Genomic DNA, 223,651 nt, shown 5'->3' with positions numbered 1-223,651 from the left:
GGGACCGGACGACCCCGGCATCTGACTTCCAGACTATGTTCTTGAGGGGCATTTAGAGACTTATGGCAAAAGTGATCGGCATCGACCTCGGCACCACCAACAGCTGCGTCGCTGTCATGGAGGGCGGTAAGCCCAAGGTGATCGAGAATGCGGAAGGCGCGCGTACCACGCCGTCGATCGTCGCCTTCGCCAAGGATGGCGAGCGCCTGATCGGCCAGCCGGCCAAGCGCCAGGCGGTGACCAATCCCGACAACACCATCTTCGCGGTGAAGCGCCTGATCGGCCGTCGTTTCGACGACCCCGTCACCAAGAAGGACACCGAGCTGGTTCCGTACACGATCGCGCGTGGGCCCAATGGCGACGCGTGGGTCAATGCGGGCGGCAAGGATTACAGCCCGTCGCAGATTTCGGCCTTCACGCTGCAGAAGATGAAGGAAACCGCCGAATCCTATCTCGGCGAGACGGTGACCCAGGCGGTCATCACGGTTCCGGCGTACTTCAACGACGCGCAGCGCCAGGCGACCAAGGACGCCGGCCAGATCGCTGGCCTCGAAGTGCTGCGCATCATCAACGAGCCGACCGCGGCTGCTCTGGCCTATGGCCTGGAGAAGCAGGACGGCAAGACGATCGCGGTCTATGACCTTGGCGGCGGCACGTTCGACATCTCGATCCTCGAGATCGGCGACGGCGTGTTCGAGGTGAAGGCGACCAACGGCGACACCTTCCTGGGCGGTGAAGACTTCGACAACAAGATCGTCGATTTCCTGGCGTCTGGCTTCCAGAAGGATGAGGGCATCGACCTCACCAAGGACAAGCTGGCGCTCCAGCGTCTGAAGGAAGCGGCCGAAAAGGCGAAGATCGAGCTGTCCTCGGCCCAGTCGACCGAGGTCAACCTGCCCTTCATCACCGCCGACCAGAACGGCCCGAAGCATCTGGTCAAGACGATCACCCGCGCCGATCTGGAGCGTCTGGTCGAGGACCTGATCCAGCGCACGCTGGAGCCCTGCAAGAAGGCGTTGGCCGATGCGGGCATGAAGGCCGACGAGATCGCCGACGTGGTGCTGGTGGGCGGCATGACCCGCATGCCGCGCGTCCGTGAGGTGGTGAAGAACTTCTTCGGCAAGGACCCGCACACCGGCGTGAACCCCGACGAAGTGGTCGCCATGGGTGCCGCGATCCAGGCGGGCGTGCTGCAGGGCGACGTGAAGGACGTGCTGCTGCTCGACGTGACCCCGCTGTCGCTGGGTATCGAGACGCTGGGCGGCATCATGACCAAGATGATCGACCGCAACACGACGATCCCGACCAAGAAGAGCCAGGTCTATTCGACCGCCGACGACAACCAGAATGCGGTGACGATCCGGGTCTTCCAGGGCGAGCGCGAGATGGCGCAGGACAACAAGCTGCTGGGTCAGTTCGACTTGGTCGGCATCCCGCCGGCGCCGCGTGGCGTGCCGCAGATCGAGGTCACGTTCGACATCGACGCCAACGGCATCGTCAACGTCTCGGCTAAGGACAAGGGCACGGGCAAGGAGCAGCAGATCCGCATCCAGGCTAGCGGTGGTCTGTCGGACAACGACATCGACCAGATGGTCCGTGATGCGGAAAAGTTCGCCGAAGAGGATAAGAAGCGTCGTGCCGAGGCCGAGGCCAAGAACAACGCCGAGTCGCTGATCCACACCACCGAGCGTCAGCTCGCCGACAATGGCGACAAGGTCGACGCGTCGCTGAAGTCGGAGATCGAGGCGGCGATCGCCGAGGCCAAGACGGCGGTCGAGGGTGGCAACCCCGACACGATGAACGAGAAGGCGCAGGCCCTCGCTCAGGTCGCGATGAAGATGGGTCAGGCCATCTACGAGAAGCAGCAGCAGGCCGAGGCTTCGCCCGCCGCCGATGCCGGTGCGACCAAGCAGGACGATGTGGTCGACGCCGAATTCTCGGAAGTCGACGACACCAAGTAAGGCCGTCGGCCCGGCCCATCCTCGGATGGGCCGGGCCATGGCTTTGAGGTTTTGAATACCGCCCCGGCGAGATGTCGGGGCATGAAGTGGCGAGGCGCTTGGCGGTGTCGCTCCGTCCGGCCTGACGGCACGGTCGGTGGGTGCACCTTCCACACGCGCAGGGGCGAGACCGGGCATGAGCACGACGATCGACTATTATGAACTGCTCGAATGCGAGCGCACGGCGGACGATGCAACGATCAAGTCGCGTTACCGCAAGCTGGCGATGCAGTACCACCCGGACCGCAATGCGGGCTGCAAGGACTCCGAGGCCAAGTTCAAGGCGATCAGCGAAGCCTATGACTGTCTGAAGGACCCGCAGAAGCGCGCGGCCTATGACCGTTATGGCCATGCCGCGTTCCAGCAGGGCATGGGCGGCGGCGGTGGCCATGGCGGCCAGGATTTCGGCGCCTTCTCCGACATTTTCGAAAGCGTCTTCGGCGAGTTCATGGGCGGCGGACGCGGCGGCGGGCGGCAGCAGCCCCGGCGCGGTGCGGACCTGCGCTACGACATGGAAATCTCGCTCGAGGAAGCGTTCCACGGCAAGCAGACCGAGATCACGGTCGATGTCTCGGCCGCGTGCGACACCTGCGACGGCACGGGCGCCAAGCCCGGCACCAGCGCCAAGACCTGCCAGCAGTGCGGCGGCCACGGCAAGGTGCGCGCGCAGCAGGGCTTCTTCGTGGTCGAGCGGACCTGCCCGGTCTGCCAGGGCGCAGGGCAAATCATCGCCGATCCGTGCGGCGACTGTCGCGGCGACGGCCGGGTCGAGAAGACCAAGACGCTGGCGGTCAACGTGCCCGCAGGCGTCGACGAGGGCACGCGTATCCGCCTGACCGGCGAGGGCGAGGCGGGCGCGCGCGGCGCACCCGCCGGCGACCTGTACATCTTCCTCCATGTGAAGCGGCACGCCATCTTCGAGCGCGAGGGCACGACCCTGTTCGCGCGCGCGCCGATCAGCTTCACAACGGCGGCGCTGGGCGGATCGCTCTCGATCCCCGGCCTCGACGGGCGGACGCACGACATCAAGATTCCGGCGGGCATCCAGTCGGGCAAGCAGCTTCGCCAGCGCGGCGCCGGCATGCCCGTGCTGCAAGGGCGCGGCACCGGCGACCTAGTCGTGCAGATCGAGGTCGAAACGCCGACCAAGCTGTCGACCCGCCAGCGCGAACTGCTCGAACTGTTCCGCGAAACCGAGACGGGCGACGAATGCCCTGAGAGCCAGGGCTTCTTTGCCAAGTTGAAGAGCGTGTTCGCGGGGGAGTGACGCGCTAATTATCTGTGACGGTTGATGGAGGGGAGGGCGAGGCGATCGCTCTCCCCTTTACCGTTGTGGTGAACCGGATCGCCCGTGTCAGGGTTTCGGGACGCTCGCCTTCATGGCGTCGAGTTTCTTAAATTGTTCGGCCTGCACCGGCACGCCCAGCGCAGTGCGCACGCTATCGGGGATCAGGCTGCGGTCATACGGGTCCATCGTCGGGCCGGCTTCCCTGGACCGGCTATATTGCGTGCCATAAATTTGTGGCTGACCAATCTGCATCAGATAACGATCGAGCGTGGCGGCGGCGATCCAGTTCGCCTCGGTCTTGCCGCGGGCAACCGCCGCCATGGCGAGCGAATGCGCCAGTAGATAGTCCGCCGATTTCGATCCGTGCTGGAAGATGAAGGCGGCGCGGTAATAATCCTCGGCGGTGTTCAAGCTGCCCTCGCGCAACATAGCCTCGGCTCTGGTCCGGCGCGCGGCATCTTCGGCGATCATGCGTCGAATAACCGTCATGTCCGGCAGCTTGGCGGGATCGATCGCGTTTCGAATAGCCTGATCCGCCTCGAACATCGCGGCGATTTCCCGGTTGTCCTCGAGACTTGGCGTCTGCGCCAGCGCGGGGCCCACCGCCACCGTCAGCCACCCCAGTGCCGCGATCCAAGCCGTCCGCATCATACACCTCTCCCTGCAGCAATGCCGCATTGAACACGCGCGGTAGCAGGGTTGGCAAGCGCGGTAGCGGAACTTGTCGATGGCGGCACGATCGCTTGCTTGCGTGACGCGGATTTTCGGGTTCCATTGGCACAATTGATGGAAGGAACACCCAGCATGATCCCGCGCCTGCTTGCCCTATCCCTGCTGACGGCGTCGCTGACGCTCCCCGCCGCCGCGCCGGTATCTGCACCGCGCGTCGGGATCGCCAGTTTCGAGGCGCTGCCCAAGCCATTGCCGCTGCCCTATCATGCCGGTGACGCCAAGGCGCAGATCGCGGCGGCACGGGCGCGTGCGGTCAAGGCGCACAAGCGGGTGCTGATCGATCTGGGCGGCAATTGGTGCCTGGACTGCCGGTTGCTGGCGGGGGTGATGGAAACGCCGCAGATGCGCGGCTTCGTCGCCAAGCATTTCGAGGTGGTGACGGTGGATGTCGGCCGCTTCGACCAGAATATGGATATTCCGGCGTCCTACGGGATCAAGGGGCGACTGGCCGGGGTGCCCGCCGTGCTGATCGTCGATCCGAAGACCAACACGCTGGTCAATGCGGGGCGTGAGACGGCGCTGGCCGATGCGCGGGCGATGACGCCGCAGGCGGTGGCCGATTGGTTGGCGGGATGGGTGGGCTGATTTGAGACCCACTAGCCGGTCGCTCGGATAACGACTGGCTTTCCCTCCCCCAGCCCCTCCCGCTTGCGGGAGGGGAGAGGTTAGGGGCAACCGTTTCCCCGCATAGCGCCCCTCCCGCAGGCGAGTTTCAGGTCGGTGATGCCCCCGGCATGACCTAAACGATGCGGGGCATCGTTTACCTGAAACTGGGCTGGGGGAGGGGAGTCCCTATCGGCACGATATCACGCCGATGGGACTCCTCCGACAATTACTCGCCGAACACGCGCGCGAAGATCGTGTCGACATTCTTGTAATGATAATCGAGGTCGAAGCGCGCCTCGATCTCTTGCGGAGACAGCGCCGCCGTCACATCCGCATCGGCCTTGAGCAATTCCATCAGCGACAGCTCGCCGTCCGACTCCCAGACCTTCATCGCGTTGCGCTGGACCAGGCGATAGCTGTCCTCGCGGCTCACGCCCGCCTGGGTCAGCGCCAGCAGCACGCGCTGCGAATGGACCAGGCCGCCCATCTTGTTGAGGTTCTTCTCCATCCGCGCCGGATAGACGACCAGCTTGTCGATCACGCCGGTCAGGCGGGCGAGCGCGAAGTCCAGGGTGATGGTCGCGTCGGGGCCGATATAGCGCTCGACCGAGGAGTGGCTGATGTCACGCTCATGCCACAGCGCGACATTCTCCAGCGCCGGGGTGACGTAACCACGCACCATGCGGGCGAGGCCGGTCAGGTTCTCGGTCAGCACCGGGTTGCGCTTGTGCGGCATCGCCGACGAGCCCTTCTGGCCGGGCGAGAAATATTCCTCGGCTTCCAGAACCTCGGTGCGCTGCAGGTGGCGGACCTCGGTCGCGAGACGCTCGATCGAGCTGGCGATGACGCCCAGCGTGGCGAAGAACATCGCATGGCGATCGCGCGGGATGACCTGCGTCGAGACGGGCTCGACGCTCAGCCCCATCTTCTCGGCGACATGGGCCTCCACGCTGGGATTGATATTGGCGAAGGTGCCGACCGCGCCCGAAATGGCGCAGGTGGCGATGTCGGCGCGCGCCGCGACCAGGCGGGCGCGGTTGCGGTCGAACTCGGCATAGGCCTGGGCCAGCTTCAGGCCGAAGGTGACCGGCTCGGCATGAATGCCATGGCTGCGGCCGATGGTCGGGGTCAGCTTGTGCTCATAGGCGCGGCGCTTGATCACGGCGAGCAGCGCGTCGAGATCCTCGATCAGGATGTCCGAGGCGCGCGCCAGCTGCACCGCCAGACAGGTGTCGAGCACGTCGGACGAGGTCATGCCCTGGTGCAGGAAGCGCGCTTCGGGCCCCGTACGCTCGGCGACATGGGTCAGGAAGGCGATGACGTCGTGCTTGGTCTCCGCCTCGATCGAATCGATCCGGTCGATGTCGAAGTCGCCGGCGGCCTTGTCGGCTTCCCAGATGCGCGCGGCGGCTTCCTTCGGCACCACGCCCAGCTCGGCGAGCGCGTCGGTGGCGTGCGCCTCGATCTCGAACCAGATGCGGAAACGGGTCTGCGGGTCCCAGATCCGGGTCATGGGGGCACGGGAGTAGCGCGGGATCATCGAGAACACCTTTTTAGGTCGTGGAAACGGCACGGCTCACCGCCGTCTTCCTCTCGGAATCGCGGTGTATCGTGCCGTTAGCAGGGACGAGCCGAGCCTTCAAACCCGACCCGCCTTTTCCTATATGGTAAAATGCAGATTGGGAACGTATCTCTAACGACGAAGATCGCGTCCCTGGTCTTCATAGTCATCGTTCGACCAGAGTAAGGGAGAGACGAGATGATGAAATATGCTTTTCTTGCCGGTGTCATGATGGTGTCTGCGCCGGTACTTGCGCAGACGACGACCGCGCCCGCCCAGACCACACCGGCGGCACCGCAATCCGCGCCCGCAACCACGGCTGACCCGGCGCAAGCCGCGACACCGGCGGCAGACCCCGCCGCACCGACCCAGGCGGCCCCCGCCGAAGGCCAGGTGCAGGCGACCGGCAGCCAGATCGCGCAGGTCGTCGACACCCAGTTCCCGACCTATGACAAGGACGGCGACGGACAGCTCAGCAAGGCCGAATTCACCCAGTGGATGGTCGCGTTGAAGTCGCAGACCGACCCGTCGACCAAGGCCGAGTCGCCTGCCACCAAGAAGTGGGTCGGCACCGCCTTCGCCCAGGCCGACACTGACAAGAGCAAGAAGGTGTCAAAGACCGAGCTGACCGGCTTTCTGAGCCAAGGTCAGGGCTGATCGGCCAAAAGGAACGTCCCTCCGTTCCGAACAATCCCTGAGCGGGGATAAGCGGGGTCGCCGGACCATCGGGTCCGGCGACCCTTTGCTTATGCGGGCGGCGGCAATCGCAACTCGTAACCGCGCATTGCCTCGGCGCTTTCGCGCCATTCCAACTGGCCATTCTCCATCAGTGCATCGAGTCGTGCGAAGAGCGCCAGGTCACTGATCTGGTGACAATCCTTCGACATCACGTCGAGTGCGCGACCCACGACCCATGCAGGATGCGCCCATTTGCTCGTGGCACAGGACAGCAGCAACGGGTCGAACCAGTTGACCGGGGCGGAGACCAGCCAACCCTCCGGCTTCACCACGCGGAAAGGGGCGTTTTCATCGACCAGTTGCCGCCAGCGATTCTGACAGGTCTCGCGTTCGCCCAGCGAAAGGTCGACTTCGCTGCCCAGCAGTCGGGCCATTTCGTCGGGTAACAGGCTGGCCGGACTGGTCGCCGGGGTCGATGTACAATCTGTAGTGGTCTTAAAGTGCGTGACGTCGATCACCTTGCATGGCTCATCGACCAGATGGGATAACCACCAGTGGAAACCGGCTTGGCTCCGAGCATCACGGCGGGAGGTCCAAACGATAGGCATGACGTCGGCCGAGCATGACTCGCGCAAAAATTCTGGTGTGTCCGCGACGCTCGAAGCCCAGTCAGTGATTCCCAGTTCCTCTTCGATCCAGCAAATCCGTTCGGCATCGCTGCGGCCGATCGGCCCGAAGCTGAAATCGTCGAAGGGGCACAGGACTTTCTGCCGCATCCCCGCCTGTTGCAGGACTTGACGCAGTGTCCCGGCCCCCGACGGCGTAAACAGCACATGGACGATGGGCTTCGGCATGGCGGCCTCCACAGACGATCGCACCGGCATAATAGAGTGCGGCCGGACGCGGCCCACGAAAAAGGGCAGGGGCGTCGCCGCCACCTGCCCTTCTTTTCGTTCGCTGACCCGACAGGGAAAGCGAGGCCGGATCAGGCCTCTTCCGAACCTTCGGCCTGCGCCTCGGCGTCGGCCGCCTCGTCCTCGGCGGTCGGGACCGTCGGCGGAACGATGGTGGCGATCGCGAAGTCGCGGTCGTCGATGGCGGGCTCGGCGCCCTTGGGCAGCTTCACGTCCGAGATGTGGATCGAGTCGCCCACGGCCAGGCCCTTCAGCGAGATGCTGATTTCGGTCGGGATGTTCGCGGCGTCGACGACCAGCTCGATCTCGTGGCGGGTGACGTTCAGGACGCCGCCCTGCTTGATGCCGCTCTCGTCCTCGTCAGTGAACACGACGGGTACGGCGACCGTGACGGTCTCATGCTCGCCGATGCGCAGGAAGTCGACGTGCAGCGGGCGGTCGGTGACCGGATGGAACGCGACGTCCTTCGCCAGCGTGCGCTGGCCGTCCACCATGATGACCGAGGTGAAGAAATGACCGGTCATCAGCGCCTTGACGAGGGCCTTCTCTTCGAGATGGATCGACGCGGCGGCCTGGTTGCGGCCATAGATCACGGCGGGGACGCGGCCTTCACGACGCAGCGAACGGGAGGCTCCCTTGCCAACCTGATCGCGCGTCTCGGCGGCGAGCGTAAGGGTGTCGCTCATTCCAGTAACTCCGAAACAAAATGGATATAGGCTTCCGACCACGCCTCCAGGGATGACCATGACCGGAAGCGGCGGCGCATAGCGGCAAAGGGCGTGAAATACAAGCCATGCGCCGGCACGTCGCCGTCAGAAGCGGATCGGCAGGCCCAGCAGGATACGGCCATGCTCGCGCCCGGCCTGGGCGCGCAGGCGAACTCCGACATTGCGGCTGATCTGACGTTCGATGCCGATGCCGCCGACCAGCCCGCCGGGGCCGTCGCCGTCATCATCGATGACGTTGGCCAGCCGCACGTCGTATCGATAGCCGCCATAGCCCGCCTCGGCGAAGACCATGGTGCGATCGCCAAGCACATAGCCGGCCCGTGCGGTCACGCTATAGCCCCAGCGCGCCTTTTGTTCGTAAAAGGCGAACAACTCCTGGCTGCGGACGGTGCCGCCCCCGGCCTGTACCGCCACCTCGCCGCCCAGGCGCAGGCGTTCGGTCGCGGGCAGCATGACGCCCGCGAAGCCGCCGCCGGCCACCCCGGCCCCGACATATTTACGGCTGCTATTCTCATCACCCAGGCGAAAGCCATGGATCAGGACGCCGGCCTCCGGGCCCGCATAGACGCCAGAAAAGGCGGGCTTTTCCTGCGCAAATGCCGTGGCGGGCAGGCAGGTCAACAGCGTGGCGGCAAGCAGGATGCGCATTGGAAACGTCCTTTGGTCGATCATAGGGCTCCCCATCGATTCCCTATGAGGTTTGATGTATGATGATTATGATTTTCTGTAAAACAGAAAGATGATCGTGTCAGACAGTTATTTCATGAGCCGTAACCGGGCGCGGGCGGTGCGAGCTTTCGCGGTAATGTGCTTCCTTCTGGCGGGGTTTGGCGTCGGGACGCTGCCGATGACGATGGTGAGTCCGAAGTGGTTGTCCTTCTACATCGATTGTGAGGATGGCTGTCGCCCCAAGCCCGCGCCGCTCGACCAATTGTCCCCTGAGGTTCGCCACATCGTCGCCAGCGTACCCCGCGCCCAGGAGCGAATGGTCGCCGCGATGGCCGAACCCTATTGGCGGTGGCGGTTGTTCGGCATCAAGATGTTGGATGCCTTGCCCTTCGTGTTTCTGTTCTTCTCGGTCGGCATGGCGTTGTGGCGTTTCAGCGACAGGCAGGAGCATCGCGACTGGAACGGTATCGCCTGGCTTCAACGGGCGGCGGGGGCGGGTGTCGTACTGGCGTTGTCCGCTCCCCTGGCGCAAATTTTGTGCGATGCCGTATTCCTTGCGGCCGTGACGGACACCGGGGCATTTTCCTACACGATCGAACTTACCGAGATCGCGAATCACCTGCTGTTCGCCGGCGCGGCCTGGGCCGCGATCTGGGCGTTGGCGGCGGGATTGCGCGCGCGGGGCGATCTGGCCGAGATCGTCTGATGCCCGTAACCGTCAATCTCGACCTGATGCTCGTGCGCCGCAAGGTGAAGTCGAACGAACTCGCCCGTGCGATCGGGATCACCGAGTCGAATCTCTCGCTCCTGAAGTCGGGCAAGGTGAAGGGGGTACGCTTCTCCACACTGGCCGCCATCTGCCGCTATCTGGACTGCGAGCCTGGGGACATATTGGGCTATGCGCCGTCCGACGACGACCTCCATCCCGATGCCGACCAGGGTGCTTGAGCAAGGAACGTCGCGATGATGTTGGCGGGGCCGTGGCGAAGGGCAATTTCGGCCCCCGCCGGCAGCCGATGGGGTTCGCCGTCGAACAAGGCCGAAGTGCCGCCACGTCCGGTGATGCGAAAGCTCGTGCTGAACGCGCGGGTCACGCCCTGTGCATTCGTCCAGTCGTCGGTCAGCGCCATCCGACCGAGATCGAACAGCTTTCGCCATGTCCGGGCGTCGACCGCCGCCAGATCGATATGGCCTTCGCAAGGCGTGGCGAACACCGCCTGATAGCGGCGATCCAGTTCGGGCACGCCCGCCACCCTGAGGCCCGCGCCGAAGCTGCGTCGCCATGCCAGCCGGACCGTTCGGATCAGCCGCCCGACCTGCCCGTCGCGCACCGCCTCCCGCGCGGCGGCCCATCGGGTGGCGGGGCCGAGGATTAGGCCGGCATAGGCGTGGTGGCCATCGGCCTCGACAAAGGGAAGCGAGACGTGGCGTGGCGGCTGATCGGCCAGCCGGCGTAGGATCGCTAGAGCATCGCGCTCGCCATGCAGCGTCCTGGCGAGCAGGTTCATCGTGCCGCCGGGCAGGATCAGGATCGCGCCGTCCCATGCGTCGAGCGCGGTCAGCACGGCATTCACCGTCCCATCGCCCGCATAGACGACCATCCATGCCACGCCGGCGCGCGTCAGGAGATCGGAGGAGGGCAGGTCATCGTCGGGAAAGCCGGTTCGGCCGGCCATATCATGGCCCATGGCGGACAGCGTGTCGCGAATATCCGCCGCGACCGTCTCGGCGGTCGACCCCGATCGCGCATTGGTGACGAACCAGTAACGCCGCATCGCCCATCCCTTCGGAAACACCAGGCGATGAGCAAGCCGCATATGTGCGTCACCGTGATGACGCGGCAACGCCGCCCGCCCTTCCATAAGGGCAGGCGGCGTCACGATGCTGGGGTCAGTATTGGATGCGCTGCGCCGTGATGCCCTGCTTGGCAAGCTGCGCCTGGACGCTGTCGGCACCGGCCAGATGGCCCGCGCCCACCGCCATGAAGACGGTGCCGGGCTTGGCCATCCGTTCCTTGATCCACGTCGCCCAGCGCGCGTTGCGGTCGGTGAGTAGCGTCTTGGCGACCTCGGGCGAGTCCTTCAGGCTCTCATTCATGTCGCGGGCCAGCGCGTCGGGGTCGCCATGCGCCCATTCGTCGACCATCTTGGCCATTTCCTCGCCCGCCTTGGGCAGTTCGTCGACGGTCGAGGTCAGGAACTGGATCTGCGCCTGTTGCGACAGACCATTGAAATAGCCGATCTGCTGCTCGGCGGTTTCCAGCCCGGCGACGGGCTTGTTCGCCGCCTTGGCCGCATCGGCCAGCACGGTTTCGGGGCCGTTCTTCGGGTCGTAGCCCAGCTTCTGGATCGGCGCGAGCGACAGGGTGACCGCCGCCAGCCACGGCTTCATCTTGTCGAACGCGGGTGCGGGCAGGCCCGCATCGGTCATCGCCTTCAGATAGGCGCCGCGCTTGTCGGCGGGCAGCTGCTCGGTCAGGGTCGGGCCGGTGGTGACGATGCCGTTCTTCAGCACGATCTGCTGCATCGTCGCCGGATCGGGCTGCACCATTTCCAGGACCAGCTGGTCGGACTTGTCGAAGGCGGACTTCACCGCTTCATCGAACCAGGTCAGGCCGGGCTTCAGCACATGGATGGTGCCGAACAGATAGATGGTGGTGTCGGCATCCTTGACCACCCACAGGGCGGGGTCCGCATCATTGGGGTTCTGCGCGGGCTTGCTCTCCGCACAGGCGGGCAGCGCCAGCATCAGCGCGAGCGAGGTGAGGGCGGCTTTCATGATCGTCTTCATGGGATCGGACTTTCGGAAAAGGAAGGGGCCGTATGAGAGATGGAGGGAGCAAGATCAGGCGTATTTGCGCCACATCCAGACGATGCCGCAGGTCGCCATCATCGCGAGGTACATCCATTCGGCCTGAAGGGCTGGCAGCACGCCGCCACGCCACAGGAACCACCAGACGGGGGCGCCGAGGCCCACGACATAGTAGCCGGCCAGCGCACCGTCGCGATAGGCGCGGCTTTCATGCTCGTCGACGACCCGGTGCCAGCGAAAGGATATGATGGGCAGGAAGACACCCCACAACAGTGCCACCAGAATGGCGAACCATAGTGGTAGCGGCGCGGTCAACATATCGAACGGACCCGGCTTGGTGCCCGGGGGCAGGTGGAGCAGCGGCACGATCACCATCGTGAATCCGATCAAGCCGCCCAACGCACCCGACATGACCAGCAGTCGATGATTGGTGCGCTCGCTCGGACCACGGGTGTCGCGCTTGGATAGGTCGGTCATGGTCGCACCTCCATGGACAGATGGACGGAGAATTGGGGTATTCGCGCACCATGGACTGCGGTGGCGGCCCGGATATTGGGGCGAAGCGTATCCAACGTGATCTCGCCCACCCGTCCAACACCCCAGCCGAGCAGCGACAGCGCGATACCGGTACCGATGACCGCGCGGGTCCGGCGGCGGCTCATGACCGCACCCGTCGGATGGCGTAGAAGGTCAAGCCGATCAGGATCGCGATGCCCCAGCTATGGCCTTCGAAATCGGTCTTGTGCAACTGCGCGCCGATTATGGTCAGTACCGGGTGCAGGATGAAGTTCGCCAACCCGATCAAGGCCCAGGTCTCAATCGCCAGCTGCCGCTGCATCTCGTCGGTCTCGCGCCAGTTACGCCACACCACAAGGCTTCCAAAAACCAGGATTGCGAGAGCGACAATTTGGCCAAAGAGCCAAGGTGTCACGGGGGAAGAAAGCGGCAAGTTTCTATTCGCGGCTTCGATGAGCAACGGAGCACTCACCAAGCCCAGCATTGTGAAGATCAGAAAGTCTCTACGCCGCCGCTTTTTGCGCAACACACGCGCCGCCTCGCGGCTCGCGCCCCAGTCGGCGCCCTCACTCACCATGATGCTCGTCATCGAAAATCTCCTCGATGGGCAGTTCGAACAACCGTCCGATACGGAAGGCGAGCGGCAGCGAGGGGTCGTATTTCCCCGTTTCGATGGCGTTGACGGCCTGGCGCGATACATCCAGCCGCCCGGCTAGTTCCGCCTGGCTCCAGTTGCGTTCGGCGCGCAGCACCTTGAGGCGATTTTTCATGTCGACCTCCTCTTGCATGGCTAGCCTCCCTTTGTCACCCGTGCGTGACGTAATGTCAGGTGACCATGACAAAGTGACAGTGAGCCGCGACATTGTCAACAAGACCTGACAAAATATCATGCGTGGCTGACTTGGCTCCCGCCATTGCGAGCGCAGCGCGGCAATCCAGTGCCCGGGCGCGACGCTCTGGATTGCTTCGCTACGCTCGCAATGACGGGTAATGTACCGGCCCGCTCGCCTTGACCGCGTGAAGGCCATCCGCCAAAGCCTGCGCCCATTATGCAGACCCGAAACGGCTCCCCGGAAGGCCCACTTTCCTTCCAGCGCATGATCCTCACCCTCCATGACTATTGGAGCGAGCGGGGATGCGTGATCCTGCAACCCTATGACATGGAGATGGGGGCGGGCACCTTTCACCCCGCGACCACGCTGCGCGCGCTGGGGCCGGACTCGTGGAACGCCGCCTTCGTCCAGCCGTGCCGTCGCCCGACGGATGGCCGCTATGGCGAGAATCCCAACCGGCTCCAGCATTATTACCAGTATCAGGTGATCCTGAAGCCCTCGCCCGCCGACTTGCAGGACCTGTATCTGGGCAGCCTGACGGCGATCGGCGTGGACATGACCAAGCATGACATCCGCTTCGTCGAGGATGACTGGGAAAGCCCGACTTTGGGCGCCTGGGGGCTGGGCTGGGAAGTCTGGTGCGATGGGATGGAGGTGACGCAGTTCACCTATTTCCAGCAGATGGGCGGATACGACATGAAGCCGGTCGCGGGCGAGCTGACCTACGGGCTCGAGCGTCTGGCCATGTATATCCAGGACGTCGACAATGTGTACGACCTGCGCTTCAACGACGCGGGCGTATCTTACGGCGACGTGTTTCTCGAAAACGAGAAGCAGATGTCGACCTGGAACTTCGAGATCGCCGACACCGACACGCTGTTCGACGCCTTTAAGAAGGCGGCGGCCGAGTGCGAGCGTTGCCTGGAAGCCAAGCTGCCCATCCCCGCCTATGAACAGGCGATCAAGGCCAGCCACACCTTCAACCTGCTGCAGGCGCGCGGCGTGATCTCGGTGGCGGAGCGCCAGGCCTATATGGGCCGCGTCCGCGATCTGGCGAAGGGCGCGTGCGGCGCCTGGATGGACAAGAACGGCTGGGCCGCGTGATGACCGATTTTCTGCTCGAACTCCGCTCCGAAGAAATCCCTGCCCGGATGCAGGCGGGCGCGCGGGAGAATCTCGCCAAGCTGTTCGCCGCCGAACTCGCCAAGGCCGGGCTGTCCGCGGGTGAGATCGTCACCTATGCGGGCCCGCGTCGCCTGGCGCTGATCGCCAAGGGCTTGCCCGCCGCGACCGAGGCCGTGTCCGAAGAGGTGAAGGGGCCGCGTGCGTCCGCCCCGCCGCAGGCGCTGGAGGGCTTCCTGCGCAAGACCGGGCTGACCCGCGAACAACTGACCGAGCGCGACGGCGTGCTCTTTGCGATCACCGAAAAGCCCGGCCGCGCGACCGCCGAGGTCCTGGCCGAGGCGATCCCCGCGATCGTCCGCGCCTTCCCCTGGCCCAAGTCGATGCGCTGGGGCGCGGAGTCCGCCTCGACCGAGTCGATGCGCTGGGTCCGTCCGCTGCACGCCATCGTCGCGCTGTTCGGCGGCGAGGTCGTGCCCTTCGAAATCGCCGGGATCACTAGCGGCAACGTCACGCGCGGTCACCGCTTCCACGCGCCCGCCGAGATCGTGCTGACCGGCGCGGACGCTTATGTCGAGCAGCTGCGCGCGGCCAAGGTGTTGGTCGATCAGGACGAGCGCGCCTCTATCATCCGTGCGCGCGCGTCGGCGCTCGCCGCCGAGGCCGGGCTGGCGCTCGTCGAGGATGAAGGGCTGGTCGCTGAGAATGCCGGGCTGACCGAATGGCCGGTGCCGCTGCTCGGGCGCTTCGACGAAGCCTATCTCGACGTGCCGCCCGAGGTCATCCAGCTGACCGCGCGGGTGAACCAGAAGTACTTTGTCTGCCGCTCGACCGACGGCAAGCTGGCGAATGCGTTCGTCTGCACCGCCAATATCGAGGCGACCGATGGCGGCGCGAAGATCGTCGAGGGCAATGGCAAGGTGCTCGCCGCCCGCCTGTCCGACGCGCGTTTCTTCTACGAGACGGACCTGAAGACGAAGCTCGACGATCTGCGGCCCAAGCTGGAAAAGATCGTCTTCCACGAAAAGCTCGGCACCGTCGCCGACAAGGTCGAGCGGGTGGCCAAGCTGGCCCGTTGGCTGGTCGAAGAGGGCGTAATCGCTGAATCCCCCTCCCGCAGGCGGGAGGGGCTAGGGGAGGGCAGTGCCACGAGCGACGTCGCTGGTGGAACCGTCCCCCCCCCATCCCCCCCCGCAAGCGGAGGGGGCGAGCTTGCCGATCTGGCGGAGCGCGCCGCGTATCTGGCGAAGGCCGATCTCGTCACCGGCATGGTCGGCGAGTTCCCCGAACTCCAGGGCCTGATGGGCGGTTACTACGCCGCCGCGCAGGGTGAAGACCCGCGCGTGGCTGAGGCGGTTCGCGATCACTACAAGCCGGTTGGGCAGGGGGATGACGTCCCCACCGCGCCGGTGACGGTGGCTGTGGCGCTGGCGGACAAGCTGGATACGATTGCACAGTTTTTCATGGCTGGACTTTCGCCCACGGGGTCAAAAGATCCTTTTGCTCTCCGGCGTGCGGCGCTTGGCGTGTTGGCGATAATTGGCGAAAATGGGCTACGCCTTCCATTCGATCGCTTCATCGATGGCGCCTACCGTCAGCTCATCGCAGACTGGCGAAGCAGAGAGGCGTTTGCATGTCTCTCGGACGGAAAACAGCCATATGACTATGGGGAGGGCGACTCTGGTTGGCTAATCTCTCCGCAGCCAATTTCTGAGCGCTCAGACTTGTTCGCCGATCCTGATTACAAATATCTGACGTTGATCGAGTACTACGGATATGACGATACTCGCGAAATTCTAGATCACGATCTGGGTGATAATTGCGTCTTGGAATTTGTTCGCTACAGTGAATTTCAAAAGGCCTTCTCCTCTTTCTTCGCCGACCGCCTCAAGGTCCAGCAGCGAGAAGCAGGCGTCCGTCACGACCTGATCGACGCGGTGTTCGCGCTAGGCGGCGAGGACGATCTCGTCCGCCTGCTCGCCCGCGTCCGTGCGTTGCAAGCCTTCGTCACCACCGACGACGGCGCCAACCTGCTCGCCGGGTACAAGCGCGCCGCGAACATCCTGAAAAAGGAGGGCGTCGAGGCCGACCAAGCCTGGACCGCGCCGACCTATACGCTCGAACCCGCCGAGGCCGATCTGATCGCCGCGCTCGATGCGGCCGAACCCAAGGCGGCCCAAGCGGTGCAGGCCGAGGATTTCGAGACCGCCATGGCCGCGCTCGCCTCGCTGCGCGCGCCGATCGACCGCTTCTTCGACGATGTGACCGTCAACGACGCCGACAAGGACAAGCGGACCGCGCGCCTCGCGCTGCTCGCCCGTGTCCGGGCGGCCGTTCACACGGTGGCGGACTTCTCGCGGATCGAAGGATGAGCTGAGCCGGATCGGGAGGCGGGGCGATACGTTCCTGTCTTCCCCTCCGGCAATATCGCCTTATGTACACCGACGCCTGTGTCCCCAGGGCGTCGGACGTGACGACCAGTAAAGGATCGAACCGATGACCTATGTGTACCGCTTCGGCGGCGGCGTTTCGGACGGCGGCAAGGGGGACAAGAATCTGCTTGGCGGCAAGGGCGCGAATCTGGCCGAGATGGCCTCGATCGGGCTGCCGGTGCCGCCGGGCTTCACCATCTCGACCGCAATGTGCACCCGCTATTATGAGGATGGCGAGCAGTTCCCGCAGGAACTGCGCGACGAGGTCGCCGACGGTATCGCGCATATTGAGTCGGTCACCGAGAAGCGCTTCGGCGATCCGGAAAACCCGCTGCTGGTCTCGGTCCGCTCGGGCGCGCGGGTGTCGATGCCGGGCATGATGGACACGGTGCTGAACCTCGGCCTCAACGACGAAACCGTCGAGGGGCTGGCCAAGAAGGCGGGCGACGAGCGTTTCGCCTGGGACAGCTATCGCCGCTTCATCCAGATGTATGCCGATGTCGTCCTGGAGCTGGATCACGGCGCGTTCGAGGAAGCGCTGGAGATCGCGAAGGAAGACAATGGCTTCACCCTCGATACCGAGATGTCGGCCGAGGACTGGAAGGCGCTGGTCACGACCTATAAGGGCCTGGTCGAGGAGCAGTGGGGCAAGCCCTTCCCGCAGGATGTGCACGACCAGCTCTGGGGCGCGGTCGGCGCGGTGTTCGGATCGTGGCAGTCGGAGCGTGCGAAGGTCTATCGCCGTCTGAACGACATTCCCGCCGACTGGGGCACCGCCGTCAACGTGCAGGCGATGGTCTTCGGCAATATGGGCGATACCTCGGCGACGGGCGTGGCCTTCACGCGCGATCCCTCCAAGGGCGACCGCGCCTATTATGGCGAGTTCCTGATCAACGCGCAGGGCGAGGATGTGGTCGCGGGCATCCGCACGCCGCAGTACCTGACCAAGGCCGCGCGCGAGGAAGCGAATGCCAAGCCCGCCTCGATGGAAGAGGCGATGCCGGAGGTCTATGCCGAGCTGGCCGCCGTCTTCGACCAGCTCGAGACGCATTACCGTGACATGCAGGACATCGAGTTCACGGTCGAACAGGCCAAGCTCTGGATGCTCCAGACGCGCTCGGGCAAGCGCACCGCCAAGGCCGCGCTCAAGATCGCAGTCGACATGGCGAATGAAGGCCTCATCACCCGCGAGGAGGCGATCGCGCGGGTCGATCCGGCGGCGCTCGACCAGCTGCTCCACCCGACGCTCGACCCCGATGCCAAGCGTGACGTGCTGACCAAGGGCCTTCCCGCCTCGCCGGGTGCGGCGTCGGGCAAGGTGGTGTTCGACGCCGATGCCGCCGAGCGCGCGGCGGCGGCGGGCGAGGCGGTGATCCTCGTCCGTGTCGAAACCTCGCCGGAAGACATTCACGGCATGCACGCGGCCAAGGGCATCCTGACCGCGCGCGGTGGCATGACCAGCCATGCGGCGGTCGTGGCGCGCGGCATGGGTCGTCCTTGCGTCTCGGGCGCGGGTAGCCTGTCGATCGACAACAAGGCCAAGCTGCTGCGCGTGGGTTCGCGCGAGGTGCGCGAGGGCGACATCCTGACGCTCGACGGGTCGACCGGCGAGGTGATGGTCGGCGCGGTCGCGACCGTGCAGCCCGAGCTGGCGGGTGACTTCGGCACGCTGATGGAATGGGCCGATCAGGTCCGCCGCCTGAAGGTCCGCGCCAATGCCGAAACCCCGCTCGACTGCCAGACCGCGCGCGATTTCGGTGCGGAGGGCGTGGGTCTCTGCCGCACCGAGCATATGTTCTTCGACGCCGCGCGGATCACGGCGGTGCGCCAGATGATCCTGGCCTCGGACGAAGCGGGCCGCCGTGCCGCGCTCGCCAAGCTGCTGCCCGAACAGCGCGCCGACTTCACCGCGATCTTCGAGGTGATGGCGGGCCTGCCGGTAACGGTTCGCCTGCTCGACCCGCCGCTGCACGAGTTCCTGCCGCAGCAGGAGGCCGAGTTCGCCGAAGTCGCGACCGCGGCGGGCGTCGATGTCGATACGCTCAAGCGCCGGGCCAATGAACTGCACGAGTTCAACCCGATGCTCGGCCATCGCGGTTGCCGCCTGGGCGTGACCTATCCGGAAATCTACGAAATCCAGGCGCGCGCGATCTTCGAGGCGGCGCTGGACGTCGCGGAAAAGTCGGGCGAAGCGCCGATCCCCGAGGTCATGATCCCGCTGGTCGCCACGCGTCGCGAGCTGGAACTGATGAAGGCGGTGGTCGACAAGGCGGCGCAGGCGGTGTTCGCCGAGCGCGGCAAGACGGTCGAGTATCTGGTCGGCACCATGATCGAACTGCCGCGCGCCGCGCTGAAGGCGGGGGAAATCGCCGAGGTGGGTGAATTCTTCTCCTTCGGCACCAACGACCTGACCCAGACGACGCTGGGCGTCAGCCGCGACGACGCGGCGCGTTTCCTGAGCGCCTATGTCGAGAAGGGCATCTACGCCAAGGACCCCTTCGTCAGCCTGGATGTCGAGGGTGTGGGCGAGCTGGTCAGCCTGGCCGCCGAGCGCGGCCGCGCGACGCGGGCCGGAATCAAGCTCGGTATCTGCGGCGAGCATGGTGGGGACCCGGCGTCGATCGCCTTTTGCGAGCAGGTCGGGTTGGATTATGTCTCGGCCAGCCCGTACCGCGTGCCGATCGCGCGGCTGGCGGCGGCGCAGGCGGCGTTGAAGGCGCGGTGATCTTGGGGGGAGGTTTCGGCGGGTTTATCGCCTGGAACCTTCCCTCCCCCATCCCCTCCCGCTTGCGGGAGGGGCGTGCCAAGCGGAGGCGTCCAGCGCTTCAACCAGCCTACCGTTTCGAAAGAAGCGTAGCCGCTGCCTAGAAACGCTCCCCTCCCGCAAGCGGGAGGGGATGGGGGAGGGCCGGTGTCTCACCGAGCCCCGACCCCACGACACCATCACCCGTGCGTCGTCACCCGGTTCCCGAAATCGAACCACCCACGACGCTCCCCCGCCGGATAGGCCGGACGCGCGGCGCTCGCGGCGACCGAGCGGTAAGGTGCCCGCTCCGCCACCGGCGCCGCCGCAACCGGCTGCGCCGTCGCCAGCCGCTGGTTCTCGCGCTCCAGCTCGGCGATGCGGTCTCGCGCCGCCGCCAACTTCGCCTCGGTTTCCTTCTGGTGCGCGGCGTGCGCATCGCGCTCGGTGGAATAGCGGGTGCGCCATTTGCGGCCGCCCGGATGGCTCGCCAGCCCGAATAGCCAACCCGCGATGAGGACCAGCCCCAGCACGGCGAACTGAGTCGTCGAAGTGAACAGCATCGCGTCGATCCCTGTCTGTTACGTCAGGTCAACGACCGATCGGGCGGAGTGGTTGCGATGCCGCCGGATTTCGCCGGGGTGTGGGTGTTACTTCCCGCCCATCGAGGTCATCAGCGTATCGTTGATCGAGCAGCCGGCCGGCCCCAGGATGACGACGAACAGCGTCGGCAGGATGAACAGGATCAGCGGCACGGTCATGATCGCGGGCAGGCGCGCGGCCTTTTCCTCGGCGCGCATCATGCGCTCGTTACGGAACTCCGCCGACAGCACGCGCAGCGAGCTGGCGAGCGGGGTGCCGTATTTCTCGGTCTGGATCATGGTCGTCACCACCCCGCGCAGCGCGTCCAGATTGACCCGGGTCGACAGATTCTCGAGCGCCTGGCGGCGGTCGGTCAGGAAGCCCAGCTCGACCGAGGTCAGCTGGAACTCGTCGCCCAGTTCGGGATAGGCGCGACGCAGTTCGCGCGCGACGCGGGCGAAGGCGGCATCGACGGTCAGCCCGGCCTCGGCGCAGATGACCATCAGGTCGAGCGCATCGGGCAGGCCCTTGCGGATCGCGGCGGTGCGCTTGTCGATCCGGTTCTTCAGCGCCAGATCCGGCGCCTTGTAGCTCAGCACCAGCGTCCCTGCGACCATCATGTAGCGGCTGAACCCGCTCCAATCGGCGAAATCCTCGGTGCCATAGACCCAGAGCGCGGTGCCGCCGCCCAGCACGATCGGCAGCGCCAGGCGGCCGAAGATGACCGCCACCGCCAGCTCCTTCGATCGGATGCCGGCCTGGAGCAGCTTGAGCTGGACGGCCTTGACCTGATCCTCCTGCAGCATCTTGAGCGCGCTGAGCATCCGGCGCATCCGCTCGAGCATGTCGGTGCGTTCGATGAACTGGGCGCGCCGCTTCGGGGTGGGATCGATCCCGGCCTTGAGCTGCTCGCGCCGTTCGTTGAGCGCCTGCACCCGCCTGCGCATCGGATCGCGCGCGCCGATCAGGACATAGCCGGCGACGAGCAGGCAGAGGACGCACACGCCCCACAGCATGGCGGCGGCCGATCCGGCGTCTAGGCCGAGAATCTGGGGTGAGGCGGTCATTCAGATCTCGAAATTGATCATGCGCGACATGATGAAGACGCCCAGCCCCATCCACAAAAGCCCGCCGCCGCCGATGATCATCAGTCGGGGATCGACGAAGAACTTCGCCATGTAAGGCGGGTTGATCATCCAGATCAGGCCGAAGACGATGAAGGGCAGCGCGCCGATGATATAGGCCGACGCCTTGGATTCGGACGACATCGCCTTGATCTTCAGCTTCATCTGTGCGCGCTTGCGCAGCACCTCGGCCAGGTTGGACAGGGTCTCGGCCAGATTGCCGCCGGTCTCGCGCTGGATGGCGATGGCGATCACGAAGAACTGGAACTCGGGCGTCTCCAGCCGGTCGGCGGTTTCCTGAAGCGCATTGTCCATCGTCCGGCCGATGCGCATCCGGTCCGACACGGCGCGGAATTCCTCGCCGACCGGGCCGGGCACTTCCTGCCCCACGACCGACATCGTCTCACTGATCGGCAGGCCCGAGCGCAGGCCGCGCACCAGCAGCTCGATCGCATCGGGAAAGCGGGTGATGAACCGGTTCGTCCGGCGGCTGATCGTCTTGCTGACCACCATATGCGGTAGGAGCAGCCCCAGGCCGACGCCCATCGGCAAGGCGAGCAGCAGCGACAAATGCAGCATCGCCAGCAGGATCGTCATGCCCAGCGCCACCACGCCGCACGCGATGCCATATTGCCCCAGCGTCCAGTCGCGCCCGGTCCGGTCGAGCCGCTTGGCCAGCTTTTCGGGATTGGGCAGCAGCCGCCCGAACATCTGGTCGACCCGCGTGTCGCTGGCCAGCGCGATGCCGCGCGACGCCGCGACCATCGGCGACACCGGCTTGTCGAGATCGAATGCGACGCGGCCGCGCAATCCCGCGAGCTGCCGCGACTGGCTGCGCGAGGTCTTGGGCGCGGACAGCGCGGCCATCACCAGCACCAGCGTCAGGAACACGCCGCCCGCCAGGATCAGGGTCGCCATCATGCTCATCGGGTCAGTTCGCCCGCGCCCGCTTGGGCAGGAACGCCTTGATGTCGAGCTTTTCGAGCAGGCGGCGCTTGCCGCGCGCCCGATCCGATGCCTGCCCCGCCGCGCAGATACGCTCCGACAGCGCGATCAGCGGGGCGATGGTGCGCGACGTCTTGCCCAGTTCGGCGATCGGCTTGCCGGCCTTCGCCGCCTGGACGACCAGCTTCTGGTCGTAGGGGATCAGGAAATCGACCGGGCGCTCGATCGACCCCTCGAAATCGCTCTGCGCGATCTCGGTCTGCGCGGCCGGGTGGACGCGGTTGGCGACGGTCAGCACCTGGGCCTGCGGGGCATGGGTCTTGAACCAGGAGAGCAGGCGGATCGTGTCGCGCGCGGCGGCCAGGGTGAATTCGGTGACCAGCACGATCGTCTGCGCGCTGGTCGCCAGCACGGGCTGCTGGATCAGCATGTCGCGCGGCAGATCGACGATCGTCGTCTCGAAATTGGCGCGCATCTCGTCCTGCAACTGGGTGAAGGCGACGCCGTCGGTCAAAATCGGCGCGGCGATCGGCGCTTCCGCCGACAGGACGGACAGCTTCTCCAGCGCCTTGACCATCGCGCGTTCCAGGAACAGCCCGTCGATGCGGCTGGGATTGTCGATCGCATCGACCAGCCCGCGCCCCGGCTCCAGATCAAGCGAGAGCGCGGACGTACCGAAATGCACGTCGAGGTCGAGCAGGCCGGTGGTCCGGCCCAGCCGCTCGGCCATCAGCCAGCCGAGCGAAGCGGCGACGGTCGACGCGCCGACCCCGCCGCGCGCGCCGATCACCGTCACGCTGCACGGCGCCTTTTCGGGCGCCATGTCCATAGCGCGCGGGGTGTGCAGCATCGCGCGCGCCTGGCCGACGGTCTCGCGCAACTGATCGGGATTGATCGGCTTGAGCAGATAGTCGTGCAGCCCATTGGCCAGCAGCGCGCGGTACAGGCGGACATCGTTGACCTGGCCGACCGCGATCACGATCGTGCCGGGTTCGCACACCTCGGCCAGATTGCCGATCTCCCCGACCGGGTCGGAGGTGTCGCTGAGGTCGACGATCAGGATCTGCGGGCTGGCGGACACCGACAGCGCCTGGATCGCGCCGCGCAGGCCGCCTTTGGTCACCTTTTCGGTCGACCAGCCCTGTTCGGCGAGCATCGGGCGCACCGCCTCGGCCGTCCAGTCGTCGCAGACAAAGGCCTGGATGGGATCGCGCCCGATCAGGCCATGGGGCTTCCAGGGGGCGTTCATCACTGTCCTCCCATGCCAGCCATTCCGCTAGGGGCGCCGCCCTGGGTGGCATTGGGGGAGCGCACCACCGTCCCGCCATGGCCGGTCGGTAGCGCCTTTCGGAAGGTATCGATCGCGCGGGTCGTCACTGCGGGATCGGCGCTGGCCGGCCCTTCGACGCCGCGGATGAGGTCATTGGGATTGGCGACCATCGCGGCCAGGTTGCGATTGACCGCGCAGCCATGGTTGGACGAGGTTTCCGCGGTCCAGTCGGGGCCGACATCGCTCGTCCGGTCCGGACAGCCCGGAACGCTGGCGCGCGCGCGGGTGACGACGACGCGGATCATCGCGGGGGCAAGCGGGGTGCGGGCGATCGAACCCGCCGGTCCGACCAGCAGGCCGTGGCGGCCGATGATGTCGGCGATCTGGCGATAGGCGATGGGCGCATCGCCGGCCGGGTCCTCGATCGTCACCCGGTCGCCATAACCCAGCCGCAGATTATCAGCCCAGCCCGCCAGCCGCTGCGCCTCGTCGCCCGCCAGCCAGTTGCCCGACACGGCGAGGTCGAGAACATAGTCGGCCTGCGACACGACCGGCTGATGCGCACTTTCCAGGCCCGGCTGGCCGGTGCCGCTGCACCCGGCGGTCAGCGCGAGCAGGGTGATCGAACCCGAAAGGGCGAGGGGCAGACGCATGGAACGGGGCATCCTTGAACGGGCGATCATTCGGAAAAGCCGGGGGCGGGGGTGCCCTTGCGCGCACGGGGCATGGAGGTCAGCGGCGCGGGGCTTTGCGCGCCCGTCATCGGGCGCCCCTGAACGGGCGCGGCCATCGTCGGCACGGGGCGAGGCTGGCTGGACCCCGCCGAGATACGGCCGAGCAGCACCCGCTCGGCGTCGTTCGGCGCGCGTTCGCCATCGGTGGGCAACGCGATCTCGGACGGCGAATTGACCGGCTTCACCAGATAAGGGGTGATGATGATGACGAGTTCGGTCTCCTTGCGCTTGAACGCGTTGGAGCGGAACAGCGCGCCGATCAGCGGCAGGTCGCCCAGCCAAGGCGCTTTTTCGATCGAATTGTCGCGGGTGTTGGACAACAGGCCGGCGATCATCATGCTCTGCCCCGATCCCAGCTCCAGCGTCGTCTCCGCGCGGCGGGTGGTCAGGGCCGGGATGGTGAACTTGTCCAGCGTCACCGCGCCGGCGGAGGAAATCTCCGACACCTCGGGCCGGACCCGCAGCGAGATGCGGCCATCGGCCAGCACGGTCGGCGTATAGGACAGGCTGACGCCATATTGCTTATAGTCGACCGACACCGTGCCCAGCGACGCGGACATCGGAATGGGGATTTCGCCGCCGGCCAGGAAGGTCGCGGTCTCCCCTGACAGCGCGGTCAGGTTGGGATTGGCGAGCGTCGAGACCTGTCCCAGCGTCTCGCCCAGGTCCATCGCCCCCAGCAGGTCCATGCCCAGCACCCGGCCGCCCAGGCCCAGGGTCGTGCGCAGCGGACCCTGGTTGAAGCCATATTGGGTGCCGATCGTCGTCCCGGCCGCGTTGGTCAGATCGGTGATCGTTCCCGCATTGCGGCCCGACCCGACGCCGAAGACGAAGCCGCTGGAATTGCGGTCGCGGTTCAGCAGGTTGACGCCGATCGACTTGACGAAGCTGCGATTGACCTCGGCGATGCGGACCTGAAGATTGACCTGCAACGGCGTCGCGGTCTTCAGGCGGCTGATGACCTTGGTATCCTTGCCGACAAAGGCCTGGACCAGTCGTTCGGCCTCGGCGACGTCGTCGGGCGCGGCGACCGTTCCGGTCAGCAGGATCAGGCCGTTCATCGGCGTCGCCGCGATCTGCGCCTCGGGCATGGCGAGCCGCAGCATCCGGCCGATCGAATCGAAATTGTTGCCGACGCGGACGGTGGTCGCATAGACGACCGCGCCGCCGCGCGCCGTCGCCGACACGGTCGTTTCGCCGGGCTTCTTGCCGAAGATATAGAGCTGCGTCGGCGAGCGGACCTGGACATCGGCGATGCTGTCATCGGCGACGAACAGGTCGGTCATCGGGCGCGGCAGGGTGATCAGCCGTGCGCGACCCGTGTTGATCTCCAGCATGCGGCCACCGGTGTCCTCGCCCTGCGGAGCGGCGCGCACGGGGGCGGGCGCGAGGATCAACGGTGCCAGCATCAGTGAGATAGCGGCGGTGCGGCCCAGGGCCGCCCAGGGCAGGTGCTTCGTCATGATCCTTACTGATCCCCCGCGCCGCTATTGGTCGGGCTGGCCGGTGCGGCGTCCGCCTTGGGCCCGCCGCCCGAGCCCCGCGCGACGCGCACGCCGAAGCCTTCGGTGGTGACGGGACCTGTGGCGGCGGGGCCTGTAGCGGCCGGGCCCGTGGTGGCGGCGCCGGGCGCCGCCGAGGCACTACCTTCGCGCTGGCGACCCGGGACGGTCCGTCGCTGGTAGCGTGAGATGTCGCCGCCGGTGACATAGGAGGCACGGTCCGCCACCGGTGCCGCGGCACCGCCACCCGGATTCTGCAGATCCTCGGGCCGGTCGGCCAGCGCACGCAGCGACAGCGACAGCGTGCCGACCGTCTGCGCGACCGCCAGCTGCTCGGCGATCTTGGGCGTCGCCTCGACCGTGACCGTGGTGAAGGTCTGGATGGGCGTCTTGCCGTCATTGCCCGACTGGCCATCGGTGCGCTGGTCGGTGGCGAGCACGCGGACGTTGCGCAGGATCGTCTCCGACACCTTCAGCGGCGGGCCGTCACCGCCGCCCGCCACATCCTGGGTCAGGACGATGTCGATATGGTCGCCGGGAAACACGAATCCCGCCACCCCCGTCTGCGCCGACACCGGCACCGTCACCGCGCGCATTCCCGGGGTCAGCGCGGCGGCCAGGAAACCGCGATCGCCCGATTTGACGACCGCGCCTTGCGTCAGCGGCTGGCCGGCGGTGATCGCGAAGCGGACCACCGTGCCCAGCAGCTTGGACATATCGGTCTGACCCTTCAGGAAATAGGCGCCGCCGACCAGCTCCTTGGGCCAGGGCTGGAACTTCAGGGATGCGGAATCGATAATGGTCCCGACCGGCAGCGCGCGCGTCGCGACCAGGATTTCGGGGCCGGGTTCGGGCGGCGGCGTGACGATGACGGCGGCACCCGCCTGCGGCGCGGCGCTGCCCGCGGTCAGCGTGCGCGCGAACACGGCGGTCATCCCCGCGACCAGCAGGGCGCCCACCAGCAGTAAGATCTTGCGACTGTCCATCCTGCGTTCTTCGGCTTTCGTGCCGGGCATTCCGCCCGATAAGTTTGGCGTATCAGCTATGCGAAAAGGGGTTAAATATCGGTTCCTGCAGGATCAGCAGCCCGGCCATCGCGATGGCCACGCCGTAAGGAACCTCGATCACATCGCCGCCGCGCGCACGCCGCAGCCGATGGTCGATCAGCATCGCCAGCGTCACGACTCCCCCGAGCAGCGACATCAGCACCAGCATCCGCAGCAGCACGCCCAGCGGCAGCCACAAAGCGAGCGCCGCGATCATCTTCACGTCGCCGCCCCCCATCATCCCGACGCGAAAGGCCAGCGCGAAGAGCAGGAACATGCCGACCGCCCCGCCGATCTGGACCAGCGCATCGGGCCAGAGCGGCAGGCCCGACGCCCACCACCACAAGGGTGCGATCAAGGCGATCGCGATATTCTTGCGATCGGCGATCTCGCGGGTGCGCGCATCCTCGATCCCGGCGGACAACAGCAGCAGGCCGAGCGCGCAGAGCAGGGCGATACGGATGACGGACCAGTCCATAGGGCAAAAGCTCCTAGACGGCGGGGCTTTCCAAACCGTAACCGGGGATCGAATGACCGATGCGCCCGCTTCCGCCCTTGCCCTTCGCCGCCGCTTTCCCGCATCGGCGCGCCTGTCGCGCTGGACCGCGCCCGATGGCTGGTCGCATCGGCGGTTCGACTGGGCGGCGGCGCGGCCCGTCGGGCGGTTGCTGTTCCAGACCGGGCGCGCCGACGTCATCGAGAAATATCTGGAGGTCTTCGCCCATCTGGTCGAACGCGGCTGGAGCGTCACCGCCTTCGACTGGCGCGGGCAGGGGGGATCGGGGCGGCTGAGCCCGGACCCGCATGTCGGGCATGGCCCGGACTTTGCGGTGCTGGTCGACGACCTGCGCGCCTTCTGGGCCGAATGGCGGGGCGAGGCGGACGGCCCGGCCGTGCTGCTCGGCCACTCGATGGGCGGGCATCTGGCGCTGCGGGCCATGGTCGAAGGCGCGGTCGTGCCGGATGCGCTGATCCTGGTCGCGCCGATGCTGGGCCTGCGCCTGCCGTTCGGGCCCGGCCTGAGCGCGGCGATCATCGGCTGCATGGACAGCACATGCCCCACGCGCGGCATCTGGCGCGCGGGCGAATCGGCGGGCATGCACACGCGGCAACGCAATCTGACGCATGATGTCGGCCGCTATGAGGACGAGGCCTTCTGGTATGCGCGGCATCCCGAACTGGCGCTGGGGCCGCCAAGCTGGGGATGGGTGGCGGCCGCGCTGCGCTCGATCCGGGGATTGATCGACGACACGCGGCTCGACGCGATGACGGTGCCGACGCTGATGCTGCTGGCCGATGCCGACCGGCTGGTCGACCCGGATGCCGCCGCGCGGACGGCCGCGCGGATCGGCGCACGGCTCGTCCGCTTCGGACCCGAGGCGGCGCACGAGCTGCTGCGCGAGGCGGACCCGGTGCGTCTGCGCGCGTTGGCGGCGATCGATGCCTTTCTGAACGAGATCGCGCGGTGACCTGGGACATCGCGATCATCGGTGCGGGCATGGCCGGGGCGAGCCTGGCCGCCGCCATCGGTCCCCGTGCGCGCGTCGTCCTGATCGAGGCGGAGGATCTGCCCGGCCGTCATGCGACGGGCCGGTCGGCGGCCTTCTGGTCAGAAACCTATGGCGGCCCGGCGGTGCAGCCGCTGACCACCGCCTCCGGCCCCGCCTTGCGCGATGGCGGTTATCTGACGCCCTTGGGGTCGCTGCATATCGGGCGGCGCGAGGATGCGGGCCGGATCGACCGACTGCTCGCCGATTTCGAGGGCAGCGGTGTCGAGTTGCAGCGCGTCGATCCCGCCGCGCGTGTGCCAGGCCTTCGCCCCGAATGGGTGCACGGCGTGTGGGAGCCGAGCTGCGCCTATATCGATGTCGCCGCGCTGCATGCCGATTATCTGGCGGCGGCAAAGGCGGCGGGTGCTGCGCTGATGACCGATGCCGCGCTGCTGACGGCGGAGCGGCGCGATGGCACATGGCGGCTGGAGACCAAGGCCGGCCCGGTGCGGGCGCGGCTGCTGGTCAATGCGGCGGGCGCCTGGGCCGACACGGTCGCCGGCATCGCGGGCGCCGCGCCGATCGGTATCATCCCCTATCGCCGCACGATGATGCAGCTGCGCACCGACCCGACCGCGCCCGCCGGCCTGCCGCACGTCATCGACATCAATGGCCAATTCTATTTCAAGCCCGAGGCCGGCGGCCGGCTCTGGCTGACCCCGCATGACGAGACGCCCAGCGTCCCTTGCGACATCGCGCCCGAGGAATGGGATGTCGCGGTGGCGATCGATCGGCTGGAAAAAACCGTCGACTGGCACGTCGAAGCGGTCGAGCGTCGCTGGGCCGGCCTGCGCAGCTTCGCCCCCGACCGCGCGCCGGTCTATGGGTTCGACCCGAAGACGCCGGGCTTTTTCTGGTGCGCAGGGCAAGGGGGCTTCGGCATCCAGACCGCGCCGGCGGCGGCGGCGTTGGCGGCGGGATTGCTGTTGGGGGAGAAGGATGTGCCTGCGGGGGTGGACGCGGCACGCTATGGCGCGGGGCGGTTTTTGGGCTAGCGTTGCATTTGACGGCTACCGCCCAAACCCGGACGCTTCGGCGGGCAATCTATCTGGCCGAAAGCGGCCCTTCGTGCAGCGCGATCATTCCCATTTCGCCATCTTCAAGGGTTAGTTTCGGGAAGACGCAATTGGGAACATATTCTGGGAAAGTGGACGCTTCGGACATCATACGGTGCGATCGCCAGGGCAGCATTCTCCACAACGGGTTCCCAATCGGGAACGGCTATCAGGTATCGCCGGGAGTTCTACACGCCCGGTTTCCAACCACTTTCGGTGAGGATCGCTACCGGGTCTTTCAGATCGAGCAAAGTTCTGAGAGCAACACGCTTGTTCGGAGCTTTGTCATAGTACGCCTTTGCGATCCTATAGCCCACCCAGTACCCCAAATCGCCGGGCTTTTCCGGCGTACCAACGCCGTTGTATAGCCAAGCCGAGATATCTTTCTTGTTGGCGTCGTCAAGGAACCGTTGATCGATTTCCTTGACGTGACCTGCCGTCCACCTTTGTAGATGAACATTGCTTACCTGTCCTGAGGTAAGCTGAGCTACCAATTCGGCAACACCCTCAATGAGGGATGCCTTCAAAACCGTGGTGTTGTCGCTATCCGCGTCTAGCTCTGGTGATTGCTCGACGTGGCCGTACTCGTGAGCGATAAGATGATAAAGCCGCTCTGTTAGATTCGGTTGCAGCCATGAGGATCGGCATACTACTTCCAATCCGATCAGAACCCCAGACTTTCCTGTAGTGCCGCCACTGTTATTGCGACCAATGAGTATGGTGACTGGTGGAAATGTCGCTTGCGGGTCAAGGGTGGCCAATCGGTGGAAGGAGCCGCGTAGCTTGGCCTTTACGGCCGGAAGGACTTCCATGCATGATCGAGCTTGCCGATATATAAGCTCTTCCTTGCCAATTTCCTTGGCAAGCGCTTCGCCCGATATGATGCGATAAGGCACGAACTGGCGCACGCCGTCTGTTCCCTTATCTATGTAATCTTCTTGAAGTGTGCTGGCGGAAAGTTTGCCGTTGGCGGCATCGTACAGCTGATAGAAGTTGGTCACATCGGAAGTGCGAACCTCAACGGCCTGTGGACTGCTTGCAGATGCAGCCACGGCGACCACGATCAAAGCTGCACCGAACCCCCACTTACCACCCATGCCGTATTCCCCGATCGCTTTTAGCAGTTCGTATCCGAAGCTGATCGCGCAGGATAGATTCCCGTTTTTCGATCCTTTTTGGGAAAGAAGGGATGGCATAGCGTCGGCTATGGGAGCGGCGTCTTCATAAAACGGAATGTCCGCCACCCACCCATTTCGCCCTTTGTCGACACGGCGGAGTCCGTCCTACTTCCGAAACGTCTCCGCCGCATCGCTCGCCAGCTTGTCGGCGCGCTCGTTGTCCGGGTGGCCGGCATGGCCCTTCACCCATTTCCATTCGATCTGGTGGCGCTCCGCCGCCGCGAGCAGCGCCTGCCAAAGTTCGGCGTTCTTGACCGGCTTCTTGTCCGCCGTGCGCCAGCCGTTGCGCTTCCAGCCGTGAATCCATTTGGTCAGGCCGTCCATCACGTATCGGCTGTCGGTCGACAGCGTGACGGCGCAAGGACGCTTCAGGGCGTTCAGCGCCTCGATCGCCGCCATCAGCTCCATGCGGTTGTTGGTCGTCAGCGCCTCGCCGCCCGACAATTCCTTTTCATGCACGCCCGATCGGATCAGCGCGCCCCAGCCGCCGGGGCCGGGATTGCCCTTGCACGCGCCGTCGGTGGCGATCTCGACCGGGGTCACAGTCCGGCCTTTCCGTCGCGATAGGCGATATAGCGCCGCCAATAGGCCAGCGGGTCCTTGCGCATCACCAGCGCGTCGGCAGGGGTGTTCAGCCAGTCCCACGCCCGCGACAGGGCGAAACGCAGGCATGCCCCCATGGCCAGCTTGGCGAAGGCCGCGCGCTCGGTGTCGGTCAGCGGGAAGTGGCGTTCATACCCCTCGATCAGCGCCCCGCCGATCTCGGGCGCATAGGTCTCGCCGCTGGCGTCGAAGCTCCAGGCCGAGTGCATGACGGCGAGATCGTAGACCCGGTAATCGGTGCAGGCGAAGTAAAAGTCGATCAGCCCCGTGACCGTGTCACCCAGCACCAGCACATTGTCGGGGAACAGGTCGGCATGGATGACGCAGGTGTCGAGCGCCTGATCGTCCCAGCCGTCGAGCACCGCGTCCAGCGCCTCGCCCATCGCGTCATGCAGGCCCGGCGCGATCCGGTCGAGGTCGCGCCCGCATTGCGCGAACAGCGGCCGCCAGCTGGCATGGCCCATCGAGTTCTCTCGGCGCTGCGGGAAGTCGGCGACCGCCCGGTGCATCGCGCCCATCGCATCCGCCGCCGCCAGCGCCTGCGCCGGGGTAGGGTGGGACAGCGATACGCCGGTCAGGAACTGGATCAGGCAGGCGGGGCGGCCCGCCAGTTCCTGAATCTCGACGCCCTCACGGTCCTTGATCGCGGGCGGCACGGGCAGGCCCTTGGCCGCCAGATGGTCGAGCAGTGCGAGGAAGAAGGGCAGGTCGCCCGCCGCCACGCGCTTTTCGTACAGCGTCAGGATGAAGCGCGCGGTCGTGGTGTCGACCAGATAGTTGCTGTTCTCAACGCCTTCGGCGATCCCCTTGGCGGAGATCAGTTGGCCAGCGTCATAGCGTGCCAGAAACGCGGACAGCGCCTCGGCCGAAACCTGCGTATAGACGGCCATGGGTCAGGCGGCCGCTTCCAGCCCGCGCGGCAGCTTGAAGGCGATGGTCTCGCGCGTCGTCTCTTCCTCGCGCTCGGTGACGGTGAAGCGTTCCGACAGGCGATCGACCAGTTCACGCACCAGCAGCTCGGGCGCGGAGGCCCCGGCGGTCAGGCCCAGGGTCTTCACGCCGTCGAGGAAGGCCCAGTCGAGCTCGGCGGCGCGCTGGATCAGCTGCGCGCGCTTGCCCGCCCGCTCGGCCACTTCGACCAGCCGCAGCGAGTTGGAGGAGTTGGGCGCGCCGATCACCAGCACCGCGTCGCACTCGGCGGCGATCGCCTTGACGGCCGCCTGACGGTTCGAAGTGGCGTAGCAGATGTCCTCGCCACGCGGCCCCTGGATCGTGGGGAACCGGCTCTGCAACGCCGCGATGGTGGCGGCGGTGTCGTCGACCGACAGGGTGGTCTGGGTCAGGAAGGCGAGGTTGTCGGGGTCGGCGGGCGTGAACGCCTCGACATCGGCGACGGTCTCGACCAGCGACATGGACCCCTGCGGCACTTGGCCGAAGGTGCCGATGACTTCCGGGTGGCCCGCATGGCCGATGAAGACGATGTGGCGGCCCATCTCGACCAGCCGTTCGGCCTGGCGATGGACCTTCGACACGAGCGGGCAGGTGGCGTCGAAATATTCGAGGCCCCGGCTCTCGGCATCGGCGGGCACCGACTTCGGCACGCCGTGCGCGGAGAAGACGACGTGCGCGTTGGCCGGCACCTCGTCCAGTTCCTCGACGAAGATCGCGCCCTTGGCCTTCAGGCTGTCGACGACGAACTTGTTGTGGACGATCTCATGCCGGACATAGACGGGCGCGCCATGCTTTTCGAGCGCCAGCTCGACGATGCGGATGGCGCGGTCGACGCCGGCGCAGAAACCGCGCGGGGCGGCGATCAACAGGTCGAGCGGCGGCTTCGGAGCATCGGTCATGGATGCGGCTCTACGCCATTGCTTGCGCGCGTCCAACCCGGTTCCTATGCTGGCGACCAAACCGGCATCCTGCTTCGGCATCCAGAATAGGCGTTTCGACCTGTGAAAGCATCGTTTCTCGCTCCCGTCGCCCTTGCGCTCGTTCTGGGGGGCTGCGCCCGTACCGGCGAGATCGACGCCTCGGGCGGGATCACCGCCGTCCGCTCGGCCTGCCCGGTCGTCGGCGTGGCGGCGGGCACCGGCGACATCACGCTGTTCAAGACGCCGGGCGCGACCGACGAGGGTGCGATCGATCTAGTCGCGAACATGACCAATGTCCGCTCGACCTGCGCCGATGCGGGCTCGGATATCGTCACCACCGTGACCTTCAATGTCGAGGCGCGGCGGACTGACACGGCGGCGGCGCGCGACGTGACGCTGCCTTACTATGTCGCGATCGTGCGCGGCGGCACCAATGTCGTCGCCAAGCGGGTGGCGCAGGTGAGCGTCCATTTCGACGCCGGCCAGGCGCGCGGGCAGGTGGCGGGCGAGGCCTCGACCACCATCGCGCGGTCGGCGGCGACGCTGCCCGACGATGTCCGCGAGAAGCTGACCCGCCGTCGCAAGGCCGGTGACGAGGATGCGGCGGTCGATCCGCTGAGCCAGCCCGAGATACGCCAGGCGGTGGCCAGCGCCAGCTTCGAGGCGCTGGTCGGGTTCCAGCTGACCGAGGCGCAGCTGAAGTACAACGCGACTCGGTGACCCAGCCGCCCCTCGACCACGCCCTGCGGGCGCGGTCCCCCTCCCCAAGCGAGCTTGGGGAGGAATGAGTGTCGTCTGCAAATCCTCCCCATCTCTGATGGGGAGGGGGACCGCTCGCGAAGCGAGTGGTGGAGGGGTTTCTCCCGACCAATCCCACAATCCACAACATTGATCGCACCCGCCGCCGTTCCCGATTGACTTGACGCAACCCGCCCGGCAGAGGGCGCGGCGTCGATGTCGGACATGTCCGACATAGGCGCGCGCGGGAGAGCGCCGGGTTCATCTTTCAGGTGACGACAACCCGGCCGCCGAAGGAGCAACCACCCCGGAATCTCTCAGGCAAATGGGACCGCGCGATCGCCATCGACACTCTGGAAAGCGCGCCTCGGCCTCGGGCCGTCGTGCCACCGAAGGGGTAAGCCGGAATTTCCGGCGAAAGCTCTCAGGTTCCGTGACAGAGGGGGATCGGATCGGGTAAGGACATTTGCGTCCCTAGCCGACACCCTTTTGACGGAGACCGGCCCCGTGAGCGACGCAACCGACCTGAACGTAGAAGACGCCCCCGAGGGTCAGGAGATCATCCAGACGCTGCCGCTGGACGCATGGCATCGTGCGCGCGGCGGGCGGATGGTCCCGTTCGCGGGCTATGAAATGCCGGTCCAGTATGAAGGCATCATGGCCGAGCATCTGTGGACCCGCGAGTCGGCCGGGCTATTCGACGTCAGCCATATGGGCCAGGTGGTCTTCACCGGCGAGAACGGGCTGGCCCCGGTCATCACCGCGTTGGAAAAGGTCCTGCCGGGCGACATCGCAGGGCTCGGCGATCGGAAGAATCGTTATTCGCTGTTGCTCAACGAAGAGGGCGGCATCCTCGACGACCTGATGGTGACCAAGCGCACCCTGGACGGCGCCGAGGAACTCTACATGGTCGTCAACGGCGCGACGAAGTATGACGACATCGCCTATCTGCTCGACTTCATTCCCGACGATGCAACGCTGAACCTGCTCGACGAGCAGGCGCTGCTGGCGCTCCAGGGGCCGAAGGCGGTCGATGCGCTCTCGCGGATCGTGCCGGGCGTCGAGGCGCTGGTGTTCATGACCGCCGCCGACTTCGTGTGGAACGACGTGCCGCTGTGGATCAGCCGTTCGGGCTATACCGGCGAGGACGGTTACGAGATTTCGATCCCCGCCGAACATGCCGCCGCCTTCGCCGACCTGCTATGCGAACAGGCGGAAGTGAAGCCGATCGGTCTGGGCGCGCGCGACTCGCTGCGTCTGGAGGCGGGGTTGCCGCTCTACGGCCATGACCTCGACCCCGAGACGACGCCGGTGATGGCCGATCTCGGCTTCGCGCTCGCCAAGAAGCGTCGCGAGGCGGCCGACTTCCTGGGTGCCGGGCGTATCCTCGCCGAGCGCGAGAACGGCCCCGCCGTCAAGCGTGTCGGCCTGACCGTCGCGGGTCGCCAGCCGGTGCGCGAAGGCGCGTCGGTGGTCGCCGAGGACGGTTCGGTCATCGGCCGCGTCACCAGCGGCGGCTTCGCCCCGTCGATGGGTGCGCCGATCGCCATGGCCTATGTTCCCACCGAGCTGGCGACGCCCGGCACGACCCTCAAATTGCTTCAACGCGGCAAGACCCATGACGCCACCGTCACGGCGATGCCGTTCGTCCCCCATCGTTACGTTCGTTCAGGAGCCAAGTGACCATGAGCCGCTATTTCACCGAAGATCATGAGTGGATCGACGTCGACGGTGATGTCGGCACGGTCGGCATCTCCGATTATGCGCAGGGTGCTCTCGGCGACATCGTGTTCGTCGATGTCCCCGAGGAAGGCCGTGCGCTGTCCAAGGGCGACGAGGCCGCCGTGGTCGAGTCGGTCAAGGCCGCGTCGGACGTCTATGCGCCGGTCTCGGGCACCGTGGTCGAGGGCAATGCCCAGCTGGCCGACGAGCCCGCGCTGGTCAACAGCGACCCCGAGGGCGAGGGCTGGTTCTTCAAGATCACGCTGTCGGACGCGTCCGAGCTGGACGGCCTGATGGACGAAACCGCCTACGCCGCGTTCGTCGCGAAACTCTGATCTTCTTACTCCCCTCCCGCAGGCGGGAGGGGCTGGGGGAGGGGACTCGCTCTCCCCCGACTATCAGGCTCGTTGAAGCCGACTGCCCTCCCCCGACCCCTCCCGCCTGCGGGAGGGGAGAAGAAGGGGACGGGCGATGACCCCTCGATCCGCGAGGTTTTCGGGGTGAGGGGCGGAGAAATGGAACGCATGCGCTACCTGCCCCTTACCTCTTCCGACCGGGCCGAGATGCTCTCGGTCATCGGTGCCGGATCGGTCGACGACCTGTTCGTCGACGTGCCCGAATCCGCCCGCCTGTCCGGCCCCATCGAGGGGCTGCCCAACCACGCCTCCGAACTGGCGGTCGAGCGGCACATGACCGCGCTCGCCCGCAAGAACACCGTGGCGGGCGACGTGCCCTTCTTCCTGGGCTGCGGCGCGTATCGCCATCATGTCCCCGCCAGCGTCGATCACCTGATCCAGCGCGGCGAGTTCCTGACCGCCTATACGCCCTATCAGCCGGAAATCGCGCAGGGCACCCTGCAGATGCTGTTCGAGTTCCAGACGCAGGTGGCGCGTCTGCTCGGCACCGATGTCGCCAACGCCTCGATGTATGACGGCTCGACCGCGTGCTGGGAAGCGATCGGCATGGCGCGGCGCATCACCAAGAAGTCCAAGGCGATCCTGTCGTCGGGCCTGCACCCGCATTATGTCTCGGTCGCCAAGACGATGGCGAAATATACCGGCGACACGCTGGAGACCGGCACGCCCGTCCTGACCGCCGAGACCGACATCGACCAGATGATCGCGGCGATCGACGGCGACACGTCCTGCGTCGTCGTCCAGTATCCGGATATTCTTGGCCGCATCGCCGACCTGACCCCGCTGGCCGAGGCCTGCCATGCCAAGAAGGCGCTGCTGATCGCCGTCGTGACCGAGCCGGTCGCGCTGGGGGCGATCCGTAGCCCGGGTGAGATGGATGCCGACATCGTGGTCGGCGAAGGCCAGTCGCTGGGCGTCGGGCTCCAGTTCGGTGGGCCCTATGTCGGCCTGATGGGCTGCAAGGATAAGTATATCCGCCAGATGCCGGGCCGCTTCTGCGGCGAGACGGTGGACGCGGACGGCAAGCGCGGCTTCGTGCTGACGCTGTCGACCCGCGAGCAGCATATCCGCCGCGAAAAGGCGACGTCGAACATCTGCACCAATTCGGGGCTGTGTGCGCTCGCCTTCTCGATCCACATGACGCTGCTGGGCGAGGCGGGTCTGCGCCGGATGGCGGGGATCAACCATGCCAATGCCTGCCGTGCGGCGGATCGCCTGTCGAAGGTGCCCGGCGTGAAGCTGGTCAACGACGTGTTCTTCAACGAGTTTACGCTGGACCTGGGCCGCGAGGCGCGCCCGATCGTGCGGACGCTCGCCGAGCGCGGCGTGCTGGCGGGCGTGTCGCTCGGACGGCTCTATCCGGGCGAGGACGCACTCGCGAACGGACTGGTGGTGGCGGTCACCGAAACGGTGACGGCGGAGGATATCGAGACGCTTGCCCAAGCGCTTGAGGAGGTGCTGGCATGACGATCAACCAGAGCGGCTGGAAGCCCACGAGCCCCGAAGCGAACGAAGGCGGCGCGCCTGCGACCTTCACCGGCAATCGCGCGCTGATGCTGGAAGAGGCGCTGATCTTCGAGATCGGCGATGACAAGACCACCGGCGTCGATTTCGCCGAGGGCGATGTTGCGGGTTCGCGTCTGGGCGCGCTGAGCCGCAAGGACCCGATCGGCCTGCCCGGCTTGTCGGAGCCGGAGACGGTGCGTCACTATACCCGTCTGTCGCGTCAAAATTACGCGATCGATCTGGGCCTGTTCCCGCTGGGGTCGTGCACGATGAAGCACAATCCGCGCCTGAACGAAAAGATGGCCCGCCTGCCGGGGTTCAGCGACGTTCACCCGCTCCAGCCCGTCGACACAGTGCAGGGCGCGCTGGAGGTCATTCACCAGCTGGCGCACTGGCTGGTCACGCTGACCGGCATGACCTCGGTCGCGATGAGCCCCAAGGCGGGCGCGCATGGCGAGCTTTGCGGCATCCTGGCGATCAAGGCGGCGCTGGAGAAGCGCGGCGAGGGCCATCGCAAGGTGATCCTGGTGCCGGAATCGGCGCACGGCACCAATCCGGCGACGGCGGCGTTCGCGGGCTTCTCGGTCGAAGACATTCCCGCGACCGCCGATGGCCGTGTCGACACGGCGGCGCTGAAGGCGCGGCTGGGGCCGGACGTGGCGGGCGTGATGATCACCAACCCGAACACCTGCGGCCTGTTCGAGCGGGACCTGAAGGACATTTCCGACGCGGTCCATGCCGCCGGTGGCTATGTCTATTGCGACGGCGCGAACTTCAACGCGATCGTCGGGCGCGTGCGTCCGGGCGATCTGGGCGTCGATGCGATGCACATCAACCTGCACAAGACCTTCTCGACCCCGCATGGCGGCGGCGGGCCGGGTTCGGGGCCGGTGGTGTTCTCCGAGGCGCTGACGCCGTTCGCACCTTTGCCGTTCGTCGAGAAGACGGACGAGGGCTTCCGCCTGGTCGAGGAAGAGAATGCCGATGACCATCATGCCGACAGCTTCGGCCGCATGGTCGCCTTCCACGGCCAGATGGGCATGTTCACCCGCGCGCTGACCTATATCCTCAGCCACGGCGCGGACGGGCTGCGCCAGGTCGCCGAGGATGCGGTGCTCAACGCCAACTATGTCCTGCGTTCGCTGGAAAACACGCTCGACGCTCCCTTCGCCAAGAGCGGCCCGTGCATGCACGAAGCCATCTTCTCGGACGAAGGTCTGGCCGAGGGCTTCTCGACGATCGACGTCGCCAAGGCGCTGATCGACGAGGGGTTCCATCCGATGACCATGTATTTCCCGTTGGTCGTCCACGGTGCGATGCTCGTCGAGCCGACCGAAACCGAATCCAAGGCCGCGCTCGATCAGTTCATCGGCGCGCTGCGCTCGGTGGCGGAGCGGGCCAAGGCGGGCGACGCCTCGCTCAAGACCGCGCCGCACTTCGCGCCGCGCGCGCGCCTCGACGAGACGCTCGCCGCGCGCAAGCCCGTGCTGGTGTGGAAGGACAAGGCGGCCTGATCGCATAGCTACCCTCACCCTTCCGGCGCTATGCGCCTCCCTCCCTCTCCCAATGGGAGAGGGAAGGGGCCCGCCCGCATCGCGGGTGGGAAGGGTGAGGGTAGTTGTCCGTTCAAAGCGCCGTGAACAAACAAATCCCGCCCAAAATCACCCCCGGCGCATTAGCGAATACGATCGGCCAGTCCCGCTTCTCGCGCAAAAACCCGTACGCGACCCAGAGCGAACAGTTCACCATCGTCGCCAGCGGCTGAATCACCGAACCCTTCTGTCCCGCCAGATTGAGCTGGATCTGGTCGATATAGGACAGGTACATTGCCACGGCGGTCGCGGTGGCGATCCAGCCGAGCAGCATCAATTTCCGTTCGCTCACAGGTGGTTGATCCCCTTTTGGTAAATCGATTGAACCTCACGCAAGCGGACGCACGAACGAAGCGGGATGTTCCGGACCGGCAAGGGGAACGCCATGCGCTTTGACGAAAGCCAAGCCGGGACACTGGAATCGATCCTGCGCTGGCGGCGCGATGTCCGGCATTTCCGCAGCGACCCTGTGGACGAAGCGGTGCTGGCCCGACTGGCCAAGACGATGGCGCTCGCGCCCTCGGTCGGCAATGCACGGCCCTGGCGGGTGATCCGGGTCGAGGACCCTGGCTTACGCGCCGCCGTCCGCGCCGATTTCCAACGCTGCGACGAGGCGGCGGCGGCGGACTATGCCGACGAACAGGCCGCCGCCTACCGCGCGCTCAAGCTCGCCGGGCTGGACGCGGCACCGGTGCAATTGGCGGTCTTCACCCATATCGACCCGGCGGCGGGCCATGGCCTTGGCCGCCGCACCATGCCGGAAACGCTACGCCAGTCGACCGCGATGGCGATCCACACGCTGTGGCTGGCGGCACGCGCGGCCAATTTGGGGATGGGGATGGTCTCGATCCTCGACCCCGCCGTGATGGAGCGGATCTTTGCGGTGCCGAAGGACTGGGCCTTCACCGCCTATCTCTGCCTCGGCCATGCCGAATGGGACGACGATACCCCGCTGTTGCACCGGGCCGGGTGGCAGGAAAATGCGCCCACGCGGTGGGAGGTGCGCTGAAAATCCTCCCCGGCACGGGGAGGTGGCAGGCCGAAGGCCTGACGGAGGGGGCCGTCCGCACGGGACGTCCCCTGCCGCACGCCCCCTCCACCATGCTGCGCATGGTCCCCCTCCCCGTGCCGGGGAGGATCAATCTTCCGCCGCTGCCGAACTCGTCTGCTGCTTGCCCAGTCTCTGTTCGCGCCAGACGATGAACAGCCCGCTGGCGATGATCACCGGCGCACCCGCCCAAGTCCCCGCCGTGGGCAGCACCCCGAAGATCAGCCAGCCATAGACGGTCGCCCAGATCAGCCCCGAATAGTCCATCGGCACCACCGCCGCGACCGGCGCCAGCCGCGATGCGCCGGTCAGGGCCAGCTGGCCCAGGCCGCCCGCCAGCCCGATCGAGACGAGCACCACCCAGGTCAGCGGATCGTGCATCTTCAAATGGAAGGCATAGGGCACCGCGATGAAGGGCAGGGTCAGGACGGTGAAATAGAAGACGGTCGTCGTCGCTGGCTCGTCCCGCAGCTGGCGCAGGACGATGGCCACGATCGCGACGAACATCGCCGCCATTAGGCCCACGAACGCCCCGAATAGCGACATGTCGTTCGCCCCAGGCCGCACGACCAGCAGCACGCCCACAAAGCCGACCAGCACCGCGCTCCAGCGCTGCCATCCCGTCTTCTCGCCCAGCACCAGCGCGCCCAGCAATGTCGCGAAGATCGGCACGGTGAACTGGAACGTCGTCGCCTCGGCCAGGGGCAACAGCATCACCGCGCCGAAGGTGAAGACCATACCGACCAGCCCGACCATCGCGCGCTTGGCATGGCCTTTCAGCCGCTGCGTGCGCAACGACGCCAGCCCCGGCCCCGCCAGGACGAAGGCTAGCACGACCGGCAGCGCGCAGAGCTGGCGAAAGAACATGGTCTCGGAAAGCGTCGCCCCGCGCGACTCGGCCAGCTTCACGAAGGCCGACATGGTCGACAGGAAGAAGATGGCGATCAGGCGCAGGCCGATGCCTTTGAGCACGCGGTCATCGGACATGGGGCGCTCCTAGCCCGTGCGGCGCGGTGGCGAAAGGCCGCATGCGCCCGCCCTCTTGGCGAGACCGGGTCTTTGCCGCTATCGGGCGGGCATGAAGCACGCTCTGTCCGTCACCCGCGACGCGGATTTCTCCGCCTGGTATCAGTCCGTCATCGCCGAAGGCGATCTGGCCGAGGAATCGGGTGTCCGTGGCTGCATGGTCATCCGCCCCTGGGGCTATGGCATCTGGGAGCGTATCCAGCGCCTGCTTGATGACCGGATCAAGGCGACGGGGCATGAGAATTGCTATTTCCCGCTGTTCATCCCGCTGTCCTATTTCGAAAAGGAAGCCGAGCATGTCGACGGCTTCGCCAAGGAAATGGCGGTCGTCACCCATCACCGGCTGATCGCGGACGGCAAGGGCGGACTGGTCCCCGACCCTGAGGCGAAGCTGGAAGAGCCGCTGGTCGTGCGCCCGACCTCGGAGACGGTGATCGGCACCGCCTTTGCCCGCTGGGTCCAGTCGTGGCGCGACCTGCCGGTGCTCATCAACCAGTGGGCCAATGTCGTCCGCTGGGAAATGCGCACCCGCATGTTCCTGCGCACCGCCGAATTCCTGTGGCAGGAGGGCCATACCGCCCACGCCACGGTCGACGAGGCGCGCGCCGAGACGCTCCAGATGCTGGAAGTCTATCGCAGCTTTGCCGAGGATTGCCTCGCCATGCACGTCATCGCGGGCGAGAAGCCGGAGAATGAACGCTTCCCCGGCGCGGTCGAAACCTATTCGATCGAGGCGATGATGCAGGACGGCAAGGCGTTGCAGGCCGGGACCAGCCACTTCCTGGGCGACAATTTTGCCAAGGCGCAGAATATCCGCTTCCAGAATGCCGAGGGCGGGCTGGACTTCGCGCAGACGACCAGCTGGGGCGTGTCGACCCGGATGATCGGCGGCATGATCATGGTCCACGGCGACGATGACGGCATGCGCGTGCCGCCCAAGGTCGCACCGTGGCAGGTGGTGATCGTCCCGATGCTGCGCGACCAGCCCGAGGACGAGGCGCTGCTTAGCTATTGCCGCGACCTGCAGAAGGAACTGGTCGGCCAGTCGGCGCTCGGCGAGCCGATCCGCGCGATGGTCGATGGCCGCGCGCAAAAGGCCGCCAACAAGCGCTGGGGCTGGGTCAAGAAGGGCGCGCCGGTCATCATCGAGGTCGGCGGTCGCGACATGGCGGGCGGCAACGTCTCGGTAATCCGTCGCGACCGTCTCTACCGCGAGGACGGCAAGCTGGACTCGGTCGTGCAGCTGCGCGGGGACTTCGTGTCGGGTGTCGCCGACTTGCTGGCGGACATCCAGGGCGAACTCCACCGCCAGTCGGCCGAGCGGTTGAAGGCGCAGATCGTGCCCGTCGATGACTGGGCGGGCGTTGAGGCGCATTTCGCCGATGGCGTTAAGAACCCCGGCTGGGTCGATGTCCGCTGGGCCAAGCCCACGGGCGCCGAACTGGAGCGGGTGGTCGAGAAGCTGAAGGGTCTGAAGCTGACCATCCGCAATGCGCCGATGGGCCAGACCGGCTGCGACGACGGCCCCTGCATCTTCACCGGCCGCGAGGCGGTGGAGCGGGTCCTGATCGGGCGAGCGTATTGATAATAGACTCCCCCTCCCGCAGGCGGGAGGGGGCTGGGGGGAGGGAACGCCACGGGCGATGGCCTCGGTGAGACTCCTTGCCCTCCCCAAACCCCTCCCGCCTGCGGGAGGGGCTTAAGAAGAGGGTCTAACCGCTCACCAACCCCGCCCACGGCAAATCCGACCCTGCCGGCACGATCCCGGTCGGGTTCAGCTCCAAATGGCTGGCATAATAATGCGTCTTGATGTGATCGAGGTGCACCGTCTCCGCGATCTCCGGGATCGCCAGCATCCGCTCCAGCAGGCCCTCCAGCGCCGGATAATCCTGCACCCGCCGGACATTGCATTTGAAATGCCCGTGATAAACCGCGTCGAAGCGTACGAGCGTGGTGAACAGCCGGATGTCGGCCTCAGTCATCCGGTCGCCGACCAGCCAATCGCGGCCCGTCAATCGTTCCTCCAGCGAATCCAGCTCTGCGAATAGCGGCCCGACCGCTTCGTCATACGCCTCTTGCGTCTTGGCGAAGCCACATTTGTACACGCCGTTATTCACCCGGTCATAGACGGGATCGTTGACCGCATCGATCTCGTCGCGAAGGGCGGCGGGGTAGAAATCCCCCGCCCGCGCGCCCAGCCCGTCAAAGGCGGTATTGAACATACGGATGATCTCGGCCGACTCGTTGCTGACGATCGTGTCGCGCTGTTTGTCCCATAGGACCGGCACCGTGACCTTGCCGCTATAGCCGTTCCGCGCGCGGGCATAGAGCTGCCATAGATATTCCGAGCCGTGCAGGGTGTCGCCGGTCCCACCCCGCTCGGTGGCAAAGGTCCAGCCATGCTCGCGCATCAGCGGATCGACCACCGACACATCGATCAGGTCCTCCAGACCCTTGAGCGCGCGGACGATCAGCGTGCGATGCGCCCAGGGGCAGGCATAGGAGACGTACAGGTGATAACGCCCCGCCTCGGCGCGGTGGCCGGTCTGGCCGTCGGGACCAGGGCCGCCATCCGCCGTCACCCAGTCGCGGAAACCGGAATCGGGACGCTTGAAGCTGCCCTTTTCGTCCGACTTGAACAGACCATCGGCGTGCCAGACGCCGTCCACCATATTGCCCATGCGTGTGTCTCCTTTGATGGAGGGTACGCATGGGGGAGAGGAGCGATCCCAAAGATCCTCCCCGGCACGGGGAGGTGGCAGGCCGAAGGCCTGACGGAGGGGGGCTTCCTCATAGGGTGTCCTATGTGGAGATCCCCCTCCACCAGCTTCGCTGGTCCCCCTCCCCGTGCCGGGGAGGATTAGCGCCGCTTGCCGTTGTGGCGGATGTTGGCGGGCCGTCCGCGCCGTTTCAGCACTCGGCGCGGTTCGGGCGCGGCACCCTTGCCGTCGGGCAGTTCGAAGCGCAGCGCCCCCGACACCGGGTTCGCCTCGGCCAGACGCAGCGGCAGGCGCTGGCCCAGCTTGTAGATTTCGCGCGTCTTCTCGCCGAGCAATTGCTGCGAGCCCTCGTCATAATGGAAATAGTCGCCGCCCAGGTCGCGGATCGGCATCAACCCATCGCCGCCCACCCCGTCGACGGTCGCGAAGAAGCCGAAATTGGTGACGCCGGTGATCCGCGTCTCGACCACTTGGCCGACATGCTCGGACAGATAGGCCGCGACATAGCGGTCGATCGTCTCGCGCTCCGCCTCCATCGCGCGGCGCTCATATTGGCTGATCGAGGTGCCCAGCCGCTCCATCTCCTCGCCCTCGGGCAGCAGACCGCCGTCACCCAGCTTGTACGCCCCCACCAGCGCACGGTGGACGACCAGATCGGCATAGCGCCGGATCGGCGAGGTGAAATGCGCGTAGAAGCCGAGCGATAGGCCGAAATGCCCTTGATTGACCGGCGCATAATAGGCCTGGGTCTGCGAGCGCAGGATCTGCTCCATGACCTGCGGCTTGAAATCCGCGTCGCCGATCTTGTCGATGATCCGGTTGAAGGTCGCCGGGCGGATCACCTGGCCCATGGCGAAGGGGATGTCGAAGGTTTCCAGATACTCTTTCAGCGCCACCAGCTTGGTGCGGCTGGGCACTTCATGGACGCGGTACATGACCGGAGCCTTCTTGGCCTCCAGCGCCTTGGCGGCGGCGACATTGGCGGCGATCATGTAATCCTCGATCAGCCGGTGGGCATCCAGCCGTGCGCGTGGCGCGACCGACAGGATGCGGCCATTCTGATCGAGCACCACCCGCCGTTCGGGCAGGTCGAGGTCGAGCGGCTCGCGATCGTCGCGCGCCTTGGCGAGCGCCGCCCAGCAGTCCCAGAGCGGCCGCAGCGCCGTCTCGGTCAGCGGGTGCGACAGTTCGCCGTCGATCGCGGCCTGCGCGTCTTCATAGGCGATGTTCGCCGCCAGCCGCACGACCGCGCGGGTGAAGCGGAAGCTCTTGAGCTTGCCGTCCTTCGTCACTTGAAGATGACAGGCGAGCGCGGCGCGGTCCTCACCCTCCTTCAGCGAACAGACATCCGCCGACAGGATCTCGGGCAGCATCGGCACGACCCGGTCGGGGAAATAGACCGAGTTGCCGCGCCTCCGGGCGTCCTTGTCGATCGCCGAGCCGGGGCGGACATAGAAGCTGACATCGGCGATCGCGACGATGGCGCGCCAACCCTCGGGATTGGCGGGATCGTCGTCGGGGGCGGCCCAGACCGCATCGTCATGGTCGCGCGCATCGACCGGATCGATCGCGACGATCGGCAGGTCACGCAAATCCTCGCGATCGTCGCCCAATGGCTGGCGCGCGACCCGTTCGGCCTCCTCCAGCGTTTCGGGCTGGAAACGGTCGGGGATTTCGAACTTGTGGATCGCGATCAGCGAGAAGCTGCGCGGGGCGAAGGGATCGCCCAGCCGCTCGACCACCTTGGCGGTGATGCGCGGCGGACGGCCCGCCCTTTCGGCGAGCACCAGGTCGCCCGCTTCCGCGCCGCCGGTGTCCGACACCATCATCTCGCGCCGGTCCTTCTTGTCGACGCTGGTCAGCCAGAAGCGCCCCGCCTCCTCGCGCAGCACGCCCAGCACCTGTTCGGAGGCGGGCGCGATCGTCTTCATGACATGCGCGATCCAGCCGCCGCCCGCTTCCTCGGTCCGCGCCAGCACCCGCTGGCCGATGCCCAGCGACCCACGCTTGCGCTCACGGATGCGCAGACGGGGGATGGGGATGCCGTCCGCTTCCCAACGCTCCGGCTGGCCCCAGACATTGCCGCCGTCATCGACATCGACGACCCGCAGCACCGTCACCTTGGGCAGCCCGCCCATCTTGTGAAAGGCGCGGCCGGGGGCACTGTCGATCAGCCCTTCATCGGCCATGTCCTTGAGCAGCGCCTTCAGCCCGATCTTCTCCTGCGCGGACAGGCCAAAGGCGCGTGCGATCTCGCGCTTGCCAGCGGGCTGGTCCGACTGTTCGATGAAGGCGAGGATTTGCTCACGGGTCGGCAGACCCGGCTGGGGTTTTTTCATGGAGTGGAGATAGGGGGTAGGGCGGTCGACGTCACCCCCGGACGTCCATTCCTCCCCTGCAAGGGGAGGGGGACCAGCGAAGCTGGTGGAGGGGTGTCACCCTTGGAGAGGATGACCCGCCTCACAAATCGGGACACCCCTCCGTCAGGCCTTTGGCCTGCCACCCCCCTTGCAGGGGAGGAATGGTGGCGTCATGATCCAATGTAATACCAGTATGGCGTAGCGGGACGGGCAGACGATGATGACTTTATGGGCTTCGGCCGCGATCCTGGCGGCGGCGCCGAGCGCACAGGCCGATCTGGACCGGCTGGCCGCGACGCTGGGCTATCGCTACACGATCCTGACCAACCGTCCCGCATCCTGTCCGACCGGCACCCCGCGCTGTTTCGAGGCGGACATCGCCATCGCCGTGCCCGAAGGCGCGCCCAGTCTGCCGGTCGAAATCCGCTACAGCCTGGTCAATCCGGTGCTGAAGATCGACAGCGACGTGTTCGACAACCGAACGATCAACGGCGACCTCAACGTCCTTACGCTGAAGCCCGGCCAGTCGTTGGAGCCGGGCCAGACCTATCATGTGAAGCTGACCGGCTTGGGCGCGTTCTTCTCGCGCAACCACATGATGCCGAATGCAACGCTGGCCGTGGCGGGCCTCACCCCGCGCGTGATCGCCGCGACCCGGACGGGGACCGATGCCGAGACGGGGCTGGAGACCTTGCCCTTCGTCGCGCCGATGACCGACGAAGCCGCGCTCGCCCGCAGTGCGCCCGACGACCAGACCGTGTGGCGGACGCCCGAGAGGGCCTTTGCGCTTTATGCCGAGCGCGGCGCGGCCACGCCGGTCGATGTAGCGATCCTGCCAAAGCCGATGAAGGTCACGCGCCCGGCCGGTGCGCCGGTCGACCTGTCCAAGGGTCTGCGCATCACGACGCAAGGATTCACCCGCGCCGTCATCGCGCCCGCGCTGGCCGGATTGCCGATGGGCACAGTGCCGCTGACCATCCGCAAGCAGGCGGGGATCGTACCTGAAGGCTATCGTTTGGCCATCGGGCAGGGCGGCGTGACCGTAACGGCGGCGGACGCGGCGGGGGCCTCCTATGGCCTACGCTCGCTGGCGCAGCAGATGGCAGCGGAGGGGACGACGCTCCGCCCGCTGATCGTCGAGGACGCGCCGCGCTATGGCTTTCGCGGGCTGCACATCGATCTGGCGCGCAACTTCCATAGCAAGGCCGAGATCCTGAAGCTGATCGAGCAGATGGCGGCCTACAAGCTCAACACACTCCATCTCCATCTGGGCGATGACGAGGGCTGGCGCTTGCAGATCGCGAGCCTGCCCGAACTGACCGAGGTGGGGGCCTATCGCTGCGCCGACCTGAGCGAAAAGACGTGCCTGCAACCGCAACTCGGTGCCGACCCCGCCAAGGATGCCCCGACCAACGGCTATCTGACCGCCGCCGATTATTCCGACATACTGCGCGCCGCGAAGGCGCGGCAGATCGCCGTCATCCCGTCCTTCGACATGCCCGGCCATTCGCGCGCGGCGATCCGGTCGATGGAGGTACGCTATCAGCGGTTGCTGGCGAAGGGCGACAAGGCGGCCGAGCGTTTCCGGCTGGTCGAGCCGGGCGACACCACCCGCTATTCCAGTGTCCAGCATTATGACGATAATACGCTGAACGTCTGTATCGACAGCACCTATCGCTTCATCGACACGGTGATCGACGACATCGCCGCGCTCCACAAGGCGGCGGGCGTGCCGCTGACCACCTATCATATCGGCGCGGACGAGACGGCGGGCGCCTGGGTCCAGTCGCCCGCCTGCAAGGTGATGATGGGCAAGACCGGCATGCAGCCCAAGCAATTGGGCGCGTACTTCATCGAGCGGATTTCCGCCGACCTCGCCAAGCGCGGCATCGCGGTCGCGGGGTGGAGCGACGGGCTGGGCCATACCGATCCCGCCAAGATGCCCGCAAGCGTCCAGACCAATATCTGGAGCAACCTGCATGGCGGCGGGGTGGCCGAGGCGCATGGCCAGGCCAATCGCGGGTGGAAGACGGTGCTGTCCATTCCCGATCTCGGCTATTTCGACATGCCCTATGCCGCCGATCCGAACGAGACGGGCTATGACTGGGCGTCGCGTGGGGTGGACTCGTTCCAGGTGTTCGGTTTCATGCCGGGCAATCTCGCCGCCAATGCCGCGCTGATCCCCAATATCCTCGCCCAGCCCAAGGCCATTGCCGACACCGTGCCGCTTCATTCCGGTCGCGGCATCGCCGGGCTACAGGCGCAATTGTGGAGCGAGACGGTGCGCCGCGACAGCCAAGTCGACTATATGCTCTTCCCGCGTCTGCTCGCGCTGGCCGAGCGGGCGTGGAGCAAGCCGGAGTGGGAACCGGCCTATGTCGCAGGGACCGGCTATCAGCCGAATGACCAGCGCGTCGATCGGACCAAGCTGCTTGCCGGATGGCGGGATTTCTCCGGACGGATGGGTGTTCAGATGCGGCTGCTCGACCGGGCGGGCGTGATCTATCGCCTCGCCCCGCCGGGCGCGCGGATCGTGAACGGCAGGCTGGAGGCGAACGCCGAGTTCGCCGGAACGCCGATCGAGTATCGCACCGGCAACACCGCCTGGACACGCTATGATGGGCCGGTGGCGGTGGCGGAGGCGGTCGAGCTTCGCACCCGCACCCCCGATGGCCGCCGCGCCAGCCGGACGATTACGGTTTCGCCCTAGAGCGTGACGACATTGCATCAAAGGAACCCCAACCCCTCCCCTTCAGGGGAGGGGTTGGGGTGGGGCATCGCCGCGAACTGCTCGCTTGTGGAAGGGCCCTACTCCTAAAGGGGAGGGGCTGGGTTCATTTCATGTCATCCGGCACTGACCGCGATCAGGCTCGGCGCGTCGGCGATGAACGTGTCGAGCACGCCGTCGGCGATCTTGATCGGCCCGTCGAAGCGGACCGCGCCGGGGATGCTCTGCACCGCGGCGGCCTGTGCGGCGATCCGCCCGGCATCGGCGAAATAGCGGGTGGCGGTGGCGCTTCCCTGATCGGCGGCGGCAAGCCCGGCGGCGGTCAGTTGCAGCGACCGGCCCCAAAGCTGCATCGCCTCCAGCCAGGGACGCGCCTGTTCGGCAAAGCCGGGGTCGACCACGCCGGCGCGGATCGTGTCGGGCGCATCGGTGATCGCATCAGCCTTGGCACGTAGCATAGCCAGGGCGGCACGGCGTTCGCCCTCGTCGCCATTGGCTAGCGCTTCGCGGACATGGTCGAGCAGCGCCTTCAGCCTGGGGGCCTGTTCCTGCCAAGGCTGGCTGCCGAAGGTGGGGGCGAGATGCTGGGTGTCGAACAGTTCCAGCAGCGCGGCCGTCGCATGGGCGTCATCGCCCGCCAGATCGCGCGCGGCGAAATGCCAGGTGCGGTCGGCGTCATAGCCCTTGTCGTTCCAGCCAAAGGCGAGGACCCCGGTCACCGCCACACGGCTGGGCGCTTCCTGGTTCATCGGGTTGGAGAGAATCCCGGTCAGCTCGGTCGATAACCCGGCCTCGCGCTTGGCATAGGGCGCGAGCAGCAGGCGGCCGGCCGAGCTGGCATAGTCGTTGACCGGATAATTGTCCCAGAGCAGCGTCTTGCGCCCGAACGCCTTGGTCGCGGCCTTGGCATCGGGGACCGAGATGGCGGGCGGCACGACATCGGTGCCGGTCCACTGCACGACGATGCGCGGGTTCAGGTTCGCGCGCAGCGCCGCCTTGTAGGGGCTTTCCTTGGCGTCATAATATTCGGTCGGCACCATGATCAGCGGCCGCGCGGCGGGGTCCTGTTTCAGCAGGTCGGCCTGCACCGCGTTCAGCAGCTTGGACTGGGCGACCCCGGCGGCTTGCGCGCCCGAGGGGCCGAAGGCGGCCTTGTCCGCTTCGCAATTCCACTTCTGATATTCGATGTCGTCGAGCGCGACATAGAAGCTGTGCACGCCGATCCCGCGCAGCGCGGCGAATTTGCGCAGCAGCGTCTGCTCGTCGGCCGGGTTGGAGAAGCAGATGGAGGGGCCGGGCGAGATCGCATAGACGAAATCGACATGGTTGGCGCGCGCGGTCGCGACCAGCGTGCCCAGCGCCTTCAGCGTCTCCGCCGGATAGGCCTCGCGCCACTTGTCGCGCGCAAAGGGATCGTCCTTGGGGCTGTAGACATAGGTATTGGCCTTCATCTGGCCCAGGAAGTTCAGATGCTTGGTGCGGTCCGCCATCGACCAGGGCTTGCCGTAAAAGCCCTCGATCGTGCCGCGGATCGGCATGGCGGGATGGTCGCGGATGGTCAGCGCGGGGATGATCTTGCGCGTCAGCAACTGGCGGAAGCTCTGCGCGGCGTGGAACAGCCCGTCCGCGTCATGCCCGGCCAGCGTGATCAGGCCGGCACCGATCGCGCGGGTGGCGAGCGTATAGCCCTCCGCCTTGTCCTCGGCGCGCGCCTGGCTGCGGTTCAGCGCGTCGCGGACCAGCGCGGCGCTGTCGGGGCCGATCACGATCGTCGGACGGTCGGGCGTCACGGGGAGGCGGGTGGCGGTCTGAACCTCCGTGATGCCCGCCTGGACCAGCAGGGTGCGGACCAGCGCGGCGGTCTCCGGCTCGGTGCCCGGTGCGACGATTAACGTGGCGGCGCGGCCCAGCGGGAAGGCGCCGTCCCCCAGCGTCATCGACACGGGCGTCGGGAAGATGGCGGGAAGGGTGACAGGGCTGGCCTGTGCCGCCGGGGTGAGAAGCGCAAGGGTGATCGCCGCCAGCGCGCCGCCCGTCCATCTGTTTGCCACCCGCGCCATCCTCAATCTCCGGTATTTAACTGGTATTGTCGGAGCCTAGGGGAGAGGGGGGCGGGCTGCAAGCGCGATTGCGGACGGTATTTCAGGGGGTTGCGGGTGAGGTTGGAACGTGGCCTTCAACTTCGCTCAGGTTGAACGGAGCGAGGGATTGGTTTGCGTGCCAACATCCGTTCAGCCTGAGCGTAGTCGAAGGCCACGGGAAGCCATCGCCCGCAATAAAATGGTACTAAACCGGATATATCAGTCGTGGAACTGAAGGCTTGCTAGCCGCGCATATAGCCCGCCGCCGGCGATCAGCTCGGAATGACGGCCCTGTTCGACGATCCGCCCGCCATCCATCACCACGATCCGCTCGGCGGCGCGCACGGTCGCCAGCCGGTGCGCGATCACCAACGTCGTGCGGTTCGCCATCAACCGCTCCAGCGCCTGCTGGACCAGTTGCTCGCTCTCGGCATCCAGCGCACTGGTCGCCTCGTCGAGCAGCAGGATCGGCGCGTCCCGCAACAGCGCGCGGGCGATGGTGATCCGCTGCCGCTGGCCACCCGACAGCCGCGCACCGCCTTCGCCGAGGAAGGTGTCCAGCCCCTGCGGCAGGCCATGCAGGAAGTCGGCGGCGTTGGCGGCCTCGGCGGCGGCCCAGAGTTCGTCGTCGCTCGCCTCCCACCGGCCATAGCGGAGATTGTCGCGCGCCGAGGCGCCGAAGATCACCGTCTCCTGCGGCACCATCGCGATGCGCGCACGGATCGCCCCCGGATCGGCATCGCGCAAAGAGACCCCGTCGAGCGAGATGTTCCCGCTTTGCGGATCGTAGAAACGCTCGGCCAGCTGGAACAGGGTCGACTTGCCCGCACCCGAGGGGCCGACCACCGCGACCGTCTCGCCGGGGCGGATGTCGAGCGAGAAGTCGTTCAGCGCCGCGACCTCGGGCCGGGTCGGATAATGGAACACGACCTGCTCGAAGCGTAGCGCACCCATCGGCACGACCGGCAGCACGGCGGGGGCGGGGGGCGGTGCGATCTCGGGCTGCTCGGCCAGCAGCTCGGCCAGCCGCTGCGCCGCGCCCGAGGCGCGCAAGATGTCGCCCCACACCTCGGTCAGCGCCTGGAACGAGCCCGCGACCAGCATGCCCGTGACCACGAAGGCGGTAAGCGATCCGCCTGACAGCCGCCCGCTGGCGACATCGGCGACGGCTTCCCACAACAGCAGCGTCAACCCGCCGAAGAACAGCCCGATCACCATCGCGGTCATCACCGCACGCAACAGGAAGCGCTTGCGCGAGGTGGCAAAGCCGTTGCTGACCGCCAGCTCGAACCGCTCGGCCTCACGGCGTTCCTGTCCGAACGCCTGCACGACCTTCATCGCGCCCAAGGTCTCGACCGCGATCGCGCCGATGTCGGCCAGCCGGTCCTGGCTGTCACGCGAATAGCTGCGCACCTTTTTGCCGAGCAACACGATCGGCAGCACGATCAGCGGAATGCAGATCAGCAGCGACAGCGTCAGCTTGGGCGACAGCGCGAAGAGGTAGATGGTGCCGCCGATACCGATCACGACGTTGCGCAGCGCGATCGAGACGGTCGAGCCGACCACCTGTTCGATGATCGCGGTGTCGGCGGTCAGCCGGCTGGCGATCTCCGAGGGGCGGTTCTCCTCGAAATAGCGCGGTGCCAGGCGCAGCAGATTGGCCTGCACCGCGACGCGGATGTCGGCAACCGTCCGCTCGCCCAGCCAGGATACGAAGTAGAAGCGGAATGCCGTCGCCACCGCCAGCACCAGCACCACCGCCAGCAACCCCTGGAAATAGGGCGCGATATTGCCGGTATCGCTCATCCGGCCGAAGCCGTGATCGATCACCTTCTGAAAGGTGCGCGGGATGAACAACGTCGCGCTGGCCGCGACCAGCAGCGACAGCGCGGCCGCCGCCAGATGCGCGGGGTAGCGCAGCGTGAAGCGCCAGACCATTTTGAGATTGCTCAGACGACGGCTGGGCGGAACGGCGGGCTTGGGGGCAGCGGCGGATTTGGCCATGATGGCACGCGGCCTAGCAGCGCTGCGGGGCAGGCTCAACGCCGGCGACGGCGATCGCGCATCGTTCCGGCGCTTTCGGGCGTTACGCCCAGCGACGGATCACGGGCAATATGACGCGATGGCCATATTATGGTCATCTTGCGCAAACGGTTTCGTGATAAACGGGGGTCGATCATGGCTCCCGATCGTGGAGCGCGAGGGAATCGACGATGCTGTACGACGCCTATGAAATGCAACGCTCGATGCTGGCGGGCGCGAGTGCGCTGGCCAATTTCGGTGCGGGTCTGCTCCAGAACCCGGCCAATCCCTTTGCCTATTTCGGCGGCGGCGCGATCATGGGATCGGCGCTGGAGGTGTTCGCCCATGCCTCGGCCCCGCGCGGCAAGCCCGCTTTCGGCCTGACCAAGACGGTCGTCGACGGGCGCGAGGTGGTGGTTCACGAAGAGATCGTGGCGCGCAAGCCCTTCGGTCAGCTCAAGCGCTTCCGCCGCGAGGGCGTCAAGGATAGCCCCCGCCTGCTGATCGTCGCGCCGATGTCGGGCCATTACGCCACGCTGCTGCGCGGCACGGTCGAGCGGATGCTGCCGACTTGCGAAGTCTATATCACCGACTGGCGCGATGCGAAGCTGGTGCCGCTGTCCGACGGACGCTTCGATTTCGACGATTATGTCGATTACATTATCGACTTCCTGAGCGAGGTGGGGCCGGGCGCGCACATGCTGGCGGTGTGTCAGCCCTCGGTGCCCTGCTATGTCGCGGCCTGCGTGATGAGCGCGGACAAGCATCCCTGCACCCCGCGCACGCTGACGCTGATGGGCGGCCCGGTCGATACGCGCGAGGCGCCGACCGCCGTCAACCTGCTGGCGACAGAGCGGCCGCATGCCTGGTTCGAGCAGAATGCGATCGCCACCGTGCCGATGACCTATCCGGGCGCGGGGCGGCGGGTCTATCCGGGCTTTCTGCAACTCGCCGGCTTCATGTCGATGAACCTGGGCAACCACATGATTTCGCACTGGGAGATGTTCAAGCATCTGGTCCAGGGCGATGACGAGGGGGCCGAGGCGACCAAGCGCTTCTACGACGAATATCGCGCGGTGTGCGATATGACGTCGGAATTCTATCTCCAGACCGTCGAACTGGTGTTCCAGCGCCATGCGCTGCCCAAGGGCGAGATGCTCCACCATGGCAAGCGCGTCGACCCGGGCGCGATCACCGACATCGGCATCCTGGCGATCGAGGGAGAGCGCGACGACATCTCCGGCCTGGGCCAGACGCGCGCGGCGCTGACGCTGGCGACCAACCTGCCGGAGGAGAAGAAGCGTTATTATATGGCCGAGAATGTCGGCCATTACGGCATCTTCAACGGCTCCAAATGGCGCAACCGTATCGCCCCGGTGGTCGAGGAATGGATCAAGGCGAACGGGTGAGGGGACTTCCTCCCACCCTCCGTTCAGCCTGAGGGCGATTGAAGACCAGTCCTTCCCGTCATTGCGAGCGCAGCGAAGCAATCCAGTGTCCGGGCGACACGCTCTGGATTGCTTCGCTGCGCTCGCAATGACGGGAGGGCCGCTTTCCCTTTGCCTTCGACTACGCTCAGGCTGAACGGAGTTTGAGGCATAGAGAAAAGCCCGGAAGCCATGGCCTCCGGGCGTTTCGCATTCCGGCGATCGCGAATTACGCGACCGAGCCGACCACCGCATGGCTGGACGACTCGTCCGGGCGGATCGTACCGCCGAACAGCATCTTGACCCGACCCGACAGCGAGATGTCGGTTTCCCAAAGTTCGGCCGAATTGATGTCGAAGCGCAGCAGCGTCAGGTTCGGGTCCGACTTGCCTTCTGGGAACCAGGCCTCGACCTGATTATTCCACAGCTTGTCGATCTGTGCCGGATCATTGTCCTTCGACACATGGCCCGCCAGGCAAGCGAAGAAGTCATGCCCCTTGCCGACGAACTGCGCCATCGCCTGACCACCGCTCGCGATCCGGTTGTCGCGGCCGGCGAAGAAGAACAGCGTGTTGGGCTGATCGTCATCGATCTGCGCGGTCATCGGTTCGGAATGCTGGCCGTCGTTCAGGCCGATCATGACGAACGGGCTGCTCTTCAGCTTGTCGAGGAACTTGGCGGCGATTTCCTGGGGGCTGTCATCGGCCATCACGGCTCTCCTTTCAGGGGTTTGACGGGAGAACGATGCGGGGGCGGGGATGGTTGCGCGCTTCCGCGCTCTTGTAGAAAGGCTTTCTACAAGAGCAGGGCCTATAACCAGATCAGGAGCTTGGTCAGAAGAGGTGAGCGCGGCTTGGACGTTGCGTTATTGCAAAAGGTACCTCTCAATGACGACCAGCATGATCGTGCAATTTCTGAGCATTCTGCTTCGATTTGCGGATTTGATCCTCCAAATCGTCGAAATGACTCGGCAGTGAATTGCCTGCTGGGACTCGGGTAGCCGCCCGAGTCCCAGGGCTATGAACCGAGACCGCTGCAACGGTCAGGTGCATAGGAATGGCGGATGTCCGTCGCCGCAATTTTTATACTCTGTGGTCGGCCGAATTCCAGTTCATAAAGGCAACACCCCACATCGTATCAAACGATACCCAATCCCCGCATTTCCCGCTAAGCGCTGGTCCATCACAGCATAGCCATGCGACCCGCCAGCGCCCTACCGCGTGCCGGGTCGCCCGACCGGACCTGACGACCTATGACCTCTGCCGTTACCGCCGACGCACGCAAGACCATGAAATCGCTGTATCGCGCGCCCGAACCCGATGTCCTGAAGCCGCTGCTCGACCGCGCCGCCGCGACTCCGGAAGCGCGCGAGCGGATCATGGGCCATGCCTCGGGGCTGCTCGCCGACCTGCGCGCGGCACAGAATCGCGGCTGGGTGAACCAGTTCCTGCAGGAATATCGCCTCAATTCGTCCGAGGGCGTTGCGCTGCTGAGTCTCGCCGAGGCGTTCCTGCGCGTGCCCGATCCCGAGACGGCCGACCTCCTCATCGCCGACAAGCTGGGCGAGGCCGACTGGCGCGCGCACACCGGGCGCTCGGCGTCCAAGCTGGTCAACTCGGCCACCTGGGGTCTGGTCGTCGGCCGGGCGCTGGTCGGTGAGGGCGAGGCGGGGCCGCTCAAGCGGCTGCTGTCGCGCGCGGGCGAGCCGTTCGTCCGTCAGGCGGTCGGTGCCGCGATGCGGATGATGGGCGAGATTTTCGTGATGGGCCGCACCATCGAAGAGGCGATGCGCCGCATGAAGAAGCCCGAGAACAAGGGCTTCACCGCCAGCTTCGATATGCTGGGCGAGGCGGCGCGCACGCATGAGGATGCCGAGCGCTATTTCCAGGCCTATGTGAAGGCGATCGACGCGGTCGGCTCCGACCCGGCGGCGGGGCATTCGGTGTCGGTCAAGCTGTCGGCGCTCCACCCGCGCTACGAACTGCCGCGCGCCTATGAGTGCGTGCCTGCGCTCACCGACATGCTGGCGCAGCTGGCGCGGCAGGCGGCGGACAAGGGCATCGCGCTGACCGTCGATGCCGAGGAGTCCGAGCGGCTGGAGATGAGCCTCGACATCATCGGCGGCGTCGCGGCGCTCCCGGCGCTGAAGGGATGGGACGGCTTCGGTATGGCGGTGCAGGCCTATGGCAAGCGCGCCCGCGCGGTCATTGCTTGGGCCAATGGCCTCGACCGGATCATGAACGTCCGTCTGGTCAAGGGCGCGTACTGGGACAGCGAGATCAAGCGCACCCAGGTCGAGGGGCTGGGCGACTATCCGCTGTTCACGCGCAAGGCGGCGACCGATGTGTCCTATCTGGCGGTGGCCAAGGACATGCTGGCGGCCGAGAATATCCGCCCCGCCTTTGCCAGCCACAATGCGCTGACCGTCGCGACCATTTTGGAATGGGCGGGCAACAGCCACGACTTCGAATTCCAGCGGCTGCACGGCATGGGCGACGGCCTGTACGAGCGGCTGGTGCGCGAGCATGGCCATAAGTGCCGTATCTATGCGCCGGTCGGTGGTCACCGCGACCTGCTGGCCTATCTGGTCCGCCGTCTGCTGGAGAATGGCGCGAACTCCAGCTTCGTGCACCAGCTCGCCGATGCGCGGCTGACTGAGGCGGAAATCCTCGCCGATCCGGTCGCCAAGATCGCCGCCGTGGGTGGTGCACGTCACCCCAGCATCCCACTGCCCATCGACCTGTTCGCGCCGGGCCATCGCAACTCGACCGGGATCGACCTGAGCGACATCGCGACGCTCGACGCGACGGTGAAGGCGGTCAACGCCCCCGCCGTGAAGCCGGCCGCCGCCACCGCCGATGTCGCGTCGCTGGTCGCGCGCGCTCATGCGGCCTTTCCGGCCTGGAACGCGACGCCGCTCGACACGCGCGCGAGTGTGCTGGAAAAGCTCGCCGATCTGCTGGAGCAGGATCGCGAGCGGCTGATGGCGATCCTGGTGCAGGAGGCGTTCAAGACCATCCCCGACGCGATCGGCGAGGTGCGCGAGGCCGCCGATTTCTGCCGTTACTATGCGCAGCAGGCCCGCGCCCGGCTGGGCTCGGTCGAACTGCCGGGACCGACGGGCGAGCGCAACACGCTGCACCTCGAAGGGCGCGGCGTCTGGGCGACGGTCGCGCCGTGGAACTTCCCGCTGGCGATCTTCCTCGGTCAGACGGTCGCGGCGCTCGTGACCGGCAACACCGTCGTCGCCAAGCCCGCGCCGCAGACGCCCGCCATCGCGGCGGCGGCGGTCGAGCTGGCCTACCGCGCGGGCGTACCGCGTGATGCGTTGCTGCTTGCGGTCGGCGGGCCGGATGTGGGCCAGACACTGACCGAGGATCACCGGATCGCGGGCGTGGCCTTCACCGGCTCGACCGCCACCGCCAAGCGGATCGCGCGGACGCTGGTGGCGGATGACGACCGCCCGATCGTGCCGCTGATCGCCGAGACCGGCGGCATCAACGCGATGATCGTCGACTCGACCGCGCTGCCCGAGCAGGTGGTGGCGGACGTCATCACCTCGTCCTTCCGCTCGGCGGGGCAGCGCTGCTCGGCGCTGCGGCTTCTGCTGGTGCAGGCCGATGTCGCCGACAATGTCATCGAAATGCTGAAGGGCGCGATGGAGACGCTGGTCCTGGGCCCGACCGGCAATCCGGCGACCGATGTCGGCCCGGTGATCGACCAGGCCGCCTATGACAAGCTGATGGCGTACCGCGCGTCGATGGTGACGCAGACGATCAAGACGCTCGACGCGCCCGCCGACGGCCTGTTCGTGCCGCCGACGCTGATCCGGCTCGATCGTGTCGAGGACCTGACCCAGGAATGGTTCGGCCCGATCCTGCACGTCGCGACCTGGGAAGCGGGCACCCTGTCCGAGACGATCGCGAAGGTGAACGCCAAGGGTTACGGCCTGACCATGGGCCTGCACAGCCGCATCGCCCGCGCCAGCGAAGTCGCCGAGAGCGAGGCGGCGGTCGGCAACCTCTATATCAACCGCTCGATGATCGGCGCGGTCGTCGGCAGCCAGCCTTTCGGCGGCGAAGGCCTGTCGGGCACGGGCCCGAAGGCGGGCGGCCCGCATTACCTCTATCGCTTCTGCGCGGAGCGGGCGGTGTCGGTCGACACGACCTCGGCGGGCGGCAACGCCACGCTGTTGTCGCTGGACGAAGGGGGGATTTGATCCACGCTATTCCTCCCCTGTAAGGGGAGGGGGACCATGCGAAGCATGGTGGAGGGGTGTCCCTGCTGGCCGTGACACCCCTCCGTCAGTCCTTCGGACTGCCACCTCCCCTTAAAGGGGAGGATTAGTTTGCCTGATGCACCTCCACCGGCTGGACCTGCGGATAGGGCATCACCAGCGTCCCGTCCGGCGCTGCGGTGTAGGTCGTCTGGGTGGGGTAGGGGATGGAGATGCCCTCGGCGGCGAACCGTTTCATCAGGCTCACCAGCACCCGGTTGCGGGTATCGTGCGCGGTGGCCCAGTCGTCGCCGGGCACGTCGAACTGGAGGGCGAAATCCAGGCTCGACGCGCCGAAGCTTTCGAAGCCGGCGCGGGCGACCTTACCGCCTTCGCCCTCGACGATCTCGGTCAGCAACTGGGGCAGTCGGGCCAGCGTTTCGGGCGGGGTTTCATAGGCCACGCCGATCATCAGCGAGATGCGCACATGCTGGCGCACCGTCTGATTCTGGATTTCCTTGTCGAGGAGGTTGCGGTTCGAGATGATCCGCAACTCCCCGGTAAAGGCGCGGATACGGGTCGATTTCAGGCCGATCGCCTCGATGATGCCGGTCGTATTGTCATAGGCGATCTTGTCGCCGCGGCGGAACGGCCGGTCGAAGATGATGGCGAGCGCGGCGAACAGATCGCCGAAAATGCCCTGCGCGGCCAGACCGATGGCGATGCCGCCGACGCCCAGACCCGCGACCAAGCCGGTGACGTTGACGCCCAGATTGTCGAGCACCACGACGAGCGCGATGGCGAACAGCACCACCGTCACCAGCAACCGGATCAACCCCATGGCCGAGAGCAGCGCCTCGCCCGAATAATGTTCGGAGCGGGTGCGATGCTCGATCGTGCCGAGGATCAGTTCGCGCGCCCAGATCGCCGCCTGGAACACGCTGGCGACGGTGAACAGGAAGCTGATCGTCTTGGCGACCTCGCCCGGCGCGCCGGCATAGCCGGACACCAGCTGCGCGGCGAGGGTGACGATGAAGAACAGGTTCGTCCGGGCAATGGCATGGCCCAGGATCACACCCCAGCCGCCCGCGAAACCGGGCTTGCGGCACAGCCGGTCGCCCAGTCTGCGCACCCAGAGCAGCGCCAGCACGATGACCGCGCCGGCACCGATCGCGATCAGCACCTTCAGCCAATAGACCTGGACCCAGTCATAGGTGGCATCGACGACCCCCTCGACCTGATCGGGGATGTGCGAGCCGTCGAAGATCGGCGCCTTGGGCGAGGATTTCGCCATGGGGACTCCTTTAAGTCGGGGCAATTGGGGAGGAACGGCGCGGTCAGGCCGCCTTACTGGCCGGGGTTCCGGCCTCCAGAAATGCGATCAGCCCGCATTCGATGCGGGACAGTCCGGCGCGGGCACGGGGCAGGCGCAGGGTCTTGCGAAACGCCGCCTGGCCATCCTTGACGAGCGCGATCAGCGACGGGTGGACATAGGACTTGCGCGCGATCGCGGGCGTATTGCCCAGCTTCTCGACGACCGGCTCCAGCATCGCCTTCAGGCTCAAATCCGCCTCGGCGAGTGCCAGCGCCTCGAATGCCGCGACGCTGGCGGCCCAGGTGCGGAAATGCTTGGCGGTGAAGTCGCACCCCGTCGCCTCGCGGATATAGGCGTTGACGTCGGAGGAGGAGACGGGGTTCGCCTCGCCATCCTCATCGACCCAGGCGAAGAGATGCTGTTCGTCCAGATCCTGGCACCGCTTCACGAAGCTGGCGAGCGAGCGGTCGGTCAGCGTCAGGTCGCGCATCTTGCCCGACTTGCCGCGATAGCGCAGGCGCAGCGTCGTGCCCTTCACCTGGCCGTGGCGCTTGCGCAGCGTCGTCGCGCCGAAACTCTTGTTAGTGGCGGCATAGGCCTCGTTACCGACGCGCAAATGGCCATTGTCGAGCAGCCGGACCACGGCGGCGACCGCGCGCTCCTTGCACAGGCCGCGCTTCTTCAAATCGGCCTCCACCCGCTTGCGCAGCGCGGGCAGGGCGTGGCCGAACGCGGCGCAGCGTTCATATTTCGCCGCCTCCTGCGCCTCGCGGAAATCGGCGTGATAGCGATATTGCTTGCGACCCTTCTCGTCCCAACCGACCGCCTGGATATGGCCGTTGGCGCGCGGGCAGAACCAGGCGTCCTTATAGGCGGGGGGCAGGCCGATGCGGTTCAGCCGGTCGATTTCGTCTGCGTCGGTGATCCGCTCGCCCTTGGCGGTCCAATAGGCCCATTTGCCGCGCACCTTCGTGCGCGTGATGCCGGGCTTGCTGTCATCGCAAAAGACTAAACGGGTCGCCATCGCACTCCCTCGGGTCACCTTTGCAAATGCGTCGCTGGTCGCTTCGTTCCGGAACGGCCGATGCGGTCGCGGGTTCTCGTCTAGCCTATCCCCCGAGGCATCCCCCGACAGGAGTTTTCCATCATGGCCGATCTTTCCCAGGCACGCGTCCTGATGCTCGCCGCCGACGGCTTCGAGACCGTCGAACTGTTCGAACCGCGCAAGGCGCTGGAAGCCGCCGGCGCCAAGGTGCAGCTCGCCTCGCTCAAGTCCGACCCGATCCAGGGCATGGAAGGCGACATCAACAAGGCCGAGACGGCGACCCCCGACCTGACCGTCGACGAGGTCGATACCGATGATTACGACGCGCTGGTCATCCCCGGCGGCACCTGCAACCCCGACAAGCTGCGCCTAAACGAGCGCGCGGTCGAGATCGTCACCGAGTTCATGGAGGATGACAAGATCGTCGCCGCCATCTGCCACGGCCCCTGGCTGCTGGCCGAGGCGGACGTGATCGATGGCCGCCGCCTGACCAGCTATCCCTCGATCCGCACCGACCTGTCCAATGCGGGCGCGGACGTGGTGGACGAGGAGGTCGTGGTCGACGGCAACCTGATCACCAGCCGCAAGCCCGACGACATCCCCGCCTTCAACAAGGCGATCCTGACCGCGCTGGAAGAGGAACTGGCCGACGAGGAAGAGACCGAAGAGGCCTGATCCCGCCACGGGACACTGACGGGCGTCGCATCCGGCCACCGTGCGTGGCAGGATGCGGCGCCCGCTTGCTTTCAGGATGATGCCATGCGTCTGGTTCCGCTGTTGCTTCTCGGTCTGACCTCCGGCGTCGCGCTGGCGCAAGGGGGTGCGCAGCCCTTCATGGTCGGCGCGCGCGGGTTCGCCAGCTTGCAGGATGCGGTCAATGCGATCGGCGATGGGGAGGGGGACATCCGCATCGCGCCGGGCACCTACCGCGAATGCGCGGTGCAGGCCGCCGGCCGCATCCACTATGTCGCGGTCGAACCGGGCAAGACGATCTTCACCCGCATCGCCTGCGAGGGGAAGGCCGCACTCGTCCTGCGCGGACGCGGCGCGCAGGTGGAGGGCATCGTCTTCAGCCATATCGAGGTCGGCGACGGCAATGGCGCGGGCATCCGTATCGAGAAGGGGCCGCTGAGCGTCAGCAACGCGATGTTCCTCGACAGCCAGTCGGGCATCCTGTCCGCCGACGATCCGAGTGGCACGGTCAGCGTCGACCATTCGACCTTTTCGGGGCTGGGCCACGACCCGACCGGCACGGGCGCGCATGGCATCTATATGGGCCGCTATCGGTCGCTGCGCGTCACCGCCTGCCGGTTCGAGCGCGGGCAGGGCGGCCATTACGTCAAGAGCCGCGCGCCGATGGTCGAGGTGCTCGACAGCAGCTTCGACGACAGCCATGCGCACATGTCGAACTATATGATCGACCTGTCCAACGGCGCGAAGGGCCGGATCGCGGGCAATGAGTTCGTGGTCGGCCGAGACAAGGACAATCACTCGACCCTGATCACCGTCGCGCCGGAAGGGGCGAAGAACGACTCGTCCGGGCTGGTGGTCGAGAATAACCGCGCGCGATTGGCGCCGGGGGCGGACTTCAAGCCGGTGTTCGTCGGCAATTGGTCGGGCGAGCCGATCGTCCTGCGGGGCAATATCCTGGGAGCGGGTATCACCCCCACCGCACGGCGCTGGATGTAAGTGTAAGCGGTCGGCCGGTCTCCCAATTCCTCCCCTGTAAGGGGAGGTGGCAGGGCGCAGCCCTGACGGAGGGGTGTCACCGGCTGCGAGGGCGGGACTTCATCACGACCGGCGACACCCCTCCACCATGCTGCGCATGGTCCCCCTCCCCTTGCAGGGGAGGAATTGTTTCACACCGCCTTCGCCCCGCGCGGCAGGTCGGCGCGGCGCTGCATCTGTCTGGTCCGCGCCTCACGCGTGCGACGCGAGAGATAGGTGTCGAGGCCGATCTGCGCGGCCATCAGCTGGAAGAGGAAGGGATTGAACGCGATCCCGACGAACGCACCCCCTAGCAGATAGATGAGCTGCGCATGTTGCAACGCGCCCGCCAGCGTGCCGCCCCAGTGCAGCGGATCATCGACCGCGCGGTAGCGACGGCGCAGCGCCTCCATCCGCAACAACCCCGCCAGATTGATCCCCAGCCATAGGATCAACCCGGGCCAGCCCTGCTCGCCGAGCATCTCGAAATAGCTGGAGTGATAGGCACGGCCCCGATCGGTCGCCTTGCGCCGCTCGATCGTCGAATCATGCGCGCTGCCCTCGACCGAGGTCAGCTCGAAGCTGAGCGAGTTCTGCAGATAGGCGTTGAACCCCCCGCCAAAGGGGTGGGAGCCGACATAGTCGAGCGTCCATTTCCACACCGCCAGCCGGGTCGAGGCGGATTCGTCGCCCTGATAGGTGCGGATCGTGTCCATCCGCTGGGTATAGGAGGAGGGGAGGAGCGGAACGGCGATCAGCCCCGCCACCGCCACCATGCCGATATACAGGAACCGCCGCTTCACATCGCGCAGCATCAGGATGCCGAGCAGCCCGATGCACAGCAGGCCGGTGCGCGCCGAGGTGCCGATCGGGATCAGCAGGCAGGCAAAGACCAGCGCATAGGAAAACACCCGCACCCGCCAGTCGGGCGGAAAGATGGTGCCGTGCGATGCCAGCCACAGGATGACCGGGATCGCCGAGATGGCGACGGCGGAGATGATGCTGCCCTCATAGAGACCGGTATTGTTGGTCACCATCAGGTTCAGCTCGCCATAGCCCCCGCCCGAGAATAGCGTCTTGATCCCGCCGACGATGACGATCGAGGCGAGCGACAGGATCATGAACAGCAGCAGCGCCTCGATCCGCAGCCGGGTGCGCAGCGTCAGCGGCAGGAACACGGCGAAGGCCAGCGCCTTCCACACCCAGTCCCATTTCTGCAGCGCCTCGGTCGGAAAGTCCGCGCCGAAAAAGGTGGTTAGGCCGCAATAGATCAGCAGCATCAGGATCGCGCCCTGCCGCACCGTGAAGCGGCTGTCGCGCTTGTCGTCGACCAGCACCCAGGCCATGACTGCCGACACCACCGCGATCAGCGAGATGGGCACGGCGTTGAGCAGATAATAGGTCAGCCGCTGGGGCGAGACGATGTCGATATAGATATAGGCGAGCACCAGCAGGAACGGCCGCCGCAGCCCCATGGCGAACAGGCTGAACAGGAATCCGATCAGGAACAGGTCACGCATCGGGGCGCCGCCCCTTGTGTCCGGCATGCGGATCGGGTGCCTCGTTGTCCAGATCGCGCCGCCCGAGCAGCCGCCAGGCGGCGATCAGCATCAGGCCGTGGGTCAGGAGCAGGACGAAGCCGTCGATCATCTGCCCCTCCCTCTTTTCCGCAAGTGGCACGATCCCGCTTATAAACCGTCGGTTGACGCGGCGTTAAGGCCTGTCATGACAGGCGAAATCCATGCGTATCCTGCATATCCTCGACCATGGCCTGCCGCTGCAAAGCGGATACACGTTCCGCACGCGCGCCATCCTGAAGGCACAGCAGGCGACGGGGCACGCGGTGGCCGCCGTCACCGGGCCGCGTCAGGGGCCATCACCCGATGCTTGCGAGACGATCGACGGGCTGACCTTCCACCGCACCCCCGCCGCGATGCCGCAGGGGTTGATAGGCGAGGCGCGGGGGCTGGCGGCGCATGTCCGCGCGATCACGGCGGCGGTCGAGGCGTTCCGGCCCGACATCCTCCACGCCCATTCGCCCGTCCTGAACGCGCTGGCCGCCTGGACGGTGGCGCGGCGGCGTGGGCTGCCGCTGGTCTATGAGATTCGCGCCTTTTGGGAGGATGCGGCGGTCGGCAACGGCACGGGTACGGAGGGGAGCGCCCGCTACCGTGCCACGCGTGCGCTCGAAAGCTGGGCCTGTGCGCGTGCCGATGCGGTCGCGGTGATTTGCGAAGGTTTGCGCGGCGACCTGATCGATCGGGGGATCGCCGCCGACAAGATCATCGTCTCGCCCAACGGCGTCGACCTGACCCTGTTCGGCCAGCCGCCGGCGCGCGATGATATTCTAGCGCGCGAACTGGAGCTGGAGGGGGCCGAGGTGATCGGCTTCATCGGCAGTTTCTATGATTATGAGGGGTTGGACGACCTGATCGCCGCCATGCCGCGCCTGGTGGCGGTGCGGCCGGCGGCGCGGCTGTTGCTGGTCGGCGGCGGCCCGATGGAGGCGGCATTGCGCGCGCAGGCCGATGCCTCGCCGGTGGCGGATGCGATACGCTTCATCGGCCGCGTGCCGCATCAGGAGGTCGAGCGTTATTACGGGCTGGTCGATGTGCTGGCCTATCCGCGCAAGAAGATGCGGCTGACCGATCTGGTCACCCCGCTGAAGCCACTGGAGGCGATGGCGCAGCGCCGGCTGGTCGCGGCGTCGGATGTCGGCGGACACCGCGAACTGATCCGCGACGGCGTCACCGGTACGCTGTTCCCGCCCGACGATCCCGCCGCACTGGCGGATGCGCTGGCGGCATTGCTGGCGGACCGGGCGCTTTGGGACGAGCGGCGCGCGGCGGGCCGACAGTTCGTGGAAACCGAACGCGATTGGGCCGCAAATATCCGGCGTTACGAACCTGTTTACCAGCGCTTGGTAGCAAAGGCTGCGACGAGACGCTCATGACCTTCACCGCTACGCCCTCTTCGCATCGCTTCCTCCCCGCCCTGATCGGCGGGGCGGCCGGCGTGTTGATTGCCTTTCTCTTCCTGATCGCGCCCGTCTGGCGGCTGGAGATGCTGGTCACCCAATTGGGACTGGCCGACATCCTATCCGCCGCGCGGCCGCCCCTGGGAACCAAGGCGCGGCTGCTGCTCGCCTTCGGAGCGGGCGCCGGCGCGGGGGCGGTGGTGTGGGCCGCCGCCTATCTGCTTTGGGGGCCGGGTGGGCTGCTCGCCCGGCGGACGCCAGCGGTGCGGGACGAGGCGGACGCGGATTATGTGCCCGCCGTCCGCCGTTCGGACCGCCACCCTGACGCGCCGCCGCGTCGCCCGCTGCTCGCCGCCGAGCTGGGCGCGCCGCCCCCGCCGGCGAGCGAGGACGACGAAGAGGAGCGGACGCTGCCCGCCGATCTCGACCAGCCACTCGCCGCCTTCGACCCCGACTCGATGCGTGCCGTGCCCCGCGAGCCGATGCCGATCGCGCCGATGCACGAGCCCGATGTCGAGGAGAAAGGCGCGAAACTGCCCCCGCCCGACCCGCAGAATGATTCGATCGAGTCGCTGCTCGACCGGCTGGAGCGCGACGCCGCGCGCCGCAAGATGAAGCGGCCCGACTGAGCCTTTAGCCGCCGCGCCGCATCCACCGCAGCAGCGGGCGCTCGACCGTGACATGGACCGCAACGCCCAACAGCCCACCGGCCAGCACCAGCAGGATGAACCACGGGACGGGCGGCAACGCGACGCCCAGCCGCGTGCCGATCTGCCACGCGACACCGATCCCGATCAGGTGGAACAGGTAAATGGCATAGGAGGCCCGGCCGATGCCGATCAGCGATTGCGGCCAGCGCAGCCGCGCCTCGCTTCCCGCCGCCCCGCCGATCATCGCGGCGGCGGACAGGCCGTAGACCAGCCGCGCGGCCACGCCATAGCCATAAAGCCATCCCGCCGCTTCCATCGCCCAGCCGCCGAGGAAGACGATCGCGCCGACCGCCGCGATCCCGGCGGCGACGCGGGCTGGGGGAGGGCGGACGTATAGCATCTGCGCGGCCGCCATGCCGAAGAAGAACTCGATCGCGAAGATGTTCGTCGCTAGGCCCCCGCCGATCGGCACGATTTGCGCCGTCACGATCGCGAGCAGCCACAGCGCCATTGCCGCCAGACCCGCCAAGCGGTGGAGCAGCAGCAACGCGAAGATCAGATAGAACATCACCTCATATTGCAACGTCCAGGCGAGCGGATGCAGCGGCACGGTGGTGCTGGGCCACAGCAGGATCGACAGCAGGACCCGCCCCGGCGCGGGCCAGCCATGCCCGCCCGCCAACGCGATGGCGATCGTCGCGGCCAACGCCAGCCAATAGACGGGATAGATGCGCATGACCCGCCGCCGCGCATAGCGTGGCATAGTGGCTGGCTGCCCCACATCGCGGCGATGGATGAACAGGAGCAGGAAGCCGCTGAGCACGAAGAACAGGTCGACGCCATTATGTCCGGGCCGCATCAGCGCGCGCAAGGTCGGCGTCCCAAAGGCGAGATCGACATGGGTGGCGGCGTGGCACAGCAGGACCGCGATCGCGGCGACACCGCGCAACGCCTCGATCCCCGCCAGCCTGTGCCGCTCCACCCCCGATGTCATGCCCTGTCGCCCCTCAGCCCCATGGTGAAGGCTAGGCGGTTCGTCCGCAGCGCGTAAGCCACGGCGTGGCGGCGACTGTGCCGACATGACATGAAAAAGGGCGGCGGGACTGAAATCCCGCCGCCCTTTTCAAGTCAACCCTTCCTCCCCTGTAAGGGGAGGTGGCAGGGCGAAGCCCTGACGGAGGGGTGTCCCACTATCGAGAGGGCGACACCCCTCCACCAGCTTCGCTGGTTCCCCTCCCCTTGCAGGGGAGGAAAGGGAAGGCGGAGGCTCCGAACGCTTCGGTGCCTCCGCCGCCGGCCTTTACGCCGCCAGGTTGCGCAGCACGTACTGCAGGATGCCGCCGTTCAGGAAATATTCCAGCTCGTTGACGGTATCGATGCGGCACTTCGTCAGGAAGGTCTCGGTCGAGCCGTCCTTGCGGGCCAGGATCACTTCGACATCCTGACGCGGGCGAAGGTTCGCCACGCCTTGGATGGTGAATGTCTCGGTGCCGTCCAGCTTCAGCGTCTCGCGGGTCACGCCCTCGGCGAACTGAAGCGGCAGGACGCCCATGCCGACCAGGTTCGAACGGTGGATACGCTCGAAGCTTTCGGTGATGACCGCACGCACGCCGAGCAGGTTGGTGCCCTTCGCCGCCCAGTCGCGCGACGAACCGGTGCCATATTCCTTGCCCGCAACGATGACGAGCGGCGTGCCGTCGGCCTTGTGACGCATGGCGGCGTCATAGATCGGCATCACTTCGCCGTCATACTGGGTCATGCCGCCTTCGACGCCGGGCACCATCTCGTTCTTGATGCGGATGTTGGCGAAGGTGCCGCGCATCATCACGTCATGGTTGCCGCGACGCGCGCCATAGGAGTTGAAGTCCTTCTTGGCGACCTGATGCTCCTGCAGGAAGGTGCCTGCCGGGCTGTCGGCCTTGATCGAACCGGCCGGGCTGATGTGGTCGGTCGTGATCGAGTCGCCCAGGATGGCGAGCGGCTTGGCCTCGATGATGTCGGTGACGGGCTTCGGCGTCATCTCCATGCCCTCGAAATAGGGCGGGTTGGCGACATAGGTCGACGCGGCGGGCCAGGCATAGGTGTCGGAGCCGGTGACTTCGATCGCCGACCACTTGGCATCGCCCGCATAGACGTTGCCGTAGCGCGAGCGGAACATCTCGTCGTCGATGTTCGCATCCATCAGCGAACGGACTTCCTCGTTCGAGGGCCAGATGTCCTTCAGGTACACGTCCTGGCCGTCCTTGCCCTGACCGATCGGCGTCTCACGCATGTCCTGCGTGACGGTGCCCTTCAGCGCATAGGCGACCACCAGCGGCGGCGAGGCGAGGAAGTTGGCGCGCACGTCGGGCGACACGCGGCCCTCGAAGTTGCGGTTGCCCGACAGGACCGAGGCGGCGACGATGTCGTTGCCGTTGATCGCCTTCGAGATCGGCTCGGCGAGCGGACCCGAATTGCCGATGCAGGTGGTGCAGCCATAGCCGACCAGGTTGAAGCCGATCGCATCGAGATCGGCGGTCAGGCCCGCCTTGTCGAGATAATCGGTGACGACCTGGCTGCCGGGGGCGAGCGAGGTCTTGACCCAGGGCTTGGGCTTCAGACCCAGCGCGTTCGCCTTGCGGGCGACCAGACCGGCTGCGACCAGCACCGACGGGTTCGAGGTGTTGGTGCAGCTGGTGATCGCGGCGATCACGACGTCGCCGTCGCCGATGTCATGGCCACGGTCGTCGACCGCGACACGCGCGGGGGCGTCCTTCTTGTACACCTTGGCAAGGTCGGCGTTGAACACGTCGTCGACTTCGGTGAGGACGACCTTGTCCTGCGGACGCTTGGGACCGGCGAGCGACGGGACGACCGTCGACATGTCGAGCTCCAGCGTGTCGGTGAAGACGGGGTCGGCGGCATCGTCATGACGCCAGAAGCCGTTCGCCTTGGCATAGGCCTCGACCAGGGCGACATTCTCGTCCGAACGCGCGGTGAGGCGCATATAGTCGAGCGTCTTGTCGTCGATCGGGAAGAAGCCGCAGGTCGCGCCATATTCCGGCGCCATGTTGGCGATCGTCGCGCGGTCGGCGAGCGTCATCGACGACAGGCCGGGGCCGTAGAACTCGACGAAGCGGCCGACCACGCCCTTGGCGCGCAGCATCTGGGTGATGGTCAGCACCAGATCGGTGGCGGTGATGCCTTCCTGGAGCTTGCCGGTCAGCTTGAAGCCGACGACTTCGGGGATCAGCATCGACACGGGCTGGCCCAGCATCGCGGCTTCCGCCTCGATGCCGCCGACGCCCCAGCCGAGCACGCCCAGGCCGTTGATCATCGTGGTGTGGCTGTCGGTGCCGACCAGCGTGTCCGGGTACGCGATGGTCGCGCCGCCCTTGGCGTGCTCGCCGCTCTCGGTCGAGGACCAGATGGCCTGACCGATATATTCCAGGTTCACCTGGTGGCAGATGCCGGTGCCCGGCGGAACGACCGAGAAATTGTCGAGCGCCTTCGATCCCCACTTCAGGAACTCATAGCGTTCCATGTTGCGCTGATATTCGAGGTCGACGTTATCCTCGAACGCCTGCGGCGTGCCGAACTCGTCGACCATGACCGAGTGGTCGATGACGAGGTGGACGGGGACCTGCGGATTGATCTTGGCCGCGTCGCCGCCCAGCTTGGTGATCGCGTCACGCATCGCGGCGAGGTCGACCACGCAAGGAACGCCGGTGAAGTCCTGCATCAGCACGCGGGCCGGGCGATACTGGATCTCGCGGTCCGAACGCTGGGTCTTCTGCCAGTCGACGATCGCCTGGATATCCTCGCGCGTGACGGTCTTGCCGTCCTCGAAGCGCAGCAGGTTCTCCAGCAGCACCTTCATCGAGAAGGGCAGGCGGCTGATGTCGCCGAGCTGCTCGGAAGCCTTGGCGAGGCTGTAATAGTCATAGGTCTTGCCGTCGACGTCGAGCGTCGAGCGGGTGTTCAGGCTGTCCTGGCCTATCGCAGTCATGGGCGTCCCTTCTTGGTCGAGCCGAACGCGCCAGGGGGACACGGCAGCATGCAGCCGCGAGCAGGCGCGCCGGGGATAAATCCGGTTGACACGCGCGGCCTTAGCAATGGGGAAGCCCAGTGGAAAGGGTGTCGACCGCCAAATCGCGCGGCAATCCGTCGACCATCGCGGCCGCTCGTCGCAGCCGTGGAAAAAGGCGTGGAACACCAAGGTCGAATGGCTGGTTTAAGCCCGATGGACGGAGTCAGGACAATGCACGGCGCGGTGGTTACCTCATATGTCATGTCGCATGGCGGGTTTCGCTATGGCCATATGGCAATGGTGGCCGCGAACGGTTCGCGTGGCATCCGTCGCAATCGGTGGCGGCGATGACCCGCGACATACCGGGGCGGACGGGCCGTCCCGATCCGATCGTCGCGGTCGGTCTGCTCACGCAACGCGATTTGGACGTCCTGGGCACTGGCTTCCGCCGGTCGTTCCCCGTGCGCGAGGACACCGCCTTCGACGATCTGCTGCACGCGCTCGACTCGATCGAGGCCATCGGGGTGCCCGGCAAGTCAAGTTGAGACCCGGTGCGCGGGGTCCGCGCCCATCCGAAAAAACCGGATCGGCACCGCTTCGGACGCTGAACGACTTGGCGCGGGTGCACCTCCCCGGCTAGGGCGATCCGTGTCGCCGGCTTTTCGTCCGGCGCGGTCGGAAAGAGAGATGACTCCCGAACGCTTTGCCCTGCTTACCCGACGCCATCGAGAATGCCTGCGTGGCGTGAAGGCGTTGAAGGGATCGAAGGAGATCGCCGCCGAACTCGGGCTCGGGAAATCGACGGTCGACAGCTATCTGGCCGAGGCGGTGCGTCTGCTGGGCGCGCGCAATCGCCGCGATGCCGCCCTGGCGCTGGCCGAATATGAGGCTGGCGAAAACGACCAAGTCATTGAAATCGAAGAAGAACCAACCCCCAATAAAGTTATACCCGATTCTGCGGGGCTGGTCGAACCGGCGCCGGCCGTGGCACCTCCATCGGCACCGGATGGGAGTACGGTCGGCGGGGCGGTGCAGGACGGCCATGTCCACGCATCGCCCCGCTTGTCTCTTCCCCTCCGGCGGCAAGGTCAGACCCGCAACGACATGAACATCGCCGAAAGGCTGTTCTGGGTTCCCACGATCGCGATCGCACTCGCCATCGGCTTTGGCATGCTGGCGACGGGATTGGACGTCATGACCCGCGTGATCGGGCGTCTGTCGCACCTTGCCGGATGACACCATCTTCCCCGCGCCGGTCGGCACGGGGCTCCAGGTTCGGGCAATGAGTTCGGGGGAACAGGCGATGATCACGGAACAGGACGCAGCGCTTCAGGTGACCCAGCTGCTGTGGAAGTTGGAAAACGAACTCGATGCCGCCTTCTCGACGGTCGGCGAGCTGGCGATGGCGCTGCCACGTGCGCGCGCCGAGGCCCGGCTGTCGGCAGTGGTTGGCCAGCATGCCTTCGAGCAGATCGGCCAGGCGATGCTCGCCATCGGCACCGCGCGCGGCCATACCGTGCAGAGCCACCGCATCCTCGAAAAGGTCGGCAAGACGATCGGTTTCGACGCCGACGATTATGGCGATACCCGTCCCAAGCCGCCCGAAGTGACCGGCAGCGTCGCGCCGATGCCGCTTCGCGTCGCCGCCTGATTGCGGCGTAGCGACGTGTCCCGCATGGCCTGGCCGCAACGGAGCGCGTCGTGACGCATGTCTATGTCTTTCTCGCGCTGCAGACGCTGGTCTGTCTGTACGCGATGATCTGTGGCGGCCGGCCGGAGCGGTGGACGGCGATCATGCTGTTCTTCGCCTCGGTCGCCACGCTGCTTCTGCCATTCGATCCGTCGACCAGTTTCCGGACGGTGGAGAAGCTGGAACTGCTCATCGATTTGTCGCTGATGGCCGGGCTGGTGACGGTGGCGCTGCTTGCCAATCGCTTCTGGCCGTTATGGCTGGCGGCGCTCCATCTGCTGGCGATCGGTATTCACGGCGTGCGCGGGTTCGATACCGCGCTGGTGCCGTGGATGTATGCCGCAGCGGGGGGCAAGCTGGCCTATCCGATGATCGGACTGTTGGCCGCCGGCGTGCTGCGGCACCGGATGCGCGTGGCGCGATATGGCCATGATCCGGACTGGTCCCTGCCATGGCGGGGCGCGCGCGATGGCACCTGAACTCTATATGCTCGACTGGCCGGCCGAGGACCGCGCCAGCCTGGAGCGTTTCACCGAGACGATGACCGAGGTGCGCAGCCGCATCCAGGCCATTTCGGGCGATGCCGGCGGCGTTCCGGTGCCGCGCCTGCCGCGCATACCCACGGCGCAGGAATGCGCCCGCGTCATCCTGCGGCGACGGCTCGACCTGCGGCGGATGGCGGGGGATCATGCCGACATGCTGGGCGATCCCGCCTGGGAGATGCTTCTGGCCATATTCCAGTCGGATACGCCCCAATCCGACACCGCGTTGTTCGATATGATCGGCCTGTCGGGGCGGGCGCAGACCGGGCCGCGCTGGGTCGCGCTGCTGATCGATCGCGGATGGCTGGTCCGCGAGGATGCGGGGCTGCGCCTGGGGCAGACCGGCCGTGCGCTGCTGGAGCGCTATTTCGCGGACTTCTGATCACCGGCGGGGTCGGTGCAACTCCCGGCGCGGCCAAGGGTTCATTCCAGACACGACCATGGGTGAGGAGACGGAGACGATGGCCGAGGATATGGGCAATGGTGGCGGCGCGGGCGCGATCGGTGGCGATATGGGCGCGGGCGCCTTTTCCGACCGGTTGAAGGGCGCGGGCGAGGCGATGCAGGCTTCGGGACAGAAAATGGCCGAGGGCGGCTCGGCGGTGACGCTCAAGATGCTGGAACAGGCCGAGACCAACACGCGCGAGGCGTTCGCCGCGATGCGTCAGGCCGCCTCCGCCCGCGATCTGTCGGACGTGATGCGCATCCAGTCCGATTTCATCCGCGAACAGGGCAACCGATCGATGTCGCAGGTTCGCGAGATCGGCGAGATGATCGTCCAGTTCGGTCGTGACGCCGTCGGCACCGCGCGCGGCGAGAAATAATCGGTCATCCCCGCCCGGCGCATCAGGTGGCCGGGCGGGGCATGATCGTCAGGGCGCTGGCGTCGCCCCGGCCGGCACCGGCCCATTGGCGGTCACATCGAGCAGCGAATCGCCGCCCAGCACACGATAGAGCGTCACCCGATTGTTCGCCGCGGCCAGCTGCGTCGCGATCAGCGTCCGCTGCGCCGAATAGAGCGACCGCTGCGCATCCAGCGTATTGAGGAACGGCGTGATCCCGCCGCGATAGCTGGCCTCGGTCAGGCGATAGGTATCGGCGGCAGCGGTCAGGAAGCGGCGATTGGCGCCCAGCTGATCCGCGATCGTGCCCTGTCGCGCCAGCGCATCGGCGGTTTCCTGAAACGCGCTCTGGATCGCTTTTTCATAGGTCGCGAGCAGGGCGTCGCGCTGCGCCTCCGAATAGCGGACATTGGCGATGCCCGCCCCCGCCTGGAAGATGGGATAGCTGACCGAGGGCGCGACCGAATAGTTGAAGCTGCCCCCCGAGAACAGCGACGACAGCGCGGTGCTGGCAAAGCCGACCAGCCCGGTCAGCGAGATGCGCGGGAACAGCGCCGCACGCGCCGCGCCGATCTGGGCATTGGCGGCGCGCAGTTCATATTCGGCCTGCACGACGTCGGGCCGGCGCAGCAGGATGCCCGAATCCAGCCCGGCGGGAAGGGTGGCGATGGTCGGGCTGGCCTCGTCGATCGACTTCGGGAGCAGCGTGGTGTCGATCGGCGCGCCGACCAGCAGTTGCAGCGCGTTGACGTCCTGCGCCACCGCCGTCGTCTGCTGTGCCAGATCGGCCTGCGCGGTCGCCAGCACCTGTTCGGCCTGGCGCAGGTCGGTGCGCGGCGAGATACCGCCCTCCAGCCGGGCGCGGGTCAGCGTCACGCTGCGCTGCGCACTGGCGGCGGTATCGCGCGCGATGGTCAGCAGGCTCTGATCCGCGCCATAGTTCAGCCACGCCTCGGCGATGTCGCCGACCAGCGTCAGCCGGGTGGCGCGCGCCGCCGCCTCGGTCGCGAAATAGCGGTCGAGCGCGGCACCGGTCAGCGAGCGGATGCGGCCGAACAGGTCGAGTTCGAAGGCGTTGACGCCCAGATTGACCGACCAGGCGCTGCCGCTGCCATTGGCACCCGTGACGACGCCGCCGGCGCCGCCATTATCGATGCCGCCATTGCCGACACCCCCGTTTCCGGTGCCGCCATTACCCGTGCCGGTCCCGCCATTGCCGATACCGGTGCCACCGCCACCGATGGCGTTGGAGGCCGCACCGCCCGATCCCCGGTCGGTATAGCTGTAGCGGCCATTGGCGCTGACATTCGGCAACAGGCTGGCGCGCTGGATGCGATATTGCGCACGGGTCGCGGCGATGTTCGCGGCGGCCACGCGCAGGTCGCGGTTGTTGACCAGCGCCTGTTCGATCAGCCGCTGCAACCGGACGTCGCGGAAGATGTCGGTGTAGCGGACGGTCGGCAGCGCCGCCTCCGACTGGCGCAGATAGGCGTCGCCCACCGGCCAGGACGGCGGCACTGGCGTCGCTGGCCGCTCATATTTCGGGGCCATCGAGCAGGCCGACAATGCGGTCGCGGTCAGCAACAGGGCGGGGAAGGGGGACAGGATACGCATCAGGCCTTCTCCGCTCCACCTTCGGGGGCGGGCTTGTGCCCCGCGCCATGCTCGCTCATCGGACGCCCACGCAGACGCGCCAGCCCGTTGCGCACCGACCGGCGCACCAGCACGAAGAATAGCGGAATGTAGAAGATCGCCAGCACGGTGGCTGTCAGCATGCCGCCGATCACGGCGGTGCCGATCGCGATCCGGCTGTTGGCCCCCGCCCCGGTCGAGATGGCGAGCGGCAGCACGCCGAAGATGAAGGCGAAGCTGGTCATCAGGATCGGGCGCAGACGGATCTTGGCGGCCTCAAGGGCTGCATCGATGACGCGTTTGCCCTGTTTCTCGGCCTGTTCGGCGAACTCGATCATCAGGATCGCGTTCTTCGCCGCCAACCCCATCGTCGTCAGCAGACCGATCTGGAGATAGACGTCGTTGGTCAACCCGCGCAGCGTCACGAAGGCGACCGCGCCGATCAGGCCCAGCGGGATGATCAGCAGCACCGCGAACGGGATCGACCAGCTTTCATAGAGCGCCGCCAGACACAGGAAGACGACCAGGATCGACAGGCCATAGAGGATCGGCGCCTGCCCGCCCGACAGCCGTTCCTGATAGGACAGGCCCGCCCAGGCGATCGCGGTGCCGGGGATTTCGGCGGCCAGCTCGGTCATGCGCTGCATCGCGTCGCCCGAGCTGTAGCCGGACGCGGCCGATCCCTGAAATTCATAGGACGGGATGCCGTTGAACCGCGACAGGGTGGTCGGCGCGACGCCCCAGTTGATCGTCGAGAAGGACGAGAAGGGCGCCATCTGCCCGCTCGATCCGCGCACGAACCATTGTTTCAGGTCCTCCGGCTCGGAGCGATAGGGGGCATCGCCCTGCACGAAGACGCGCTTCACGCGGCCGCGATCGATGAAGTCGTTGACGTACTGACCACCCCAGGCGGTCGACAGGGTCGAGTTCACCTGCTGCTGCGTCAGGCCCAGCGCCGACAATTTCTGCTGGTCGAGGTCGACGCGCAGCGTGGCGATGTCGGGTAGTTCGGTCAGGCGGACCGAGGCGAGCATGGGGTCGGCATTGGCCTTGGCGAGCAGCTGGTCACGTACCGCCTCGAACTTCTCCAGCGGCATGCCGGAGATGTTCTGCAATTCCATGGTGAAACCGTCCGATTGGCCCAGGCCGCGAATGGCCGGCGGCACCAGCGCGAAGACCTGCGCGTCGCGCAAGCCCCGGAACGCGGCGGAGGCGCGGCCGGTGATGGCGTCGGCGCTGTTCTCCTTGCCCTTGCGATCGGCCCAGTCGACGAAGTTGATGAAGCCCTGGCCGGTATTCTGGCCGCTGGTGCCGCCCCCGCCGCCGCCGGCGACGGAGAAGAGGACCTTGACGTTCTTGCCCTCATGCTGGGCGAAATACTGCTCGACCCGGCGCTGGATTTCCATGGTGCGCGCTTGCGTCGCACCGGCGGGCAGGCGGAACTGGACGATCGCCGACCCCTGGTCCTCGGTCGGCAGGAAGCCGGTCGGCAGGCGCAGGAACAGGACGGCCAGCAGCGCCACGACGCCCGCATAGATCAGCAAGAAAAGCCATTTGCGGTCGACGACCGTGCGCACGCCCGAGACATATTTGTCGACCGTCCAGTCGAAGCGGCGGTTGAACCCGTCCTTCGCGCGCTGAAGCCCATGCGCCACGCGCGGGAATTTCCGGTCGAGCCAGGCGCCCTCTTCGCCCTCCTTCGCCTTCTGCTTGAGCAGCGTGGCGGTCAGCGCGGGGCTCAGGATGATCGCGACCGCGACCGACAGGATCATCGCCGAGACGATGGTGATCGAGAACTGGCGATAGATGACGCCGGTCGACCCGCCGAAGAACGCCATCGGCAGGAACACCGCCGACAGGACCAGCGCGATGGCGATCAGCGCGACGGTGATCTCCTTCATCGACTCGATGGTCGCCTCGCGTGGGGTCATGTCGGGATTTTCCTCGAGCAGGCGCTCGACATTCTCCACGACCACGATCGCGTCGTCGACCAGCAGGCCGATCGCCAGCACCAGCCCGAACAGGGTCAGCGTGTTGATCGAGAAGCCCGCCAGATAGAAAATGGCGAAGGTGCCGAGCAGCACGACCGGCACCGCGATCGTCGGGATCAGCGTCGCGCGCCAGCTTTGCAGGAAGACGAACATGACGATGACGACGAGGATGATCGCCTCGATCAGCGTCTTGACCACCTCGTCGATCGACAGCTTGATGAAGGCGGTCGTGTCGTTGGCGTAGGCGACCTTCAACCCTTGCGGAAAGCCCTTGGCGACGCGGGTGATCTCGGCCTTGACCAGTTCGGCGGTCTTCAGCGCGTCGGCGCCCGGCGCCATCAGGACGGCGATACCGGCACCGGGATGCTGGTTGATCCGGCTGACCGCGGCATAGCTTTCCGCGCCCAGCTCGATGCGGGCCACGTCGGACAATTTGACGGTCGCGCCGTTGTTCAGCGTCTTGACGATGATCTCGCGGAACTGCTCGGGCGTCTGGAGCCGCGACTGCGAGGTCACGGTCGCGTTCAGCATCTGGGTCTGGGCCGATGGCGTGCCCCCGACCTCGCCCGCCGCGACCTCGGTATTCTGGTTCTGGATCGCGGTCGTCACGTCGGACGGCATCAGCTGGTAGGAGGCCAGCTTTTCCGGGTTCAGCCAGATCCGCATCGCATATTGCGAACCGAAGACGTTGGTGTCGCCCACGCCCTGGATACGGCCCAGCGGGTCCTGGAGATTGGAGACGAGGTAATCGGCGACGTCCTGGTTCGTCATCCGGTTCGTCTCGTCATAGACGCCGGCGATCAGGAGGAAGTCGGGGTTCGACTTGCGGACGACCAGGCCCTGTTGCTGCACCTGTTGCGGCAGGCGCGCGACCGATTGCTGGACCTGGTTCTGAACCTGCACCTGCGCGATGTCGGGGTCGGTGCCCTTGGCGAAGGTGGCGGTGATCGTCACCGAGCCGCGGCTGGAGGAGGAGGACTGGAAATAGAGCAGCCCGTCGATGCCGGTCAGCTGCTGTTCGATGACCTGCGTGACCGAGTTCTGCAGCGTCTGCGCCGAGGCGCCGGGAAAGGTGGCGCGGATCGACACCTGGGGCGGGGCGACGTCGGGATATTGCGCGATGGGCAGGCCCATGATCGCGCCGACGCCCGCCAGCATCACGATGATGGCAAGGACCCAGGCGAAGATGGGACGATCGATGAAGACGCGGCTGAGCATGGTCCGGTCAGCCCGCCTTGCCCTTGGCGCCCTGCATCTTCTTCAACTGTTCGGGCGAGGGGGGCTGGACCTTTTGCGGGCTGTCGGCGGGCACCGCGCGCACGCTCTGGCCGGGGCGTAGATTGTTGAGGCCCTGGGTCACGATCCTGTCGCCGGCCTTCAGGCCGTCGGTGACGACCCAGAAAGCGCCTTGCGTCCGCTCAGCACGGACCTTTCGTTCCTCCACCTTGTCGTTCGCGCCGACGACGAAGAGCGTCGCATTGCCCTTGGGATCGCGCGAGACCGCCTGTTGCGGGACCATATAGGCGCTGGTGTCGATCGCCTGGGCAAAGCGCGCGCGCACGAACATACCGGGCAGCAGCAGCCCCTGCGGATTGGGGAAGCGCGCGCGCAGCGTCACCGTGCCCGTCTGCGGATCGACCACAGCCTCGGCGAACTCGACCGTGCCGGTCTGGCCGTAATCGCTGCCATCTTCCAGCCGCAGCGTCACACGCGCGCTGGCGGGGATCAGGCCGTCGCGTGCCGCTAGGCTGCGGCGAAGCGACAACAGGTCGGTCGCGGATTGCTGAATGTCGACGAAGATCGGGTCGAGCCGCTGGATCTGCGCCAGTGGATCGGTCTGCCCCGCGCTGACGAGTGCGCCGACGGTGAACAGCGAGCGACCGATTCGGCCCGTGATCGGGGCGGGGACGGTGGTGAATTGCAGGTTCACGCGCGCGGTCTCCAGCGCGGCGCGGGTCTGTGCGACCTGCGCGGCGGCCTGGCGCGCGCTGGCCTGCGCGTTGGTGTAATCCTGCTTCGAAATAGCTTCGATCTGCGCTAGCGGGCGATAGCGTTCGGCGAGCGTGCGCGTCGCCTCGGCATTGGCCTGTGCGCTTTGCAGGTTGGCGGCGGCTTGGTTGACCGAAGCGCGATAGAGGCGCGGGTCGATCTCGTAGAGCGGCTGGCCGCGCTTCACCAGCGTGCCCTCGGTGAAGAAGCGGCGGCGGATGACCCCGGTCACCTGCGGGCGGACGTCGGAGCTTTCAAAGGCGGTGGTGCGCGCCGCCAGTTCGGTGACGATCGGGGCATTGGTCGGCTGGACGGTGACGAAGCCGACGGTCGGCGTCTGCTGCTGTCCGGCGCCGCGTCCCTTGGCCGCGCCGCCCTTGTCTCCGCCGCATCCCGACAGGGTCGCCAGGGCGAGGGCCATGGCCGTACCGGCGAGCATCGGGCGCCCGCGAAAGCCTGGAAAGTTCAATTCGTTCACCTGCCTGAGATTTGTGCCGCGCAAGGCGACCCGCGCGTCAATGCATGAACCCGCGAAACGTTGCTGACCTGTGACAAAGTGCACGATGGGAGCGCGAAAAGGCAAGCGATCATGGCCTAAATCCTCCGCCTTAATTGTCGCAATTTGTCGCGGTGCGGCAAAAGCGCTGGCGCGGGGACCCTTTGAGGTTCTGAAGCATTTTCAAGGGACATGACCGATCGGGATGCCGATAAGCGCCTTGCCGCCGATGCCGCCGTGCGCGAAATTTGCGACGATATGCTCGTGGGGCTGGGCACCGGCTCGACGGCGGCCCACGCCATCGCCGCACTGGCCGAGCGGCGGTTGCGGATCGAGACGGTCGCCACTTCGGACGCGAGCGCGGCGCTGGCGCGGTCGCTGGGCCTGATCGTGCGCGATTTCGCCGATGTCGCGCGGGTCGATGTCGCGATCGACGGCGCGGATGCCATCGACGGCGCTTTGCGGGCGGTCAAGGGCGCGGGTGGCGCGATGCTGCGGGAGAAGGTGGTGGCCACCGCCGCCGACCGGATGATCGTCATCGCGGACGGATCGAAACGGGTCGAGCGTCTCGGGACGGCCAAGCTGCCGATCGAGATATTGCCGTTCGCCAGGCGTTTCGTGATCGACCGGCTTGCACCGTGGTTCGCGCATTGCGAGGAACGGCCGGACTATCGCACCGACAACGGCCATATCGTTGTCGACGGATATGGCTGGGACGATAGCGCACCGGAGGCGCTGGCATCGGCATTGATGGCGATCCCGGGGGTGGTCGGGCACGGGCTTTTCCTGACGGAGATCGACGCCGCCTATATTGCCGACAACGGCATCGTTACCCGGCTGGAACGGGAACGGAACCCGCGCTAAGGCCGGACGCGCATGGTAACCAGAGCGAGCGCGGAGGCGTTCGATCGTACATTAGAGGATGAGGCCAGTTTCATGACCGATGCCACCAATACCGCCGTGGCCGACAGCCATCTCCACGAGGACGGGTCGATCGAGCGCCTGACCATCGACACCATCCGCACCCTGTCGATGGATGCGGTGCAGCAGGCCAATTCGGGCCACCCCGGTACGCCGATGGCGCTGGCCCCGGTCGGTCACACCATCTGGTCGAAATTCCTCCGCTACGATCCCGCCCATGCCGACTGGCCCAATCGCGACCGCTTCGTGCTGTCGGTCGGCCACGCCTCGATGCTACTCTACTCGCTGATCCATCTCGCGGGCATCGAGGAGATCGACGCGGACGGCCAGAAGTCGGGCAAGCCCGCGCTGAGCCTGGAGGACCTGAAGGGCTTCCGCCAGCTCAATTCCAAGACGCCGGGCCACCCCGAATATCGCCACACGACGGGCGTCGAGACGACGACCGGCCCGCTGGGCGCGGGCTGTGGCAATTCGGTCGGCATGGCGATCGCCGAGCGCTGGCTGGCCGCGCATTTCAACCGCGAGGGTTTCCCTATCTTCGACCATGACGTCTATGTCGTGTGCGGCGACGGCGACATGATGGAGGGTGTGGCGTCCGAGGCGGCCTCGACCGCCGGGCACCTCAAGCTGTCGAACCTCTGCTGGATCTACGACTCGAACCAGATTTCGATCGAGGGCGGCACCGACCTGGCGTTCGACGAGGATGTGGGCAAGCGGTTCGAGGCCTATGGCTGGAACGTCATCCATGTCGACGACGCCAACGACGTCGGCGCGCTGACCGCCGCGCTCGACAATTTCAAGGCGACCCAGGACAAGCCGACCTTCATCGTCGTGAAGTCGGTGATCGGCTATGGCAGCCCCAAGGCGGGTAGCGAAAAGGCGCATGGCGAGCCGCTGGGCGAGGACGCGATCCGCGCGACCAAGAAGGCCTATGGCTGGCCCGAGGACGCCAAGTTCCTGGTTCCCGAAGGCGTGCGCGAAGCCTTCCAGGGCGCGATCGAGCAGCGCGGCAAGCCGCTCCGAGACGAATGGGTCGCGATGGTCGACAAGTATCGCGCCGAATATCCCGAACTCGCCGCCCAACTCGACGCGATGCTCGCTGACAAGCTCCCGGACGGCTGGGATGCAGACATCCCGGTGTTCGAGGCGGATGCCAAGGGCGTCGCCAGCCGCGATTCGGGCGGCAAGGTACAGAACGCCATCGCCGCCAAGGTGCCGTGGCTCGTCGGCGGTTCGGCCGACCTCGCGCCCTCGACCAAGACGCTGATCAAGGATGGCGGGTCGTTCCAGGCGGGCAGCTATGACGGCCGCAACCTGCACTTCGGCGTGCGCGAGCATTCGATGGGCGCGATCGTCGACGGCATGGCGCTGTCGCATCTGCGCTCCTACGGCGCGACCTTCCTGGTCTTCTCCGACTATATGCGCGCGCCGATCCGTCTGGCCGCGATCATGGAGCTGGGCGCGGTGTTCGTCTTCACGCACGACTCGATCGGCGTGGGCGAGGACGGTCCGACCCACCAGCCGATCGAGCATCTGGCGACGCTGCGTGCGATCCCCGGCCTCGACACCATCCGCCCCGGTGATGCCAACGAAGTCGCCGAGGCGTGGCGCTGCGCCGCCGAGTCGGCCAGCCACCCGACCGCGCTGATCTTCTCGCGTCAGGCGCTGCCGACGCTGGATCGCGGCAAGTATGCACCGGCTTCGGGCCTGAAGAAGGGCGGCTACGTCCTCGCCGATTGCGAGGGCACGCCGGACGTCATCCTGATCGCCACCGGCTCGGAGCTGTCGCTGGTGACCGACGCCTATGAGAAGCTGAGTGCCGACGGGATCAAGGCGCGCGTCGTCTCGCTGCCCAGCTGGTATCGCTTCGAGATGCAGGACGCCGCGTATAAGGAAAGCGTCCTGCCGCGCGCCGTCACCGCGCGTCTGGCGGTCGAGCAGGCCGGGTCGATCGGCTGGGACCGCTATGTCGGGTTCGAGGGCCGCACGATCACCATGTCGACGTTCGGTGCCTCGGCCCCCATATCCAAGCTGCAGGACAAGTTCGGCTTCACCCTCGACAATGTCGTGAAGGTGGCCCGCGAATTGGTGGAGACCAAGTGATGAGCAAGCTGTCGGAACTGGGCGCCAAGGGCTGCGCCCCCTGGCTCGATTTCGTCGATCGCAAGTTCCTCGAGGCGAAGGGCTTGGAAAAGCTCGTCGCCGAGGACGGGCTGACCGGCGTGACCTCCAACCCGTCGATCTTCGAAAAGGCGATGGGGCATGGCGACGCCTATGACGCCACGCTCGCCGCCTTCGACAAGGAAAATCCCGGCGCGGCGACCATCGACCGTTACGAGCATCTGGCGATCCAGGACATCAAGGCGGCGGCGGAAACGCTGAAGCCCGTCTATGACAAGCTGGACGCCAAGGACGGCTATGTCAGCCTGGAGGTGTCGCCTTACATCGCCGACGATACCGACGCGACCATCGCCGAGGCCGAGAAGCTGTGGCACGCGGTCGACCGCCCCAATCTGATGATCAAGATCCCGGGCACCGATGCGGGCGCGCCGGCGATCTCGGCGACCATCGCCAAGGGGATCAACGTCAACGTGACGCTGCTCTTCTCGGTCGACGCCTATATCAAGGTGGCCGAAGCCTATGCGACCGGCCTGGAGGAGCGGGTGAAGGCCGGCCAGCCGATCGACCGGATCGCCAGCGTCGCCAGCTTCTTCATCAGCCGTATCGACTCGGCGATCGACAAGAAGATCGACGAGCGCGTCGCCGCCGGGGATGCGGAGTCGGATGCGCTGAAGGCCGTGCGTGGCAAGGTCGCCATCGCCAACGCCAAGATGGCCTATCAGTGGTATCTGGACTTTCTGAAGTCCGACCGCTGGCAGGCGCTGGCCGCCAAGGGCGCACAGCCGCAGCGGCTGCTCTGGGCGTCGACGGGGACCAAGGACCCGTCCTTCCCCGACACGCTCTATATCGACACGCTGATCGGGCCGGACACGGTCAACACCATGCCGCCCAAGACCATGGACGCCTTCCGCGACCATGGCACGGTGGCCGAGACGCTGACCGCCGACATCGACGAGGCTCGCCAAGTGCTGGCCGAAGCCGAGCGGTTGGGCCTGGACCTGAACGGCGTGACCGACACGCTGGTCGCCGAGGGGGTCGCCTCCTTCGTCAAGGCGTTCGACGATCTGCTCGGCGCCATCGGCCAGAAGCAGCCGGCGGCCTGACGCCCCGGCAGGCCCCCTCCCCAGACACGGGGAGGGGGCCTTTCTCTTTTTCACGACAGTAACGGAGTTCCCGCATGAAGATCGGTCTGGTCGGCCTCGGCCGCATGGGAGGCAATATCGCACGCCGCCTGATGCAGGCTGGGCATCAGGTGGTGGCCTGGGATCGCAGCGACGAGGCGGTGCAGATGCTCGCCAAGGACGGCGCGGAAGCCGCCACCGGGCTGGAGGACATGGCCGCCAAGCTCGCGGACAAGGCGATCTGGTGGGTGATGCTGCCCGCCGGCGCCCCGACCGAAGACACGATCGCGGAGATCGCCAAGCTGGCCAAGGACGGCGACGTCGTCATCGACGGCGGCAACAGCTTCTACAAGGACGACATCCGCCGCGCCAAGATGCTGGCCGAACAGGGCATTCATTATGTCGATGTCGGCACCTCGGGCGGCGTCTGGGGCCTGGAGCGCGGCTATTGCATGATGATCGGCGGCGACAAGGAAACGGTCGATCACCTCGACCCGATCTTCGACGCGCTGGCACCCGGCCTGGGCGACATCGTCCGCACGCCGGGCCGCATCGCCGACAAGGTCGATGCGCGCGCCGAGAAGGGCTATATCCATGCGGGGCCGGCGGGCGCGGGCCACTTTGTCAAGATGATCCACAATGGCATCGAGTACGGCCTGATGCAGGCCTATGCCGAGGGCTTCGACATCCTCAAGTCGAAGAACAGCGACAAGCTGCCCGAGGACGAGCGCTTCGACCTGAACCTGACCGACATCGCCGAGGTGTGGCGTCGCGGCAGCGTGATCTCGTCCTGGCTGCTCGACCTGACCGCGATCGCGCTGGCCAAGGATGAGATGCTGGAACAGTTCTCGGGCCATGTCGCCGATTCGGGCGAGGGCCAGTGGACGATCGACGCGGCGATGGAGGAGAAGGTCCCGGCCAACGTCCTGACCGCCTCGCTGTTCGCACGCTATCGCAGCCGGGTGGACCACACCTATGGCGACAAGGTGCTGTCGGCGATGCGCTTCGGCTTTGGCGGCCACACCGAAATCCCGCAATGACGAAACCCATCCGGCTTGTCGTGTCGGACGTCGACGGCACGCTCGTCGACCCCGACAAGACGCTGCGCGCCGCCACCATCGCCGCCGTCAGGCGGCTGGAGGCGGCGGGCGTCGGCTTCACCATCATCAGCGCCCGACCGCGTTCGGGTTTGGGCTGGCTGGCGGACGAACTGGCGATCGACGCGCCGATCGGGGCGTTCAACGGCGGCACCGTGTTCCGCCGCGACGGCTCGGTCGACGCGCGGTTCCGGGTACCGGTCGCGGTGGTCAATGACGTGCTGGCGATGGCGGCGGACAGCCCCGTCGCCATCTGGGTCTTCGCCAACGACCGCTGGTACGCCAGCAGCGCAGAGGGCACCCATGTCGAGCATGAGCGCAAGGCCTCCGCGCAGGAGCCGGTGATAACGCAGGATTTCACCGCGCTGGTCGACAAGATCGACAAGATCACGCTCGTCAGCGACGATGCCGAACTGCTGCGCGGTCTGCACGACCGTGCCAATGACGCGCATGGCGAGGCCGCGACCATCGCCCAGTCGCAGACCTATTATCTCGACGTGACCGCGTTGGAAGCGAACAAGGGCGATGGCGTGGCGACCTTGGCCAAGGCGTTCGGCGTCTCGCTGGAGGAGGTCGCGGTGCTGGGCGACCAGGCCAATGATCTTCCCATGTTGAGACGCGCGGGCCTACCGATCGTGATGGCAAATGCCCCCGATGCGGTTAGGGAACAGATATCGGTACACACCCGTTCCAACGCGGACGATGGCGTGGCCTATGCCATCGATACCTTTATCATGCCCAGAATCGGAGTGCCTTCATGAAGCAACTGGTTGCGTTCGACCTCGACGGTACGCTGGCCGAAAGCAAACAGCCCCTGGGCGAACCGATGGGGGAGGCGCTGGCCGACCTGCTCGACGTCGCGCATGTCGCGGTGATCTCGGGCGGGGACTGGCCGCAGTTCGACAAGCAGGTGGCAAGCCGCCTGCCCGAACGCGCCGACCGTACCAAGCTGTGGCTGATGCCGACCACCGGCACCAAGCTCTACACGTACAAGGACGGTAGCTGGACCCCGGTCTATGCCGAGCTGTTCGACGATGCGACCAAGGCCAAGATTCTGGAGGCGTTCGACGCCTCGCTGGAGGCGACCGGCTTCGTGCCCGAACAGACCTGGGGCGAGCGGATCGAGGATCGCGGCAGCCAGATCACCTTCTCCGCACTCGGCCAGCAGGCGCCGATCGATGCCAAGGAACATTGGGACCCCAAGTTCGAAAAGCGCAAGGTCATCCAGGCCGATCTGAAGCAGCGCCTGCCGGGCCTGTCGATCAACATGGGCGGCGCGACCTCGATCGACATCACCCGGGAGGGCGTCGACAAGGCGTACGGCCTGAAGAAGCTGCGTGACGCCAGTGGCATCGAACTCGATGCGATGATGTTCATCGGCGACGCCATCTTCCCCGGCGGCAACGACTATCCGGCCAAGGAACTGGGCCTCGACACGGTGCGCGTGCGCGACCCGGAAGAGACGCTGGCGGTCATCGCGGGGATCGTCGCCTGCCTGAAGAAGTAAGCTCGAACGCCTCCGCTGCCTTACGCGCCCGCACCGGACCGGCGCACGAGGCGGTAGATGCGGCTTATGGCGCGTATCGGCTGGACGATCGGGAAAGCTACACGGCGTTCCTGATCGCCCATGCGCGCGCCTTGCCGGCGGTCGAGGCATGGCTCTCGGATCGGTCGATCGGCTTTGCGTGGCGGCCGCGCCGGGACGCGCTGGCGGCGGATCTGGCCGCTCTGGGTTGCGACATGCCCGAACCTTTGCCCTTCGCGATCGCCGATGACCAGGCGGCGCGTTGGGGCGCGCTGTACGTGATCGAAGGGTCGCGACTGGGCGGCGTGATGCTGGCCCGGCAGGTGGGCGAGGGATTGCCCAGGGCCTATCTTGAATCGGCCTTCGGCCCCGGCGAGTGGCGTGATTTCCGGCAAGCGCTGGACGCCGCGGCCGATGACGCGGCGTGGATCGACCGCGCGGTGGCGGCGGCCGAACGGGTCTTCGCGCTCTATAAACAAGCCGCTTAAACCCGCCCCCGTTCAGCCTGAGCGAAGTCGAAGGCCAAGGGACTGACCTCAACACCCTCACCCTTCCGCCGCTCCGCGCCTCCCTCTCCCGCCGGGAGAAGGAAGGGGCCCACCCGCGTTAGCGGGTGGGAAGGGTGAGGGCGGCTAAGGGCCCGTCCCGTGGCCTTCGACTTCGCTCAGGCTGAACGAGCGTTTGGGGGCGTTAAGGGGGACGGACAACGAATCCCGCCCGCCCCCTCAATCCGCGATCGGCGCGATCACGATGGCCCTCAGCCCAGGCTGGTTGTCGTCATATTCGATCGAGCCGGACAGACGTTGCATCATCGCCGCCATCATCCGGCTGCCAAAGCCGCTTCCGTCGCCGATCGGCTCGTCGGTCCGGCCGCGTCCTTCGTCGGCCACGACCAGGCGCAGGCGGTTGCCATATTGCTCCAGCGTGATCGTCACCGGCCCGGCCGCGCCGTCATAGGCGTATTTGGTGGCGTTGATGATCAGCTCGGTCGTAACCAGCCCCAGATTGATCGCACGATCGGTCGGCATCAGCACGGGCGCCAGATCGAGCCGCATCTGCGAGCCCCAGTCGGCACCGAGCGACTGCTTCATGTCGCCGACCAGCTCCTCCAGATACCGCGCCAGATCGACCGTCTGAATCTGGTCGTCGCGGTAGAGCCGGCGATGGACGAGCGCGACCGCGGACAGGCGCGCCTGCGCCTCGGTCAGCTGTTCGCGCACGCCCGGATCGCTCGCCGCCTTGGCCTGGAGCGCCAGGAAGGACGAGACGAGCTGGAGGCTGTTCTGGACGCGGTGGTCCACCTCCTTCATCAACACGTCCTTCTGCTGGAGCAGCAGGTCCTTGTCGTCGAGCGTCCGTTGCAGCGCGGCGTTCAGGCCGCGCAGGCGGTTGTTCTGGAAACTGTCGTGCAGCGCGCGGCGCAGCCGGTGCGCCGCCTCCACCTCTTCCAGGGTCCAGCGCCGCGAACGGCCGCGCACCGTCTCACGCCAGCTTTCGAACGAGGCGCGCGGGCTGAGCGTTTCGTCGGGGCGCAAGGCGACCGACTTGTGCGGATTGCCCGCCCATTCCACCTCTTCGATCTGTTCGGCGCGGAACCACAGCAGGCTGAGGCTGCCATCGATCAGCGGCAGCGACAGCACGCCGCTGGCGGTCGCTGCCAGCGCCTCGGCATCGGGCATCACCGCGCCCAGCTCGTGCGTGCAGTAAAGCTCGCCACCGCCCCGCAGCAGCGCCCATTGCGCGATTTCCAGCAGCGCCAGCGTCGGCGGACAATGGCCATGGGCATAGACCCGGCCGCCATCGATCAGCGCGAAGCCGGTCGCGTTCATCATCCCCATCAGGTCGGGCAACAGATGCCGGATGGCGGGGACGACCTCACCCTGGCCGGCGAGGCGCGGCAGGATCGCATCCTCGGCGGCGCGCAGGCGGAAGCGTTCGCGGTAGAGCTCGGCCTCTTCCTTCGCGCGGATCTGACGGGCCAGCCCGCTCGCCAGCGTGGCGGCGGCGGCGCGCAGTTCGGGCGACAGGCGATGCGGCGTCCGGTGGTGACAGGCGATCATCCCCCAGAGCAGCCCGTCCTTGACGATCGAGATGGATGCCGACGCCTCGACCCCCATGTTGCGCAGATAGCGGACATGGACCGGCGACACGCTGCGCAGACCGACATCGCTGAGGTCGATCGTCTCGAACCCTTCGGGCCGCAGGGGGGCGGGGACATAGCCCGCATCGGGGATGCTGCGCGTGCGGTTGCGGATATAGAGCGCGCGCGCCTGTTTCGGAATGTCGGAGGCGGGGAAATGATGATGGAGGAAGGAATGAAGCCCCGGCGCCTTCGCCTCGGCCACGACCCGCCCCGAATCATCGTCCAGGAAGCGGTACAGCATGACCCGGTCGAACCCGGTCAGCGTGCGAAAGGTGGTCGCGGCGCGCTCGTAGAGATTCTGCAGGTCGCCGGTGCGCTCGAAACTGGTCGCCGCGGCATCGAGCCAGCTGAGCGGACTGCCCGCCCCCCAGGGCGCGTCGGTCAGCGCTGGCTCCAACTCGACGAGCAGCCGTTCGCCGTCCAGACGATGCGCGGTCACCGCGAACGATTCGGTACTGCCCCGGACCGGGCGAGTCGCAGTCATCGATCCCGGGCCCGCCGGCATCGCCGAGAGCATGTCGGCGACTTCGGCACCCAGCAGCGCGGCGAGCGGGGCGTTGAGCCAGTCGCTGGCCAGCCGCTCCTCGATCGCGCCGGCGCCGGCGATGACGGTCAAGGGCTGTCCCTCGACCACCAGCAACAGCCCATGCGGCTGGATCGCGCCGGGTATATGAATGGGTTCCCGATCGCAGGCCGTGATATCCTGGCCCGGATCGGTCTCGACGAGGCGCGTGGCCATCAGGGTCGGACTTTCCTCACCTACGCCACATGCCGGGTTTCCTGGGGACATGCAAATGATCGAGATCAAGGGATAAATCCAGAAATGGGATGAATGGCCCCGGGCAGGAACAAAGATTGCGCAGTCGGGTAATATCCGGTTAAGGCCAAGCAACGGACTCAAAGAGCCGTGTTGGAGAGGACATGATCGACGATTTCGATTTCGCGCTGGGCGAAAGCGCGGACATGATCCGTGAAGCGACCCGCCGTTTCGCGACCGACCGCATCGCACCGCTCGCCGCGCGGATGGATGCGGAAGACTGGTTTCCCCGTGAGATATGGCCCGACATGGGCGCGCTGGGCCTGCACGGCATCACGGTCGCTGAGGCCGATGGCGGGCTGGGCCTGGGTTATCTGGAGCATGTCGTCGCGATCGAGGAAGTGTCGCGGGCCTCGGCCTCGCTGGGCCTATCTTACGGCGCGCACTCCAATCTGTGCGTCAACCAGATCAGCCGCTGGGGCAATGCCGAGCAGAAGGCGAAATATCTGCCCGGCCTGATCTCGGGCGAGCATGTCGGCAGCCTCGCCATGTCGGAGGTGTCGGCCGGCTCCGACGTCGTCTCGATGAAGCTGCGCGCCACGAAGGTCGAGGGCGGCTGGAAGCTGAACGGCACGAAGTTCTGGATCACCAACGCGGCCTATGCCGAGACGCTGGTCGTCTATGCCAAGACGGGCGAAGGCAGCCGTGGCATCACCGCCTTCCTGATCGAGAAGGACATGGCGGGCTTCGCGATCGGCCAGAAGATCGACAAGATGGGCATGCGCGGCAGCCCGACCGCCGAGCTGGTCTTCAACGACTGTTTCGTCGGCGATGCCCAGGTGATGGGGCCGGTCAATGGCGGCGTCGGCGTGCTGATGAGCGGGCTGGACTATGAACGCGCGGTGCTGGCGGGGATTCAGCTGGGCATCATGCAGGCCTGCCTCGACGTGGTCGTGCCCTATGTCCGCGAGCGTCGCCAGTTCGGGCGCGCGATCGGCGAGTTCCAGCTGATCCAGGCCAAGATCGCCGACATGTATGTCGCGCTCAATTCGGCGCGCGCCTATGTCTATGCGGTCGCGCGCAGCTGCGATGCGGGACGGACGACGCGCTTCGACGCGGCGGGCGCGATCCTGCTGGCCAGCGAGAATGCGGTGAAGGTCTCGCTGGAGGCGATCCAGGCGCTGGGCGGGGCGGGCTATACCAAGGACTGGCCGGTCGAACGCTTCGCGCGCGATGCCAAGCTGCTCGACATCGGCGCGGGCACCAACGAAATTCGCCGGATGCTGATCGGCCGCGAGTTGATCGGCAAGATTGAAAAGGTGGCGCAATGACGGCCGACCCATTCCTCCCCAAGCTTGCTTGGGGAGGGGGACCGCGCTCGCAGAGCGTGGTGGAGGGGCAAGCCCCTCGCCCCTCCACCACCGCTTCGCGGCGGTCCCCCTCCCCATCAGAGATGGGGAGGATTTGATGGGTACGGTGATTTCCTCACGCATCTCGCGTGACGATGCGGTGTTCCATGCCAATGCCCACCACAACCGCGCGCTGGCCGAACGCCTCCGCAGCGACGTGGCGAAGGCGGGGCTGGGCGGCAGCGAAGCCTCGCGCGACCGTCATGTGTCGCGCGGCAAGCTGCTGCCCCGCGACCGGGTGGAGCAGTTGCTCGATGCCGGCTCACCCTTCCTCGAAATCGGCCAGCTTGCCGCCAACGGCCTCTACGACGACGCGGTACCCGGCGCGGGCATGATCGCCGGGATCGGCCGGGTGCATGGCCGGCAGGTGATGATCGTCGCCAACGACGCGACGGTGAAGGGCGGCACCTATTACCCGCTGACCGTCAAGAAGCACCTGCGCGCGCAGGAGATCGCGCTCGAGAACCGTCTCCCTTGCATCTATCTGGTCGACAGCGGCGGCGCGAACCTGCCGCATCAGGCGGAGGTCTTTCCCGACCGCGATCATTTCGGCCGCATCTTCTTCAACCAGGCGCAAATGTCGGCGGCGGGTATTCCGCAGATCGCCTGCGTCATGGGCAGCTGCACGGCGGGCGGCGCCTACGTCCCCGCCATGTCGGACGAGACGGTGATCGTGCGCGGGCAGGGGACGATCTTCCTGGCCGGCCCACCGCTGGTGAAGGCCGCGACAGGCGAGGTCATCTCGGCTGAGGAGCTGGGCGGCGCGGACACGCATGGCCGCAAGTCGGGCGTGGTCGATCATGTCGCCGAGAATGACGATCATGCGCTGTCGATCGTCCGCGACATCGTCGAGATGCTGCCGCCGCAGGCCATGCCCGACGTGAACCTCGCCGAGGCGGACGAACCGCTCTACCCGGCCGAGGAACTCTACGGCCTGATCCCGCAGGACGTGCGTGCGCCCTACGATGTGCACGAGGTCATCGCCCGGCTGGTGGATGGCTCGCGCTTCCACGAATTCAAGGCGCTGTATGGCGCGTCGCTGGTCTGCGGTTTCGCCCATATCCATGGCAAGCCGGTCGCGATCCTAGCGAATAACGGCGTGCTGTTCTCGGAAAGCGCGCAGAAGGGCGCGCACTTCATCGAACTGGCCTGCCAGCGGCGTATCCCCTTGCTGTTCCTGCAAAATATCTCCGGTTTCATGGTCGGTGGCCGCTATGAGGCCGAGGGGATCGCCAAGCATGGTGCCAAGCTGGTGACGGCGGTGGCGACGGCGCAGGTGCCCAAGATCACCGTGCTGATCGGCGGCAGCTTCGGGGCGGGCAATTACGGCATGTGCGGGCGTGCCTATTCGCCGCGCTTCCTGTTCACCTGGCCCAATGCGCGGATCAGCGTGATGGGCGGCGAACAGGCGGCGAGCGTGCTGGCGACCGTCCACCGCGACGCCGACAACTGGACGCCGGACGAGGCCGAGGCGTTCAAGGCGCCGATCCGGCAGCGTTACGAGGATGAGGGCAATCCCTGGTATGCCACCGCGCGGCTGTGGGATGACGGTATCGTCGATCCGGCGCAGACGCGGGATGTGCTGGGGCTGGCGCTGGATGCGTGTCTGAATGCGCCGATCGCGGAGGCGCCCCGGTTCGGGGTGTTCCGGATGTGATGGGCGGGAGGACGCCCCTCCACCACCGCTTCGCGGCGGTCCCCCTCCCCAAGCATAGCTTGGGGAGGATTCAAGAACCCTGCTTATTCCTCCCCAAGTTTCACTTGGGGAGGGGGACCGTCCGAAGGACGGTGGAGGGGCACACGGTCGCGAGCCTGCGCAACGATGTAACGGACGACATTGTCCAGATCGCGAAGCACGTCGCGGGCAGGGATTCGCACTACCGCGACACCATGCTCCGCCAAAAAGGCATCGCGCCGCGCATCGCGCTCGGGCCGATCCCCGCGCCCATGAACCTCGCCATCCACTTCCACCGCCAACCGAGCCGCCGGGCAGTAAAAGTCCAGCACATACGCCCCCGCCGGATGCTGCCGCCGAAACCGCAACCCCTCGGGTCGTTCGCGAAGGATGCCCCAAAGAACCACCTCGGGCAGAGTCAATGCACGACGCAATCCCCTTGCGCGTTGCACCGTCCTGCCCGGTTTCGTCGGTATCCCCATTGCCCCTCCACCATGCTCCGCATGGTTCCCCTCCCCAAGCATAGCTTGGGGAGGAATGAGGTTGAAACCCATGTTTGATTCCCTCCTCATCGCCAATCGCGGCGAGATCGCCTGCCGCATCATCCGCACCGCGCGCGAGATGGGCCTGCGCACCATCGCGGTCTATTCCGAGGCCGATGCGCGTGCGCTCCACGTCCGCATGGCCGATGAGGCGATCCTGATCGGCCCGGCCCCGGCGCGTGAAAGCTACCTCGACGCGGCGCATATCTTGGACGCCGCGCGCGAAATCGGGGCGGAGGCGATCCATCCCGGCTATGGCTTCCTGTCGGAAAATGCCGAGTTCGCCGAAAGCGTGATCGCCGCCGGGCTGATCTGGGTCGGCCCCAATCCCGACAGCATCCGTGCCATGGGCCTGAAGGATGCGGCCAAGGCACGGATGATCGCCGCCGGTGTGCCCGTCACGCCCGGCTATCTGGGCGAGGACCAGTCGCCCGACCGCTTAGCCGCCGAGGCAGATGCGGTCGGCTATCCCGTGCTGATCAAGGCAGTCGCGGGCGGTGGCGGCAAGGGGATGCGCCGTGTCGACGATCCCGCCGCCTTCGCCGAGGCGCTGGCCTCCTGCCGTCGTGAGGCGGCGTCCTCGTTCGGTGACGACCGGGTGCTGATCGAGAAATACATCCTCTCGCCCCGCCATATCGAGGTGCAGGTCTTCGGCGATCGCCATGGGCAGGTGGTGCATCTGTTCGAGCGGGACTGTTCGCTGCAACGCCGCCACCAGAAGGTGATCGAGGAAGCCCCCGCACCGGGCATGGATGATGCCACGCGCGACGCCGTCTGCGGTGCCGCCGTCCGCGCGGCGCAGGCGGTGGACTATGTCGGTGCGGGCACCATCGAGTTCATTGCCGACGCCTCCGAAGGCTTACGTGCCGATCGGGTGTGGTTCATGGAGATGAACACCCGGCTCCAGGTCGAGCATCCCGTCACCGAGGCGATCACCGGCGTCGATCTGGTCGAATGGCAGCTACGCGTCGCGGCGGGCGAGCCTTTGCCGATGGCGCAAGGCGAGCTGTCCATCCAAGGCCACGCCATCGAGGCACGCCTCTATGCCGAGGACCCGGCCAAGGGCTTCCTGCCCGCGATTGGCACGCTGGAGGTGTTCGACCTCGGCGACGATCCCGCGATCCGCATCGACACCGGCGTCGAGGAGGGCGCGGAGATCACCCCTTGGTACGACCCGATGATCGCCAAGGTCATCGCCCATGGCGACACGCGCGAGGCGGCGCGCGAGGCCTTGGCCGATGCGCTGGACGAGGCGGTGATCTGGCCGGTGCGCACCAATGCGGGCTTTCTGGTCGAGGCGCTCGACCATCCCGATTTCGCCAGCGGCCGGGTCGATACCGGCCTGATCGCACGCGAGGGTGAGGCGCTGATGCCGCCGACCGAGCCGTCCGAAGAGGCGCTGGCCGAGGCCGCCGCCGCGCTGATCGGGCAGGACGGGTTGTCGGGCTTCCGCCTGAACGCAGCGCCCCGGCGGAGCGCGCGCTTCCTGCTCAACGGGCAACCGATCACCGTCGATTTTGCGCACGCGGGCGATGTGCCCCCGTCGCCGACCGACGCGGTGCTGATCTCGGAGGGTGGGCAGAGTTGGTCCTTCACCCGCTGGCGCGCCGATGGGCTGGCGGCGGGCGGGGCGGGGGATGGCGCGATCCTGTCGCCCATGCCCGGCCGGATCATCGCGGTCGCCGTGACCGAGGGACAGGCGGTCAGCGCAGGCCAGCCGCTCGTCACGCTGGAGGCGATGAAGATGGAGCATGTCCTGACCGCGCCCTTCGACGGCGTCGTCGCCGACCTGAAGGCCGAGACCGGTGGGCAGGTGGCGGAGGGGATCGCGCTGGTCCGCATCGTCGCGGAGGACGCGGCATGAGCAGGCGCTTCTTCGACGACTGGACGATCGGCGACCGGATCGACCACCCCATACGCCGTACCGTGACCGAGACGGACAACCTGCTCTTCTCGACGATGACCCATAATCCGCAGCCGCTGCACATCGATGCGGAGGCGGCGAAGGCCAGCGAGTTTGGGCAGATCCTCGTCAACGGCACCTTCACCTTCTCGCTGATGATCGGGCTGTCGGTCGGGGAGACGACGCTGGGGACGCTGGTGGCGAACCTAGGCTATGACGAACTGGTCATGCCCGCGCCGGTCTTTCTGGGCGACACGCTGCGCGCGACGAGTGAGGTGACGGCCTTGCGGACAAGCAAGTCGCGGCCGGGGGCGGGGTTGGTGACGTTCCGGCACGAGGCGCTGAACCAGCGGGGTGAGGTGGTGTGCCGGTGTCTGCGGACGGCTTTGGTGAAGAGGCGGGGGTAGGGGGCAAGGTTGGGGCGTGGCCTTCGACTACGCTCAGGCTGAACGGAGGTTGAGGTTCAGTACCAAACCCCGTTCGCACTGAGCGAAGTCGAAGTGCACGCCCCATCGCTCACAACCGCGTCCGAACCCCGATCCACAAGGTCCGCGGCGTCGCCCGCTCGATCAGCCCCGCCCCGCTATACGCCGCCTCGACCCGCGCATTGGCGAGGTTCTCCGCCCGTGCCTCGATCAGCCAGCCGGTCAGGATCGGCACCGCCGCATAGGCGTCGAAGGTCGTCGCGGGCGCCAGCGTGCGGCTGTTCTGGTCATCTTCGAACTGGCGACCGATATGCCGCACCGTGCCGCTGAGCGCTGCGCCGCGCTGTTCGATGCCGAGCGTCGCGGACAACTGATCACGCGGCGTCTGGGCCGGGCGCAGGCCCGCGAGTGCGGCGGCGGCCCCTGAGGCACGGACCCGCGCATTCGTCCGCGACCAGGAGCCGCGCGCTTGGATCGGCCCCAGCGTCCAGTTCGCGTCCAATTCGAACCCCTCGGCGCGGATCGCATCCAGATTGCGCCGCATCCGGTACACGCCATTGGCGGCGACGAAGCCGACGCCGGGGAAGGTCCCCGGGCCCCGCCCGAGCGTCACATTGGCGATGGCATCGGTCAGCCGGTTGACGAAATAGGTGCCCGACAGGCGCAGCCCCGTCGCCGGCGTCAGGTCGAAGCCGCCCTCGACCCCCTCGATGCGTTCCGGGTTCAGCCCGGCATTGGCGGCGGTCGCATCGGCACCCGCACGGAAGGGCCGATACAGCTCGTTGAGCGTCGGCAGCCGCCAACCGCGATAGGCGGCGGCGCGCAGCGAGAGCGGCGCGACCGGACGGACGGCCAGTCCGATGCGGCCCGTAAATTCCTGCCCCGACCGGTCCGGAAAATCCGTGTCGGTCAGCACCGCGCCGCTCGCCAGCGCGGCTTCGTCCAGCCGTCCGTTGCGGATGCGCCAGTCATCGACCCGCGCCGCCGCCGTCAGCGTCGCGATGCCGAACGCCGCGCTGCCATCCGCGAACAGCCCCATGGTCCGCGTCGCACCGCCCGCCTCGCGCCGGCGGGTCGGCAGGCCGTTGACATAGGTGTACAGTTCCTGCGTCCGTCCGCTGGTGTCGCGAATGTCGCCACCCAGCCGCAGCGTCACCGAGTCACCAAGCGGCGGCGACACCTCGACCCGCGCGCCCAGCCCGGTGGCGGGGACATTATACTGGTCGAGCGTCAGCGTCGCCGCCGTCCGCGCGGCGTTGACGCTGGCATAGCGCGAGGCGAATTGCCGCGTCTGGATATAACCCAGCGCCGACCAGCCCCATGCGCCGCGCCCGACCAGGCGGATGCTGGCATCGGCCCCGTCCGAGCGATTGTCGGTGAAATCCGTCCCCCGCTCGCGCGCATCGTGGAAAGCGGCGAGCGTCATCTGCAACTCGGTCGACGGCGCGATCCCGACGACACCGCGCGCTGCGCCCGAATATTGCTCGTAAGGCGCGGGGCGGTCGACGGGGCCGCGCTGGCCCGCGACGATCGGAATGAAGCCGTCGCCGCGCGCATAGGCCCCCGATACGGTCAGGAAGCCGCCGTCCCGCACCAGTGAAGCCGACCCTTGCGCATCGACCGACTGGCGGCTGCCATAGGCGACCGCCAGATCGAGCGGGGAGAGTTGGTCGGGGGTGGCGCTGTCCATCTCGATCGTGCCCGCCAGCGCGCCCGGCCCCCAAAAGCCCGACCCGCCACCGCGCGTCACGCGGATGCGGCCCAGCCGCCCGGTGGCATAGGCGGGGAAGACCACCCAGCCGCCAAAGGGGTCGGCCTGCGGCACGCCGTCCAGTACCAGCAGCGCGCGGCTCGACGCATTGCCGCCCAAGCCCCGCAGCGTGATCCCCTGCGAGGTCGGATGCGCCGAGCGGCTGTCCGAGCGGCGGAATTGCTGAAGCCCGGCGACGTCGGCGAGGACGTTCTCCAGCCGTTGCGAGGCGTTCTGCGTGATACGGTCGCGGTCGATCGTCACGACGTCGAGCGCGCGCTCGCCGGGTCGGTCGGCAAGGCCGCGTCCGGTGACGGTGATGGTGGCGGATTGGGGTTCGCCGACCTGGGCGGACAGGGCGGTGGGTGTGACGAGCGCGATGGCGAGCAGCGGCAGGCGGTGGGATGCGGGCATGATGTGGTGATGGTCCCCTTTGGAGCCCCCTGATCGAGGGTCGTGACGATAAGACGAATCAAGGCATCAACGGGTCCATTCGCCGATGAGTCTCACGCCCCTCCCGCAGGCGGGAGGGGATGGGGGAGGGCAGGCCGCAGGCGACGATCTCGGTGAGAGACCGTGCCCTCCCCAAACCCCCTCCAGATGATCCGGCGATGGTCCCTTTGGAGCCTCCTGATCGAGAGCCATAGCGATAGGAAGAACCAAGGCGGTAACAGCCTCCGCCCTCCATGAGTCTCACGCCCCTCCCGCAGGCGGAAGGGGATGGGGGAGGGTAGGCCATGAGCGATGCTTTCTATGAGACACCATGCCCTCCCCAAACCCCTCCCGTGTACGGGAGGGGCTTAAAGAAGGAGGGAGAAGGCGGATGACGTCGCCGAAAAACCCCCTTACAGTCACGTCATCGTGGCCACCCTGCACACCCTTGCGAATCCTGCGCGTTTTCTAAAGATCGCTCGTCCGCTGACCGGGATATGCCTGGGTCTGGGGCTGGTGCTGGTCGCCATCGGCGCCTGGGCGGGGTTGAGCCAGACGCCGCCCGATTATCTGCAGGGCGAGACGGTGCGTATCCTCTATATCCATGTGCCCGCCGCCTGGCTGGGCATGGCGGGGTGGAGCGGGATCGCGGCGGCCAGCCTGTCGCTGATCGTCTGGCGCCATCCGCTGGCGCAGGTCGCGGGCCGCGCCATCGCCTGGCCGGGGGCGGTCTTTGCCGGTCTCTGTCTGGCGACGGGATCGATCTGGGGGCGGCCGACCTGGGGGACGTGGTGGCAATGGGACGGGCGGCTGACCTCGATGCTGCTGCTGCTGTTCGTCTATCTGGGTTATATCGCGCTCGCCCGTGCCGATGCCGATCGCGGCGGCGATGGCCGGATTCCGGCGCTGTACGGATTGGCGGGCACCGCGCTGCTGCCGGTCATCCGCTATTCGGTGGTGTGGTGGAACACGCTGCATCAGGGCCAGTCGATCGGGCTGACGGGATCGAGCATCGCGGGTTCGCTGCTCTGGCCGCTGCCGATCATGCTGTCGGGCTTCACCCTGCTTTTTGCCGCCATCGTGCTGATGCGGATGCGCACCCTGCTCGCCCTGGCCAAGGCCGAGGCGCGGATGCGGCGGATGGCGCGCGCATGAGCCAGTGGAGCTTCGTCGCGGCCGCCTACGCCGTCATGCTGGGCGGCACTGGGCTGCTGCTGGCGATCAGCTATCTGGCGATGAAGCGCGCCGAGAAATGACGCCCAAATCGCAACGTCTCACGCTGGTGCTGCTGGCGCTGGCCGCGATCGTCGCGGCGGTGCTGCTCGCCATGTCGGCGATGAAGGATCAGGCGGCGTTCTTCTACACCCCCTCCGACGCGAAGGCACAAGGGTTGCCGCTGGGCCGCGCGGTGCGGCTGGGCGGTATGGTCGAGGCGGGGTCGGTGCACCGCGCCCCCGACGGCGTGACGGTGCGCTTCGTGGTGACCGATGGCAAGGCGACGACGCCCGTCACCTTCGCCGGGATCACGCCGGACCTGTTCCGCGAGAAATCGGGCGTGGTGGCCGAGGGGCAGTTCCAGCCCGATGGCCGTTTCGTCGCGACCAACCTGCTCGCCAAGCATGACGAGAAGTACATGCCTCCCGAAATGGCGGGCAATATGCACGAGAGCCGGAGCCTCAAGCCGTGATCGCGGAAGGGGGCTTGGCCGCGCTATGGTTCGCCGCGACGTTGGCGGGGTTGCAGCTGTTGCTCGGCGTGCTGGCCCTGCGTCGCAAGGACGCGGCGGGCGAACAGGCTATGGCGGCGATCGGCCCGGTCGCGATCGTGCAGGGCGCGCTGGTCGCCATCGCGATGGGCGCGCTGATCGCGGTGTTCCTGGCCACCGATCTGTCGGTCGCGCTGGTCGCCGAGAACAGCCATTCGGCCAAACCCTGGATCTACAAATTCGCCGGCGCCTGGGGCAATCATGAAGGCTCGATGCTGCTCTGGGTCACGATCCTGGGCGCGGGCGGGGCGCTGGTCGCGTGGAAGGAGCGGGCGCTCGACCGGCCGACCCATGTCGCGACGCTGGCGGCGCAGGGCGCGATCGCGCTCGGATTCTACGGTTTCCTGCTCTTCGCCTCCAACCCGTTCGCGCGGTTGAACCCGGCACCAATTGAGGGGCAGGGGTTGAACCCGTTGTTGCAGGACCCCGGCCTCGCCTTCCACCCGCCGACGCTCTACGCCGGCTATGTCGGCCTGTCGGTGGCCTTCTCCTTCGCGGTCGGCGCGCTGGTGACGGGGCAGGTGGGGCCGGCTTTCGCCCGTGCGATGCGGCCCTGGGTGCTGGGCGCCTGGGTGCTGCTGACCATCGGCATCACGGCGGGGTCCTATTGGGCTTATTATGAGCTGGGTTGGGGCGGCTGGTGGTTCTGGGACCCGGTCGAGAATGCGTCGCTGATGCCCTGGCTGGCGGCGACCGCGCTTCTCCACTCGGTCAACGTGCTGGCGGCGCGCGATGGCCTGCGCGCTTGGACGGTGATGCTGGCCGTGGTCGCCTTTTCGATGTCGATGATCGGCACCTTCCTGGTCCGGTCGGGCATCCTGACCAGCGTCCATGCCTTTGCGGTCGATCCCCGGCGCGGGGCGTTCATCCTGGCGTTGCTGGCGCTCTATATCGGTGGTGCGCTGGCGCTGTTCGGCGCGCGGATCGGGCAGGTGCGCGCGGGTCGCAGCTTCACCTTTGTCAGCCGTGAGGGCGGGCTGGTCGTCAACAATCTGCTGCTGTCGGTGATCCTGGGGATCGTTCTGATCGGCACGCTCTATCCGCTGATCGCGGCCGGGTTCGGCGTGCGGCTGTCGGTCGGCCCGCCCTTCTTCCACGCCGCCGCCGGACCGATCGCGCTGGTGCTGGTCGCGGTGATGGCGGTCGGGCCGATGCTGCGCTGGCGGCGGGATCAGGCCGAGGCGGTGCTGATCCGTATGTTATGGCCGATGGTCGCGGCGGCGGGCAGTTTCGCGCTCGTTCTGACGCTGAGCGGTGGCATGGGCGTGCTGCCACTCTTGGGCCTGTCCTTCGGTGTCGGGCTGATCGTCGCCAGCGTCCTGCCGATCACGCAGCGCAACTGGCGGCGCACCCCGCTGCCCATCTGGGGCATGGTCGTCGCGCATGCGGGTATCGGCGTCAGCCTGATCGGCATGGCCTGTGACAGCGCCTTCACCGCCGAGCGGCTGGTCGCGCTCTATCCGGGGCAGGCCACCATCGTCGGGCCGTGGCGAGTCGAGCTGAACCGCATCTATCCCAATGTCGGGCCGAACTGGTCGGCGCTGGAGGCGCGGTTGACCGCGACCCGCGACGGCGTGGGCACCGTCTTGCGCCCGCAGCAGCGATTCTTCACCGATCCGCCGACGACGACCAGCGAGAGCGCGATTGCGACCGGTTGGGACGGACAGCTCTACACCGTACTGGGGCAGCAGGATGCCGCGACCGGCCGCTGGCAGCTGCGGCTGTGGTGGAAGCCGTTCGTGACGCTGATCTGGTTCGGCGGCATCCTGGTCGCGCTGGGCGGCGCGCTGGCGCTGGTCGGGCGCTGGTGGAAGGCATGGCAGCAGCGACGGCGGGAGGCCCTTTGGGGATGAAGCGTTGGTTGATCTGGGCGCCGCTGGCCGTGTTCGGCGCGCTGTTCGCGGTCGTTGCGGCCGGACTGATGCGCCCGGCCGATACGGCGGTGCATTCGACGCTGGTCGACAAGCCGCTGCCGAGCTTCGAGCTGGAGCCGATGGTACCGGGCAAGTCGGGGCTGGCCAGCACCGATTTCGGGCGTGGCACTCCGCGCCTGCTCAACGTCTTCGCCAGCTGGTGCATCCCCTGCATCGCCGAGGCGCCGCAGCTGATGCGGCTGAAGGCGCGCGGCATTCCGATCGACGCCATCGCGATCCATGACAAGGGGCCGGCGGTCGTCGCCTTCCTGCGCCGCAATGGCGATCCCTATGACCGGATCGGCGATGACAGCCGCAGCCGGGTGCAATTGTCGCTCGGCTCATCGGGCGTGCCGGAGACCTTCCTGATCGATGGACGCGGGCGGATCGTGCGGCAATATATCGGCGACATTCGTGCCGATCAGGTCGACCAGATCGTCCGCGACGTGGCGGCGGCGCGATGAGCCTGGTCCTGGCCCTTGCGCTGGCGGCCGCATCGGCCGCGCCCGACCTCGGCAATACGCAGCTGCCCGATCCCCATGCCGAGGCGCAGGCGCGCGCCTTGATGGGCGAGCTGCGCTGCGTCGTCTGTCAGGGTCAGTCGATCGCCGACAGCGATGCCGACATGGCCGCCGATATGCGTGCGCTGGTGCGGCAGCGGATCGCACGCGGGGAAGACCCGTCGCAGATTCGCGACTGGCTGATCGAACGCTATGGCGATTATGTCAGCTATGATCCGCCCGTGTCGGGGGCGACCGCGCTCCTGTGGGCGACGCCGATCCTGTTGCTGGGCATCGGCGCCTGGATCGCGCGTTCCAGCTTTCGGAAGCGGCGATGATGGGGTGGCTGGTCCTGATCCTGATCGCCGGGGCCGCGATCGGCCTGGCGCTGTGGCGCGGCTTTCCGCGGCCGCTTTGGACCATGTTGGGCGCGGCATTGGCGCTGGGCGGCGTCGGCTATGCATGGCAGGGGCGACCGAGCCTGTCCGCCAGCCCACCTTCGGCGCGGCCCGATCCCCGTCTGGACAGCGACGAGCTGATCGAACTGCGCGGGCAATTGATGGGGCGGTTCGGCGAGGAGGCGACGATGTTCACCGCCGCCGACGCACTCGCACGGTCTGGCAACAAGCGCACGGCGGTGCAGATCATGCTGGGCGCGGTGGGCGGCAAGCCCCGCAGCGTCGCCTATTGGACCGAGCTGGGCAATGTCCTGTTCGCGCATGACGGCTATCAGATGTCGCCCGCCGCGCAATTCGCCTTCCGCCGCGCGCGGGTGCTGGGGCCGAACGATCCGGTGCCGTTCTTCTTCGAGGGGCTGGCGCAAATGCGCGCGGGCGAGTTTGCCAAGGCGCGGACGCTATGGCGGCTGGCCCTGCAAAAGACGCCCGCCGATGCGCCCTATCGCCCGGCCATTGCGCAGCGGGTGATGCTGCTCGACCGGGCGATGGCGCTGATGGAGCCGTAAGGGCTTACTGGCCCCGGCCGGTCTTTTCCTGCAACGCGTCGATCCGTTTCGACGCTTCCGCCTTGGTCAGGCCGTCGTCGAACGGCTCGCCGGCTTCTTCGGACAGGGTCTTCAGATAGCTGGCCTGCGCACCGGTCATCGCTTCATCGCCGGTGGTCCAGTCATCGGGGTCCTTCTCGGCATTGGAGAAGGGTTCGGATTTGGGGTTGTCGGTCATCACGGCATCCTTTCGCCGGCACCAACGCGGACGTTCTATTTCTGTTCACGCGAAGGCGCGAGGACGCGAAGATTTTGGTTCGCGCGGAGGCGCGGAGAGGGCCGGGATGGGCTGGCCCTCTGGTGTCAGTTCAGCAGCGGGATTTGCCGCGCCGTATCGATCGGCGACCAGCCTTGGCGGCTGGAGCGATCATCTCCGCGCCTCCGCGTCTCCGCGCGAACCAGAATCCTTCAAGCCGTTTAGCCGGAGTGCGGTCGAAGGCGACGGGATCACCCTCGTGGCGGAGGGTGGGGCGTGCGCTTCGACTTCGCTCAGCGTGAGCGGAGGGTCGGGATGGGGCGGGCCTGATTGGGAAAGTTTTCCGAACCGCCGTTCGGCCTGAGCACAGTCGAAGGCCAAGGGATTACCCTCGTGGCGGAGGGCGGGGCGTGCGCTTCGACTTCGCTCAGCGCGAGCGGAGTTTGGGGATGGAGCGGGCCTGATTGAGAAGATTCCCCAAACCGCCGTTCAGCCTGAGCGCCGTCGAAGGCTACGGGATTACCCTCGTGGCACAGGGCGGGGCGTGCGCTTCGACCTTGCTCAGCGTGAACGGAGGGCGGGGATGGGTCGGGCCTGATTGGGAAGATGTCCCAAACCGCCGTTCAGCCTGAGCGAAGTCGAAGGCCACGCGAAGCACCCTCGACAAAACCCAGACCGAACGGCAGCCGGAACGTACTTAACCCGCCCAGGCCTCGAACGGCAGGTCGAGCGCTTCGGCGACGGCGGCGTGGCGGATCTTGCCGCCCGACACGTTCAGGCCGTTGGCGAGATGCGCATCGGCCTTCATCGCGGCCTCGGCGCCCATGTTCGCCAGGCGGATGGCGAAGGGCAGGGTGGCGTTGTTCAGCGCGAAGGCCGAGGTGCGCGCCACCGCGCCCGGCATGTTGGCGACGCAATAATGGATCACGCCGTCGATCTCGAACACCGGGTCCTCATGGGTGGTGGCATGGCTGGTCTCGAAGCAGCCGCCCTGGTCGATGGCGATGTCGACCAGCACCGAACCGCGCTTCATGGTCTTCAGCATGTCGCGGGTGACGAGCTTGGGCGCCGCCGCGCCGGGGACCAGAACCGCGCCGATGACGAGGTGCGCGTTCTTCACCGCCGCCGCGATCGCCGCCTTGGAGGCATAGGCGGTCTTGATCTGGCTGGAGAAGAACATGTCCAGCTCGGCCAGACGGTCATTGTTGATGTCGTAGATGGTGACGTCGGCGCGCAGGCCGACCGCCATCTGCGCCGCGTTCACGCCCGAGACGCCGCCGCCCAGGATCGCGACCTTGGCCGGTGCCACGCCGGGCACGCCGCCCAGCAGCACACCACGACCGCCCTGTTCCTTCTCCAGATAATGCGCGCCGACCTGCACCGCCATGCGGCCCGCGACTTCCGACATCGGCTTGAGCAGCGGCAGACCGCCACGCGGGCTGGTGACCGTCTCATAGGCGATGCAGGTCGCGCCCGACGCCATCAGCCCTTCGGCCTGCGGCTTGTCGGCGGCGAGATGGAGATAGGTGAACAGCAGGTGATGCGGGCGCAGCATCGCCACTTCCTGCGGCTGCGGCTCCTTCACCTTCACGATCATCTCGGCCTGGTCGAACACTTCCGAAGCGGTCGTGACGATGCGCGCGCCAGCGTCGATATAGTCCTGATCCTCGAAATCGATGCCGCCGCCGGCCTTGGTCTCGACGATGACCTCATGGCCGGCCGCGACCAGCTCGGCCACCGACGGCGGGGTCAGGCCGACGCGATATTCGTGGTTCTTGATTTCCTTGGGCACACCGACGCGCATGGCGAACTCTCCTGAATGATAGGCCGATAATAGCGCCGATCGTGCAGGAGAAGTTTGCAAAGCGATCCTGCCTGGGTATCTATTTCAGGATTTTCTTGTGTGATCGATGTTATTATCGGGATGAAATGTCCGACGCAATCGACCGCCGCATATTGGCCCAATTGGCCAGCGATTCCGACCTGACCAGCGCCGCGTTGGGGGAGAAGGTGGGGCTGTCGGCTAGCGCCGCGCATCGCCGCGTGGCGCAGTTGCGTGAGGCGGGGGTCATCGCAGGCTATCGCGCGATCCTGAGCCATGAAGCGCGCGGGCGGCCATCAATCGTGATGGTCAATGTGACGCTCAAGGACCAACGGCAGGAAACGATGGCGGCGTTCGAGCGCGAAATCCTGCGCTGCCCCGAGATCGTCGAATGTTTTCTGATGAGCGGCGAGGCGGATTATATGATCCAGGTCGAGGTGCGCCGCGACGACAGTTACGAGCGTATCCACCGCGAGACGCTGGCGCGATTGCCGGGGGTGACGCGGCTGGCCTCGCACTTCGTGATTCGCGAGGTGGTGCGGCGGTTCTGAAGGGGCATTACGGCCCGACCTCCGTCATTGCGAGCGCAGCGAAGCAATCCAGGGCGCCTTGCCCGTGACCCTGGATTGCTTCGCTGCGCTCGCAATGACGATGAAGCGAACCGTGCTTCCCACCCGCTTCATCACCCGATAGGGAACGGATCATGCTCCAGTCGGCTTCCTCCTTCCGCCCCCTTCGCATCCTGCTCGCCGCGACGCTGGCGACCGCGCTCACCCCCGTCGCGGCCTTGGCCGATGCGCTGATCGATAATGTCACGGGCATGACGCTGGACAAGGATGGCAAGGTCGTACGCTTCACCGGCCTGCTGCTCACCCCGGACGGCAAGGTCTCGCGGTTGCTGTCGGCCAAGGACAAGCGCCCCGACAAGCTGGACTGGCGCGCGGATATGAAGGGGCGGGTGCTGATCCCCGGATTCGTCGATTCGCATGGCCATGTGATGGGGTTGGGCTTCCGCCTGCTCGAACTCGACCTGGCGCCGACCAAGTCGCTCGACGAGGCGAAGGCGCGGATCGCGGCCTATGCCTCGGCGAACCCCGAGCGCAAATGGGTGCTGGGCGGCGGCTGGAACCAGGAAAGCTGGGCGCTGGGTCGTTTTCCGACTGCCGCTGATCTCGACGCCATCGTGTCGGATCGGCCGGTGGTGATGGAGCGTGCCGATGGCCACGCGCTCTGGGCGAACAGCGCGGCGATGAAGGCGGCTGGAATCACCGCAAAGACCGTCTCGCCCGCCGGCGGCCGGATCGAGAAGATCGGCGGCCAGCCCTCGGGCGTGTTCGTCGACGCCGCGATGGCGCTGATCCAGAAGGCGGTGCCGCAACCGCTGGCCAAGGATCGCAACACCGCGTTCCTGAAGGCGCAGAACGAATTGCTCAGCCACGGCATTACCGCGACGGCCGATATGGGCACGACGCTGGACGAATGGCTGACCTATCGCCGGATGGGCGATGCCGGGAACCTGCGCGTCCGTATCATGAGCTATGGCGGCGGCGTCGAGGACAGCGTGCGCATTGGCGGCACCGGGCCGACCCAGTGGCTGTACAACAACAAGCTGCGGCTGGTCGGCGTCAAGCTCTATGGCGACGGCGCTCTCGGGTCGCGCGGCGCGTGGTTGAAGCAGCCCTATGCCGATGCGCCGGGCCAGACGGGTCTGGGCTTCATGTCGGACGATGTGATCCGCAACCTGATGAGCCGCGCGGCGATGGACAAATATCAGGTTGCCGTCCACGCGATCGGCGACCGCGCCAATGCGCAGGTGCTCGACGCGATCGACGAGCTGGCGGAGACCTATAAGGGCGATCGGCGCTGGCGGATCGAACATGCCCAGATCGTCGATCCTGCCGATCTGCCGCGTTTCGGCAAGCATGGCATCATCGCCTCGATGCAGCCGGTGCACGAGACCAGCGATCGCACCATGGCGGAGGCGCGGCTGGGGCCGGCGCGGCTCGCGGGGGCCTATGCCTGGAACACGATGCTGAAGAACGGCGCGCCGCTCGTCTTCGGATCGGACTATCCTGTGGAAAGCCCCGATCCCTTCGCCGGCTGGGCCGCCGCGATCACGCGGCAGGGGCCGGACGGCCAGCCCTATGGCGGGTGGCAGCCGCAGGAGATCGTGACCCGCGAACAGGCGTGGCGCGCCTTCACCATGGACGGCGCCTATGCCGGGTTCGCCGAGGAGCTGTTCGGCCGGCTGGGCCATGGCCAGCAGGCGGACTTCGTCATCGTCGACCGCAACCCGCTCGACGCCAACCCGACCGAGCTGCGCGCGACCAAGGTCGAGGAGACGTGGATCGGCGGGCAAAAGGTGTGGGAGCGCCGCTGATCCCGAAACGGGACGACATCCATAAGGGATCGGCAAGGCTTTTGGGTTAGGCCGATCCCCATGAAATACCGTCTTTCTTTCGTCGCGCTGATCGCCGCCGCCTTGCCCTCCATCGCCATGGCCGGACCGGTCGTCGGTATCGACGCGCTGAAGGAATGGAATCTGATCGTGCTCGGCGATCTGACCTCCAGTTCCGAGGTGGAGGGGCGGACCTTCGTCGGCGGCAATCTGAGCGGCAATTCGTCCAATTATCAGATCCGCACCCCGGCGCCGTCCAACTATGCGCTGCCCGGCCTGACCGTGGTCGGCGACGTGCTGGGCGGTACGAAGAACCTCAACAACGGCTCGGGCGCGCTGATCGGCGGCAATGTCGTCGGCGGGTTCAACCTGAATGGCGGGGTGCAGACGGTGAAGGTCGGCGGTACGCTGTCCAACACCAACATCAACCAGAATATCGTGCAGGCCGGGCTGGGCGCGAGCGATCCCGGCTTCGTCGCGGGGCTCAACCAGCAGAAGACGCTGCTCGCCAGCAGCATGACCGATCTGTCCAACGGCTATGCAGCATTGGCAGCGACCGGCGCGGTCAGCATCGTCGGCAACCGCGCGACCTTCAACGCGGTGCCGGGGGCCAACGGCGTCGCGGTGTTCAACCTGAACGCCGCCGACCTGTCCCGCTTCGGCGAGATCGCCTTTAACCGCAACGGCGCGGACACGGTCATCGTCAATGTCGCGGGCAGCGCGGTGCGGCTGGACGATAATTTCCTGGGCGATGCGACGGGCCTCGGTGAGCATGTCATCTGGAACTTCCCGACCGCGACCAGCCTGGAGCTGACCACCGCCTGGAAGGGCTCGGTCCTCGCGCCCAAGGCGGCGGCGGCGACCGGCAATTATATCGAAGGTTCGGCGGTGTTCGGCAGCCTGACCCAGAATGGGGAATTCCATCTGGGTACCTATATCGGCACCTATGTGCCCACCACGCCGAACGTGCCGGTCACGCCGGGTAGCAGCGGTGGGGGTCCGCCGACCCCGGTGCCGGAACCGGCCACGATGGGGTTGATGGCGGGGGGATTGGCGTTGCTGGTCCTGGCGCTGCGGCGGCGGCGCGTCATCGCCTGATGGATAGGGTGGGGCGTGGCCTTCGACTTCGCTCAGGCTGAACGACGTGTTTGTACAGGCTGAACGGCATTTGCGGTCGGGTCTTGTGCCCTCGCTCCGTTCAGCCTGAGCGAAGTCGAAGGCCACGGGATCTCGCCCATAGAAAAGGGCCGGCCCGCGCCCCCGCGAACCGGCCCGTATCTCCCCGACAAACCGCCCGATCAGGCGACGGCTTGTTCGGCCTGTCCGATCTCATCGGGTTCGCGCAGCACATAGCCGCGGCCCCAGACCGTCTCGATATAATTCTCGCCGTCGCAGGCTAGGCTCAGCTTCTTGCGCAGCTTGCAGATGAAGACGTCGATGATCTTCAGCTCCGGTTCGTCCATGCCGCCATAGAGATGGTTCAGGAACATCTCCTTGGTCAGCGTGGTGCCCTTGCGGAGCGACAGCAGCTCCAGCATGGCATATTCCTTGCCGGTCAGATGGACGCGGGCATTGTCGACCTCGACCGTCTTGGCATCGAGATTGACCGCCAGCTTGCCGGTGCGGATGATCGACTGCGAATGGCCCTTGGAGCGGCGGACGACGGCGTGGATGCGCGCGATCAGCTCTTCGCGGTGGAAGGGCTTGGTGACGTAATCATCGGCACCGAAGCCGAAGCTGCGCACCTTCGAGTCCATCTCGTTGATGCCCGACAGGATCAGGACCGGCGTCGACACGCGCGCCACGCGCAGACGCTTCAGCACGTCGTAACCATGCATGTCGGGCAGGTTCAGGTCGAGCAGGATGATGTCGTAATCATACAGCTTGCCCAGATCCAGGCCCTCTTCGCCCAGGTCGGTGGTATAGACGTTGAAGCCTTCGCTGCCGAGCATCAGCTCGATCGCCTTGGCGGTCGTCGGTTCGTCCTCGATCAACAATACGCGCATCGGCAGTCCCCATTCGCGATGATCGCCCTCCGTGAGGCCCCCGGCGATCTGAAATTCCATTCATTAACCAACGCGGATATGAACGCAAAAGGTTAATTCGCTCCTAATCGGGACTCGACGCATCCTTTTTCAAAGATGCGTTCGGGCCGAGCAGCGTCTTGTGTTCGGATCGGGGAATATTCTCGCCCAGCACCTCGCGCAGATACAGGCTGCGGATCAGGGTGAAGGCGACGACCAGCAAGGCGGCCGAGAAGAACAGCCCGAACAACCCGAAAATGGTGCCGATGCCGATGATCGCGAACAGCGTGATCGCCGGCGGGATAGCGACGACGCGGCTGGTGACGAAGGGGGTGATGGCGTTGGTCTGGATGAGCCGGACGACCGCGAAGGTGACGAGCGTGCCGATCACCGCGCCATTGCCGCCCTGCGCGGCAAGGCCAAGCGCCGGCAGCATCGCCGCGATCGGGCCGACATAGGGCACGAACTCGCTGAGCCCGGTCAGCAGGCCGAGCGCGGCGGCCGACGGTACGCCGGCGATGCCCAGACCGATGCCGACCAGCACGCCCATCGTCGTCATCTGGATGAGCTGCGCACGCAGCCACAGGCGCAAGGTCGAGCCCGTGTCGAACAGCGCATCCTCCAGCGCGGGCCGCATCGAGCGGGGGATGAGCAGCAGGAAGCCGCGCTCATAGACCTTGGGATCGGCGGCGAAAAACAGCGCGCCGACCAGCAGCAACAGGCAGTTCAGGACGAACTCACCCGCGCCCGACACGATGCCGCTGATGTCCTGCGCCACCCGGCTGCCAGCATAGGCGGCACGCACCGCATCGACGATCTTTTCGCCGACGGGCGACTGCGATGCCCAGTTGGCCAGCTGGTCGAGCAGGATCGGCAATTGGGTGACCAGCGTGTTCAATTGCTGGCGAAAGGCGACGCCGAACAGCCACGCCAGAAAACCCAGCACCGCCAGCACGGTGACGATCGACAGGGTCAGCGATCGCTTGGGTCCCAGCGGCAGGTGATCGGCATAGAGGTCCGCGATGGCATGGATGACGATCGCGCCCAAAATCGATCCGAAGGCGAGGATCAGCAGGTCGCCCGCACGGAACAGCGCGGCGGTGATGCCCAGGATCAGCAGGATCAGGACGATCCGGCGAATGAAACGCGCATCGTCCGCATCGGGGCGCAGCCGGTTCATGCCGGGGCTCCCGGCTTATGCGCGGTGCAGGGATCGCGCACCCGGTCGGCCAGCCAGGTGATCAGCGCCTCGACACGGGCGGGCCTGAGCGGGCTGGGCGGGGTGAGCAGATGCAGCCCGATCGGCGGCGGCGTCCATTCGGTCAGGATCTCGACGGCACCGCCGCTGGCGAGATGCGGGCCGATGATGAAGCCGGGCAGGCGCGCGATGCCCAGGCCCGCGACGACGGCGGGGACCAGCGCGTCGCCGCTATTGGCGGTCAGCGGCCCCTGCGGCCGCACCGACACCTCCGCGCCGTTGGGATGGCGGAAGCGCCAGGGGCCGGTGATGTTGGAATAGCTGAGCAGGCGATGCTCGCCCAATTCGTTGGGATGGCGCGGCTCGCCATGTGCGGCCAGATAGCCGGGCGAGGCGACGATATGCGTCGAGATACCGCACAGCCGCCGCGCGCGCAGCGAGCTGTCGGGCAGGTCGGCAATGCGCAGCGCGATGTCATAGCCCTCCGCCACGATGTCGACCCGTGCGTCGGACAGGCTGAGCTCGATCTCGATACCGGGATGCGCGGCCAGGAAATCGGCGATGACGGGCGCGATGTTGCTGACCCCGAAGGACATCGGCGCGGCGAGGCGGATACGGCCGGCGGGCGCGCTGGCGGCGTCGCGCGCGGCCTCCTCGGCGGCGCGGGCCTCGGCCAGGATGCGCGCGGCGTGATCGGCCAGCGGCTTGCCCGCCTCGGTCAGCGCCAGCCGGCGCGAGGTGCGGTGGAACAGCGACTGGTTGAGCTGCGCCTCCAGCCGGGTGATCGCCTTGGACACAGTGGCCTTGGACAGGCCGATCGCATCGGCGGCGGCGCTGAACGAGCGATGCTCGACCACGGCGGCGAAGATCGCCCAGGCTTCCAGATCCGGCAGACGCATCCTCGACCCTCTATCCCCCAAGGCGGTCCATGACCGGGCCGCGCCGCTACAATGAACGTGGAAACGATCGGTTTCCAGCGTTTCCGTTTACGCGATCATAATCGGCCCTATCTTGAGGGCAACCAAGGGAGAAATTCCATGACTGCTATCACCGCCGAGAAGGGTATCGACCGTCGCAGCTTCGAAAGCCTGGGCCACGCCAATCATGGCTGGCTGGATGCGCGGCATCATTTCTCGTTCGCCAACTACTATGATCCGGCCCGCATGGGTTGGGGCGCGATCCGGGTCTGGAACGACGACGTCATCGCTCCCAATGCCGGTTTCCCGCCGCATCCCCATGCCGACATGGAGATTATCACCTATGTCCGCACCGGCGCGATCACGCACCAGGATTCGATGGGCAATGTCGGCCGCACGGCTGCGGGCGATGTCCAGGTGATGAGCGCCGGGTCGGGCGTGCGTCACGCCGAATATAATCTGGAGGCCGAGCCGACGACGCTCTTCCAGATCTGGATCGAACCGCGCACGCGGGGCGGCCAGCCCAGCTGGGGCGCCAAGCCGTTTCCCAAGGGCGAACGCTCAGGGCGGTTCGTGACGCTCGCCAGCGGGTTCGAGGAGGATGGCGAGGCGCTGCGCATCCGCGCCGAAGCCCGTGTTCTGGCCGCCACCCTGCGTGCCGGCGAGAGCATCGAACATACGGTCGGCGCGGGACGTCACGCCTATCTGGTGCCGGCGACGGGACGGATCGAAATCGACGGTGTGCCGTTCGCAGCGCGGGATGGCGCGGCGCTGTCGGGTGGTCGCACGGTGACGATCACGGCGGTTGAGGATGCCGAGATCGTTCTGGTCGATTCCGAATAATTTCACGCTTTCAGGAAGGGAGTATCATCACATGGCCAAGGTTCTGGTCCTTTATTATTCGTCCTATGGTCACATCGAGCAGATGGCCGACGCCATCGCCGAGGGCGCGCGCGCCGGCGGGGCCGAGGTAGACATCCGCCGCGTCGCCGAAACCGCGCCGCCCGAGGTCGTCGCCGCCGCGCACTTCAAGACCGACACCGCGCACCCCGAGATCGAGGGCCCCGACGCGCTGACCAACTATGACGCGATCATCGTTGGCACGCCGACCCGCTATGGTCGCATGGCGAGCCAGATGGCGGCGTTCTGGGACACGACCGGCGGCGTGTGGATGAAGGGCGGCCTGGTCGGCAAGGTCGGCGGCGCCTTCACCTCGACCGCCAGCCAGCATGGCGGGCAGGAGACGACGTTGTTCTCGGTCCTGACCAACCTGATCCACCACGGCATGACCATCGTTGGGCTGGATTACGGCTTCCAGGGCCAGATGGGCGTCAAGGAAGTCCATGGCGGCACGCCCTACGGCGCGTCGACGCTGGCGGACGGCGACGGCAGCCGCCAGCCGAGCCAGGTCGATCTGGACGGTGCCCGCTATCAGGGCAAGCGCATCGCCGAGACGGCCGCCAAGCTGTTCGGGTGATGTGAAGGACGGGGGTGCCGATGGGCGCCCCCGTTTTTTTGGTTACGAAGCGGCCGGCGTTGAAGCGTGGCCTTCGATTGCGCTCAGGCTGAACGGCCGTATAGGACCATCGCAATTCCCAAACCCCGTTCAGCCTGAGCGCAGTCGAAGGCCACGGGAATCGCGATCACCGCTTCCTCGTCCTCCTGGCTACCGCCGGACGTGCACTTCGACTTCGCTCAGTGCGAACGGAGGTTGGGGTAATCGACAAAGGCGGCTCTGATCCCACCCCTCCGCTCAGTGCGAACGGAGGTCGGGGCGATCGGCCAAGGCGGCTCTGATCCCAACCCTCCGCTCAGTGCGAACGGCGGTCGGGGTGATCGGCGAAGGCAGCTCTAATCCCAACCCTCCGTTCAGCCTGAGCGAAGTCGAAGGCCACGCGAAACCCTATCGCCGTTTCCCCTTCTTCACCGGAACGGGCGGAGCCGCCACCACCGGCACCGGCGGCGGACCGGTCACCTCCACCCGCAACGGATCGCGCACCCCCGGATTGGCGGGAAACTGCGCGCGCGCCTTGGCGAATACCGCCCGCGCTTGCGCCGCGCCGGGCGCGGTCGGGCTGGTGCCGACCCAGCGCCAGTGCCACGGCTCCCATTTCACCTGCTGGCTATTACCCGCCGGAAAGCTCATCTCGAAGCCGAAGCGCGGCCCGTTCGCGAACAGCCAGCGGGCGGCGGGCGTCGCGGCCATGCAGGCTTCGGCATCCGGGCAGCCATTGGCAGGGCGGACGGCGAAGTCGATCGCATAGCCGGTGGCATGTTCGCTATGCCCCGCCGGTGCCACCGATACGGCGCGCTCCGCCGCGCTGCTTTCCCGGTCGCGGCAGAAGACGCGGTTCTGCCGTGCGATCGCACGGTGGCAGGACAGCGCGCGCAACTGCCCCGCCACCGCCGGGTCACCGCGCGCGGCGGCGAGTAGCCGCTCCAGATCGGGTAGCATCTCGCGCCGGACATAGCAGGGCTGGCCGATGGCGAAGCCCGCCGGCGCCTCGACCAGTTGGTAGGACGGCGCATCGCCATAGGGGAAGTGTCCCGCCAGACGGCCATCGGGGCCGGGCGAGGGCAGCACCCCGTCGCAGGACTGGGCCTGGGCAAGGCTGGGCGCTGCGGCGAAGCACGTAAGCGCGGCGGCGCGCAGGAAAGCGGCGGGAAGCGGGGGCATGACGCGCGCGCCTCTGGCATGTCGGCGCGCGCGGTGGCAAGGGAGCGGCATGCACGGAGATCGCGTACTATTCATCGACGGCGAGGCGCTGGTGATCGACAAGCCGGCGGGCCTGCCCGTCGATCGGCCCCGCAACGGGTCGATCAGCCTCGAAAACCACCTCGAGTCGCTCAAATTCGGGTTCAAGCGCTGGCCGGTGCCGGTCCACCGGCTGGACCGCGACACCAGCGGCTGCCTCTTGCTGTCGCGCAATCCCAAGGCGCATGCCCGTTTCCAGCAGGCGTTCGAGGGCGGCCTGGTCGAAAAGCGCTATCTGGCGGTGCTGAACGGCGTGGTCGAGGGCGAGGGGATGATTGACTTGGCGCTCGCGAAGGTGTCGACCATCGAGGACGGCTGGCGGATCGTCGCCGACCCGGCGGGCAAGGCGGCGCGGACCGGCTGGCGTGCGCTGCGCCATGAGGGCGGACGTACGCTGGTCGAGTTCCGGCCCCAGACCGGGCGCACGCATCAGATCCGTGTCCATGCCGCGACCGCGCTCGGCGCGCCCGTCGTCGGCGATCTGGTGTACGGCGCGGGCGAGGCCGGGGGGATGCTGCTCCACGCCGCCAGCCTGACCGTTCCGCGTGGCGAGGCCAAGGACCCGATCATAGCGGAGGCCCCGCTTCCCGAACGCTTCGGCGCGTTCACCGAATAGGGCGCAGGCGATGGCGCTGATCCCGGTGACCCGCGCCATCGCGATCGACGAGCGCGAGATCGGCGAGAGCTTCACCCGCGCCTCCGGGCCGGGTGGACAGCATGTCAACACCACCGACAGCGCGGTGCTGCTGCGGTTCGACGTCGCCAACTCGCCCAGCCTGCCCGAGGCGGTGAAGATGCGGCTGGCGGTGCTGGCGGGCACGCGGCTGAGCCGTGACGGCGTCCTCACCTTGCGCGCCGATGCCAGCCGATCGCAGGAGATGAACCGGCGCGAGGTGCGCGAACGGCTGATCGCCCTGATCCGTGAAGCGACGCTGGTGCCCAAGAAGCGCCGTCCGACCAAGCCCACCAAGGCGTCCCAGACCCGTCGTGTCGATGCCAAGAAGGGGCGTAGCGCGGTCAAGGCGGGACGGGGCAAGGTCCGCTTCGATTGATTCGGCCAGACCGGCCCGACATGCTCAATTCTCCAAAGTTTTCATGAAGATCATGTCATAAATTACTGTACGCAAAGCCAATACAATTTGAAATATTCGATCAAGCGTTTGCAATCATGAAACAAATATTTCCCACTCGTAAATAACCTATCTTTAGTAAGTGACGACGCATCTCCGGGGCAACCAGGAGTTGTTCTTTGAGTATCAAGAGTAAGTGCCGCACGGGCGGCGTCGTGGCGTTGGGTGTTTTGCTGCTCGGTGGAGCGGTGACCGGATTCGAGATCGACACGATCCGGATCGGCGGCCCGGTGGATGAGGCCAATCAAGCAATCAGCGACCTTCAGGCCGACATCCTGCCGCCCCCGGCCTATATCATCGAACCTTATCTGGAAGCGACGCTGCTGGTCCAGAACCCGGCATCGCTGGCGGATCGTGGTCCGCGCCTGAAGCGGTTGGAAACCGATTTCCGCGCCAGCCTCGCCCGGTGGAAGGCCGCCGGGATCGAGCAGGGGCTGAAGGGGCAATTGGTCGACCGCGCCGGCGGTCCGGCCGATGCCTTCTGGCAGGAGCTGGACCAGGTGACCTTGCCGGCGATCCGGCGTGGCGATCGCCCCGCGATGCAGGCCAGCTATGCGCGGCTGACCGCGCTCTACACCGCGCACCGTCAGGCGATCGACGCGCTGGTCGAGGACGTCGCGACCGCCAAGGACCGGGTGGCGGCGTTCAGCCTGTCGAAGCTGCATGGCACGCTGGCGATCCTGGCCATGCTGGGCCTGATCCTGGCGGCGATGATGGCGGGGGGAATTTTCTATATCCTTCGCCGGGTGCTGGGGCCGGTCGGCGGCACGGCGGATGCGATGCGTCGCATGGCCGATGGCGACCTGACGCTGACGCTCGACGGGGGCGGGCGGGCCGACGAGATCGGCACCATGGTCTCGGCGGTCGAGGTGTTTCGCGGCGCGGCGCTGGCGCAGGTCGCCAATGTCGAAAAGCAGGAATTGGTCGTCCGCGAACTGGCGGCGGCGCTGGACGAACTGGGTCATGGCAATATCGCCCACCGGGTCGGCGACACGCTGCCGATCGAATATCAGGGGCTGGCGCGCTCGTTCAACGCCAGCATGGACCGGCTGGCGCAGACGCTGGCGCGGGTCGCCCAGTCGGCGGGGCATGTGAAGACCGGGGCGGGCGAGGTGCGATCGGCCTCCGACGACCTGTCGCAGCGGACCGAGCAGCAGGCGGCCAGCCTGGAGGAAACCGCCGCCGCGATGAACGAGATCACGACCGGCGTTCGCGCCACCGCCGGCGGGGCCAACCGTGCCAATGCGATCGTCGCGGCGGCGCGCAAGGACACCGAGCAGTCGGGCGACGTCGTGCGCCGCGCGGTCGACGCGATGGGCGCGATCGAACGGTCGTCGAGCGAGATTTCGGAGATCATCGGCGTCATCGACGGCATCGCCTTCCAGACCAACCTCCTGGCGCTCAACGCCGGCGTCGAAGCCGCGCGCGCCGGTGACGCGGGCAAGGGCTTTGCGGTCGTCGCCAGTGAGGTCCGCGCGCTGGCGCAGCGCTCGGCCGATGCGGCCAAGGACGTGAAGGACCGTATCCAGGCCTCGACGACCCAGGTCGGCATGGGTGTCGATCTGGTCAGCGAGACGGGGCGCTCGCTGGAGACGATTTTCAAGCGAATCGCCGAGATCAGCACGCTCGTCTCCGACATCGCCGCCTCCGCCGAGCAGCAGGCGACGGGGCTGCAGCAGGTGAACACCGCCGTCGCCGAGATGGACGGTACGACCCAGCAGAATGCGGCGATGGTCGAACAGGCGACCGCCGCGGCGCGCCAACTGGCGGCCGAGGCCGATGTGCTGGCCCGCGAAGTCGCGCAGTTCCGGCTGGGCCATGACGCGGCCCAGCGGGGCGGCCATCACGCCATGGTCGAGATGCGGCGGTCCGGTCCCAGGCTGGCGCTGGCGAGCTGATCGCGATCGGGCCGGCCGGGGGATGACGCAGCGCCCCCGGCAGACTACATTCACGCCATGTATCAGTTCGACATCGCCGCCGGATCGAAGGCGGAGCTTTATCATGACCTCCACGCCGCACTCGACGCGCTGACCGCCGGAGAGGCGGACGCGATCGCCAACATGGCCAATGCCGCCGCGCTGATCGGGCAGTATCTGCCCGATCTCAACTGGTCGGGCTTCTACCGCATGGTGGCGGGCGAGCTGGTGTTGGGGCCGTTTCAAGGCAAGGCGGCATGCATCCGCATACCCGTCGGCAAGGGCGTGTGCGGCGCGGCCGTCGCCACCGGCGAGACGCAGCGCGTGGCCGATGTCCACGCCTTTCCGGGCCATATCGCCTGCGACGCCGCCAGCCGGTCCGAACTGGTGGTGCCGATCGTCCATGACGGCCAGGTGCTCGGTGTGCTCGATCTCGACAGCCCGGTGCCCGACCGTTTCGATGCCGAGGATCAGGCGGGCTGCGAAGCACTGATGACGTTGCTCGCCCCCCGGCTCGCGGGCAAGGCGATCCGACCCGTCTGACCCGATTCGGGACGATGCGCGGCGCTATCGGCAAAAGGGCCGCGCTGGTAACAAACCTTTGTTGCGGCCCGGGCGTTTGGGGGGACGTCCAAGCCTTGAAACAGGGGAAATTTGCCACGCCATGCGGACCTTGTCGCATCTGATCAGCCTATCCCTCGCCACCATGGTGAGCGCACCGGTGGTGGCGCAGGAGCGTGCCCCGCTGCGCGCCGGTGCCAGCTATCCCCGGCCCAACATCGACACCGCATCGCCGACCATGGTCCGGCCCGAGGTGACGACGCGCACCGTGGGTACCGGGCCGGTGCGCCGCGACCGCTGGGGCAGCCTGGTCGGTGGTCGCTGGTGGGGCGGGGCGAACGCGCCGGGCGGCTGGCCCGCCTATCGCCGACCGGTGCGCGGCACCGTCCTGCCCGGCTATTGGACCAGCCCGCGCTTCGCGATCGACGACTGGGCGGTCTATCGCCTGCCGCAGCCGCCGGCGGGCTATCGCTGGTCGCGCTATTATGACGATGCGGTGCTGATTGATCCGCGCGGCGGGGTCTATGACAGCATGGCCGGCCTCGACTGGGACGGGGCGGGCGCGCCCGATTATGCGGGGGCCGGCTATCCGCCGCCACCGCCGGTCCGGCGTGACCGGGGCCTGGGCGGCGCGGCGATCGGGGCGGTGGCGGGCGGCATCGCCGGCAACGTCATTGTCGGGCGTGACGATCGACTGGGCGGTACGCTGATCGGGGCGGGCGTCGGCGCGGCGGCGGGCTATGCGATCGACCGGGCCGAGGATCGGCGGACGCGGATGGCGCCGGGCTATGACGATTATGGTCAGCCCGATTACGGCTATCGGGACGACTATGCTCCACCGCCGCCGCCGCCCGCGACCGGACGACGCTGGGTCACGCGCGACGGCAGCACCGTCACGACGACGACGACCGTCGGTACGCTTGCGTCAGGCCGGCCAGGCTATTATGAAGGCGGCTATTATTATCCGGCCCCCACGGTGACCACGGTCGTCGTACAGGGTCCGCCGGTGACGACGACCACCACCACGACCGAAGTTGTGCGCACGGCCCCGCGCCGCATACGCACCCGGAGCAAGTTGGTTCGTCGCTGACGCCTTCCCCAGGGGGGAGTTCGACCCGAGGAGACGCCGGGTCGAAATATGGGATGCCGCTCCGACCAACTCCCACGGAGCGGCATCCTTTTACCCTCCGCCCCGATCAGCGTCCGCCGAAGGTAACCAGGCTTTCGGCGCCATCCGCCGCGATTGCCGACACGCCGATGAAGTGATCATCGACCGGCACTTGGGTCAGCACGGTGCCCGGCTCGGTCACGTCGCGTGACTGGGTCCACTCCTGACCATCGTTGCGCCGCCAATGGACGCGGTAGCGGACCGCTCCCGGCACGGCCGCCCATTCGACCTTCGTATCGCGCGACAAGGCACCGCTGATCGTCACCTTGTCGGGCGCGGCGGGTGCGGCGGCCAGCCGGGCGAGCGTGGCGATGTTGATCGCCGTCACCTTCGCCAGATAGGGAAAGTCCATCTTGTCGATCGTGTCGCCGAACGCGACATTGCCTTCCTTGCGCAGGTCCTGATGCTGCGCGTCCCAATCCTCGTTGGCGACCGAGAAGCGGATGGCGGGATAGCCCAGCTTCAGGAACGGCTCGTGATCGCCGCCCCGGCCGAAGCGGTCCGGCCGGCGGTCGAGGAACACGTCCAGCCCGCCGAGCTTGTCGGCGACGCCGTCGATCGCCTTGGCCAGCGCGCGGCTTGGGCCGTCATCCTCGCCGCCGTTTCCGCGCCGCTGCATCTGCTGGGGCAGGTCTTCGGACGCGCGGATGCCCTCCGAAAAGACCCGCACCCAGCGTGCCTCGCGCACGCCGCCCTGGCCGATCGTGTTGCCGACGATGTCGTTGTTGAGCATCGCCGACACCCGCCAGTTCCGGGCCTTGACGGTATCGGCGAGCAGGGTCGCGCCCCACAGGCCCTGCTCCTCACCCGAAAAGACGGCATAGACGATGGTCGCGTCGAACTGCTGCTTGGACAGATGGCGCGCCGCCTCCAGCACCAGCGCCACGCCCGAGGCGTCGTCATTGGCGCCCGGCGCGTCGGAGGTCGCGTCCATCACGTCGGTCACCCGGCTGTCGATATGCGCGCCGACGATGACGACGCGCGACGGATCGCGCCCGCGCTGGATGCCCAGCACGTCCTCGACCATCACGCCGTTCGGTGCGCGCGGGCCGGTGAAGCGACGGTTGATCCGCTCGACGGTGATGCAACCGTTACAGCCTTGCCCGATCGTCTCGAACTGCCGCGCCGCCCAGTCGCGCGCCGCGCCGATGCCGCGCTTGGGATCGGTGGTGGTCGAGGCGGTATGGCGCGTGCCGAACCCGACCAACGCTTCGACATCGGCCTTCAGCCGGGCGGGGGAGGGGGCGGCGGCCGGTGTCGAGGCGGCGGCGAGAAGCAGGGGGAGGATCATGCGGGCGAGACTGGCCGAGCGGGGCGGGGGTGGCAAGTGGTTGATCGGCCCGCGTTATACGTGCGCTTCGGCTTCGCTCGGCGTGAACGGGGTTTGGGGCGGAGCGTCGGGCGTGGCCTTCGACTTCGCTCAGGCTGAACGGAGGTTTGGGCTACCCCCCGAACTCGGCCGGTATTCTCCGAATCCCGTTCAGCCTGAGCGGCTGGCTTGCCAGCCAGCCGCTCAGGATAAACTTCGGCGCCTAGCGCCGAAGTCGAAGGCCACGCGAAAACGCCCTCAACTCAACCGATCGATCGCCTCCGGCGTCAGCGACCCCGGCACGATCATGATCGGCACGGGCAGGGCGCCCGCATCGGTGCCCGAGAAATGGCTGACCAGCGTTCCCGGTGCACCACTGGCAGCAGCCCCCAGCACCAGCGCCGCGATCTCCGGATTGGCGGCGATCAGTTCGCGGATCACCTTCGGCCCGTCCCCCTCGCGCACCGTGATGGCGGGACGCAGCCCCGATTCGTCGAGGATCGCGCCCGCCGCGCTGGCGACCAGCGCCTCGGCCTGCTGGCGCGCCTCGTCCTCGATCGTTGCCTGCACGCCGCCGAACGCGATGAACTCCTGCGGCGGCAGGATCGTCAGGATTTCGACGCCGCCGCCGGTCTTCACCGCACGCCTGGCGGCGAAGCGCAGGGCGATCCTGGATTCCGGACTGTCGTCGATCACGACCAGATAGATACGCATCGCGGCCCCCTAATTGTCTCCAACGGATGCCGTTACATAGTATTTCATGCAAGGCCATGACTTGACCGAGCGCAATTCGGGCGCAAGAGACGGGCCGCTACGGAATTCGTTTTCCCCCGAGAGGACCTCCATGTCGATCGAGATTAAGATGCCCGCGCTGTCGCCGACCATGGAGGAAGGCACGCTGGCCAAATGGCTGGTGAAGGAAGGGGACACGGTGAAGTCCGGCGACATCATGGCCGAGATCGAAACCGACAAGGCCACGATGGAATTCGAGGCGGTGGATGAAGGCGTCATCGCCAAGATCCTCGTCGCCGAGGGCACCGACAATGTGAAGGTCGGCACCGTCATCGCGATCCTGGCCGAAGAGGGCGAGGATGCGTCGTCGGTCCAGGCCCCCACCAAGTCGGAAACCCCGGCCCCGGCCAACCCCATGCCGACCGACCCGACCGATCCCAACAAGACCGGCAGCGAAGCCAAGCCCGCCGAGCGCACGCTGACCCAGGCCGAGGATCACGGCAAGCCCGTCGATTCGGGCAAGCAGGGCGAATCGAGCGCCGGCAATGGCCGCGCGATCGCCAGCCCGCTGGCGCGTCGCATCGCCTCGCAAAAGGGCCTCGACCTGTCGGCGCTGACCGGCTCGGGTCCGAACGGCCGTATCGTGAAGGCCGACGTCGAGAATGCGCAGCCGGGTCAGGCCAAGGCCGCCGCTCCCGCTGCTAGCGCTTCGTCGTCGGAAGCCGCTGCCGCCCCGGCCGCCGCGCCCAAGCCCGCGCAGGTGCCGGACATCCCGCACGAAGCGTCGAAGCTGTCCAACATGCGCAAGACGATCGCGCGCCGCCTGACCGAGTCGAAGCAGCAGGTTCCGCACATCTATCTGACGGTGGACGTGCGCCTCGACGCGCTGCTGAAGCTGCGTGGCGAGCTGAACGCCGGTCTCGAATCGCGCGGTGTGAAGCTGTCGGTCAACGACATGCTCATCAAGGCGCTGGGTGTCGCGCTGATGGCGGTGCCCAAGTGCAACGTCATGTTCACGCCGGACCAGCTGATCAGCTTCAAGCGTGCCGACATCTCGGTCGCGGTGTCGACCCCGGCTGGCCTGATCACCCCGATCGTGTCGGAGGCGGATACGCGCTCGCTGTCGTCCATCTCGACCACGATGAAGGACCTGGCCACCCGCGCCCGCGACAACAAGCTGCAGCCGCATGAATTCCAGGGTGGTACGGCCTCGATCTCGAACATGGGCATGTTCGGCATCAAGCAGTTCGAGGCGGTCATCAACCCGCCGCAGGGCATGATCCTGGCGATCGGCGCGGGCGAGAAGCGCCCCTATATCGTCGACGACCAGCTGGGCGTGGCGACCGTCATGTCGGCGACCGGCAGCTTCGACCACCGTGCGATCGACGGGGCCGACGGCGCCGAGCTGATGAAGGTGTTCAAGGAGCTGGTCGAGCGTCCGCTGGCGATGCTGGCCTGATAGACCGGGGGCGGGAGCCATGCGGGTTCGGATCGAGCTGTTCTACATCGTCCTCGGGCTGGTGGCGGCGGTGATCATGACCCGCGCCGCCGCCTGGGCCTATCCCCTGGCCCGCGCCGAAATCTGGTGGTGCGGGGCGGCGGCGATGGTCGCGACGGTGGTGATGGGCATCGGCCCGCTCCACCGTGCGCGCATCGCCGACCGCATGGCCCGCCGGCATTCCGAACAATGAGCACGCTGCCCGATCTCGTCCCCGTCATCCGCGTCACCGCGATGCCCGGCGACGCCAATCCGTATGGCGACATCTTCGGCGGTTGGCTGATGGGCCAGATGGACCTCGCGGCCGGCTCGGTGGCGTCGCGCCATTCGGGCGGCCGTGCGGTTACGATCGCGGTCGAGGGGATGAAGTTCCACGCCCCCGTCCTCGTCGGCGACGAAGTCTCGGTCTATGCCCAGCTCGTCCGCGTCGGCACCACATCGATGACGATCGAGGTCGAGGCCTGGCGCCGCGCCCGCCATGTCGAGGATGCGACCAAGGTAACGCAGGCGCGCTTCGTGTTCGTCGCGACCGACCGGGACCGCAAGCCGCGTACCGTTCCGCCGATGGCGGGGTAAGGTCCATGGACGATGCGGAGGCAGTGGATGGTCCCAGTGTCTTCGCGGCTTGTGGAAGGGCGTGGATATGTGGCTCGTTCACGGCGCTCCCCATGACGTTCGGAATGGTTGCGATCTATGAATCGGTGCCATGGGGGTGGCCGAGCCTCTGGGAAGTTTTTGGGTTTGTGATGCTGGCAATCATATCGTCATGTGCGGCGGCGATTGTCAGCGGCCCTTTCATGCTGATCGTGGGGTTCCCGCTGGCCTTCGTCGCGTCGCGGTACCTTGGACGATCCCTGATTGGGAATAGTATTTTTGGTGGCATGGTTGGAGCTTTGGCGGGGGCAATCGTCCCGCTCAGTTTCTTCATGCCGCCCGGTTTCACTACGGCGGCGTATGCAGTGCCCTACGGCGCCTTCACTGGGTTTTTCGTGACAAGGATGCGTTATGGCTGACACTTACGACCTTATCGTCCTCGGCTCCGGCCCCGGCGGCTATGTCGCGGCGATCCGCGCGAGCCAGCTCGGCCTGAAGGTCGCGATCGTCGAGCGCGAGCGGCTGGGCGGCATCTGCCTCAACTGGGGCTGTATCCCGACCAAGGCGCTGCTGCGCTCGGCCGAGGTCTATCATTACATGACCCATGCCGCCCAGTACGGCCTGTCGGTCGAGAAGCCCTCGTTCAGCCTCGACAAGGTGGTCGATCGCAGCCGCAAGGTCGCGGGCCAGCTGAATGCGGGCGTTAAGGGCCTGATGAAGAAGAACAAGGTCGCCGTCCATGAGGGCGTCGGCACGATCACTGGAAAGGGCAAGCTGTCGGTCGTCCAAGGCGACAAGACCACCGAGCTGACCGCCAAGCATATCATCGTCGCCACCGGCGCGCGCGCCCGCGACCTGCCCTTCGCCAAGGCGGATGGCGAGCGCATCTGGACCTATCGCCATGCGATGGTGCCGCCCGCCATGCCGACCAAGCTGCTGGTCATCGGATCGGGCGCGATCGGCGTCGAGTTCGCCAGCTTCTACAACGACATGGGCGCGGAAGTGACCATCGTCGAGATGCTCGACCGGATCATGCCCGTCGAGGACGCCGAAGTCAGCGAGTTCATGACCAAGCAGCTGACCAAGTTCGGCATGACGATCAAGACCAAGACCGGTCTGGAAAAGCTGGAAGCCACCGCGTCCGGTGTGAAGGCCGCGATGAAGGGCCCGGACGGCAAGGTCGAGACGGCCGAGTTCAGCCACGCCATCGTCGCCATCGGCATCGTCCCCAACACCGAGAATATCGGTCTGGAGAAGCTGGGCATCGAAACCGATCGCGGTCACATCAAGACCGATGGCTATGGTCGCACCAATGTCGACGGCATCTGGGCGATCGGCGACGTGACCGGCGCGCCGTGGCTGGCACACAAGGCGAGCCATGAGGGCGTGATCGCCGCCGAGGCCATCGCGCAGGCTTTGGGCAACAAGGATGTCCACCCACACGCGATGGACAAGGGCAACATCCCGGGCTGCACCTATTCGCGTCCGCAGGTCGCGTCGGTGGGTCTCACCGAGGCGAAGGCAAAGGAAGCCGGCTATCAGGTGAAGGTCGGCAAGTTCCCCTTCATCGGCAACGGCAAGGCGATCGCGCTGGGCGAGGCCGAGGGCTTCGTAAAGACCGTGTTCGACGCCAAGACCGGCGAGCTGCTCGGCGCACACATGGTCGGCGCGGAAGTGACCGAGATGATCCAGGGCTATGTCGTCGCCCGCCAGCTGGAGACGACCGAGGCCGAGCTGATGGAAACGGTGTTCGCGCATCCGACCATCTCGGAATCGATGCACGAGTCGGTGCTCGCCGCTTACGGGCGCGCGCTGCACATCTGATTTTTGCGGCATCGGTTATGAGAAGGGGGCTCGCTGCGGCGGGCCCCTTTTTCGTTGGGGGATTCCCTTGGCCTTCGACTTCGCTCAGGCTGAACGGGTTAGGAAGTGATGCCATTCCCTCACTCCGTTCAGCCTGAGCGAAGTCGAAGGCCACGCAAGACGCCTTCCTCAAGTAGCGTCATCGAATCGAAGACAGCCCCGGATCAATCCCGGTCCCCACCGCCCGATCGCATCCATTCAGCCGCATTCCGCTTGCGAAACGAGGGGATTTAGCCGCATCGGAGCTATCGACCCAGTTGATCGGCGCGCCATGACCCAAGCCCATTCCCATCGCCTGCGCATCGTGATCGCGACCCTGATCCTGTTTGGGCTGAGCGTCCTCGTTTTCGCGCCGGGCTATGCGCAATATGACAGCGTCACCCAATATGATCAGGTGCTGAGCGGGCGTTACGACGACTGGCATCCGCCGATCATGGCGCGGTTTTGGTCCTTGTTCGGACGGCACGGGGCGGGGCCGATGCTGGTGCTTCAGCTGGCGGGGTGGTGGCTCGGGCTGGGCGGCATCGCGGCGGGGATCGTCGATCGGCGACCGCGCGCGGCGCTGGCGGTGTTGGCGATCGGGCTGGTGCCGCCCTGGCTGGGCTGGCAGGTCTCGGTACTGAAGGATGCGCAGATGACGGCTGCGACGCTGGCGGCGGTCGGGCTGGTCGGCTGGTGGCGGCTGCGCGGACGGGCGGTGCCGGGCTGGGCCTGGCTGCCGGTCGGGCTCCTGCTGGTCTATGCCGCGCTGGTCCGCGCCAATGCCATCTTCGCGATCGCGCCGCTGGTCGCGTTCCTGCTCGCCGAGCGCTGGGGGCGGCGGATCGCGCTCACCATCGCGCTGACGCTGGCGACGCTCGCCTTGGCGCCGGTCGTCAACCACCGGTTGCTCGGCGCGCAGGCGAGCGGGGTGGCGCGCGCCCAGGCGCTCTACGATCTGGCGGGGATCGCGGTGCGCGTGCCGTACGACCCGCGTCTGGGCTTCACGCCGGCGGAGGTGGACGGGCTGTGGGCCAAGGCCTGTGTCCGGCCGTTCTTCTGGGACCCGCTGGGGGAGCCGGACCGGTGCGGCACGCTGCTCGCCCGGTTCCAGGCGATGGCGCCGGGGCCGCTTTATGCGCGGCTCGCCCCCGCCATTGTGCATCATCCCATCGCTTACGCCGCTCAGCGTCTGTCGCACCTCAACTCGACCTGGCGATGGGCGGTGCCGGCGCGCTGGATCAACGCCGACCCGCCACAGTCGACCGAACCCAACGCGATCGGCCTGGGGGAGCCGGGGCGGGTGGCGCTGGCGTGGCAGACGATGGCGGGGGCCTGGGTCGACCTGCCGATCATGTGGCCCATCGTCTGGTTGGTGCTCGCCGCCGGGGGGCTGGCGGTCACGCGTGGGGCGGGGCTGGCGGGGGCGCTGTTCGCCTCGACGTTGGGGCAGGAGGCGAGCTTCCTCGTCATCAGCGTGGCGTCCGATTTCCGCTATCATCTCTGGGCGATTATCGCCTGCGCGCTGGGGCTGGTACTGGCGCGGCCATGGCGGGGGGATCGGCGGATCGTCATGGCGACGGCGGTGGTGCTTGGCCTGATCCTGGTCGTCGGCATCGCGACGCGCGCGACGCTGCCCGTGCCGCCGCAAAGCTATCAGGGGATGCTGGGCTGAACCCGAAATCGGCCGGACGGCGTTGATCGCCCCGAAAGGAACCGCTGATGGCCGACGACCACGAGCAGATTTACGCCGATTTCAAGGAGGCCGTGAACATGGCCCCCGCCGAGCTGGAGAAGTTCCTCGACACCGACGAATCGAAAGAGGTCGGCCAGAAGAAGAGCGGCTCCGACGAGAGCGTCGGGCATGATTCAGGCCGCAAGATCGTCGCGATCAAGCACAAGAAAAAGGCCGATCTGACCGACGATGACTATGCGCATATGAAGAAGGTCGTCGGCTATGTGCACCGCCATCTGAAGCAGGGCGGGCCGGACAAGGATGTCGAGCATTCGCCGTGGCGCTACTCGCTGATGAATTGGGGGCATGATCCGTTGAAGGATTGAGGCGGGCCTCATCCGGCATTCCCCACGCTCCGTTCAGCCTGAGCGAAGTCGAAGGCCACGGGCGAAGGGTTACCCCAATATAAATACCACCCCGACGAAGGCCGTGACCCAGTAACCCCCTAGCCCGTGGCGCGCTCGATCGTTCACCCCAACTGGACCGCGGCTTTCGCCGGGGTGGCGGATTGGAGAGTGTGGCCCTTGGCCTTCGGCTTCGCTCAGGCTGAACGGAGGGTGGGAAACAGAAAAGGGCCCGGCCTTTCGACCGAGCCCCTTTCCAAACCGTCAGGCCGAAATCAGGCCGCGACGTCGTACGGCTTGATCTCGCCCGCCAGATACAGGTTGCGGGCCTTGGCGCGGCTCAGCTTGCCCGAGCTGGTGCGGGGCAGGGTGCGCGGCGGGATCAGTTCGATCACGCAGTTCATGCCGGTCACCGCACGTACGCGCTCGCGGATCTCGTCGCGCAGGCGCAGGCGCTCCTCATCGTCCGAGCTGCGGCACTGGACCAGCACGGCGGGGGTTTCCTCGCCGCCCGGCGTGGTGATGGCGAAGGCGGCGATGTCGCCCGCCTTGAAGCCCGGCAGCTGCTCGACCGCCCATTCGATGTCCTGCGGCCAGTGGTTGCGGCCGTTGACGATGATCATGTCCTTGGCCCGGCCGACGATGTAGATATAGCCCTTGGACATATAGCCCATGTCGCCGGTGTCGAGCCAGCCATCGACCAGACAGGCATCGGTCGCGGCCTGGTCGCGGAAGTATCCGACCATGACCGACGGGCCCTTGCACCAGACCTTGCCGATCGCGCCGTCGGGCAGGGGAGTGCCGTCCTCCTCGCGGATTTCGATCACCATGTCGCGCGCGGGCTTGCCGCAATTGACGATGGCGCGGAAACGCTGCGGGCGATCGGTGCCCTGCGCGCCGCCCGACAACTGGGTTTCCTCGACCAGTTCGACGCGGATGCCCTCGCCCGGCGGCATGATCGACACGGCCAGCGTCGCCTCGGCGAGACCATAGGAGGGCAGGAAGGCGGTGGCGGGGAAGCCTGCATCGGCAAAGGCATCGACGAAGCTCTGCATCACGTCCGGGCGGATCATGTCCGCGCCATTGCCCGCGATCCGCCAGCGCGACAGGTCGAAGCGGTCCGACGCCTTGGTCTGCGACGAGATGCGGCGCGCGCAGATGTCATAGCCGAAGGTCGGCGAATAGCTGACCGAGGTGCCCGGATTGCGGCTGATCATGTCGAGCCAAGCGAGCGGACGGCGCGCGAAATCCTCGGTCTTGAGATAATCGGTCGAGACCTGGTTGGCGATCGGCGACAGGAAGCAGCCGACCAGACCCATGTCATGATACCAGGGCAGCCAGGAGATGCAGCGGTCGCTCTCCTGAATCTTCATGCCATGGCTGTGCGCGGCCAGGTTGTTCAGGAGCGCATGATGGGTGATCGCCACGCCATGCGGAAAGCGGGTCGAGCCGCTGGAATATTGCAGATAGGCGATCGCGTCCGACTTCGCCTCGGGCAGCGTCGCTTCGGGGGCTTCGCGCTTGGCGAAGCTGTCCCAGTCGATCCCCTCGACGCCCGCGGCCTCGGCGGCGGCGCCCGCCATCTGGGCCAGTTCGGGAGGGAAGATCAGCATCTTGGGATCGCAGCTGGCGAGCTGGACGCGAAGCTGTTCGATGTAGGAGTCGCGCCCGCCGAACGAGGTCGGCAGCGGCAGCGGCACCGGCCAGGCGCCGGCATAGACGACGCCGAAGAACAAAGCGGCGAATTCCGGCCCCGTCTCGGCGACCAGCGCGATGCGCTCCTCGGGCTGTACGCCGCTGGCGATCAGGCGGCGGGCGCAGGCCAGCGCGTCCTCGCGCAGTTCGCGGAAGGGATAGGGGCGGGTCAGGGTGCCGCGCGCGTCATGGAAGTTCAGCCCGCGCGAGCCGGCGGCAGCATAGTCCAGCGCCTCGCCCAACGTCGCGAAGTCGGCGAAGCGGCGCGGCAGCGCATCTTCGGTCGGCGTCGCGATGATGGCGCGCGCGTCGTCCTGATGGTGCTCGATCGTCATGGCCTTGCCTTCGTTCCTTATGCTTTTGCGCCTCGTACCACCGACCGGCGGGGACGAGCGATTCCGTATTCGCCGACAATAGCGGCTTCCCGCGTTCTAAATCCGTGGTCACTGTGGCACAAACAAGGCGTGTCCGCCGAACGTCGCCCGCCCAAGCCCCTTGATCCCGCCCTGATGGAGCGGCTGGCGCTGCGCTATGTCGAACGGTTCGCGACCACCGAGGGCAAGCTGATCGACTATCTGCGCCGCAAGCTGCGCGAACGCGGCTGGGCGGGCGAGGGCGCACCCGACCCGCAAGGGCTGGCGGCGAAGATGGTGGAACTGCGCTATATCGACGACCGCGCCTATGCCGAGGCGAAGGTCGCCGCGCTGGCCCGGCGGGGGCTGGGCGCGCGCCGGGTGCGTCAGGCGCTGCACGCGGCGCGGATCGGGGAAGAGGATAGCGAGGCGGTCGCGCCCCAGGTCGCCGAGGCGGCGCGCGATGCCGCGCTGGCCTTTGCCCGGCGGCGGCGAATCGGGCCGTTCGGGGATGGCGAGACCGACCGCGTCGTGCGGGAAAAGCAGTTCGCGGCGATGATGCGGGCGGGCCACGACATGGCTCTGGCGCGCCGCATCGTGTCGGCGGCCCCGGGCGAAATGCTGGACGACGACGAGGGCTGACGGAAAAACAAACGAATTTTTGGTATCGGTCCCAGATCGGACCAGGAAAAATGCGCCGCCTTACGTTGCGACTGCGAGCAATGATGCTAGCAATAGCCTTCAAGGGTGCATGAGATGCTGGAAGATACGCCGAATGAAGGAGGCGGCTTCGAAGGCGAGACGGCGGACAACGCCGTAAGGCTGGCGGGGGTCGTCAAATGGTTCGATGTGACGCGGGGCTTCGGCTTCGCGGTCGCGGACGACCTGACCTATGGGGATGTGCTGCTGCACTTCACCACGCTGCAGGCGCATGGCCGGCGCAGCCTGCCCGAGGGCGCGCGGGTGGAGATGATCGCGGTCGAACGCGGGCGCGGCTATCAGGCGCGCGAAGTCGTCTCGATCGACCTGACCCATGCCGTGCCCGAACAGCCCAAGCGCCCACGCTCGCCCGATCGTATCGATCCCACCGCGCTGGTCGACCAGGCGGGCGAGGCCGAGGGTGTCGCGGTCAAATGGTTCAACCGGCTGAAGGGCTATGGCTTCCTGCTGCGCGACAGCGACGGGGCGGACATCTTCGTGCACATGGAAACGCTGCGGCGCGGCGGCATCGTCGAGGTCGAACCCGGCCAGCCGCTGGCGGCGCGGATCGTCGACGGGCCGAAGGGGCCGCTGGCGGTGGCGGTGACGGCGCGGGGGGCGGCATGATTCGCCCCGGCGCATGCGCGGCGCTGGCCATCGCGATCGCGCTGGCGGGATGCTCCGGCGCCGCCACGCAGGAGGCCGGGAGCACCGAGGCGCGCAAGGCCGCGACCATTCCGGTGACGATCCGCACCGCGCAAGGCGCGCATGTCTTCCAGGTGGAGCGGGCCAGGACCACGGGCGAGCAGGCGCAGGGGCTGATGTACCGCACCGACCTGACGCCCGATGGCGGCATGTTGTTCGCGCCCTATCCGCCCGATGGCACCGCACCGCGCGAGGCGTCCTTCTGGATGAAGAACACGCCGACCGCGCTCGACATCCTCTTCATCCGCGCCGATGGCACGATCGCGCGCATCGCGGAGAACACCGTGCCGTTCAGCGAGGCGCCGGTCCCCTCGGGCGAGCCGGTCGCGGCCGTGCTGGAGCTGGTCGGCGGACGTTCGGCCGAGCTCGGCATTTCGGAAGGGGACACCGTCTCCTGGCCGCGCGACGCGGAACGCGGTTGAAGGCTGGCGAGAGCCGGGCTACACGGCGCGTCATGGGCATCAACCTCAATCCCTTCACCTGGTGGAACGGCGCCACCATTGGCACCTGGTTCGGTCTGCGCGGCAAGGCGCAGGTGGGCGAGGACGCGCACGGCAACGTCTATTACGAGGGCGGCAGCGACACCGCCGGGCGTCCGCGCCGCTGGGTCATCTACAAGGGCTCGAACGATGCCAGCCGCGTGCCGGCGGAATGGTTCAGCTGGCTGCATCATCAGGTCGAGGACGTGCCCGACCGTTCGCTGCCGCCGCGTCGCGCCTGGCAGAAGCCGGCCATCCCCAACATGACGGGCACCGCGCTCGCCTATCGTCCGTCGGGCGCGCTGGAAAAGGGTGGCCAGCGTGCCGCCGCGACCGGCGATTATGAAGCCTGGACGCCCGAGGGGTGAACAAGACCCGCTGGCTGGCCGGCGCGGTGCTGGCCGCCGCGCTCGGGGCCGGTGGCTGGTTCGGCTATCAGGCGCTGACCGATGATCGCGCGGCGCGTGGCGACGAATCGGCCGTCAGCCAGATCCTGCCCGATCGCCCCGGCGGCGCGTCGGGCATCGAATCGGTTGATGCGGGCCAGGCCGGCCTGCCGACCGGCGGCACGCCGATGGCGGAGCGGGTCGCGGTGGTCGGCCTGCTCAACAAGCGGAACGGCGTATCGCGCGAGCTGACGCTCAAGCCCGGCCAGGCGGTGCGTGTCGGCGACGCGATCGTCCGCCTGCGCGCCTGCGAAAAGACAGCGTCCTGGGAAACCGAGCAACTGACCGGAGCCTTCGTCCAGCTGGACGTGCATGGCGCGGATCAGAAGTGGCGGCGTGTCTTTTCGGGCTGGGTGTTCAAGGAACGGCCGGCGCTGAACGTCGTCCAGCATCCGGTCTATGACGTCTGGGCCAAGAACTGCACGATGTCCTGGCCCGAAACCGGTCCCGACACGGTGCCGGCCGCAGCGCCGGGGCCTGCACCCAGGCGGTCGAGCGCGCCGAAATCGCCGGGGGCCGAGGCACCGGCGGCGGACGCACCGGGGCCGACCACGCCCGCCAACGCATCGGACAATAGCGCGACATAATCGTCGCGCCCGATCTCGACCGCGCCCATGGTGGCGAGGTGCGGCGTCTGGAACTGGCAGTCGAGCAGATTATAGCCGCCCGCGCGCAGCCGTGCGACCAGCCAGACCAGCGCGACCTTGGACGCATCGGTCCGCCGGCTGACCATCGATTCGCCGAAAAAGGCGCGGCCCAGGCTCAGGCCGTAGAGTCCGCCGACCAGCTCGTCGCCGTCCCAGCATTCGATCGAATGGGCAAAGCCCATGTCGAACAGGTCGATGAACACCCGCTCGATGGCGTAGTTGATCCAGGTCTCTGGCCGGTCGGCGACGCTTTCGGCGCATAGCCGGATGATCGATTCGAACGCGGTGTCGGCGGTCACTCGGAACCGGTCGGCAGCGACCGTCTTGCGCAGCGAGCGTGACAGATGAAACCCGCCGAGCGGCAGGACGGCGCGCTTGCGCGGCTCCACCCAATAGACGTGATCGGTATCGCGCGTATCGGCCATCGGGAACACACCGACCGCATAGGCCCCCAGGACGAGGTGCGGGGTCAGGCGTTCGATGGCCCCGGTGCTCATCTGCTGGTCAGCCGCCGTTCGACGGTGCGCCACAACTCGCTATAGGCCTGCGCCGCCGCGCTGCGGGGGGCGAAGGCGCCGACGGGGGCGCGGTGCTCGCCCATCGCCTCGACCACGCTCGCCATCGGGATGACGGGCCAGTCGGGCTGGGCGGCGACGGCCTCGGCATGGAGCTTGCGGCGGCGGTCGACCATGACATGGACGGGCAATAGCGGCACCCGGCCACGGACATGCGTATCGACCACCTCCAGCGCGCGGGTGGCGAGCGCGGAGGGGACGACCGGCACCACGATCAGATCGGCGGCGCGCAGCACCTGTTCGGTCGTCTCGGTCAGGCCGGGCGGGCAGTCGAGGACGATGCGGTCATAATCGTCCAGCCCGTCGATCAGCTTGTCGAGCCGCTTCTTCTTGTCGAGCGCGTGGAACAGGAAATCCAGGCCGCGCAGCGAATCATCGGCCCCGATCAGCGACAGGCGGGAGATGTCGGTTTCGCGCACCAGCCGGTCGACGGCGATGTCGCGGGAGAAGATGGCCTGTGCCTGATCCCCGCGCGCCGGGCCGCCGAGCAGCCAGGTCGAGGCGGCCTGGGGGTCGAGGTCCCATAGCAAAGTCCGGCGCGCACAAAGACTTGCGGCACACCAGGCGAGATTGACCGCCATGCTGGTCTTTCCCACGCCCCCCTTCAGACTGTAAATCGCGATCGCGGCCACGCGGTTCTTCGACCTCCCGGCTGTACCTCACAAGAAAAAGGCCAGCGGAGGTATCTCCGCCGGCCGGTTTTCGATCAAGTCCCTATCGTCCGATATTCGAACGCGAAGGCTTTCATGGCCTCAGACGTGGCAGGTCTGCGCGGCCTTCTTCGGGGTGGTCAGGGTGATGTTCTTCTCGTCACCCGTCATCTTCCAGCCGCCCTCGGCGGTCAGCGGCTCGCCGGCGGCCGGCGCGGTCAGCTTCACCGGGGTGTCGCCCTGCTTCAGGCGGACATTGGCCTGCTTGTCACCCTGGAAGAAGGTGACGAAGGCCAGGCTCTGGTCCTTGCAGCGGAAGGTCTTGTCGGCCTTGATCGCGGGCGGCAGTTCCACCGGCGCGCGATTGGCGAGGATGTTGGCCATGGGGTCGGGATTGGTGTCGACGACCTCGGGCTGGCTGGGCTGCGAATTGCACGCTGCCAGGGCGAACAGCGGTGCGGCGACGATGAGGGGGAGGAGGCTCTTCATAGCGGGGCGGTGCTTCGCAAATGCAGCAACCATGCGTCAAGTCGATAGATGCCGTAGCGTTCACCGGAATGGTGCAAGCGGACGTCGCGATCCGGTCGATGATGGGGCTTTGGGGTGGGCAAGCAAGGCTTTGCTTGCCGTGGCCCGGGGCAGGGGCCATCTAGCGATCATGGATGCGACCCCCGATACCCTGGCCCTGATCGGCAACACCCCGCTCGTCCGGTTGAAAGGGCCGAGCGAGGCCACCGGATGCGATATTTTCGGCAAGTGCGAATTCGCCAATCCGGGGGCGAGCGTGAAGGACCGCGCCGCGCTGTTCATCGTCGAGGATGCCGAGGCGCGCGGGGCGCTGCGCCCCGGCGGCACGATCGTCGAGGGCACGGCGGGCAATACCGGCATCGGGCTGGCGCTGGTCGCCAACGCCAAGGGCTATCGTACGATCATCGTGATGCCCGAGACGCAGAGCCGCGAGAAGATGGACACGCTGCGCGCGTTGGGGGCCGAGCTGGTCCTGGTGCCGGCCGCGCCCTATTCCAGCCCCTGTCACTTCGTCCACACCTCGCGCCGGATCGCCGAGGAGACGGAGAATGCGATCTGGGCCAACCAGTTCGACAATATCGCCAATCGCCGTGCGCATATCGTCGGCACCGCCGAGGAGATCTGGAACCAGATGCACGGGCGGGTCGATGGCTTCACCTGCGCGGCGGGGACCGGCGGCACCTTTGCCGGGGTCGGCATGGGGCTGAAGGCGCATGACGAGAATGTCGTCATCGCGCTCAGCGACCCGCATGGCGCGGCGCTCTACAATTATTATGCCTGTGGCGAGTTGAAGTCCGAAGGGTCGTCGGTGGCCGAGGGCATCGGTCAGGGGCGGATCACCGCCAATCTCGACGGCGCGCCGGTCGATGCGCAGTTCCGCATCTCCGACGCCGATGGCTGGTACTGGGTGCAGCGGCTGTTGAGCGAGGAGGGGCTGTGCCTGGGCCTGTCCTCGGGCATCAACGTCGCGGGTGCGGTGGCGCTGGCGCGTTCGCTGGGGCCGAATAAGCGGATCGCAACCATTTTGTGCGATACGGGGTTTCGCTACCTCTCCACGCTCCATGACCCGGCGTGGCGGGCCGAGAAGGGACTGTAAGCGCCGGAACCGTTTGCGTCCGGCGGTCGACAGAAGCGCAGGCGCACGATAGTGATACAGAATTCCATGAAGTCACACGACCACCATCATATCATGCAGCGTGTCAAAGTCGGCATGATCGGCCTGGCCGCCGTGATATTGCTGATCGCGCTCGCCAGCACGATCCTCGGCTCGCTGAACCGCGACGAACCGCCGGCGGCGGTCGCGGGGGCGGCCCAAACCAACATGGTCGCCGATATGGCCGCGACCAACACCACCGCGCCGACCAACGAGCCGCTGGCCGAACTCGGCGTCGCGCCCGCCCCGGTCAACAGCCAGGCACCGGCGGAGTCGGCGCAACCCTGATCCTCCCTCTCTATTCCGCCCCTGCAAGGGGAGGGGCATGCGCAGCATGGTGGAGGGGCGTAACTGGCGGCGAACGAAGCTCTGACCTCACCATCGGCGACACCCATCCGTCAGGCTTTCGGCCTGCCATCACTCCTTCCAGGTCAGGAGTAAGGCGAGCGCCGATTCAGCCCAGGTCCGTCCATTCCGGACCGAATCGGGAACATGCCGATTCCGGACCCGGAGATGCCGGCTCGATCGTAAAATTTCGGGCCCGCGTGTCGCGCCGAACGACCGCCGCAAATCGCCTGGGAAAATCGGGGAAAGGGCACCATAAGCCCGGATTTCCGGGCTTTGTGGTTAATGGGCTTGGGCGCGTTTCCCGTCATGCGCCCGGCGGTTCATCGCATAAGTCCCATATTCGGGGTGATTTCCCCGCTTATCCCCAAAAATCCCGTTGCCTCCCGCTGTTGCTATAGGTAAATCTTATTCCAACAGAGGGGCAGGCTCACTGTTGTCGTAAGATGGTCGGATCGCGGCGAGGGTCGTGGTTCGGGGCAGTGAGGCCGTGCGCGCCATGTGCGAGGTTGGCGTGTCCGAACGGGGTTTGTATCAGGGAAGTGGCATTGGCCTTGTCGACGACAAGGGTCGTGTTGCCATCCCTAACGCCCTTCGCTCCACCCTGGCTCAGAACGCGCCGCGCCCCGATGGAAAAGACGGCGGAACGATCATCATCGCCGTTCACGAAACCGAGCGCTGTCTGATCGCTTATGACCCGGGTTATGTCGCGGTGCTGAAAAAGGAATTGGACGCACGGACCGAGATGTCGCGTGGTCCCGATGGCCGGATCGATTACAATATCAAGCGCGATCTGGCGAATGGCGAAGCCGTGCCCTTCGACGGTTCGGGCCGTTTCATCATGCCGGGCTTTCCCCGCTTCCATGCCGGCATCACCGCGCACGCCTTTTTCTGGGGCACGTTCGACTATATCGAAATCTGGGACCCCAAGACGCTGGTCGAGACGCCGGGCCTGCCGGCCAAGATGATCTCCGCCGCGCGCTTCCACTGCCACGAAAAGGGGATCGCGCTGTGAGCCCCACCGTCAACGACGCCCCGCACATCCCCGTCCTGCTCGACGAAGTGCTCGATGCGCTCGCCATCACGCCCGGCGAGACGCATGTCGACGGCACGTTCGGGGCAGGCGGCTATACCCGTGCGATGCTGGGCCGGGGGGCGAAGGTCATCGCCTTCGATCGCGATCCCGATGCCATCGCCAATGGCCAGGCGCTGGTCCAGGCCGAGCCGGGGCTGACTCTGGTCCACCGCGAGTTCTCCGGGCTGGACCAGGCGCTGCCGGCACCGGTCGACGGTGTCGTGCTCGACATTGGCGTGTCGTCGATGCAGCTCGACCAGGCGGAGCGCGGCTTTTCCTTCCAGGGCGATGGGCCGCTCGACATGCGCATGGCGCAGGCGGGCGAGTCGGCGGCCGACTTCCTCAACACTGCCGACGAAGCCGCGATCGCCGATGTCCTCTATCATTATGGCGAGGAGCCGCGTTCGCGCCGCGTGGCACAGGCGATCGTCACGGCCCGCCCGCTGACCCGCACCGGCGAGCTGGCCGCCGTGGTCCGCCGTGCGCTCGGTTATCGCCCGCATGACAAGAAGGACCCGGCGACGCGGACCTTCCAGGCGATCCGCATCCATGTGAACCGCGAGCTGGACGAACTGGCCGAGGGGCTGGCGGCGGCCGAGCGCGCGTTGAAGCCGGGTGGCCGATTGGCGATTGTGACCTTCCACAGTCTGGAAGACCGGATGGTGAAGCGCTTCCTCCGGGAGCGGGCCGGTCAGTTGCCGGGCGGCTCGCGCCATCTGCCGCAGCAGGCGGCGGCGCGGGCACCGACGTTTACCGCGGTCGGCAAGGCCGTGCGGGCAGGCGCCGCCGAGCTGGCGCGCAACCCGCGCGCGCGTTCGGCCACGCTGCGTTTCGCGACGCGAACGGAATCCCCCGCCTGGTCGGCGGGGCAAGGGTGGGCGCCGGGGGGCGAGTTGACTCAGGAGTTGGGCGTATGACGGCGGCGTATCGGTTGAAGGGGATAGGGTGGTTCGGGAGCTGCGTGGCGGTCGTCCTGGGCTTCTACCTGGTCTCGCTCCAGGTCGCGGCGGAGCGCAAGAAGCTCGACGACGTCAACACGCGCATCCGCACCGCCGAGCGCGACATCCGCGCGCTGGAGACCGAGTTCGACACGCGCGCGAACCTGGCGCAGCTCGAGAAGTGGAACGGCGACACGCTGGCCCTGACCGCGCCGATCGCGGGCCAGTTCGTCGGGGACGAGACGCAGCTCGCCTCGCTCGACGTGACGCGCGGGCCGGCCGGCGGCGCGATCCAGACCGCCGCCCTTCTCGTCCCCTCGCAGCCGCAGCCGGTCGAGCCGCTGCCCGTTCCCGCCGCCCAGCCCAACATCCAGACGATCGCGCCCGCCCCCGTCGTCAAGCTGGCCAAGGTCGACCTGCCCAAGCCGCAGGTGGTCAAGGCCGTGTCCGAGCGGATCGTGACCGCCAAGGTCGGCAAGCCCGCGCCGATCGCGCAGGTGCGCACCGCCGCCGCCGTCGCCAAGGTGCGGCCGCAGGCGGTGGCGATGCTCGACCGTCAGCTGCTGTCCGACACGACGCTGGGTGACATCCTGAAGGGGGCCAAGTCCGAATCGCGGCGGCAGCGTTGAGCGTTCTCGTCGCGCGTCCCTCCACCAGCCAACGTACCGCCGGCCAGCGCCATGCGCTGGTCGCGACGACGCATATGCGGCTGATGATGCTGATGATGCTGTTCGGCGCGGCCGTGCTGGTCGTGATCGGGCGGCTGACCCTGCTCGCCATCTTCGCCGGGCCCGCCGATGGGGCGCAGCGCACCGCGACGCTAGCCGCGCGGGGTGATATCGTCGACCGCAACGGATCGCCGCTGGCCCGCACGATCGACAGCTGGACGATCGCGGTCCACCCCAAGAAGCTGATCGGCGATCCGATGGAGATCGCCGCGCGCCTCGCCGCGCTGATGCCCGATCGCGGCGACCAGGCCTGGTTCTATAACCAGATCACCCGCAAGGCCAATTTCGTCTATCTGCAACGCCGCGCCAGCCCGACGCTGGTCGAGCAGGTCAACGCGATCGGCGAGCCGGGCATCGTCTTCGACCGCGAGACGCAGCGCCTCTATCCGCAATCGACGCTGGCCGCGCATGCGCTGGGCTTTTTGTCGACCGATGGCCACGGCATGAGCGGCATGGAGCGCGTGCTCGACGAGCGGCTGCTGAACCCCGCCCGCGCGGGCCAGCCCGTCGCGCTGTCCATCGACACCCGCGTCCAGGCGGCGATGGAGAGCGAGCTGGGCCGCGCCATGAACACCTTCCGCGCGCGCGCCGGTGGCGGCATCGTGCTCGACGTCCATACCGGTGAGGTCGTGGCGATGGTATCGATGCCGACCTTCAATCCCAACCGGGTCGGCATGGCGGGCACCGAGGAACTGCGCAACATCACGACGCAGAGCGTGTTCGAGCTGGGTTCGACCTTCAAGCCGATCACCATGGCGACCGCGATCGAGAATGGCGTCGTCACCTCCATGCAGCGCCGCTTCGACGCGACCCATCCGCTCAAGGTCGGCGGCTATACCATCCATGACGAGGCGGGCGACCCCAAGCGCTGGCTGAACATGGCCGAGACGCTGATCTATTCGTCCAACATCGCCACCGCGCGCGTCGCCGACGAGATCGGGCCGCAGCGGATGCAGGCGATGTTCAAGAAGCTGGGCTTCGACACCAAGCCCGATATCGAGCTGCGCGAAAAGGGCCGGCCGCTGCTGCCGACCTATTGGGCGCGGACGACGACGATGACGACCGCCTATGGCCATGGCATCGCGGTGACGCCGCTGCATCTCGCCTCGGCCTATGCGACGCTGGTCAATGGCGGCATCTGGCGCCCGGCCACGCTGATGAAGGTCGCGCCCGGTCACGCGCCGCAGGGCCGCCGCGTGATCAGCGAGGCGACCAGCTTCAAGATGCGCCAGATGTTGCGTCTGATCGTGATGCGCGGCACGGGTCGCAAGGGCGATGCGCCGGGCTACCGCGTCGGCGGCAAGACGGGCACGGCCGAGGCGGCGGTGGCGGGCGGCTATGACCGGTCGCGCAACGTCGCCACCTTCGCCGCGGCTTTCCCGATGGATGCGCCGCGTTATGTCGTCGTGGCGATGCTCGACTCGCCACAGGGTACGAAGGAGACGTTCGGGTGGAAGACCGCAGCCTGGAACGCCGCGCCCGTCGTCGGCCGCACCATCACGCGGGTCGGCGCGATGCTGGGCGTGGTGCCGGATGCGAACAAGGACATCGACGTGTCCGACATTCTACCCACCCTGTGGCAGGACCCGACCCGGCCGCCGATCGATGGCCGATAAGGGCGATGGCATGAAACTGAACCAATTGGACCACGGCATTTCGGGCGAGGGCGGCGACGCCCTCGTCACCGGTTTCGCGATCGACCATCGCAAGGTCGCCCCCGGCACCATCTTCGGCGCTTTTCAGGGCGCACGGGTGAATGGCGAGGACTTCATCGCCGATGCGGTGCGCAGCGGCGCGATCGCGGTCGTCGCGCGGCCCGGCGTGACCGTCGAGGGCGCGGTGCATATCGCGTCGGACGAACCCCGCGCCGCCTTCGCACAATTGGCCGCCGCCTTCTTCGCGCCGTTCCCGGCCACGGCGGTGGCGGTGACGGGCACCAACGGCAAGACCTCGACCGTCGAGATGACGCGCCAGCTCTGGCGCATGGCCGGGCATCACGCCGCCTCGATCGGCACGCTGGGCGTGACCACCGCCGACGAGCGGACCTATACCGGGCTGACCACGCCCGATGTCGTCACCTTCCTGTCCAACGTCGCTGGCCTCGCGCGCGAAGGGGTGACCCATCTGGCGTTCGAGGCGTCGAGTCATGGCCTGACCCAGTATCGCACCGAGGGGCTGGAGGTGTCGGCGGCGGCCTTCACCAATTTGTCGCGCGATCACCTCGACTACCATGGCGATATGGGCGCTTATCTGGCGGCCAAGATGCGGCTGTTCTCCGAGGTGCTCTCGCCCACCGGGACAGCGGTCGTCTGGGCCGATGACGTCCAGAGCGGCCGGGTGATCGATCTGGCGCGCGCACGCGGCAACAATCTGATCACAGTCGGCACGCGCGGATCGACGCTGAAGTTGGTCGAGCGGCATCCGACGCTGCTTGGCCAGGGCCTGGTGATCGAAGACGAGCATGGCGCGACCCACAAGGTCCAGCTGCCGCTGATCGGCGCCTATCAGGCGGCCAATGCACTGGTGTCGGCCGGCCTCGTGCTGGCGACCGGCGGCGATGTCGCGACGACGCTGGCCAATCTTGCCCGGTTGCAGCCGGTGCGTGGCCGGCTGGAACGGGCTGCCATCGCGCGCAGCGGTGCGCCGGTCTATGTCGATTACGCCCATACGCCCGATGCGTTGGAGGCCGCCATCGCGGCGCTGAAACCCCATGCCGGCGGTCGACTGATCGTGGTGTTCGGCGCGGGCGGCGACCGCGATCCCGGCAAGCGCGAGGCGATGGGGCAGGTCGCCTCGATGCAGGCGGACCGGGTGATCGTCACCGACGACAATCCGCGTACCGAGGACCCCGCCGCGATCCGTGCGCAGGTCATGCGCGGCGCGACCGGGGCGATCGAGATCGGCGACCGCCGCGAGGCCATCGCCGCCGCCATCGCCGAGGCGGGCGAGCAGGACATCGTCCTGATCGCGGGCAAGGGGCATGAGCAGGGCCAGATCGTCGGCGATCTCGTCCTGCCCTTCGACGATGTCGCGGTGGCGCGCGAGTGCGCGGTATGACGACCGCCGCCAACGTACCCGCCGCCGAGCCGGTCGAACCCCCCGTCGCGGTGGCGAACGACGCCACGCCCGTGCCCGCGCCGATCGCCGCCAAGCCCGTCGAGCGGCCTCGTCGCAAATTGTCGCTGCATTACGGCGCGCGCCCCGGAGAAAAGCCATGAGCCTGTGGACCGCCGACGAGATCGCCGCCGCGACCGGGGGACAGGCGTCGGGCGCGTTCGCGGTCACGGGCGTCGCCTTCGACAGCCGCGAGGTCGGACCGGGCGATCTGTTCGTCGCGATGCTGGGCGAGGCGACCGATGGCCACCGCTTCCTCGATCAGGCCTTTGCACAGGGCGCGGCGGGTGCGCTGGTCAGCGCCGATACCGCCCACCCGCACGTCCAAGTCGCCGACAGCTTTCGCGCGCTGGAGGATCTGGGCCGTGCCTCGCGGGCGCGGACCGAGGCGACGATCATCGGCGTCACCGGATCGGTCGGCAAGACCAGCGCCAAGGAAGCGCTCTACGCCGCGCTCGAACGTGGCTGGCAGGGGCGGGTGCACCGCTCGGTCAAGAGCTACAACAACCATACGGGCGTGCCGCTCAGTCTGGCGCGGATGCTGCGTGACGTTCGCGCGGGCGTGTTCGAGATGGGGATGAACCATGCGGGCGAACTGTCCGCGCTGACCGGGATGGTGCGCCCGCACATCGCGATCGTCACCGCCATCGCGCCCGCGCATACCGAATTCTTCGCCGACGAATCCGCCATCGCCGACGCCAAGGGCGAGATCTTCCGGGGGCTGGAGCCGGGCGGCACCGCGATCATCCCCTATGACAGCCCGCATCGCGACCGGCTGATCGCCGCCGCCCGGCCCTATGCCGCGCGGATCGTGACTTTCGGCTTCGATCCCGCAGCCGACGTCCATGCGATGGAGGCGATGCGCGGCCCCAATGGCGGCAGCTTCGTCACCGCCCGGATCGGCGAGCGCGAGTTGAACTTCACTCTGTCGCAGCCGGGGCGGCATTGGGTGTCCAATGCGCTGGCGGTGCTGGCGGCAGTCGACGCGGCGGGCGGCGATCTGGGCTTGGCGGGTCTGGCACTGGCCGAACTGGGCGGGCTCGCTGGGCGCGGCGCGCGGTTCCGGGCCGGCAACGGCGCGCTGATCATCGACGAAAGCTATAACGCGAACCCCGCCTCGATGCGCGCCACGCTGGCGGTGCTGGCCGAGGAGCCGGGGCGGCATGTCGCCGTGCTCGGCGAGATGCGCGAACTGGGCGACGACTCGGCCGACTATCACGCCGGTCTCGCCGAACCGATCCTCGCCGCCCGCGTCGAAAAGGCGCTGCTCGTCGGCGAATCGATGGCGCCGCTGGCCGCCGCGCTTGAGGGGCGGGTCGATTTCGTCCATGTGACCGACGCAAAGGCCGCGCACGCCGCGCTGGCCTCGATCATCGCGCCCGATGACGTGGTGCTGATCAAGGGGTCCAACGGAGTCGGGCTGGCGCGCGTCGTCGCCGCTCTGGGCCAGGAATCTCGACGGGGCGGGGCGCAAGGATAATGTTGTACTGGATCGCGGAGCATCTCGGGTTTCCGGGCCTTCTCAACCTCATCCGCTATCTGTCCTTCCGTTCGGGCGCGGCGATCGCGACCGCGCTGCTCATCGGCCTGATCATAGGTCCACGCTTTATCGGCTGGCTGCGCGTCCGCCAGGGCAAGGGGCAGCCGATCCGCGCCGACGGGCCGCAGACGCACCTCGCCAAGCGCGGTACGCCGACTATGGGCGGGCTGATGATCCTGACCAGCATGGCGATGTCGATCCTGCTGTGGATGGACTTGAGCAATCCCTTCGTCTGGGCGTGCCTTTTCGTGACGCTGGGCTTCGGCGCGATCGGGTTCCTCGACGATTATGACAAGGTCCGCAAAGCCTCGACCGCCGGCGTATCGGGGCGGACGCGGCTGTTGCTGGAGTTCCTGATCGCGGGCATCGCGGCGTGGATCATCATGGGGCAGAACGGTACGCCGCTCTATCTGCCCTTCACCACGCGCATGTACATCGATCTGGGCATTTTCTACCCTGTCTTCGCCGCCTTCACGATCGTGGCGTTCGGCAATGCGGTGAACCTGACCGACGGCCTCGATGGCCTTGCGACCATGCCGGTCATCATCGCCAGCGTGGCGTTCTTGGTCATCGTCTATCTGGTCGGCAACGTGAAGTTCGCCGATTACCTCGGCATCCCGCATGTCCCGCGTGCCGGTGAGCTCGCCATCTTCTGCGGTGCGGTGATCGGCGCGGGTCTCGCCTTCCTCTGGTTCAACGCGCCCCCGGCGGCGGTGTTCATGGGCGATACGGGCAGCCTGGCACTGGGCGGCGCGCTCGGCACCATCGCGGTCGTCGCGCATCACGAGATCGTGCTGGGCATCATCGGCGGCCTGTTCGTCGTCGAGGCGCTGTCGGTGATCATCCAGGTCTTCTTCTACAAGCGGACCGGCAAGCGCGTGTTCCGCATGGCACCGATCCACCATCATTTCGAACAGCTCGGCTGGTCGGAGCCGACGGTGGTGATCCGCTTCTGGATCATCGCGCTGGTGCTGATGCTGGCGGGCCTGTCGACGTTGAAGCTGCGATGATCGTCGCAAGCGACTGGGCGGGCAAGACTTTCGCGGTGCTGGGGCTGGCGCGCTCCGGCGCCGCGACCGTTTCTGCGTTGTTGGCCAGCGGGGCGGACGTACTGGCTTGGGATGACGATGCGGCAAGGCGCGAGGCCGTGTTCGCGCAATGGGGGCATTTGAGCGGCGAGCGGCTGTTCATCGACGATTTTTCCGACTGGATAGATCCAGAGATTGACGCACTGATCGTCTCGCCGGGTGTTCCGCTCAACATTCATCCGCTGGCGGCCGCCGCGCGCGCGGCGGGAGTGCCCGTCATCGGCGACATCGAACTCTTCGCCCAAGCGCGAAAAGACCTGCCGCCGCACAAGGTCGTTGGCATCACCGGCACCAACGGCAAGTCGACCACGACCGCGCTGGTCCATCACATCCTGAAGACGGCGGGCGTCCCGACCCTGATGGGCGGCAATATCGGCCTGCCGATCCTGGGGCAGGAGCCTCTGCCCCGAGGTGGGGTCTATGTGCTGGAGCTGTCCAGCTATCAGATCGACCTGACGTCCAGCCTTGATTGCGACGTGGCGGTGCTATTGAACATCACGCCCGATCATCTCGATCGCTATGACGGCTTTGCGGGCTATGCCGCCTCCAAAGCGCGCCTGTTCGCGATGCAGTCGGCGGGCCATGTCGCGGTGGTCGGCACCGGCGACGAGGCCTCGGCCAATATCGCGCAAGGGCTGGCGGGCCGCACCGACGACCTCGTGACGATCGCGCCGGACATGGTGATCGACCAGCGCCGCTGGCCGGCGCTGCAAGGGCCGCACAATGCCCAGAACGCGCAGGCCGCCATCGCGGTGGCGCGGGCGCTGGGGATCGACGCGGCCGCGATCGAGGCCGGACTGGCCAGCTATGCCAGCCTGCCGCACCGGATGCAGCATGTCGCCACCCGGCATGGCGTGGCCTTCGTCAACGACTCCAAGGCGACCAATCCCGAGTCCACCGCGCCTGCCCTGGCGGCCTTCCCCCGCGTCCACTGGATCGTCGGCGGCAAGCGCAAGGGCGACGACCTCGACGCCTGCGCCGCGCATCTGGATCATGTCGTCGCGGCTTATACGATCGGCGAGGCCGCGCCGTTGTTCTTCGACCTGTTGAAGGACAAGGTCCCGGTGGTCGAGCAGTCGGGCACGCTGGAGGCAGCCGTCGCGCATGCCGCCGCCGCCGCGCGGCCGGGGGACACGGTCCTCCTGTCGCCGGCCTGCGCCAGCTTCGACCAGTTTCGCGATTACGAAGGGCGCGGCGATGCCTTCCGCGCCGCCGTGGAGGCGCTGGCATGACCGACCGCACGCCCAAGGCACCGCGTCCCGGCCTGATCGGATCGATGAAGGGACGCGGTGGGCGCGGCGACCGCTCGCCGCTCGGCACCTGGTTCTGGGACATCGACCGGGTGCTGCTGCTGCTCACCCTATTCCTGATCGCGATCGGGCTGATCGCGGTCGCTGCCGCCAGCCCCGCGACCGCGATGCGCTATTCGGGCGAGCATCGGAAGTTCACGCCGCTCTATTATTTCTGGCGACAGGTGATGTGGGTCGGCGTCTCGCTACCCGTGCTGTTCGGCGTGTCGATGCTGCCGGTCGTCACCGCGCGGCGCATGGCGGTGCTGGGCACCGGCGTGCTGATCGCGATCCTGGCGGTCACGCCCTTTATCGGGGTAGAGATCAACGGCGCGCGGCGCTGGATCGGGGTGGGCATCGCGCAGTTCCAGCCGTCCGAGTTCCTGAAACCGATGTTCATCGTGACGACCGCCTGGCTGTTGTCGCTGAAGGCCAAGGAACGCGATCTGCCTGCCACGCTGATCACCATGGGGATGACCGGGCTGGTCGCGGGGCTGCTGATGCTGCAACCCGATTTCGGGCAGACGATCGTCTTCTGTCTGGTCTGGATCGCGCTGCTGATGATCTCGGGCACGCCGATGCGCGTGATGCTGGCGATCGGGTCGCTGGCGCCGATCGGGCTGGTCATGGCCTATATGTTCTATGGCGTGGCGCGCAGCCGCATCAACGCCTTCCTGTTCCCCGACGTCGATGGCGAGGGTGCGGCCGACCATTTCCAGGTCAATGCCGCGCACAACACGCTGACCGCCGGGGGCTGGACCGGTACCGGGCCGGGCGGCGGTGCGGCCAAGTTCGGCCTGCCGGAGGCACATACCGACTATATCTATTCGGTGATCGGCGAGGAATTCGGGCTGATCGCCTGCGCCATCATCGCGCTCGTCTTTCTGGCGATCGTGGTTCGCGTATTCGTGAAGCTGCTTGACGAACAGGACGAGTTCAAGCTCTACGCCGCCTCCGGGCTGGCGGTGCAGTTCGGCGCGCAGGCGCTGATCTCGATGGCGGTGAATACGGGGCTCGCTCCGTCCAAGGGGATGACCCTGCCGTTCATCAGCTATGGCGGCTCGTCGATGATCGCGCTGTCGATCGGGATGGGGTTGTTGCTGGCATTCACCCGGCGCAACCCGTTCCTGACGCGCAGCCCCTATGTAGTCAGGTGGAGCGGGCAATGAGCCGTCACTTCGTCCTCGCCGCCGGGGGTACCGGCGGCCATATGGTCCCCGCCGCCGCGCTGGCGGCCGAGCTGACCCGGCGCGGGCACCGCGTGGCGCTGGTGTCGGACGCACGTGGGGTACGCTTTCCGGGGCTGTTCGAGGATATCCAGACGCATGTCCTGCCCGCCGGGCGCTTTGCGGGCGGGCCGGTCGGCTGGGCCAAGGCGCTGCGCGAGATGTGGCGCGGCCGGGCGATGGCGCGCGAACTCTACAAGACCTTCCGCCCGGCGGCGGTAATCGGGTTCGGTGGCTATCCGGCGATGCCCGCGCTGCTGGCGGCGTTCGCGGAAGGCATCCCGACCGCGATCCACGAGCAGAACGCGGTGCTGGGCCGGGTCAACCGGCTGGTCGCGGGCAAGGTCGATGCGATCGCCTTGTCCTATGAGGATACGCAGCGGTTGAATGCCAAGCATGCGGCCAAGACGCGGTTGATCGGCAATCCGGTGCGCGACCAGGTGCTGGCGCTTCGGTCGCGCCCCTATCCGCTCCTGGAGGAGGACGGTATCTTCCGCGTCCTCGTCACTGGCGGCAGCCAGGGGGCGAGCATCCTCAGCCAGGTCGTGCCCGATGGGCTCGCCATGCTGCCGGTCACCTTCCGGCGGCGGTTGCAGGTGACGCATCAGGCGCGGATCGAAGACATCGACGCGGTGCGCGCCAAATACGCCGAGCATGAGATCCCGGCCGAACTCGCCACCTATCTGCCCGACCTGCCCGAACAGCTCGCCTGGGCGCATCTGGTGATCGCGCGGGCCGGGGCTTCGACGCTGGCCGAGCTGACGGTCGCGGGTCGCCCGGCGATCCTGGTGCCGCTACCCAGCGCGACCGACGATCACCAGACGGCGAACGCGCGCGAGATGACCAGGGCGGGCGGCGCGCGGACGATCGCGCAAAAGGACTTCACGCCGGTCGAACTGGCCAAACAGATGCAGAAGCTGGGCCTCGACCCGGCGGCGCTGGAGAATGCGGCGGGCCGTGCCCGCGCCTGCGGCCGGCCCGAGGCGGCGAGCGATCTCGCCGATCTGGTCGAAAGCCTCGACGCGCCGCGCATGGTCTTGCCGGTGGGCAAATCACAAGGGACACGGAATTTGGCGGGAGCAGGCGCATGAAGGGCGTCGCCACGGATATCGGCACGATCCACTTCGTCGGGATCGGCGGTATCGGCATGTCGGGCATCGCCGAGGTGATGAAGAATCTCGGCTACCGGGTGCAGGGCTCGGACGTGGCCGAGGGCTATGTCGTGCAGGGCCTGCGGGACAAGGGTATCCCGGTTGCCATCGGCCATGCGGCGGACAATCTGGGCGATGCGGCGGTGGTCGTGACCTCGACCGCGATCACCCGCTCCAACCCCGAAGTCGAAGCCGCGCTCGAACGCCGCATCCCCGTGGTACGCCGTGCCGAGATGCTGGCCGAGTTGATGCGGTTGAAGTCCACCGTTGCGGTGGCGGGCACGCATGGCAAGACGACGACCACCTCGATGGTCGCGGCGCTGCTCGATGCCGGGGGCGTCGACCCGACCGTCATCAATGGCGGCATCATCAACAGCTATGGCTCGAATGCCCGTCTGGGCGCCTCCGACTGGATGGTGGTCGAGGCGGACGAGAGCGACGGCAGCTTCCTGCGCCTGGACGGTACGATCGCGGTCGTGACCAATATCGATCCCGAGCATCTCGACCATTATGGCTCGTTCGACCGGGTGAAGGACGCGTTCGTAGAGTTTGTCGAGAATGTGCCCTTCTACGGCGCGGCGCTGCTGTGCCTCGACCACCCGGAGGTGCAGAACATCCTGCCGCGCGTGCGCGACCGGCGCGTCGTGACCTATGGCTTCTCGGCGCAGGCGGACGTGCGCGGCGTCAACGTCACGCCGATCCCCGGCGGCAACCGGTTCGAGGCGATCATCCGCCACCGCGACGGCTCCAGCCGGTCGATCGAGGGGATCGAGCTGCCCATGCCTGGCCGCCACAATGTCCAGAATGCGCTGGCCGCGATCGGCGTCGCGCTGGAGCTGGGCATCGACGACGCGACCATCCAGCAGGGCTTCGGTCAGTTCGGCGGGGTCAAGCGGCGCTTCACCAAGGTCGGCGAGATCGCGGTGGACGGCGGCACGGCGACCGTCATCGACGATTACGGCCATCATCCGGTCGAAATCCGCGCGGTGCTGGCCGCCGCCCGCGAAGGCGCGCGCGGTCGCGTGATCGCGGTGGTGCAGCCGCATCGCTTCACCCGTCTCGGCAATCTGATGGAGGAATTCCAGACCGCCTTCAACGACGCCGACCGCGTGCTGGTGACCCCGGTCTATGCGGCGGGCGAGCAGCCGATCGAGGGCGTCGACGCCTCCGCGCTGGTCGAGGGGCTGAAGCGGCGCGGGCATCGTTCGACCGCGACCGTGGCCGACGCCGACGCGCTGGCCGAGGAACTGGCGGGATCGATCCGCGCGGACGACATGATCGTCTGCCTGGGCGCGGGCGACATCACGAAGTGGGCGGCTGGTCTGGCGAGCGCGATCGAGGCGCGCCGATGAACCTGCCCGACACCGCTGGCCGACTGACCCCGGCAGCGCCGCTGGCGCCGCTGGTGTGGTTCAAGGCGGGCGGACCGGCCGAATATCTGCTGGAGCCCAAGGACGTTGATGACCTGTCGGCGTTCCTGAAGAAGCTCGGGGGCGAGGTGCCGGTCATGGCGTTGGGCCTAGGCTCCAACCTGATCGTGCGCGACGGCGGCGTGCCGGGCGTGGTGATCCGTCTGGGCAAGCCGTTCAGCTATGCGCGGGCAGGGGAGGGGCACCTTATCACCTGTGGCGGCGGCACCTCGGGCATTCTCGTCTCGTCCAACGCGCGCGACGCGGGTATCGGCGGGCTGGAGTTTCTGCGCTCGATCCCCGGCACGGTCGGCGGCTTCGTGCGGATGAATGGCGGTGCTTACGGTCGCGAAGTGGCGGACGTATTGGCCTCCGCCACCGTCGTTCGCCGCGATGGTACAGTCGAGACGCTGGGCGTCGCCGATCTCGAATACACCTATCGCCACTCCAACCTGACCGACGGCACGGTGGTGGTCGAGGCGACCTTCCGGGGCTACGCCGCCGAACCCGCCGACATCCAAGCAGAGATGGACCGCATCGCCGCCGCGCGCGAGGCATCGCAGCCGCTACGCTCCAAGACCGGAGGGTCGACTTTCAAGAACCCGGATGGCCACAAGGCCTGGGCGCTGGTCGATGCGGCGGGCTGTCGCGGGCTGACGCTGGGCGATGCGCAGGTGTCGGAGAAGCATTGCAATTTCCTGCTCAACCTCGGCAACGCCACCGCGGCGGAGATCGAGGCGCTGGGCGAAGAGGTCCGGACCAAGGTGAAGGCTCAGTCGGGCGTGACGCTCGAATGGGAAATCCAGCGCGTTGGGGTGGCGAAGTGAAGACGGCATCCCCATTCCTCCCCATCTCCGATGGGGAGGGGGACCGCCGCGAAGCGGTGGTGGAGGGGCGAGGGGCTTGCCCCTCCACCAGCTTGCGGCTGGTCCCCCTCCCCAAGCATAGCTTGGGGAGGATTGAAGAAGACTCCACGCAAACAACAAGGATCGCGTGATGCATATCGTCGTACTGATGGGCGGCTGGTCGGCGGAGCGGCCGGTGTCGCTGATGTCGGGGGCGGGCGTCGCCGATGCGCTGGAGCGGAACGGTCACCGCGTCACCCGGATCGACATGGACCGCGATCTCGCGGCCAAGCTGGTCGAGGCCCAGCCCGACCTCGTCTTCAACGCGCTGCACGGCTCGCCCGGCGAGGATGGCACGGTGCAGGGGATGCTCGACCTGATGGGCATTCCGTACACCCATTCGGGCCTCGCCACCTCGGTCATCGCGATCGACAAGGTGCTGACCAAGCAGGCGCTGGTCCCGCATGGCATCCCCATGCCCGGCGGTCGCATCGTGAAGTCGGAGGATCTGTTCGCCGGTGATCCGTTGCCACGCCCCTATGTGCTCAAGCCGGTGAATGAAGGCTCCTCGGTCGGCGTGGCGATCGTCACCGACACCAGCAATCATGGCAACCCGATTGCCCGCGATGCGAGCGGCCCCTGGGCCGAGTTCGAGGAATTGCTGGCCGAACCTTATATCCGCGGCCGCGAACTGACGACCGCCGTTCTAGGCGGCCGCGCGCTGGGCGTGACCGAGTTGAAGCCCAAGAACGGCTGGTACGATTTCGACGCGAAATACACGGACGGCCTGACCGAGCATGTCTGCCCCGCACAGATTTCCGACGAAATCGCCGAGGCCTGCAAGTCGCTCGCGCTCGAGGCGCATCGTATCCTGGGCTGTCGCGGTGCCTCGCGCTCCGACTTCCGCTGGGATGATGAGCGCGGCGTCGACGGGCTGTTCCTGCTGGAGGTCAACACTCAGCCCGGCATGACCCCGCTCAGCCTCGTGCCCGAGCAGGGCCGCCATGTCGGCATGGATTACGACACGCTGGTCCAGGCGATCGTCGACGAGGCCGTCGCCTGGTACAAGGATCAGGCGGGATGAGCCGCACGATCAAGCGCGGCCCGCCGCCGCGCCGCCCGGCACCGCGCCGTCGCCAGCCGGTCAAGCGCGCGACGCTGAGCGAGCGGTTGCTCGCCAAGGTGCCGGTCAGCGAGGAGACGATCAAGAAGGCCGTCACCTGGACGATCCTCGGCGGCGCGGGTGCGGCGGTGCTGGCGGTCGCGACCTATGTCGGCGTGCCCGGCATGATCGGCACCGCGATCGCCGAACAGGCGGGCCATGCCGGTTTTCGCGTCCAGCAGATCGAGGTGACCGGCCTGAAGCGCATGGACCGGATGACCGTCTATGCCGTCGCACTCGATCAACAGAGCCGGGCGATGCCGCTCGTCAATCTGGAGGATGTCCGCGCCAAGCTGCTGCGCTACGGCTGGATCAAGGACGCGCATGTCTCCAGGCGGCTGCCCGATACGCTGCTGGTCGATATCGACGAACGCAGCCCGGCGGCGGTGTGGCAGGATAATGGCCAGCTGACCCTGATCGATGCGAGCGGCGTGCTTCTGGAACCGGTGCGGGCCGAAGCGATGCCCGACCTGCCGCTGATCATCGGCCCGGGCGCCAATCTGCAGGAGCCCGCCTATCAGGCACTCCTGTCCGCCGCGCCGGCTCTTAAACCGCGTGTGAAGGCGGCGACCTGGATCGGCAATCGTCGCTGGGATCTGACCTTCGACAGCGGCGAGACGCTGGCGCTACCCGAGGAGGGCGCGGGCGCGGCGCTGATGAAGTTCGCCGCGATGGACGGCTCGCGACCGCTGCTCGGGCGTGGCTGGCTGCGCTTCGATATGCGCGATCCCGCAAAGCTGGTTGCGCGCAAGCCCGGTTTGAATCAGAATCATGCGCTCGCTGATCCGGCAAAGGCCGGGGGCGGTGCCGCCGATGTCGCACCCGGGAATGGCGCGGAGGCGGCAGCGGCCGAAGGGGCATCACAGGGGTAGCAAGGTCATGGCAAAGATTGCACCCGAAGGGTTGATCACCGCGCTGGACATCGGGTCGTCCAAAGTGTCCGCGCTGATCGCGCGCAAGGGCGATGGCGGTGAACTGATCGTGCTGGGCACCGGCCAGCGCGAGAGCCGGGGCGTCAAGCGCGGCTATATCGCCGATATGGGCGCGACCGAGGCGGCGGTGCGCGAGGCGGTCGAACAGGCCGAGCGGATCGCGGGGCTGAATATCGAGAATGTCTGGGTCGGCTTCTCGGCCGGCGGCCTGGTGTCCGACGTCGCCGAGGTCGAGTTCGAGCTAGGCGGCCATCAGGTCGAACAGGGCGATATCGACGCGCTGCTGGCGGCCGGGCGCAACTCGATCGACCCGCAAGGTCGCATGGTACTACACGCGCAGCCCGCGCTCTACACGCTCGACGGGCTGACGGGGGTGAAGAAGCCGCTGGGCCTCCATGCCGACCGGCTGGGCGTGCACATCCATGTCGTCGCCGCCGACGGCTCGCCGGTGCGCAACCTCGATCTGTGCGTCCGCTCGGCGCATCTGGAGGTGAAGTCAATCATTGCGGCACCCGTCGCGACGGGTCTGGCCTGCCTGTCCGACGAAGAACGCGAACTGGGCGTCGCACTGGTCGAGATGGGGGCGGGGATCACCAATGTCTCGCTGTTCGCTGGCGGCATGCTGGTCGGTCTCTGTTCGCTGCCGATGGGCGCGGCGGACATCACCGACGACGTCGCTTCCGCCTTCGGCACACGTCGGCAGATGGCGGAGCGGATGAAGTGCTTCCACGGCTCAGCCAACGCCTCCCCGCGCGACAATCACGACATGCTCCAAGTGACGCCGATCTCGGCCGAAGACGGCGGCGACACGATGCAGATCACCAAGGCACAGCTGATCGGCGTGATCCGCCAGCGGCTGGAGCATCAGATGGGTGAGATTCGCAAGGCGCTCCAGCATCTGAAGTTCGAGGGGCCGGTCGGGCGTCAGGTCGTGCTGACCGGTGGCGGCGCGGAGCTGAAGGGCATTGCCGACTATGCGCAGCAGGCGCTGGGCCGCTCGGTCCGCATCGGCCGGCCGCGCGGGCTGGCCGGTCTGCCCGATGCGCATGGCGGGCCGGCTTTCGCGACGCTCGCGGGTCTGGCTTTCTATGCCGCGACCGACCCGATCGACCTGCGCAGCATCGCGCCGACGAACCAGACGGTTCACCGGCCGAGCGGCATGGGGCTGTTCCGGCGGCTGATTCAGGCGGCGAAGGCGAATTATTAAGCAAATTGGCCCGATGCTGGGCAGTTTTGGGTTGGCACCGGGCGGGTCGCTGGTGCACTAACAGTTATTCAGGGGCCCGGTCTTAGCGTATCGACCGGGAACGGCGGAGTAGAATTGGGATGAGCATCGAATTCATCGCACCCGAGGTCGACGAACTGACGCCGCGTATCGCGGTGATCGGTGTCGGCGGTGCCGGCGGCAACGCGATCGCGAACATGATGCGCGCCGAGGTGCAGGGCGTGGATTTCCTCGTCGCCAATACCGACGCGCAGGCGCTGAAGCAGTCGATCGCGCCGCGTCGCGTCCAGCTGGGTGCCAAGATCACGCAGGGGCTGGGCGCCGGCAGCCGTCCGGAAATCGGCCGCGCCGCCGCCGAGGAGACGATCGAGGATCTCTCCAAGATGCTCGAGGGCAGCCACATGTGCTTCATCGCCGCCGGCATGGGCGGCGGCACCGGCACCGGTGCGGCCCCGGTCATCGCCAAGGCGGCGCGTGACATGGGCATCCTGACCGTCGGCGTCGTGACCAAGCCGTTCGCGTTCGAGGGCAATCGTCGCGCCAAGTCGGCCGATGGCGGCATCGAGGAACTGCAGAAGTACGTCGATACGCTGATCGTCATCCCGAACCAGAACCTGTTCCTGATCGCCAACGCCAACACCACCTTCAAGGAAGCGTTCGCGATGGCGGACGAGGTGCTGCAGCAGGGCGTGCGCGGCATCACCGACCTGATGGTCATGCCGGGCCTCATCAACCTCGACTTCGCCGACGTCCGTTCGGTGATGCAGGAGATGGGCAAGGCGATGATGGGCACCGGTGAGGCCACCGGCGACAATCGCGCGATCGAAGCAGCGCAGAAGGCGATCGCCAACCCGCTGCTCGACGGCGTGTCGATGCAGGGCGCCAAGGGCGTCATCATCTCGATCACTGGCGGCGACGACATGCGCCTGCTCGAAGTGGACGAGGCGGCGAATCACATTCGCGAGCTGGTCGATCCCGAAGCCAACATCATCTGGGGTTCGGCGTTCAATCCCGAACTGGAAGGCCGCATCCGCGTGTCGGTGGTCGCCACCGGCATCGACGCCGATGTGAAGCCGGGTGCCGCCGCGCCGGTCGAGGCGCAGCGCAGCAGCTTCAGCATGGGCGGCATGGCGCGCAAGACCGACGACACGCCCAGCTATCGCCCGAGCGAGCCGACCGCCGCCACCCCTGCGTCGCAGGTCGCCACCCCGGCCCCAACGCCTGCCCCCGTGGTGTCGCAGCCCGCACCGTCGCCCAGCGTGACCCCGGCCGCACCGGTGGTGACGCCGCCGCCGGCGCCGGTCGCGGCCCCCGCCGCGCCGCAGCCGGCGCCGGAGGACGAACTGGTCCTGGGTGCCGACACGATGGTCCCCGCCGCACCGGCGCAGCCCCAGGCCCCGACCCACAGCGCTTCGGTCGAGCCGGCGCCCGGTTCGGAAGAAGCCCGCCGCCGCTGGCTGGCCCCCGGCAGCGAGGCCGGCGAGGTGCCGGCCCAGCCCGCACCGCGCGTGAAGCTGGGTGGTACGTTGTTCGAGCGCATGTCGAACGCGGCGCGCGGTGCGCAGCGTGACGACAATGCGCAAGGATCGGGCGACTCGTCGCTCGACATCCCCCGCTTCCTGCACCGTCAGAACAACCAGTAAGCCGCTTTCGCTGGTCCGACTGGCGAAGACGTTGCAAAAGGGCCTGCCCGAGCGATCGGGTGGGCCTTTTTGTTGCTGCGCAGGCGTCGGGTGCGAGTGGCGGATGCGGCTCTATCTGCGGTAATGATCCCGATCGGAGCCGGGAAGCCCGAAACGAAATCACCCCTCCCCTTCAGGGGAGGGGACGGGGGTGGGGCCTATCCGCGAGCACGTCGTATGTGGAGAAGCCGGCCTCCCTTTTAGGGGGGGCGTCGTGGAATTGGCGTTTCTTGGCTCCTCACGCACCACCCTGGCGAAGGCCGGGGTCCAGATGCTGAACGCTTTCCATCGCTTATTGGCGCTTGCCTCGCTGGACCCCGGCCTGCGCCGGGGTGGTGTGCAGAATTTTGCATGATTTCCTGCGACGGAGGGGCGGGGGAGAGGCGCTTCCCCGAGCGCTTCGTGATGGGTGAGGCCCCACCCCAACCCCTCCCCTGAAGGGGAGGGACTTGCCTGGCGCCATCTACCATCCCTGTGATCGTGAAGGCATAGGGGACGGGAATGGCCGTCTGTCCCCCTCTCCGGGATATGCCGTTCTTCGATCTGCCGACGCCCTTGAAGACCTCGGAAGGATTCGGTCCAAGGAGCAGCGCCCCGTCCGATCCAAGCGTTGATGGCCTGACAGGGCTCGGCTGCGCTCTTAACCCGCCATCCGCGCTGATCCCCAGCTCGCCCCGGCCTTTTGGTCGACCGTGTGGAACAACCGGGCGCGCGGCGCGTGCGATCCCCATTGCCCGGCAGCGCGAAACGCGCTTTATGGGACCCAGTCCCATGACGCCGACCTTCCTTTCCCGCGCTTCGTTGGCGCTCGCCCTGATGCTGGCGACCGCTCCGTTTCCGCTTTTGGCCCAGGCGATGGTCCAGGCGCTTCCCGGTACGACCGATGCCGATCGGCTGGGGGACGTGATGCGCCGCGTGGCGCAGAACCCGCGCGACGTGAATGCGCTGATCGAAGCGGCACAGCTGTCCATCCATCTCGACGACCTGTCGGGCGCGGCCTCGCTGCTGGCGCGTGCCGAAAAGGTCGATCCGCGCGATCCCCGGATCAAGGCGGGCATGGGGTCGATCCTCGTCCGCTCCGAGCGGCCGGGCGAGGCGCTGCGTTACTTCGCGCAGGCCGAGGCGGCGGGACTGCCGAGCGCGCAGTTCGCGGCCGATCGCGGCTTTGCCTATGACCTGGTCGGCGATCAGCCCCGGGCGCAGCGCGAATATCGCACCGCGATCGCCAGCGCGCCGACCGACGAGATCATCCGCCGCTATGCGCTGTCGCTCGGCATTTCGGGGCAGCGCGAGCAGGCGCTCGAACAGCTCGACCCGCTGCTGCGCAAGACCGACCGCGCCGCCTGGCGCGCGCGCGCCTTCATCCTGGCGATGACCGGCGACATGCCCGAGGCGACGCGCATCGCCGCGACGATGATGCCGCCGCAACTGGCGCAGGGGCTGCAACCCTTTTTCCAGCGTCTGCCGACCCTGCCGGCGGTCGATCGCGCTTTTGCCGTGCATTTCGGCGAGACGCGCGCCACGCCCGAGCGACTGGCCGATGCGCGGCTGGCACCGGTTCTCCCCGCGCTGACGCCGACCACCGCGCCGGTACAGATGGCGACGACGACCCCGGTCGCAGCCCCCGTCGCGACGCGGACCGATCCGCGTCGTGCGGGCCGCACCACGGCGCGCGGCAATCGCGGTGTGGCGCTGGCGTCCAGCGTTCCCAGCACGACGCCGTCGCCCGCGCCGGTCCAGATGGCATCGGCCACGCCGGTGCGTACACCGACCGAGCAGCGCGTCACGCCCGCCGCCGCGCCCATGCGCATGGTTCAGCCGCTGCCCGGTTTCACCTCGTCCCTGCCGGCGGCAACATCCTCAGCGCCCGCCACCAGCGTCACGGCGACCGAGCCGGCGCGGCCCATGATCCAACCGCTGCCGGCGACGACACCGCCGACCCAGGTCGCGCAGGCCGCGACCGTGCAACCGCTGCCGACGCCCGCGACATCGGTCGCGCAAGCCACGCCCGTCACGCCGCCGGTCGAGATGGCACAGACCGCGACGACCGCACCGACCCCGACGGCGGTGGCCACCGCGATGATCCAGCCGCTGCCACCCCGGACCGAGGAACCCGCACCGGCGCCGAACCCCGTGGCTTCGGCACCGCGCCGCACCTCGCTGGCGGCGGCACGGGCGGTGCGTGAGGATTCGGTGCTGGCGAGGATCGTCGCCAATTTGTCGATCCCCGCCTCCGAACTCGGCGTCGAGGGGCCGGACCGCCCCGCCGTGATCGCCGCCAATACGCCGATGAGCAGCGGCTCGCAGCGCGTCCTGGCCGAGGCGAAGGCCAAGGCCGAGCGGGATGAGGCCGCGCGCGAAAAGGCGGCCGAAGTCGTCGAGCCGCCCGTCCGCGATCCCAAGGCGATTGCCGCCGAGCGCAAGGCCAAGCTCGCCAAGGCCGCCGCCGACAAGAAGGCGCTGGCGCTCAAAAAGGCCGAGGCCGAGAAGAAGGCGCTCGCCGACAAGGAAGCCGCCGAGGAGAAGCGCAAGGCGCGCGCCAACCCGTCGCGCATCTGGGTTCAGGTCGCGGGCGGCGCGAACGAGAGCGACCTGCCCAAGGCCTGGGCTGCGACCAAGGCCAAGGCGCCCGAACTCTTCGCCGGGCATCAGGGTTACAAGACGCCGCTGCGCGCGACGCACCGCGTGCTGACCGGCCCGTTCAAGACCGATGACGAGGCTCGGGCGTTCATCAACAAGCTGGCCAAGAAGGGCGTGTCGGCCTTCCCGGTCAGCAGCGAGGCGGGGCAGGCGGTCACGCGGCTCGACGCGAAGTAACGCGATGACCCGCTTCGCGCCCTGGGCGTCGTTTCCCGAGCAGAGCCGGGGACGCGGCCATGACGAGACCAAGGGGCTGGAGCGTGGCCCGCGTGACGCGTTCCAGCGCGATCGCGACCGGATCATCCATTCGATCAGCTTCCGCCGGCTGCGTCACAAGACGCAGGTCTTCATGGCCCCCGATGGCGACCATTTTCGTGTCCGCCTGACCCATAGCCTGGAGGTCGCGCAGATCGGCCGGACGATCGCGCGCACGCTGGGACTGAATGAGGACCTGACCGAGGCGCTATGCCTGGCGCATGACATCGGCCATCCGCCCTTCGGCCATGCCGGCGAGGATGCGCTGAAGGCGGCGCTGACCGATCAGGGCGGGTTCGATCACAACGGCCATACGCTGCGCACGCTGACGACGATCGAGCGGCCTTATCCGCGCTGGGACGGGTTGAACCTGACTTGGGAGACGCTGGAGGGGCTGGCCAAGCATAACGGGCCGGTGCGCCATCCCGGCTGGGCGCTGCGTGAGGCGGATGCCGACTTCCCGCTCGATCTGGAGAGCCATGCCTCGCTGGAGGCGCAGGTCGCGGCGCTGGCCGACGACATCGCCTATGACAATCACGACATCGACGATGGCCTGCGTGCCGGGCTGTTGACGCTCGACCAGATGCTGGCGGTGCCGCTGGTCGCGCGTGGCTGGGACGTGGCGCGGGCGAAATTTCCCGATGTCGCCCCCAAGCGGCTGGCGAGCGAACTGATCCGCTCGCAGATCGGGGTGATGGTCAACGATCTGGTCGCCGAGACGCGGCGGCGGATCGTCGAGAGCGGGGTAGGGGACGTCGCCGATGTCCGCGCCGCCGGCCGCGCGCTGGTCGGCTTTTCGGACGCGATGCGGGTCGAGGAGCGCGACCTGAAGCGCTTCATGTACGCCAATCTCTATCACCACCCGCGCCAGCTGGCGGCGGCGGATGCGGCGCATGGCATCGTCAAGGGGCTGTTCGCCGCCTATCGTGCCGACCCGGCGCTGTTGCCCGAGGAATGGCGCGAACGTCTGCCCGAGGGGGAACCCGAGCGCAGCCGGCATATCGCCGACTTCATCGCTGGCATGACCGATCGCTACGCCGTGCGCAGCTATCAGCAGATCGTCGGCCCGATCGACCTGCCCGAGGGGTTCTGACGCGCGACAATCTGCCAAAAAAACCCTCCCCTTAAGCGGAGGGGACGGGGGTGGGGCACCTCCCCAAGACGTTGCGCCGGTGGAGAGGCCCCACCCCAACCCCTTCCCTTAAGGGGAGGGGCTTGCTTCGGCCGAGACATGGTCGTCACACTTCGACGAGGGCAGGTCGCCTCGGCCTTGCGCGTCAATGGACCCATTCGGGGTCGGTGGTGAAGACGATGGTCAGCCACAAGTCCGGGCTGTCATGGCCCAGCGCCTGGCCGATCTCGTCGCGCAGCGCGTCCCATTCCTCCAGGCGGCGTGCCGGCCAGTGGCGCGGCACGATGAAGTTCAGCTCGATCTGGATGCCGCGCCCGACCCGCGCGACGAAGGCGCGATGGCCCAGAAAGCCGTGTGCGGCATCGATCCTGTCCGCCACATCCTCGACCTGCACCCGCAGGTCATAGGGGGTGACGAGCAGGATTTCGGACAGCGCTTTGCGCACGCTGGCGATCGGCACGGGGATGATGACGATACAGATGATCAGCAGCGCGACCGGATCGATATAGGGGGTCATCCACGCCCAGCGGCCGCCGTCGATCGCATGGCCGACGACGAAAGAGGCGAACAGCGATCCGCTGAGCGCCGCCGTCATGCCCCAGGAGCGCGCGTCCATCGCCACGAACTCCGACCCGATCGACCGGTTGGCCCGGCGTACGTAGAACGCCATCCCCAGGTCGATGATCAGGCTGATCCCCGTATAGATCAGAACCGCGCCGAACGAGGGCGCATGGCCGCCGCCCAGGATGATGCGGGTCGCATCCAGCATCGCATAGAGCGCCGCGCCGGTCAGGAGCATGCCGTTCACCCCCAGCACGATCGGCTCGAGATGCCAGAAGCCCATGGTGAAGCGCTTGCTATAGCTCTGGCCCATCGCGTCGGCCGCATTCGACGCCGCGATCAGCCGCGCGACCATCAGCGCCAGCCCGGTCATCACCGCATCGATCAGGCCGTACACACCGTCGAACATGATCGCCGACGACCCCGCGATCAGGCCGATCACCGCGCCGAGCACGGCCATCAGGAACGTCACCGCGATGGAGAGGCGTAAGATTCCCTGTTCTGTCTGCATGTCCCTGTGTCCCGATCCCTCGCGCCGCATAACCAATACGGATGCGTAATGGTGCCATGCCAATCGGGGTTTCGAGTACGGGATGCGGTCTTTCCCGCAAAAAGAAAGCGGCCCGCCCCGTGGGGGGCGAGCCGCCTCATGCCGTTCGGAACCGGTGCCGCGTATCAGCGGGCGCTGGTCTCGATGCCGGCGCCGGTCGCGCCCTTGGCTTCGTAGGTGCTGAACGACACCGGGCCGTTGCCGGTGAAGCCGGTCACGCGGTGGCCCTTCACGACGAAGCGGAACGCCTCGCCGCCGGGATAGCGATGGCCTTCGATGACCGGGTGGCCGTTGTCGACCGACCGGGTGTAGACATAGGTGCTGCCTTCGTGAACGAAGCGCTGCTCGCCCTCGGCGGCGACGGCACCGAAGGTCGGAATGGCGGCGACGACGGTGGCGGCCAGGATCAGAATGGTCTTGCGCATGATCGAAACTCCCGCATTGTGCGTTGAGCCGGATCAGGTCCTCTCGCGCGTTTGCCCGCGCTTTCAACTTTCGTCCGACAATTTATTGCGGTGCAGCATGGCCGGCAACTGCAAAGGCCTGTGCCGCGATTGCAGTGGGCGCATCCGTCCCCGTCGTCCGTCTCGAACAGGGGCCAAGCATGATTTGAAGCGGCGCGCCGATGTCGCTAAAGCGCAACGCTTTGCTACCCCGATCGGACGATGTGATGACCCTCTACACCCGCTTTGCCGCGCATATCGATGCGGCGCTGGACACGCTGGTCGCCGCCGGCACGCTGCCCGGCGGGCTGGATCGCCGCAACGTCACGGTCGAGCCGCCGCGCGACGCCAGCCATGGCGACCTCGCCACCAACGCCGCGATGGTGCTGGCCAAGCCCGCCGGCACCAATCCGCGCGCGCTGGCCGAGGCGATCGCCGCCGAGCTGGGCAAGCTGGACGAAGTGGAGAGCGTCTCGGTCGCGGGGCCGGGCTTCCTCAACATGCGGCTGACCGAGGCGGCGTGGCGTGACGAACTGGCCGCGATCCCGCAGGCGGGCGGCGATTATGGCCGTTCGGCGCGTGGGCAGGGTGTGACCGTCAATATCGAATATGTCTCGGCCAATCCGACGGGGCCGATGCATATGGGCCATTGCCGCGGCGCGGTGGTGGGCGACGCGCTCGCCACGCTGTTGGAGTTCGCGGGCCATAAGGTCATCCGCGAATATTATGTCAACGACGCCGGCGGCCAGGTCGATGTGCTCGCCCGCTCGGCGCACCTGCGCTACCGCGAGGCGCTGGGCGCGACGATCGAAATTCCCGAAGGCCTGTATCCGGGCGAGTATCTGAAGCCGATCGGTGCCGAACTCGCCGCCGAATATGGCGACAAGTACGTTGATGCGCCCGAGAGCGAATGGCTGATCCTGTTCCGCACCCGCGCGGTCGAGGCGATGATGGCGATGATCCGCGAGGATCTGGCGCTGCTCGGCATCCATCACGACCTCTTCTCCTCCGAAGCCGAGTTGCAGGCGGCGGGCAAGCCCGAGGCGGCCGAGGCCGAGCTGCGCTCGCGCGGCCTGGTCTATGACGGCGTGCTGGAGGCCCCCAAGGGCGAGACGCCCGAGGACTGGGAGCCGGTTGAACTGCCGCTGTTCCGCTCCAGCCAGTTCGGCGACGACCAGGATCGGCCGATCAAGAAGTCGAACGGCGCCTGGACCTATTTCGGCGCCGACCTGGCCTATCACTATCAGAAGGCGCAGAGTGCCGATCAGCTAATCGACATCTGGGGCGCCGACCATGCCGGCACCGTCAAGCGCATCGTCGCGGCGGTCGAGGCGCTGACCGGTGGCAAGACCAAGTTCGACGTGAAGCTCGTCCAGATGGTCCGCCTGCTGCGCGGCGGCGAGCCGGTGAAGATGTCGAAGCGCGCGGGCAATTTCGTGACGCTGGCCGATGTCGTGCGCGAGGTCGGCAAGGACGTCGTGCGCTTTACCATGCTGACGCGGCGGTCGGACGCGCAGATGGATTTCGACTTCGCCAAGGTGGTCGAGGCATCGAAGGACAATCCTGTCTTCTACGTGCAGTACGCCCATGCCCGCATCGCCTCGCTCAAGCGTCGCGCCGCCGAGGCGGGGATTGCGGGCGGCGCGGCCGATCTGGCGCTGCTCGACGCCGAGGATCTGGCGCTGGTGAAGCTGGCCGCACAGTTCCCGCGCATCGTCGAGACGGCGGCCGCCGCGCGCGAACCCCATCGTATCGCATTCTATCTCTACGACCTGGCGGCGGCCTTCCATGCCGCCTGGAATGTCGGCAATGATCGCCCCGATCGCCGCTTCCTGATCGCCGAAGACGCCGCCGTCACCACCGCGCGTCTTTTCCTGGCCGATGGGATCGGGCAAATCATTCGTAACGGTCTGGCGCTAATGGGCGTCGAGGCTGTGTCGGAGATGAAGTGATGGCGGACGAGATGGACCTGCGCGGATATGACCGGCCCGAGGAGGATCGCCTTCCCTGGCTGGAGACGGTCGAGCCCGACGAACCTGAGGGCGTCGGCATCGGCAAGGTCGTGGCGCTGGTCATCATCGGCCTGGCGATCCTGGCCGCGATCGGCTTCGGCTTCTACAAATGGCAGGCGAGCCGCGCCGCAAGCGACGGTGACGGTGACGGTGCGCTGATCGCCGCGCCCGAGGGCGATTACAAGGTGCGTCCGGCCGATCCCGGCGGGCTGAAGGTCAAGGGCGAGGGCGATACCGCCATCGCTACCAGTGCGGGCAAGACCGGCGGCACCGGCGCGATCGATCTGCGCGCCGTGCCCGAAGCGCCGATGAACGGCACCCGCGTCGTCCAGAAGCCGAGCGAACCCAATGGCGGCCGCAACGCCGTGGCACAAGTGCCCGAATCTGGCGGCAAGCTGGTCGCGCCCGCCCCGGTGACCGCCGCACGGCCCGCGCCGGCCGCCCCTTCGGGCAGCGGTTCGATGGTCCAGTTGGGCGCCTATCCCAGCGAGGCCTCGGCCAATGCGGCCTGGGATCGTTTTTCGAAGCGCTTCTCCTATGTCGCGGCGCTGGGCAAAGTGGTCCAGCCGGTCGCGTCGAACGGCAAGACGCTCTACCGCCTGCGCGTCAACACCGGCAGCGCCAACCAGGCCGCCGATATTTGCGGCCGCCTGCGCGTCGCGGGCGAGGCCTGCTTCGTCGCCAGCTGATCGATCACACCCCCGGTGCTGGCGCGCCGGGGGCCGGAGCCTGCCATGATCCCCGTCATTTTCGGCCTGTCGGGCCCGGTGCTCACCCCCGAGGAACGGGCGTTCTTCGCCTCGGTCGAACCGGCGGGCTATATCCTGTTCAAGCGCAACATCGTCGATCGGGCGCAGCTGCGCGCGCTGACCGACGACCTTCGCGCGCTGGCGGGGCGTGACGATCTGGCGATCCTGATCGATCAGGAAGGGGGCCGTGTCGCCCGCATGGGGCCGCCCGAATGGCCGGCCTTCCCCGCCGGGCCCGCCTTCGCCGAACTCTATGCCATCGCGCCGATGTCGGCCATCCAGGCGATGCGCGCCAATGGCCAGGCGCTGGGCCTGATGCTGCGCGAGGTCGGCATCACCGTCGATTGCGCGCCGCTGCTCGATGTCGCGCAGGCCGACACCACCGAGGCGATCGCATGCCGGGCTTACGGCGCGGAGCCGATGCAGGTCGCGGCGCTCGGGCGCGCGATGCTGGAGGGGCTGGCGGCGGCGGGTGTCGTCGGCGTGGTCAAGCACATGCCCGGCCATGGTCGGGCGCTGGTCGACTCGCACCATCTGCTCCCCACCGTTACCGCGAGCGAGGCGGAGCTGGTGGTCGACCTCGAACCCTTCCGCACGCTGGCCGCCGCACCGATGGGCATGACCAGCCATATCGTCTTCGAGGCGTGGGACGCCGAGCGCCCCGCCACGCTGTCGCCGGTCGTGATCGAGGACATCATCCGCCGGCGGATCGGCTTCGATGGTCTGTTGATGACCGACGACATCGACATGAAGGCGCTGAGCGGCACTGCCGGCGAGAAGGCGGCAGGTGCGCTGGCGGCGGGGTGCGACCTCGTGCTCGATTGTTGGGCGCGGATGGACGAGATGGTCGAGATCGCGGGCCGCGTGCCTGCAATCACCGAGGCGGCGCGGGTACGGCTCGATCGGGCCATGGCCAGTGTCGGAGCAGTGGAGGGCGACTTCGCCGACCTGATCGCCCGGCGCGACGCGCTCCTCGCACTGGCGGATTGAATCCCAAATCCTCCCCGGCACGGGGAGGTGGCAGGGCGTAGCCCTGACGGAGGGGGGGCTTCCCCATAGGACATCCCAAGTGGCGATCCCCCTCCACCATGCTCCGCATGGTCCCCCTCCCCTTACAGGGGAGGAATAAGGGTCATTGCTCGACGAACAGCCGTAGCACATTCTGCACGAAATTTTCCCGCACCACCGGGTCGTCCCAATCCGTCATCGTCATCGACCGCATCATCAGCGGCATCGCGACCGCCCCCAGGAGCAGGCTGACGTATACCGCCGGATCACGTCCCGGCCGGGCGGGACCGTGCGCCTCTGCCACGATCGGCAGCATGGCTGCACGGTACACCTCCCACATCCGCGCGATCACATAGTCGCGTCGCACGCCCGGCCGGGAAATCTGGTCGATGAAGAACCGGCCCAGATCGGGCAGCTCCAGGTTCAGCCGCACAAACGCCTCGACCGCACCGGCCAGCCGGTCCCGCGCCGGTGCGTCGGGGCCTTGCGCGACATTCGCGAACATGTCCTCCAGCCGGCGCGAGACATCGTCGACGATCGCCTGCCACAGCCCCATCTTGCCGTCATAGCGCCGGGCGATCAGCGCGGCGTCGACCCCGGCCGCCTCCGCGACCTGACGCAAATGGGTCCCCTCCCAACCATGCTGGGCAAAGGCGGCAACGGCCGCGTCAAGGATCTGACGGGGATCGGGACCTTCCTCTTTACGCGGACGCCCTCGGGTGCGGCGGGTGATCATGGTCGTCATGGCACGCGCGGATAAATCAACCAGCGATGATTTAAAAGGTCGTCGTCGGTCGGGCGGGCCGGCGCGTCTCGCCTTCGGAACCGATCGTCGCTAAGCTGCGCGGCGATGACGGGGGAACAGCTGACGCTTGATCTGGACGGGTGGGAGGGGCCGCTCGATCTTCTGCTGTCGCTGGCCCGGTCGCAAAAGGTCGATCTGCGCCAGATTTCGATCCTCGCGCTGGTCGAGCAATATCTCCGCTTCGTCGACCGCGCGGGGCGGATGCAGCTGGAGCTGGCGGCCGATTATCTCGTGATGGCGGCATGGCTCGCCTATCTCAAATCCGCGCTGCTGCTGCCGCGTCAGCCCGAGGAGGAGCCCGACCCCGAGGAACTGGCGCTGCGCCTGCAACTCCGGCTCGAACGGCTGGCGGCGATGCGCGAGGCGGGCGCGCGGCTGATGGCGCGAGATCGGCTGGGTCGCGATGTCTTCGCACGCGGCGCGCCCGAGGGGCTGGCCGTGCAGCGCAAGGCGCTGTGGCAGGCCGAACTCTATGACCTGATCTCCGCTTATGGCCGGATCAACGCACGCACCCGCCCGGTCATGCATGTCGTCGCCGATCGACAGGTGATGACGCTGGAGGCCGCGCTGGAGCGGGTGTCGATGCTGGTGGGAGCCCGCGTCGACTGGTCGGCGATCGAGACCTTCCTGCCCGATGGCAGCGAGCGGCTGCGGCGCTCGGCGCTCGCCTCCAGTTTCCTGGCGGTGCTGGAACTGGCGCGGCAGGGCAAGGTCGAACTGCGACAGGCCGAACCCTTCGCGCCGCTGTTCGTGCGTCAGCCGGCATGAGCGAGATCGACCCGATAGTCCGCGCGGTCGAGGCCGTGCTGTTCGCCTCGACCGAGCCGATGGGGATCGATTCGATCCGCGCCTATGTCGCGGATACCGACAATGCCGCCATCCGCGCCGCACTCGACATGTTGGAGGCGCAGTATCGCGGCCGGGGCATCGCGCTCGTCCGGCGCGGCGATCGCTGGCATTTCCAGACCGCGCCCGATCTGGCGCATCTGCTGCGCCGTGATCGCGAAGAAGCGCGCCGCCTGTCGCGCGCCGGGATCGAGACGCTGGCGATCATCGCCTATCACGAACCCGTCAGCCGCGCCGAGATCGAGGCGATCCGCGGCGTCGCCATCTCCAAGGGCACGCTCGACGTGTTGATGGAGGCGGGATGGGTCCGCCCCGCCGGCCGCCGCGAGGTGCCGGGGCGGCCGCTGATCTATGCGACGACGCCCGCCTTCCTCCAGCATTTCGGGCTGACCAGCCGCCGCGACCTGCCGGGGCTGGAAGACCTGCGCGCCGCCGGGCTGCTCGATCCGGTCGACCTCGCTCTCGAAAAACTGGATGACGAGGCGGATAACGCGGCATCGGCGGCGTCGGACGGCGAATGAGCTTTCCTTTGCGTCACCGCTACGTCACAATGCGCAGGCACGGCTCCGCATCCCTGATCGGGGCTCGTCCGCATCGCTCGACCATTGCCGCTGGCGATGCCAAGGCCTAGATAGACCATAGATTCCCAGGAGACGTGCCATGGGCAGCTTCAGCCCGATCCACCTTCTTGTCCTCGCCATCGTCGCCATCCTGCTGCTCGGCGGCGGCCGCTTCTCGAACCTGATGGGCGATGTCGCCAAGGGCGTGAAGAACTTCAAGAAGGGCATGGCCGAGGAAGACGAAAAGCCTGCCAAGCCCTCCGCCCGTATCGAGGCGCAGAAGTCGGCCGAGCCCGCCTTCGACCGCGATGGCGAGCGCGTGCGCGACGATCGCTGATCCGGTTTCCCAGCTAGCACCGGATTTCCATGTTCAACATCGACTCGAGCGAGTTCCTGCTCGTCGCCATCGTGGCGCTCGTCGTCATCGGTCCCAAGGACCTGCCCAAGGCGATGCGCGTCGTCGGTTACTGGGTGGGCAAGGCGCGTGGCGTCTCGCGCCAGTTCCGCCAGGGCTTCGACAATATGGTGCGCGAGGCCGAACTGGAGGAGATGGAGAAGCGCTGGGCGGCGGAGAATGAGCGGATCATGCGCGAGCATGCCGCCGATGCGCCCCCGGCGGTGAACGATCCGGCGCCGGCCCCGACCCCGACCCCGACCCCGACCTCGCCGGCTTTGGTCGATCATTCGCCGGACCATGGCTCGGCGACCGCTACGCAGCATGACGATCAGAGCGACCGACCGATGATGGTCGAAAAGCCCGTCGTCGGCCCCGCGCCGGTCGATCCTCACACGCCCCGCCCCAATGAGGGCGCCGCATCGTGAGCGAGCATGACGAAATCGACGCCAGCCGCGCGCCTTTGCTCGAACATCTGATCGAGCTGCGTCGGCGGCTGCTCTATTGCATCGTCGCGATCGGCATCGCCTTTGGCGTGTCGATGTACTTCTCGGAGGCGATTTTCGGCTTCCTGGCCAAGCCGCTATTGGCGGCGGGGCAGGGCACCGTCATTTATACCGAGATTTTCGAGGCGTTCTTCGTTCAGGTGAAGGTCGCCTTCTTCGCCGCGATGATGATCGCCTTTCCGGTGATCGCCAATCAGCTCTGGCAGTTCGTGGCGCCGGGGCTGTACCGCAAGGAAAAGAAGGCGCTGCTGCCCTTCCTGTTGGCGACGCCGGTGCTGTTCCTGATGGGCGCGGCGATGGCCTATTATATCGCCATCCCGATGGCGCTGCACTTCCTGCTGGGCTTTGACGGCATGGTCGGCGGCGTGAAGCGCGAGGCGCTGCCGGCGATCGGCAACTACCTGTCCTTCGTGATGCAGTTCCTGTTCGCCTTCGGTCTGGCCTTCCTGCTGCCGGTGCTGCTGATGCTGCTGGAGCGGGCCGGGATCGTCACCCGCAAGCAGCTGATCGGCGCACGGCGCTATGCGATCGTGGCGGCGACCGCGATCGCGGCGGTGCTGACCCCGCCCGACCTGATGTCGCAGGTGCTGCTCGCGGTGCCGCTGATCATCCTCTACGAACTGGCGATCATCGGCATCTGGTTTACCGAACGCAGTCGGGCGAAGCAGGTCGACACGGAAGAGGCGGACGCTGACGCGGTCGCGTGATCGGGTTTGTGGGTTGGGTTGAAGGGGCCTCGGCGAAAGCCGGGGCCCTTTTTCGTTGGGGCGGGGCGTGGCCTTCGACTTCGCTCAGGCTGAACGGACGTTGGAGCTGGCCCCGATCCTCCACCGCCGTTCAGCCTGAATGGGCGTGTAGCTGGCCCCGATCCTCCACCGCCGTTCAGCCTGAATGGGCGTGTAGCTGGCCCCGATCCTCCACCGCTGATCAGCCTGGACGGGCATTGTAGTTGGCCTCGATCCCCCACCGCCGTTCAACCTGAGCGAAGTCGAAGGCCAAGGGAATCCCCGCATGCCAAGACGCGAAAAAGGCCCCGGCGGAAACTGCCGGAGCCTTTGAAACGCATTCAGCCGGGTGACGGGCTTACTTGGCGTCGTTGGCCGTCTTGGCGACCGTGTTGCCAGCCGAGCTGACGTCGCGGCCAACGCCCTCGACCGTGTTGCAAGCGCTGACCAGCAGCGCGCCGGCGACGATGGCCAGACCCATGAGCTTGCGCATTCCGTGTCTCCTTTTGACAAAACTCGTCCCTGCCGAATGCACGGCAAACGGTTTCGTTCCGGCTGTGTCACGGACAAGTGCGGCGATGTGGGGAGAAATGATTAAGGCCTGGAAGCATCACCGGGGGGGGGAGGGTGGATGCTTCCAGGCCTATGTCTTGGACAGCGAGAGCGGGGGGGCATAAGTTCGCTATCCGAAGATCAAAACCCACTGCGCGGGCATGGGTTCCAGCGAATTTGCGCAACTGCGAATCTTTTTCGTGGAGGCAGATAGGGCTGACGTTCACCCGTTTCGCCCCAGGCAAGGGGAGGTGGCAGGCCGACAGGTCTGACGGGGGCGTTTAAGAGATCGGCCGCACTCACGAGGGGGATACCTCTCACACGCCTTCCGATAACCCCCTTACGGGGAAGGAAAGATAAGAGGGGCGGCCCGAGTGTCGATCCGCCCCAGGCGGTCAATCGCGTCCGACGATCGAAATCGCGATCTCATAGGCGCCGGTCAGCGGATCGTGATGCAGCGGCGCGCGCAGCTGGCGGGCCAATCCTTCCATCACGCGGCCATAGCGCTTGCCGATCAGCTCGCGCAGTCGATCGGTTTCGACCAGTGCGCGCGATACGACGCGAACGACCGCGCGGCCTTCATCCTCGGCCGGCTTGATCGCGACGCGGATCTGTGCGGCGGGATCGCAGTTCATCGCCAGCTCCAGCGTCTCGGTGACCAGGAAGGCGACCGCGACCGCGACGTCCTGGTTGACGAGCAGCGGCGCGACGTCGAGCGAGATGCCGATGCCCGAGGCGCCCTCGGGCGCGGTGGCGCGGATATTGGCGGCCAGTTCGCCGATCATCGTCCGCAGGTTCAGCCCGCGATTGTCCTCAAGCTCGGCGAAATGATGGCGGTGGACGACCGCCAGCGCATCGACGCGCCGCTGGATCGAGGAATAGGCGGCCATCGCCTCGGGACCGGTCGCGCCGCGCGCGTGGAAGTTGATCAGGCTGGAGATGACCTGAAGATTGTTCTTCACGCGGTGATGGACTTCGCGCGTCAGCTTGGTCTGGCGGACCAGGCCGTCGGCCAGCCCGGCCTCGTGCGTGGCGACGGTCTGGGTGATCGCTTCGAAGGTTTCGGCGAGATCGCGGATTTCCTGCGCGGGCGCGGCCTCGACCTGCGAGATGTCGAGCGTCTCGCCCGGCTGATAGGCGGCGACGATGCCGCGCAGCTGACGCAAGGGGCGGATCAGCAGGCGATCGACGACGATCCAGCCGATCAGCACGGCGGCCAGCCACATCAGCAGCGGCAGCGCGAGCGCGACGATCAGCGAGGAGGTGATCGGGGCGCTGGGTGCCGAGGTGCGCAACACCAGCCCGGCGACGCCGAGTTCGGTGCGCATCGTCTTCATCCGCTCCAGCGGACCCTGGCTTGCGAGCCTTTCGATCGAGAGTGATTCGCCGTCCAGCTCCATCACGCTTTCGATCGGCGTGCTGTGGCTGTTCTGGTCGACCAGCGAGCGGAGGAAGGCCAGCGGGAAGAAGGCGCGCGCCTGCGCACGGCCGTCATGGCTGGCGACCGAGAGGACGAGCCCCTGGCCGGGCAACAGGTCCGCGCCGATCGGCGACCCGTCGACAGGCGTCGGCAGCGCGGCGGGCAGCGGATCGCCGCACAGCGTGCGTCCGGCGCGGTCGGTGATCAGGAAGCGCGCGCCGGTCATCGACTGCTGGGCGAAGACGCCCTGCGCGCGTGCACAGCTGGGGGCGTCGAGCGGGTCCTGCCCGAGCGCGCGGACCGCGACGCGCAGCGCGGTCATGTCACCCATCAGCTCGGTGGCGATGGCGCGCGCGTCTTCGTTGGCGGCGATGCGCAGTCGACCGCTCGCCTCGCTGTCGGCGAGACGGGTCGTCTGCAAGGTGGCGAAAACCGCGATCGCGGCCAGCACAAACAGGGTGCTGCCGAGAACCAGCACCAATCGGGCGCCGGTGGTCAGCCGCGGGGAGGGGGGGCGGACGCGCTCGGTCGGTTCGACATCAGCGGATTGGGGAGGCGTGCTGTCCATGCAGCCGGACGTCAGTCCAGCTTGCTGAGAAGGTCAAGCATCTCGTCTGGGATTTGTTCGTCGACGGTCTTCTGATACGCTTGGCGCAGGGCCGAGCCCGCATCTTTCTCCACACCCTTTTGCGGCGTCGGGGAAGGCGTCTTCTTCGTCTTGTTGCCCAAACTCAAAATATCCCCCTGCATGACCCACTAGCGGGGCAACCGACGCAATGGCAGGCCCGGGCGCCGCCGTCGGCGAAACGCCAAAGCCATAGTTGATGTGCCGATGAAACCAAATTCGATCTTGTTGGTTCCCGCAGAGATACGAAAATTCCATATGGGTGTGATCGCTCACGGCGCCGCATTCGGGATTTCCGGTAACGGCATTGAAAACGGCTGCGGGGCCCAGCACATGAGTACCCGCGAACACCTCAGGGAGTGATTATTACCCATGTCGCTTGGACAGCAGCTTGCGCCCCATCTTCCCTTTCTGCGGCGCTATGGCCGGGCCCTGACCGGCAGCCAGATGCACGGCGACAAATATGTTCGCGCGACGCTGGAGGCGATCGTCGCGGCACCGGACCAGTTCCCGCGCGACGTCGATCCGCGTCTTGGCCTGTACCGCATGTTCCAGGGCATCTGGTCGTCGGCCAATTATGACGAGCTGGACAATGACGGCGTCGATGCCGACGGCAACGAGGGCGTGGCACGCGCGCGTCTGGCCCGGATGACGCCGCTGTCGCGCCAAGCGCTGCTGCTGACCGCGATGGAAGGCTTCACCCCCGAGGACGCGGCCTATCTGATCGACGTCGAGCCGAGCGAGGTCGAGAACCTCGTCTCCGAGGCGCTGGCCGAGATCGAGAAGCAGACCCGTGCGCGCGTGCTGATCATCGAGGACGAGCCGATCATCGCGATGGATATCGAGACGATCGTGCGCGACCTGGGCCATGAAGTGACCGGCGTCGCCGTGACCCGCGACGAGGCGGTCGCGCTGGCGATGGAGGATCGTCCGGGCCTGGTGCTCGCCGACATCCAGCTGGCCGACGACAGCTCGGGCATCGATGCGGTCAAGGACATCCTGGCCGAGTTCGAGGTGCCGGTGATCTTCATCACCGCCTTCCCCGAGCGTCTGCTGACCGGCGAGCGGCCCGAGCCGACCTTCCTGATCACCAAGCCGTTCCAGCGGTCGACGGTGAAGGCGGCGATCAGCCAGGCGCTGTTCTTCGATCAGAGCACGGTCCCGGCGGAGTAAGCACGGGCAAAAGAATTTCGGTTACGGACCCAAAACGGTTTGGAGGCGTTAGGCTGACATGGTTGATCCCCAGAAACCCATCCATGTCAGCAAGCAGGACGCCCGGGCAGGATCGACGCCGCACGTCACGCGGTACATCCTGCCCATATCGTTGGTGCTGGTGATCGTGATCTTTGCCTATCTGGTGCTGCGCTGACGCAGGGAGCCTTGAATAAATCTCGGGCTTGGCTGGCCAATGCCATTCAGCCGTCTTACATTTTGAGCCGACCGCCGGGACGGTCGACTCCGACGATCGGATTTTCATGACGCAGCCACTGACGCGGGACGAAATCGAGGCCGACGCACCCGTCGAGCACGTCGCCCTGCCCGATTCCGAGTTCAAGTCCGAGCTGGCGCGTGTCATTCCCCATCTTCGCGCCTTTGGCCGCTCGCTGTCGGGCAGCCGCGATCTGGCCGACGATCTGGTTCAGGAGACGCTGCTGAAGGCCTGGGCAGCGCGCAAGCGCTTCCAGGCGGGCACCAACATGCGCGCCTGGACCTTCATCATCCTGCGCAACCTCTATCTCTCGCAGATGCGCCGCGCGCGCTTCAAGGGCGAGTGGGACGATCTGGTCGCCGACCGCATCCTCGCGGCGCCCGCCAGCCAGGACCGCCATGTCGAGCTCGGCGATATGCAGCGTGCGCTGATGCATCTGCCCCAGCCACAGCGCGAGGCGCTGATCCTCGTCGGCGCGGGCGGCTTCGCCTATGAGGAAGCCGCCGAAATCTGCAACGTCGCGGTCGGTACGATCAAGAGCCGCGTCGCACGCGGCCGCGTCGCGCTGGAGGCGATTCTGACCGAAGGGTCGCTGCCCTCGCGCCGTCTGCATGAAACGGACAGCAGCAAGACCGCGCTGGACAGCATCATGGGCGATGTCGACCAGTTGAGCGGCGGGCGCTAACAGTCTCCCGTCATTATTGATCTTCTCCAGCGGCCGCCCCGGTATCGATCGGGGCGGCTGTTTTGTCATGGCCGGATGCGCGTTGACAGGTGGCGCGAGATCCTGCCCGATCGCGCCATGCGGATATTGACCCTCACCCTTGCGGCCTTCCTGACGATGGCGGCAACGCCGCCGGTGCCGGACGTTTTGAAACCCTATATCAAGGGCGATCGCTTCGAACCGGGCGATTACGGATGGATGAAGGGGCGGTTTGCAGACGCGTCGCCCGAGGAGAAGGCGCAAGCTGCCGCGATTCAAGCATGGATTATGGCGTGTTACGCGTCCGACCTGGCCGAAATACGTGCCGAACTTCGCGCGCTGGGCATCACCGATCCCGAGCTGAACAATACGACCATTCGCAATCCGTTATGTGCTCAGGTCACGTCGGCACCGGATGTCACGTACTGGCGGACGTTCGACGCGTTCCAGCGTTCGGTCGAAAAGGCAGCGCCGCTCGCCGATACCTATTTGCTGGCGGTGAACACCGCGAAGGCATCGAGCGCGTCGCGCACGTCCGCCTTGCATGATCTGCTGGCGGCGCGCCCGGTGGCGGAACAGATGCTGCGTTATGCCATGACTTGGGGTGACGCCGATATGGCCGACGCTCCACGGGTTTCCGACGATGTCCGTGCCGTGATCCTGTCACGCATCTCGATCATCGCGGCCGTGGAGGATTATCGGAATGGCGAATGGCTCAAATCGCTGATCGCCGAGAAGGGGTGGCCGAAGCAGTCCGAGGTCGGCGAGGCCGGAGCGGCTGCGGCCTGGCTGCTGGCCCAACATGCCGATGCCGATCCGGCGCTCCAGCTACGCGTGTTGCGCGCGATGGAACCGCTGCTGGCGAGTGGCGAGGTGGCGAAGGATAAGTACGCGTATCTGTACGATCGCATCATGCTGAAGATCACGGGCAAGCAGCGTTATGGGACACAGGCGATGTGTGCCAAGGGCAAGCGCACCCCCCAACCCCTTGAAGATAGCGGATCGGTCGATCTGCGGCGGGCGGAGGTAGGGCTGCCACCCCTGGCGAGCTATATCGCGATGATGGATACCCATTCGGGGTCCTGCTCCGCCCAATCCTAGGCAAAGCTGACGTCAGGAAGGCCGCGACCGCCGATCCAGTCGCGCCAGCAACTTTACCCATTGATCGGGCAGGCGCAGCGGGCGCGAGAACGCCGAACGCAGCGCGCAGCCGATATTGTCCGTGCGCTGTGGCGCGCGGACGATATGGACGTCGCTGTTGCCGTGTTCGGTGCTCATCATGTTTCTATAACGGGTGAGGGATTGACAAGTTTCTAAAATTATGAAGCGGTGGTATTAAGCCTTTCTAAAGCCTTTGTCCTGCGCGCGTCGGCCGATTAGGAATGGGCAATGATCGCCACGCCCCCTACCGCCCTGATCGACGCCGTCACCCGCGCGCGCGCCTATTCGCCTTTCCTGGGGATGCTGCTCGACCGGGAGCCGGGGATCGAGGCGGCGGCGCGGGAGGGGCGCTTGCCCGATCCGCCGCTGCTCGACCCCGATCTGCCGACGGGCGTGGCCCTGCGGCGCGAACGGCGGGCCTTGGCGTTGACGGTGGCGCTGGGGGATTTGTCGAGGGTCTATGACCTGACGGCGGTGACGCGGCGGCTGACCGACTTCGCCGATGCCGCGCTCGACCGGGCGATCCGCGCCGCGATCCTGGAGCGCACGCCCGATGCCGAGCCGGTCGGTTTCGCCGCGATCGCACTGGGCAAGCAGGGCAGTCGCGAGCTCAATTATTCCTCGGACATCGATCCCATCCTGATCTTCGATCCGCTGACCTTGCCGCGCCGTCCGCGCGAGGAGCCCGAGGACGCAGCGGTGCGGATCGGCAAGCGGGTGGTCGAACTGCTCCAGGCGCGTGACGGCGAGGGCTATGTGCTGCGCGTCGACTTGCGACTGCGGCCCTCGCCCGAGGCGACGCCGATCGCGATTCCCGTCGAAGGCGCGATCGCCTATTATGAGAGCCAGGCGCTGACCTGGGAGCGCGCGGCCTTCATCAAGGCGCGCGCGGCGGCGGGGGATATGGCGCTCGGGCAGCGGTTCCTCGATGCGATCCGGCCTTTCGTCTGGCGACGTGCGCTCGACTTCGGCGCGGTCGGCGAAATCCGCGACCTGACCCGGCGCATCCGCGACCATCATGCACAGGGCCAGGCGCTGGGGCCGGGCTATGACCTGAAGCGCGGGCGCGGCGGCATTCGCGAGATCGAGTTCTTCGCGCAGATCCACCAGCTGATCCATGGCGGCCGTGACCCGGCGCTACGGGTGCCGGCGACGCGCGACGCGCTGACCCGGCTGGCCGAGGCCGGGCGGATCGATGCGGGCGATGCGGCGGCGCTCTGCGCGGCCTATGAGACGCTGCGCACCATCGAGCACCGGGTGCAGATGATCGACGATCGCCAGACTCACCAGCTGCCCAAGGGCGACGGGCTGGACCGGGTTGCGCATCTGCACGGGATGGCGGACGGCGCGGCGTTGGTGGCGATGCTGGCACCGGTGACCGAGCAGGTCGGTCGGCTCTATGACGCGCTCGACGCCGATGAGCGGCCGCGCCTGCCGCATGATCCGGTGTTGCTCCACGCGCGACTGGAGGCGGCGGGGCTGCGAGACATCGAGGCGGCGGCGCGGCGGATCGCGGCCTGGCGTGGCGGCGATTACCCCGCGCTGCGCAGCGCGGCGGCGCGCGAGGCGCTGGATGCCGTCCTGCCGACCCTGGTCGAGGCGTTGGGGGAGGCCCCCGATCCCGATGCCGCGCTGCTGAAGCTCGATTCGCTGTTCGAGCGGATCACGAGTGCGATCAACATCTTCCGCCTGCTGGAAGCGCGGCCCGCGCTGGCGCATCTGACGGTCGCGATCCTCAGCCACGCCGCGCCACTCGCCGCCGAACTGGCGCGGCGTCCCGCGTTGCTTGACGGGTTGATCGACGCCTCCGCTTTCGAGCCCTTGCCGGCGGTCCGCTTCCTCGATCGGGCGATGCGCGGTGGCGAGGCGGGGCAGGATTATCAGGACCGGCTCGACCATGTCCGCCGGGTGGTCGGCGAGCTCCGCTTCGCGCTGGGCGCACAGATCGTGGCGGGGCGCGCCGATCCGCTGGAGGTGGCGGGCGGCTATGCGCGGGTGGCGGAGGCGGCGATCGGCGTGCTGGCGCAGGCGACGGTCGAGGAATTCACCGCCGCGCATGGCCGGGTGCCCAACAGCGAGCTGATCATCCTGGCGCTCGGCCGGATGGGCGGCGCGGCGCTGACCCACGCCTCCGACCTCGACCTCGTCTATCTGTTCACTGGCGATTTTGCGGCCGAGTCCGATGGCCCCAAGCCGCTCGGCGCGACGCTTTATTACAATCGTCTGGCGCAGCGGGTGACGGCGGCGCTGTCGGTGCCGACCCAGGCGGGGCCGCTCTATCCGGTCGACACCCGACTGCGGCCCTCGGGCACGCAAGGTCCGCTGGTCGTGTCGATCGAGAGTTTCGCACGTTATCAACGCGAAGACGCCTGGACTTGGGAGCATATGGCACTCACCCGCGCACGGCCGGTCTTCGGGTCGGAACGGGCGCGGGCCTCGGTCGCCGCGATCATCGCCGAGGTGCTGGACGGCGCCCGCCCGCCCCGCGACATCGCGACCGAAGCGGGCGAGATGCGGGCCGAGATGGCGCGGCACAAGCCGCCGCAGGGGCCGCTCGACGTCAAGCTGCTGCCCGGTGGTCTGGTCGATCTGGAGTTCGCGGTGCACCGGACCCAACTGATCGCGCGGACCGGGTTCGACCCCGATCTGGGACGTGCCATCGCGCTGCTGGTCGAGCGAGGGCTGATGCCCGCTGGCATGGCGCAGGCGCATGACGTGCTGACTCGCGCGCTCGTCGCCTTCCGCCTGCTGATCCCCGATGGGCAGGAGCCGGCACCGGCCACCCGCCCGCTGATCGCACGCGCCATGGGCGTGGCCGACTGGGACGCGGTGGTTGAAACGCTGGAAGCGACGCGACAGGAGGTGACGCGGGTCTGGCAAGGAGAGTGAGCGATGGAACAGGGTGATGCGATCCCGGCGGTGACGGTGACGACCCCGGATGGCGGCGCGCTGGCACTCGGCGATCTGGCGGGGCCGCTCGTCGTCTATTTCTACCCCAAGGACGACACCAGCGGCTGCACGCGCGAGGCGCAGGACTTCACCGCGCTGGCGGGGGATTTCCGCGCGGCGGGCGTGCGGGTCATCGGCATTTCCAAGGACAGCCCCGCCAAGCATCAGAAGTTCGCGGCGAAATATGACCTGACGGTCGAGCTCGCCAGCGACGAGGATGGTGCGGCGTGCGAGGCGTTCGGCGTCTGGGGCGAGAAGAAGCTGTACGGCAAGACCTATATGGGCATCGAGCGCGCGACCTTCCTGTTCGATCGCGAAGGCCGGTTGGCGACCAGCTGGCGCAAGGTGAAGGTGCCCGGCCATGCGCAAGCCGTGCTGGAGGCGGCGCGCACGCTTTGACGACGATCGCCCAGGCCTGCGCGGACGTTCTGCGCGAGAGCGATCCGCTGACCAAGGTCCGGCGGGCGCGGGCGGTCGCGCGCGCCTGGCGGCGTGGCACGCTGGCGCATGAATTCGACACGGCCATGCCCGATGCGCCGGGACGGCCCGCGCGTCCCGAATTGCTGCCCCCCAACCGCATGCCCAAGCGCGGACGCGGGGGATCGGAAAAGGGACGGATCGCGCTCCTCCATGCGCTGGCGCATATCGAGTTCGCCGCGATCGACCTGGCCTTCGATGCCGCCGGGCGATTCGGCGCGCAATTCCCGCGCACCTTCGTTGACGACTGGATTTCGGTCGGCGCCGATGAGGCGATGCATTTCGCCGTGCTCCACCGGCGGCTGCGCACGCTGGGGTCGGGTTATGGCGAGTTGCCCGCCCATGCCGGCCTGTGGGAAGCGGCGGAGGAAACCGCGCATGACGCCATGGCGCGGCTGGCCGTCGTGCCGATGGTCTTGGAGGCGCGCGGGCTGGACGTGACGCCCGAAACGGTGGCCCGCTTCAAGGCGGGGGGCGACGAAGCCTCGGCGCGCATCCTCCACCGCATCTATACCGACGAGATTCGCCATGTCGGATTCGGCGCGAAATGGTTCGGCTATCTGGCCGCCGGGCAGGACATCGACCCGGCGGAACAGTGGCGGATGCTGGTCCGCCGCCATTTCCGGGGCGTCGTTAAGCCACCGTTCAACGACTCGGCGCGCGCGACAGCCGGTTTGACGCGAGACTTCTATGCGCCTCTTGCCGACATGGAACCCGAACAGGCACAAGCTGACCGTCTGTAACGCGGTGGGGCTGCGAAACAGGATTGGATGGACGAAAGCCGGCAATCCCGACTGTGGGGGCGCTCGGCAGCAAGGTGTCGGGGTTCGATGAAGCAGCTTGTGATTTCGGGTAAATCGATTGCCTCGCGTCTTCGGACTCTCTGTTTCACCACTGCCATTATCGGCCTGGGCACGCAGGGCGCATTCGCGGCCTCCTCGCCCGCACCGGCCCCCAAGGCGCCGCATCAGGGCTCGGCAGCGGTCGGCGGCGAGTTCATCCCCGCCAGCAGCACCGAGGCATCCGCCGACTTCCGCGCCGACCAGCAGTTCCGCACGCTGTTCCAAAGTTGGAAGAAGATGGACGGGGTCCAGAAGGGCGTGATCGCCATTCCCTCGGTCCAGCCGGTCGACAAGCTCCAGTTCACCAGCAATTTCGGCATCCGCTCCGACCCGTTCCGCGGCACCGCCGCGATGCATGCCGGCGTCGACATTCCCGGCCCCATCGGCACCCCCATCTACGCCACCGCCGACGGCATCGTCAGCCATTCGGGCTGGCAGGGCGGCTATGGCAACCTGGTCGAGATCAACCATGGCAAGGGCATCGCGACCCGCTATGGCCATCTGTCGAAGCTGCTGGTGGCCGATGGCGCCAAGGTGACGCGCGGACAGTTGATCGCGCTGATGGGCTCGACCGGCCGTTCGACTGGCTCGCACCTCCATTATGAGGTCCGCATGGACGGCCATGCCGTCAATCCCGTGCCGTTCCTGACCACCGGCGACTATCTGATGGCGTCGCAGGACCACAGCATCCACCAGATCCCGGTCTCGACCGACGGCCCCGCCGCGCAGGACTGATCGCGGCACCAGTCCAGGCTGGCGCATGGGATTGCCGCCCGCCGCGCCCGCGCCTATCTGAGCCATATGGCCACCAGCATTTCCGAAATCGCGCTGACCCCGGCCGCTGCGGCTCGCGTCGCGGCGATTGCCGAGCGGCAGAACAAGCCCGCCATCCTGCGTCTCTCGGTCGAAGGCGGCGGCTGTTCGGGCTTTCAATATAAATTCGGGCTGGCCGACACGCCCGCCGATGACGACATGATCGCCGAGACCGATGGCGTCCGGCTGGTCGTCGACAGCATCAGCCTGGACCTCGTTCGCGGCGCGCAGGTCGATTATGTCGAATCGCTGGGCGGCGCTGCCTTCCGCGTGACCAATCCCAACGCGGCTTCGGGCTGCGGTTGCGGCACCAGCTTCGCGGTCTGACGTGAAGATCACCACCTACAACATCAACGGGATCAAGGCCCGTCTGCCGCGCCTGCTCGAATATCTGGCAGAGGCGGATGCCGATATCGTCTGTCTTCAGGAACTGAAGACCAGCGACGAGACCTTCCCGGCGGCGGACATCGAGGCGGCGGGATACGGCGTCGTCTGGCACGGCCAGAAGAGTTGGAACGGCGTCGCCGTATTGGCGCGCGGCACCCAGCCAGTCGAGCGGCAGCGCGGTCTCGCCGGCGAGATCGAGGACGAGCATAGCCGCTATCTCGAATGTGAGGTCAACGGCCTGGTCGTGGCCTCGCTCTATCTGCCCAATGGCAATCCCTGTCCCGGCCCGAAGTTCGATTACAAGCTGCGCTGGATGGAACGGCTGGCGGCGCGGGCACGCGAATTGCTGGCGGAGGAAGTGCCGGCGGTGCTGGCGGGCGATTATAACGTCATTCCCCATGACGACGACACCTTCTCGGTGCCCGCCATGGCCAGCGATGCGCTGATGCAGCCCGAGAGCCGTCAGGCTTATCGCCGGCTGCTGGCGCAGGGGTGGACCGACTCGCTGCGCACCCGCGCGCCCAAGGGCGGGGTGTGGACCTTCTGGGACTATCAGGCGGGCTCCTGGCAGCGTGATGCCGGGTTCCGGATCGATCACCTGCTGCTCAGCCCGCAGGCGGCGGACAAGCTGGTCGATACCGGTGTCGACAAAAGCTATCGCGGGCGGGAAAAGGCCAGCGACCATGCACCGACCTGGGTGAAATTGCGCGACGCCTGAGGGGCTTAGGCGTGTACTCATCCCTCCCCTTTAGGGGAGGGGCCGGGGGTGGGGCGCTTCCACCAGCTTGTGGCTTATGGTGAGGCCCCACCCCAACCCCTCCCCTGAAGGAGAGGGGCTTTGAAGCGCCGATCCAATATCCGACCTCAGGTCTGAAACCTCCACGGCATTGAAAAATGCCGTCGTTGGTAGCCCGGCCGTTCGGGTCATCCGCCCATCATTGGCGCAACAACCCAATGATTGGGTGATCTCACCACCCTCTAAAAAGCGAAAATCACGCAAATACAGCGTCCTAACTGTATGGCATGACTAATGCAGTAACGCACCTGTCGGACAGGCTCCGACGCAAAAGGGAGTTACCACCATGCTGATTTCGCTGCTGATCGCCTCGACCCTTTCCTCCGCCGCGCCGGACCCGGCGACGGCCGCCGCACCGGTGGCGCCGCAGCCCCAGGCCGGCCGCTTCGTCGATGCCGCCAGCGTCATCGCCAGCCTGCCGCCCGCCACGCGGCTGTGCGTCGTCGACCGGCTGACCGGTTCGCGTATCCCGGTGAAGGTCTGCCACACCGCCGACGAATGGATCGCGCGTGATGGCGCGGTGCCGACCGGAAAGATCAAGCGCAACTGAGCCGCAGGACAGGAGACACGCCATGATGTTCATCGCCATGCTCGCCGCCCTCAGCCAGCCGGTCGCTCTGCCCCGCGACGGCGAGGCCAAGCCCGCCACCATGACGGCGGCGGTCGCGACGGTCGCCCCAGCCAAGACCAAGCCGGTCCGCTATTGCTTCAACGATGTCGAGGAGGACCACATTCTGCGCGGCAAGGTCTGCCGGACGCGCGCCCAGTGGCTGTGGCGCAATATCGATCCGCTCGACTATCTCAACCAGAAGAAGAAGTGAGGGCCGACAGGGCAGGGGCCGCGCCATGGCGGCCCCGCCCGTGAGGGTCATCAGGTCAGATCGCGCGCATAGACGTTGTAGGTCTTGTTGACCCGGCTGTTGATCGTCTCGGCAATCGAGCGCATTCCCTGATTGTCGTCGAGAATCCAGCCGATTTCTCCGCGCGATGCGCCATATTTGGTGACCGAGGCGCGGCGGATATATTCGATCATCATGAAGGCCAGCTGGCTGGCCATGCGCGACGACTGCAATTCCTTGACCACGCCCATCAGCGGCACGCGCATCGTCCGCACCTTGGGCGCGCGCAGCCAGAGCAGCAGCTTGGCCCAGCCGAAGGGTAGCAGGCTGCCCTTTAACGGCTTGATCGCCTCGTTCAGGTCGGGAAGGGTGATCATGAAGGCGACCGGCTTGCCGTCCAGTTCGGCGATGCGGATCAGGTCGTTGAACACGATCGGCTTCAGCTTGACGCCAACATCCTTGATCTCGGGCGGGGTCAGCGGGATGAAGCCCCAGTTATCGGACCAGGCATCGTTCAGGATGCTCAGGATGATCGCGGCCTCTTCCTCGAACTTGGCCTTGTTCACCTCGCGCACGCGGATGCGCTCGTTCTTCTCCCCCGACTTGATGATGCGCTGGACGATCGGCGGGAATTCCTGCGTGATGTCCAGCTCATAGGTGAAGAGCTGCTTGATCGTCGAATAGCCGGCCGCCTCGATCCAGCCCTGATATTCGGGGCGCGCATGGCCCATCATGATCGTCGGGTCCTGATCGAAGCCCTGGACCAGCAGGCCGGGCTCTTCCCACACCGATTGCGAGACCGGACCGATCGCGCGGGTCATGCCCTGTTCGCGCAGCCAGCCCTCGGCCTTGGCGAGCAGCGCGCGGAACACATCCTCGCGCGTGGCGTCCATCAGGCCCCAAAAGCCGGTCCCCGGACCGAAGCCCTTGGACGGGTCCATTTCCAGCGCCAGCGTATCGAGATGCGCCGAAATGCGCCCGACGACCGTGCCATTCTCCTCCGCCAGGAACAGCTGCGCCTTGGCATGGCTGTACCAGCCATTCTTCTCCGGCGTGATCAGGCCCAGCGCTTCGCCCTTCAGCGGCGGGACCCAGTGCGGATCATCGGCATAGAGCGAGAAGGGGAAGTCGACGAAGGTCTTGCGGTCGCGCTTGCCGGCGACGGGGCGAATGGAAAGGGCCATGGGTGATCGCGTCCGGGAAAGATGTATGGCCCCGTCCTAACCGGCTTGGTCGATCATAGCGAGTGAGGATTCCGTCATCCCCGGCCGTGGGAATGCCACCGTGTCGCCACTATGTGGGAGCAAAGGATAGCCCTATGGAATCGACGCTTTCTTTCCGAACCGGCCCGACGGCGGGCCATGCGGCCCCGGCGGCGCGCGTCCCGATTGCGGACGACAAGGCGATGTTGCGTGCCGCCGCCGAGATGACGCGCGACCTGATCGCGCCGCGCCCGCGCCTCTATTGGGCGGACATGGTGGGCAGCGCGCTGCTCGGCTATGCCGCGCTCGGCGTCGCGGTGACGGTGGGGGCTACGGGCGTGATCGTCGCGGCGTCGGTCGTGTCGGTGCTGGCGCTGTACCGCGCGCTGCTGTTCATCCATGAGATCAGCCATATGAAGCATTCGGCGCTGCCGGGCTTCCGCACCGGCTGGAACGCGCTGGTCGGCGTGCCGCTGCTGACCCCGGCCTTCATGTATGAGGGCGTGCACAACCTGCACCATGCCAAGACGCGCTACGGCACCGCCGACGATCCCGAATATCTGCCGCTGGCGCTGATGAAGCCATGGACGTTGCCGGTGTTCATCCTGGTGTCGGCGCTGGCGCCGCTCGGTCTGCTGATCCGGTTCGCGATCCTGTCGCCCTTGTCCTGGGTGGTACCGGGTCTGCGCAAGATCGTGGTCGAGCGCTATTCGGCGCTGGCGATCAATCCGCAATTCCGTCGCCGCATGCCCGAGGGCGAGGCACTGACGCTGTTCAACCGCACCGATGCGGCCGCCTCGATCTGGGCGATGGCATTGGTGGCGATGGTCGCGACCGGCGTCATCCCGCTGCGCGGTTTTGCGATCGGCTTCGCGATCGGGTCGGCCGTCGCGGTACTGAACCAGGTTCGCACGCTGGTCGCGCATCTCTGGGAGAATGACGGCGAGCCGATGACGGTGACCGCGCAGTATCTGGACTCGGTCAACGTCCCGCCGCCCTCGCTGCTACCGGGCCTGTGGGCGCCGGTGGGCCTGCGCTATCATGCGCTCCACCATCTGCTGCCGTCGCTGCCCTATCATGCGCTGGGCGAGGCGCATCGCCGGATCAGCGCGGCGGTGACGCCGGAATCGCCCTATCACAAGGCCAGCTACAAGGGCCTGCCGGGGCTGGTCGCCAAGATCGGCCTGAGCACGATCCGTCGGGGGAAGTGAGCCACCTTCGTTCAGCCTGAGCGCAGTCGAAGGCCACGGGACTCGGGCCGCCAAGAGGTGATGTCCGGGGCGTGCACTTCGACTTCGCTCAGTGCGAACGGAGGGTGGTGTTCGGGGCGAGGCTTGGCGTTAGCCAAGCACCCTACGCCCCGTTCACACTGAGCGAAGTCGAAGTGCACGGGCGAACCTAGAGAAGGATGACATGAGATGAATCCGTCATTGCGAGCGTAGCGAAGCAATCCAGAGCGTCTCGCCCGGACACTGGATTGCTTCGCTACGCTCGCAATGACGGATTGGGTCAAACTGACGTCATCCCGCTCTAGCGGCTAGGCCGGCATCACCCTGATGGCCTTCGACGACGCTCAGGCTAAACAGCGTGCGGGGCTTACCCCCTCACTCCTCCGTCCGGAACAGCACCGCTTCACCGATCAGCAGGAACAGCAAGATCGGCGCCCAGGCGGCGAGGAAGGGCGGGTACGCACCCAGATCGCCCATCGCCATCGAGAAATTGTCCGCCACGAAAAAGGCGAAGCCCAGCGCCATGCCGATCACGGCGCGGACGAACAGCTTGCCCGAGCGTGCGATGCCGAACGCGGCGACCGCGCCCAAGAGCGGCATCAGCACCGCCGACATGGGCGCGGACAATTTGTGCCAAAGCGATCCCTCCAGCGTCTTGGTCGGCCGCCCCGCCTCGCGCAGGTCGTCGATCGCGTTCGACAGCCCCTTGAACGACAGGCCGTCGGCATTGACGCTGGCGAGCGTCAGCTGTTCGGGCGTCACGCCGCGCCCGATGATGATCGACGGAACCGATGTCAGCTTGCCCGAGGCGACCTCGAACCGGGTGGCGGGGCCGATCTGCCAGCCATCGCCCGAGCGGCGACCGCGCGGCGCGCGGATGATCGCCTGCAGGCTGCCGCTGCCCTTGCGATCGTACAGCGTCACGCCGCCCAGCTGGGTGTTGCCGCCGCGCCCCTGCACGAGATTGACCGAAATCAGATCGTCGCCGTCGCGCACCCACACGTTGGAGCGGTCGCCGCTGTCGATCGGGATGGGGCCATATTCGACCTTTTGCCACGCGCTCAGCGTCGCGGTGGCGCGCGGCACGATCCGATCGTTGAAGGCGAAGCTCAGCACCGCCACGCCCGCGCTGGCCACGAGCAGCGGCGCCAGCACCTGATGCGCCGAGAGACCGGCGGCCTTCAGCGCGATGACCTCCGAATTCTGGTTCATCGTGAAGAAGGTCAGGATAGTGCCGAGCAGCACCGAGAAGGGGAGGATGAAGGCGATGATCTGCGGCGCGCGGAGCGAGACATAGCGCCACACCTGCGCCTCGCCATTGCCAGGCGCCGCCAGGATCGATCCGGACTCGCTCAGGATGTCGAGCGCCTGCAACACGATGACCAGCGCGAACAGGATCGCGAAGGTGCGCAGCAGGAACATCTTGGCCATGTAGATGGCGATGGTCCGCGACGGGAAGATGCTCGACAGGCTCATGCGGTATAGGCCTTCTTGCGGCGGCGGCCGGGCAGCAGGCGACCGATCAGCTTGGCCAGCTTGGCGAAGCCGCGCTCCAGCACGCCGATCGGCTGGCCACCGGGCACATAGGCGGTGACATAATACATCCAGAATACCAGTCCGGCGAAGATCGCGAACGGCACCCATAGCGCGATCAGCGGATCGACCCGGCCGAGCGCGCCGATGTCGGCGGCATATTGGTTCACCTTGTGATAGGTGACCAGCATCACGATCGACAGGAACACGCCCAGCGCCGAGGTCGATCGCTTGGGCGGTATGCCCAGCGATACCGCCAGCAGCGGCAGCAGGAACATCGTCACCACCTCGACCAGGCGGAAGTGGAATTCGGCCCGGCTGCCGGCGCGCGCCTCCGCGCTTTGCGCCTCCTGCCCGTGGCGGGCGAGCTCGGGGAGCGTGAACTCCAGGTCACGGCCGCCGCGCTGTCGGAAATTGTCGAACTTGGGCAGGTCGATCGGCAGGTCATGACTGGAGAAGGTCAGCACGCGCGGCGCGCGGAATTCGGGCCGATTGTGGATCAGCGTGCCGTTGGTCAGGCGGAAGATGATGACGTTGGGATCGTCGGTCGCCAGGAAGCGCCCGCGCTCGGCCGTCACGCCGATCCAGTCGCCCTTCGACGTATTGGCATGGACGAAGATGCCTGACAGGTCACGGCCATTGTCGCGGCTTTCCTCGATACGCAGCGTCATGCGGTCGCCCAGATGCGTGAACTCGCCGACCTTGATCGACGCGCCCAGCGCACCGGTGCGCAGCTCGTAGCGCAGCCCTTCGTAATAATAGCGCGCGACCGGCTGGACATAGCCGACGATCGCCAGATTCAGCGCGGCGAGCACGATCGCGTACATGTAGGGGACGCGCAGCAGCCGCGTATAGCTCATGCCGACGCCGCGCATCACGTCCAGCTCGGACGAGGTGGCCAGCCGGCGGAAGGCGAGCAGGATGCCCAGCATCAGACCGATCGGGATGCCGAGACCCAGATATTCGGGCAGCAGGTTGGCGAGCATCCGCCACACCACGCTGATCGGTCCGCCCTCGGTCGCGACGAATTCGAACAGGCGGCGGATGCGGTCGAGCACCAGCAGCATGGCGGCGATGATCAGCGTCGCGAACAGCGGCAACGCGATCAGCCTGGCCATGTAGCGATCGATGGATTTCATGCGGGGGACATCACTCGCGCGATAAAACGGCCATGGCTATACGAGGCGGGGCAGGGCGCGTCACCCCTTGTTTGCGAAGGATTCCCTTGGCCTTCGACTTCGCTCAGGCTGAACGGAGGTTTGGGCACAGGCCTTCAATACAACAGCCGTCCAGCCTGAGCGAGGTCGAAGGCCACGCCCACACCTCAAGCCGCCGCGCAAACCGGCCCTTCGGCTCGCTTCAATGCCGCCGCGACCGCGCGTTCCAGCGCCATCAGCGTGAAGGGCTTGCGCAACACCTCATGCCCCTCGAACCCTGTCGCCTGCGCGTCGCCGGCAAAGCCCGTGACGAACAGCACCGCGACATCCGGATAGCGCGGACGCAGGCTGGCGATCAGCTCGGGGCCGGTCTGGTGCGGCATCAGCACGTCCGATACGATCAGGCGTATGCCGGGATGGCGCGCCAGCAGCCCCTCGGCCTCGCGCGGATCGTTGCAGGGCACGGGATCATGCCCCAGCTCCTGCAAAGCCCCCATGGTCGCCGCGAGCACGCGCGGATCATCCTCGACCAGCAGGATGCGCAGGCCGCCCGCATCCTCCGGCACCGCCTCGGGCGCGGCCGCCTCGACGGGGGCGGGGGCGGGCATCGTCGCGACATGGCGCGGGAAATAGAGATGGACGGTCGTGCCCGCGCCCGGCGCGGTGCGGATGGTGACGTCGCCGCCCATCTGGCCGACCAGCCCAAAAATCTGGCTGAGCCCCAGGCCGGTGCCCTTGCCGGCGGGCTTGGTGGTGAAGAACGGCTCGAACACGCGCTCGGCCACCTCCGACGTCATGCCCGCGCCGGTGTCGGCGACCGAGATCACGACATAGTCGCCCGCGCCCGCACGGGGCAGTTCGTTGGGCGTCACTCGCGCCTCGGCGGTACGGATGGTCAGCTCGCCGCGCCCGTCCATCGCGTCGCGCGCGTTGACCGCGAGGTTCAGGATGGCATTTTCCATCTGGGTGCGATCGCCGAAGATCGTCCAGTCGCTGGTCCGGTCCTCGACCGTCACCTTCACCCCGTCACCCAGCGTCCGGTCGAGCAGGTCGCGCATGCCCGTCACCAGCTGGCGGGGATGCAGCGCTTCAGGGGTCAGCGCCTCTTCGCGGCTGAACATCAGCAGGCGGCGGGTCAGCGCGGCGGCGCGATGCGCGCCCTCGGTCGCGCTGTCGAGATGACGATGGGTGTCCTCCCGCGCCTGCGCCCGCTTCGCCAGTTCGAGCCCGCCGAGCACAACCGCCAGCATGTTGTTGAAGTCATGCGCGATGCCGCCGGTCAGCTGGCCGAGTGCGTCCATCTTCTGGACCTGGCGCAGCTTGGCTTCCTGAACCTTCAGTTCCTCGGTCGCGGCCTCGACCGCGCTGGCCAGTTCCTCGGCGCGGGCACGTTCGGCGTGCGCCTCGGCACGGGCTTCGGCGCGCTCGCCTTCGGCGCGGATGATCATCCAGGCAAGGACGATGCCGCCGATCGCCAGCGCGACGCCGAACAGCGCCAGCCCGCCGGCCAGTCGGTTGGACCGCTCCACCGTGGCGCTGGCATCCGCGCTGCGCTGTTCGAGCAAGGTACGCTCGCCGCCGATCAGCGCGTTGAGCGTCTGGTTGATCTGGAGGAGTGCGTCGGCCTGCCGCGCCGCATAATACAGCGAATAGGCCTGACGGTCGCGGTGATAGGTGGTCGATAGCGCGATGCTGGACAGTTCGTCGCCCCGCGCATCATAGGCGGTACGGAGGCGGTCGACAAAAGCCTGCTGACGCGGATTTTCGATCAGCTGGTCCAGCCGGTCGAGCTGCGCGCCGGCCAGCGACCATTCCTCCGAATAGAGCTGGCCCAGCTTGCGGTCGCCGGAAATGACGTAGCGGCCGAGCGACGCCTCCGATCGGGCGATCGTGCCGGCCAGCGTCCGCGCCAGGATCATCACGTCATAGCTGCGGCTTTGCAGTTCGAGGGCGCGGTCGCGTTCGTGATTGGCGTGGCCCAGCGTGACGATGAGCAGGACGAGGGTCGCCGCGCCGGCCACCGCCATCGCGATCAGTGCGAAGGTCCGCCAACGGCCGACCCCTCCCAGATCCTGCTGCTCGATCACGCCCGCGACGCTATCGCAACGATCGGACAATGCAAAGCCGCAGGCTTCGACTTATCCGATGACGCCGACCGCCTTGCCCGCCGCCTGGAACATGCCCAGCACCGTCCGGATCTGTTCGGGCGTATGCTCGGCGCAGATCGAACAGCGCAGCAGATAGGTGCCCGCCGGGGTCGCCGGGGGGCGCGCCATGTTGACGTACAGACCACCGTCCAGCAGCGCCTGCCACATGATGACCGCCTGCTCCTGATCCTCCAGGATGACCGCGACGATCGCGCTGTCGCAATGCTCGGTCCCCAGCTTGAAGCCCAGCGCCGTCAGCCCGCTGTGCAGCGCGCGGGCGTTCGACCACAGCCGCTCGCGCTTGTCATGCGCGGTCATCAGCTTGCGGATCGAGGTGGTCGCGGTGGCGACGACCGACGGCGGCAGCGAGGCGGTGAAGATATAGGGACGGCAGGCGAGGCGCACCGCCTCAAACTTCGGATGGTTGGAGACGACGAAGCCGCCGACCGTGCCGACCGACTTGGAAAAGGTGCCGACGATGAAATCGACCTGGCCTTCCAGCCCCTGCGCCTCGTACACGCCGCGCCCGTTGGGGCCGAAAAAGCCCATCGAATGCGCCTCGTCGACCAGCACCATCGCGCCGTGCTTCTTGGCGACGGCGACCATCTCCTTCAGCGGGGCGATATCGCCCAGCATCGAATAGACGCCCTCCAGCACGACCAGCTTGGCGGGTTCCTTCGGCAGGCGGCCCAGCCGCTTGTCGAGATCCTCGACCGAATTGTGGCGGAAGCGGACGATCTCGGCATTGCCCTGCTGGCAACCGTCATAGATCGACGCATGGCTGTCGGCGTCGAGGATGACGTACTCGCCCTTGCCCGCCAGCGTCGAGATGATGCCCAGGTTCGCCATGTAACCGGTCGAGAACACGATCGCGCCGGTCATGCCGTAGAAGTCGCGCAGCGCCTGTTCGACTTCCATATGGTCATGGAAGGTGCCGTTGAGCATCCGGCTGCCATTGGTGCCCGAGCCGAACTTCTCCAGCGCGTCCTTGCCCGCCGCGATGACGTCCGCGTCGAAGGTCATGCCCATATAGTTGTAGGTGCCGAGCAGGATCGTGTCCTTGCCGCGGATCACGGCTTCGGTGGGCGACTTCACCTGTTCCATCACGATCGCGAAGGGATCGGTGACGCCTGAATCGAGCAGCTTCTGTCGCTCGGCGATCAGGCCGTCGAACTTGGACAGCAGGTCGCGCTCGGGCGCGGTTTCCGGCGCATCGGCGGGCAGGGCATGGGGCTGGGCGGCGGCTTCGGTCATGGCAGGGTCCGTCTCGGGCGCTTCGGGATCAGGCTTGCTTCAGCTTTTCGACCGCGTCGACCAGCTGGCCGACATTCTCGATCTCGGCCTGCATGTTCATCGTGATGATGATGTCGAACTCGTCCTCGATCGCGGCGACGAAATCCATCACGGTCAGGCTGTCCCACTCCAGGTCGCCCTGGAAGGTGGTCGCCTCGGTCAGTTCCACACCCTTTTTGTTGAAGGGCGCGATCTGGGCCGCGACGATGTCGAAAATGGCTTGGCGGTCGCTCATGATGATCCTTTCAGTCGGGGGCCCAGTGGCACCCAAATGCGGCGGCTTTTCGGCCGCGATATGTTCGCTGCTATAGCAAGCCGTTGGCGCGATACCACCGTGCCGTGTCGGCCAATCCCTTGGCGAGCGGAATGGCGGGCTCCCATAGCGCGGGGTCGGGGCGCAAAGCGGGGTCGGCGGTCCAGTCGGGGTGACAGAGATAGCCGACCCGGTCGGGGGTCAGCTTGGCACCCTTGCCCCGCAACTTGCGATCGATCTTCGCGCCCAGACTCAGCAGAGCTTTAGGCAGATGCAGCGTCATCACCCGCCGACCCACCGCTGCACCCATGGCGGCGGCGAGTTCGGCATGGGTCAGCACCTGCCCGTCATCGACCTCCAGCACGGCGCGGGGGCCATCGGTCGCGACGAGCGTCGTCAGCAATCGCGCGAAATCCTCGACAGCGATCAGTGATAGCTTGCCCGGAGGCGGCATGAAGGCGAGGCCGAGCTTGGCGGTGCGGAACACGTCGAGCCATTCGGTGTCATGCGGGCCGTAGATGCCGCTAGGGCGGACGATGGTCCAGTCGAGGCCGCTTTGCGCCACGACATCCTCGGCCTGGCGTTTGGACCAGCCATAGACGGACAGCTCCGGCTCGCGCGCCGACAGCGAGGAGACATGGACGAAGCGTCGGATACCCGCCGCCTTGGCCGCCGCGACCATCGCGCGGGTGCCGTCGATATTGCCCGCGACGAAGCCGTCGCGGTCGGGCGCGTTCACCACGCCCGCAATGTGCAGCACCGCGTCGGCCCCTTCGACCAGCGTGGCGAGGCTGTCGGGCTTGTCGAGCGCACCCGCGATCCAGGTGATGCCGGCGCGCGACGGCTGGGCGCGGCGGGTGAGCGCGCGCAAGGACAGCCCCGCACCGGCGGCACGGTCCACCACCGCGCGACCGACGAACCCGGTCGCCCCCGTCACCGCGACGATCATAGCAGGGCCAGATGGTTGCGGTGGATCAGCGCAGCGCGCGGCGCGTGACCCAATATGTCGGCCTGCTGGTCCGATCGCGTGCCGATCAAAGCGCGCGCCTCGGTCGAATCATATTCGCTGAGGCCCCGCGCGATGGTGCCGTTCGGCCCCTCGACGGTGACGAGATCGCCGCGTGCGAAATGGCCCTGCACGGCGGTCGCGCCGGCCGCGAGCAGGCTGTTGCCCTCGGCTAGCGCCTTGGCCGCGCCTGCATCGACGTGAATCGCGCCGCGCGCGGTCAGGCCGCCCGCCAGCCATGCCTTGCGGGCAGGCGCGCTCTTTTCAGCGACGAACAGGGTGTGGCGGGCCGGGGTCGACAGCGGATGGTCGATCCGCCCCGACGCGATGGCGAGATGCGCGCCAGCGCTTACCGCGATGCGCGCTGCGGCGATCTTCGACACCATGCCGCCCGATCCCATGCCGGAAGCGGAGCCGCCATCGGCCATGCCGCTGACCGCATCGATTCGCTCGACCCGCTCGATATGGCGCGCATCGGGGTTGGTATGGGGGTTGCTGTCGTACAGGCCATCGACGTCGGATAGCAGCAGCACGCCGTTGGCGCCTGCCGCCTGACCCACGCGCGCGGCGAGTCGGTCATTGTCGCCGAAGCGGATTTCTTCCGTGGCCACGCTGTCATTCTCGTTGATGACCGGCACCACGCCCAGGCCCAGCAGCCGCCCGAGCGTCGCGGCGGCGTTCAGGTAACGGCGGCGATCCTCCAGATCGTCGAGCGTCACCAGCATCTGCGCGGCGGTCAGGTTTTCGGCGTGGAGCAGTTCGGCCCAGGCCTGGCTCAGCGCGATCTGCCCGGTCGCGGCGGCGGCCTGCGCATCCTCCAGGCTGGCGCGGCCGCCCTTTGGCAGGCCCAGGCGACGCGCGCCGAGTGCGATCGCGCCCGAGGAGACGATCGCGATCTGCTGGCCGTCCCGCACGCGCGCGGCGATGTCGGCGACGAGACCGGTCAGCCATTCGCGACGGACCTCGCCCTCGGGTGTGACCAAGAGGGCCGAGCCGACCTTGACGATCAGCCGCTGGCAGGTGGTGGGGGGGAAGATCATTGCAGGGTTGGGTCCAGCCGCGTGCGGCCCTCCCCCATCCCCTCCCGCTTGCGGGAGGGGCGTGTTTGGGGCGAGCGGCCCGTCAAGTATCGCTCCCCTCCCGCAAGCGGGAGAGGCTGGGGGAGGGCAGGGTGTCTCACCGAGCCCGCCACCCGACGAATCAGCCCAGCGGCGACCACGTGATCTCGTCCTCGCCCTCGTCATTGTCCGGCACCGAATCCGGCCCCGGCCCGATCTGTTCGAGCAGCTTGTCGAGTACCCAGTCGACGCCGGTCCCCGCCGCGCCCGACAGCGGGATTACGTCCGCGCCGCTCGCCTCCGCCAGTTCGGCCGACAGCGCCTCGATCAGCTCGTCGTCGAGCGTGTCGATCTTGTTCAGCGCGATGATATGCGGCTTGTCGATCAGGCCGCCGCCATAGGCTTCCAGCTCGTCGCGAACGATGCGGTAGCTTTCGGCGACATCCTCGTCATTGGCGTCGACCAGATGGAGCAGCACGCGGCACCGCTCGATATGCCCCAGGAAGCGGTCGCCGATGCCGGCGCCGTCCGCCGCGCCCTCGATCAGGCCGGGAATGTCGGCGACCACGAACTCGCGATTGTGATGCCGCACCACGCCCAGCTGCGGGCGGGTGGTGGTGAAGGCATAGGCGCCGACCTTGGCCTGGGCGTTGGTCACCGCGTTGATGAAAGTCGACTTGCCCGCATTGGGCAGGCCGACAAGGCCTGCGTCCGCCAGCAGCTTCAGCCGCAGCCAGACCCACGCCTCCTCGGACGGCCAGCCGGTGCCGTGCTGGCGCGGCGCGCGGTTGGTCGAGGTCTTGTAGCTGGCATTGCCGCGACCGCCATCGCCGCCGCGCAGGAACACCTCGCGCTGGCCGACCTTGGTGAAGTCCAGCAGCACCTCTTCCTTGTCCTCGGACAGGACCTGGGTCCCGACCGGCACCTTGATGACCAGATCGTCGCCGCCGCCGCCGGTGCGGTTCGAACCCGATCCGCCATGCCCGCGCGGCGCGCGGAAATGCTGGGTGTAGCGGAAGTCGATCAGCGTGTTCAGGCCGGCGACCGCCTCGAAGATGATGTCGCCGCCCTTGCCGCCGTTACCGCCGTCGGGGCCGCCATATTCGATATACTTCTCGCGCCGGAAGGAAACGGCGCCGGGGCCGCCCGCGCCGGAGCGGACGAAAATCTTGGCCTGGTCAAGGAAATGCATGGCCCGCCCTTACCGCTGACCGCGACGACTGACCAGCCCGGCCGTGTATCGCACGGGTGATCGGCGGCGGGGCGTGGCCTTGGCGCACCGGGTCTGAGGGGGGCATGGCGTGGCCTTCGACTGCGCTCAGGCTGAACGGTCGTTGTGCCAAGCCCCGTGTTCCACCCTCCGTTCAGCCTGAGCGCAGTCGAAGGCCACGCTCACCCGGACGACCAGCATCCCGGATCGCGACGCCGACCCGCGCCCGCGATCCGGAACACCCCCTATCAAAAACCCTCACGCCGCCAACGGCATCGCGCGATTGCGCTCGTCCTCCAGGTCCAGCGCATAATGGATGCTGGGCGACAGCGTGTCCCGCCCGGCCGAGGCGCGCGCCATCCGCTGCCCCGTGGGGCGGAAGCCCAGCTTGGCCAGGACATGGCCCGAGGCGGGGTTGTCGGCGAAGTGCCAGGCGTTCAGCCGGGCGATGGGCAGGGCGTTGCGCGCCGTGGCGACGACCGCGCGACCCGCCTCGGTCGCATAGCCGCGACCCCAAGCCGACGGAGTCAGCCAATAGCCGAGCTCGTGCCCGGTATCCCCCGCGATGATCGCGATGCCGCCGATCAGCTCGGGCGCGCCGCCGCGATCCAGCGCGGTGATCAGGAAGCGCGGCTCGGTCGCGGCGCAGGGCTGGGCCAGCCAGCGCTCGGCGTCTTCGGGGTGATACGGGTAGGGGACCCGCGCCGCCATGCGGGCGATCGACTCATGGCCGATGGCCTCCGCCAGGGCATTGGCATCCTCCGGCCAGGCCGGCCGTAACAACAATCTTTCGGTCCGCGCGAACATCACTCGACAACTCCTCGTCGCGTCGGGCCCGCCCCTGCCACGTCTGGATGACGGGACGGCGACAGAAGCCCGGAAGCGGTGGAGGGAGCACGAAAAAAGGGAGCCGGGGTGACCCGTCTCCCTTTTTTGCTGGTTCCTGCGCGGAACCCGGGTCACCCTGGTGGGCAACCCGGCGCGGTTGCCCGATTATTCGGCCGCTGCGGCCAGTTCGACCGAGCAGAATTTACGGCCCAGCTTGCCCTCGTGGAACGAGACGCGGCCATCGACGAGCGCGAACAGGGTATGGTCCTTGCCCATGCCCACGTTGCGACCCGGATAGAACTTCGTCCCGCGCTGACGCACGAGGATGTTGCCGGCGATGGCTTCCTGGCCACCGAACTTCTTCACGCCAAGGCGACGGCCGGCCGAATCACGACCGTTACGCGACGAACCGCCTGCTTTCTTATGTGCCATTGCGAACTACTCCTGGATTTCGTTGGGAGGCGCGTCTGAAAAATCAGGCGCCGACCGACACGATCTTCAGGATCGTGTGCTGCTGACGGTGGCCGTTGCGACGGCGATAGTTGTGGCGGCGACGCTTCTTGAAGACGATGACCTTGTCGGCCTTCGCCTGAGCGATGATTTCGGCGGCAACGGTGATGCCGTCGACGGCCTTCAGCTCCGAGCCTTCGCCCGCCAGCAGAACGTCACCCAGCGTCACCGACGCGCCGGCTTCGCCCTCGATCTTCTCGACGACGATCTTATCTCCGGCGGCGACGCGATACTGCTTGCCGCCCGTGCGCACGACTGCGAACATGGCTCTTATCACTTCCCAAATGCATGGCTCCCGCGCGGGAATGCCCGTCGGGAAAGAAGGGTCAGCTAGGCAAAGGTGGCCGGATTGTCAACCAAGGATTGCATGTTTTCGCCGGTCGCACACGCCTGACGGCATGTCAGGCGACGCGATCGCGCGGTTTGGCCACATTGGTACTAATCTGGCGATGTTGCGCTGCAGCAACAATCGAATGACAAAATTATGAAATGTTCGAAATGGCAATTGCTGGCCGCTAAGCTCGACATATTGTGATCGTCGGGGGGCGGCGCGATGACCGTCCTGTATCAAAAATGGGGAATTTGATGCGTTCGCTTCACGCCACGATCCTGCTCGCCTCCGTGTCGAGCCTCGGCCTCGCCCTGCCCGCCACGGCCCAGACCGCGACGCCCGCCTCTCCAGCCGCTCAACAGGACGGCGAGTCGCAGGACATGGTCGTCGTCACCGGCAGCCGGATTCCCGGCCGCACGCTCGCCGACAGTCCGGTGCCGGTCGACGTCATCGGCGGCGAGCAGTTGACCAATGCGGGCTATACCGAAACCAACAAGCTGCTGAACCAGCTGGTGCCCTCGTTCAACTTCCCGCAGCCGTCGATCACCGACGGCACCGACTCGCTGCGCCCGGCGACGCTGCGCGGGTTGGCGCCCGATCAGACGCTGGTGCTGGTCAACGGCAAGCGGCGGCATCAGGCGGCGCTGCTCAACCTGAACGGGTCGGTCGGGCGCGGGTCGGGGGCGGTTGATCTGAACGAGATCATTCCCATTGCCATCGACCGGATCGAGATCCTGCGCGACGGCGCCTCCTCGCTCTATGGATCGGACGCGATCGCGGGCGTCATCAATATCCAGCTTTCCAAGCGCAAGGGCGTGCGCGGTTCGGTCACCTATGGCCAATATCGCACCAGCATGGACGGCGTGAAGGATCTGCTCGGCGTCCAGACAGATGCCGCGGGCAATCCCGTGATCGCGGTATCGGGCGGCACCAACCGCGCCAACGACATATTGGGCCTCAATTACGCGCAGGATGACCGGGTGCGTCATGACGGCGATACGCTGACCCTCGCCTCGTCGATCGGCCTGCCAATGGGGGAGGGCGGTTACTTCGTCTTTTCCAGCCAGTTCCGAGACCGCGATCCGACCCAGCGCGCCGCCGCCGATCCCCGCCGCCAATATGTCGCGGGCGATGCGCGGGAGCTGACCGCCAACCGCTTCAACCACGCCTATGGCGACGGCAAGACGCGCGACATGAACCTGTTCGTGAATGCGGGCACCCAGATCGCCGGGCAGTTCGACCTCTATACCTTTGGTTCCTACGGCATTCGCGACGGGCTGGGCGCGGGCTTCTTCCGGCGACCCAATGACTCGCGCAACCGCGACTGGTCGGCCTCGACCACGACCTTCGTGCCCTTCTACGCCAACGGTTTCCTGCCCTTCATCCGGTCCGAGATTGCCGATTATTCGGGTGCGGTCGGGGTGAAGGGGGAGATCGCCGATGGATGGAATGCCGATCTGTCGGTCGTCTATGGGGCCAATTCGCTCGATTACTCGGTCGAGAACAGCTTCAACACCTCGCTGGGCGGCGCGAACAGCCCGCGCAACTTCTATGCGGGCGGCATCCGTTTCGGCCAGATCGTCGCCAATCTCGACCTGAGCCATCGCTTCGACGTCGGCTTCCTCCAGTCGCTGGGCTTTGCCGCAGGCGGCGAATTCCGCCGTGAGAATTTCCAGATTCGCGCAGGCAATCCGGCCAGCTATGTCAATGGCCCGTTCGTGCCCAATGGAGCACCGGGCGGGGCGCAGGTCTTCCCCGGCTTCCGTCCGTCCAACGTGACCAATGTCTCGCGCAACAGCTTTGCGGGATATGTCGAGCTCGATGCGGAGGTAAGCGAGGCGCTGTCCGTCCAGGCGGCGGGACGGTATGAGCATTATTCGGATTTCGGTGACACGGTGAACGGCAAGCTGGCGGGCCGGTTGCAGCTTTTCCCTGGGGTCGCGATCCGTGGCTCGATCTCGACCGGCTTTCGCGCGCCCAGCCTGGCGCAGCAATATTTCAGCACCTCCTCGACCAACAATGTCGCCGGCACGCTGCTGGAAATCCTGACCGTGCCGGTGTCGAGCCCGCTGGCGATCGCGCTGGGGGCCAAGCCGCTACAGCCGGAAAAGGCGACCAATTTCGGTGGTGGCCTGACCTTCGACCCGATCCCCGGCTTTAACGTGACGGCCGATTACTACCAGATCCGCATCCGCGACCGGATCGTGCTCAGCGAAAACCTGCAAGGCGCCGCCGTCAATGCCCTGCTCCAGGCGCAGGGTTTTGCGGGCGTCAATTCGGCGCGCTTCTTCGTCAACGGCGTCGATACCAAGACGCAGGGCGTGGACGTGATCGCCACCTATCGCGTGCCCGATTTCGGCTATGGCCGGGTCAGCCTGACCGCCGGATTCAATTATAACGAACAGACGATCACGGGGCGCGAATCGCTGCCCTCGCTGCCCGGCCTGCTGGTGTTCGGTCGTGCGGAAAGCTACCGGCTGACCAAGGGACAGCCCAACAGCAAGATCAATCTGGGCGCCGATTACGAACTGGGCCGCGTTTCGGCGACGATCCGCACCAACCGTTATGGCACCGTCTTCTCGGCGGGAACGGCGACCGATCTGTCGATCGCCCCGGGGGCGGGGGCAGGCGACTTCACGCTGGCACCCAAATGGATCACCGACGCCGAGGTTCGGGTGAAGCCGATCGAGGCGCTGGAACTGGCGATCGGGGCGGACAATCTGTTCGACATCTATCCCACCCGCGCGCCGGTCGGCGGCACGTTCGGGGTCAACAATTATTTCCTGCCTTATTCCAGCCTGTCGCCCTTCGGCTTCAACGGCCGGTTCCTCTATGCGCGGGCCTCGGTCAACTTCTAAGCGTTCCGGGCGGCCGGGTTCAAGGGCCCGGCCGTCTCCGTCAGTGGCGGTGTTCGCGCTTCAACAGATAGCGCCCATGCTCATACCCCGTGAACAGCCCCGCCAGCGCCGGATGATCGACCGGCTCGTCGCTGTCGTCGGGCAGCAGGTTCTGCTGGCTGACATAGGCGACATAGCTCGATTCGGCGTTCTCGGCGAGCAGATGGTAGAACGGCTGGTCCTTGGCCGGGCGAATCTGTTCGGGAATCGCGTCATACCATTCGTCGCTATTGGCGAAGACGGGGTCGACGTCGAAGATCACGCCACGAATGTCGAACATCCGGTGCCGCACGACATCGCCGATCGCGAACCGGGCGCTCGCGACGATGGGCGCTTCCACGTCGAAGCGCGAGGTGAGGGGCGGCATGTCGATGAAGTCCATATGCACAGATTTAATGCGTTTGTGGCGTTGCACAAGTTTAGGTGCTTGCATTGCCGAAAAAGCTGATCTAGGAGCGCGCCTCCAATCGACTGGCCCCGGCGGTTTCCCACCGCCCGGATCATCCTCGCGGAGAGGTGGCAGAGTGGTCGAATGCACCGCACTCGAAATGCGGCGTGCCGGCAACGGTACCGAGGGTTCGAATCCCTCCCTCTCCGCCACTTACTTCACATCACTGGACAAAATCCCCTAACCATTCCGCAGGGCGGACAGGTTGGTTAGGAAGTTGCTGATCTCGCGGCGGCGCAGACGTTCTTCGGCGAATTCTCCGTCGATGCCCAGTTTCCAGTGAAGCGCGCGGCTGTCGGGCGTGTCGTGCAGCGCGTCGATGTCGGCGGCGCGGGTGGTGACGTCGCGTTTGCGATCGGCCAGTCCGGCCTCGACCAGGTCATCGGCCTGTGCGGCGAGCGCGATGGCGATTTCGCGCAAGGCGAGTTCGGGGTGATATTGGACGCCCCAGAAAATCCCGCGATCATATCGAATCTCGGCGGCCTGGACGCGGGTGACCGCATTGCTGGCGAGCAGGGTCGCGCCGGGGGGAAGTTCCAGAACCTCGTCGCCATGAATGGCCGGCGCGTCCCAGCTGGGCGGGCGGCCGGCGAGCAGGGGATGGTCGCGCCCCGCCTCGGTGGCGCTGATCCGTCGGGCGATGCCGGCCTCCATCCGCTCGGGCATCTTGCGCACCCGTCCGCCGGCCGCCGCGACCGCGATCTGCAGGCCGGCGCAGGAACCGAAAGACGGAACCCCGGCGGCAAAGACCGCGCGCATGAAATCGAGCTGGCGGTCAACCTCCGGCCCATCGTCATAGACATGCATGGGCGAGCCGGTGAGGAACACGGCTTCGAAGGATGCGAGCCGCTCGGCGGAAAAGACCGGCGTATCGGCGTCGGCGGGGGAGGCTATGGTCGTGTCGATCCCCGGCTGCATCTGCGCCAGCGTCGCGGCATAGGTCTCGCCCGAACTCTGGCCGGCGCGTTTGCGGCGCGCCTCGCGCTCCTCGGGCAATTCGCTTTGGGCGATCAGAAAATGTGGCACGCTTTGCCCTTTTATGGTGAGGGGGCTTAACGCGTGCCCTGGCGGCTTGGTCCGTCGGTCAGGAATAAGCCGTTTATCGCAATGGAAAATTTGGACCGTCCGGCGGCGCGGGGCGTTGAGCGCGGATGGCCACTGCCGCGACATCCGTCCCATCCGACCGTGCGGCATGGCGTCCGCGCCGTCTGTTGATCACAAGGTCCGCCATGACCTTCGCACATGGCCGGGCGATGGTCGAGCGTGCGGCCGGTCTTGGCGTGGAGATCGTCGAACTGGCGAGCGATCGGCTCAATCTCGGTCTGCCCGACGATCCGCGCCGCGCCTATGCCGCCGCCAAGTTGACGCTGGCAGTCGTCGTCGCGCCGCCTTCCAAGCGCAAATTGCAACCCATCGCGCCGAGCGCCGACTGGCGGGTCGATCTGGCCGAAGGGTGTCCGGCGCATTGCAGCTATTGCTATCTGGCCGGCTCGCTGAAGGGGCCGCCGATCACGCGTGCCTATGCCAATCTCGACGAGATACTGGACGGGCTGCCCGCCTATCTGGGGCAGGGGACCATCACCTCGCGCAGTCGTGACCGCGCGCAGGAGGGCACGACGTTCGAGGCGTCCTGCTACACCGACCCGCTCGCGCTGGAGCCGATCACCGGATCGCTGTCGCACATGATCGGCTGGTTCGGGCGGTGGGACGTGCCCGCGCAACTGCGCTTCACGACCAAGTTCGCCGACGTCTCGCCGCTGCTGGACATCGATCATCGGCAGCGGACGCGGATGCGCGCCTCGATCAATCCGCGCCTGTTCGCGCGGTTCGAGGGCGGCACCGCGCCCGTCGCCGATCGGTTGGCCGCGCTGCGCCGGATGGCGCTGGCGGGCTATCCGGTCGGGCTGACCATCGCGCCGATCATCGCGGCGGCGGGGTGGCGAGAAGCCTATGGCGAATTGCTGGTCGATGCGGGCGCGGCGCTGGCCGATGTGCCGGGGCTGGACCTGACCATCGAGCTGATCACCCACCGCTTCACCAGTGGGTCGAAGGCGGTGCTCGACAGCTGGTATCCCGGCTCGGCGCTCGACATGGGGGAGGCCAATCGCAGCACCAAACGGACCAAGTTCGGCACCGAGAAACAGGTTTATGACGCCGAGACGATGCGCGAATTGCGCCGCTTTTTCGAGAAGCGGATCGCATCCACGCTGCCGTTCGCGCGTATCCTCTATTGGACATGACGATCTTCTTCACCGCCGACACGCATTTCGGCGACCACCGCACCATCAATATCCAGAAGCGCCCCTTCGCGAGCGTCGCGGAGATGGACGCCGCTTTGATCGAACGTTGGAACGCCGTGGTCGGGCCAGGGGATGTCGTCTGGCATCTGGGCGATGTCGCCCGGCGGCCCGCCGATGTCCCGGCGTTGCTCGACCAGTTGCACGGGACCAAGCATCTCCTGCGCGGCAATAACGATCCCGATGCGACGCTGACCGCCGCCGGCTGGGCCAGCACGGGCGATTATGCCGAGATCATGGTGGATGGCCGCGCGCTCGTGCTGTGCCATTACCCGTTCCGAAGCTGGAACGGGCAACATAAGGGTGCCTTGAACCTGCATGGGCATAGCCATGGCCGGCTGAAGCCGATGCCCCGCCAGTTCGATGTCGGCGTCGATGTCCATGAATTTGCGCCCGTGACGCTGGAGCGGCTTCTCTCCTCGACCGGAAAGATGCGATAGAGGCGCCATGTTGAAGATACGAAACAAGCGGATCGCGAACGATCATGCGGCGGCAGCTCGGACAGTCGCGCGGATCGAGGCGTCGATCGTCGCGCTGAGCGATGACGATCTGCTTGATCTGGCGGACATTTTCTCGGGCGGGGTGGCAACGCCGCTCGGCGATATGGCCTCGGTGGAAATGGCGCGGCGCGGCATCGCCTTGTAATAAGGTCGACGGCGCGGGAATGTGGGAGATGAAGTGATGGCGGCTTTCGACGATAGTGCCGATCCCGAACTCGGCGCGGCCTGCAACCGGCTGGCGGCCTGGGTCGAATCGCTGCCCGAAGACGCGCTGATCGATCGCGAGTCGCAATTGGGCGAGCAGGATTTGGCGCTGATCCTGCGCCATCTCTACGCCACCCGGCATGGCGGACCGGGCTCGCCAGCGCTCGAGACACCCGAGCCGCGTCCCGCATCGCGGCCATCGGTGCCGGTGACCGCGAAAAGCTGACTGACGCGTCGGATCGTCGGGCATCCATCGACGCGCGGCTTCGTTGGGATGGCATGAGCCAGTCCGACCATCACCGATACCCCTATAGCCCCATTATCGACCGCCCCGTCTATGACTGGCCGGGCGGGCGCCGGCTCGCCATCTATTTCGGCATCAATTACGAGGTCTTCGACTTTGGCGGCGGCCTTGGGGCCGAGCTGGCCCCGTCGCAGACCCAGCCCGACGTCATGAACTATGCCTGGCGCGACTATGGCAATCGGGTCGGCGCGTGGCGCTTGTTCGATCTGTTCGACCGGCTGGAGCTCAAGACGACCGCGCTCCTCAACGCCGAGGTGCTCGATCGCTGCCCCGGCCTGGCCGAGGCATGCCGCGACCGGGGCGACGAGATCGCCGCGCATGGCCGCAGCAATGCCAAGGCGCAGGGCGAACTGTCGGTCGATGATGAGCGGGCGATGATCGACGATGTGACGACGCGGCTGTCGGCGCTGGGCGTCCGGCCCACCGGCTGGCTGGGGCCGTGGATTTCCGAGAGCAAGGCGACGCCCGATCTGCTGAAGGCGGCGGGCTATCGCTACGTCATGGACTGGGCGCATGACGATCAGCCGACGCGCCTCGCGACGCGGGCCGGTGATCTGCTGTCGGTGCCCTATTCGCAGGAGATCAACGACATACCCGCCATCGTTCAGCGGCGGCAGGAGGCGACGGGTTTCGCCACCATGATCCGCGATGCGGTGACCCAGTTGCTGAGCGAGGCGGACCGCCGGCCGCTGGTGCTGGGTATCGCGCTGCATCCCTATATCATGGGGCAGGCGCACCGGGTGCCACCGCTGGCACGTGTGCTGGAGGAATTGCGGCAGGCCGACGATCCGCGCATCTGGTGGACGACCGCGGGCCAGATCGCCGAGCATGTCGAGGCGAACGATCTGGCGGTCTGAGCCGCCGTCAGGCCTGTGATCGTGCGTGGAGATCGCGGATGGTCTCGGCAAAGGCGAGGGCGGGTCCCTCGACCTGTGCACCGTCGATGACTTCGGGTATCCGCAGCGGCGCGATGCCCAGCGGCGGCTTCCCAAGCTCGGCAGTCCAGCGGGTCAGTTGCTCGGTCGAGCTGGCATAGACGATCCGACCCATCCCGGCGAGGCCATGGGCGGCGGCGCACATCGCGCAATGCTCGCCCGAGGTGTAGACGGTCGCGGCGCGACGTTCGTCAGGCGAAAGATGTTCCACCGCCCAGCGAACGATGGCGAATTCGGGATGCCGCGTGGGATCGCCGCCGCCGATCCGGTTGCGGTCCTCGAACAGCACCTCGCCATCGCGCGAGACGAGCAGCGAGCCGAACGGTGCGTCACCGGCCTCCACCGCCTCGGTCGCCAGTTCTACGCAGCGGTGGAGATGCTTCAGGTCGGTCTCGTTCATGCGGCACGCGCCTTCGACAGGGCCAGGAAACGGTCGGCGGTGCGTAGCGACAGCGCCATGATGGTCAGCGCCGGATTGGCCGCCAGCGCGCTGGGGAAGATCGAATTGTCGCAAATCCACAAATTGGCGATGTCGAAGCTGCGCCCGTCGGCGTCGACGACGGCTTCGTCGCCATTCTCGCCCATGCGGCAGGTGCCGATGGTATGTGCCGAACGGTCGATGGCGAAGATGTCCTGGGCGCCTGCCGCTTCCCAGATCGCGGTCATGACCTGACGAGAATGGCGGTCGATCGCCCGCTCGTTTTCGTGATAGCTGAAATCGATCCTCGCCTTGCGATGGCCGAAGGCGTCGGTCTCGTCCGACAGGGTCAGGCGGTTGTCGGGATGCGGCAGGCACTCGCCGTTGATGCCGATCCCGGCCATGTGGTTATACTGGCGCAGCAGGGACTGGAGCCGCGTGCCCCACATGCCCGCGCCGCGCGCCAGCTGGGTCGCCAGATTGACCGGCAACACGCCCAGGCTCTGGATCAGATAGCCGCCCGCGCACCCCGCCTCGGCCGGGCGCATCATGTCCTCGGTGATCAGCGAGGAGGGATAGCCCCGGTTCATCCGCATCTCGTCGTCGAAACGGCCCCAAACCTGGGTCGCGACATGCGCCATGAAGTTGTGGCCGACCTGCCCGCTCGAATTGGCGAGCCCCAGGTTCAGGAGCAGGCGCGGGCTTTCCACGCCGCCCGCGCACAGGAAGACCGCGCGACAGCGCTGGCGGCGTTCCTCGCCGCCCTGATGATAGACGACGCCGGTGATTTGCCCTTCATGGTCGAGATCGAACGACAGGACGCGGGCCTGGGAGCGCACCTCCGCGCCATGCGCGACGGCGAAGGGCAGGTAGCTGGTATCCATGCTGGTCTTGGCGGCGTTGCGGCAACCCTGGTGACAGGTGCCGCAATTCACACAGGCCTGTCGCTGGCCCCAATAGGGCTGATCGCGGTCGCGCGAGACGAGCGCGGCGGGCGCGTCGGTGGCGGTGATGCCCATGGCCTCACACCCACGCGCCATCGCATCGGCCGAGGCGTTGCGCGGCACCGGCGGATAGGCATAGCGGCGGCTGGCGTCCCAGGGATAGTCGGCCGGCCCGGACACGCCGGTGAACGCCTCGACCTCCTCGACATAGGCGATCAGCTCGGCATGCGGGATCGGCCAGTCGGCGCCTTGCCCGGTCAACGACTTTAGTTGCAGGTCGCGGGCATCCGGGCGCGGGCAGAAGGCGCCCCAGTGCAGCGTCGATCCGCCCACGCCCATGCCCGAATTGTTCGAACCGAAGGCGGTGGGATCGGCCCCGCCGCTCAACCGCTCTTCCATCCAATAGATGTCGGCGGCCAGTTCATCGGCGACGTGATCATTGGGTGCGAAGGAGCGGCCCGCCTCCAGCGCGACGACCGACAGCCCGGCCTTCGCCAGCCGCGCGGTCAGCGGGGCACCGCCCGCCCCGGTGCCGATGACCACGGCATCGACCACCTCCTGATGGGAATAGGGCGCGCGGCTCATGCCATCGTCTCCCGCACCTGCTGCCATGTCTCGACGTCATTCGCCGCCGTGCGCGAATAGCCCTGTTTGCGTGGACCATCGCCGCCGACCGCGAAGCCGTCATAGCCGATCGCCGCCATGGTCGCGGGCAGCGCCACCCATTGGCGGACGATCTCGGCGCGGACATCCTGAAACCACAAGACCATCTGCGCGGGCGACAAATGGCGTTCGTCGTCCGCGACGCCGCCCTGTCCCTCGGCGATCCGCTCCAGCCAGTTCGCCTGCGCGTCATGGTCGAGCGTGACGAAGCCGCCACTCACCGCGTCCAACGTCGCCAGCCCGCGCGTCCAGGCCTCGGCATCGGCGGGCAGTTCGGCGAAGCGCCAGCCATCGCCCTGACCCTGGTTCACCGCCCGTTCCACTCGTGCCGCCAGGCCGTCCATGTCTTCGACCTCGGGCAGAATATGCGCCACCAGTTGCGCCGCGATCGCCCGCTCCGCCGTCGTCCAGCCGGCGGGCGCGTCAGCCACCGGGCGGGTGCGCTCCAGCATCGCGGTGCGTGTCCGGCGGCTCACCCGGTCGGAGCCAAGAATGGCGACGAACGCCGCCGGCAGGATCGACGACGCGACCGCCGCGACATGCGCGCGGATCAACTGCGCGAGCGCTTGCGGCTGTTCATAGGGGATGAGGTGAGCCGCACCCTCGACCGACCGGACCTCGGCGTGGAGATAATGCGGCAGATTATGCGCCCGCTGCGCCGTCTCGCCCAGATCGCCGTCCTCGGCTCCTGCGACGATCAGCACGGGGATCGAGACACGGCCGACCCGCCCGCGCCAATCCTCCAGGCTGCCGCGCTCCAGCCAGCCGAGCCAGGCCTCACGGCTCGACCGGCGGACATCGGCGATCGCCTTCTCCCGCAACGGCTCGGGCAGCGGCGTGGCGGTGTTGGCATCGACGAAGGTTTCGGCATCCGCACGGCCGATCGCGCCATCCGCGACCCAGCCGATCATCTGCTGGCGGCGATCCTCGTCCATCGGCTCTGGGCAGGGCGGGGAGGCGGCGACCAGTACCACGCCGACGACGCCGGCCAGTCCGGCCTCGCCCGCCGCGGCGCGCGCCGCGACGATGGTGGCGATCTTGCCGCCCATGCTGTGCCCGACCAGGATGCACGCGGTCAGCCGCCGACGCCGGATTTCGTCCGCCAGATCATCGGCCATCGCCGCGACATCGGCATAGCCTTCGCCCGCGCGCTCGCCGAACCCCGGCAGGTCGAGCGCGATGCCATCGATGTCGGACAGGTCCGTGCGCACGCCGTCCCATTCGCGGTGGCTGGCACCCAAAGCGTGAAGGAAAACCAGGGAGGGTTGGGTCATGCGGCCTCGCGAACAAAAAGCCCCTGCTGGACGTCGCAGCGGCGGTAGCGTTCCGCGTTCATCGCCCAGATCAAAAATTAATTTGGATCATGGCCGGAAAATGCTCGGTCGGTTCGGCCAGTCCAAAATTTCATGGAACCGTGGCGGCGGGCATGCGCTTCGCCATCATCCCTGTCCCTGCCCGGAGTGAAATCGTGGCCAAGACCGATGAAGCACAGCCGCAATACAAGATCGAATATCGCGAAATCCAGGCGTTCGGTACGCTGAAAGACCTGCCACTGGGTCTGTCCGACAATGCCCGCAAGCAGAGCGTGTCGATCCTCAATCAGGTTCTTGCCGACACGATGATGCTGCGCGACCTGTACAAGAAGCATCACTGGCAGATGTCGGGCGCGACCTTCTATCAGCTGCATCTTTTGCTCGACACACATTATGAAAAGCAGGCCGAACTGGTCGATATGGTCGCCGAGCGTATCCAGTCGCTAGGCGGGATCAGCATCGCGACGCCGCATGACGTGGCCGAGATGACCCGTATCCCGCGTCCGCCGCGCGGGCGTGAGGATGTGCCGACGATGCTGGCGCGTCTGCTGGAGGCGCACCAGATCGTACTCGAACAGGCGCATGAGGGCGCCAAGACCGCCGACGAGTCGGGCGATGACGGTACCAACGATCTGCTGGTCAGCGACATCATCCGCTCCAACGAACCGCAGGTCTGGTTCATCGGCGAGCATCTCGCCGCCACCGCGCTGCAGCGCGCCGACTGAACGATCTGAGCGACGGGAGAGGACGAGGCGATGGCGGAGCGTGATCTGGCGAACGGCATCGCCTCGACCGAATTGGCGGAGGGGCGGATCGTCCCGGCCACTCTCGACGGACAGGACATCGTGCTCGTCCGCCATCGCGGCCGGGTCTGCGCGCTGTCGGGGACATGTACGCATCTGAAGGCGCCGCTCGCCGACGGGATCGTCGCCGACGGCACGCTGCGCTGTCCCTGGCATCACGCCCGCTTCGATGTGGAAACGGGTGAAGCCGTGGGCGCGCCCGCCTTCACGCCGCTCGACCGGTTCATAGTGGTCGAGGAGGACGGACAGGTCCGCATCGACGGACCCGCCGATCCTGTCGAGAAGCCCATTTCGGACGACACGGGCATCGTCGGTACCGTCGTCATCATCGGCGCCGGCGGGGCGGGCCATGCCTGTGCCGAGATGCTGGCGCGGCACGGCGCGGGGCGGGCGGTCACGGTGATCGAGGAAGAGGGCGATGCGCCCTATGACCGCACCTTCTGCTCCAAACAATATCTGGCCGGCAAGGCGGACCGCGACGATGCGGCGTTGCCGGCGCTGGAGGGCGTCGACGTCCGATCGGGCGTTGCCGTGGCCGGGATCGATCGCGAGGCCAAGGTCGTCACCTTGCGCGACGGCACACGCATTCCCTACCGCACGCTGGTCCTCGCCACCGGGGCCGCCGCGATCCGACCGGACTTTTACGGTGCCGATCGCAACGACGTTCATGTCGTGCGTGGTCTTGCCGATGCCGATCGCCTGATCGCCGCCACCGCCGATGCGGGCCGCGCCATCGTGCTGGGGTCGAGCTATATCGGGCTGGAGGTCGCCGCCTCGCTGATCGCGCGCGGGATGGAGGTCGCGGTGGTGTCGGGCGATGCGCTGCCGCTGGAAAAGACCGCCGGGCCGGAGGTCGGGGCGATGATCCGCGATCTGCACGAGTCCAAGGGCGCCACATTCCATCTCGGCCGCCATATCGCGCGTTGGGACGGCAAGGCGGCGATGCTGGACGACGGCACTCGCGTCGAAGGTGACCTTGTCGTCGCCGGTATCGGCGTGCAGCCGCGCGTCGAACTGGCCGAGGCGGCGGGCCTGACGCTGGCGGACAAGGCGGCCGGCGGCGGGGTGCAGGTCGATGCGATGCTCCGTACCTCGGACCCCGCCATCCATGCGATCGGTGACATCGCCAGCGCGCCCGACCCCCGTCTGGGCCATCCCATCCGCGTCGAGCATTGGGTCGTGGCGCAGCGCATGGGACAATGGCTCGCGCGACATCTGCTGGGCAAGGCGGAGGGCGCGTATCAGGAAGTGCCCTTCTTCTGGTCGGGCCATTACGATCTCAGCCTGCGCTATGTCGGCCATGTCGGCGCACCCGACGATCGCAGGACCGACGGCGATGTCGCGGACCGGGATTTCGCCGTCTCCTTCGCCGAGGACGGTCGGGAGCAGGCCGTCCTGACGGCGGGGCGCGACGTGCTGGCGCTGGACAAGGAACATCGATGGGAACGGTCCATGCCGGACGCCGATGGGCGAAATAGTCCGGAATCGGACCCAAGCTGACATATTCCGGCACCACTGGTCAGTCGTCACGGTTTTACCGATGTCGGTTCATCACCAGGTGCCACCCTGTAAGACGTTGTTATCGCTAGCGGCCTTGCCATGACGGCGGCATCCGGGGCCGCGATCCAGGGCTGGGAGACGTGCCATCCCAACCCAACCCAGGCTTAGCAAAAGGCCTTTGGGCACTCCGGACGGATCGGATAGGTGTTCGTTCAGGAGGTTGATATGAAACGTTTAATCCGCCGGATGACGCATCTTCGACACTCCGACGATCAGATTTCGGCCCGCGTCCGCGCGGTGCTGGTGGAATCGCTCTACGCCTCGCCGCGCTCGCTGATCATCGGCGCGCTGACCAGCAGCGCTATCGCGGCCGTCGTCGCGGCGGCCAGCGACGACGAGTGGCTGATCGGCTGCGCGGTGCTGATCGGGCTGGTCGGGGCGGTCCGCATCGTCGATGCGTTGCGGATGCGCGGCTCGGCGACGGTGCGCCAGCAGGAGCGCGGTTATCGCGCCGGGGCGCTCGCCTATGCCGGGCTGCTCGGCGTATTCGGCCTGCTGACCCTCACCCGGACGGACAGCGGCGTGCTCGACCTGCTCTCGGTCACCACCGCCATCGGCTATGCGGCGGGGATCGCCGGGCGCAATGCCGGCCGGCCCCTGATCGCACTGTCGCAACTCTGCTTCGCTTCGCTGCCGCTGGTGTTCGGGCTGCTCCTGCCGCTCGACCCGCTGAAGGCGCTGCTGGCGGCGGTCATCCTGCTGTTCGTGCTGGCGATGAGCGACATCACGCAGCAGACCTATGCCGTCATCCTGCGCGCGACCACCGCGTCGGAGGAAATGGCCGCGCTGGCCGAGCATCACGCGGGCATGGCGCGCCGCGACGATCTGACCGGCATGGCCAACCGCACCGCCTTTCGCGAACATTTCGAGGAGCGGCTGCGCAACCTGACGGCATCGGGCGAGCATCTGGCGCTGCTCTGGCTCGATCTCGACCGGTTCAAGGAGGTGAACGACTTTTTCGGGCATCTGGCGGGCAATGCGCTGCTGGTGGCGGTCGCCCGCCGGCTGGAGCAGGTGCTGGGCGAACGGGGCATCGTCGCGCGGCTGGGCGGGGACGAGTTCGCCATCCTGTGCGGCGTCGCCGATGCGCGCGCGGCGGGCTGCATCGGCAGCGCCATGCTGGAGGCGGTGCGCCAGCCGGTCGGGTTCAATGGCCACGACCTGCGCACCACCGCCTCGATCGGCATCGCCATCGCGCCGGACAATGGCCGGGATGCCGACACGCTGCTGAAGAATGCCGACCTCGCGTTGTACCGCGCCAAGGAGAAGGGGCGGGGCCGCTTCTTCTTCTACGAGCCGCTGATGGACGAGAAGATCGAACGGCGGCGCCAGATCGCGCTCGCGATGGACGGCGCGCTGGAGCGGAACGAGTTCGAGCTGGTCTATCAACCGATCTTCGATCTGGCGAAGGGGCGTATCACGTCGTGCGAGACGCTGCTGCGCTGGAACAGCCCGCAATTCGGCAGCATATCGCCCGCCGAGTTCATCCCGATCGCCGAGGACAATACGCTGATCGTCATGATCGGTGACTGGGTACTGCGCCAGGCGTGCCGGACGGCGGCGGACTGGCCGGCCGATGTGACGATCGCGGTCAACCTGTCGCCCGTGCAGCTCCGCGCGCCCGACCTGACCCATGCGGTGCTGGCGGCGCTGAGCGCGAGCGGGCTGCCCCCGGAGCGGCTGACGCTGGAGGTGACCGAGTCGGTGCTGCTCGACGATGTGGAGCGGTCGCTGGCGGCGTTGAGCGCGCTGAACCGCATCCATGTGTGCACCACGCTCGACGATTTCGGGACGGGCTATTCCTCGCTCAGCTATCTGACCCAGTTCCCGTTCCAGACGCTGAAGATCGATCGCTCCTTCGTCATCGACCTGGAGCATAACCCCGCCTCGGTTGCGATCGTCCAGACCATCGTCGATCTCGCCGCCAAGCTGGGCATGCGCACCGTGGCGGAGGGGGTGGAGACGCCCGCGCAACTCGATCAGCTGCGTCGGACGCGGTGCGATGCGGTGCAGGGCTTCCTACTAGCCCGGCCGATGCCGGCGTCGGAGGTGATCGGCCTGTTCGCCGAGCAGGCCGCCTTCCGATCAAGCCCCGGACAGCCCGCGCTGCCCGGGGCCGCTTGATCAGTCGGCGGCCTTGTCGAGCAGCCGGGTCTGCGCCGCGACCAGCCGCTCCATGCGTTTCAGATCCCCCTCGGTCAGCCGCAGCGCGGCCTCGGCCCAGAGGTCGACCACCGCCTCCAGTTCCTTGAGCGGTAGCGGATTGACCGCGCGCGATGCTTCATAGATCGCACAATGCGCGCTGTGCCGCCGGTCGTTCTGGCGGATATAGTCGGCGACCATGCGCCGCCCTTCGCCCGGCTCGGCCAGCCCATGAATCAGCCCCATCTCATAGAGTTCGTCGGCGCTGTAGGTCCGGCCGCTCAGGATCATGCGCTCGGCCCGCGCCGCGCCCAGCCGCCGCGACAGGAAGCAATGCGCCCCCATGCCGGGGAACAGCCCGAACAGCGTCTCGGGCAGGCCGAAGCTGGTCCCGCGCTCGGCGATGACGACATGGAAGGACAAGAGCGCCTCGAACCCGCCGCCCAGCGCATCGCCCTCGACCAGGCCGATGGTGATGATCGGCCGGTCCAGCCCGCACATGTTGCGATGGAGGATCTGGACGCAGGTGCGCCCGTAACGCGACAGCGCGCCATGGTCGCGGGTGCGGATGGCATGCGCGAACAGGTCGAGGTCGCCACCCAGCGAGAAGACGCCGGGAAAGCGCGAGCCGAGCACGAGATAGCGGATCGGCATCGCGCCGGTATCGACCGCATCGACGATGTCGGCCTGCCAGTGCACGAAGTCGACCAGCAGATCGGGGTTGAAGCTGGGCCGGGTGCGCGGGCGCATGTCGGTCCACAAAGTCTGTGTGTCGGGATCGTGACGCGCATCGAGCTGCCCGTATTGGAAGGGCGATCTGGACGCTTTGGCGCTGACGGGGGTGCGCGCCGTCCGGTCGGGACGGGCGTTGCGCAGTCCGGCCGCGAATTGGGGATCGTGGATCGTCATCATGTCTACCTTCGGAATGCGGCACCATGCCGCAGGCCGAAAATAGGGGCTGCAAACTTGCCGCGACGTTTGCAGGAAATGTCGCGACCCCAAGCATTTATCGGTGGCCCGCCATGGTGGACGGGATGGCGAGGGCGGCGCTTATCCGTGGAGCGGCGGCGTCAGGCAGCGGGCCGGTGCGGGCAGCGCCGCCGGCTCCGGGGTGCGGCCGATCGGGGCGGGGCGCCCGTAGAGGAAGCCCTGGCCCATCTGGCACCCCAGCTGACGCAGGCGCAGCGCCTGCGCCTCGTTCTCGATCCCTTCGGCGATGACGACCTTGCCCAGCCCCATGCCCAGGCCGACGATCGCATGGACGATGGCCAGGGTACCGCCGCCATCGGGCTGGTCGATGCCCGCGACGAAGGACAGGTCGATCTTGATCCGGTCGACCGGCAGGCGGCGGAGATGGACCAGCGAGGCATAGCCGGTGCCGAAATCGTCGAGCGCGATCGCCACCCCGGCATTGTGCAGCGTGCGCAGATTGCCCAGGATGCTGTCCGCCGCACGGTCGAGCATCACGCCCTCGGTCACCTCGACGCACAGTCTTTTGGGTGAAATGCCGTGATGCGCCAGCCGGTCGATCACTGCCTGCGCCGATCGCGGCCCGGCAAGCTGGGCGGAGGTGAAATTGACGCTCAGCACGCCCAGCCGCTCGCCCTCGTCCCGCAACAGGGTCAGCGCCAGTTCGAGGACATGGTCCTGGATCAACGGACCGATCCGCTCGGCCACCAGCACATCGGCGAAGCGGTCGGGCGTCATCTGGCCATGCAGCGGGTGGTTCCAGCGCAGCAGCGCTTCATGCCCGCACACCGTCTCCGTGGTCAGCGAGACGATGGGTTGCAGGAACAGCGTGAACTCGCCGCGTTCGATCGCGACCTCGGCATCGTCGGTGAAGGTCAACTGCAGGTCGCGCAGGCTGCGCTGCAGCGGATCGTAGCGGACATAGCGGCCACGGCCGAGCCGCTTGGCGGTGTAGAGCGCCAGATCGGCATTCTGATAGAGCAGCTCCAGCGCATCGGCATCGTTGGGAAACCGCGCCGAGCCGACGCTGAACGATACGGTGCGGTTGCGATCGCCGGGATGCCAGACCTCGCCCTGCAAGCCGTCGAGCGCGTCGGTCAGCCGGTTCTCGGCGGGCAGATCGCCGGGGCAGAGGATCGCGAACTCGTCGCCGCCGATCCGCGCGATATAGCCGTCCGGGCAGATCCGGCTCGTGCGCGCCAGCGCCGATCCGACATGGCGCAGCAGCATGTCGCCATAGCCATGGCCCAGCCGGTCGTTGACGGTCTTCAGATAGTCGACATCGATCAGGAACAGGCTGAACGGCGTGTCCGCGTCGATCAGGCTCTGTGCCCGTTCCTGAAAGGCGGCGCGATTGCCCAAGCCGGTCAGGAAATCGGTATGCGCGGCCAGCCGCAGGGCTTTGGTTTCGGCCAGATCGATCTCGCGGCGCTGTCGGACGCGCTCCATTTCCTGGCGGATCAGGCGGAACCGGTCGGCGATGGCCAGCGACAGGACCAACGCCTCGAAGGCGAGCGCGGCGAAGGTGCCCATGTCGATCGCGTCATTCTGCGGCGCGAAGCCGAAATTGCGCGCCAGCCGGGCCAGGAACAACCCGATCACCGGCCCCCAGCCGAGCATGTAGAACCAGATCACCCGGCTGCCGCGCCGGACCGCGATGACGCAGGACAGCGCGACGACGGCGACCATCGCCGCGATCACATAGTTGAGCAGCCGGTCGGTGAGGACCGGGGGGAACCACGTATCGGCCGCCGCCGTGACGCCGGTGACGACGCCCGCCGCCGCCAGCAATCGCCCCACCCGCGCCAGTCCGCGCGGCAGGACACCATCCTCGACCACCGCGAAGAAGAACATGTTGCAGGCCGCGACCATCAGCCCGACCAGCGCGAAGTCCAGCCGCACCGCCACCGGTCCGACCAGATCGGGGATCAGCAACGCCGCGACATTGGACCAGGTCAGCCCATAGACCAGCGCGACTCCGACCCACAGCAGATACCAGCGCTGAAAGGCGTATCGCTGCCCGGTATGGATGACGAGATTGTAGAGCAGCGCGGACAGCAGCGTGCCCGCGAACAGGCCCATCAGCACCAGCCACGCGATGTCGGTGTTCGTCATGACCGAGCCCGGCTGGGCCACGACCTTGCGCATCAGCGACAGGTCGTCGATGTGGCGATAGCCCAGATACAGGCCCTGAATGTCACGTCCCGGCTGGGCGATATTGAATTTCAACAGGCCGCCGGGCGCCCAATGGCCGCGCAGGTCATGGGCGGAGCGGTCCAGTCGGGTCGTGCCCGCACGGCCGACGACGATCACCGCAATCCGGTCGAACCGCGTCTGATCGACCAGCAGGCTCCAATGCGCAGGCAGCGCGCCCAGCCGCGTGGCATCCAGCTTCAGCCAGGTCCAGTCGGGGCCACGGCTCGGCGCATCGGGTCCGCAGTCATAGCGCGCCGTGACGACATCCGCGGGCTGCGCGGAATCGCGCAGGGTGGCGACGCAGGCCGATTGCCGCAAGCCGATGGTCGCCGCCGATACCGTCGCCGGGATCAACCCTGCCAACAGCATAAGCATAGCGAGCACCAGCGCTCTGATGTTCGATGCCACTCTCGCGGCCCCCATTTGCCGACGTGCCCCCGCAGTCGCGCTGATGCCGACCTGTCTATCCAAGAACCCCTAGGGGGCACCGCGTATCGCGGCACGGCGGTGACGGCAATCGGGTCTGCGCGACGGGGGTGTCCCTTATTGCGACGGAGATGCAGGTCGCGGCGCCGCCGCATCGATCTCCGCGCCCCAGGGATCGGGCCGGGCGACGGCCCGCCCTTGCGGGGTGAAGTCCATCAGCGGGTCGCTTGAGCGGGTATAACCCGGCCATGAGGGCAGGCCGGGGCCGTTGGGATTGCCGGTCTTGGCAAAGCGGACGACATAAGCGCTCATGACCTGTCCCATCGCCCGGTCGCGCTCGGTGGTCTTGTCGCCATATTTGACCCTGACGGTATCGAAGAAGAACGGGATGTCGGTCGCATGCTGCGCGCCGGGCTGGCCGACCGAGTCCGCGACATAGGAAAAGCGATAATGCCACACCGGCACGCGCCTGTCCGCCAGCACGCCGGCGACCTGACGTGCGCCGGCGATCATGAAGCCGGTCTTGCCGCCCATGTCGGCACTGGTCGCGCCGACGATCACGGACACGCGCGCGAACCGGTCATCGGCATAGGCCGCCCCCATATCGACCACCACCTTGCCGTCGACGAACGGGCCCGTATTGGTGGGCGGCCCGGCTTGCGGCCGGAACAGCGCCATCATGTTGAGGCCATCGGTGACCTCCTCGGCGCTCAGGGCGCGCAGGCGTTCGAGCGCGTCGGGGGCGGCGAGGTCGATGTGCTTCGACCGTGCGAAATTGGCACCGATCGCCTCGACATCGGCCAGCGTGCGCTTATCCGACTGGCCATTGCCGCCCGACATGATGAAGGCCTTGTGGAACAGCCCCCTGGCCAGCGGCGAGGTGTTGAGCATGTGCACCGACATGCCGCCCGCGCTCTCGCCGATGATCGTGACATTGGCCGGGTCGCCGCCAAAGGCCGCCGCGTTGCGCCGGACCCATTGCAGCGCCGCGATCTGGTCCATGATCCCGTAATTGCCCAGACGCCCGCCATCGGCATTCGCCCTGGTCAGCTGCGGCAGCGCGAAGGTGCCGAACCGGCCGACGCGGTAGTTGAAGCTGACGAAGACCACGCCCTGTCTGGCGAGGTCGGCACCCGAATAGGTCGGTGGCGACGCCCCGCCATTCACGAAGCCGCCGCCATAGATCCATACCACCACCGGCAGCTTGCCCTTGGCCACCACCGGTTTCCAGACATTTGCGTAAAGGCAGTCCTCGGCGGGCTTGGTGCCCAGCGGCGCGGCGTCGCTGGGGAAGGGGACCTGCATGCAGTCGGGGGCATAGGCGGTCGCGTCACGCACGCCGGTCCAGGCTGTCACGGGCTGTGGCGCGCGCCAGCGCAGCGCGCCGACCGGCGGCGCGGCGAAGGGGATGCCCTTCCAGCTGGCCACGCCGTCCTCGACGCCGCCGCGCACCGCGCCCCGATCGGTCTGGGCGATCGGCGCGGGCCCTTGCGCGATGGCAGACGCGCTCAAGGGCAGGATCGCGGCCATCGCCACGGTCAGCATCATTCGCATCGCATCGTCTCCCCCGCGTGCCGTCCTATCCCGGAAACGGCATGTTTTCATGGCTTTGCGCCATGGATAGGCCGGAAAGCCTCGCCAGGGGAAGGGGGCGGCGTTCCCGGGCCGCTACGCCCCCGCGATATAGCGCGAGACATTGCCCGCCAGCACGTCGAGCGGCACGTTGCCGCCATCGACCACCGCCTGGTCAAAATCGCGCAGGTCGTAGCGCGGACCCAGCGCCGCCTTGGCGCGGCTGCGCTGCGCGACGATCTCGGCGCGACCGACCTCATAGCCACAGGCCTGGCCCGGCCAGGCGCAATAGCGATCGACCTCACTCTCGGCATTACTGCGCGGCAGGCCGGTGGCGGCGATGAACTCGGCCAGCGCCTTGTCGCGCGACCAGCCCATCGCATGGATGCCGGTGTCGACGATCAGCCGCACCGCCCGCCAGGCCAGCCCCATCAGATAGCCGAGCCGCCCGGCTGGATCGCCATGATACAGGCCCAGCTCGTCGGCCAGCTGCTCGGCATAGAGCGCCCAGCCCTCCGAATAGGCGTTGAACGCCAGGATCGATCGGATCAGCGGCAGCTTCTGCGCATATTCCCCCTGCCAGACATGCCCGGGTATCCCCTCATGATAGACGAGGTCGGGGATGGTCACGCGGTTGTGGATCGACGGATCGCCCAGATTGACCCAGACCTTGCCCGGCACGCTGCCGTCGATCGTGCCCGGTCCGCCATAAGCGGCGGGCGCGCCCGGCTCCTGCGCCAGCGGCATGCGCCGGATTTCCAGATTGCCGCGCGCCAGCCGTCGAAAGGCCTGCGGCAATTTGGGGCGGATCGCGTCGATGCGCCCCTGCATATAGGCGACGATCTGGCGCCGCCCTTCGTCGCCATCGGGAAAGCCGATGCCGGGGCGCTTCTGAAAGGCGATGGTCCGCTCGGCGACGCTGCCCTGGGTCAGCCCGGCACCGCGCAAGATCACGTCCATTTGCGCCTGAAGATCTGTCAGCCGGGCGCGGCCCATGGCGTGCAGGTCGGCGGCGCTGCGGCGAGTCGTCGTGCCGGCGCGCAGGCCCCAGGCATACCATTCGGGACCATGCGGACGGGTGAGGAGACCCGCCGCATCGGTCGCCACCGCCCGCTCGGCGCGTAATTCGGCCAGCTGCCGCTCCAGCGCGGGGATGATCGCGGTACGGACGATCCGCGCCGCCCGGGCGCTCCAGTCGCCGGGGACGCTCGCCCCCTTGCGCGCCAGCGGGCCGACCAGCGGGCCATCGGTGTTCGCCGCCTCGGCGATGGTGCGGGTCATCCCTGCGATCGTCTTGTCGAGCAGGAAGGCGGGCGGGACGACGCCCATGCCGCGCGCCTGGGCGATGCGCGTGGTTTCGCCGTCCAGCTGCGCGGGCATCGTGGCGAGGCGGGCGAGATAGGCCTCGGCATCCGCCTTGTCGCGCACCGGCTGATCGCCATCGAGCAGCTGCGGCACGTCGAGCCAGGACCCGACATTCTGGACGACGGCATAGGGCGTGTTGCGCCAGTCGCCGATCGTCGCCACGCCGTAGGGCAGCGCCATGCCGTCCAACGCGGTGCGGAATGCGCTTTCGACGACCGCGATGCTGGTCGCGGTCGAGGGATCGAGCCCGGCGCGCGGCACTCGCGCCAGGTTGGCCAGCGCCTTGGTCAGGACGCGCTGCCGGACCGCGATGCCCGCCGGCGAGCGATCCTCAAGCCGCCGCCGCAGATCGGCATGCGCGCCGGTATCGACGCCCAGTGAGGTGGCGCGTTCGGGCAGGAGGTCCAGCAATTGCCACGCGATACGGTCGAGCAGCGGCGGCGCGGCATTCTGGGCGGCGGCGGGGATGGCGGTCGAGGCGGTGACGGCGGCGAACCCGGCCAGGGTTTCGCGACGGGAGAAAAAGCGATCCATCTCCGGATGATGGCCGGCCCTCTGCCGAAGGTCAAACAGGGCACGAGCGACCCACGCGGCAAAATCGAATAAAAAATACCCTCTAGCGACCGGTCGGAATCGATGACATGCCTTGCACCCATGAAAGAATGGCAGTTCTGGATCGATCGCGGGGGAACGTTCACGGATGTGGTGGCCCGGCGGCCCGACGGCACGCTCGTCACCGCCAAGCTGCTCTCCGAAGACCCGGAGCGCCGCTATGACGCGGCCGAGGCGGCGATCCGCCAGTTGACGGGGGCGGGCGACGGCCCGCTTCAGCCCTGCACCATCCGGATCGGCACGACCATCGCGACCAATGCGCTGCTGGAGCGCGAAGGCGCGCCGGTGCTGCTCGCGATCACGCGGGGTTTCGGCGATGCGCTGACCATCGGCTATCAGGATCGCCCCGACATTTTCGCGCGCGACATCCGCCGCGCCGTGCCCCTGTTTGCCGATGTCGTCGAGATCGACGAGCGGGTGGCGGAGAACGGTACGGTGCTGACCCCGCTCGATGAAGAGGGGGCGGCAGCGGCCTTTGCCAGGGCCTATGCGGCGGGCCTCCGGTCGGTCGCGATCATATTGGTCCATGGCTGGCGGCATCAGGCGCATGAGGCGAAGCTGGCCGATCTCGCGCAGGCGGCGGGCTTCACCCAGATTTCGGTCAGCCACCGCACCGCGCCGCTGATCCGGCTGGTCGCGCGCGGCGATACGACATTGGTCGACGCCTATCTGTCGCCCGTACTGCGCCGCTATGTGCAGGGGCTGGAGACGTCGCTGGGCGAGGCCGCCGCCGGGGGGTTGTTGTTCATGCAGTCGAGCGGCGGGCTGGTCGCGGCCGACCGGTTCGGCGGCAAAGACGCGCTGCTATCCGGGCCGGCGGGCGGGATTGTCGGCATGGCGCGCACCGCGCGCGGAGCCGGGTTCGACCGGGTCATCGGGTTCGACATGGGCGGCACCTCGACCGACGTGTCGCTCTATGCGGGCAGCTATGACCGGCGATCGGATGCGGTGCTGGCGGGGGTGCGCGTCGCGGTGCCGATGATGCGGATCGATACGGTCGCGGCGGGCGGCGGGTCGATCTGTCATTTCGATGGCGGGCGGCTGCTGGTCGGCCCGGCTTCGGCGGGGGCCGATCCGGGGCCGGCCTGTTACCGGCGCGGCGGGCCGCTGACCGTGACCGACTGCAACATGGTGCTGGGCAAGCTGCAACCCGATTATTTCCCCGCGCTGTTCGGGCCGAACCGCGACCTGCCACCCGATCGGCAGGCGGCCGAGGCGGCGCTGGACGCGCTGCTCGACCAAGTGGCGGCGACGACCGGCGAACGGCTCGACCGGTTCGCGGCGGCCGAGGGGATGGTCGCGATCGCGGTCGCCAATATGGCGCGTGCGATCCGCGCCGTATCGGTGGCACGGGGCGAGGACCCGGCCTCGTACGCGCTTGCCTGTTTCGGCGGAGCGGGCGGGCAGCATGCCTGCCTGGTCGCCGATGCGCTGGGCATGGAGCAAGTGCTGATCCACCCGCTGGCCGGCGTCTTGTCGGCGGTCGGCATCGGATTGGCGGCGCGCAGCGTGGTGCGTGAGGCGACGGTGGCGCTGCCGCTGGCCGATGGCGGGCTGAACGCGGCGCTGGCTGACTTGCGCGATGCCGCGACCTCCGCGCTGGCCGCACAGGGCGTGGCCGGCGATGCGATCCGTACCGAGACGCTGGCGCAGCTCCGCTATGCGCGCAACGACCAGACGATCGCGGTTCCCTGGGGATCGCCGGACGCGATGGCCGAGGCGTTCGCGGATGCCCATCGCCAGCGTTTCGGCTTTGTCGGCGACGATGCACTGGTCGTCGAGCTGTTGCGGGTCGAGGCGAGCGCCGAGCAGGACGGGCAGGACCTGCCCGCGCCGGATTTGCCCGCGCAGTCCGCCGCGCCGGTGGCATGCGTGCCCATGTATCTGGCCGGTGCGATGCGCGAGGCACCGGTTCATACCCGCGAGGGGCTGGCGATGGACGGCATCGTCGCGGGCCCCGCGCTGATCCTCGATCCGGTGTCGACCGTGATCGTCGAACCCGGCTGGCGCGCGCGGGTGCTGGCGGACGGCACATTGCTGCTCGAACGGACCGAGGCCCGCGCCGAACGGGCGGCGGACGATGCGGTCGATCCGGTGCGGCTGGAGATTTTCGCGGGCCTGTTCATGGGGATCGCCGAGGAGATGGGGGCCGCGCTGCAACGCAGCGCCGCCTCGGTCAATATCCGCGAGCGGCTGGATTTCTCGTGCGCGCTGTTCGACGCGGAGGGCGGGCTGGTCGCCAACGCGCCACATATTCCGGTGCATCTGGGATCGATGGGTGAGAGCATCCGCACCGTCATCGCCAATCGCGCGGGCACGATGCGCGAGGGGCAGGTCTATGCGCTGAACGATCCCTATCGCGGCGGCACCCATCTGCCCGACATCACCGTTATCATGCCGGTTTTCGCCGGCGGCGGGACGCCCGCCTATTTCGTCGCGGCGCGCGGCCATCATGCCGATGTCGGCGGCACTACGCCCGGCTCGATGCCGCCCGACAGCCGGACGCTGGCCGACGAAGGCGTGGTGTTCGACGACATGCTGATCGTCGAGGACGGGGTGCTGCGCGAAGCGCCGATCCGCGAGCTGCTGGCCGGCGGTCCCCATCCGGCGCGCAATATCGACCAGAATATCGCCGATCTCGCCGCGCAGGTCGCCGCCTGCGCACGCGGCGCGGAGGGGCTTCGCCAGCTGGCAAAGCAGCAGGGGCAAGGCGTCGTCACCCGCTACATGGCGCATGTCCAGGCGCATGCCGAGGCGATGGCGCGGCGGATGATCGCGACGCTGTCCGACGGGCATTTCCGCTATAAGCTGGACGACGGTGCGGCGGTCGAGGTGGCGGTGCGGGTGAACCGGGCCGAGGGCAGCGCGGTGATCGACTTCACCGGGACGAGCGAACAGCGGCCGAGCAACTTCAACGCGCCGCTGGCGGTGACCCGCGCCGCCGTCCTCTATGTCCTGCGCCTGCTGGTCGACGAGGCGGTGCCGCTGAACGAGGGCTTTCTGCGCCCCGTCCGGATCATCGTGCCCGAAGGATCGATGCTCCATCCGCGTTCCCCCGCCGCCGTGGTCGCGGGCAATGTCGAGGTCAGCCAGGTCGTCACCGACGCGCTGCTCGGCGCGCTGGGGGCGATGGCGGCCAGCCAGGGGACGATGAACAACCTGACCTTCGGCGACGACAGCTATCAATATTATGAGACGATCGCCGGCGGTGCGGGCGCGGGGTCGGGGCATGACGGAGCCGATGCGATCCAGACGCATATGACCAACAGCCGGTTGACCGATCCCGAGATACTCGAGACGCGGTATCCGGTGCTGCTCGAACAATTCGCGATCCGGCGCGGATCGGGCGGGGCGGGGGCACAAAGCGGCGGCGACGGGACGGTCCGCCGCCTGCGTTTCCTGCGGCCCTTGCGCGCCGGTATTCTCAGCAACCGGCGGATCGTTGCGCCCTTCGGACTGGCCGGTGGCGCGGACGGACGGGTGGGTGTCAACCGCGTCGAGCGGGCGGATGGCGGCATCGAACCGCTCGCTTCCACCGCGCGGATCGACATGGGCGTGGACGACGTGCTGGTGATCGAGACGCCGGGCGGCGGCGGTTATGGCGAGGGCAGCCGCTGATGTGGGTGCTCGCGGGGATCGTCGTCATCGCCGGCGGCTTTCTGCTGCGCGCGCATCCGCTGCTGGTCATCATCGTGTCGGCGGCGGTCACGGGGCTTGCGGCGGGGCTCGATCCGGTGCGGGTGCTGGCGACCTTCGGCCATGCCTTCAACGAGACGCGCTATGTCACCGCCGTCTATATGATCCTGCCGGTCATCGCGCTCTTGGAACGGCGGGGGTTGCAGGAACGCGCGCGGGCGCTGGTCGCGGGCCTTCGCGGTGCGACGACCGGGCGGCTGCTGATCGGCTATCTGCTCTTCCGCCAGGTGATGGCGGCGCTCGGCCTCACCTCGGTCGCGGGGCCGGCGCAGACGGTGCGTCCGCTGGTCGCGCCGATGGCCGAAGCCGCTGCCGAACGCCAGGGCGACGGCAGCGCCGAGACTGCCGAAAAGGTCAAGGCGATGGCGGCGGCGACCGATACGGTGGGTCTGTTCTTTGGCGAGGACATCTTCATCGCGATCGGATCGATCCTGCTGATGAAGGGCGTGCTCGACGGCTATGGCATCCATCTGGAGCCGTTCCAGCTCTCCGTCTGGGCGATACCGACCGCGATCGCGGCGTTCGTCATTCATGGCGCGCGATTGTTGTTGCTCGACCGGCGGCTGGCACGGCGCGCCGGGGAACGGGGAGCGGGCCGGTGATCGGGCTGAACCTGGTTTACGGCGTCGTCGGCATCCTGTTCGCGATCTTTGCCGGGCTCGGCCTGCGCGACCGGCGCTGGGCCAATGGCGCGTTTCATGGGCTGATTGCGCTGTCGTTCCTGGCCGGCGACTGGCTGGGCGATGTCGGCAATGGTGTGCTCGTCCTGGCACTGGTGGCGATCGCCGCGTCGGGGCGGATGCGCCGTGCCGAGCCGGTGGAGCCGGCAAGGGATCGCCACGGCGCGAAGGTCTTCGTGCCCGCGTTGATCGTGCCGGCGGTCGCGCTGCTCGGCACGCTGGCGTTCAAGCAGGTGCCCGCACTAGTCGACCCCAAACAGGCGACGCTGGTCGCGCTGACCTTCGGGACGATCATCGCGCTGATCCTGTGCCGGACGCTGCTCCAGGCGAAGCCGGCCGAGCCGTTCGTCGCCGGACGCGGCCTGATCGACGATATCGGTTGGGTGGCGGTGATGCCGCAGCTGCTCGCCAGCCTGGGCGCGGTCTTCGCGCTGGCCGGGGTGGGGCAGGTGGTCGGCATGTTGATCGGCACGATCATCCCGGCGGGCAGCGTGATCGGCGCGGTCCTGGCCTATGCGCTGGGCATGGCGCTGTTCACCATCGTCATGGGCAATGCCTTTGCCGCCTTTCCCGTGATGACGGCGGCGGTGGGCGTGCCGCTGCTGATCCAGCGGGCCGGTGGCGATCCGGCGATCGTCGCGGCGGTAGGGATGCTGGCGGGCTTTTGCGGGACGCTGCTGACCCCGATGGCCGCCAACTTCAACCTGCTGCCCGCCGCGCTCCTGGGGTTGAAGGACAAATATGGCGTCATCCGCGCGCAGGCGCCGACCGCGCTCCTGCTGCTCGTCTTCAACATCCTCCTGCTCTACGGAATGATCGCGTGACCCGACTGGACCAAGCCACTGCGCAGATGTTCGCCACCATGACGCTGGGGCATGTCGGGCGCGAATATCCCAATCATCTCAGCCACGCGCTGGACGGGCCGGAGGACGCGCGGACACCCGCCGAGCTGCATCCCGTCTTCTACGGCAGCTTCGACTGGCATAGCTGCGTCCATGGCTGGTGGCAGCTCCTTCGCCTGATCCGCCTCTATCCCGACATGCCCGTCGTCGCCGAAGTGCGCGCGCGGGCCGATGCGATGCTGGTGCCGGACAAGATTGCCGCCGAGATCGCCTATTTCGAACGCCCCAGCGCCGGCGGGTTCGAGCGGCCCTATGGCTGGGCCTGGCTGCTCGCGCTGCATGACGAGGCGAGCCGGCATGACGCGGGCTGGGCCGACGCGCTGGAACCCTTGGCAAGGTTTCTGGCGGCGCGGTTCCGCGGCTTCCTGCCGCGCCTGACCTATCCGCTGCGGGTGGGGACGCATTTCAACACGAGCTTCGCGCTGACGCTGGCGTGGGACTGGGCCGAGGGGCGTGACGAGGAACTACGCGCGCTGATCGCCGATGTCGTGCCCGGCTGGTTTGCAAAGGACTGCGATTGCCAGGCGTGGGAGCCGGGTGGCGACGAGTTCCTGTCGCCCGCGCTGACCGAAGCGCTGGTGATGAGCCGGGTGCTCGACGACGCGGCGTTTCGCGCGTGGTTCGACGGCTTCCTTCCGCGCGTCGGGCAGGGCGAGCCGGTCACGCTGTTCACCCCCGCGATCGTCTCCGACCGCAACGACGGCAAGATCGCGCATCTCGACGGACTGAACCTCAGCCGCGCCTGGTGCTGGCGGACGATCGCGGCCAAGCTGGGGCCGGACCATCCCGTCGCGCCCCGCGCCGAAACGGCGGCGGCCGATCACCTTGCCGCCAGCCTGCCGCATATCGGCGACAACTATATGGGCGAGCATTGGCTCGCCACCTTCGCCCTGTTGGCATTGGCGGCGTAAGCTTGTCGCGAGGCTACATCGCATTCAGCCCCTCCCCTTCAGGGGAGGGGTTGGGGTGGGGCCTCTCCACTGACCCTGCGCCTGCCGAGGTGCCCCACCCCCAGCCCCTCCCCTGAAGGGGAGGGGAGTGTCGCTTTCAATCCGGCTTGCCGGTCCGCTGTCCGCCGATGGGTTCGTCGCTCATCGTCAGATAGAGGTGGCGCAGCATCGCGGTCATCGCGTCGGTGCCGCGCTGGGTCAGGCTGACGATCAGGCGGCGGTGGTCGGTCGGGTCGGTGCGGCGGCGGAGGAGGTTGGATTCCTCCAGCCGGTCGATCCGCCGCAGCGCGCTGGTCGAGCTTTCGCCCGATACCAGGATCAGTTCCTTGACGCAGAGTGGCTTTGCCTGCTGCTCGGCGATGAACAGCTCCAGCATCATGTCCCAGGCGGAATCGCGGAACACGTCGCGGGGAAAGAATTGCGCGACATTGGCGCGCATCGCCTGGGTCTGGCGCGCGAGGTCGAGCAAGGTGGGCTTGTTGTCCCGCGCGGCCGGTTGCGCGCTGTAACTCCGTGTCG

The 223,651-nt window shown here is 67.1% G+C and carries 207 protein-coding genes, 1 tRNA gene, 1 pseudogene and 1 riboswitch (1 of these 210 cut by a window edge); of the genes and pseudogenes, 126 read left to right on the top strand and 83 right to left on the bottom strand.

The genetic code is table 11. The features are described 5' to 3' along the window. Nucleotides 1–62 precede the first annotated feature (62 nt). Nucleotides 63–1,961 (top strand): molecular chaperone DnaK, encoded by a 1,899-nt coding sequence (gene dnaK / locus ACQHGV_RS11145; protein WP_440978250.1) that lies wholly within the window; start codon nt 63–65, stop codon nt 1,959–1,961. A 175-nt stretch (nt 1,962–2,136) separates the two neighbouring features. Then, complete coding sequence (dnaJ, locus tag ACQHGV_RS11140) at nt 2,137–3,267, top strand: molecular chaperone DnaJ (protein WP_183950507.1); 1,131 nt, start codon at nt 2,137–2,139, stop codon at nt 3,265–3,267. A gap of 87 nt (nt 3,268–3,354) precedes the next feature. Here the strand turns inward: dnaJ and ACQHGV_RS11135 are convergent, their stop codons facing one another. Beyond that, nucleotides 3,355–3,939, bottom strand: a complete 585-nt coding sequence (locus ACQHGV_RS11135; RefSeq protein WP_440978249.1) for a DUF6624 domain-containing protein — start codon at nt 3,937–3,939, stop codon at nt 3,355–3,357. Between the two features lie 153 nt (nt 3,940–4,092). Here ACQHGV_RS11135 and ACQHGV_RS11130 point away from each other — a divergent pair, with 153 nt between their 5' ends. Next, on the top strand, nt 4,093–4,605 hold the full coding sequence (locus ACQHGV_RS11130) for a thioredoxin family protein (protein ID WP_440978248.1): 513 nt from the start codon (nt 4,093–4,095) through the stop codon (nt 4,603–4,605). A 247-nt stretch (nt 4,606–4,852) separates the two neighbouring features. Here the strand turns inward: ACQHGV_RS11130 and purB are convergent, their stop codons facing one another. Beyond that, the gene (gene purB, locus ACQHGV_RS11125) at nt 4,853–6,166 is read right to left on the bottom strand and encodes an adenylosuccinate lyase (RefSeq protein WP_440978247.1); all 1,314 of its coding nucleotides are present in this window, start codon (nt 6,164–6,166) and stop codon (nt 4,853–4,855) included. Nucleotides 6,167–6,385: 219 nt separating this feature from the next. On the opposite strand from purB, the gene ACQHGV_RS11120 reads away from it, so the two are divergent. Next, complete coding sequence (locus tag ACQHGV_RS11120; protein ID WP_440978246.1) at nt 6,386–6,844, top strand: EF-hand domain-containing protein; 459 nt, start codon at nt 6,386–6,388, stop codon at nt 6,842–6,844. Nucleotides 6,845–6,933: 89 nt separating this feature from the next. On the opposite strand, the gene ACQHGV_RS11115 is transcribed toward ACQHGV_RS11120, so the two are convergent. The 3 genes from ACQHGV_RS11115 to ACQHGV_RS11105 all read right to left on the bottom strand — a co-directional run bounded on the left by ACQHGV_RS11115 (nt 6,934) and on the right by ACQHGV_RS11105 (nt 9,155). After that, entirely contained in the window at nt 6,934–7,803 is an 870-nt protein-coding gene (locus tag ACQHGV_RS11115) for a DUF3658 domain-containing protein (protein ID WP_440978245.1), read from the bottom strand. 47 nt (nt 7,804–7,850) lie between these two features. After that, the gene (locus tag ACQHGV_RS11110) at nt 7,851–8,465 is read right to left on the bottom strand and encodes a 50S ribosomal protein L25/general stress protein Ctc (protein WP_409787162.1); all 615 of its coding nucleotides are present in this window, start codon (nt 8,463–8,465) and stop codon (nt 7,851–7,853) included. Nucleotides 8,466–8,591: 126 nt separating this feature from the next. After that, complete coding sequence (locus ACQHGV_RS11105) at nt 8,592–9,155, bottom strand: outer membrane protein (RefSeq protein WP_440978244.1); 564 nt, start codon at nt 9,153–9,155, stop codon at nt 8,592–8,594. A gap of 199 nt (nt 9,156–9,354) precedes the next feature. Between ACQHGV_RS11105 and ACQHGV_RS11100 the strand changes: the two genes are divergently transcribed. Beyond that, the gene (locus tag ACQHGV_RS11100; RefSeq protein ID WP_440978243.1) at nt 9,355–9,882 is read left to right on the top strand and encodes a hypothetical protein; all 528 of its coding nucleotides are present in this window, start codon (nt 9,355–9,357) and stop codon (nt 9,880–9,882) included. Then, a complete protein-coding gene (locus ACQHGV_RS11095) occupies nt 9,882–10,124 on the top strand; it encodes a helix-turn-helix domain-containing protein (protein ID WP_440978242.1) in 243 nt (80 codons plus the stop codon). The genes ACQHGV_RS11100 and ACQHGV_RS11095 overlap by 1 nt, the downstream gene beginning before the upstream one ends. Here the strand turns inward: ACQHGV_RS11095 and ACQHGV_RS11090 are convergent. From ACQHGV_RS11090 to ACQHGV_RS11065, 6 genes are all read right to left on the bottom strand, one after another. Then, nucleotides 10,073–10,951, bottom strand: coding sequence for a diacylglycerol/lipid kinase family protein (locus tag ACQHGV_RS11090; RefSeq protein WP_440978241.1), 879 nt, complete (start codon nt 10,949–10,951; stop codon nt 10,073–10,075). The two genes, ACQHGV_RS11095 and ACQHGV_RS11090, sit on opposite strands and share 52 nt — an antisense overlap. A gap of 115 nt (nt 10,952–11,066) precedes the next feature. Further along, nucleotides 11,067–11,966: a TraB/GumN family protein gene (locus tag ACQHGV_RS11085; RefSeq protein WP_440978240.1), complete on the bottom strand. Its 900-nt coding sequence runs from the start codon at nt 11,964–11,966 to the stop codon at nt 11,067–11,069. A 54-nt stretch (nt 11,967–12,020) separates the two neighbouring features. Further along, entirely contained in the window at nt 12,021–12,464 is a 444-nt protein-coding gene (locus ACQHGV_RS11080; protein ID WP_440978239.1) for a hypothetical protein, read from the bottom strand. Further along, nucleotides 12,461–12,649, bottom strand: coding sequence for a hypothetical protein (locus ACQHGV_RS11075; RefSeq protein ID WP_440978238.1), 189 nt, complete (start codon nt 12,647–12,649; stop codon nt 12,461–12,463). The genes ACQHGV_RS11080 and ACQHGV_RS11075 overlap by 4 nt, the downstream gene beginning before the upstream one ends. After that, nucleotides 12,646–13,092 carry a hypothetical protein gene (locus ACQHGV_RS11070; RefSeq protein WP_440978237.1) on the bottom strand — a complete coding sequence of 149 codons (447 nt, stop codon included), beginning with the start codon at nt 13,090–13,092 and terminating at the stop codon, nt 12,646–12,648. Before ACQHGV_RS11070 ends, ACQHGV_RS11075 begins: the two co-directional genes overlap by 4 nt. Beyond that, nucleotides 13,070–13,273, bottom strand: coding sequence for a helix-turn-helix transcriptional regulator (locus ACQHGV_RS11065; protein WP_175312786.1), 204 nt, complete (start codon nt 13,271–13,273; stop codon nt 13,070–13,072). Before ACQHGV_RS11065 ends, ACQHGV_RS11070 begins: the two co-directional genes overlap by 23 nt. Nucleotides 13,274–13,600: 327 nt before the next feature. Here ACQHGV_RS11065 and ACQHGV_RS11060 point away from each other — a divergent pair, with 327 nt between their 5' ends. From ACQHGV_RS11060 to ppdK, 3 genes are all read left to right on the top strand, one after another. Then, nucleotides 13,601–14,440 (top strand): glycine--tRNA ligase subunit alpha, encoded by an 840-nt coding sequence (locus ACQHGV_RS11060; protein ID WP_440978236.1) that lies wholly within the window; start codon nt 13,601–13,603, stop codon nt 14,438–14,440. Next, nucleotides 14,440–16,830 carry a glycine--tRNA ligase subunit beta gene (gene glyS / locus ACQHGV_RS11055; protein ID WP_440980193.1) on the top strand — a complete coding sequence of 797 codons (2,391 nt, stop codon included), beginning with the start codon at nt 14,440–14,442 and terminating at the stop codon, nt 16,828–16,830. The genes ACQHGV_RS11060 and glyS overlap by 1 nt, the downstream gene beginning before the upstream one ends. Before the next feature lie 124 nt (nt 16,831–16,954). Continuing rightward, on the top strand, nt 16,955–19,615 hold the full coding sequence (gene ppdK / locus ACQHGV_RS11050; protein ID WP_440978235.1) for a pyruvate, phosphate dikinase: 2,661 nt from the start codon (nt 16,955–16,957) through the stop codon (nt 19,613–19,615). A 218-nt stretch (nt 19,616–19,833) separates the two neighbouring features. Here ppdK and ACQHGV_RS11045 read toward each other — a convergent pair whose 3' ends face one another. From ACQHGV_RS11045 to ACQHGV_RS11010, 8 genes are all read right to left on the bottom strand, one after another. Continuing rightward, the gene (locus tag ACQHGV_RS11045) at nt 19,834–20,196 is read right to left on the bottom strand and encodes a hypothetical protein (RefSeq protein ID WP_440978234.1); all 363 of its coding nucleotides are present in this window, start codon (nt 20,194–20,196) and stop codon (nt 19,834–19,836) included. A gap of 87 nt (nt 20,197–20,283) precedes the next feature. Beyond that, on the bottom strand, nt 20,284–21,282 hold the full coding sequence (locus ACQHGV_RS11040; RefSeq protein ID WP_409787171.1) for a type II secretion system F family protein: 999 nt from the start codon (nt 21,280–21,282) through the stop codon (nt 20,284–20,286). Continuing rightward, nucleotides 21,283–22,266, bottom strand: a complete 984-nt coding sequence (locus ACQHGV_RS11035; RefSeq protein WP_440978233.1) for a type II secretion system F family protein — start codon at nt 22,264–22,266, stop codon at nt 21,283–21,285. 4 nt (nt 22,267–22,270) lie between these two features. Beyond that, nucleotides 22,271–23,533: a pilus assembly protein CpaE gene (locus ACQHGV_RS11030; protein WP_440978232.1), complete on the bottom strand. Its 1,263-nt coding sequence runs from the start codon at nt 23,531–23,533 to the stop codon at nt 22,271–22,273. Further along, on the bottom strand, nt 23,533–24,207 hold the full coding sequence (locus tag ACQHGV_RS11025) for a CpaD family pilus assembly protein (protein ID WP_440978231.1): 675 nt from the start codon (nt 24,205–24,207) through the stop codon (nt 23,533–23,535). The genes ACQHGV_RS11030 and ACQHGV_RS11025 overlap by 1 nt, the downstream gene beginning before the upstream one ends. A gap of 26 nt (nt 24,208–24,233) precedes the next feature. Further along, a complete protein-coding gene (locus ACQHGV_RS11020) occupies nt 24,234–25,751 on the bottom strand; it encodes a type II and III secretion system protein family protein (protein ID WP_440978230.1) in 1,518 nt (505 codons plus the stop codon). A 5-nt stretch (nt 25,752–25,756) separates the two neighbouring features. Then, nucleotides 25,757–26,776 (bottom strand): Flp pilus assembly protein CpaB, encoded by a 1,020-nt coding sequence (cpaB, locus tag ACQHGV_RS11015; protein WP_440978229.1) that lies wholly within the window; start codon nt 26,774–26,776, stop codon nt 25,757–25,759. A 52-nt stretch (nt 26,777–26,828) separates the two neighbouring features. After that, complete coding sequence (locus tag ACQHGV_RS11010) at nt 26,829–27,314, bottom strand: A24 family peptidase (RefSeq protein ID WP_440978228.1); 486 nt, start codon at nt 27,312–27,314, stop codon at nt 26,829–26,831. 52 nt (nt 27,315–27,366) lie between these two features. Between ACQHGV_RS11010 and ACQHGV_RS11005 the strand changes: the two genes are divergently transcribed. Continuing rightward, nucleotides 27,367–28,305 carry an alpha/beta fold hydrolase gene (locus ACQHGV_RS11005; RefSeq protein ID WP_440978227.1) on the top strand — a complete coding sequence of 313 codons (939 nt, stop codon included), beginning with the start codon at nt 27,367–27,369 and terminating at the stop codon, nt 28,303–28,305. Further along, a complete protein-coding gene (locus tag ACQHGV_RS11000; protein ID WP_440978226.1) occupies nt 28,302–29,381 on the top strand; it encodes an NAD(P)/FAD-dependent oxidoreductase in 1,080 nt (359 codons plus the stop codon). Before ACQHGV_RS11005 ends, ACQHGV_RS11000 begins: the two co-directional genes overlap by 4 nt. A gap of 248 nt (nt 29,382–29,629) precedes the next feature. On the opposite strand, the gene ACQHGV_RS10995 is transcribed toward ACQHGV_RS11000, so the two are convergent. The 4 genes from ACQHGV_RS10995 to ispH are packed head-to-tail and all read right to left on the bottom strand — an operon-like array spanning nt 29,630 to nt 33,072. Continuing rightward, nucleotides 29,630–30,685, bottom strand: coding sequence for a DUF2268 domain-containing putative Zn-dependent protease (locus ACQHGV_RS10995; protein WP_440978225.1), 1,056 nt, complete (start codon nt 30,683–30,685; stop codon nt 29,630–29,632). A gap of 39 nt (nt 30,686–30,724) precedes the next feature. Then, nucleotides 30,725–31,162 carry a ribonuclease HI gene (rnhA, locus tag ACQHGV_RS10990; RefSeq protein WP_183950532.1) on the bottom strand — a complete coding sequence of 146 codons (438 nt, stop codon included), beginning with the start codon at nt 31,160–31,162 and terminating at the stop codon, nt 30,725–30,727. Beyond that, nucleotides 31,159–32,112 carry a homoserine kinase gene (gene thrB / locus ACQHGV_RS10985; RefSeq protein ID WP_440978224.1) on the bottom strand — a complete coding sequence of 318 codons (954 nt, stop codon included), beginning with the start codon at nt 32,110–32,112 and terminating at the stop codon, nt 31,159–31,161. Before thrB ends, rnhA begins: the two co-directional genes overlap by 4 nt. 3 nt (nt 32,113–32,115) lie before the next feature. Beyond that, nucleotides 32,116–33,072, bottom strand: a complete 957-nt coding sequence (gene ispH / locus ACQHGV_RS10980; RefSeq protein ID WP_440978223.1) for a 4-hydroxy-3-methylbut-2-enyl diphosphate reductase — start codon at nt 33,070–33,072, stop codon at nt 32,116–32,118. Between the two features lie 102 nt (nt 33,073–33,174). Between ispH and ACQHGV_RS10975 the strand changes: the two genes are divergently transcribed. From ACQHGV_RS10975 to gcvPB, 5 genes are all read left to right on the top strand, one after another. Next, nucleotides 33,175–33,813 carry a hypothetical protein gene (locus ACQHGV_RS10975; protein WP_440978222.1) on the top strand — a complete coding sequence of 213 codons (639 nt, stop codon included), beginning with the start codon at nt 33,175–33,177 and terminating at the stop codon, nt 33,811–33,813. Between the two features lie 253 nt (nt 33,814–34,066). Next, a riboswitch (glycine riboswitch) is annotated at nt 34,067–34,175 on the top strand. A gap of 163 nt (nt 34,176–34,338) precedes the next feature. Continuing rightward, nucleotides 34,339–35,514 (top strand): glycine cleavage system aminomethyltransferase GcvT, encoded by a 1,176-nt coding sequence (gene gcvT, locus ACQHGV_RS10970; protein ID WP_440978221.1) that lies wholly within the window; start codon nt 34,339–34,341, stop codon nt 35,512–35,514. A 2-nt stretch (nt 35,515–35,516) separates the two neighbouring features. Then, nucleotides 35,517–35,888, top strand: a complete 372-nt coding sequence (gene gcvH / locus ACQHGV_RS10965) for a glycine cleavage system protein GcvH (protein ID WP_312488000.1) — start codon at nt 35,517–35,519, stop codon at nt 35,886–35,888. Between the two features lie 189 nt (nt 35,889–36,077). Then, nucleotides 36,078–37,436: an aminomethyl-transferring glycine dehydrogenase subunit GcvPA gene (gcvPA, locus tag ACQHGV_RS10960; RefSeq protein ID WP_440978220.1), complete on the top strand. Its 1,359-nt coding sequence runs from the start codon at nt 36,078–36,080 to the stop codon at nt 37,434–37,436. Beyond that, nucleotides 37,433–38,989: an aminomethyl-transferring glycine dehydrogenase subunit GcvPB gene (gene gcvPB, locus ACQHGV_RS10955; RefSeq protein WP_440978219.1), complete on the top strand. Its 1,557-nt coding sequence runs from the start codon at nt 37,433–37,435 to the stop codon at nt 38,987–38,989. The genes gcvPA and gcvPB overlap by 4 nt, the downstream gene beginning before the upstream one ends. 112 nt (nt 38,990–39,101) lie before the next feature. Here gcvPB and ACQHGV_RS10950 read toward each other — a convergent pair whose 3' ends face one another. Next, nucleotides 39,102–39,341 carry a SemiSWEET family transporter gene (locus tag ACQHGV_RS10950; protein WP_042484722.1) on the bottom strand — a complete coding sequence of 80 codons (240 nt, stop codon included), beginning with the start codon at nt 39,339–39,341 and terminating at the stop codon, nt 39,102–39,104. A gap of 111 nt (nt 39,342–39,452) precedes the next feature. Here ACQHGV_RS10950 and bluB point away from each other — a divergent pair, with 111 nt between their 5' ends. Next, nucleotides 39,453–40,076, top strand: coding sequence for a 5,6-dimethylbenzimidazole synthase (gene bluB, locus ACQHGV_RS10945; protein ID WP_440978218.1), 624 nt, complete (start codon nt 39,453–39,455; stop codon nt 40,074–40,076). A 129-nt stretch (nt 40,077–40,205) separates the two neighbouring features. Here the strand turns inward: bluB and ACQHGV_RS10940 are convergent, their stop codons facing one another. After that, nucleotides 40,206–41,102 (bottom strand): DMT family transporter, encoded by an 897-nt coding sequence (locus ACQHGV_RS10940; RefSeq protein WP_440978217.1) that lies wholly within the window; start codon nt 41,100–41,102, stop codon nt 40,206–40,208. Nucleotides 41,103–41,193: 91 nt separating this feature from the next. Between ACQHGV_RS10940 and proS the strand changes: the two genes are divergently transcribed. After that, nucleotides 41,194–42,726, top strand: coding sequence for a proline--tRNA ligase (gene proS / locus ACQHGV_RS10935; RefSeq protein ID WP_440978216.1), 1,533 nt, complete (start codon nt 41,194–41,196; stop codon nt 42,724–42,726). A gap of 127 nt (nt 42,727–42,853) precedes the next feature. On the opposite strand, the gene ACQHGV_RS10930 is transcribed toward proS, so the two are convergent. Both ACQHGV_RS10930 and rnr read right to left on the bottom strand, forming a co-directional pair. Next, nucleotides 42,854–43,822, bottom strand: coding sequence for a glutathione S-transferase family protein (locus tag ACQHGV_RS10930; protein ID WP_440978215.1), 969 nt, complete (start codon nt 43,820–43,822; stop codon nt 42,854–42,856). A gap of 179 nt (nt 43,823–44,001) precedes the next feature. After that, on the bottom strand, nt 44,002–46,200 hold the full coding sequence (gene rnr / locus ACQHGV_RS10925) for a ribonuclease R (RefSeq protein ID WP_440978214.1): 2,199 nt from the start codon (nt 46,198–46,200) through the stop codon (nt 44,002–44,004). Nucleotides 46,201–46,438: 238 nt separating this feature from the next. Between rnr and ACQHGV_RS10920 the strand changes: the two genes are divergently transcribed. Continuing rightward, on the top strand, nt 46,439–48,931 hold the full coding sequence (locus ACQHGV_RS10920) for a family 20 glycosylhydrolase (protein ID WP_440978213.1): 2,493 nt from the start codon (nt 46,439–46,441) through the stop codon (nt 48,929–48,931). A gap of 134 nt (nt 48,932–49,065) precedes the next feature. Here the strand turns inward: ACQHGV_RS10920 and ACQHGV_RS10915 are convergent, their stop codons facing one another. Together ACQHGV_RS10915 and ACQHGV_RS10910 are read right to left on the bottom strand one after the other, a co-directional pair. After that, nucleotides 49,066–51,009, bottom strand: a complete 1,944-nt coding sequence (locus ACQHGV_RS10915; protein ID WP_440978212.1) for a beta-N-acetylglucosaminidase domain-containing protein — start codon at nt 51,007–51,009, stop codon at nt 49,066–49,068. A 240-nt stretch (nt 51,010–51,249) separates the two neighbouring features. Continuing rightward, entirely contained in the window at nt 51,250–53,034 is a 1,785-nt protein-coding gene (locus ACQHGV_RS10910) for an ABC transporter transmembrane domain-containing protein (RefSeq protein ID WP_440978211.1), read from the bottom strand. A 209-nt stretch (nt 53,035–53,243) separates the two neighbouring features. Here ACQHGV_RS10910 and ACQHGV_RS10905 point away from each other — a divergent pair, with 209 nt between their 5' ends. Beyond that, a complete protein-coding gene (locus ACQHGV_RS10905) occupies nt 53,244–54,461 on the top strand; it encodes a polyhydroxyalkanoate depolymerase (RefSeq protein WP_440978210.1) in 1,218 nt (405 codons plus the stop codon). A gap of 247 nt (nt 54,462–54,708) precedes the next feature. Here the strand turns inward: ACQHGV_RS10905 and ACQHGV_RS10900 are convergent, their stop codons facing one another. Continuing rightward, nucleotides 54,709–55,188, bottom strand: a complete 480-nt coding sequence (locus ACQHGV_RS10900; protein WP_440978209.1) for a pyridoxamine 5'-phosphate oxidase family protein — start codon at nt 55,186–55,188, stop codon at nt 54,709–54,711. 579 nt (nt 55,189–55,767) lie between these two features. Between ACQHGV_RS10900 and ACQHGV_RS10895 the strand changes: the two genes are divergently transcribed. Next, nucleotides 55,768–58,698: an L-glutamate gamma-semialdehyde dehydrogenase gene (locus tag ACQHGV_RS10895; RefSeq protein WP_440980192.1), complete on the top strand. Its 2,931-nt coding sequence runs from the start codon at nt 55,768–55,770 to the stop codon at nt 58,696–58,698. Nucleotides 58,699–58,822: 124 nt separating this feature from the next. Here the strand turns inward: ACQHGV_RS10895 and ACQHGV_RS10890 are convergent, their stop codons facing one another. Together ACQHGV_RS10890 and ACQHGV_RS10885 are read right to left on the bottom strand one after the other, a co-directional pair. Beyond that, entirely contained in the window at nt 58,823–59,989 is a 1,167-nt protein-coding gene (locus tag ACQHGV_RS10890; RefSeq protein ID WP_440978208.1) for a mechanosensitive ion channel family protein, read from the bottom strand. Between the two features lie 43 nt (nt 59,990–60,032). Then, nucleotides 60,033–61,034 (bottom strand): DNA topoisomerase IB, encoded by a 1,002-nt coding sequence (locus ACQHGV_RS10885; RefSeq protein ID WP_440978207.1) that lies wholly within the window; start codon nt 61,032–61,034, stop codon nt 60,033–60,035. Between the two features lie 123 nt (nt 61,035–61,157). Between ACQHGV_RS10885 and ACQHGV_RS10880 the strand changes: the two genes are divergently transcribed. Continuing rightward, nucleotides 61,158–61,730: a type 1 glutamine amidotransferase domain-containing protein gene (locus ACQHGV_RS10880; RefSeq protein WP_058715412.1), complete on the top strand. Its 573-nt coding sequence runs from the start codon at nt 61,158–61,160 to the stop codon at nt 61,728–61,730. Nucleotides 61,731–61,814: 84 nt separating this feature from the next. Then, nucleotides 61,815–62,744, top strand: coding sequence for a right-handed parallel beta-helix repeat-containing protein (locus tag ACQHGV_RS10875; protein ID WP_440978206.1), 930 nt, complete (start codon nt 61,815–61,817; stop codon nt 62,742–62,744). A gap of 170 nt (nt 62,745–62,914) precedes the next feature. Here ACQHGV_RS10875 and ACQHGV_RS10870 read toward each other — a convergent pair whose 3' ends face one another. Together ACQHGV_RS10870 and ACQHGV_RS10865 are read right to left on the bottom strand one after the other, a co-directional pair. Then, nucleotides 62,915–64,282 (bottom strand): putative O-glycosylation ligase, exosortase A system-associated, encoded by a 1,368-nt coding sequence (locus tag ACQHGV_RS10870; protein ID WP_440978205.1) that lies wholly within the window; start codon nt 64,280–64,282, stop codon nt 62,915–62,917. Beyond that, nucleotides 64,275–64,412 (bottom strand): hypothetical protein, encoded by a 138-nt coding sequence (locus ACQHGV_RS10865; RefSeq protein ID WP_409787203.1) that lies wholly within the window; start codon nt 64,410–64,412, stop codon nt 64,275–64,277. Before ACQHGV_RS10865 ends, ACQHGV_RS10870 begins: the two co-directional genes overlap by 8 nt. Nucleotides 64,413–64,503: 91 nt before the next feature. Between ACQHGV_RS10865 and ACQHGV_RS10860 the strand changes: the two genes are divergently transcribed. Next, nucleotides 64,504–65,715 carry a TIGR04063 family PEP-CTERM/XrtA system glycosyltransferase gene (locus tag ACQHGV_RS10860; RefSeq protein ID WP_440978204.1) on the top strand — a complete coding sequence of 404 codons (1,212 nt, stop codon included), beginning with the start codon at nt 64,504–64,506 and terminating at the stop codon, nt 65,713–65,715. Next, entirely contained in the window at nt 65,712–66,368 is a 657-nt protein-coding gene (locus ACQHGV_RS10855) for a hypothetical protein (protein WP_440978203.1), read from the top strand. Before ACQHGV_RS10860 ends, ACQHGV_RS10855 begins: the two co-directional genes overlap by 4 nt. A 4-nt stretch (nt 66,369–66,372) precedes the next feature. Here ACQHGV_RS10855 and ACQHGV_RS10850 read toward each other — a convergent pair whose 3' ends face one another. Together ACQHGV_RS10850 and acnA are read right to left on the bottom strand one after the other, a co-directional pair. Continuing rightward, the gene (locus ACQHGV_RS10850; protein ID WP_440978202.1) at nt 66,373–67,383 is read right to left on the bottom strand and encodes an acyltransferase family protein; all 1,011 of its coding nucleotides are present in this window, start codon (nt 67,381–67,383) and stop codon (nt 66,373–66,375) included. 306 nt (nt 67,384–67,689) lie between these two features. Next, nucleotides 67,690–70,377 carry an aconitate hydratase AcnA gene (acnA, locus tag ACQHGV_RS10845; RefSeq protein ID WP_440978201.1) on the bottom strand — a complete coding sequence of 896 codons (2,688 nt, stop codon included), beginning with the start codon at nt 70,375–70,377 and terminating at the stop codon, nt 67,690–67,692. A 368-nt stretch (nt 70,378–70,745) separates the two neighbouring features. Here acnA and ACQHGV_RS10840 point away from each other — a divergent pair, with 368 nt between their 5' ends. The 6 genes from ACQHGV_RS10840 (at nt 70,746) to ACQHGV_RS10815 (ending at nt 73,454) form a co-directional block, all read left to right on the top strand. Then, nucleotides 70,746–70,943, top strand: a complete 198-nt coding sequence (locus ACQHGV_RS10840) for a hypothetical protein (protein ID WP_183950558.1) — start codon at nt 70,746–70,748, stop codon at nt 70,941–70,943. Nucleotides 70,944–71,085: 142 nt separating this feature from the next. Continuing rightward, nucleotides 71,086–71,634 (top strand): helix-turn-helix domain-containing protein, encoded by a 549-nt coding sequence (locus ACQHGV_RS10835; RefSeq protein ID WP_440978200.1) that lies wholly within the window; start codon nt 71,086–71,088, stop codon nt 71,632–71,634. A gap of 67 nt (nt 71,635–71,701) precedes the next feature. After that, nucleotides 71,702–72,049, top strand: coding sequence for a hypothetical protein (locus ACQHGV_RS10830; protein ID WP_409787210.1), 348 nt, complete (start codon nt 71,702–71,704; stop codon nt 72,047–72,049). A gap of 50 nt (nt 72,050–72,099) precedes the next feature. Then, the gene (locus ACQHGV_RS10825) at nt 72,100–72,567 is read left to right on the top strand and encodes a hypothetical protein (protein ID WP_440978199.1); all 468 of its coding nucleotides are present in this window, start codon (nt 72,100–72,102) and stop codon (nt 72,565–72,567) included. Then, the gene (locus ACQHGV_RS10820; protein ID WP_440978198.1) at nt 72,557–73,012 is read left to right on the top strand and encodes a hypothetical protein; all 456 of its coding nucleotides are present in this window, start codon (nt 72,557–72,559) and stop codon (nt 73,010–73,012) included. The genes ACQHGV_RS10825 and ACQHGV_RS10820 overlap by 11 nt, the downstream gene beginning before the upstream one ends. Before the next feature lie 58 nt (nt 73,013–73,070). Further along, nucleotides 73,071–73,454, top strand: coding sequence for a phasin family protein (locus tag ACQHGV_RS10815; RefSeq protein ID WP_183950562.1), 384 nt, complete (start codon nt 73,071–73,073; stop codon nt 73,452–73,454). Nucleotides 73,455–73,502: 48 nt separating this feature from the next. On the opposite strand, the gene ACQHGV_RS10810 is transcribed toward ACQHGV_RS10815, so the two are convergent. From ACQHGV_RS10810 to ACQHGV_RS10800, 3 genes are read right to left on the bottom strand one after another with little or no spacing between them, the layout of a single operon-like run. Then, a complete protein-coding gene (locus tag ACQHGV_RS10810; RefSeq protein WP_440978197.1) occupies nt 73,503–75,086 on the bottom strand; it encodes an efflux transporter outer membrane subunit in 1,584 nt (527 codons plus the stop codon). After that, the gene (locus ACQHGV_RS10805; protein WP_440978196.1) at nt 75,086–78,313 is read right to left on the bottom strand and encodes a multidrug efflux RND transporter permease subunit; all 3,228 of its coding nucleotides are present in this window, start codon (nt 78,311–78,313) and stop codon (nt 75,086–75,088) included. Before ACQHGV_RS10805 ends, ACQHGV_RS10810 begins: the two co-directional genes overlap by 1 nt. A gap of 7 nt (nt 78,314–78,320) precedes the next feature. Then, nucleotides 78,321–79,505, bottom strand: coding sequence for an efflux RND transporter periplasmic adaptor subunit (locus ACQHGV_RS10800; RefSeq protein ID WP_440978195.1), 1,185 nt, complete (start codon nt 79,503–79,505; stop codon nt 78,321–78,323). Between the two features lie 267 nt (nt 79,506–79,772). Here ACQHGV_RS10800 and rpiA point away from each other — a divergent pair, with 267 nt between their 5' ends. The 7 genes from rpiA (at nt 79,773) to ACQHGV_RS10765 (ending at nt 86,853) form a co-directional block, all read left to right on the top strand. Further along, entirely contained in the window at nt 79,773–80,444 is a 672-nt protein-coding gene (gene rpiA / locus ACQHGV_RS10795) for a ribose-5-phosphate isomerase RpiA (RefSeq protein ID WP_440978194.1), read from the top strand. A 72-nt stretch (nt 80,445–80,516) separates the two neighbouring features. Beyond that, the gene (gene tkt, locus ACQHGV_RS10790; protein ID WP_440978193.1) at nt 80,517–82,604 is read left to right on the top strand and encodes a transketolase; all 2,088 of its coding nucleotides are present in this window, start codon (nt 80,517–80,519) and stop codon (nt 82,602–82,604) included. Next, on the top strand, nt 82,604–83,725 hold the full coding sequence (gene tal, locus ACQHGV_RS10785) for a transaldolase (protein WP_440978192.1): 1,122 nt from the start codon (nt 82,604–82,606) through the stop codon (nt 83,723–83,725). The genes tkt and tal overlap by 1 nt, the downstream gene beginning before the upstream one ends. 74 nt (nt 83,726–83,799) lie before the next feature. Then, nucleotides 83,800–84,783 carry a phosphogluconate dehydrogenase (NAD(+)-dependent, decarboxylating) gene (gene gnd / locus ACQHGV_RS10780; RefSeq protein WP_440978191.1) on the top strand — a complete coding sequence of 328 codons (984 nt, stop codon included), beginning with the start codon at nt 83,800–83,802 and terminating at the stop codon, nt 84,781–84,783. Next, complete coding sequence (locus ACQHGV_RS10775; protein WP_440978190.1) at nt 84,780–85,601, top strand: Cof-type HAD-IIB family hydrolase; 822 nt, start codon at nt 84,780–84,782, stop codon at nt 85,599–85,601. Before gnd ends, ACQHGV_RS10775 begins: the two co-directional genes overlap by 4 nt. Beyond that, complete coding sequence (locus tag ACQHGV_RS10770; RefSeq protein ID WP_312487830.1) at nt 85,598–86,347, top strand: HAD-IIB family hydrolase; 750 nt, start codon at nt 85,598–85,600, stop codon at nt 86,345–86,347. Before ACQHGV_RS10775 ends, ACQHGV_RS10770 begins: the two co-directional genes overlap by 4 nt. A 131-nt stretch (nt 86,348–86,478) precedes the next feature. Beyond that, a complete protein-coding gene (locus ACQHGV_RS10765) occupies nt 86,479–86,853 on the top strand; it encodes a biliverdin-producing heme oxygenase (protein WP_440978189.1) in 375 nt (124 codons plus the stop codon). 237 nt (nt 86,854–87,090) lie between these two features. On the opposite strand, the gene ACQHGV_RS10760 is transcribed toward ACQHGV_RS10765, so the two are convergent. Next, a complete protein-coding gene (locus tag ACQHGV_RS10760; protein ID WP_440978188.1) occupies nt 87,091–89,247 on the bottom strand; it encodes a histidine kinase dimerization/phosphoacceptor domain -containing protein in 2,157 nt (718 codons plus the stop codon). Nucleotides 89,248–89,429: 182 nt separating this feature from the next. Here ACQHGV_RS10760 and ACQHGV_RS10755 point away from each other — a divergent pair, with 182 nt between their 5' ends. Together ACQHGV_RS10755 and ACQHGV_RS10750 are read left to right on the top strand one after the other, a co-directional pair. Next, nucleotides 89,430–90,596, top strand: coding sequence for an acyl-CoA dehydrogenase family protein (locus ACQHGV_RS10755; RefSeq protein WP_440978187.1), 1,167 nt, complete (start codon nt 89,430–89,432; stop codon nt 90,594–90,596). A gap of 136 nt (nt 90,597–90,732) precedes the next feature. Then, a complete protein-coding gene (locus ACQHGV_RS10750; RefSeq protein ID WP_440978186.1) occupies nt 90,733–92,331 on the top strand; it encodes a carboxyl transferase domain-containing protein in 1,599 nt (532 codons plus the stop codon). Between the two features lie 83 nt (nt 92,332–92,414). On the opposite strand, the gene ACQHGV_RS10745 is transcribed toward ACQHGV_RS10750, so the two are convergent. Next, complete coding sequence (locus tag ACQHGV_RS10745; protein ID WP_440980191.1) at nt 92,415–92,831, bottom strand: endonuclease domain-containing protein; 417 nt, start codon at nt 92,829–92,831, stop codon at nt 92,415–92,417. A 70-nt stretch (nt 92,832–92,901) separates the two neighbouring features. On the opposite strand from ACQHGV_RS10745, the gene ACQHGV_RS10740 reads away from it, so the two are divergent. Beyond that, nucleotides 92,902–94,755: an acetyl/propionyl/methylcrotonyl-CoA carboxylase subunit alpha gene (locus tag ACQHGV_RS10740; RefSeq protein ID WP_440978185.1), complete on the top strand. Its 1,854-nt coding sequence runs from the start codon at nt 92,902–92,904 to the stop codon at nt 94,753–94,755. Next, nucleotides 94,752–95,201, top strand: a complete 450-nt coding sequence (locus tag ACQHGV_RS10735; protein WP_440978184.1) for a MaoC family dehydratase — start codon at nt 94,752–94,754, stop codon at nt 95,199–95,201. The genes ACQHGV_RS10740 and ACQHGV_RS10735 overlap by 4 nt, the downstream gene beginning before the upstream one ends. Before the next feature lie 109 nt (nt 95,202–95,310). On the opposite strand, the gene ACQHGV_RS10730 is transcribed toward ACQHGV_RS10735, so the two are convergent. Beyond that, on the bottom strand, nt 95,311–97,383 hold the full coding sequence (locus ACQHGV_RS10730) for a TonB-dependent receptor (RefSeq protein ID WP_440978183.1): 2,073 nt from the start codon (nt 97,381–97,383) through the stop codon (nt 95,311–95,313). A 447-nt stretch (nt 97,384–97,830) separates the two neighbouring features. On the opposite strand from ACQHGV_RS10730, the gene ccmC reads away from it, so the two are divergent. From ccmC to ACQHGV_RS10700, 6 genes are all read left to right on the top strand, one after another. Beyond that, nucleotides 97,831–98,556 carry a heme ABC transporter permease CcmC gene (gene ccmC, locus ACQHGV_RS10725; RefSeq protein ID WP_440978182.1) on the top strand — a complete coding sequence of 242 codons (726 nt, stop codon included), beginning with the start codon at nt 97,831–97,833 and terminating at the stop codon, nt 98,554–98,556. A gap of 97 nt (nt 98,557–98,653) precedes the next feature. After that, nucleotides 98,654–99,088, top strand: coding sequence for a cytochrome c maturation protein CcmE (gene ccmE, locus ACQHGV_RS10720; protein WP_440978181.1), 435 nt, complete (start codon nt 98,654–98,656; stop codon nt 99,086–99,088). Next, the gene (locus tag ACQHGV_RS10715; protein WP_440978180.1) at nt 99,085–101,019 is read left to right on the top strand and encodes a heme lyase CcmF/NrfE family subunit; all 1,935 of its coding nucleotides are present in this window, start codon (nt 99,085–99,087) and stop codon (nt 101,017–101,019) included. The genes ccmE and ACQHGV_RS10715 overlap by 4 nt, the downstream gene beginning before the upstream one ends. Next, entirely contained in the window at nt 101,016–101,543 is a 528-nt protein-coding gene (locus tag ACQHGV_RS10710; protein WP_440978179.1) for a redoxin family protein, read from the top strand. Before ACQHGV_RS10715 ends, ACQHGV_RS10710 begins: the two co-directional genes overlap by 4 nt. Beyond that, entirely contained in the window at nt 101,540–101,917 is a 378-nt protein-coding gene (locus ACQHGV_RS10705; protein ID WP_440978178.1) for a cytochrome c-type biogenesis protein, read from the top strand. The genes ACQHGV_RS10710 and ACQHGV_RS10705 overlap by 4 nt, the downstream gene beginning before the upstream one ends. Further along, nucleotides 101,914–102,543, top strand: a complete 630-nt coding sequence (locus tag ACQHGV_RS10700; RefSeq protein WP_440978177.1) for a tetratricopeptide repeat protein — start codon at nt 101,914–101,916, stop codon at nt 102,541–102,543. The genes ACQHGV_RS10705 and ACQHGV_RS10700 overlap by 4 nt, the downstream gene beginning before the upstream one ends. A gap of 4 nt (nt 102,544–102,547) precedes the next feature. Here ACQHGV_RS10700 and ACQHGV_RS10695 read toward each other — a convergent pair whose 3' ends face one another. Next, entirely contained in the window at nt 102,548–102,760 is a 213-nt protein-coding gene (locus ACQHGV_RS10695; RefSeq protein WP_183951764.1) for a DUF3072 domain-containing protein, read from the bottom strand. A 715-nt stretch (nt 102,761–103,475) separates the two neighbouring features. Further along, nucleotides 103,476–104,582: an alanine dehydrogenase gene (gene ald / locus ACQHGV_RS10690; protein ID WP_440978176.1), complete on the bottom strand. Its 1,107-nt coding sequence runs from the start codon at nt 104,580–104,582 to the stop codon at nt 103,476–103,478. 125 nt (nt 104,583–104,707) lie between these two features. Here ald and ACQHGV_RS10685 point away from each other — a divergent pair, with 125 nt between their 5' ends. The 3 genes from ACQHGV_RS10685 to ACQHGV_RS10675 all read left to right on the top strand — a co-directional run bounded on the left by ACQHGV_RS10685 (nt 104,708) and on the right by ACQHGV_RS10675 (nt 108,096). Then, nucleotides 104,708–105,151: an Lrp/AsnC family transcriptional regulator gene (locus ACQHGV_RS10685; RefSeq protein ID WP_440978175.1), complete on the top strand. Its 444-nt coding sequence runs from the start codon at nt 104,708–104,710 to the stop codon at nt 105,149–105,151. Nucleotides 105,152–105,303: 152 nt separating this feature from the next. Next, nucleotides 105,304–106,980, top strand: coding sequence for an amidohydrolase (locus ACQHGV_RS10680; RefSeq protein ID WP_440978174.1), 1,677 nt, complete (start codon nt 105,304–105,306; stop codon nt 106,978–106,980). A 60-nt stretch (nt 106,981–107,040) separates the two neighbouring features. Further along, a complete protein-coding gene (locus ACQHGV_RS10675) occupies nt 107,041–108,096 on the top strand; it encodes a choice-of-anchor A family protein (RefSeq protein WP_440978173.1) in 1,056 nt (351 codons plus the stop codon). Between the two features lie 200 nt (nt 108,097–108,296). Here the strand turns inward: ACQHGV_RS10675 and ctrA are convergent, their stop codons facing one another. From ctrA to ACQHGV_RS10660, 3 genes are all read right to left on the bottom strand, one after another. Beyond that, a complete protein-coding gene (gene ctrA / locus ACQHGV_RS10670; protein ID WP_183951759.1) occupies nt 108,297–109,004 on the bottom strand; it encodes a response regulator transcription factor CtrA in 708 nt (235 codons plus the stop codon). A gap of 103 nt (nt 109,005–109,107) precedes the next feature. Further along, entirely contained in the window at nt 109,108–110,202 is a 1,095-nt protein-coding gene (locus ACQHGV_RS10665) for an AI-2E family transporter (RefSeq protein ID WP_440978172.1), read from the bottom strand. Next, nucleotides 110,199–111,119 (bottom strand): LysR family transcriptional regulator, encoded by a 921-nt coding sequence (locus ACQHGV_RS10660; protein ID WP_440978171.1) that lies wholly within the window; start codon nt 111,117–111,119, stop codon nt 110,199–110,201. The genes ACQHGV_RS10665 and ACQHGV_RS10660 overlap by 4 nt, the downstream gene beginning before the upstream one ends. A 138-nt stretch (nt 111,120–111,257) precedes the next feature. Here ACQHGV_RS10660 and ACQHGV_RS10655 point away from each other — a divergent pair, with 138 nt between their 5' ends. Together ACQHGV_RS10655 and wrbA are read left to right on the top strand one after the other, a co-directional pair. Beyond that, nucleotides 111,258–111,980 carry a pirin family protein gene (locus ACQHGV_RS10655; RefSeq protein WP_440978170.1) on the top strand — a complete coding sequence of 241 codons (723 nt, stop codon included), beginning with the start codon at nt 111,258–111,260 and terminating at the stop codon, nt 111,978–111,980. Between the two features lie 31 nt (nt 111,981–112,011). After that, a complete protein-coding gene (gene wrbA, locus ACQHGV_RS10650) occupies nt 112,012–112,614 on the top strand; it encodes an NAD(P)H:quinone oxidoreductase (RefSeq protein ID WP_183951755.1) in 603 nt (200 codons plus the stop codon). A gap of 426 nt (nt 112,615–113,040) precedes the next feature. On the opposite strand, the gene ACQHGV_RS10645 is transcribed toward wrbA, so the two are convergent. Continuing rightward, nucleotides 113,041–113,814 (bottom strand): M15 family metallopeptidase, encoded by a 774-nt coding sequence (locus tag ACQHGV_RS10645; RefSeq protein WP_440978169.1) that lies wholly within the window; start codon nt 113,812–113,814, stop codon nt 113,041–113,043. A gap of 49 nt (nt 113,815–113,863) precedes the next feature. Between ACQHGV_RS10645 and ACQHGV_RS10640 the strand changes: the two genes are divergently transcribed. From ACQHGV_RS10640 to ACQHGV_RS10620, 5 genes are all read left to right on the top strand, one after another. Then, nucleotides 113,864–114,508, top strand: a complete 645-nt coding sequence (locus tag ACQHGV_RS10640; RefSeq protein WP_440978168.1) for an RluA family pseudouridine synthase — start codon at nt 113,864–113,866, stop codon at nt 114,506–114,508. 10 nt (nt 114,509–114,518) lie between these two features. Continuing rightward, nucleotides 114,519–114,944: an alternative ribosome rescue aminoacyl-tRNA hydrolase ArfB gene (gene arfB, locus ACQHGV_RS10635; RefSeq protein WP_440978167.1), complete on the top strand. Its 426-nt coding sequence runs from the start codon at nt 114,519–114,521 to the stop codon at nt 114,942–114,944. A 197-nt stretch (nt 114,945–115,141) separates the two neighbouring features. After that, nucleotides 115,142–116,920 carry a methyl-accepting chemotaxis protein gene (locus tag ACQHGV_RS10630; RefSeq protein ID WP_440978166.1) on the top strand — a complete coding sequence of 593 codons (1,779 nt, stop codon included), beginning with the start codon at nt 115,142–115,144 and terminating at the stop codon, nt 116,918–116,920. A 57-nt stretch (nt 116,921–116,977) separates the two neighbouring features. Then, complete coding sequence (locus ACQHGV_RS10625; RefSeq protein ID WP_440978165.1) at nt 116,978–117,481, top strand: GAF domain-containing protein; 504 nt, start codon at nt 116,978–116,980, stop codon at nt 117,479–117,481. A 121-nt stretch (nt 117,482–117,602) separates the two neighbouring features. Beyond that, nucleotides 117,603–118,589 carry an RcnB family protein gene (locus ACQHGV_RS10620; protein WP_440978164.1) on the top strand — a complete coding sequence of 329 codons (987 nt, stop codon included), beginning with the start codon at nt 117,603–117,605 and terminating at the stop codon, nt 118,587–118,589. Nucleotides 118,590–118,695: 106 nt separating this feature from the next. On the opposite strand, the gene ACQHGV_RS10615 is transcribed toward ACQHGV_RS10620, so the two are convergent. Next, nucleotides 118,696–119,958, bottom strand: coding sequence for a M20/M25/M40 family metallo-hydrolase (locus ACQHGV_RS10615; RefSeq protein ID WP_440978163.1), 1,263 nt, complete (start codon nt 119,956–119,958; stop codon nt 118,696–118,698). A 276-nt stretch (nt 119,959–120,234) separates the two neighbouring features. Further along, nucleotides 120,235–120,690, bottom strand: a complete 456-nt coding sequence (locus ACQHGV_RS10610; protein ID WP_440978162.1) for a universal stress protein — start codon at nt 120,688–120,690, stop codon at nt 120,235–120,237. Between the two features lie 130 nt (nt 120,691–120,820). On the opposite strand from ACQHGV_RS10610, the gene ACQHGV_RS10605 reads away from it, so the two are divergent. From ACQHGV_RS10605 to ACQHGV_RS10575, 7 genes are all read left to right on the top strand, one after another. Next, nucleotides 120,821–122,167, top strand: coding sequence for a pyruvate dehydrogenase complex dihydrolipoamide acetyltransferase (locus ACQHGV_RS10605; protein WP_440978161.1), 1,347 nt, complete (start codon nt 120,821–120,823; stop codon nt 122,165–122,167). 19 nt (nt 122,168–122,186) lie between these two features. Continuing rightward, nucleotides 122,187–122,399 carry a hypothetical protein gene (locus ACQHGV_RS10600; protein WP_183951746.1) on the top strand — a complete coding sequence of 71 codons (213 nt, stop codon included), beginning with the start codon at nt 122,187–122,189 and terminating at the stop codon, nt 122,397–122,399. Continuing rightward, nucleotides 122,396–122,782, top strand: a complete 387-nt coding sequence (locus tag ACQHGV_RS10595; RefSeq protein ID WP_183951745.1) for an acyl-CoA thioesterase — start codon at nt 122,396–122,398, stop codon at nt 122,780–122,782. The genes ACQHGV_RS10600 and ACQHGV_RS10595 overlap by 4 nt, the downstream gene beginning before the upstream one ends. A gap of 104 nt (nt 122,783–122,886) precedes the next feature. Further along, nucleotides 122,887–123,219: a hypothetical protein gene (locus ACQHGV_RS10590; protein ID WP_206362551.1), complete on the top strand. Its 333-nt coding sequence runs from the start codon at nt 122,887–122,889 to the stop codon at nt 123,217–123,219. Next, nucleotides 123,212–124,624 (top strand): dihydrolipoyl dehydrogenase, encoded by a 1,413-nt coding sequence (gene lpdA / locus ACQHGV_RS10585; RefSeq protein ID WP_440978160.1) that lies wholly within the window; start codon nt 123,212–123,214, stop codon nt 124,622–124,624. Before ACQHGV_RS10590 ends, lpdA begins: the two co-directional genes overlap by 8 nt. Before the next feature lie 310 nt (nt 124,625–124,934). Beyond that, a complete protein-coding gene (locus ACQHGV_RS10580) occupies nt 124,935–126,317 on the top strand; it encodes a hypothetical protein (RefSeq protein WP_440978159.1) in 1,383 nt (460 codons plus the stop codon). A gap of 47 nt (nt 126,318–126,364) precedes the next feature. Continuing rightward, nucleotides 126,365–126,703, top strand: coding sequence for a DUF3140 domain-containing protein (locus tag ACQHGV_RS10575; protein ID WP_409787250.1), 339 nt, complete (start codon nt 126,365–126,367; stop codon nt 126,701–126,703). Nucleotides 126,704–126,996: 293 nt separating this feature from the next. Here the strand turns inward: ACQHGV_RS10575 and ACQHGV_RS10570 are convergent, their stop codons facing one another. Continuing rightward, the gene (locus tag ACQHGV_RS10570; RefSeq protein ID WP_183951740.1) at nt 126,997–128,751 is read right to left on the bottom strand and encodes a fatty acyl-AMP ligase; all 1,755 of its coding nucleotides are present in this window, start codon (nt 128,749–128,751) and stop codon (nt 126,997–126,999) included. 174 nt (nt 128,752–128,925) lie between these two features. Between ACQHGV_RS10570 and ACQHGV_RS10565 the strand changes: the two genes are divergently transcribed. The 5 genes and pseudogenes from ACQHGV_RS10565 to ACQHGV_RS10545 all read left to right on the top strand — a co-directional run. After that, entirely contained in the window at nt 128,926–129,411 is a 486-nt protein-coding gene (locus ACQHGV_RS10565; RefSeq protein WP_440980190.1) for a regulatory protein RecX, read from the top strand. Nucleotides 129,412–129,525: 114 nt separating this feature from the next. Further along, the gene (locus tag ACQHGV_RS10560) at nt 129,526–130,095 is read left to right on the top strand and encodes a cold-shock protein (RefSeq protein ID WP_183951739.1); all 570 of its coding nucleotides are present in this window, start codon (nt 129,526–129,528) and stop codon (nt 130,093–130,095) included. Next, a complete protein-coding gene (locus ACQHGV_RS10555; RefSeq protein ID WP_440978158.1) occupies nt 130,092–130,595 on the top strand; it encodes a DUF192 domain-containing protein in 504 nt (167 codons plus the stop codon). The genes ACQHGV_RS10560 and ACQHGV_RS10555 overlap by 4 nt, the downstream gene beginning before the upstream one ends. 32 nt (nt 130,596–130,627) lie before the next feature. After that, on the top strand, nt 130,628–131,020 hold the full coding sequence (locus ACQHGV_RS10550; RefSeq protein WP_183951738.1) for an NADH:ubiquinone oxidoreductase subunit NDUFA12: 393 nt from the start codon (nt 130,628–130,630) through the stop codon (nt 131,018–131,020). A gap of 206 nt (nt 131,021–131,226) precedes the next feature. Beyond that, nucleotides 131,227–131,460 (top strand): annotated as a pseudogene (locus ACQHGV_RS10545) (DUF2155 domain-containing protein); the annotation flags it as partial. Nucleotides 131,461–131,495: 35 nt separating this feature from the next. Here the strand turns inward: ACQHGV_RS10545 and aat are convergent. The 3 genes from aat to ACQHGV_RS10530 form a co-directional block, all read right to left on the bottom strand. Beyond that, a complete protein-coding gene (aat, locus tag ACQHGV_RS10540) occupies nt 131,496–132,242 on the bottom strand; it encodes a leucyl/phenylalanyl-tRNA--protein transferase (RefSeq protein WP_440978157.1) in 747 nt (248 codons plus the stop codon). Then, nucleotides 132,239–132,952 carry a ParA family protein gene (locus tag ACQHGV_RS10535; protein WP_440978156.1) on the bottom strand — a complete coding sequence of 238 codons (714 nt, stop codon included), beginning with the start codon at nt 132,950–132,952 and terminating at the stop codon, nt 132,239–132,241. The genes aat and ACQHGV_RS10535 overlap by 4 nt, the downstream gene beginning before the upstream one ends. A gap of 120 nt (nt 132,953–133,072) precedes the next feature. Continuing rightward, nucleotides 133,073–133,459, bottom strand: a complete 387-nt coding sequence (locus tag ACQHGV_RS10530; RefSeq protein WP_440978155.1) for a hypothetical protein — start codon at nt 133,457–133,459, stop codon at nt 133,073–133,075. Nucleotides 133,460–133,628: 169 nt separating this feature from the next. Here ACQHGV_RS10530 and ACQHGV_RS10525 point away from each other — a divergent pair, with 169 nt between their 5' ends. The 21 genes from ACQHGV_RS10525 to ACQHGV_RS10425 all read left to right on the top strand — a co-directional run bounded on the left by ACQHGV_RS10525 (nt 133,629) and on the right by ACQHGV_RS10425 (nt 158,388). Continuing rightward, entirely contained in the window at nt 133,629–134,594 is a 966-nt protein-coding gene (locus ACQHGV_RS10525) for a cysteine synthase A (RefSeq protein WP_183951734.1), read from the top strand. Nucleotides 134,595–134,687: 93 nt separating this feature from the next. After that, the gene (locus ACQHGV_RS10520; RefSeq protein WP_183951733.1) at nt 134,688–134,939 is read left to right on the top strand and encodes a hypothetical protein; all 252 of its coding nucleotides are present in this window, start codon (nt 134,688–134,690) and stop codon (nt 134,937–134,939) included. 571 nt (nt 134,940–135,510) lie between these two features. Further along, on the top strand, nt 135,511–136,011 hold the full coding sequence (locus ACQHGV_RS10515; protein ID WP_440978154.1) for a division/cell wall cluster transcriptional repressor MraZ: 501 nt from the start codon (nt 135,511–135,513) through the stop codon (nt 136,009–136,011). Beyond that, nucleotides 136,008–136,988, top strand: coding sequence for a 16S rRNA (cytosine(1402)-N(4))-methyltransferase RsmH (rsmH, locus tag ACQHGV_RS10510; protein ID WP_440978153.1), 981 nt, complete (start codon nt 136,008–136,010; stop codon nt 136,986–136,988). Before ACQHGV_RS10515 ends, rsmH begins: the two co-directional genes overlap by 4 nt. Before the next feature lie 44 nt (nt 136,989–137,032). Then, entirely contained in the window at nt 137,033–137,638 is a 606-nt protein-coding gene (locus ACQHGV_RS10505) for a hypothetical protein (protein ID WP_440978152.1), read from the top strand. Continuing rightward, nucleotides 137,635–139,353, top strand: a complete 1,719-nt coding sequence (locus ACQHGV_RS10500; protein ID WP_440978151.1) for a peptidoglycan D,D-transpeptidase FtsI family protein — start codon at nt 137,635–137,637, stop codon at nt 139,351–139,353. Before ACQHGV_RS10505 ends, ACQHGV_RS10500 begins: the two co-directional genes overlap by 4 nt. A gap of 10 nt (nt 139,354–139,363) precedes the next feature. Then, on the top strand, nt 139,364–140,794 hold the full coding sequence (locus ACQHGV_RS10495; RefSeq protein ID WP_409787264.1) for a UDP-N-acetylmuramoyl-L-alanyl-D-glutamate--2,6-diaminopimelate ligase: 1,431 nt from the start codon (nt 139,364–139,366) through the stop codon (nt 140,792–140,794). After that, nucleotides 140,791–140,955, top strand: a complete 165-nt coding sequence (locus ACQHGV_RS10490) for a hypothetical protein (RefSeq protein ID WP_440978150.1) — start codon at nt 140,791–140,793, stop codon at nt 140,953–140,955. Before ACQHGV_RS10495 ends, ACQHGV_RS10490 begins: the two co-directional genes overlap by 4 nt. Further along, nucleotides 140,952–142,331, top strand: a complete 1,380-nt coding sequence (locus tag ACQHGV_RS10485) for a UDP-N-acetylmuramoyl-tripeptide--D-alanyl-D-alanine ligase (protein ID WP_440978149.1) — start codon at nt 140,952–140,954, stop codon at nt 142,329–142,331. Before ACQHGV_RS10490 ends, ACQHGV_RS10485 begins: the two co-directional genes overlap by 4 nt. Next, a complete protein-coding gene (gene mraY / locus ACQHGV_RS10480) occupies nt 142,331–143,401 on the top strand; it encodes a phospho-N-acetylmuramoyl-pentapeptide-transferase (protein WP_183951726.1) in 1,071 nt (356 codons plus the stop codon). Before ACQHGV_RS10485 ends, mraY begins: the two co-directional genes overlap by 1 nt. After that, nucleotides 143,398–144,711: a UDP-N-acetylmuramoyl-L-alanine--D-glutamate ligase gene (murD, locus tag ACQHGV_RS10475; RefSeq protein WP_440978148.1), complete on the top strand. Its 1,314-nt coding sequence runs from the start codon at nt 143,398–143,400 to the stop codon at nt 144,709–144,711. Before mraY ends, murD begins: the two co-directional genes overlap by 4 nt. Next, on the top strand, nt 144,708–145,937 hold the full coding sequence (locus ACQHGV_RS10470) for a peptidoglycan glycosyltransferase FtsW (RefSeq protein ID WP_183951724.1): 1,230 nt from the start codon (nt 144,708–144,710) through the stop codon (nt 145,935–145,937). The genes murD and ACQHGV_RS10470 overlap by 4 nt, the downstream gene beginning before the upstream one ends. Beyond that, nucleotides 145,934–147,085, top strand: a complete 1,152-nt coding sequence (gene murG / locus ACQHGV_RS10465) for an undecaprenyldiphospho-muramoylpentapeptide beta-N-acetylglucosaminyltransferase (protein WP_440978147.1) — start codon at nt 145,934–145,936, stop codon at nt 147,083–147,085. The genes ACQHGV_RS10470 and murG overlap by 4 nt, the downstream gene beginning before the upstream one ends. Beyond that, on the top strand, nt 147,082–148,497 hold the full coding sequence (gene murC, locus ACQHGV_RS10460) for a UDP-N-acetylmuramate--L-alanine ligase (RefSeq protein ID WP_409787276.1): 1,416 nt from the start codon (nt 147,082–147,084) through the stop codon (nt 148,495–148,497). The genes murG and murC overlap by 4 nt, the downstream gene beginning before the upstream one ends. After that, on the top strand, nt 148,494–149,381 hold the full coding sequence (murB, locus tag ACQHGV_RS10455) for a UDP-N-acetylmuramate dehydrogenase (protein ID WP_440978146.1): 888 nt from the start codon (nt 148,494–148,496) through the stop codon (nt 149,379–149,381). The genes murC and murB overlap by 4 nt, the downstream gene beginning before the upstream one ends. 169 nt (nt 149,382–149,550) lie before the next feature. Beyond that, complete coding sequence (locus tag ACQHGV_RS10450) at nt 149,551–150,483, top strand: D-alanine--D-alanine ligase (protein ID WP_440978145.1); 933 nt, start codon at nt 149,551–149,553, stop codon at nt 150,481–150,483. Then, nucleotides 150,480–151,433, top strand: a complete 954-nt coding sequence (locus ACQHGV_RS10445; protein WP_440978144.1) for a cell division protein FtsQ/DivIB — start codon at nt 150,480–150,482, stop codon at nt 151,431–151,433. Before ACQHGV_RS10450 ends, ACQHGV_RS10445 begins: the two co-directional genes overlap by 4 nt. Before the next feature lie 7 nt (nt 151,434–151,440). Further along, entirely contained in the window at nt 151,441–152,700 is a 1,260-nt protein-coding gene (ftsA, locus tag ACQHGV_RS10440) for a cell division protein FtsA (RefSeq protein ID WP_409787284.1), read from the top strand. A 119-nt stretch (nt 152,701–152,819) separates the two neighbouring features. Then, the gene (ftsZ, locus tag ACQHGV_RS10435) at nt 152,820–154,361 is read left to right on the top strand and encodes a cell division protein FtsZ (RefSeq protein WP_440978143.1); all 1,542 of its coding nucleotides are present in this window, start codon (nt 152,820–152,822) and stop codon (nt 154,359–154,361) included. Between the two features lie 810 nt (nt 154,362–155,171). After that, a complete protein-coding gene (locus tag ACQHGV_RS10430; protein WP_440978142.1) occupies nt 155,172–157,217 on the top strand; it encodes an SPOR domain-containing protein in 2,046 nt (681 codons plus the stop codon). A 4-nt stretch (nt 157,218–157,221) separates the two neighbouring features. Then, entirely contained in the window at nt 157,222–158,388 is a 1,167-nt protein-coding gene (locus ACQHGV_RS10425) for a deoxyguanosinetriphosphate triphosphohydrolase (RefSeq protein ID WP_440978141.1), read from the top strand. Nucleotides 158,389–158,572: 184 nt separating this feature from the next. On the opposite strand, the gene ACQHGV_RS10420 is transcribed toward ACQHGV_RS10425, so the two are convergent. Next, a complete protein-coding gene (locus tag ACQHGV_RS10420; RefSeq protein WP_440978140.1) occupies nt 158,573–159,499 on the bottom strand; it encodes a cation diffusion facilitator family transporter in 927 nt (308 codons plus the stop codon). A 164-nt stretch (nt 159,500–159,663) separates the two neighbouring features. Beyond that, nucleotides 159,664–159,963 carry a hypothetical protein gene (locus ACQHGV_RS10415; protein WP_440978139.1) on the bottom strand — a complete coding sequence of 100 codons (300 nt, stop codon included), beginning with the start codon at nt 159,961–159,963 and terminating at the stop codon, nt 159,664–159,666. Between the two features lie 245 nt (nt 159,964–160,208). Here ACQHGV_RS10415 and argS point away from each other — a divergent pair, with 245 nt between their 5' ends. The 3 genes from argS to nagZ are packed head-to-tail and all read left to right on the top strand — an operon-like array spanning nt 160,209 to nt 163,732. Beyond that, the gene (gene argS, locus ACQHGV_RS10410; RefSeq protein ID WP_440978138.1) at nt 160,209–161,933 is read left to right on the top strand and encodes an arginine--tRNA ligase; all 1,725 of its coding nucleotides are present in this window, start codon (nt 160,209–160,211) and stop codon (nt 161,931–161,933) included. Further along, entirely contained in the window at nt 161,933–162,682 is a 750-nt protein-coding gene (locus ACQHGV_RS10405; RefSeq protein ID WP_440978137.1) for an SPOR domain-containing protein, read from the top strand. The genes argS and ACQHGV_RS10405 overlap by 1 nt, the downstream gene beginning before the upstream one ends. A 45-nt stretch (nt 162,683–162,727) precedes the next feature. Next, nucleotides 162,728–163,732 carry a beta-N-acetylhexosaminidase gene (gene nagZ / locus ACQHGV_RS10400; protein WP_440978136.1) on the top strand — a complete coding sequence of 335 codons (1,005 nt, stop codon included), beginning with the start codon at nt 162,728–162,730 and terminating at the stop codon, nt 163,730–163,732. A gap of 142 nt (nt 163,733–163,874) precedes the next feature. Here the strand turns inward: nagZ and ACQHGV_RS10395 are convergent, their stop codons facing one another. Beyond that, entirely contained in the window at nt 163,875–164,495 is a 621-nt protein-coding gene (locus ACQHGV_RS10395; protein WP_440978135.1) for a TetR/AcrR family transcriptional regulator, read from the bottom strand. Between the two features lie 105 nt (nt 164,496–164,600). On the opposite strand from ACQHGV_RS10395, the gene ACQHGV_RS10390 reads away from it, so the two are divergent. The 5 genes from ACQHGV_RS10390 to tatC all read left to right on the top strand — a co-directional run bounded on the left by ACQHGV_RS10390 (nt 164,601) and on the right by tatC (nt 167,568). Continuing rightward, the gene (locus tag ACQHGV_RS10390) at nt 164,601–165,323 is read left to right on the top strand and encodes a segregation and condensation protein A (RefSeq protein ID WP_183951708.1); all 723 of its coding nucleotides are present in this window, start codon (nt 164,601–164,603) and stop codon (nt 165,321–165,323) included. Beyond that, nucleotides 165,320–165,922: an SMC-Scp complex subunit ScpB gene (gene scpB / locus ACQHGV_RS10385; protein WP_440978134.1), complete on the top strand. Its 603-nt coding sequence runs from the start codon at nt 165,320–165,322 to the stop codon at nt 165,920–165,922. Before ACQHGV_RS10390 ends, scpB begins: the two co-directional genes overlap by 4 nt. A gap of 139 nt (nt 165,923–166,061) precedes the next feature. Next, complete coding sequence (locus tag ACQHGV_RS10380; RefSeq protein WP_007405493.1) at nt 166,062–166,298, top strand: Sec-independent protein translocase subunit TatA; 237 nt, start codon at nt 166,062–166,064, stop codon at nt 166,296–166,298. Between the two features lie 29 nt (nt 166,299–166,327). After that, a complete protein-coding gene (gene tatB, locus ACQHGV_RS10375; protein WP_440978133.1) occupies nt 166,328–166,783 on the top strand; it encodes a Sec-independent protein translocase protein TatB in 456 nt (151 codons plus the stop codon). Beyond that, entirely contained in the window at nt 166,780–167,568 is a 789-nt protein-coding gene (gene tatC, locus ACQHGV_RS10370; protein WP_440978132.1) for a twin-arginine translocase subunit TatC, read from the top strand. Before tatB ends, tatC begins: the two co-directional genes overlap by 4 nt. Before the next feature lie 376 nt (nt 167,569–167,944). Here the strand turns inward: tatC and ACQHGV_RS10365 are convergent, their stop codons facing one another. The 3 genes from ACQHGV_RS10365 to ACQHGV_RS10355 form a co-directional block, all read right to left on the bottom strand. Continuing rightward, nucleotides 167,945–168,079 carry an entericidin A/B family lipoprotein gene (locus tag ACQHGV_RS10365; protein WP_056434194.1) on the bottom strand — a complete coding sequence of 45 codons (135 nt, stop codon included), beginning with the start codon at nt 168,077–168,079 and terminating at the stop codon, nt 167,945–167,947. Between the two features lie 454 nt (nt 168,080–168,533). Beyond that, nucleotides 168,534–170,126, bottom strand: coding sequence for a sensor histidine kinase (locus ACQHGV_RS10360; RefSeq protein ID WP_183951703.1), 1,593 nt, complete (start codon nt 170,124–170,126; stop codon nt 168,534–168,536). An 11-nt stretch (nt 170,127–170,137) separates the two neighbouring features. Next, nucleotides 170,138–170,308, bottom strand: coding sequence for a NepR family anti-sigma factor (locus ACQHGV_RS10355; RefSeq protein ID WP_240456184.1), 171 nt, complete (start codon nt 170,306–170,308; stop codon nt 170,138–170,140). 247 nt (nt 170,309–170,555) lie between these two features. Between ACQHGV_RS10355 and ACQHGV_RS10350 the strand changes: the two genes are divergently transcribed. From ACQHGV_RS10350 to ACQHGV_RS10335, 4 genes are all read left to right on the top strand, one after another. Then, nucleotides 170,556–171,356, top strand: coding sequence for a response regulator (locus ACQHGV_RS10350; RefSeq protein ID WP_183951702.1), 801 nt, complete (start codon nt 170,556–170,558; stop codon nt 171,354–171,356). Nucleotides 171,357–171,414: 58 nt separating this feature from the next. Next, nucleotides 171,415–171,552, top strand: a complete 138-nt coding sequence (locus ACQHGV_RS10345) for a hypothetical protein (RefSeq protein WP_183951701.1) — start codon at nt 171,415–171,417, stop codon at nt 171,550–171,552. Between the two features lie 106 nt (nt 171,553–171,658). Continuing rightward, a complete protein-coding gene (locus tag ACQHGV_RS10340; RefSeq protein WP_409788111.1) occupies nt 171,659–172,297 on the top strand; it encodes a sigma-70 family RNA polymerase sigma factor in 639 nt (212 codons plus the stop codon). 75 nt (nt 172,298–172,372) lie between these two features. Then, nucleotides 172,373–173,416: a DUF6624 domain-containing protein gene (locus ACQHGV_RS10335; protein ID WP_440978131.1), complete on the top strand. Its 1,044-nt coding sequence runs from the start codon at nt 172,373–172,375 to the stop codon at nt 173,414–173,416. Nucleotides 173,417–173,428: 12 nt separating this feature from the next. Here ACQHGV_RS10335 and ACQHGV_RS10330 read toward each other — a convergent pair whose 3' ends face one another. Further along, nucleotides 173,429–173,596 (bottom strand): hypothetical protein, encoded by a 168-nt coding sequence (locus ACQHGV_RS10330; RefSeq protein ID WP_440978130.1) that lies wholly within the window; start codon nt 173,594–173,596, stop codon nt 173,429–173,431. 108 nt (nt 173,597–173,704) lie between these two features. Here ACQHGV_RS10330 and ACQHGV_RS10325 point away from each other — a divergent pair, with 108 nt between their 5' ends. The 8 genes from ACQHGV_RS10325 (at nt 173,705) to ACQHGV_RS10290 (ending at nt 180,561) form a co-directional block, all read left to right on the top strand. Then, nucleotides 173,705–176,365 carry a bifunctional [glutamine synthetase] adenylyltransferase/[glutamine synthetase]-adenylyl-L-tyrosine phosphorylase gene (locus ACQHGV_RS10325; RefSeq protein WP_440978129.1) on the top strand — a complete coding sequence of 887 codons (2,661 nt, stop codon included), beginning with the start codon at nt 173,705–173,707 and terminating at the stop codon, nt 176,363–176,365. Between the two features lie 3 nt (nt 176,366–176,368). Beyond that, the gene (locus ACQHGV_RS10320; RefSeq protein WP_440978128.1) at nt 176,369–176,824 is read left to right on the top strand and encodes a peroxiredoxin; all 456 of its coding nucleotides are present in this window, start codon (nt 176,369–176,371) and stop codon (nt 176,822–176,824) included. After that, nucleotides 176,821–177,645 carry a ferritin-like domain-containing protein gene (locus ACQHGV_RS10315; protein WP_440978127.1) on the top strand — a complete coding sequence of 275 codons (825 nt, stop codon included), beginning with the start codon at nt 176,821–176,823 and terminating at the stop codon, nt 177,643–177,645. Before ACQHGV_RS10320 ends, ACQHGV_RS10315 begins: the two co-directional genes overlap by 4 nt. Before the next feature lie 87 nt (nt 177,646–177,732). After that, the gene (locus tag ACQHGV_RS10310; protein WP_183951692.1) at nt 177,733–178,479 is read left to right on the top strand and encodes a M23 family metallopeptidase; all 747 of its coding nucleotides are present in this window, start codon (nt 177,733–177,735) and stop codon (nt 178,477–178,479) included. 66 nt (nt 178,480–178,545) lie between these two features. Continuing rightward, entirely contained in the window at nt 178,546–178,884 is a 339-nt protein-coding gene (gene erpA, locus ACQHGV_RS10305) for an iron-sulfur cluster insertion protein ErpA (RefSeq protein ID WP_183951691.1), read from the top strand. A gap of 1 nt (nt 178,885) precedes the next feature. Continuing rightward, the gene (gene xth, locus ACQHGV_RS10300) at nt 178,886–179,662 is read left to right on the top strand and encodes an exodeoxyribonuclease III (RefSeq protein ID WP_440978126.1); all 777 of its coding nucleotides are present in this window, start codon (nt 178,886–178,888) and stop codon (nt 179,660–179,662) included. Nucleotides 179,663–180,026: 364 nt separating this feature from the next. Beyond that, nucleotides 180,027–180,290: a hypothetical protein gene (locus tag ACQHGV_RS10295; RefSeq protein ID WP_183951689.1), complete on the top strand. Its 264-nt coding sequence runs from the start codon at nt 180,027–180,029 to the stop codon at nt 180,288–180,290. Between the two features lie 22 nt (nt 180,291–180,312). Further along, a complete protein-coding gene (locus tag ACQHGV_RS10290) occupies nt 180,313–180,561 on the top strand; it encodes a hypothetical protein (protein ID WP_183951688.1) in 249 nt (82 codons plus the stop codon). A gap of 50 nt (nt 180,562–180,611) precedes the next feature. Here the strand turns inward: ACQHGV_RS10290 and ACQHGV_RS10285 are convergent, their stop codons facing one another. Further along, on the bottom strand, nt 180,612–181,763 hold the full coding sequence (locus tag ACQHGV_RS10285; protein ID WP_183951687.1) for an N-acetyltransferase: 1,152 nt from the start codon (nt 181,761–181,763) through the stop codon (nt 180,612–180,614). Between the two features lie 134 nt (nt 181,764–181,897). On the opposite strand from ACQHGV_RS10285, the gene ACQHGV_RS10280 reads away from it, so the two are divergent. Next, on the top strand, nt 181,898–182,992 hold the full coding sequence (locus tag ACQHGV_RS10280; RefSeq protein WP_440978125.1) for a fatty acid desaturase family protein: 1,095 nt from the start codon (nt 181,898–181,900) through the stop codon (nt 182,990–182,992). A 393-nt stretch (nt 182,993–183,385) separates the two neighbouring features. Here the strand turns inward: ACQHGV_RS10280 and lptG are convergent, their stop codons facing one another. The 11 genes from lptG to rplU form a co-directional block, all read right to left on the bottom strand. Further along, nucleotides 183,386–184,486, bottom strand: coding sequence for an LPS export ABC transporter permease LptG (gene lptG / locus ACQHGV_RS10275; RefSeq protein WP_440978124.1), 1,101 nt, complete (start codon nt 184,484–184,486; stop codon nt 183,386–183,388). Beyond that, on the bottom strand, nt 184,483–185,682 hold the full coding sequence (gene lptF / locus ACQHGV_RS10270; protein ID WP_183951684.1) for an LPS export ABC transporter permease LptF: 1,200 nt from the start codon (nt 185,680–185,682) through the stop codon (nt 184,483–184,485). The genes lptG and lptF overlap by 4 nt, the downstream gene beginning before the upstream one ends. 185 nt (nt 185,683–185,867) lie before the next feature. After that, nucleotides 185,868–187,727, bottom strand: coding sequence for an ATP-binding protein (locus ACQHGV_RS10265; RefSeq protein WP_440980189.1), 1,860 nt, complete (start codon nt 187,725–187,727; stop codon nt 185,868–185,870). A gap of 111 nt (nt 187,728–187,838) precedes the next feature. After that, nucleotides 187,839–189,101 carry a serine palmitoyltransferase gene (gene spt / locus ACQHGV_RS10260; RefSeq protein WP_440978123.1) on the bottom strand — a complete coding sequence of 421 codons (1,263 nt, stop codon included), beginning with the start codon at nt 189,099–189,101 and terminating at the stop codon, nt 187,839–187,841. 28 nt (nt 189,102–189,129) lie between these two features. Next, nucleotides 189,130–189,375 (bottom strand): acyl carrier protein, encoded by a 246-nt coding sequence (locus tag ACQHGV_RS10255; protein ID WP_007405408.1) that lies wholly within the window; start codon nt 189,373–189,375, stop codon nt 189,130–189,132. Nucleotides 189,376–189,445: 70 nt separating this feature from the next. Further along, entirely contained in the window at nt 189,446–190,342 is an 897-nt protein-coding gene (locus tag ACQHGV_RS10250; protein ID WP_440978122.1) for an SDR family oxidoreductase, read from the bottom strand. After that, nucleotides 190,339–191,439, bottom strand: a complete 1,101-nt coding sequence (gene proB / locus ACQHGV_RS10245; protein ID WP_440978121.1) for a glutamate 5-kinase — start codon at nt 191,437–191,439, stop codon at nt 190,339–190,341. Before proB ends, ACQHGV_RS10250 begins: the two co-directional genes overlap by 4 nt. Before the next feature lie 160 nt (nt 191,440–191,599). Continuing rightward, nucleotides 191,600–192,649 (bottom strand): GTPase ObgE, encoded by a 1,050-nt coding sequence (gene obgE / locus ACQHGV_RS10240; RefSeq protein WP_440978120.1) that lies wholly within the window; start codon nt 192,647–192,649, stop codon nt 191,600–191,602. 276 nt (nt 192,650–192,925) lie between these two features. Beyond that, on the bottom strand, nt 192,926–193,450 hold the full coding sequence (locus ACQHGV_RS10235) for a GNAT family N-acetyltransferase (protein ID WP_440978119.1): 525 nt from the start codon (nt 193,448–193,450) through the stop codon (nt 192,926–192,928). Between the two features lie 210 nt (nt 193,451–193,660). Next, nucleotides 193,661–193,927, bottom strand: coding sequence for a 50S ribosomal protein L27 (gene rpmA / locus ACQHGV_RS10230; RefSeq protein WP_183951678.1), 267 nt, complete (start codon nt 193,925–193,927; stop codon nt 193,661–193,663). 43 nt (nt 193,928–193,970) lie between these two features. Continuing rightward, nucleotides 193,971–194,270: a 50S ribosomal protein L21 gene (gene rplU, locus ACQHGV_RS10225; protein ID WP_007405484.1), complete on the bottom strand. Its 300-nt coding sequence runs from the start codon at nt 194,268–194,270 to the stop codon at nt 193,971–193,973. Between the two features lie 320 nt (nt 194,271–194,590). Here rplU and ACQHGV_RS10220 point away from each other — a divergent pair, with 320 nt between their 5' ends. Next, nucleotides 194,591–197,194 carry a TonB-dependent receptor plug domain-containing protein gene (locus tag ACQHGV_RS10220; protein ID WP_440978118.1) on the top strand — a complete coding sequence of 868 codons (2,604 nt, stop codon included), beginning with the start codon at nt 194,591–194,593 and terminating at the stop codon, nt 197,192–197,194. A 40-nt stretch (nt 197,195–197,234) separates the two neighbouring features. Here ACQHGV_RS10220 and hspQ read toward each other — a convergent pair whose 3' ends face one another. Next, nucleotides 197,235–197,615 carry a heat shock protein HspQ gene (gene hspQ, locus ACQHGV_RS10215; RefSeq protein ID WP_240456185.1) on the bottom strand — a complete coding sequence of 127 codons (381 nt, stop codon included), beginning with the start codon at nt 197,613–197,615 and terminating at the stop codon, nt 197,235–197,237. A 128-nt stretch (nt 197,616–197,743) separates the two neighbouring features. Here hspQ and ACQHGV_RS10210 point away from each other — a divergent pair. Further along, nucleotides 197,744–197,833, top strand: a tRNA-Ser gene (locus ACQHGV_RS10210). Between the two features lie 28 nt (nt 197,834–197,861). On the opposite strand, the gene ACQHGV_RS10205 is transcribed toward ACQHGV_RS10210, so the two are convergent. Next, nucleotides 197,862–198,707, bottom strand: coding sequence for a type 1 glutamine amidotransferase (locus tag ACQHGV_RS10205; protein ID WP_440978117.1), 846 nt, complete (start codon nt 198,705–198,707; stop codon nt 197,862–197,864). 203 nt (nt 198,708–198,910) lie between these two features. On the opposite strand from ACQHGV_RS10205, the gene ACQHGV_RS10200 reads away from it, so the two are divergent. Genes ACQHGV_RS10200 through ACQHGV_RS10180 form a run of 5 tightly spaced genes read left to right on the top strand, consistent with a single transcriptional unit; the run spans nt 198,911 to nt 201,843 of the window. Continuing rightward, nucleotides 198,911–199,921, top strand: coding sequence for an SPL family radical SAM protein (locus ACQHGV_RS10200; protein WP_440978116.1), 1,011 nt, complete (start codon nt 198,911–198,913; stop codon nt 199,919–199,921). Further along, on the top strand, nt 199,918–200,418 hold the full coding sequence (locus tag ACQHGV_RS10195; protein ID WP_440978115.1) for a metallophosphoesterase family protein: 501 nt from the start codon (nt 199,918–199,920) through the stop codon (nt 200,416–200,418). Before ACQHGV_RS10200 ends, ACQHGV_RS10195 begins: the two co-directional genes overlap by 4 nt. A 7-nt stretch (nt 200,419–200,425) precedes the next feature. After that, complete coding sequence (locus tag ACQHGV_RS10190) at nt 200,426–200,623, top strand: hypothetical protein (protein WP_440978114.1); 198 nt, start codon at nt 200,426–200,428, stop codon at nt 200,621–200,623. Between the two features lie 36 nt (nt 200,624–200,659). Next, nucleotides 200,660–200,908 (top strand): hypothetical protein, encoded by a 249-nt coding sequence (locus tag ACQHGV_RS10185; protein WP_440978113.1) that lies wholly within the window; start codon nt 200,660–200,662, stop codon nt 200,906–200,908. 53 nt (nt 200,909–200,961) lie between these two features. Then, a complete protein-coding gene (locus ACQHGV_RS10180) occupies nt 200,962–201,843 on the top strand; it encodes a polysaccharide deacetylase family protein (protein ID WP_440978112.1) in 882 nt (293 codons plus the stop codon). Nucleotides 201,844–201,850: 7 nt separating this feature from the next. On the opposite strand, the gene ACQHGV_RS10175 is transcribed toward ACQHGV_RS10180, so the two are convergent. From ACQHGV_RS10175 to ACQHGV_RS10165, 3 genes are read right to left on the bottom strand one after another with little or no spacing between them, the layout of a single operon-like run. Further along, nucleotides 201,851–202,321 carry a nucleoside deaminase gene (locus tag ACQHGV_RS10175; RefSeq protein WP_440978111.1) on the bottom strand — a complete coding sequence of 157 codons (471 nt, stop codon included), beginning with the start codon at nt 202,319–202,321 and terminating at the stop codon, nt 201,851–201,853. Further along, a complete protein-coding gene (locus tag ACQHGV_RS10170; RefSeq protein WP_440978110.1) occupies nt 202,318–203,868 on the bottom strand; it encodes a GMC family oxidoreductase in 1,551 nt (516 codons plus the stop codon). Before ACQHGV_RS10170 ends, ACQHGV_RS10175 begins: the two co-directional genes overlap by 4 nt. Next, nucleotides 203,865–205,220 (bottom strand): alpha/beta fold hydrolase, encoded by a 1,356-nt coding sequence (locus ACQHGV_RS10165; protein ID WP_440978109.1) that lies wholly within the window; start codon nt 205,218–205,220, stop codon nt 203,865–203,867. The genes ACQHGV_RS10170 and ACQHGV_RS10165 overlap by 4 nt, the downstream gene beginning before the upstream one ends. Before the next feature lie 194 nt (nt 205,221–205,414). Here ACQHGV_RS10165 and ACQHGV_RS10160 point away from each other — a divergent pair, with 194 nt between their 5' ends. The 3 genes from ACQHGV_RS10160 to ACQHGV_RS10150 all read left to right on the top strand — a co-directional run bounded on the left by ACQHGV_RS10160 (nt 205,415) and on the right by ACQHGV_RS10150 (nt 209,746). Next, nucleotides 205,415–205,984, top strand: coding sequence for a Dps family protein (locus ACQHGV_RS10160; protein ID WP_440978108.1), 570 nt, complete (start codon nt 205,415–205,417; stop codon nt 205,982–205,984). 30 nt (nt 205,985–206,014) lie between these two features. Next, complete coding sequence (locus ACQHGV_RS10155) at nt 206,015–207,562, top strand: FAD-dependent oxidoreductase (RefSeq protein ID WP_440978107.1); 1,548 nt, start codon at nt 206,015–206,017, stop codon at nt 207,560–207,562. 225 nt (nt 207,563–207,787) lie between these two features. Continuing rightward, a complete protein-coding gene (locus ACQHGV_RS10150; protein ID WP_440978106.1) occupies nt 207,788–209,746 on the top strand; it encodes a putative bifunctional diguanylate cyclase/phosphodiesterase in 1,959 nt (652 codons plus the stop codon). On the opposite strand, the gene ACQHGV_RS10145 is transcribed toward ACQHGV_RS10150, so the two are convergent. The 4 genes from ACQHGV_RS10145 to ACQHGV_RS10130 all read right to left on the bottom strand — a co-directional run bounded on the left by ACQHGV_RS10145 (nt 209,747) and on the right by ACQHGV_RS10130 (nt 216,826). Beyond that, nucleotides 209,747–210,676, bottom strand: a complete 930-nt coding sequence (locus tag ACQHGV_RS10145; protein ID WP_440978105.1) for a crotonase/enoyl-CoA hydratase family protein — start codon at nt 210,674–210,676, stop codon at nt 209,747–209,749. A gap of 138 nt (nt 210,677–210,814) precedes the next feature. Further along, nucleotides 210,815–213,304 (bottom strand): putative bifunctional diguanylate cyclase/phosphodiesterase, encoded by a 2,490-nt coding sequence (locus ACQHGV_RS10140; protein ID WP_440980188.1) that lies wholly within the window; start codon nt 213,302–213,304, stop codon nt 210,815–210,817. A gap of 168 nt (nt 213,305–213,472) precedes the next feature. Continuing rightward, nucleotides 213,473–214,909: a carboxylesterase/lipase family protein gene (locus ACQHGV_RS10135; RefSeq protein WP_440978104.1), complete on the bottom strand. Its 1,437-nt coding sequence runs from the start codon at nt 214,907–214,909 to the stop codon at nt 213,473–213,475. A gap of 114 nt (nt 214,910–215,023) precedes the next feature. Beyond that, the gene (locus ACQHGV_RS10130; RefSeq protein WP_440978103.1) at nt 215,024–216,826 is read right to left on the bottom strand and encodes a DUF885 domain-containing protein; all 1,803 of its coding nucleotides are present in this window, start codon (nt 216,824–216,826) and stop codon (nt 215,024–215,026) included. Between the two features lie 120 nt (nt 216,827–216,946). Between ACQHGV_RS10130 and ACQHGV_RS10125 the strand changes: the two genes are divergently transcribed. From ACQHGV_RS10125 to ACQHGV_RS10110, 4 genes are read left to right on the top strand one after another with little or no spacing between them, the layout of a single operon-like run. Continuing rightward, a complete protein-coding gene (locus tag ACQHGV_RS10125) occupies nt 216,947–220,522 on the top strand; it encodes a hydantoinase B/oxoprolinase family protein (protein WP_440978102.1) in 3,576 nt (1,191 codons plus the stop codon). Further along, nucleotides 220,522–221,202: a DUF969 domain-containing protein gene (locus ACQHGV_RS10120; protein ID WP_440978101.1), complete on the top strand. Its 681-nt coding sequence runs from the start codon at nt 220,522–220,524 to the stop codon at nt 221,200–221,202. The genes ACQHGV_RS10125 and ACQHGV_RS10120 overlap by 1 nt, the downstream gene beginning before the upstream one ends. Continuing rightward, nucleotides 221,199–222,104: a DUF979 domain-containing protein gene (locus tag ACQHGV_RS10115; RefSeq protein ID WP_440978100.1), complete on the top strand. Its 906-nt coding sequence runs from the start codon at nt 221,199–221,201 to the stop codon at nt 222,102–222,104. The genes ACQHGV_RS10120 and ACQHGV_RS10115 overlap by 4 nt, the downstream gene beginning before the upstream one ends. Beyond that, a complete protein-coding gene (locus tag ACQHGV_RS10110; protein ID WP_440978099.1) occupies nt 222,101–223,093 on the top strand; it encodes a DUF2891 domain-containing protein in 993 nt (330 codons plus the stop codon). Before ACQHGV_RS10115 ends, ACQHGV_RS10110 begins: the two co-directional genes overlap by 4 nt. A 136-nt stretch (nt 223,094–223,229) precedes the next feature. Here ACQHGV_RS10110 and ACQHGV_RS10105 read toward each other — a convergent pair whose 3' ends face one another. Beyond that, nucleotides 223,230–223,651, bottom strand: the 3' portion of a protein-coding gene (locus tag ACQHGV_RS10105; RefSeq protein WP_183951660.1) for a winged helix DNA-binding protein. The gene runs 40 nt beyond the window's last position; 422 of the gene's 462 nt are visible here — the last part of the coding sequence; the start codon falls outside the window, past its right edge; the stop codon is at nt 223,230–223,232.

Source organism: Sphingomonas pseudosanguinis (genome assembly GCF_052056765.1).
Lineage (GTDB): Bacteria > Pseudomonadota > Alphaproteobacteria > Sphingomonadales > Sphingomonadaceae > Sphingomonas > Sphingomonas pseudosanguinis.
The sequence above is the reverse complement of the archived record's forward strand: the minus strand, read 5'-3'. Positions and strand labels throughout refer to the sequence as shown.

What these genes read in the sequence shown, in the direction of transcription:
- dnaK (WP_440978250.1), top strand. Translation starts at nt 63, where the DNA reads ATGGCAAAAGTGATCGGCATCGACCTCGGCACCACCAACAGCTGCGTC.
- dnaJ (WP_183950507.1), top strand. Translation starts at nt 2,137, where the DNA reads ATGAGCACGACGATCGACTATTATGAACTGCTCGAATGCGAGCGCACG.
- ACQHGV_RS11135 (WP_440978249.1), bottom strand. Translation starts at nt 3,939, where the DNA reads ATGATGCGGACGGCTTGGATCGCGGCACTGGGGTGGCTGACGGTGGCG.
- ACQHGV_RS11130 (WP_440978248.1), top strand. Translation starts at nt 4,093, where the DNA reads ATGATCCCGCGCCTGCTTGCCCTATCCCTGCTGACGGCGTCGCTGACG.
- purB (WP_440978247.1), bottom strand. Translation starts at nt 6,166, where the DNA reads ATGATCCCGCGCTACTCCCGTGCCCCCATGACCCGGATCTGGGACCCG.
- ACQHGV_RS11120 (WP_440978246.1), top strand. Translation starts at nt 6,386, where the DNA reads ATGATGAAATATGCTTTTCTTGCCGGTGTCATGATGGTGTCTGCGCCG.
- ACQHGV_RS11110 (WP_409787162.1), bottom strand. Translation starts at nt 8,465, where the DNA reads ATGAGCGACACCCTTACGCTCGCCGCCGAGACGCGCGATCAGGTTGGC.
- ACQHGV_RS11105 (WP_440978244.1), bottom strand. Translation starts at nt 9,155, where the DNA reads ATGCGCATCCTGCTTGCCGCCACGCTGTTGACCTGCCTGCCCGCCACG.
- ACQHGV_RS11100 (WP_440978243.1), top strand. Translation starts at nt 9,355, where the DNA reads ATGACGATGGTGAGTCCGAAGTGGTTGTCCTTCTACATCGATTGTGAG.
- ACQHGV_RS11095 (WP_440978242.1), top strand. Translation starts at nt 9,882, where the DNA reads ATGCCCGTAACCGTCAATCTCGACCTGATGCTCGTGCGCCGCAAGGTG.
- ACQHGV_RS11090 (WP_440978241.1), bottom strand. Translation starts at nt 10,951, where the DNA reads ATGCGGCGTTACTGGTTCGTCACCAATGCGCGATCGGGGTCGACCGCC.
- ACQHGV_RS11085 (WP_440978240.1), bottom strand. Translation starts at nt 11,966, where the DNA reads ATGAAGACGATCATGAAAGCCGCCCTCACCTCGCTCGCGCTGATGCTG.
- ACQHGV_RS11080 (WP_440978239.1), bottom strand. Translation starts at nt 12,464, where the DNA reads ATGACCGACCTATCCAAGCGCGACACCCGTGGTCCGAGCGAGCGCACC.
- ACQHGV_RS11075 (WP_440978238.1), bottom strand. Translation starts at nt 12,649, where the DNA reads ATGAGCCGCCGCCGGACCCGCGCGGTCATCGGTACCGGTATCGCGCTG.
- ACQHGV_RS11070 (WP_440978237.1), bottom strand. Translation starts at nt 13,092, where the DNA reads ATGACGAGCATCATGGTGAGTGAGGGCGCCGACTGGGGCGCGAGCCGC.
- ACQHGV_RS11065 (WP_175312786.1), bottom strand. Translation starts at nt 13,273, where the DNA reads ATGAAAAATCGCCTCAAGGTGCTGCGCGCCGAACGCAACTGGAGCCAG.
- ACQHGV_RS11060 (WP_440978236.1), top strand. Translation starts at nt 13,601, where the DNA reads ATGATCCTCACCCTCCATGACTATTGGAGCGAGCGGGGATGCGTGATC.
- glyS (WP_440980193.1), top strand. Translation starts at nt 14,440, where the DNA reads ATGACCGATTTTCTGCTCGAACTCCGCTCCGAAGAAATCCCTGCCCGG.
- ppdK (WP_440978235.1), top strand. Translation starts at nt 16,955, where the DNA reads ATGACCTATGTGTACCGCTTCGGCGGCGGCGTTTCGGACGGCGGCAAG.
- ACQHGV_RS11045 (WP_440978234.1), bottom strand. Translation starts at nt 20,196, where the DNA reads ATGCTGTTCACTTCGACGACTCAGTTCGCCGTGCTGGGGCTGGTCCTC.
- ACQHGV_RS11040 (WP_409787171.1), bottom strand. Translation starts at nt 21,282, where the DNA reads ATGACCGCCTCACCCCAGATTCTCGGCCTAGACGCCGGATCGGCCGCC.
- ACQHGV_RS11035 (WP_440978233.1), bottom strand. Translation starts at nt 22,266, where the DNA reads ATGAGCATGATGGCGACCCTGATCCTGGCGGGCGGCGTGTTCCTGACG.
- ACQHGV_RS11030 (WP_440978232.1), bottom strand. Translation starts at nt 23,533, where the DNA reads ATGAACGCCCCCTGGAAGCCCCATGGCCTGATCGGGCGCGATCCCATC.
- ACQHGV_RS11025 (WP_440978231.1), bottom strand. Translation starts at nt 24,207, where the DNA reads ATGCGTCTGCCCCTCGCCCTTTCGGGTTCGATCACCCTGCTCGCGCTG.
- ACQHGV_RS11020 (WP_440978230.1), bottom strand. Translation starts at nt 25,751, where the DNA reads ATGACGAAGCACCTGCCCTGGGCGGCCCTGGGCCGCACCGCCGCTATC.
- cpaB (WP_440978229.1), bottom strand. Translation starts at nt 26,776, where the DNA reads ATGGACAGTCGCAAGATCTTACTGCTGGTGGGCGCCCTGCTGGTCGCG.
- ACQHGV_RS11010 (WP_440978228.1), bottom strand. Translation starts at nt 27,314, where the DNA reads ATGGACTGGTCCGTCATCCGTATCGCCCTGCTCTGCGCGCTCGGCCTG.
- ACQHGV_RS11005 (WP_440978227.1), top strand. Translation starts at nt 27,367, where the DNA reads ATGACCGATGCGCCCGCTTCCGCCCTTGCCCTTCGCCGCCGCTTTCCC.
- thrB (WP_440978224.1), bottom strand. Translation starts at nt 32,112, where the DNA reads ATGGCCGTCTATACGCAGGTTTCGGCCGAGGCGCTGTCCGCGTTTCTG.
- ispH (WP_440978223.1), bottom strand. Translation starts at nt 33,072, where the DNA reads ATGACCGATGCTCCGAAGCCGCCGCTCGACCTGTTGATCGCCGCCCCG.
- gcvH (WP_312488000.1), top strand. Translation starts at nt 35,517, where the DNA reads ATGAGCCGCTATTTCACCGAAGATCATGAGTGGATCGACGTCGACGGT.
- gcvPA (WP_440978220.1), top strand. Translation starts at nt 36,078, where the DNA reads ATGCGCTACCTGCCCCTTACCTCTTCCGACCGGGCCGAGATGCTCTCG.
- gcvPB (WP_440978219.1), top strand. Translation starts at nt 37,433, where the DNA reads ATGACGATCAACCAGAGCGGCTGGAAGCCCACGAGCCCCGAAGCGAAC.
- ACQHGV_RS10950 (WP_042484722.1), bottom strand. Translation starts at nt 39,341, where the DNA reads ATGCTGCTCGGCTGGATCGCCACCGCGACCGCCGTGGCAATGTACCTG.
- bluB (WP_440978218.1), top strand. Translation starts at nt 39,453, where the DNA reads ATGCGCTTTGACGAAAGCCAAGCCGGGACACTGGAATCGATCCTGCGC.
- ACQHGV_RS10940 (WP_440978217.1), bottom strand. Translation starts at nt 41,102, where the DNA reads ATGTCCGATGACCGCGTGCTCAAAGGCATCGGCCTGCGCCTGATCGCC.
- proS (WP_440978216.1), top strand. Translation starts at nt 41,194, where the DNA reads ATGAAGCACGCTCTGTCCGTCACCCGCGACGCGGATTTCTCCGCCTGG.
- ACQHGV_RS10930 (WP_440978215.1), bottom strand. Translation starts at nt 43,822, where the DNA reads ATGGGCAATATGGTGGACGGCGTCTGGCACGCCGATGGTCTGTTCAAG.
- rnr (WP_440978214.1), bottom strand. Translation starts at nt 46,200, where the DNA reads ATGAAAAAACCCCAGCCGGGTCTGCCGACCCGTGAGCAAATCCTCGCC.
- ACQHGV_RS10920 (WP_440978213.1), top strand. Translation starts at nt 46,439, where the DNA reads ATGATGACTTTATGGGCTTCGGCCGCGATCCTGGCGGCGGCGCCGAGC.
- ACQHGV_RS10915 (WP_440978212.1), bottom strand. Translation starts at nt 51,009, where the DNA reads ATGGCGCGGGTGGCAAACAGATGGACGGGCGGCGCGCTGGCGGCGATC.
- ACQHGV_RS10910 (WP_440978211.1), bottom strand. Translation starts at nt 53,034, where the DNA reads ATGGCCAAATCCGCCGCTGCCCCCAAGCCCGCCGTTCCGCCCAGCCGT.
- ACQHGV_RS10905 (WP_440978210.1), top strand. Translation starts at nt 53,244, where the DNA reads ATGCTGTACGACGCCTATGAAATGCAACGCTCGATGCTGGCGGGCGCG.
- ACQHGV_RS10900 (WP_440978209.1), bottom strand. Translation starts at nt 55,188, where the DNA reads ATGGCCGATGACAGCCCCCAGGAAATCGCCGCCAAGTTCCTCGACAAG.
- ACQHGV_RS10895 (WP_440980192.1), top strand. Translation starts at nt 55,768, where the DNA reads ATGAAATCGCTGTATCGCGCGCCCGAACCCGATGTCCTGAAGCCGCTG.
- ACQHGV_RS10890 (WP_440978208.1), bottom strand. Translation starts at nt 59,989, where the DNA reads ATGGCGAAATCCTCGCCCAAGGCGCCGATCTTCGACGGCTCGCACATC.
- ACQHGV_RS10885 (WP_440978207.1), bottom strand. Translation starts at nt 61,034, where the DNA reads ATGGCGACCCGTTTAGTCTTTTGCGATGACAGCAAGCCCGGCATCACG.
- ACQHGV_RS10880 (WP_058715412.1), top strand. Translation starts at nt 61,158, where the DNA reads ATGGCCGATCTTTCCCAGGCACGCGTCCTGATGCTCGCCGCCGACGGC.
- ACQHGV_RS10875 (WP_440978206.1), top strand. Translation starts at nt 61,815, where the DNA reads ATGCGTCTGGTTCCGCTGTTGCTTCTCGGTCTGACCTCCGGCGTCGCG.
- ACQHGV_RS10870 (WP_440978205.1), bottom strand. Translation starts at nt 64,282, where the DNA reads ATGCGTGACCTGTTCCTGATCGGATTCCTGTTCAGCCTGTTCGCCATG.
- ACQHGV_RS10865 (WP_409787203.1), bottom strand. Translation starts at nt 64,412, where the DNA reads ATGATCGACGGCTTCGTCCTGCTCCTGACCCACGGCCTGATGCTGATC.
- ACQHGV_RS10860 (WP_440978204.1), top strand. Translation starts at nt 64,504, where the DNA reads ATGCGTATCCTGCATATCCTCGACCATGGCCTGCCGCTGCAAAGCGGA.
- ACQHGV_RS10855 (WP_440978203.1), top strand. Translation starts at nt 65,712, where the DNA reads ATGACCTTCACCGCTACGCCCTCTTCGCATCGCTTCCTCCCCGCCCTG.
- ACQHGV_RS10850 (WP_440978202.1), bottom strand. Translation starts at nt 67,383, where the DNA reads ATGACATCGGGGGTGGAGCGGCACAGGCTGGCGGGGATCGAGGCGTTG.
- acnA (WP_440978201.1), bottom strand. Translation starts at nt 70,377, where the DNA reads ATGACTGCGATAGGCCAGGACAGCCTGAACACCCGCTCGACGCTCGAC.
- ACQHGV_RS10840 (WP_183950558.1), top strand. Translation starts at nt 70,746, where the DNA reads ATGACCCGCGACATACCGGGGCGGACGGGCCGTCCCGATCCGATCGTC.
- ACQHGV_RS10835 (WP_440978200.1), top strand. Translation starts at nt 71,086, where the DNA reads ATGACTCCCGAACGCTTTGCCCTGCTTACCCGACGCCATCGAGAATGC.
- ACQHGV_RS10830 (WP_409787210.1), top strand. Translation starts at nt 71,702, where the DNA reads ATGATCACGGAACAGGACGCAGCGCTTCAGGTGACCCAGCTGCTGTGG.
- ACQHGV_RS10820 (WP_440978198.1), top strand. Translation starts at nt 72,557, where the DNA reads ATGGCACCTGAACTCTATATGCTCGACTGGCCGGCCGAGGACCGCGCC.
- ACQHGV_RS10815 (WP_183950562.1), top strand. Translation starts at nt 73,071, where the DNA reads ATGGGTGAGGAGACGGAGACGATGGCCGAGGATATGGGCAATGGTGGC.
- ACQHGV_RS10810 (WP_440978197.1), bottom strand. Translation starts at nt 75,086, where the DNA reads ATGCGTATCCTGTCCCCCTTCCCCGCCCTGTTGCTGACCGCGACCGCA.
- ACQHGV_RS10805 (WP_440978196.1), bottom strand. Translation starts at nt 78,313, where the DNA reads ATGCTCAGCCGCGTCTTCATCGATCGTCCCATCTTCGCCTGGGTCCTT.
- ACQHGV_RS10800 (WP_440978195.1), bottom strand. Translation starts at nt 79,505, where the DNA reads ATGGCCCTCGCCCTGGCGACCCTGTCGGGATGCGGCGGAGACAAGGGC.
- rpiA (WP_440978194.1), top strand. Translation starts at nt 79,773, where the DNA reads ATGACCGATCGGGATGCCGATAAGCGCCTTGCCGCCGATGCCGCCGTG.
- tkt (WP_440978193.1), top strand. Translation starts at nt 80,517, where the DNA reads ATGACCGATGCCACCAATACCGCCGTGGCCGACAGCCATCTCCACGAG.
- tal (WP_440978192.1), top strand. Translation starts at nt 82,604, where the DNA reads ATGAGCAAGCTGTCGGAACTGGGCGCCAAGGGCTGCGCCCCCTGGCTC.
- gnd (WP_440978191.1), top strand. Translation starts at nt 83,800, where the DNA reads ATGAAGATCGGTCTGGTCGGCCTCGGCCGCATGGGAGGCAATATCGCA.
- ACQHGV_RS10775 (WP_440978190.1), top strand. Translation starts at nt 84,780, where the DNA reads ATGACGAAACCCATCCGGCTTGTCGTGTCGGACGTCGACGGCACGCTC.
- ACQHGV_RS10770 (WP_312487830.1), top strand. Translation starts at nt 85,598, where the DNA reads ATGAAGCAACTGGTTGCGTTCGACCTCGACGGTACGCTGGCCGAAAGC.
- ACQHGV_RS10760 (WP_440978188.1), bottom strand. Translation starts at nt 89,247, where the DNA reads ATGGCCACGCGCCTCGTCGAGACCGATCCGGGCCAGGATATCACGGCC.
- ACQHGV_RS10755 (WP_440978187.1), top strand. Translation starts at nt 89,430, where the DNA reads ATGATCGACGATTTCGATTTCGCGCTGGGCGAAAGCGCGGACATGATC.
- ACQHGV_RS10750 (WP_440978186.1), top strand. Translation starts at nt 90,733, where the DNA reads ATGGGTACGGTGATTTCCTCACGCATCTCGCGTGACGATGCGGTGTTC.
- ACQHGV_RS10745 (WP_440980191.1), bottom strand. Translation starts at nt 92,831, where the DNA reads ATGGGGATACCGACGAAACCGGGCAGGACGGTGCAACGCGCAAGGGGA.
- ACQHGV_RS10740 (WP_440978185.1), top strand. Translation starts at nt 92,902, where the DNA reads ATGTTTGATTCCCTCCTCATCGCCAATCGCGGCGAGATCGCCTGCCGC.
- ACQHGV_RS10735 (WP_440978184.1), top strand. Translation starts at nt 94,752, where the DNA reads ATGAGCAGGCGCTTCTTCGACGACTGGACGATCGGCGACCGGATCGAC.
- ACQHGV_RS10730 (WP_440978183.1), bottom strand. Translation starts at nt 97,383, where the DNA reads ATGCCCGCATCCCACCGCCTGCCGCTGCTCGCCATCGCGCTCGTCACA.
- ccmE (WP_440978181.1), top strand. Translation starts at nt 98,654, where the DNA reads ATGACGCCCAAATCGCAACGTCTCACGCTGGTGCTGCTGGCGCTGGCC.
- ACQHGV_RS10710 (WP_440978179.1), top strand. Translation starts at nt 101,016, where the DNA reads ATGAAGCGTTGGTTGATCTGGGCGCCGCTGGCCGTGTTCGGCGCGCTG.
- ACQHGV_RS10705 (WP_440978178.1), top strand. Translation starts at nt 101,540, where the DNA reads ATGAGCCTGGTCCTGGCCCTTGCGCTGGCGGCCGCATCGGCCGCGCCC.
- ACQHGV_RS10700 (WP_440978177.1), top strand. Translation starts at nt 101,914, where the DNA reads ATGATGGGGTGGCTGGTCCTGATCCTGATCGCCGGGGCCGCGATCGGC.
- ACQHGV_RS10695 (WP_183951764.1), bottom strand. Translation starts at nt 102,760, where the DNA reads ATGACCGACAACCCCAAATCCGAACCCTTCTCCAATGCCGAGAAGGAC.
- ald (WP_440978176.1), bottom strand. Translation starts at nt 104,582, where the DNA reads ATGCGCGTCGGTGTGCCCAAGGAAATCAAGAACCACGAATATCGCGTC.
- ACQHGV_RS10685 (WP_440978175.1), top strand. Translation starts at nt 104,708, where the DNA reads ATGTCCGACGCAATCGACCGCCGCATATTGGCCCAATTGGCCAGCGAT.
- ACQHGV_RS10680 (WP_440978174.1), top strand. Translation starts at nt 105,304, where the DNA reads ATGCTCCAGTCGGCTTCCTCCTTCCGCCCCCTTCGCATCCTGCTCGCC.
- ACQHGV_RS10675 (WP_440978173.1), top strand. Translation starts at nt 107,041, where the DNA reads ATGAAATACCGTCTTTCTTTCGTCGCGCTGATCGCCGCCGCCTTGCCC.
- ctrA (WP_183951759.1), bottom strand. Translation starts at nt 109,004, where the DNA reads ATGCGCGTATTGTTGATCGAGGACGAACCGACGACCGCCAAGGCGATC.
- ACQHGV_RS10665 (WP_440978172.1), bottom strand. Translation starts at nt 110,202, where the DNA reads ATGAACCGGCTGCGCCCCGATGCGGACGATGCGCGTTTCATTCGCCGG.
- ACQHGV_RS10660 (WP_440978171.1), bottom strand. Translation starts at nt 111,119, where the DNA reads ATGCGTCTGCCGGATCTGGAAGCCTGGGCGATCTTCGCCGCCGTGGTC.
- ACQHGV_RS10655 (WP_440978170.1), top strand. Translation starts at nt 111,258, where the DNA reads ATGACTGCTATCACCGCCGAGAAGGGTATCGACCGTCGCAGCTTCGAA.
- wrbA (WP_183951755.1), top strand. Translation starts at nt 112,012, where the DNA reads ATGGCCAAGGTTCTGGTCCTTTATTATTCGTCCTATGGTCACATCGAG.
- ACQHGV_RS10645 (WP_440978169.1), bottom strand. Translation starts at nt 113,814, where the DNA reads ATGCCCCCGCTTCCCGCCGCTTTCCTGCGCGCCGCCGCGCTTACGTGC.
- ACQHGV_RS10640 (WP_440978168.1), top strand. Translation starts at nt 113,864, where the DNA reads ATGCACGGAGATCGCGTACTATTCATCGACGGCGAGGCGCTGGTGATC.
- arfB (WP_440978167.1), top strand. Translation starts at nt 114,519, where the DNA reads ATGGCGCTGATCCCGGTGACCCGCGCCATCGCGATCGACGAGCGCGAG.
- ACQHGV_RS10625 (WP_440978165.1), top strand. Translation starts at nt 116,978, where the DNA reads ATGTATCAGTTCGACATCGCCGCCGGATCGAAGGCGGAGCTTTATCAT.
- ACQHGV_RS10620 (WP_440978164.1), top strand. Translation starts at nt 117,603, where the DNA reads ATGCGGACCTTGTCGCATCTGATCAGCCTATCCCTCGCCACCATGGTG.
- ACQHGV_RS10615 (WP_440978163.1), bottom strand. Translation starts at nt 119,958, where the DNA reads ATGATCCTCCCCCTGCTTCTCGCCGCCGCCTCGACACCGGCCGCCGCC.
- ACQHGV_RS10610 (WP_440978162.1), bottom strand. Translation starts at nt 120,690, where the DNA reads ATGCGTATCTATCTGGTCGTGATCGACGACAGTCCGGAATCCAGGATC.
- ACQHGV_RS10605 (WP_440978161.1), top strand. Translation starts at nt 120,821, where the DNA reads ATGTCGATCGAGATTAAGATGCCCGCGCTGTCGCCGACCATGGAGGAA.
- ACQHGV_RS10600 (WP_183951746.1), top strand. Translation starts at nt 122,187, where the DNA reads ATGCGGGTTCGGATCGAGCTGTTCTACATCGTCCTCGGGCTGGTGGCG.
- ACQHGV_RS10595 (WP_183951745.1), top strand. Translation starts at nt 122,396, where the DNA reads ATGAGCACGCTGCCCGATCTCGTCCCCGTCATCCGCGTCACCGCGATG.
- ACQHGV_RS10590 (WP_206362551.1), top strand. Translation starts at nt 122,887, where the DNA reads ATGGTTGCGATCTATGAATCGGTGCCATGGGGGTGGCCGAGCCTCTGG.
- lpdA (WP_440978160.1), top strand. Translation starts at nt 123,212, where the DNA reads ATGGCTGACACTTACGACCTTATCGTCCTCGGCTCCGGCCCCGGCGGC.
- ACQHGV_RS10580 (WP_440978159.1), top strand. Translation starts at nt 124,935, where the DNA reads ATGACCCAAGCCCATTCCCATCGCCTGCGCATCGTGATCGCGACCCTG.
- ACQHGV_RS10575 (WP_409787250.1), top strand. Translation starts at nt 126,365, where the DNA reads ATGGCCGACGACCACGAGCAGATTTACGCCGATTTCAAGGAGGCCGTG.
- ACQHGV_RS10570 (WP_183951740.1), bottom strand. Translation starts at nt 128,751, where the DNA reads ATGACGATCGAGCACCATCAGGACGACGCGCGCGCCATCATCGCGACG.
- ACQHGV_RS10565 (WP_440980190.1), top strand. Translation starts at nt 128,926, where the DNA reads ATGGAGCGGCTGGCGCTGCGCTATGTCGAACGGTTCGCGACCACCGAG.
- ACQHGV_RS10560 (WP_183951739.1), top strand. Translation starts at nt 129,526, where the DNA reads ATGCTGGAAGATACGCCGAATGAAGGAGGCGGCTTCGAAGGCGAGACG.
- ACQHGV_RS10555 (WP_440978158.1), top strand. Translation starts at nt 130,092, where the DNA reads ATGATTCGCCCCGGCGCATGCGCGGCGCTGGCCATCGCGATCGCGCTG.
- ACQHGV_RS10550 (WP_183951738.1), top strand. Translation starts at nt 130,628, where the DNA reads ATGGGCATCAACCTCAATCCCTTCACCTGGTGGAACGGCGCCACCATT.
- aat (WP_440978157.1), bottom strand. Translation starts at nt 132,242, where the DNA reads ATGAGCACCGGGGCCATCGAACGCCTGACCCCGCACCTCGTCCTGGGG.
- ACQHGV_RS10530 (WP_440978155.1), bottom strand. Translation starts at nt 133,459, where the DNA reads ATGAAGAGCCTCCTCCCCCTCATCGTCGCCGCACCGCTGTTCGCCCTG.
- ACQHGV_RS10525 (WP_183951734.1), top strand. Translation starts at nt 133,629, where the DNA reads ATGGATGCGACCCCCGATACCCTGGCCCTGATCGGCAACACCCCGCTC.
- ACQHGV_RS10520 (WP_183951733.1), top strand. Translation starts at nt 134,688, where the DNA reads ATGCAGCGTGTCAAAGTCGGCATGATCGGCCTGGCCGCCGTGATATTG.
- ACQHGV_RS10495 (WP_409787264.1), top strand. Translation starts at nt 139,364, where the DNA reads ATGAAACTGAACCAATTGGACCACGGCATTTCGGGCGAGGGCGGCGAC.
- ACQHGV_RS10490 (WP_440978150.1), top strand. Translation starts at nt 140,791, where the DNA reads ATGACGACCGCCGCCAACGTACCCGCCGCCGAGCCGGTCGAACCCCCC.
- ACQHGV_RS10485 (WP_440978149.1), top strand. Translation starts at nt 140,952, where the DNA reads ATGAGCCTGTGGACCGCCGACGAGATCGCCGCCGCGACCGGGGGACAG.
- mraY (WP_183951726.1), top strand. Translation starts at nt 142,331, where the DNA reads ATGTTGTACTGGATCGCGGAGCATCTCGGGTTTCCGGGCCTTCTCAAC.
- murD (WP_440978148.1), top strand. Translation starts at nt 143,398, where the DNA reads ATGATCGTCGCAAGCGACTGGGCGGGCAAGACTTTCGCGGTGCTGGGG.
- ACQHGV_RS10470 (WP_183951724.1), top strand. Translation starts at nt 144,708, where the DNA reads ATGACCGACCGCACGCCCAAGGCACCGCGTCCCGGCCTGATCGGATCG.
- murG (WP_440978147.1), top strand. Translation starts at nt 145,934, where the DNA reads ATGAGCCGTCACTTCGTCCTCGCCGCCGGGGGTACCGGCGGCCATATG.
- murC (WP_409787276.1), top strand. Translation starts at nt 147,082, where the DNA reads ATGAAGGGCGTCGCCACGGATATCGGCACGATCCACTTCGTCGGGATC.
- murB (WP_440978146.1), top strand. Translation starts at nt 148,494, where the DNA reads ATGAACCTGCCCGACACCGCTGGCCGACTGACCCCGGCAGCGCCGCTG.
- ACQHGV_RS10450 (WP_440978145.1), top strand. Translation starts at nt 149,551, where the DNA reads ATGCATATCGTCGTACTGATGGGCGGCTGGTCGGCGGAGCGGCCGGTG.
- ACQHGV_RS10445 (WP_440978144.1), top strand. Translation starts at nt 150,480, where the DNA reads ATGAGCCGCACGATCAAGCGCGGCCCGCCGCCGCGCCGCCCGGCACCG.
- ftsA (WP_409787284.1), top strand. Translation starts at nt 151,441, where the DNA reads ATGGCAAAGATTGCACCCGAAGGGTTGATCACCGCGCTGGACATCGGG.
- ftsZ (WP_440978143.1), top strand. Translation starts at nt 152,820, where the DNA reads ATGAGCATCGAATTCATCGCACCCGAGGTCGACGAACTGACGCCGCGT.
- ACQHGV_RS10430 (WP_440978142.1), top strand. Translation starts at nt 155,172, where the DNA reads ATGACGCCGACCTTCCTTTCCCGCGCTTCGTTGGCGCTCGCCCTGATG.
- ACQHGV_RS10425 (WP_440978141.1), top strand. Translation starts at nt 157,222, where the DNA reads ATGACCCGCTTCGCGCCCTGGGCGTCGTTTCCCGAGCAGAGCCGGGGA.
- ACQHGV_RS10420 (WP_440978140.1), bottom strand. Translation starts at nt 159,499, where the DNA reads ATGCAGACAGAACAGGGAATCTTACGCCTCTCCATCGCGGTGACGTTC.
- ACQHGV_RS10415 (WP_440978139.1), bottom strand. Translation starts at nt 159,963, where the DNA reads ATGCGCAAGACCATTCTGATCCTGGCCGCCACCGTCGTCGCCGCCATT.
- argS (WP_440978138.1), top strand. Translation starts at nt 160,209, where the DNA reads ATGACCCTCTACACCCGCTTTGCCGCGCATATCGATGCGGCGCTGGAC.
- ACQHGV_RS10405 (WP_440978137.1), top strand. Translation starts at nt 161,933, where the DNA reads ATGGCGGACGAGATGGACCTGCGCGGATATGACCGGCCCGAGGAGGAT.
- nagZ (WP_440978136.1), top strand. Translation starts at nt 162,728, where the DNA reads ATGATCCCCGTCATTTTCGGCCTGTCGGGCCCGGTGCTCACCCCCGAG.
- ACQHGV_RS10395 (WP_440978135.1), bottom strand. Translation starts at nt 164,495, where the DNA reads ATGACGACCATGATCACCCGCCGCACCCGAGGGCGTCCGCGTAAAGAG.
- ACQHGV_RS10390 (WP_183951708.1), top strand. Translation starts at nt 164,601, where the DNA reads ATGACGGGGGAACAGCTGACGCTTGATCTGGACGGGTGGGAGGGGCCG.
- scpB (WP_440978134.1), top strand. Translation starts at nt 165,320, where the DNA reads ATGAGCGAGATCGACCCGATAGTCCGCGCGGTCGAGGCCGTGCTGTTC.
- ACQHGV_RS10380 (WP_007405493.1), top strand. Translation starts at nt 166,062, where the DNA reads ATGGGCAGCTTCAGCCCGATCCACCTTCTTGTCCTCGCCATCGTCGCC.
- tatB (WP_440978133.1), top strand. Translation starts at nt 166,328, where the DNA reads ATGTTCAACATCGACTCGAGCGAGTTCCTGCTCGTCGCCATCGTGGCG.
- ACQHGV_RS10365 (WP_056434194.1), bottom strand. Translation starts at nt 168,079, where the DNA reads ATGCGCAAGCTCATGGGTCTGGCCATCGTCGCCGGCGCGCTGCTGGTC.
- ACQHGV_RS10360 (WP_183951703.1), bottom strand. Translation starts at nt 170,126, where the DNA reads ATGGACAGCACGCCTCCCCAATCCGCTGATGTCGAACCGACCGAGCGC.
- ACQHGV_RS10355 (WP_240456184.1), bottom strand. Translation starts at nt 170,308, where the DNA reads ATGCAGGGGGATATTTTGAGTTTGGGCAACAAGACGAAGAAGACGCCT.
- ACQHGV_RS10350 (WP_183951702.1), top strand. Translation starts at nt 170,556, where the DNA reads ATGTCGCTTGGACAGCAGCTTGCGCCCCATCTTCCCTTTCTGCGGCGC.
- ACQHGV_RS10345 (WP_183951701.1), top strand. Translation starts at nt 171,415, where the DNA reads ATGGTTGATCCCCAGAAACCCATCCATGTCAGCAAGCAGGACGCCCGG.
- ACQHGV_RS10340 (WP_409788111.1), top strand. Translation starts at nt 171,659, where the DNA reads ATGACGCAGCCACTGACGCGGGACGAAATCGAGGCCGACGCACCCGTC.
- ACQHGV_RS10335 (WP_440978131.1), top strand. Translation starts at nt 172,373, where the DNA reads ATGCGCGTTGACAGGTGGCGCGAGATCCTGCCCGATCGCGCCATGCGG.
- ACQHGV_RS10330 (WP_440978130.1), bottom strand. Translation starts at nt 173,596, where the DNA reads ATGATGAGCACCGAACACGGCAACAGCGACGTCCATATCGTCCGCGCG.
- ACQHGV_RS10325 (WP_440978129.1), top strand. Translation starts at nt 173,705, where the DNA reads ATGATCGCCACGCCCCCTACCGCCCTGATCGACGCCGTCACCCGCGCG.
- ACQHGV_RS10320 (WP_440978128.1), top strand. Translation starts at nt 176,369, where the DNA reads ATGGAACAGGGTGATGCGATCCCGGCGGTGACGGTGACGACCCCGGAT.
- ACQHGV_RS10310 (WP_183951692.1), top strand. Translation starts at nt 177,733, where the DNA reads ATGAAGCAGCTTGTGATTTCGGGTAAATCGATTGCCTCGCGTCTTCGG.
- erpA (WP_183951691.1), top strand. Translation starts at nt 178,546, where the DNA reads ATGGCCACCAGCATTTCCGAAATCGCGCTGACCCCGGCCGCTGCGGCT.
- ACQHGV_RS10295 (WP_183951689.1), top strand. Translation starts at nt 180,027, where the DNA reads ATGCTGATTTCGCTGCTGATCGCCTCGACCCTTTCCTCCGCCGCGCCG.
- ACQHGV_RS10290 (WP_183951688.1), top strand. Translation starts at nt 180,313, where the DNA reads ATGATGTTCATCGCCATGCTCGCCGCCCTCAGCCAGCCGGTCGCTCTG.
- ACQHGV_RS10285 (WP_183951687.1), bottom strand. Translation starts at nt 181,763, where the DNA reads ATGGCCCTTTCCATTCGCCCCGTCGCCGGCAAGCGCGACCGCAAGACC.
- ACQHGV_RS10280 (WP_440978125.1), top strand. Translation starts at nt 181,898, where the DNA reads ATGGAATCGACGCTTTCTTTCCGAACCGGCCCGACGGCGGGCCATGCG.
- lptG (WP_440978124.1), bottom strand. Translation starts at nt 184,486, where the DNA reads ATGAGCCTGTCGAGCATCTTCCCGTCGCGGACCATCGCCATCTACATG.
- lptF (WP_183951684.1), bottom strand. Translation starts at nt 185,682, where the DNA reads ATGAAATCCATCGATCGCTACATGGCCAGGCTGATCGCGTTGCCGCTG.
- ACQHGV_RS10265 (WP_440980189.1), bottom strand. Translation starts at nt 187,727, where the DNA reads ATGGCGGTGGCCGGCGCGGCGACCCTCGTCCTGCTCATCGTCACGCTG.
- spt (WP_440978123.1), bottom strand. Translation starts at nt 189,101, where the DNA reads ATGACCGAAGCCGCCGCCCAGCCCCATGCCCTGCCCGCCGATGCGCCG.
- ACQHGV_RS10255 (WP_007405408.1), bottom strand. Translation starts at nt 189,375, where the DNA reads ATGAGCGACCGCCAAGCCATTTTCGACATCGTCGCGGCCCAGATCGCG.
- ACQHGV_RS10250 (WP_440978122.1), bottom strand. Translation starts at nt 190,342, where the DNA reads ATGATCGTCGCGGTGACGGGGGCGACCGGGTTCGTCGGTCGCGCGGTG.
- proB (WP_440978121.1), bottom strand. Translation starts at nt 191,439, where the DNA reads ATGATCTTCCCCCCCACCACCTGCCAGCGGCTGATCGTCAAGGTCGGC.
- obgE (WP_440978120.1), bottom strand. Translation starts at nt 192,649, where the DNA reads ATGCATTTCCTTGACCAGGCCAAGATTTTCGTCCGCTCCGGCGCGGGC.
- rpmA (WP_183951678.1), bottom strand. Translation starts at nt 193,927, where the DNA reads ATGGCACATAAGAAAGCAGGCGGTTCGTCGCGTAACGGTCGTGATTCG.
- rplU (WP_007405484.1), bottom strand. Translation starts at nt 194,270, where the DNA reads ATGTTCGCAGTCGTGCGCACGGGCGGCAAGCAGTATCGCGTCGCCGCC.
- ACQHGV_RS10220 (WP_440978118.1), top strand. Translation starts at nt 194,591, where the DNA reads ATGCGTTCGCTTCACGCCACGATCCTGCTCGCCTCCGTGTCGAGCCTC.
- hspQ (WP_240456185.1), bottom strand. Translation starts at nt 197,615, where the DNA reads ATGGACTTCATCGACATGCCGCCCCTCACCTCGCGCTTCGACGTGGAA.
- ACQHGV_RS10200 (WP_440978116.1), top strand. Translation starts at nt 198,911, where the DNA reads ATGACCTTCGCACATGGCCGGGCGATGGTCGAGCGTGCGGCCGGTCTT.
- ACQHGV_RS10195 (WP_440978115.1), top strand. Translation starts at nt 199,918, where the DNA reads ATGACGATCTTCTTCACCGCCGACACGCATTTCGGCGACCACCGCACC.
- ACQHGV_RS10190 (WP_440978114.1), top strand. Translation starts at nt 200,426, where the DNA reads ATGTTGAAGATACGAAACAAGCGGATCGCGAACGATCATGCGGCGGCA.
- ACQHGV_RS10185 (WP_440978113.1), top strand. Translation starts at nt 200,660, where the DNA reads ATGGCGGCTTTCGACGATAGTGCCGATCCCGAACTCGGCGCGGCCTGC.
- ACQHGV_RS10180 (WP_440978112.1), top strand. Translation starts at nt 200,962, where the DNA reads ATGAGCCAGTCCGACCATCACCGATACCCCTATAGCCCCATTATCGAC.
- ACQHGV_RS10175 (WP_440978111.1), bottom strand. Translation starts at nt 202,321, where the DNA reads ATGAACGAGACCGACCTGAAGCATCTCCACCGCTGCGTAGAACTGGCG.
- ACQHGV_RS10170 (WP_440978110.1), bottom strand. Translation starts at nt 203,868, where the DNA reads ATGAGCCGCGCGCCCTATTCCCATCAGGAGGTGGTCGATGCCGTGGTC.
- ACQHGV_RS10165 (WP_440978109.1), bottom strand. Translation starts at nt 205,220, where the DNA reads ATGACCCAACCCTCCCTGGTTTTCCTTCACGCTTTGGGTGCCAGCCAC.
- ACQHGV_RS10155 (WP_440978107.1), top strand. Translation starts at nt 206,015, where the DNA reads ATGGCGGAGCGTGATCTGGCGAACGGCATCGCCTCGACCGAATTGGCG.
- ACQHGV_RS10150 (WP_440978106.1), top strand. Translation starts at nt 207,788, where the DNA reads ATGAAACGTTTAATCCGCCGGATGACGCATCTTCGACACTCCGACGAT.
- ACQHGV_RS10145 (WP_440978105.1), bottom strand. Translation starts at nt 210,676, where the DNA reads ATGATGACGATCCACGATCCCCAATTCGCGGCCGGACTGCGCAACGCC.
- ACQHGV_RS10140 (WP_440980188.1), bottom strand. Translation starts at nt 213,304, where the DNA reads ATGCTTATGCTGTTGGCAGGGTTGATCCCGGCGACGGTATCGGCGGCG.
- ACQHGV_RS10135 (WP_440978104.1), bottom strand. Translation starts at nt 214,909, where the DNA reads ATGCGAATGATGCTGACCGTGGCGATGGCCGCGATCCTGCCCTTGAGC.
- ACQHGV_RS10130 (WP_440978103.1), bottom strand. Translation starts at nt 216,826, where the DNA reads ATGGATCGCTTTTTCTCCCGTCGCGAAACCCTGGCCGGGTTCGCCGCC.
- ACQHGV_RS10125 (WP_440978102.1), top strand. Translation starts at nt 216,947, where the DNA reads ATGAAAGAATGGCAGTTCTGGATCGATCGCGGGGGAACGTTCACGGAT.
- ACQHGV_RS10120 (WP_440978101.1), top strand. Translation starts at nt 220,522, where the DNA reads ATGTGGGTGCTCGCGGGGATCGTCGTCATCGCCGGCGGCTTTCTGCTG.